The sequence below is a fragment of the Pseudomonas rustica genome, assembly GCF_049959085.1.
Taxonomy (GTDB): domain Bacteria; phylum Pseudomonadota; class Gammaproteobacteria; order Pseudomonadales; family Pseudomonadaceae; genus Aquipseudomonas; species Aquipseudomonas rustica.
Genome location: NZ_CP188200.1, coordinates 1,974,445 through 2,202,159 on the forward strand (window position 1 = coordinate 1,974,445; position 227,715 = coordinate 2,202,159).

At 59.2% G+C, this 227,715-nt stretch carries 209 protein-coding genes and 3 pseudogenes (2 of these 212 cut by a window edge); 116 read left to right on the plus strand and 96 right to left on the minus strand.

All coding sequences use genetic code 11. The annotated features are described in order from the left end of the window. On the minus strand, nt 1–72 hold the beginning of the coding sequence (gene acnB, locus ACP3TY_RS09235) for a bifunctional aconitate hydratase 2/2-methylisocitrate dehydratase (protein WP_426620446.1). Its footprint begins 2,538 nt before the window's first position; the window shows 72 of its 2,610 coding nt (coding positions 1–72); its start codon is at nt 70–72; its stop codon lies beyond the left edge, outside the window. Between the two features lie 410 nt (nt 73–482). On the opposite strand from acnB, the gene ACP3TY_RS09240 reads away from it, so the two are divergent. Next, the gene (locus ACP3TY_RS09240) at nt 483–953 is read left to right on the plus strand and encodes a DUF1289 domain-containing protein (RefSeq protein ID WP_159814138.1); all 471 of its coding nucleotides are present in this window, start codon (nt 483–485) and stop codon (nt 951–953) included. 86 nt (nt 954–1,039) lie between these two features. On the opposite strand, the gene ACP3TY_RS09245 is transcribed toward ACP3TY_RS09240, so the two are convergent. Beyond that, on the minus strand, nt 1,040–1,903 hold the full coding sequence (locus ACP3TY_RS09245) for a universal stress protein (RefSeq protein ID WP_053121342.1): 864 nt from the start codon (nt 1,901–1,903) through the stop codon (nt 1,040–1,042). 158 nt (nt 1,904–2,061) lie between these two features. Here ACP3TY_RS09245 and ACP3TY_RS09250 point away from each other — a divergent pair, with 158 nt between their 5' ends. The 17 genes from ACP3TY_RS09250 (at nt 2,062) to ACP3TY_RS09330 (ending at nt 16,526) form a co-directional block, all read left to right on the plus strand. Next, nucleotides 2,062–2,670, plus strand: a complete 609-nt coding sequence (locus tag ACP3TY_RS09250; protein WP_159814136.1) for a tRNA-(ms[2]io[6]A)-hydroxylase — start codon at nt 2,062–2,064, stop codon at nt 2,668–2,670. A 196-nt stretch (nt 2,671–2,866) separates the two neighbouring features. After that, a complete protein-coding gene (locus ACP3TY_RS09255; RefSeq protein WP_053121339.1) occupies nt 2,867–3,574 on the plus strand; it encodes a response regulator in 708 nt (235 codons plus the stop codon). Continuing rightward, the gene (locus ACP3TY_RS09260) at nt 3,575–4,861 is read left to right on the plus strand and encodes an ATP-binding protein (protein WP_212544607.1); all 1,287 of its coding nucleotides are present in this window, start codon (nt 3,575–3,577) and stop codon (nt 4,859–4,861) included. It abuts the gene before it with no gap. Between the two features lie 133 nt (nt 4,862–4,994). Beyond that, a complete protein-coding gene (locus ACP3TY_RS09265) occupies nt 4,995–5,342 on the plus strand; it encodes a metalloregulator ArsR/SmtB family transcription factor (protein ID WP_426619784.1) in 348 nt (115 codons plus the stop codon). Nucleotides 5,343–5,362: 20 nt separating this feature from the next. Then, nucleotides 5,363–5,833 (plus strand): arsenate reductase ArsC, encoded by a 471-nt coding sequence (locus tag ACP3TY_RS09270; protein ID WP_426619785.1) that lies wholly within the window; start codon nt 5,363–5,365, stop codon nt 5,831–5,833. A gap of 9 nt (nt 5,834–5,842) precedes the next feature. Further along, nucleotides 5,843–6,541 (plus strand): arsenical resistance protein ArsH, encoded by a 699-nt coding sequence (arsH, locus tag ACP3TY_RS09275; protein ID WP_401238930.1) that lies wholly within the window; start codon nt 5,843–5,845, stop codon nt 6,539–6,541. A 117-nt stretch (nt 6,542–6,658) separates the two neighbouring features. Beyond that, complete coding sequence (locus ACP3TY_RS09280; RefSeq protein WP_426619786.1) at nt 6,659–7,921, plus strand: MFS transporter; 1,263 nt, start codon at nt 6,659–6,661, stop codon at nt 7,919–7,921. Nucleotides 7,922–8,076: 155 nt separating this feature from the next. After that, complete coding sequence (locus ACP3TY_RS09285) at nt 8,077–8,292, plus strand: DUF4287 domain-containing protein (protein ID WP_212549220.1); 216 nt, start codon at nt 8,077–8,079, stop codon at nt 8,290–8,292. A gap of 42 nt (nt 8,293–8,334) precedes the next feature. Continuing rightward, on the plus strand, nt 8,335–9,165 hold the full coding sequence (dapF, locus tag ACP3TY_RS09290) for a diaminopimelate epimerase (protein WP_426619787.1): 831 nt from the start codon (nt 8,335–8,337) through the stop codon (nt 9,163–9,165). A 538-nt stretch (nt 9,166–9,703) separates the two neighbouring features. Next, nucleotides 9,704–10,063: a DUF6124 family protein gene (locus ACP3TY_RS09295; RefSeq protein ID WP_426619788.1), complete on the plus strand. Its 360-nt coding sequence runs from the start codon at nt 9,704–9,706 to the stop codon at nt 10,061–10,063. 139 nt (nt 10,064–10,202) lie between these two features. Next, the gene (locus ACP3TY_RS09300) at nt 10,203–11,744 is read left to right on the plus strand and encodes a DUF2235 domain-containing protein (RefSeq protein ID WP_426619789.1); all 1,542 of its coding nucleotides are present in this window, start codon (nt 10,203–10,205) and stop codon (nt 11,742–11,744) included. Then, on the plus strand, nt 11,745–12,401 hold the full coding sequence (locus ACP3TY_RS09305; RefSeq protein WP_053120992.1) for a DUF2931 family protein: 657 nt from the start codon (nt 11,745–11,747) through the stop codon (nt 12,399–12,401). Further along, nucleotides 12,388–13,071: a DUF2931 family protein gene (locus ACP3TY_RS09310; protein WP_426619790.1), complete on the plus strand. Its 684-nt coding sequence runs from the start codon at nt 12,388–12,390 to the stop codon at nt 13,069–13,071. Before ACP3TY_RS09305 ends, ACP3TY_RS09310 begins: the two co-directional genes overlap by 14 nt. Nucleotides 13,072–13,286: 215 nt before the next feature. Beyond that, nucleotides 13,287–13,688 (plus strand): hypothetical protein, encoded by a 402-nt coding sequence (locus tag ACP3TY_RS09315; protein WP_426619791.1) that lies wholly within the window; start codon nt 13,287–13,289, stop codon nt 13,686–13,688. A 261-nt stretch (nt 13,689–13,949) separates the two neighbouring features. After that, nucleotides 13,950–14,840, plus strand: a complete 891-nt coding sequence (locus ACP3TY_RS09320) for an AbiJ-NTD4 domain-containing protein (protein WP_426619792.1) — start codon at nt 13,950–13,952, stop codon at nt 14,838–14,840. Between the two features lie 255 nt (nt 14,841–15,095). Next, nucleotides 15,096–15,668: a hypothetical protein gene (locus ACP3TY_RS09325; RefSeq protein WP_426619793.1), complete on the plus strand. Its 573-nt coding sequence runs from the start codon at nt 15,096–15,098 to the stop codon at nt 15,666–15,668. Between the two features lie 57 nt (nt 15,669–15,725). After that, entirely contained in the window at nt 15,726–16,526 is an 801-nt protein-coding gene (locus ACP3TY_RS09330; protein WP_426619794.1) for a DUF5677 domain-containing protein, read from the plus strand. A gap of 224 nt (nt 16,527–16,750) precedes the next feature. Here ACP3TY_RS09330 and ACP3TY_RS09335 read toward each other — a convergent pair whose 3' ends face one another. From ACP3TY_RS09335 to ACP3TY_RS09350, 4 genes are all read right to left on the minus strand, one after another. Continuing rightward, on the minus strand, nt 16,751–17,371 hold the full coding sequence (locus ACP3TY_RS09335; RefSeq protein WP_426619795.1) for a tyrosine-type recombinase/integrase: 621 nt from the start codon (nt 17,369–17,371) through the stop codon (nt 16,751–16,753). A gap of 238 nt (nt 17,372–17,609) precedes the next feature. Beyond that, complete coding sequence (locus ACP3TY_RS09340; protein ID WP_426619796.1) at nt 17,610–19,010, minus strand: hypothetical protein; 1,401 nt, start codon at nt 19,008–19,010, stop codon at nt 17,610–17,612. 183 nt (nt 19,011–19,193) lie between these two features. Next, entirely contained in the window at nt 19,194–20,297 is a 1,104-nt protein-coding gene (locus tag ACP3TY_RS09345; protein WP_426619797.1) for a DNA alkylation repair protein, read from the minus strand. Between the two features lie 2 nt (nt 20,298–20,299). Beyond that, a complete protein-coding gene (locus ACP3TY_RS09350; protein ID WP_426619798.1) occupies nt 20,300–20,905 on the minus strand; it encodes a glutathione S-transferase in 606 nt (201 codons plus the stop codon). A 576-nt stretch (nt 20,906–21,481) separates the two neighbouring features. Between ACP3TY_RS09350 and ACP3TY_RS09355 the strand changes: the two genes are divergently transcribed. The 3 genes from ACP3TY_RS09355 (at nt 21,482) to ACP3TY_RS09365 (ending at nt 24,034) form a co-directional block, all read left to right on the plus strand. Next, nucleotides 21,482–21,886, plus strand: coding sequence for a TraR/DksA family transcriptional regulator (locus ACP3TY_RS09355; protein ID WP_007907888.1), 405 nt, complete (start codon nt 21,482–21,484; stop codon nt 21,884–21,886). Between the two features lie 607 nt (nt 21,887–22,493). Beyond that, entirely contained in the window at nt 22,494–23,717 is a 1,224-nt protein-coding gene (locus ACP3TY_RS09360; protein WP_426620447.1) for a methyl-accepting chemotaxis protein, read from the plus strand. A 113-nt stretch (nt 23,718–23,830) separates the two neighbouring features. Further along, a complete protein-coding gene (locus ACP3TY_RS09365; RefSeq protein WP_053120974.1) occupies nt 23,831–24,034 on the plus strand; it encodes a hypothetical protein in 204 nt (67 codons plus the stop codon). Between the two features lie 6 nt (nt 24,035–24,040). Here the strand turns inward: ACP3TY_RS09365 and ACP3TY_RS09370 are convergent, their stop codons facing one another. Both ACP3TY_RS09370 and ACP3TY_RS09375 read right to left on the minus strand, forming a co-directional pair. Beyond that, nucleotides 24,041–24,277 carry a DUF2789 family protein gene (locus ACP3TY_RS09370; protein ID WP_426619799.1) on the minus strand — a complete coding sequence of 79 codons (237 nt, stop codon included), beginning with the start codon at nt 24,275–24,277 and terminating at the stop codon, nt 24,041–24,043. 49 nt (nt 24,278–24,326) lie between these two features. Continuing rightward, nucleotides 24,327–24,578, minus strand: a complete 252-nt coding sequence (locus tag ACP3TY_RS09375; RefSeq protein WP_082341449.1) for a hypothetical protein — start codon at nt 24,576–24,578, stop codon at nt 24,327–24,329. A gap of 423 nt (nt 24,579–25,001) precedes the next feature. Here ACP3TY_RS09375 and ACP3TY_RS09380 point away from each other — a divergent pair, with 423 nt between their 5' ends. The 3 genes from ACP3TY_RS09380 to ACP3TY_RS09390 all read left to right on the plus strand — a co-directional run bounded on the left by ACP3TY_RS09380 (nt 25,002) and on the right by ACP3TY_RS09390 (nt 26,786). Then, complete coding sequence (locus ACP3TY_RS09380; RefSeq protein ID WP_053120970.1) at nt 25,002–25,451, plus strand: hypothetical protein; 450 nt, start codon at nt 25,002–25,004, stop codon at nt 25,449–25,451. Next, complete coding sequence (locus ACP3TY_RS09385; RefSeq protein ID WP_426619800.1) at nt 25,448–25,645, plus strand: hypothetical protein; 198 nt, start codon at nt 25,448–25,450, stop codon at nt 25,643–25,645. The genes ACP3TY_RS09380 and ACP3TY_RS09385 overlap by 4 nt, the downstream gene beginning before the upstream one ends. A gap of 127 nt (nt 25,646–25,772) precedes the next feature. Continuing rightward, nucleotides 25,773–26,786, plus strand: a complete 1,014-nt coding sequence (locus ACP3TY_RS09390; RefSeq protein ID WP_426619801.1) for an ABC transporter substrate-binding protein — start codon at nt 25,773–25,775, stop codon at nt 26,784–26,786. Between the two features lie 106 nt (nt 26,787–26,892). Here ACP3TY_RS09390 and ACP3TY_RS09395 read toward each other — a convergent pair whose 3' ends face one another. Further along, on the minus strand, nt 26,893–29,025 hold the full coding sequence (locus ACP3TY_RS09395; RefSeq protein WP_426619802.1) for a TonB-dependent receptor: 2,133 nt from the start codon (nt 29,023–29,025) through the stop codon (nt 26,893–26,895). Between the two features lie 93 nt (nt 29,026–29,118). Further along, a complete protein-coding gene (locus tag ACP3TY_RS09400; protein WP_426619803.1) occupies nt 29,119–29,508 on the minus strand; it encodes a DUF2946 domain-containing protein in 390 nt (129 codons plus the stop codon). Nucleotides 29,509–29,603: 95 nt separating this feature from the next. Here ACP3TY_RS09400 and ACP3TY_RS09405 point away from each other — a divergent pair, with 95 nt between their 5' ends. Further along, the gene (locus ACP3TY_RS09405) at nt 29,604–30,044 is read left to right on the plus strand and encodes a DUF3995 domain-containing protein (protein WP_053120960.1); all 441 of its coding nucleotides are present in this window, start codon (nt 29,604–29,606) and stop codon (nt 30,042–30,044) included. A 186-nt stretch (nt 30,045–30,230) separates the two neighbouring features. On the opposite strand, the gene ACP3TY_RS09410 is transcribed toward ACP3TY_RS09405, so the two are convergent. Beyond that, entirely contained in the window at nt 30,231–30,845 is a 615-nt protein-coding gene (locus tag ACP3TY_RS09410; RefSeq protein ID WP_426619804.1) for a DNA-3-methyladenine glycosylase family protein, read from the minus strand. A 38-nt stretch (nt 30,846–30,883) separates the two neighbouring features. Further along, complete coding sequence (locus ACP3TY_RS09415) at nt 30,884–31,966, minus strand: bifunctional transcriptional activator/DNA repair enzyme AdaA (protein ID WP_426619805.1); 1,083 nt, start codon at nt 31,964–31,966, stop codon at nt 30,884–30,886. A gap of 218 nt (nt 31,967–32,184) precedes the next feature. On the opposite strand from ACP3TY_RS09415, the gene ACP3TY_RS09420 reads away from it, so the two are divergent. Next, nucleotides 32,185–32,598 (plus strand): VOC family protein, encoded by a 414-nt coding sequence (locus tag ACP3TY_RS09420; protein WP_212549238.1) that lies wholly within the window; start codon nt 32,185–32,187, stop codon nt 32,596–32,598. A 3-nt stretch (nt 32,599–32,601) separates the two neighbouring features. On the opposite strand, the gene ACP3TY_RS09425 is transcribed toward ACP3TY_RS09420, so the two are convergent. Next, a complete protein-coding gene (locus ACP3TY_RS09425; protein ID WP_426619806.1) occupies nt 32,602–33,222 on the minus strand; it encodes a LysE family translocator in 621 nt (206 codons plus the stop codon). A gap of 275 nt (nt 33,223–33,497) precedes the next feature. Between ACP3TY_RS09425 and ACP3TY_RS09430 the strand changes: the two genes are divergently transcribed. From ACP3TY_RS09430 to ACP3TY_RS09440, 3 genes are all read left to right on the plus strand, one after another. Then, a complete protein-coding gene (locus ACP3TY_RS09430; RefSeq protein WP_426619807.1) occupies nt 33,498–34,112 on the plus strand; it encodes a biliverdin-producing heme oxygenase in 615 nt (204 codons plus the stop codon). Beyond that, nucleotides 34,109–36,346, plus strand: a complete 2,238-nt coding sequence (locus tag ACP3TY_RS09435; protein WP_426619808.1) for an ATP-binding protein — start codon at nt 34,109–34,111, stop codon at nt 36,344–36,346. The genes ACP3TY_RS09430 and ACP3TY_RS09435 overlap by 4 nt, the downstream gene beginning before the upstream one ends. Nucleotides 36,347–36,529: 183 nt before the next feature. Continuing rightward, the gene (locus tag ACP3TY_RS09440) at nt 36,530–37,117 is read left to right on the plus strand and encodes a LysE family translocator (protein ID WP_426619809.1); all 588 of its coding nucleotides are present in this window, start codon (nt 36,530–36,532) and stop codon (nt 37,115–37,117) included. A 104-nt stretch (nt 37,118–37,221) separates the two neighbouring features. Here ACP3TY_RS09440 and ACP3TY_RS09445 read toward each other — a convergent pair whose 3' ends face one another. After that, nucleotides 37,222–38,055, minus strand: a complete 834-nt coding sequence (locus ACP3TY_RS09445; protein WP_426619810.1) for an AraC family transcriptional regulator — start codon at nt 38,053–38,055, stop codon at nt 37,222–37,224. Nucleotides 38,056–38,090: 35 nt separating this feature from the next. Then, entirely contained in the window at nt 38,091–38,594 is a 504-nt protein-coding gene (locus ACP3TY_RS09450) for a VOC family protein (protein WP_426619811.1), read from the minus strand. A gap of 316 nt (nt 38,595–38,910) precedes the next feature. Between ACP3TY_RS09450 and ACP3TY_RS09455 the strand changes: the two genes are divergently transcribed. The 4 genes from ACP3TY_RS09455 to ACP3TY_RS09470 all read left to right on the plus strand — a co-directional run bounded on the left by ACP3TY_RS09455 (nt 38,911) and on the right by ACP3TY_RS09470 (nt 44,479). Beyond that, on the plus strand, nt 38,911–39,876 hold the full coding sequence (locus tag ACP3TY_RS09455; RefSeq protein WP_426619812.1) for a glycosyltransferase family 2 protein: 966 nt from the start codon (nt 38,911–38,913) through the stop codon (nt 39,874–39,876). A 69-nt stretch (nt 39,877–39,945) separates the two neighbouring features. Next, nucleotides 39,946–40,356, plus strand: coding sequence for a GtrA family protein (locus ACP3TY_RS09460; RefSeq protein WP_426619813.1), 411 nt, complete (start codon nt 39,946–39,948; stop codon nt 40,354–40,356). 65 nt (nt 40,357–40,421) lie between these two features. Then, on the plus strand, nt 40,422–42,998 hold the full coding sequence (locus ACP3TY_RS09465) for a hypothetical protein (RefSeq protein ID WP_426619814.1): 2,577 nt from the start codon (nt 40,422–40,424) through the stop codon (nt 42,996–42,998). A gap of 383 nt (nt 42,999–43,381) precedes the next feature. Next, on the plus strand, nt 43,382–44,479 hold the full coding sequence (locus tag ACP3TY_RS09470) for an acyltransferase family protein (protein WP_426619815.1): 1,098 nt from the start codon (nt 43,382–43,384) through the stop codon (nt 44,477–44,479). Between the two features lie 54 nt (nt 44,480–44,533). Here the strand turns inward: ACP3TY_RS09470 and ACP3TY_RS09475 are convergent, their stop codons facing one another. The 3 genes from ACP3TY_RS09475 to ACP3TY_RS09485 form a co-directional block, all read right to left on the minus strand. Next, nucleotides 44,534–46,891 (minus strand): TonB-dependent siderophore receptor, encoded by a 2,358-nt coding sequence (locus ACP3TY_RS09475; RefSeq protein ID WP_426620448.1) that lies wholly within the window; start codon nt 46,889–46,891, stop codon nt 44,534–44,536. A 141-nt stretch (nt 46,892–47,032) separates the two neighbouring features. Beyond that, nucleotides 47,033–48,010 carry a FecR domain-containing protein gene (locus ACP3TY_RS09480; RefSeq protein ID WP_426619816.1) on the minus strand — a complete coding sequence of 326 codons (978 nt, stop codon included), beginning with the start codon at nt 48,008–48,010 and terminating at the stop codon, nt 47,033–47,035. Next, nucleotides 48,003–48,527, minus strand: coding sequence for a sigma-70 family RNA polymerase sigma factor (locus ACP3TY_RS09485; RefSeq protein ID WP_159815664.1), 525 nt, complete (start codon nt 48,525–48,527; stop codon nt 48,003–48,005). The genes ACP3TY_RS09480 and ACP3TY_RS09485 overlap by 8 nt, the downstream gene beginning before the upstream one ends. Before the next feature lie 289 nt (nt 48,528–48,816). Between ACP3TY_RS09485 and ACP3TY_RS09490 the strand changes: the two genes are divergently transcribed. Further along, nucleotides 48,817–49,068: a transmembrane sensor/regulator PpyR gene (locus ACP3TY_RS09490; protein ID WP_212549246.1), complete on the plus strand. Its 252-nt coding sequence runs from the start codon at nt 48,817–48,819 to the stop codon at nt 49,066–49,068. Nucleotides 49,069–49,187: 119 nt separating this feature from the next. Here ACP3TY_RS09490 and ACP3TY_RS09495 read toward each other — a convergent pair whose 3' ends face one another. After that, the gene (locus tag ACP3TY_RS09495; RefSeq protein WP_426619817.1) at nt 49,188–49,856 is read right to left on the minus strand and encodes a class I SAM-dependent methyltransferase; all 669 of its coding nucleotides are present in this window, start codon (nt 49,854–49,856) and stop codon (nt 49,188–49,190) included. 178 nt (nt 49,857–50,034) lie between these two features. Between ACP3TY_RS09495 and ACP3TY_RS09500 the strand changes: the two genes are divergently transcribed. Continuing rightward, a complete protein-coding gene (locus tag ACP3TY_RS09500) occupies nt 50,035–51,189 on the plus strand; it encodes a sensor histidine kinase (RefSeq protein WP_426619818.1) in 1,155 nt (384 codons plus the stop codon). Between the two features lie 200 nt (nt 51,190–51,389). On the opposite strand, the gene ACP3TY_RS09505 is transcribed toward ACP3TY_RS09500, so the two are convergent. From ACP3TY_RS09505 to ACP3TY_RS09515, 3 genes are all read right to left on the minus strand, one after another. After that, nucleotides 51,390–52,163 carry a carboxymuconolactone decarboxylase family protein gene (locus ACP3TY_RS09505; RefSeq protein ID WP_426619819.1) on the minus strand — a complete coding sequence of 258 codons (774 nt, stop codon included), beginning with the start codon at nt 52,161–52,163 and terminating at the stop codon, nt 51,390–51,392. Nucleotides 52,164–52,256: 93 nt separating this feature from the next. After that, nucleotides 52,257–52,847 (minus strand): flavodoxin, encoded by a 591-nt coding sequence (locus tag ACP3TY_RS09510; RefSeq protein ID WP_426619820.1) that lies wholly within the window; start codon nt 52,845–52,847, stop codon nt 52,257–52,259. Beyond that, nucleotides 52,844–53,833: an aldo/keto reductase gene (locus ACP3TY_RS09515; protein ID WP_426619821.1), complete on the minus strand. Its 990-nt coding sequence runs from the start codon at nt 53,831–53,833 to the stop codon at nt 52,844–52,846. Before ACP3TY_RS09515 ends, ACP3TY_RS09510 begins: the two co-directional genes overlap by 4 nt. Nucleotides 53,834–54,030: 197 nt before the next feature. Between ACP3TY_RS09515 and ACP3TY_RS09520 the strand changes: the two genes are divergently transcribed. Beyond that, complete coding sequence (locus ACP3TY_RS09520; RefSeq protein ID WP_426619822.1) at nt 54,031–54,423, plus strand: GFA family protein; 393 nt, start codon at nt 54,031–54,033, stop codon at nt 54,421–54,423. Nucleotides 54,424–54,675: 252 nt separating this feature from the next. On the opposite strand, the gene ACP3TY_RS09525 is transcribed toward ACP3TY_RS09520, so the two are convergent. After that, nucleotides 54,676–55,506, minus strand: coding sequence for an alpha/beta fold hydrolase (locus ACP3TY_RS09525; protein ID WP_426619823.1), 831 nt, complete (start codon nt 55,504–55,506; stop codon nt 54,676–54,678). Between the two features lie 267 nt (nt 55,507–55,773). Between ACP3TY_RS09525 and ACP3TY_RS09530 the strand changes: the two genes are divergently transcribed. The 4 genes from ACP3TY_RS09530 to ACP3TY_RS09545 all read left to right on the plus strand — a co-directional run bounded on the left by ACP3TY_RS09530 (nt 55,774) and on the right by ACP3TY_RS09545 (nt 60,022). Beyond that, on the plus strand, nt 55,774–56,229 hold the full coding sequence (locus ACP3TY_RS09530) for a (2Fe-2S)-binding protein (RefSeq protein ID WP_003224136.1): 456 nt from the start codon (nt 55,774–55,776) through the stop codon (nt 56,227–56,229). A 22-nt stretch (nt 56,230–56,251) separates the two neighbouring features. Beyond that, nucleotides 56,252–58,414: a molybdopterin cofactor-binding domain-containing protein gene (locus tag ACP3TY_RS09535; RefSeq protein ID WP_426619824.1), complete on the plus strand. Its 2,163-nt coding sequence runs from the start codon at nt 56,252–56,254 to the stop codon at nt 58,412–58,414. A 1-nt stretch (nt 58,415) separates the two neighbouring features. Then, on the plus strand, nt 58,416–58,994 hold the full coding sequence (locus tag ACP3TY_RS09540; RefSeq protein ID WP_159815511.1) for a hypothetical protein: 579 nt from the start codon (nt 58,416–58,418) through the stop codon (nt 58,992–58,994). Between the two features lie 62 nt (nt 58,995–59,056). Further along, nucleotides 59,057–60,022, plus strand: coding sequence for a sensor domain-containing diguanylate cyclase (locus tag ACP3TY_RS09545; RefSeq protein ID WP_053119370.1), 966 nt, complete (start codon nt 59,057–59,059; stop codon nt 60,020–60,022). Nucleotides 60,023–61,194: 1,172 nt separating this feature from the next. On the opposite strand, the gene fabI is transcribed toward ACP3TY_RS09545, so the two are convergent. The 8 genes from fabI to gloB form a co-directional block, all read right to left on the minus strand. Beyond that, nucleotides 61,195–61,989, minus strand: coding sequence for an enoyl-ACP reductase FabI (gene fabI, locus ACP3TY_RS09550; RefSeq protein ID WP_007910591.1), 795 nt, complete (start codon nt 61,987–61,989; stop codon nt 61,195–61,197). Nucleotides 61,990–62,008: 19 nt separating this feature from the next. After that, on the minus strand, nt 62,009–63,619 hold the full coding sequence (locus ACP3TY_RS09555) for an ABC transporter ATP-binding protein (RefSeq protein WP_426619825.1): 1,611 nt from the start codon (nt 63,617–63,619) through the stop codon (nt 62,009–62,011). A gap of 1 nt (nt 63,620) precedes the next feature. Continuing rightward, entirely contained in the window at nt 63,621–64,640 is a 1,020-nt protein-coding gene (locus tag ACP3TY_RS09560) for an ABC transporter permease (RefSeq protein ID WP_053119376.1), read from the minus strand. Between the two features lies 1 nt (nt 64,641). Next, nucleotides 64,642–65,715 (minus strand): microcin C ABC transporter permease YejB, encoded by a 1,074-nt coding sequence (locus ACP3TY_RS09565; protein ID WP_201226938.1) that lies wholly within the window; start codon nt 65,713–65,715, stop codon nt 64,642–64,644. 4 nt (nt 65,716–65,719) lie between these two features. Beyond that, a complete protein-coding gene (locus ACP3TY_RS09570) occupies nt 65,720–67,561 on the minus strand; it encodes an extracellular solute-binding protein (RefSeq protein WP_426619826.1) in 1,842 nt (613 codons plus the stop codon). Further along, entirely contained in the window at nt 67,558–69,390 is a 1,833-nt protein-coding gene (locus tag ACP3TY_RS09575; RefSeq protein WP_053119383.1) for an extracellular solute-binding protein, read from the minus strand. Before ACP3TY_RS09575 ends, ACP3TY_RS09570 begins: the two co-directional genes overlap by 4 nt. A gap of 335 nt (nt 69,391–69,725) precedes the next feature. Next, nucleotides 69,726–71,186, minus strand: a complete 1,461-nt coding sequence (locus ACP3TY_RS09580) for a LysM peptidoglycan-binding domain-containing protein (protein ID WP_053119385.1) — start codon at nt 71,184–71,186, stop codon at nt 69,726–69,728. 99 nt (nt 71,187–71,285) lie between these two features. After that, on the minus strand, nt 71,286–72,053 hold the full coding sequence (gloB, locus tag ACP3TY_RS09585; protein WP_426620450.1) for a hydroxyacylglutathione hydrolase: 768 nt from the start codon (nt 72,051–72,053) through the stop codon (nt 71,286–71,288). Between the two features lie 66 nt (nt 72,054–72,119). Between gloB and ACP3TY_RS09590 the strand changes: the two genes are divergently transcribed. From ACP3TY_RS09590 to ACP3TY_RS09610, 5 genes are all read left to right on the plus strand, one after another. Beyond that, nucleotides 72,120–72,878, plus strand: a complete 759-nt coding sequence (locus ACP3TY_RS09590) for a class I SAM-dependent methyltransferase (protein ID WP_212545887.1) — start codon at nt 72,120–72,122, stop codon at nt 72,876–72,878. A 90-nt stretch (nt 72,879–72,968) separates the two neighbouring features. Beyond that, the gene (gene rnhA, locus ACP3TY_RS09595; protein ID WP_053119389.1) at nt 72,969–73,439 is read left to right on the plus strand and encodes a ribonuclease HI; all 471 of its coding nucleotides are present in this window, start codon (nt 72,969–72,971) and stop codon (nt 73,437–73,439) included. Between the two features lie 219 nt (nt 73,440–73,658). Further along, on the plus strand, nt 73,659–74,417 hold the full coding sequence (gene dnaQ, locus ACP3TY_RS09600) for a DNA polymerase III subunit epsilon (protein ID WP_212549259.1): 759 nt from the start codon (nt 73,659–73,661) through the stop codon (nt 74,415–74,417). A gap of 188 nt (nt 74,418–74,605) precedes the next feature. Next, nucleotides 74,606–76,861: an Orn/Lys/Arg decarboxylase N-terminal domain-containing protein gene (locus tag ACP3TY_RS09605; protein WP_426619827.1), complete on the plus strand. Its 2,256-nt coding sequence runs from the start codon at nt 74,606–74,608 to the stop codon at nt 76,859–76,861. 14 nt (nt 76,862–76,875) lie between these two features. Then, nucleotides 76,876–77,490 (plus strand): GNAT family N-acetyltransferase, encoded by a 615-nt coding sequence (locus tag ACP3TY_RS09610; RefSeq protein WP_053119395.1) that lies wholly within the window; start codon nt 76,876–76,878, stop codon nt 77,488–77,490. Here the strand turns inward: ACP3TY_RS09610 and ACP3TY_RS09615 are convergent. Together ACP3TY_RS09615 and ACP3TY_RS09620 are read right to left on the minus strand one after the other, a co-directional pair. Beyond that, the gene (locus tag ACP3TY_RS09615; RefSeq protein ID WP_426619828.1) at nt 77,456–78,349 is read right to left on the minus strand and encodes a LysR family transcriptional regulator; all 894 of its coding nucleotides are present in this window, start codon (nt 78,347–78,349) and stop codon (nt 77,456–77,458) included. The two genes, ACP3TY_RS09610 and ACP3TY_RS09615, sit on opposite strands and share 35 nt — an antisense overlap. Nucleotides 78,350–78,433: 84 nt before the next feature. Further along, nucleotides 78,434–78,664 (minus strand): hypothetical protein, encoded by a 231-nt coding sequence (locus ACP3TY_RS09620; protein WP_212549263.1) that lies wholly within the window; start codon nt 78,662–78,664, stop codon nt 78,434–78,436. A gap of 181 nt (nt 78,665–78,845) precedes the next feature. Between ACP3TY_RS09620 and ACP3TY_RS09625 the strand changes: the two genes are divergently transcribed. Together ACP3TY_RS09625 and ACP3TY_RS09630 are read left to right on the plus strand one after the other, a co-directional pair. Further along, complete coding sequence (locus tag ACP3TY_RS09625) at nt 78,846–79,403, plus strand: NADPH-dependent FMN reductase (RefSeq protein WP_159815522.1); 558 nt, start codon at nt 78,846–78,848, stop codon at nt 79,401–79,403. 191 nt (nt 79,404–79,594) lie between these two features. After that, the gene (locus ACP3TY_RS09630; RefSeq protein WP_282358151.1) at nt 79,595–80,878 is read left to right on the plus strand and encodes an arsenic transporter; all 1,284 of its coding nucleotides are present in this window, start codon (nt 79,595–79,597) and stop codon (nt 80,876–80,878) included. Between the two features lie 78 nt (nt 80,879–80,956). Here ACP3TY_RS09630 and ACP3TY_RS09635 read toward each other — a convergent pair whose 3' ends face one another. Continuing rightward, nucleotides 80,957–81,907: a DUF1853 family protein gene (locus ACP3TY_RS09635; protein ID WP_159815315.1), complete on the minus strand. Its 951-nt coding sequence runs from the start codon at nt 81,905–81,907 to the stop codon at nt 80,957–80,959. Nucleotides 81,908–82,022: 115 nt separating this feature from the next. Between ACP3TY_RS09635 and ACP3TY_RS09640 the strand changes: the two genes are divergently transcribed. The 6 genes from ACP3TY_RS09640 to pepN are packed head-to-tail and all read left to right on the plus strand — an operon-like array spanning nt 82,023 to nt 88,539. Beyond that, nucleotides 82,023–82,913 (plus strand): NAD(+) kinase, encoded by an 891-nt coding sequence (locus tag ACP3TY_RS09640; protein ID WP_003224174.1) that lies wholly within the window; start codon nt 82,023–82,025, stop codon nt 82,911–82,913. After that, nucleotides 82,913–83,884, plus strand: a complete 972-nt coding sequence (locus ACP3TY_RS09645; protein WP_426619829.1) for a metallophosphoesterase — start codon at nt 82,913–82,915, stop codon at nt 83,882–83,884. Before ACP3TY_RS09640 ends, ACP3TY_RS09645 begins: the two co-directional genes overlap by 1 nt. Further along, nucleotides 83,881–84,750 carry a rhomboid family intramembrane serine protease gene (locus tag ACP3TY_RS09650; protein ID WP_426619830.1) on the plus strand — a complete coding sequence of 290 codons (870 nt, stop codon included), beginning with the start codon at nt 83,881–83,883 and terminating at the stop codon, nt 84,748–84,750. The genes ACP3TY_RS09645 and ACP3TY_RS09650 overlap by 4 nt, the downstream gene beginning before the upstream one ends. Nucleotides 84,751–84,783: 33 nt before the next feature. Next, nucleotides 84,784–85,044: a YeaC family protein gene (locus ACP3TY_RS09655; protein ID WP_007919229.1), complete on the plus strand. Its 261-nt coding sequence runs from the start codon at nt 84,784–84,786 to the stop codon at nt 85,042–85,044. After that, complete coding sequence (locus ACP3TY_RS09660) at nt 85,041–85,871, plus strand: DUF2797 domain-containing protein (RefSeq protein ID WP_053119411.1); 831 nt, start codon at nt 85,041–85,043, stop codon at nt 85,869–85,871. Before ACP3TY_RS09655 ends, ACP3TY_RS09660 begins: the two co-directional genes overlap by 4 nt. A gap of 10 nt (nt 85,872–85,881) precedes the next feature. Further along, nucleotides 85,882–88,539, plus strand: coding sequence for an aminopeptidase N (gene pepN, locus ACP3TY_RS09665; protein ID WP_426619831.1), 2,658 nt, complete (start codon nt 85,882–85,884; stop codon nt 88,537–88,539). 251 nt (nt 88,540–88,790) lie between these two features. On the opposite strand, the gene katG is transcribed toward pepN, so the two are convergent. The 14 genes from katG to paaF form a co-directional block, all read right to left on the minus strand. Next, nucleotides 88,791–91,064 (minus strand): catalase/peroxidase HPI, encoded by a 2,274-nt coding sequence (katG, locus tag ACP3TY_RS09670; RefSeq protein ID WP_426619832.1) that lies wholly within the window; start codon nt 91,062–91,064, stop codon nt 88,791–88,793. Between the two features lie 243 nt (nt 91,065–91,307). Next, the gene (locus ACP3TY_RS09675) at nt 91,308–93,518 is read right to left on the minus strand and encodes an LTA synthase family protein (RefSeq protein WP_426619833.1); all 2,211 of its coding nucleotides are present in this window, start codon (nt 93,516–93,518) and stop codon (nt 91,308–91,310) included. Nucleotides 93,519–93,783: 265 nt separating this feature from the next. Further along, nucleotides 93,784–95,847, minus strand: coding sequence for a phenylacetic acid degradation bifunctional protein PaaZ (gene paaZ, locus ACP3TY_RS09680; protein WP_400645936.1), 2,064 nt, complete (start codon nt 95,845–95,847; stop codon nt 93,784–93,786). Between the two features lie 514 nt (nt 95,848–96,361). Beyond that, nucleotides 96,362–97,438 carry a 1,2-phenylacetyl-CoA epoxidase subunit PaaE gene (gene paaE / locus ACP3TY_RS09685; protein ID WP_159815309.1) on the minus strand — a complete coding sequence of 359 codons (1,077 nt, stop codon included), beginning with the start codon at nt 97,436–97,438 and terminating at the stop codon, nt 96,362–96,364. A gap of 30 nt (nt 97,439–97,468) precedes the next feature. Beyond that, nucleotides 97,469–98,002, minus strand: a complete 534-nt coding sequence (paaD, locus tag ACP3TY_RS09690; protein ID WP_159815308.1) for a 1,2-phenylacetyl-CoA epoxidase subunit PaaD — start codon at nt 98,000–98,002, stop codon at nt 97,469–97,471. Next, nucleotides 97,989–98,750, minus strand: coding sequence for a 1,2-phenylacetyl-CoA epoxidase subunit PaaC (gene paaC / locus ACP3TY_RS09695; RefSeq protein ID WP_401238794.1), 762 nt, complete (start codon nt 98,748–98,750; stop codon nt 97,989–97,991). Before paaC ends, paaD begins: the two co-directional genes overlap by 14 nt. A gap of 8 nt (nt 98,751–98,758) precedes the next feature. Continuing rightward, nucleotides 98,759–99,040: a 1,2-phenylacetyl-CoA epoxidase subunit PaaB gene (paaB, locus tag ACP3TY_RS09700; RefSeq protein WP_008079627.1), complete on the minus strand. Its 282-nt coding sequence runs from the start codon at nt 99,038–99,040 to the stop codon at nt 98,759–98,761. Nucleotides 99,041–99,202: 162 nt separating this feature from the next. Further along, a complete protein-coding gene (gene paaA, locus ACP3TY_RS09705) occupies nt 99,203–100,192 on the minus strand; it encodes a 1,2-phenylacetyl-CoA epoxidase subunit PaaA (RefSeq protein ID WP_282357861.1) in 990 nt (329 codons plus the stop codon). Between the two features lie 267 nt (nt 100,193–100,459). Beyond that, nucleotides 100,460–101,785: a phenylacetate--CoA ligase PaaK gene (paaK, locus tag ACP3TY_RS09710; RefSeq protein ID WP_426619834.1), complete on the minus strand. Its 1,326-nt coding sequence runs from the start codon at nt 101,783–101,785 to the stop codon at nt 100,460–100,462. A gap of 99 nt (nt 101,786–101,884) precedes the next feature. Beyond that, a complete protein-coding gene (gene pcaF / locus ACP3TY_RS09715; RefSeq protein WP_212545873.1) occupies nt 101,885–103,096 on the minus strand; it encodes a 3-oxoadipyl-CoA thiolase in 1,212 nt (403 codons plus the stop codon). Further along, nucleotides 103,089–103,538: a hydroxyphenylacetyl-CoA thioesterase PaaI gene (paaI, locus tag ACP3TY_RS09720; protein ID WP_053119433.1), complete on the minus strand. Its 450-nt coding sequence runs from the start codon at nt 103,536–103,538 to the stop codon at nt 103,089–103,091. The genes pcaF and paaI overlap by 8 nt, the downstream gene beginning before the upstream one ends. Next, nucleotides 103,525–105,039, minus strand: coding sequence for a 3-hydroxyacyl-CoA dehydrogenase PaaH (paaH, locus tag ACP3TY_RS09725; protein WP_426619835.1), 1,515 nt, complete (start codon nt 105,037–105,039; stop codon nt 103,525–103,527). Before paaH ends, paaI begins: the two co-directional genes overlap by 14 nt. Nucleotides 105,040–105,041: 2 nt before the next feature. Beyond that, nucleotides 105,042–105,833 (minus strand): 2-(1,2-epoxy-1,2-dihydrophenyl)acetyl-CoA isomerase PaaG, encoded by a 792-nt coding sequence (gene paaG / locus ACP3TY_RS09730; protein ID WP_008079634.1) that lies wholly within the window; start codon nt 105,831–105,833, stop codon nt 105,042–105,044. Nucleotides 105,834–105,866: 33 nt separating this feature from the next. Continuing rightward, nucleotides 105,867–106,637, minus strand: a complete 771-nt coding sequence (gene paaF / locus ACP3TY_RS09735) for a 2,3-dehydroadipyl-CoA hydratase PaaF (RefSeq protein WP_159815303.1) — start codon at nt 106,635–106,637, stop codon at nt 105,867–105,869. Nucleotides 106,638–107,007: 370 nt separating this feature from the next. On the opposite strand from paaF, the gene paaY reads away from it, so the two are divergent. From paaY to feaR, 3 genes are all read left to right on the plus strand, one after another. Further along, on the plus strand, nt 107,008–107,607 hold the full coding sequence (gene paaY / locus ACP3TY_RS09740) for a phenylacetic acid degradation protein PaaY (RefSeq protein ID WP_212545869.1): 600 nt from the start codon (nt 107,008–107,010) through the stop codon (nt 107,605–107,607). Between the two features lie 184 nt (nt 107,608–107,791). Continuing rightward, the gene (gene paaX, locus ACP3TY_RS09745) at nt 107,792–108,715 is read left to right on the plus strand and encodes a phenylacetic acid degradation operon negative regulatory protein PaaX (RefSeq protein ID WP_008079637.1); all 924 of its coding nucleotides are present in this window, start codon (nt 107,792–107,794) and stop codon (nt 108,713–108,715) included. A gap of 84 nt (nt 108,716–108,799) precedes the next feature. Beyond that, on the plus strand, nt 108,800–109,714 hold the full coding sequence (gene feaR / locus ACP3TY_RS09750) for a transcriptional regulator FeaR (RefSeq protein WP_053119446.1): 915 nt from the start codon (nt 108,800–108,802) through the stop codon (nt 109,712–109,714). 3 nt (nt 109,715–109,717) lie between these two features. Here the strand turns inward: feaR and ACP3TY_RS09755 are convergent, their stop codons facing one another. From ACP3TY_RS09755 to ACP3TY_RS09775, 5 genes are all read right to left on the minus strand, one after another. Next, nucleotides 109,718–110,239 carry a c-type cytochrome gene (locus ACP3TY_RS09755; RefSeq protein ID WP_008079639.1) on the minus strand — a complete coding sequence of 174 codons (522 nt, stop codon included), beginning with the start codon at nt 110,237–110,239 and terminating at the stop codon, nt 109,718–109,720. Between the two features lie 140 nt (nt 110,240–110,379). Beyond that, nucleotides 110,380–110,901, minus strand: coding sequence for a methylamine dehydrogenase light chain (locus ACP3TY_RS09760; protein ID WP_008079640.1), 522 nt, complete (start codon nt 110,899–110,901; stop codon nt 110,380–110,382). 13 nt (nt 110,902–110,914) lie between these two features. Continuing rightward, a complete protein-coding gene (gene mauD / locus ACP3TY_RS09765) occupies nt 110,915–111,541 on the minus strand; it encodes a methylamine dehydrogenase accessory protein MauD (protein WP_400749502.1) in 627 nt (208 codons plus the stop codon). 3 nt (nt 111,542–111,544) lie between these two features. Beyond that, nucleotides 111,545–112,084 carry a MauE/DoxX family redox-associated membrane protein gene (locus ACP3TY_RS09770; protein ID WP_426619836.1) on the minus strand — a complete coding sequence of 180 codons (540 nt, stop codon included), beginning with the start codon at nt 112,082–112,084 and terminating at the stop codon, nt 111,545–111,547. Nucleotides 112,085–112,096: 12 nt separating this feature from the next. After that, on the minus strand, nt 112,097–113,245 hold the full coding sequence (locus ACP3TY_RS09775) for an amine dehydrogenase large subunit (protein ID WP_053119457.1): 1,149 nt from the start codon (nt 113,243–113,245) through the stop codon (nt 112,097–112,099). A 345-nt stretch (nt 113,246–113,590) separates the two neighbouring features. Here ACP3TY_RS09775 and ACP3TY_RS09780 point away from each other — a divergent pair, with 345 nt between their 5' ends. Then, a complete protein-coding gene (locus ACP3TY_RS09780) occupies nt 113,591–113,983 on the plus strand; it encodes a c-type cytochrome (protein WP_053119459.1) in 393 nt (130 codons plus the stop codon). Further along, nucleotides 113,980–115,470, plus strand: a complete 1,491-nt coding sequence (locus ACP3TY_RS09785; protein ID WP_426619837.1) for an aldehyde dehydrogenase family protein — start codon at nt 113,980–113,982, stop codon at nt 115,468–115,470. The genes ACP3TY_RS09780 and ACP3TY_RS09785 overlap by 4 nt, the downstream gene beginning before the upstream one ends. 139 nt (nt 115,471–115,609) lie before the next feature. Here ACP3TY_RS09785 and ACP3TY_RS09790 read toward each other — a convergent pair whose 3' ends face one another. The 4 genes from ACP3TY_RS09790 to ACP3TY_RS09805 all read right to left on the minus strand — a co-directional run bounded on the left by ACP3TY_RS09790 (nt 115,610) and on the right by ACP3TY_RS09805 (nt 117,403). Next, nucleotides 115,610–115,807 (minus strand): helix-turn-helix transcriptional regulator, encoded by a 198-nt coding sequence (locus tag ACP3TY_RS09790; protein WP_212549283.1) that lies wholly within the window; start codon nt 115,805–115,807, stop codon nt 115,610–115,612. Beyond that, the gene (locus ACP3TY_RS09795) at nt 115,804–116,178 is read right to left on the minus strand and encodes a hypothetical protein (protein WP_426619838.1); all 375 of its coding nucleotides are present in this window, start codon (nt 116,176–116,178) and stop codon (nt 115,804–115,806) included. Before ACP3TY_RS09795 ends, ACP3TY_RS09790 begins: the two co-directional genes overlap by 4 nt. 140 nt (nt 116,179–116,318) lie before the next feature. Then, complete coding sequence (locus ACP3TY_RS09800) at nt 116,319–116,798, minus strand: copper chaperone PCu(A)C (RefSeq protein ID WP_159814508.1); 480 nt, start codon at nt 116,796–116,798, stop codon at nt 116,319–116,321. Further along, nucleotides 116,798–117,403, minus strand: a complete 606-nt coding sequence (locus tag ACP3TY_RS09805) for an SCO family protein (protein WP_053119469.1) — start codon at nt 117,401–117,403, stop codon at nt 116,798–116,800. Before ACP3TY_RS09805 ends, ACP3TY_RS09800 begins: the two co-directional genes overlap by 1 nt. Before the next feature lie 327 nt (nt 117,404–117,730). Here ACP3TY_RS09805 and ACP3TY_RS09810 point away from each other — a divergent pair, with 327 nt between their 5' ends. The 6 genes from ACP3TY_RS09810 to ACP3TY_RS09835 all read left to right on the plus strand — a co-directional run bounded on the left by ACP3TY_RS09810 (nt 117,731) and on the right by ACP3TY_RS09835 (nt 123,473). After that, on the plus strand, nt 117,731–118,711 hold the full coding sequence (locus ACP3TY_RS09810) for a quinone oxidoreductase family protein (RefSeq protein WP_053119471.1): 981 nt from the start codon (nt 117,731–117,733) through the stop codon (nt 118,709–118,711). Nucleotides 118,712–118,725: 14 nt separating this feature from the next. Continuing rightward, on the plus strand, nt 118,726–119,574 hold the full coding sequence (locus ACP3TY_RS09815) for a TauD/TfdA dioxygenase family protein (RefSeq protein ID WP_426619839.1): 849 nt from the start codon (nt 118,726–118,728) through the stop codon (nt 119,572–119,574). 83 nt (nt 119,575–119,657) lie between these two features. Beyond that, nucleotides 119,658–120,710: a 3-keto-5-aminohexanoate cleavage protein gene (locus tag ACP3TY_RS09820; RefSeq protein WP_053119475.1), complete on the plus strand. Its 1,053-nt coding sequence runs from the start codon at nt 119,658–119,660 to the stop codon at nt 120,708–120,710. A gap of 92 nt (nt 120,711–120,802) precedes the next feature. Then, nucleotides 120,803–122,131 (plus strand): MFS transporter, encoded by a 1,329-nt coding sequence (locus ACP3TY_RS09825; protein WP_212549287.1) that lies wholly within the window; start codon nt 120,803–120,805, stop codon nt 122,129–122,131. Next, nucleotides 122,128–122,466: a Rieske (2Fe-2S) protein gene (locus ACP3TY_RS09830; RefSeq protein WP_053119479.1), complete on the plus strand. Its 339-nt coding sequence runs from the start codon at nt 122,128–122,130 to the stop codon at nt 122,464–122,466. Before ACP3TY_RS09825 ends, ACP3TY_RS09830 begins: the two co-directional genes overlap by 4 nt. Beyond that, the gene (locus ACP3TY_RS09835) at nt 122,463–123,473 is read left to right on the plus strand and encodes a YeiH family protein (protein WP_426619840.1); all 1,011 of its coding nucleotides are present in this window, start codon (nt 122,463–122,465) and stop codon (nt 123,471–123,473) included. Before ACP3TY_RS09830 ends, ACP3TY_RS09835 begins: the two co-directional genes overlap by 4 nt. Before the next feature lie 61 nt (nt 123,474–123,534). Here the strand turns inward: ACP3TY_RS09835 and ACP3TY_RS09840 are convergent, their stop codons facing one another. Continuing rightward, nucleotides 123,535–124,569, minus strand: a complete 1,035-nt coding sequence (locus ACP3TY_RS09840; protein WP_053119483.1) for an AraC family transcriptional regulator — start codon at nt 124,567–124,569, stop codon at nt 123,535–123,537. A gap of 369 nt (nt 124,570–124,938) precedes the next feature. Here ACP3TY_RS09840 and ACP3TY_RS09845 point away from each other — a divergent pair, with 369 nt between their 5' ends. The 5 genes from ACP3TY_RS09845 (at nt 124,939) to ACP3TY_RS09865 (ending at nt 132,667) form a co-directional block, all read left to right on the plus strand. Next, nucleotides 124,939–125,505, plus strand: coding sequence for an RBBP9/YdeN family alpha/beta hydrolase (locus tag ACP3TY_RS09845; RefSeq protein ID WP_426619841.1), 567 nt, complete (start codon nt 124,939–124,941; stop codon nt 125,503–125,505). 127 nt (nt 125,506–125,632) lie between these two features. Next, entirely contained in the window at nt 125,633–127,645 is a 2,013-nt protein-coding gene (locus ACP3TY_RS09850) for a DUF1302 domain-containing protein (RefSeq protein WP_426619842.1), read from the plus strand. A 41-nt stretch (nt 127,646–127,686) separates the two neighbouring features. Next, complete coding sequence (locus tag ACP3TY_RS09855; RefSeq protein WP_053119489.1) at nt 127,687–129,045, plus strand: DUF1329 domain-containing protein; 1,359 nt, start codon at nt 127,687–127,689, stop codon at nt 129,043–129,045. A gap of 10 nt (nt 129,046–129,055) precedes the next feature. Further along, nucleotides 129,056–130,129 (plus strand): WD40/YVTN/BNR-like repeat-containing protein, encoded by a 1,074-nt coding sequence (locus ACP3TY_RS09860; RefSeq protein ID WP_053119491.1) that lies wholly within the window; start codon nt 129,056–129,058, stop codon nt 130,127–130,129. A 30-nt stretch (nt 130,130–130,159) separates the two neighbouring features. Further along, entirely contained in the window at nt 130,160–132,667 is a 2,508-nt protein-coding gene (locus tag ACP3TY_RS09865) for an efflux RND transporter permease subunit (protein WP_426619843.1), read from the plus strand. Here the strand turns inward: ACP3TY_RS09865 and ACP3TY_RS09870 are convergent. The 5 genes and pseudogenes from ACP3TY_RS09870 to ACP3TY_RS09890 form a co-directional block, all read right to left on the minus strand. Continuing rightward, nucleotides 132,639–135,077, minus strand: coding sequence for a TonB-dependent siderophore receptor (locus tag ACP3TY_RS09870; protein ID WP_426619844.1), 2,439 nt, complete (start codon nt 135,075–135,077; stop codon nt 132,639–132,641). The genes ACP3TY_RS09865 and ACP3TY_RS09870 overlap by 29 nt on opposite strands. Before the next feature lie 100 nt (nt 135,078–135,177). Next, a complete protein-coding gene (locus ACP3TY_RS09875) occupies nt 135,178–136,146 on the minus strand; it encodes a FecR domain-containing protein (protein WP_426619845.1) in 969 nt (322 codons plus the stop codon). Next, entirely contained in the window at nt 136,143–136,649 is a 507-nt protein-coding gene (locus ACP3TY_RS09880; RefSeq protein ID WP_053119498.1) for a sigma-70 family RNA polymerase sigma factor, read from the minus strand. Before ACP3TY_RS09880 ends, ACP3TY_RS09875 begins: the two co-directional genes overlap by 4 nt. Before the next feature lie 111 nt (nt 136,650–136,760). Beyond that, nucleotides 136,761–137,497, minus strand: a pseudogene (locus tag ACP3TY_RS09885) (Fic family protein). Then, nucleotides 137,494–137,745, minus strand: coding sequence for a hypothetical protein (locus tag ACP3TY_RS09890; RefSeq protein WP_212549296.1), 252 nt, complete (start codon nt 137,743–137,745; stop codon nt 137,494–137,496). Before ACP3TY_RS09890 ends, ACP3TY_RS09885 begins: the two are co-directional and overlap by 4 nt. A 239-nt stretch (nt 137,746–137,984) precedes the next feature. Here ACP3TY_RS09890 and ycaC point away from each other — a divergent pair, with 239 nt between their 5' ends. Continuing rightward, nucleotides 137,985–138,617 carry an isochorismate family cysteine hydrolase YcaC gene (ycaC, locus tag ACP3TY_RS09895; RefSeq protein WP_282357886.1) on the plus strand — a complete coding sequence of 211 codons (633 nt, stop codon included), beginning with the start codon at nt 137,985–137,987 and terminating at the stop codon, nt 138,615–138,617. A 185-nt stretch (nt 138,618–138,802) separates the two neighbouring features. Here ycaC and ACP3TY_RS09900 read toward each other — a convergent pair whose 3' ends face one another. The 3 genes from ACP3TY_RS09900 to ACP3TY_RS09910 form a co-directional block, all read right to left on the minus strand. Continuing rightward, entirely contained in the window at nt 138,803–141,313 is a 2,511-nt protein-coding gene (locus tag ACP3TY_RS09900) for a PAS domain-containing protein (RefSeq protein WP_426620451.1), read from the minus strand. 205 nt (nt 141,314–141,518) lie between these two features. Continuing rightward, nucleotides 141,519–142,640 carry an alkene reductase gene (locus ACP3TY_RS09905; protein WP_426619846.1) on the minus strand — a complete coding sequence of 374 codons (1,122 nt, stop codon included), beginning with the start codon at nt 142,638–142,640 and terminating at the stop codon, nt 141,519–141,521. Nucleotides 142,641–142,735: 95 nt separating this feature from the next. Then, a complete protein-coding gene (locus ACP3TY_RS09910) occupies nt 142,736–143,413 on the minus strand; it encodes a type 1 glutamine amidotransferase domain-containing protein (protein ID WP_426619847.1) in 678 nt (225 codons plus the stop codon). A 210-nt stretch (nt 143,414–143,623) separates the two neighbouring features. Here ACP3TY_RS09910 and ACP3TY_RS09915 point away from each other — a divergent pair, with 210 nt between their 5' ends. The 3 genes from ACP3TY_RS09915 to ACP3TY_RS09925 all read left to right on the plus strand — a co-directional run bounded on the left by ACP3TY_RS09915 (nt 143,624) and on the right by ACP3TY_RS09925 (nt 144,767). Further along, the gene (locus ACP3TY_RS09915; RefSeq protein WP_426619848.1) at nt 143,624–144,208 is read left to right on the plus strand and encodes a TetR/AcrR family transcriptional regulator; all 585 of its coding nucleotides are present in this window, start codon (nt 143,624–143,626) and stop codon (nt 144,206–144,208) included. A 114-nt stretch (nt 144,209–144,322) separates the two neighbouring features. Beyond that, a complete protein-coding gene (locus ACP3TY_RS09920; protein WP_053119506.1) occupies nt 144,323–144,523 on the plus strand; it encodes a hypothetical protein in 201 nt (66 codons plus the stop codon). Nucleotides 144,524–144,533: 10 nt separating this feature from the next. Continuing rightward, nucleotides 144,534–144,767, plus strand: a complete 234-nt coding sequence (locus tag ACP3TY_RS09925) for a DUF2945 domain-containing protein (RefSeq protein ID WP_426619849.1) — start codon at nt 144,534–144,536, stop codon at nt 144,765–144,767. A 40-nt stretch (nt 144,768–144,807) separates the two neighbouring features. On the opposite strand, the gene yddG is transcribed toward ACP3TY_RS09925, so the two are convergent. The 7 genes and pseudogenes from yddG to ACP3TY_RS09960 form a co-directional block, all read right to left on the minus strand. Next, a complete protein-coding gene (yddG, locus tag ACP3TY_RS09930) occupies nt 144,808–145,704 on the minus strand; it encodes an aromatic amino acid DMT transporter YddG (RefSeq protein ID WP_426619850.1) in 897 nt (298 codons plus the stop codon). Between the two features lie 43 nt (nt 145,705–145,747). Beyond that, a complete protein-coding gene (locus tag ACP3TY_RS09935) occupies nt 145,748–146,116 on the minus strand; it encodes an ethanolamine utilization protein EutQ (protein ID WP_426619851.1) in 369 nt (122 codons plus the stop codon). Then, nucleotides 146,113–147,444: an NAD(P)/FAD-dependent oxidoreductase gene (locus tag ACP3TY_RS09940; protein WP_426619852.1), complete on the minus strand. Its 1,332-nt coding sequence runs from the start codon at nt 147,442–147,444 to the stop codon at nt 146,113–146,115. The genes ACP3TY_RS09935 and ACP3TY_RS09940 overlap by 4 nt, the downstream gene beginning before the upstream one ends. Before the next feature lie 10 nt (nt 147,445–147,454). Continuing rightward, nucleotides 147,455–148,705 (minus strand): FAD-dependent oxidoreductase, encoded by a 1,251-nt coding sequence (locus ACP3TY_RS09945; protein WP_426620452.1) that lies wholly within the window; start codon nt 148,703–148,705, stop codon nt 147,455–147,457. Next, a pseudogene (locus tag ACP3TY_RS09950) lies at nt 148,694–148,855 on the minus strand (rubredoxin); the annotation flags it as partial. The gene ACP3TY_RS09945 and the pseudogene ACP3TY_RS09950, both read right to left, overlap by 12 nt. A gap of 10 nt (nt 148,856–148,865) precedes the next feature. Further along, nucleotides 148,866–150,305 carry an aldehyde dehydrogenase family protein gene (locus ACP3TY_RS09955; protein ID WP_426619853.1) on the minus strand — a complete coding sequence of 480 codons (1,440 nt, stop codon included), beginning with the start codon at nt 150,303–150,305 and terminating at the stop codon, nt 148,866–148,868. A gap of 2 nt (nt 150,306–150,307) precedes the next feature. Further along, a complete protein-coding gene (locus ACP3TY_RS09960) occupies nt 150,308–151,501 on the minus strand; it encodes an aromatic ring-hydroxylating oxygenase subunit alpha (RefSeq protein ID WP_212545847.1) in 1,194 nt (397 codons plus the stop codon). Between the two features lie 286 nt (nt 151,502–151,787). On the opposite strand from ACP3TY_RS09960, the gene ACP3TY_RS09965 reads away from it, so the two are divergent. Continuing rightward, nucleotides 151,788–153,458, plus strand: a complete 1,671-nt coding sequence (locus ACP3TY_RS09965) for a BCCT family transporter (RefSeq protein WP_426619854.1) — start codon at nt 151,788–151,790, stop codon at nt 153,456–153,458. 58 nt (nt 153,459–153,516) lie between these two features. On the opposite strand, the gene ACP3TY_RS09970 is transcribed toward ACP3TY_RS09965, so the two are convergent. Continuing rightward, nucleotides 153,517–154,431 carry a LysR substrate-binding domain-containing protein gene (locus ACP3TY_RS09970; protein ID WP_426619855.1) on the minus strand — a complete coding sequence of 305 codons (915 nt, stop codon included), beginning with the start codon at nt 154,429–154,431 and terminating at the stop codon, nt 153,517–153,519. 182 nt (nt 154,432–154,613) lie between these two features. Further along, nucleotides 154,614–155,662 (minus strand): annotated as a pseudogene (locus ACP3TY_RS09975) (NAD(P)-dependent alcohol dehydrogenase). A 191-nt stretch (nt 155,663–155,853) separates the two neighbouring features. Here ACP3TY_RS09975 and ACP3TY_RS09980 point away from each other — a divergent pair. After that, the gene (locus tag ACP3TY_RS09980; RefSeq protein ID WP_426619856.1) at nt 155,854–156,783 is read left to right on the plus strand and encodes a Gfo/Idh/MocA family protein; all 930 of its coding nucleotides are present in this window, start codon (nt 155,854–155,856) and stop codon (nt 156,781–156,783) included. Between the two features lie 99 nt (nt 156,784–156,882). Here the strand turns inward: ACP3TY_RS09980 and ACP3TY_RS09985 are convergent, their stop codons facing one another. The 5 genes from ACP3TY_RS09985 to ACP3TY_RS10005 all read right to left on the minus strand — a co-directional run bounded on the left by ACP3TY_RS09985 (nt 156,883) and on the right by ACP3TY_RS10005 (nt 163,349). Continuing rightward, complete coding sequence (locus ACP3TY_RS09985) at nt 156,883–158,127, minus strand: NAD(P)/FAD-dependent oxidoreductase (RefSeq protein WP_426619857.1); 1,245 nt, start codon at nt 158,125–158,127, stop codon at nt 156,883–156,885. Beyond that, on the minus strand, nt 158,117–159,703 hold the full coding sequence (locus ACP3TY_RS09990) for an aldehyde dehydrogenase (NADP(+)) (RefSeq protein WP_426619858.1): 1,587 nt from the start codon (nt 159,701–159,703) through the stop codon (nt 158,117–158,119). Before ACP3TY_RS09990 ends, ACP3TY_RS09985 begins: the two co-directional genes overlap by 11 nt. A 68-nt stretch (nt 159,704–159,771) precedes the next feature. Beyond that, nucleotides 159,772–160,719, minus strand: coding sequence for a dihydrodipicolinate synthase family protein (locus tag ACP3TY_RS09995; RefSeq protein WP_426619859.1), 948 nt, complete (start codon nt 160,717–160,719; stop codon nt 159,772–159,774). Between the two features lie 55 nt (nt 160,720–160,774). Further along, nucleotides 160,775–161,701, minus strand: a complete 927-nt coding sequence (locus ACP3TY_RS10000; RefSeq protein WP_426619860.1) for a 4-hydroxyproline epimerase — start codon at nt 161,699–161,701, stop codon at nt 160,775–160,777. 22 nt (nt 161,702–161,723) lie between these two features. After that, entirely contained in the window at nt 161,724–163,349 is a 1,626-nt protein-coding gene (locus ACP3TY_RS10005) for an APC family permease (RefSeq protein WP_426619861.1), read from the minus strand. 231 nt (nt 163,350–163,580) lie between these two features. Here ACP3TY_RS10005 and ACP3TY_RS10010 point away from each other — a divergent pair, with 231 nt between their 5' ends. Together ACP3TY_RS10010 and ACP3TY_RS10015 are read left to right on the plus strand one after the other, a co-directional pair. Then, nucleotides 163,581–164,351 carry an AraC family transcriptional regulator gene (locus ACP3TY_RS10010; protein WP_053119530.1) on the plus strand — a complete coding sequence of 257 codons (771 nt, stop codon included), beginning with the start codon at nt 163,581–163,583 and terminating at the stop codon, nt 164,349–164,351. Nucleotides 164,352–165,068: 717 nt separating this feature from the next. Then, complete coding sequence (locus tag ACP3TY_RS10015) at nt 165,069–165,356, plus strand: hypothetical protein (protein ID WP_426619862.1); 288 nt, start codon at nt 165,069–165,071, stop codon at nt 165,354–165,356. A 37-nt stretch (nt 165,357–165,393) separates the two neighbouring features. On the opposite strand, the gene ACP3TY_RS10020 is transcribed toward ACP3TY_RS10015, so the two are convergent. The 3 genes from ACP3TY_RS10020 to ACP3TY_RS10030 form a co-directional block, all read right to left on the minus strand. After that, on the minus strand, nt 165,394–165,744 hold the full coding sequence (locus ACP3TY_RS10020; RefSeq protein ID WP_400645834.1) for a hypothetical protein: 351 nt from the start codon (nt 165,742–165,744) through the stop codon (nt 165,394–165,396). Between the two features lie 97 nt (nt 165,745–165,841). Continuing rightward, nucleotides 165,842–167,422, minus strand: coding sequence for an arylsulfatase (locus tag ACP3TY_RS10025; RefSeq protein ID WP_053119536.1), 1,581 nt, complete (start codon nt 167,420–167,422; stop codon nt 165,842–165,844). A 251-nt stretch (nt 167,423–167,673) separates the two neighbouring features. Next, nucleotides 167,674–169,260: a GMC family oxidoreductase gene (locus ACP3TY_RS10030; protein WP_426619863.1), complete on the minus strand. Its 1,587-nt coding sequence runs from the start codon at nt 169,258–169,260 to the stop codon at nt 167,674–167,676. Between the two features lie 133 nt (nt 169,261–169,393). On the opposite strand from ACP3TY_RS10030, the gene ACP3TY_RS10035 reads away from it, so the two are divergent. Together ACP3TY_RS10035 and ACP3TY_RS10040 are read left to right on the plus strand one after the other, a co-directional pair. Then, on the plus strand, nt 169,394–170,395 hold the full coding sequence (locus ACP3TY_RS10035; protein ID WP_426619864.1) for an AraC family transcriptional regulator: 1,002 nt from the start codon (nt 169,394–169,396) through the stop codon (nt 170,393–170,395). A gap of 113 nt (nt 170,396–170,508) precedes the next feature. Then, nucleotides 170,509–170,766, plus strand: coding sequence for a hypothetical protein (locus ACP3TY_RS10040; RefSeq protein ID WP_159814823.1), 258 nt, complete (start codon nt 170,509–170,511; stop codon nt 170,764–170,766). Nucleotides 170,767–170,841: 75 nt separating this feature from the next. Here the strand turns inward: ACP3TY_RS10040 and ACP3TY_RS10045 are convergent, their stop codons facing one another. Continuing rightward, a complete protein-coding gene (locus ACP3TY_RS10045; protein WP_426619865.1) occupies nt 170,842–172,386 on the minus strand; it encodes a class I SAM-dependent methyltransferase in 1,545 nt (514 codons plus the stop codon). 201 nt (nt 172,387–172,587) lie between these two features. Between ACP3TY_RS10045 and ACP3TY_RS10050 the strand changes: the two genes are divergently transcribed. The 15 genes from ACP3TY_RS10050 (at nt 172,588) to ACP3TY_RS10120 (ending at nt 187,316) form a co-directional block, all read left to right on the plus strand. Then, nucleotides 172,588–173,544: an AraC family transcriptional regulator gene (locus tag ACP3TY_RS10050; protein ID WP_426619866.1), complete on the plus strand. Its 957-nt coding sequence runs from the start codon at nt 172,588–172,590 to the stop codon at nt 173,542–173,544. Nucleotides 173,545–173,683: 139 nt separating this feature from the next. Beyond that, on the plus strand, nt 173,684–175,039 hold the full coding sequence (gene benA, locus ACP3TY_RS10055; protein WP_053119546.1) for a benzoate 1,2-dioxygenase large subunit: 1,356 nt from the start codon (nt 173,684–173,686) through the stop codon (nt 175,037–175,039). Beyond that, on the plus strand, nt 175,039–175,527 hold the full coding sequence (gene benB, locus ACP3TY_RS10060) for a benzoate 1,2-dioxygenase small subunit (RefSeq protein WP_426619867.1): 489 nt from the start codon (nt 175,039–175,041) through the stop codon (nt 175,525–175,527). Before benA ends, benB begins: the two co-directional genes overlap by 1 nt. A 20-nt stretch (nt 175,528–175,547) precedes the next feature. Further along, nucleotides 175,548–176,555: a benzoate 1,2-dioxygenase electron transfer component BenC gene (gene benC, locus ACP3TY_RS10065; protein WP_426619868.1), complete on the plus strand. Its 1,008-nt coding sequence runs from the start codon at nt 175,548–175,550 to the stop codon at nt 176,553–176,555. A 177-nt stretch (nt 176,556–176,732) separates the two neighbouring features. After that, the gene (locus tag ACP3TY_RS10070) at nt 176,733–177,494 is read left to right on the plus strand and encodes a 1,6-dihydroxycyclohexa-2,4-diene-1-carboxylate dehydrogenase (protein WP_159814818.1); all 762 of its coding nucleotides are present in this window, start codon (nt 176,733–176,735) and stop codon (nt 177,492–177,494) included. A gap of 22 nt (nt 177,495–177,516) precedes the next feature. Beyond that, nucleotides 177,517–178,638 (plus strand): muconate cycloisomerase family protein, encoded by a 1,122-nt coding sequence (locus tag ACP3TY_RS10075; RefSeq protein WP_426619869.1) that lies wholly within the window; start codon nt 177,517–177,519, stop codon nt 178,636–178,638. Nucleotides 178,639–178,665: 27 nt separating this feature from the next. Next, nucleotides 178,666–178,956, plus strand: coding sequence for a muconolactone Delta-isomerase (gene catC, locus ACP3TY_RS10080; protein ID WP_159814816.1), 291 nt, complete (start codon nt 178,666–178,668; stop codon nt 178,954–178,956). Between the two features lie 175 nt (nt 178,957–179,131). Further along, entirely contained in the window at nt 179,132–180,037 is a 906-nt protein-coding gene (gene catA, locus ACP3TY_RS10085) for a catechol 1,2-dioxygenase (protein ID WP_426619870.1), read from the plus strand. A gap of 267 nt (nt 180,038–180,304) precedes the next feature. Next, nucleotides 180,305–181,351, plus strand: a complete 1,047-nt coding sequence (locus ACP3TY_RS10090; protein ID WP_426619871.1) for an isopenicillin N synthase family dioxygenase — start codon at nt 180,305–180,307, stop codon at nt 181,349–181,351. Between the two features lie 27 nt (nt 181,352–181,378). Beyond that, entirely contained in the window at nt 181,379–182,188 is an 810-nt protein-coding gene (locus tag ACP3TY_RS10095) for a MetQ/NlpA family ABC transporter substrate-binding protein (RefSeq protein ID WP_053119562.1), read from the plus strand. Continuing rightward, nucleotides 182,185–182,985, plus strand: coding sequence for a methionine ABC transporter ATP-binding protein (locus ACP3TY_RS10100; protein ID WP_212544552.1), 801 nt, complete (start codon nt 182,185–182,187; stop codon nt 182,983–182,985). Before ACP3TY_RS10095 ends, ACP3TY_RS10100 begins: the two co-directional genes overlap by 4 nt. After that, nucleotides 182,982–183,653 carry a methionine ABC transporter permease gene (locus ACP3TY_RS10105; protein ID WP_159814813.1) on the plus strand — a complete coding sequence of 224 codons (672 nt, stop codon included), beginning with the start codon at nt 182,982–182,984 and terminating at the stop codon, nt 183,651–183,653. The genes ACP3TY_RS10100 and ACP3TY_RS10105 overlap by 4 nt, the downstream gene beginning before the upstream one ends. A gap of 8 nt (nt 183,654–183,661) precedes the next feature. Then, a complete protein-coding gene (locus ACP3TY_RS10110; RefSeq protein ID WP_426619872.1) occupies nt 183,662–185,218 on the plus strand; it encodes a sugar ABC transporter ATP-binding protein in 1,557 nt (518 codons plus the stop codon). Then, complete coding sequence (locus tag ACP3TY_RS10115; RefSeq protein ID WP_053119568.1) at nt 185,211–186,236, plus strand: ABC transporter permease; 1,026 nt, start codon at nt 185,211–185,213, stop codon at nt 186,234–186,236. The genes ACP3TY_RS10110 and ACP3TY_RS10115 overlap by 8 nt, the downstream gene beginning before the upstream one ends. A gap of 24 nt (nt 186,237–186,260) precedes the next feature. Beyond that, the gene (locus ACP3TY_RS10120) at nt 186,261–187,316 is read left to right on the plus strand and encodes a substrate-binding domain-containing protein (protein ID WP_212544549.1); all 1,056 of its coding nucleotides are present in this window, start codon (nt 186,261–186,263) and stop codon (nt 187,314–187,316) included. Nucleotides 187,317–187,464: 148 nt separating this feature from the next. On the opposite strand, the gene ACP3TY_RS10125 is transcribed toward ACP3TY_RS10120, so the two are convergent. Next, nucleotides 187,465–188,412 (minus strand): SphA family protein, encoded by a 948-nt coding sequence (locus ACP3TY_RS10125; RefSeq protein ID WP_053119573.1) that lies wholly within the window; start codon nt 188,410–188,412, stop codon nt 187,465–187,467. A gap of 210 nt (nt 188,413–188,622) precedes the next feature. Between ACP3TY_RS10125 and ACP3TY_RS10130 the strand changes: the two genes are divergently transcribed. The 11 genes from ACP3TY_RS10130 (at nt 188,623) to ACP3TY_RS10180 (ending at nt 199,324) form a co-directional block, all read left to right on the plus strand. Then, nucleotides 188,623–189,663: an AraC family transcriptional regulator gene (locus ACP3TY_RS10130; protein ID WP_426619873.1), complete on the plus strand. Its 1,041-nt coding sequence runs from the start codon at nt 188,623–188,625 to the stop codon at nt 189,661–189,663. Nucleotides 189,664–189,805: 142 nt separating this feature from the next. Beyond that, the gene (locus tag ACP3TY_RS10135) at nt 189,806–190,693 is read left to right on the plus strand and encodes a Dyp-type peroxidase (RefSeq protein ID WP_426619874.1); all 888 of its coding nucleotides are present in this window, start codon (nt 189,806–189,808) and stop codon (nt 190,691–190,693) included. An 11-nt stretch (nt 190,694–190,704) separates the two neighbouring features. Beyond that, a complete protein-coding gene (locus tag ACP3TY_RS10140) occupies nt 190,705–191,670 on the plus strand; it encodes a Gfo/Idh/MocA family protein (protein ID WP_426619875.1) in 966 nt (321 codons plus the stop codon). A 183-nt stretch (nt 191,671–191,853) separates the two neighbouring features. Continuing rightward, complete coding sequence (locus ACP3TY_RS10145) at nt 191,854–192,606, plus strand: GntR family transcriptional regulator (RefSeq protein WP_426619876.1); 753 nt, start codon at nt 191,854–191,856, stop codon at nt 192,604–192,606. Next, a complete protein-coding gene (locus tag ACP3TY_RS10150; RefSeq protein WP_426619877.1) occupies nt 192,603–194,333 on the plus strand; it encodes a fumarate reductase/succinate dehydrogenase flavoprotein subunit in 1,731 nt (576 codons plus the stop codon). The genes ACP3TY_RS10145 and ACP3TY_RS10150 overlap by 4 nt, the downstream gene beginning before the upstream one ends. Nucleotides 194,334–194,359: 26 nt before the next feature. After that, nucleotides 194,360–194,605 carry a 4Fe-4S dicluster domain-containing protein gene (locus tag ACP3TY_RS10155; protein WP_003225615.1) on the plus strand — a complete coding sequence of 82 codons (246 nt, stop codon included), beginning with the start codon at nt 194,360–194,362 and terminating at the stop codon, nt 194,603–194,605. 231 nt (nt 194,606–194,836) lie between these two features. Next, nucleotides 194,837–196,240 carry an ABC transporter substrate-binding protein gene (locus tag ACP3TY_RS10160; RefSeq protein WP_426619878.1) on the plus strand — a complete coding sequence of 468 codons (1,404 nt, stop codon included), beginning with the start codon at nt 194,837–194,839 and terminating at the stop codon, nt 196,238–196,240. A 219-nt stretch (nt 196,241–196,459) separates the two neighbouring features. Further along, entirely contained in the window at nt 196,460–197,242 is a 783-nt protein-coding gene (locus tag ACP3TY_RS10165; RefSeq protein WP_282359134.1) for an ABC transporter permease, read from the plus strand. Then, nucleotides 197,242–198,090, plus strand: coding sequence for an ABC transporter ATP-binding protein (locus ACP3TY_RS10170; protein ID WP_159814803.1), 849 nt, complete (start codon nt 197,242–197,244; stop codon nt 198,088–198,090). Before ACP3TY_RS10165 ends, ACP3TY_RS10170 begins: the two co-directional genes overlap by 1 nt. Further along, complete coding sequence (locus ACP3TY_RS10175) at nt 198,087–199,049, plus strand: HEAT repeat domain-containing protein (protein WP_426619879.1); 963 nt, start codon at nt 198,087–198,089, stop codon at nt 199,047–199,049. Before ACP3TY_RS10170 ends, ACP3TY_RS10175 begins: the two co-directional genes overlap by 4 nt. Continuing rightward, nucleotides 199,046–199,324, plus strand: a complete 279-nt coding sequence (locus ACP3TY_RS10180) for a DUF971 domain-containing protein (protein WP_426619880.1) — start codon at nt 199,046–199,048, stop codon at nt 199,322–199,324. Before ACP3TY_RS10175 ends, ACP3TY_RS10180 begins: the two co-directional genes overlap by 4 nt. A gap of 126 nt (nt 199,325–199,450) precedes the next feature. Here ACP3TY_RS10180 and ACP3TY_RS10185 read toward each other — a convergent pair whose 3' ends face one another. From ACP3TY_RS10185 to ACP3TY_RS10195, 3 genes are all read right to left on the minus strand, one after another. Next, complete coding sequence (locus tag ACP3TY_RS10185) at nt 199,451–201,109, minus strand: phosphoethanolamine transferase (protein ID WP_426619881.1); 1,659 nt, start codon at nt 201,107–201,109, stop codon at nt 199,451–199,453. A 222-nt stretch (nt 201,110–201,331) separates the two neighbouring features. Further along, nucleotides 201,332–202,069: a TorF family putative porin gene (locus tag ACP3TY_RS10190; protein ID WP_401238648.1), complete on the minus strand. Its 738-nt coding sequence runs from the start codon at nt 202,067–202,069 to the stop codon at nt 201,332–201,334. Between the two features lie 145 nt (nt 202,070–202,214). Further along, entirely contained in the window at nt 202,215–203,957 is a 1,743-nt protein-coding gene (locus ACP3TY_RS10195; RefSeq protein ID WP_426619882.1) for an amidohydrolase, read from the minus strand. A gap of 103 nt (nt 203,958–204,060) precedes the next feature. On the opposite strand from ACP3TY_RS10195, the gene ACP3TY_RS10200 reads away from it, so the two are divergent. From ACP3TY_RS10200 to ACP3TY_RS10235, 8 genes are all read left to right on the plus strand, one after another. Then, nucleotides 204,061–204,978 carry a LysR family transcriptional regulator gene (locus ACP3TY_RS10200; protein ID WP_053120915.1) on the plus strand — a complete coding sequence of 306 codons (918 nt, stop codon included), beginning with the start codon at nt 204,061–204,063 and terminating at the stop codon, nt 204,976–204,978. A gap of 168 nt (nt 204,979–205,146) precedes the next feature. Then, nucleotides 205,147–205,764, plus strand: a complete 618-nt coding sequence (gene lexA, locus ACP3TY_RS10205; protein WP_426619883.1) for a transcriptional repressor LexA — start codon at nt 205,147–205,149, stop codon at nt 205,762–205,764. Then, nucleotides 205,764–206,381 carry a translesion DNA synthesis-associated protein ImuA gene (imuA, locus tag ACP3TY_RS10210; protein WP_400749627.1) on the plus strand — a complete coding sequence of 206 codons (618 nt, stop codon included), beginning with the start codon at nt 205,764–205,766 and terminating at the stop codon, nt 206,379–206,381. Before lexA ends, imuA begins: the two co-directional genes overlap by 1 nt. 7 nt (nt 206,382–206,388) lie before the next feature. Continuing rightward, entirely contained in the window at nt 206,389–207,804 is a 1,416-nt protein-coding gene (locus tag ACP3TY_RS10215) for a Y-family DNA polymerase (RefSeq protein WP_426619884.1), read from the plus strand. Then, nucleotides 207,780–210,878 (plus strand): error-prone DNA polymerase, encoded by a 3,099-nt coding sequence (locus ACP3TY_RS10220; RefSeq protein ID WP_426619885.1) that lies wholly within the window; start codon nt 207,780–207,782, stop codon nt 210,876–210,878. Before ACP3TY_RS10215 ends, ACP3TY_RS10220 begins: the two co-directional genes overlap by 25 nt. Before the next feature lie 265 nt (nt 210,879–211,143). After that, on the plus strand, nt 211,144–211,830 hold the full coding sequence (locus tag ACP3TY_RS10225) for a CsgG/HfaB family protein (protein ID WP_172680119.1): 687 nt from the start codon (nt 211,144–211,146) through the stop codon (nt 211,828–211,830). Nucleotides 211,831–211,862: 32 nt separating this feature from the next. Continuing rightward, complete coding sequence (locus ACP3TY_RS10230) at nt 211,863–212,231, plus strand: DUF4810 domain-containing protein (RefSeq protein ID WP_053120904.1); 369 nt, start codon at nt 211,863–211,865, stop codon at nt 212,229–212,231. After that, complete coding sequence (locus tag ACP3TY_RS10235) at nt 212,228–212,887, plus strand: DUF799 domain-containing protein (RefSeq protein WP_426619886.1); 660 nt, start codon at nt 212,228–212,230, stop codon at nt 212,885–212,887. Before ACP3TY_RS10230 ends, ACP3TY_RS10235 begins: the two co-directional genes overlap by 4 nt. 160 nt (nt 212,888–213,047) lie before the next feature. Here ACP3TY_RS10235 and ACP3TY_RS10240 read toward each other — a convergent pair whose 3' ends face one another. From ACP3TY_RS10240 to ACP3TY_RS10270, 7 genes are all read right to left on the minus strand, one after another. Further along, nucleotides 213,048–213,710, minus strand: coding sequence for a flavin reductase family protein (locus tag ACP3TY_RS10240; RefSeq protein ID WP_053120900.1), 663 nt, complete (start codon nt 213,708–213,710; stop codon nt 213,048–213,050). Nucleotides 213,711–213,721: 11 nt separating this feature from the next. Next, nucleotides 213,722–215,209 carry an amidohydrolase family protein gene (locus ACP3TY_RS10245; protein WP_426619887.1) on the minus strand — a complete coding sequence of 496 codons (1,488 nt, stop codon included), beginning with the start codon at nt 215,207–215,209 and terminating at the stop codon, nt 213,722–213,724. Then, entirely contained in the window at nt 215,206–216,402 is a 1,197-nt protein-coding gene (locus ACP3TY_RS10250) for an amidohydrolase family protein (protein ID WP_426619888.1), read from the minus strand. Before ACP3TY_RS10250 ends, ACP3TY_RS10245 begins: the two co-directional genes overlap by 4 nt. A 153-nt stretch (nt 216,403–216,555) precedes the next feature. Beyond that, on the minus strand, nt 216,556–217,608 hold the full coding sequence (locus ACP3TY_RS10255) for an extracellular solute-binding protein (protein WP_212544530.1): 1,053 nt from the start codon (nt 217,606–217,608) through the stop codon (nt 216,556–216,558). A gap of 18 nt (nt 217,609–217,626) precedes the next feature. Further along, the gene (locus tag ACP3TY_RS10260; RefSeq protein ID WP_038368894.1) at nt 217,627–218,415 is read right to left on the minus strand and encodes an ABC transporter permease; all 789 of its coding nucleotides are present in this window, start codon (nt 218,413–218,415) and stop codon (nt 217,627–217,629) included. Continuing rightward, on the minus strand, nt 218,412–219,329 hold the full coding sequence (locus ACP3TY_RS10265) for an ABC transporter permease (protein WP_008085893.1): 918 nt from the start codon (nt 219,327–219,329) through the stop codon (nt 218,412–218,414). Before ACP3TY_RS10265 ends, ACP3TY_RS10260 begins: the two co-directional genes overlap by 4 nt. Nucleotide 219,330: 1 nt before the next feature. After that, nucleotides 219,331–220,416, minus strand: coding sequence for an ABC transporter ATP-binding protein (locus ACP3TY_RS10270; RefSeq protein ID WP_282357894.1), 1,086 nt, complete (start codon nt 220,414–220,416; stop codon nt 219,331–219,333). A gap of 140 nt (nt 220,417–220,556) precedes the next feature. Between ACP3TY_RS10270 and ACP3TY_RS10275 the strand changes: the two genes are divergently transcribed. The 3 genes from ACP3TY_RS10275 to ACP3TY_RS10285 all read left to right on the plus strand — a co-directional run bounded on the left by ACP3TY_RS10275 (nt 220,557) and on the right by ACP3TY_RS10285 (nt 226,363). After that, nucleotides 220,557–221,246 carry a GntR family transcriptional regulator gene (locus tag ACP3TY_RS10275; protein ID WP_053120886.1) on the plus strand — a complete coding sequence of 230 codons (690 nt, stop codon included), beginning with the start codon at nt 220,557–220,559 and terminating at the stop codon, nt 221,244–221,246. A gap of 134 nt (nt 221,247–221,380) precedes the next feature. After that, the gene (locus ACP3TY_RS10280; RefSeq protein WP_426619889.1) at nt 221,381–223,492 is read left to right on the plus strand and encodes an ATP-binding protein; all 2,112 of its coding nucleotides are present in this window, start codon (nt 221,381–221,383) and stop codon (nt 223,490–223,492) included. Nucleotides 223,493–223,729: 237 nt separating this feature from the next. Beyond that, nucleotides 223,730–226,363 (plus strand): excinuclease ABC subunit A, encoded by a 2,634-nt coding sequence (locus ACP3TY_RS10285; protein WP_426619890.1) that lies wholly within the window; start codon nt 223,730–223,732, stop codon nt 226,361–226,363. Nucleotides 226,364–226,470: 107 nt separating this feature from the next. Here ACP3TY_RS10285 and ACP3TY_RS10290 read toward each other — a convergent pair whose 3' ends face one another. Next, nucleotides 226,471–227,715, minus strand: the 3' portion of a protein-coding gene (locus ACP3TY_RS10290; RefSeq protein ID WP_426619891.1) for a response regulator. It continues 699 nt past the right edge of the window; only the last 1,245 of its 1,944 coding nucleotides appear in the window; the start codon falls outside the window, past its right edge; the stop codon is at nt 226,471–226,473.

The window sequence follows — 227,715 nt, forward strand, 5'->3', positions numbered from 1 at the left end:
GGCGTTAAGCGGCTGGGGAACGATACCCAGGGCTGCACGCTCTTCGATATGTTTGCGGTAGGCTTCAAGCACAGTTATTACCCTCATCAGTGGTCCCAAATGGGTGTCCGGGACGCTCATCCCGAAATGGCCGTACTCATGCGCTGCGTGGCGTTGTGGGCCACTTAGCCAGAATTACCGACCATTCCTTACAGAAGCTGCTTTCAAAGTTTTACGCCTGCAGAACGGGGAGCTGATGAGGGTTGGCGTTGGGCTTTTCCCCGCTGGAAAAACCCTTCGCCAACACCGCTCTGAAGGAACGACTGTGCTCGTGACGCTTTGAAAACAGCTTCTAACGGACATTGGCGCCTTAAAAGGCTGGCTGATTCTACGGCAAAAAAAATTTAAAGGTAAGTTCACCCCTGAACTTTGAGGGGTGATGAATGTTAGACAAAGGGCTAACATGCCGACCTGTTCCGCGTTTCAGTGCCTTTGCCTATCTTATGCCCAATCAGACCATCAAGACCCCCTGCGTCGGCCTCTGCTCCACTGTTTACGGTGATCTGGTGTGCCGTGGCTGCAAGCGTTTCCACCACGAAGTGATCCATTGGAATGGTTACAACGAGGAGGAAAAACGTGCGGTGTGGTTGCGGCTGGAGCAATTGCTGTCACAAGTGATGGCGGGCAAGGTCGAGATTTTCGATTCGGCGCGCCTGCGCGAGCAGCTCGAACAGCGCAAGATCCGCTTCGTGCCGCATCAGTCGGAATATTGCTGGGCGTATCAGCTGATTGCCCGGGGGGCGCGGGTGATCATTAATCTCGACGCGTACGGGATGGTGCTACTGCCGGAGTTTCGCGAGTGGAACCTGCCGGAATTGCGCGATGCCATTGATCGGGAATTCTTCCTGCTGTCGGAAGCGCATTATCAGCGCTACATCGCCCCCGGATTCCTCAAAGACGCCTTTGGCGCCTGAAGATCAAAAGATCACAGCGTGCCGCAGCTCCTACATGGGAATGCGTCGTACCTGTAGGAGCTGCCGAAGGCTGCGATCTTTTGCACTTAATGTTTCACCGCCAATTCCACCAAATGATCCTCAACCTCCTGCGGTTTGAGCACCAGCACATCACTCTCCAGCTCATCCAGCACCACTTCCGCCGTATTGCCGATCAGCGCCCCCGACAACCCGGTGCGCGCCACCGTGCCAATCACGGTCACCGCTGCCTGCAGCTTGTGCGCCATAAACGGAATCAACACATCCGCCGGGCCTTCTTCGATGTGCAGATGCTCGTCATCGATATCAAATTCCGCCTGAAACGCCCGACATTGCTCGCGATAGCGCGCTTCGATGGTTTCGCTGAGCTGGAACGTCGGATCCGCCGCCGACAGCATCGGCGAGGGATGCGCCGCGATCACATGCAGATGCGCCTTGGCCAGGGCCGCGATGTCGTAGCCGTGATCAATGATCGTATTGTGCAAATGCCGGTGCTCGCCATCGGCATTGCCGACATCGACCGCCGCCAGAATCACTCGGTCTTTCCACGAGGTCGACGTTTTCACCAGCAGCACCGGGGTAGGGCAGTGGCGCAGCAGTTTCCAGTCCGCTGGGGTCAGCAGGGCTTTTTTCAGTGAGCTGTCCGGGAAATGCTGCTTGATCACCAGTCCGCAGCCCTCGGCCTGCTGCACATCGATGATGGTTTCGTGCAGGCTCTCGTTCCACGCCTGTTCGGTGGTGGCGCTGTAACCGTCCGCCAGCAGCGCGGCTTTGAGCACGCCGAGCATGCCGGCGTGGTCGTGCTTCTTGTCGCAGACCAGCAGGTGCAGATGGGCCTGGGTCACGCCCGCGATCAACTTGGCGCGCTTGAGTGCCAGGCTTTCCGAATGTTCGGGTTCGATGACCACCAGAATGCTGCGAATGGCTTGCATGAGCGGAGTCTCCAGCAAAGAAAAGGCACGGCGTTGCACAACTATAGTTGCTGCCAGAACGTGCGCGACTTGATGCATATCAACGCCAGCCGCTGGTGGTCTGCGGACAGGCCGGTATAATCGGCGCCCTTCGCTCGAACACCTTTACCGTGAGCCCCATGATCCTTCCCGAAATCCACGAATTCCTTGGCTGCCGCACTCCCGACGCCTGGGTTCAGGCCGCACTGGCCGATCAGGAAACCCTGCTGATCGACCACAAGAACTGCGAGTTCAAGGCCGCCAGCACCGCGCTGAGCCTGATAGCCAAGTACCATTCCCACGTCGACCTGATCAATATGATGTCGCGTCTGGCCCGGGAAGAACTGGTGCACCACGAACAGGTCATGCGCCTGATGAAACGTCGCAAGATCGAACTGCGCCAATTGCACGCTGGCCGATACGCGTCGAGCCTGCGCAAAGTGGTGCGCAGTCATGAGCCGGTGAAACTGGTGGACACGCTGGTGGTGGGCGCGTTTATCGAAGCGCGCAGTTGCGAGCGTTTTGAAGCGCTAGTGCCGCATCTTGATGAGGAACTCGGCAAGTTCTACTTTGGCCTGCTGAAAAGCGAGGCGCGGCATTTTCAAGGGTATCTGAAGCTGGCTTATCAGTACGGTGATGCCAAGGATGTTGAGCAGGTGATCGTGCGGGTTCGTGCGGCGGAGCAAGAGTTGATTGAATCGCCGGATGAAGAATTCCGCTTTCACAGTGGTGTGCCTGTAAACCGTTGAGATCAAAAGATCGCAGCCTTCGGCAGCTCCTACAGGGGAAACGCATTCCAAATGTAGGAGCTGCCGAAGGCTGCGATCTTTTGCGTGTGATTGTTAAAAACTCTTAAGAGTATGAAACATCACCGATAACCGGCTTCCGCCCGAGAATGCCCCCATAATGTCGACCACTTCACACATGGGTTGGCAGACGGTCGTTATGGATAACCTGGGTTTCGGCAAAGTCCTTCTGGTGGAAGACGACGAGCGTCTCGCGGCGCTGATCGCCCACTTCCTCGAACAACACGGCTACGAAGTGCGCACGGTGCACCGTGGCGATCTGGCCGTGGCCGCTTTTCTCGAATTCAAACCGAAAGTGGTGGTGCTCGACCTCATGCTGCCGGGGCAGAGCGGTCTGCACGTGTGCCGCGAAATTCGCAGCGTGTCGGACACTCCGATCGTCATTTTGACCGCCAAGGAAGACGACCTCGACCACATTCTCGGTCTGGAATCCGGTGCCGACGACTACGTAATCAAACCGATCAAACCGCCGGTGTTGCTCGCCCGTTTGCGCGCGTTGCAACGCCGTCAGGTGCCGGACAGCAGCGTGGTCAGTTCGCTGGAGTTTGGCCAGTTGAGCATCGACCGCAGTTGCCGCGAAGTGCGTCTGGCCGGTGAGATCATCGAAATGACCACCATGGAATTCGAACTGCTGTGGCTGCTCGCCAGCGCCGCCGGCAAGATTCTTTCCCGTGATGACATCCTCAACCGCATGCGCGGGATTGCCTTCGACGGGCTTAACCGCAGCGTCGACGTGTACATCAGCAAACTGCGCAACAAACTCAAAGACAATCCGCGTGAGCCGGTGTGCATCAAGACCGTGTGGGGCAAGGGTTATCTGTTCAATCCGTTTGCCTGGGAGCTGTAGATGCTGCGCTTATTTCTCGGGCTGTTTCTGGTGATGACGGTGGGGCTGGTGCTGGCCTTGCAAACGGTCGAGCACACCTTTAACGCCTTGCTCGACAATCAGATGCAGGCCTACAACCGCGAGGCGGTGCGCGGTCAAGCGTGGTCGCTGGTCGAACACATGCGTGATCAGCAAGGCGAAGCGCGCGAGCAGCAGCTTGAGGCGTTGCGCCCGCATTATGGTCTGTCGCTGGGGCTGGTCGAGGCCGATCAGCTGAAACTGAGCGACAAAGAGAAAGCCGAACTTGCGCAGAATCTGTTGGTGACCCGCGACAACTACACACAGTTCATCAGCAACATTGACGGCGGTTCGCAACTGCTCAGCATCAAGCTGCCGCCCGAGCCGAGCCTGATGCCGTTCTACATCACGGCGGCGTACATGATGCTGGCGGTGCTGATCGGCATCGTGTTGTTCTTCTGGGTGCGCCCGCACTGGCGCGATCTGGAGAAGCTGCGGCTGGCCGCTGAGCGTTTTGGCGATAACGATCTGTCGGCGCGCATTCAATTGTCGAAACGCTCGAACATTCGTGATCTGGCGGAACACTTCAACCTGATGGCCGCGCGCATCGAAGGCCTGATCGCCAATCAGCGCGAGCTGACCAACGCGGTGTCTCACGAACTGCGCACGCCGATTGCGCGGTTGTCGTTTGAGCTTGATCAACTGAAGCAGCAGCCGGACGCCAGCCAGAGCCGTGAGCTGATTGCCGACATGTACGCCGACCTTGGCGAGCTGGAGGAAATGGTCTCCGAGTTGCTGACTTACGCCAGCCTTGAACGCGGTGCGACGGTGATCAAACGCGAGAACATTCAGGCGACCAACTGGCTCGACAGCGTGGTCGGCAGCGTCGCGCTGGAGGCGGAAGCGGCGGGCGTGCAGTTGCTGATTGGCGAATGCCGGCTCGACACGGTGCGCATCGAACCACGGTTTATGGCGCGGGCGGTGATCAACCTGCTGCGCAACGCGATTCGTTATGCCGAGCAAAAAGTCGAAGTGACGCTGGTGCGCACCGGGGATTATTACGAGGTGCGGGTCAACGACGATGGGCCGGGGGTTCCGCTGGAAGGGCGGGAGAAGATTTTCGAACCGTTCTCGCGGCTGGATGCCAGTCGGGATCGGCGCACGGGTGGATTTGGTTTGGGCCTGGCGCTGGTGCGGCGCGTGTCGCAGTCTCATGGCGGACAGGTTGAGGTTGGGGAGTCGCCTTGGGGTGGGGCGTCGTTTCGGATGACTTGGGCGCATCTGGATTGATTCGCGGTGGTGGTCAAGGCCTCTTCGCGAGCAAGCCCGCTCCCACAGGGATTTTCGGCGCGCTTAATATTCTGAATTGATTAATATATGGAAATCCGTATATTTGGTTTTCCATATGTATCGAGCCCGCCCGATGATCAGCCCCACCGAAGTCTTCAAAAGCCTGGCCGATGAAACCCGTGCCCGCGCCATTCTGCTGATCGCCAGTCAAGGTGAGCTCTGCGTCTGCGAGCTGATGTGTGCGCTCGATGACAGCCAGCCCAAAATCAGCCGCCACCTCGCGCAACTGCGCAGCAACGGTCTGCTGCTCGATCGCCGGCAGGGCCAATGGGTCTATTACCGCCTCAATCCGGATCTGCCGGCGTGGATTGGCGACATCCTGCAAGTGACGGCCAAGGCCAACACCGAGTGGCTCAAGGATAACGCCGCACGCCTGCACAACATGGATGGCCGTCCCGTGCGCGACGCCGCGTGCTGCTGAATCTTCTACCGGAGCAACCCATGCGAATCCTGTTTATGTGCACGGCCAACAGCTGCCGCAGCATCCTCTCAGAAGCCCTGTTCAATCACCTGGCACCCGCCGGATTCGTAGCCGTCAGCGCTGGCAGTTTCCCGAAAGGGCAGGTGCTGCCGCGCAGTCTGACCACGCTGCAACAGGCCGGCATCGCCATCGACGGCCTGCACAGCAAAGGCAACGACGCCTTCCAAGATAACCCGCCCGACATCGTCATCACCGTCTGCGACAAAGCTGCCGGCGAGACCTGTCCGGTGTACTTCGGCCCGGCCCTCAAAGCCCATTGGGGACTGGAAGATCCGTCCGAAGTGAACGGCGACGAAGCCGCGATCAACGCCGCTTTCCACGCCACCCTCGCGCGCATCGAACTGCGCTGCCAAGCCTTCCTCGAATTGCCCTTCGCCCGACTCAGCCGCGAGCAACTGCAACGCGAGCTTGACCGCATCGGCGCGCTCTAAGGAGAACCCATGTCCGACCATTTGCCTAACCTCGACCCAAGCCTGTTCGACGACGTCAAACCCTCGACCCCAGGCGAACACAAACCGCGCATCCTGCTGCTCTACGGCTCGACCCGCGAGCGCTCCTTCAGCCGCTTGCTGGTCGAAGAGGCCGCACGCCTGCTCGAACACTTCGGCGCCGAAACACGCATCTTCAATCCCTCCGGATTGCCGTTGCCCGATGACGTCCCCGTCGATCATCCGAAAGTACAAGAACTGCGCGAGCTGGTGCTGTGGTCGGAAGGGCAGGTGTGGTGCTCGCCGGAACGTCACGGCGCCATGTCCGCCGTGTTCAAGGCACAAATCGACTGGATCCCGCTGGAACTCGGCGCCGTGCGCCCGACCCAAGGCAAAACCCTCGCGGTGATGCAAGTCTGCGGCGGTTCGCAGTCGTTCAACGTGGTTAACCAATTGCGCGTATTGGGCCGCTGGATGCGCATGTTCACCATCCCCAACCAATCCTCGGTGCCGAAGGCCTACATGGAATTCGACGACGCCGGGCGGATGAAACCTTCACCGTTCTACGACCGCGTCGTCGATGTGATGGAAGAACTGGTGAAATTCACGCTGTTGCTGCGTGGCCAGCAAACGCATCTGGTCGACCGCTACTCCGAACGCAAAGAAAGCGCCGAGCAACTGATGAATCGCGTGAATCAGCGTTCTATCTAAACTCGCCCGGCCAGCTGAACGTAGCCGGCCCATGCAACTAAGTTCTCGCGCCACAGGTCACTCACTCAGCGGAGGTTGATTCAATTCCCACGACCTCGAACATTGAAGACGCTGCCCGTGGCCACACACCTCGATCGTCGCAACAACCTGTCGCTCGACAGCCTCAACTTTTTCCTCGCGGACGTGCGCGACGGGCTCGGTCCTTATTTGGCGATTTACCTGCTGGCGGTGCATCACTGGGATCCGGCGAGCATCGGACTGGTCATGACCATCGCCGGCATCGCCGCGCTCGTCACGCAAACGCCGGCGGGTGCGCTGGTCGATAACACCCGGCGCAAACGGGCGATCATTGCGATTGCGGCGCTGCTGGTGACGGGCAGTTGTCTGTTGCTGCCGTTCGTGACGTCCTTCAGCCTGGTCGCGTTGACCCAAGCCCTCAGCGCCGTCGCCGCTTCGATTTTTGCCCCGGCCATTTCCGCGATCACCCTCGGCATTACCGGCCCGCGCGCCTTCACCCGCCGTACCGGGCGCAACGAAACCTTCAACCACGCCGGCAACGCCTGCGCGGCATTGTTGGCCGGGGTGTTCGCCTACCTGTTCGGCCCGGTCGCGGTGTTCTATCTGATGGCAGCGATGGCGATTGCCAGCGTCATCGCCGTCTCTTTCGTTTCGCCCAAAGCCATCGACCACGACGTCGCGCGGGGCCTCGATCCCGGCGGAGCAGGGCACGGCACGCAACCGTCGGGGCTGACAGTGTTGCTCAAAAACAGACCCCTGCTGTTGTTCGCCATTTGCTGTGCGTTGTTCCACTTGGCGAACGCGGCGATGTTGCCGCTGGTGAGCCAGAAACTCGCGCAGGCCAATCTGCAGATGGCCACACCGTTGACCTCCGCCTGCATCGTCGCGGCGCAACTGGTCATGGTGCCGGTCGCGTTGCTGGTCGGGGCCAAGGCCGATGTCTGGGGACGCAAACCGCTGCTGCTCGCTGGCTTCATGATTTTGCCGTTGCGCGGCGTGCTCTACATCTTGTCCGACGACCCTTATTGGCTGGTTGCGGTGCAACTGCTCGACGGAATCGGCGCGGGGATTTTCGGCGCGCTGTTTCCGGTGGTGGTGAAGGACCTGACGTTGGGTACCGGGCACTTCAATGTCAGTCTGGGCGCGCTGTCGACCGTGTTTGGATTGGGCGCGGCGTTGAGTAATAGCCTGGCGGGGTTTGTGGTTCAGGCGGCGGGGTACAGTGCGGCGTTTTTGACGTTGGCGGGGGTGGCGGCGGTGGCGTTGGTGTTGTTGTGGGTGGCGTTTCCGGAGACGTTGCAGCGTTCAACGGTTGAAACGAATGATCGGCAAAATGAGAGGCCTCCAGCTACTGTGCCTTGAAGATCAAAAGATCGCAGCCTTCGGCAGCTCCTACATTGATCGTGTGTAGGAGCTGCCGAAGGCTGCGATCTTTTGATTCTGGCGGCCTGAAAGCGCCAGAATCAGGTAGATTCTTCGGCAGCTTTATTGATGAATATTCACAGGGAGGCACCACCATGAGCGAAGACAACAAAGTAAAAGGCCCGGCGTCCTACTTCCCCTCCATCGAAAAGAACTACGGTCAGCCCATCGACCACTGGCTCAACCTGCTCGCCGGCCACACCGACAAAAAACACATGGAACTGGTCGCCTGGCTCAAGACCGAGCACGGCATGGGCCACGGCCACGCCAACGCACTGGTCGCGCATCATCTGGCCAACAGCAAAAAATGAGGGCAGTCCTCATTCACACGACACACAGCCAAGGCGCCACCGATGCCGCTCAGCTTCCATAAAATGCACGCCAACGGCGACGACTTCATCCTCGTCGACGCCCGTCACAGCGCCAACCCGATCACCAGCGCAATTGCCCAACGACTGGGCGACCGCCACCGAGGCATCGGCTTCAACCAACTCGCTGTGCTGCTCGACTGTGCGGACGCCGATGCACGGCTGGAATTCTGGAACGCCGATGGCTCGGCACTTGATGTCTGCGGCAGCGCAACCCGTGGCGCTGCCGACCGATTGATGCGCGAGGCCAGCCGAAAATCGATCACCCTGCGCACAACGCGCGGCCTGCTCAATTGCGAACGCACATCCAGCGGATTGATCTCGGTCGATATGGGTGAGCCGCTTTTTCACTGGATGGACATTCCGCTGGCCGAGGAACACGACACGCTTGCATTGCCACTGCCCGGCAATCCAGTCGCGTGCAGCATGGGCAATCCGCATTGCACGTATTTCATTGACGACCTCAGTAAGGTCGACATCGCCGCGCTTGGCCCGGCGATTGAAAGCAATCCGTTGTTTCCTCGCAAAACCAATGTGCACTTCGTGCAGGTTATTGATCGTCAGCACATTCGCTTACGGATCTGGGAGCGTAACGGGGGAGTTCCGCTGGGCTCCGGTTCATGCGCCTGCGGTGCCGCCGTCAATGGCATCCGCAAGGGGCTGCTCGATCACAACGTCGAAGTCGAATGCGACGGCGGCAGCGTTCACGTCCATTGGAACGGCAAAGGCAACGTCACCCTCAGCGGCCCGGTAGAACCGATCTACTCCGGCACAATTCCGGATAGCCAACTAAAACCCAACGCAACCCCACTGTAGGAGCTGCCGAAGGCTGCGATCTTTTGACCTTAACGCCGCCACATTCCCCCAATCCCAACACGTCACCAACCTTCAAACAAACACCCCGGTCAGTCCCTTCTCCCTCCGGGAGATGGCCAAGGTGAGGGCCATCCCAAACCATCCAAAATTCCCCAAAACACCGCGCACACCACCGTTCTAAACAACAAAAACCAAACCTGTTTAACCGAAGCCTCCAGTAACCACCCAAGCCCTACAACGCCTTGCGCCTTTGCCTACGACTAAGCCAGAATCGCCCGGCTTGTGCGTCTGGCGCTCACTCCGTACCTTGATTCCTGTCACTGCTCATCAGTGAACGGGTCTGCAAGCCCGCCGGAAAACCAGACGCATAGCCCTGCCAAAGGACGCGTGATCGTGTCCACTCAATGGCGGCTTTGTGCGGGAGACCTTAGGGTCTGCCGGGTTCCTGGTTTCCCGGTCTTGCAGACCCGCGCATAGCTGCCACCCATCATCTGCAAGTGATGCCGGTAGCTCCTAGTGAACAATCAGGAGTTTCACCATGTTCAAAGTAACCCCCAACCCTCCCGCAACCGACACCACATCCCCTTACGAATCCCTCGACTCGAAAAAACTCCACGAAGCCGCCGAGCGCGCCCTCGACCACTACCTCGGCCCCGCCGACATCATGGCCAGCACCAACGAACCCGAATCCATGTTCCTCGCCAACCCGGCGTACGACACCGAATCCCTGCTGGCCAACGCCAGCGAATCCCTCGGCAGCGCCACCACCATGCTCAGCGACTTCGCAGCCCTGCTGAACACCTCGCATCGCAAGACATTGCTCGGCATCGCCCAGGTCGTGATGCTCGGCGAACTGGCCGTCAACCAGGCACTGGACAACGTCGAAATCGCTAAATAGCCAGCCACCCGGTCGAGGAGGAAACCCTCCTCGACACACGGTGTCTCACGGTGGCTGGCACAGGGCCACGCCTTGCGCCCCCCGGCCTCGACTGTCACCCTTCGGGCCGTTCTTCAAGGATCAGAACAAGGAATCATGGATGAGTGGATACGTTCCCAACCCGCCTAAAAACTACCGCTACGAAGAAGCCAAACCCGTCGATATTCATGCCCAGCGTTGGGCTGAGTATGAGAAATATGGGAAAGCGCCTGCGCCCGAACCTGAGAAAATCGGGATCGCGTTGAGGATTGGGGTTTTCTTTGATGGGACGGGTAATAACGCGAATAACACAGCGGCTGGTTTGCTGTGTGGCGCGCAGCATCCGATTGCGCCGCAGGATATTCCTGCGAGTTGCAAACCGTATATGGGGGATCCGGATAGCAGCTATGGTGCTGGCGCGACCAATGTTAAAAAATTGGCTGACATGTATTACGAAGCCCCGATTGCAGAAGGCGACGGGTCATTAAAAACTGTTTCTCGCCCCATTTATATCGAGGGTATTGGTACCCGTGCCAATGAAGAGGACAGCATGGTCGGACAGGGTACCGGCCGTGGTGAAACAGGAGTAGCCGGGCGCGTGCAGACTTCTTTCACCTTCATCAAGCAGATTGTTATTGATGCTATCCAAGAAAATCCAGGTAGCGAGATAGCGTCCATTACTTTTGATACGTTCGGTTTCAGCCGTGGCGCTGCAGCGGCTCGTCACTTTTCGAATGAAGTAGTAAGGGGAAAACAAGGGCCGCTGGCGGAACTGCTCATCAGTCACGAGGCTGATTTTAGCCGTACGTTTGTCGCCCAGTACGGAAGCGGCATCACGATGGGCTTTATAGGGCTGTTCGACACTGTTCCATCCATCGCAGGCTTTACCAATTTTGGGAGAGTGAAAAGCCCAATCGCTCCAGGTGTAAAACTGTACCTGGATCGGCGGTTCTTCAAAGATGTCGTTCACTTGGTGGCCCGAGATGAATGCCGGGCAAACTTCGCTTTGAGCCGAGTCAAACCTGATCATCCGGAGTATTCATGCCCCGGTGTCCATTCGGACATCGGTGGCAGCTACTTGGATCAGGTCGAAGAGTGCGTTTTGATCAGTCCCATGCAAACACTCGAGGTGTCGTTCAATACAGACGTCACATCCACCTCAATCTATCGAGACGCGGCCAAAGTAAAGAATCAATGGATAGCCAACGGATGGCCTGCCCATTTATTGGAAATTGTGACGCCCGAAGCATTCGACATTCCAATGGATCACCAGGACAGACTGGGGCCGAAGCAAAAACGTGTATACGCGGGGCTTCAGCTCAAGAGGCCCGTCAGTGGCAAGCTTTCTACGGTGTATCTGAAGTTGATGCACCAGCTAGCGAGGGAAAAAGGTGTTCCCTTTACCGATATACCTGCTAGAGCTGAGTATGCCGTGCCCAGCGAGCTACAAGGTCTCTACGACAAATTTTTAGCGGGTAATTACTTCACTACTCCAGAAGAAGAGCAATTGCTTAGGCTGAAATACATCCATACCTCCGCTAATTGGAATCATCCTCTAGGTAGAAGAGATGGCAGCGGTCTTCGGGCCGTGTACATCAACGCCCCCACCGAAAATGGTGTCCGTGTACAACATCCTCACGTAGCTGATTGGAAACTCTGGTAAATGAGAATACTTGTAGCCCTGCTGGGCGCTTTACTTATCTCGGGATGTCAGGCCTCAAACTCACAATCGGGTGAAGATGACCCGAAATACGAGTGGTGGGAATTGGCATTCATCAAACCCAATTTTATGAATGTCTGGGTTGAAGACAGTGCCGTGGAAGACATCAACGGCAAAACTTATTTGCGGGCAGGGGGGGGGAACGCAAGTGGTGCCGAACCGAACGACGGCAAAGAGTCTGCGCGTGGATGGATCGGTGTGGGCGGCACTGGAAAACCGGTGATCGGCGCAGATCTTCCAAAACGTATTTTTGTGCGTTGGCAATCGATACCAGAGCGGAAGACCTATCGGGCATGGGTGGATATCCCTGAAGAGGCGAGGCAAGTGATGGTGACATCTACCCATCAACGTTGCCCGGAAACACCTGATAAAACTGCACGTTTCATGGCATCGGTCTATTTGGGATTGGCACCTGGTGGCGTTGTGCAGGTTTGGGTGAGGGATTTGTGTCGACGTCCGGTAAAAGTCGCTCGAGCACAAGCGGACTTAGAGCCGCTCGGGCCGGAGCAGGGTAAAAACGGGGGGCAGTATGCTTACCCTGTCAGCGAAAAGGCTCAGCTTTATATCGACAAGTACGGCATTCCATATGGGAGTTGGTAATCCGATTTCCTTTATCAGAAATGTCATCGTGGTGCTGTGCGTGTTGTTGACTAGTGGATGTCAGACTGCCGATCCACTTTCAGCGAAAAATGATCCTAAGTCCCCATGGTGGGAACTAGGCTTTACCGAGCCTTACTATATGAAGATATGGGTCGAAGACAGTGCCGTAGAGGACATCAACGGCAAGGTATTCAGACGCACGGGCGGAGGTACTGCCGCAGGTGGAGAACCGGAAAACGGTAAAGAATCCGCACGAGGCTGGCACGCCGTGGGTGCTGCCACAAAAGCTGTGACTGGAGCTGATTTGCCCAAACGCATTTACGTGCGTTGGCAGTCCATCGTTGAGCCGCGAACCTATCAGGTTTGGGTAGATGTACCCGAAGAGGCAAGACAATTGATGGTTGCGTCGGTAAATCAACGATGCCCAGAAACGCCAACGCAACAGGCTAGCTATAGCGCTTCTATTTACCTGGGACTGGCTCCTGGGGGAGTCGTGCAGGTGTTCGTTCGTGACTCATGTCACTGTCCCGCCAAGGTAGCTAAGGCACAAGCCGAGATAGAGCCTTTGGGGCCAAGTCTGGGGAAGAACCAAGGACGATACGCGTATCCGGTTAGTGAAAAGTCGAAGCGTTACATCGAGAAGTACGGCATCCCTTATGGGAGTTGGTAGCCGAAGGGCCCAAGTGTACGTTTCCCGGATATTGCCGTTAAGCAAAGGGTTTCGATTTCTTGCGATTGAACGTTTGCTTTGAACGTAAGAGACCGCTTTCGGCCGAAGCTGCTTTCGAACCAAATCGGACGTTCAGCAGTAACTCCGGCAATGTGTTTTCTGACATGCTTGCCTTGAATCCATCGCAAAACTGAATTCACGGGTACTTTGATCCCATGGCCACAGGTCTTCGTGATACCAACCTTGATTACGTACTGGGGATCATTCAAAAAAACCCAAATACCGAATTAAGTGTTATGTGTGAGCACCTGCAGATCGACAGTCGCGATCTTCTGAATCAATTGGCGATCTCAGTAGCAAGACTGTTTATTACGGGCGCCCGCGATTTTCATTACTGTGATGAGGTGATGAATATTGTCATCAGCGATATCGTCGATTTGTCCCTGCACGCGGATATGCCCCAGCCGGCATTCTCTATCTACCAGGCATTTGATGCAGGCGAGTATTGGCACAGCGGCGATGACCGCAACGTATTTCCTTGGGAGAAGTGGACAAGGCCTGAACGCGATAGAATTTTGTGTGAGGTCAATGGCGGCGCTATCGGGCTTTCGAAGTAGGGCCTACTGAACTCCCGAAGGATCACTTCTGACCGATAGCTGCCACTCACGCACGACTGCTTTCGGCCAAAAGCGGCCCTTCGCAACAGGCAGAAATCAGCCAGAAGCGGAAATCTTGGCCCAACCTATAGATCTGGTTGCTAATCTCAGCTTGCTTCACCGCCTATCATCTTCAGCATGCCGCATACGCCCATAATTTCAAATGTTAAGCTTCAAAGCAGGAACGGCCTGAGGCCTGCGTAGTCCACACGGAGCGAGCTTTTGAAATTTTCTCACCGAAACAATTTCGACCCAAATCGTCAACAAGGTCCTATTGTTGAAGACGCTCCCATGTGGTTGCGAGACGAGTTTTTCATCACTGTGCTTTCCAAACTCACCTACATCGATCTAGATAGCCGTGTAAAAAACAAAGAAAAACTGCCCTTGGGTATCAAGAAGCTCAACGAGCGTTTATGCATTGAAACCCAGCGTCAAATGGACGAGCAGGATTGGGATTCTTGGACATGCAACGACGGCCTCGCTTACACAATTAAGCATTGTGAGTGGTATCAGTTTTACGATTGTGTGGAGGCGGTTGGCGATGAACTGAAGTCGGTAGAGCCCTTCTATCTGGGCGCGCCCGGGTTTGTTGACTTTTCCACATTAACCTTCGACGCGTACCGCGCGAAGGTTAATGAGATCCTTGCAAAACACCAGGTCGGCTGGCGATTAAATAGCAGGAGCCAGCTCGAATCAGCCCTTCCCAAAGATCTGGCAGATCGCATTGATGGCATCGAAAAAAAACTCGATCAGTTTGACGCGGCACGAGAGCACTTTAGAAAAGCCAAGCGTTACGTGTTGGGAACACACAAGGATTACGAGAACTCGATCAAAGAATCGGTGAGCGCTTTCGAGAGCGTTGGAAAAGTTCTCTACAACAAAACTGCCACACTTGGTGACGTACTGAGCCGTATGAAGAAGGACGGATCAGTTCCGCCGATGCTCGTAAATGTCATGGAAAAATTTTACGCATATGCCAACGCTGAGCCTGGCGTTAGGCACGGCGGTACTCAAAAGCCAAAATCTGATGAAATGGATGCAGAGCTGGCCATGCATCTAAGTGCCGCTTTTATCCGTTATGCCATCGAGCTCCAGAGCCAAAAGCTGAGCTAATTTTATGGCCTTTCAGGCAAACAGCTCTATTGACCCTCCAATTCGCCAGGCAGGAATGACATGGTGTTCCTGCCGGCGAACGTCATCTTTGTGTCGATTTCTACCTGCCGTGGAGGGCCAAAAGCGGTCAATAGCAGACGACCAGCCCCAGTTTGCTAGCGGACGAAATCTGACGTTTAGATTGGCCTAAAAAATTTGATGATATTCAATTTGAACTTCCCGTCGCTGTAGTGCGCAATCTTGTAAGGAGCTACTTTGAGAACAAAGCCATTTTCGGTGCTGCATTCTGTCGCCGAGTACTATCATCACGACGCTGCTGATTTTGCAGAACGATTCGACATACTTTGGGAAAACCAGACTCACAAAACAGGACGCATAAAGACCTTCGTGGATTTGCTAATGGGATGTGAATGCGAGCTAAAGACCCACGTCACATTGAGTCACCTTAAGGATGATGCCGTCGAAACCTACAGGCGGGTGAAGAAGGCAGGTCATAGCATCGATAGACTCGCCGAAATGGCGCATTTTATGGAGGATCGTTCACACTACGACTTCCTCAAAGACAATCTCCATGGACTGTCAGTTTTTATCCGCTATTCCCTTGACGCTTATGGGACATTTTTTCCTTTTTTTGACTACGATGAAGCTGAAGTTAATTACTCAAGAACGATAGGAAATAACCTGTGGGTGCTTAAGATACGGAATCACCTCGCATCGATGATCAGCGCCTCAAATGACGAGTTTACTGGGATGGTTTCGTGTGACTTAGAGGCGATCTTTGACAACGAAAGTCAGATTGAGTCTTTCATGAAAAAAATACGAAATTGAATCGCCATAAATTATAGTACTATTTTCACCATCTGAACCCGATCCTTACGGAAATCTATGCCAAATCAAACAAGCTATATAGAGCAGCTAAAAATATTGGAAAAACTTGTTCTGATGGCCATTGCTGTTTCTGATAAATCCGGAGGAAATAAAACAACTACCCTCGGAATAGAGTCGACAAAAATCTATACACGCTTAACCCTAAGCGCAATAACTATAAATGCAATTTTACCCAACAATTCCATCAATAACAGCAAATTATGGGATTTCCCGTCTGCAGCCGTGCTGGCCAGAACCTTCATGGAAACAACGCATCGTTACCTATATCTTTGCATACCCGGCGAGTCAAAAGAGGAGCAACAGTTTCGCCAAAAGCTTCATTACTTCCATATGAATTTCGAAAAATATCGTCTTTATAGTGACTCCGGCACACATCTAGATTGGCTCCCTGAATTTGAAGAAAAGCTCCCCTTAGAAAAAGCTGCTTTAATGGAGTCCTCGACATACAAAGAGCTAGACAAACACATGCAAAACAGAGTGCGTTCTGGCAACACGGAAATGCATTTCACTGATGAGCAAATTGCTGACAAACATCGGCTAGCATTCGGTCGCTTCAAACCAATCTATCGAATACTTTCAAATCACTCTCACGGCTCTCCATTTGCCACAACGTCTCAATCAAATGAGCGAGGGAGAGGGTTAGAAAACAAGGTAGAGAACGATTACCTCGAGTTGATTCTGTTGTTAGTAAATCGCTACTTAAGCAAGATAATCATTGCTCAGGCGAAACTTCTAAAACTGCAAAAAAAATGTCATCGAGCAGTATCATATGCGACAGAGATTTTCAGTACAGAATAGCTTTGATAGTTATTCATTGGGTACGCCCCCCCCTACCTTCTCTTTTAAACGGATCAACATCGAGTGGCTGCTTTGGGTCGACCTCTACCGGTCATAAACTAGGGGCGATTCACAGTGAGGTCCAGGACTGCCCTCTGATTTGAATGGCTCCCCGACTTTTTAGACACAATTGACTGGTAAAGGGACGGATAGCGACGGTCTGGCACGACCGTCGCAGTGAATGGTCACACCTCCGTCTGCTCCGCCATTTCCAAGGCATCATCGACTTCGATTCCCAAGTACCTGACAGTGCTTTCAAGCTTCGTATGACCAAGCAGGAGTTGGACCGCTCTAAGGTTCTTCGTCCTGCGATAAATCAACGAAGCCTGGGTTCTCCGTAGCGTGTGAGTACCATACATGGTTGGGTCAAGGCCAATGGTTGTCACCCACGCTTTGACTATTCGAGCGTATTGCCTGGTGGATAAATGCTCTGAAGCGTGCAACCGGCTCGGGAACAAGAAATCCTCACTGCGGAGACGCGCCTGGCGCATCCACGCTTCCACAACCGTTCGGGTCTGTTCAGTGATTTCAAATTGCACTGGGTGTTGAGTTTTCTGCTGCATCACGATGGCCCGTGACGACACATGCTCCCCATGAGCAATGTCTCGGACCCGCAGTTTGGTTAAGTCACAGGCACGCAGCTTGCTATCGATGGCCAAGTTGAAGAGCGCCAAATCACGCGTCTTCTCAGCAAGCTGAAGTCTTACTCGGATAGCCCAGATATCTCTGACTCGGAGCGGGGCTTTCTGACCGACAAGCTTTCCCTTGTTCCAAGGCTGATGGCGGTATCTAGCAACAGTGTTCATGGCTCGTCCTCCACGTTGAGGGAAGGCAAGGGTGGATCAGTCACAATGGCTGGTGGTGGCTATCAGACCCATAGCTGCCTGTCGGCAAAGGCATAAATCGACCTAAAGCTGCCGGTCGACTTTAGAATTTAAAGCCCTTCGGGCAATCCGCTTCGACCATTGAGCTAGCAGGATAAGCCTCAGTAATCACATATAAATTAGATTTACTCAAACTTTATCTGGGGTGACGTGGAAATCGTTATACGCAAACCCACGTCTCTTTCCAAATTCCCAGTGAACGCAAAAGAGCAAGCTCCTTATCCTTTTCCTCCTGGGAAAATTCTTTCCCAAACTCCATATACAGAAAATCCTGTGTTGATATTGGGGAACTCTTCTGGTCTGATGCAACTCCAACTATCTCTTCAATTCCAGCTATCCTCAGCCGGATCGCTCGGCAATAGGCAGTAAGCGACTCTATTCTCGCCTCTCGGTATTCATCATATTCCTGATCAGGCATACGAATCAGAACCAAAAGGACATAAGCCCTCTTGCTTCTTGACGGAACAACAAGCACCCGAAAAAACCTATTTTCTCCGTTGTTGACAAATTCCTTTAAGAGTAAAACCTCATAACTTTCAGCAATAGACTGTCTCGCTAGACGTCCCTCTTCAGCCATCTTTCTCAGGACTACTTCATGCACATGCATGTCCTTAAAATCCGCATCGTGCTTATGAAGAATTCCTGCTGTACCCCTTTGAATATGAGACGTCTGATGTTCGATCAAGCGATCCCACTCATAACTTAATGCTATTTTTTCCTTCCATAAAAGATATGCACGACTACGATGTAGTCGGTTCCACCCCCCTTCATTAATAAATGGTAAATCCTTAGAGCGTGGCAACTGCGGGAAAGAAAATCCGGCGTATTCTGGAATAGGGTTAGAAAGGTAGGCCGCAAGCAATTCCTCCTCACCAGCAACCATCAAATCAGTATTAGATAAATATTCTTCTTTTTTTGTTAGATAATTTACAAAGTCCGAAACCGTATCCAGCTCCGCGAGCAAAACATCAAGCGTCAACTCATCGAGAATGTGAACAAAGCGTTTTTTATACAATGGCCCTCCGATCATAAAAGGATGATCTTTATTGCCCAATTCTTTTATCGTAGTATTAATAAAAAGACTACTAGAACTGCCATTTCCCCAAAATTTTTTCGCTGCCTTTGCCGATCCACGAGTAACTGCAATTAAATGAACTCTTCTGGCGCTAGGAGGGGGCAACGGAACCGGAAGTGGAATTTTGCAGTTTGAATCAATATAAATTCGTGTCGAAAATCTTTCAAGAAATGAAGCTGCACCTATCAGCTGATCTGCTGATTTTTTAATAGCACTTCTGTACCACCTGTGCCATGAAACTTTAATATCCTTATGCTTAGGGAATTCGCAATGCTTGTCAGAAAATATAAGAACATCATTTCCAAAAACCACCATAAAATCGCATAATTCCTTACCCTTACCTTCGTCAGTGTACGGATTCGAGTAACTCCAAAAATTAAGAAAGGCTCTCTTGGCCAACTTGGCCAAGTACCGCTCGGAATCCGTCGCTATTGCGGCAGTTGAGGATATTTCCTCCCAAATTGAAGGTTCTTGGTTCTCTTTCATTTAAATCAAGCCGGTAATTTTATAGATGGCTATAAGATTAAACGAACTTAAGTTTAAGGTACACCAATCTCAACACGCCGCTTCCTGTCATAATGACTGGCAGCTTCTGGCCGAAAGCAGCCCTACCAACACATTCATCTTCACGAGCTGTTTCCGGGCAATCACTGGCTCGCTTGGTATTCCTCAACCAACGATCGTGAACTCAGCCCCATCCAAAACCTCCCCATTAACCATCACCCAAATCCCATGCACCCCACCAAAATGCTTCCGCGTCGTAAAATCCTTTATCACCTGCCTTCTACCCACAACCACCTCCCCAAACCCCACCAAATCCACCACCTTCAACTTAAAAACCTTCCGCGAAACCCCGCCATTCGCCTTCACATAGTCAATCGCATAATCAATCACCAACCGCTGTTCATGTGCCACCGTCGACTTCACCGAAAACGACAAACCAATCACATCCCCCAACCGCACCACCCTCGGCTCAACCCGCACATCGATCAACTCAACCTCAGCCTTCTTCCCCGCACCAATTACCGCCAACGCGCGCATATCCCCCTGCTTAATCAAACTCCTCAGCGCATGCTTGGCAATCCAGGCTGTATGCTTTTCCTCCAGCGACCACCCCTCAATCACATCCAGCACCCAACCCGGATGTTCCTTCGTTACATCATTCAAATGATTCGCCACGGACTTGCGCACGTACAAACTCTCGTCCGCCTTCAACCGATCCAATATCCCCGCCGCTAAATTCGGATTCGCCTGCACCGCTTCCAGTCGAAACGACCAGGGCAGACGAGGGCGGCTGCCTTCGCTGGCCAGGCGGCGTACATGGTGATTCTCATCCAGCGCCCAGTCATGCATCAGTTCCAGCGAGCGTTCCAGGTCACTGCGCAGAAAGTGGCGGATGGCGAATTCAGAAGAGCCAAACGTGGTGAAGTACTTCAGCGCCTCCATCGAGGTATCGAACGCATGTCCGCCATAGCTGGCGACGTAATGCGGCAGGCACATGCTGACGAATCCGCTATTCAGCCTCGAAGCAAGTTCAAACAGCACTTCGAGGGAATCTTCATACCCGAGCGGCAAAACAGCGTGCAGGCTTTCGCTGACGCGGGCCATGCGTTGCATCACCGATAACTCGGCGAGACCTTCGTTGGCATGTTTGAGAAACGCTTTGGCTTTGAACGCGGGGTACACCGCGCTCATTTCGTCGGCGATGTGTTGCAGGCGTTCGGCGTTGAAGATTTCTTTGAGCGCGGGTGCGGCGGTGTCGGTTGTGCTCATGGTCAGGTCATCGGGGTGTTGATGAAGGCTTCGAGGCTTTCCGCGTAGGCGGTGTATTGGGCGATGCGCGGGTAGCGGTGGTCGTCGATCTGGTCGGGTACGACGAGGCCGGTGAAGCTCCACGCGACCGCGAGGCTGATGCCGTCCTGGGCGAGCGTGCCGTCGGTGGGCAGGTGGTAGGTTTCAAGTTGTTTTTCGAGGGCGGTGAAGGCGGCGGCGAGTTGGCTTTCGACGCGTTCGACCCACGGTTGGTATTGGATGTCGGCCGGGCGCAGGTTGCGTTCGTAGTAGAGCTGCACGGCTTTTTCGCAAGCGGCGAGGCTGAGGCCGATCAGGCGCAGGGCTTGGGCGCGTTGGCTCAGGCCTTTCGGCAGCAGGGTTTTGCCGGTGGCGGCTTCGAGGTAGTCGAGGATGAGCGTGGAGTCCATCAGTACGACGCCGTCGTCGAGGATCAGTGTCGGCGCTTTGACCACCGGGTTGATCCGCTGGAATTGTTCGAAGTGGCGGAACACCGAGACCGACTCGTGTTCGAGGGCTATGCCCAGGTGCTTGGCGGAGATCGCCACGCGCCGCACGTAAGGGGAGTCGAGCATGCCGATCAGTTTCATGACGCGTTCCTTCAAGTCGAACCGGTGGGAAGGCATAACCTAGCCGAGCTTGAAGCAATTGTCAGTCGTCGAAGCCGACCTGGTGCTGATTTCGTCGACCCTGATCCGCTCGCTTTGCGGGCGCATGTCGCTGGCGATGCGTTTGGTGCAGATCTGTACTGGATATGGGCAATCCTTCAGATCTGTTCTTTTATATGGACGGCAGCGCCCCTGAATCCGGGGGGATGCGAAGGCTACAGGGCATTTCTGAATGAAAACTCTGGCGGTCGAGAGTCATCGGTCGCAGGTCTTCGTTAGCCGTTTGTCTTCTATATACAGCCGCTCGATTGAATTTCTTGCTATAAACGCACTCCGAGTACCGCCATGAAGCCTGTGTCAGAGCAGTTTCCGGGCTTTGTCGGACGAATTCGCTGGATTTTCTGTTGCTGAGGTCGCAAGTCGGCCTTAGACTGCCGCCCCTCGTAAATTGAGTGCCGGGTGGCATTTGCAATAAACGATGCCTTTTCGACGGCCGCACGCGGTTTGCCGAAACGCTCCCTAATTCGCCTTAATGCACGTTTTTTTATAGAGATATCAATGACAAAGGACAAGTTGCTGGCCATGCCGGCAGATGACTACATGAATGCCGAGCAGCACGCTTTTTTCTCCGAGCTGTTGCAGAACATGAAAGTCGAAACCCACGAGCGCATTGAGCAAAATCGCATCGCCATCGAAAGCCTGGACACTCCGGCTGATCCGGCGGACGCGGCTTCGGTTGAAGAAGAGCGCACTTGGCTGGTGAACGCGATCGATCGCGACCAGCGCATGCTGCCGCAACTGGAACAAGCCCTTGAGCGCATCAAGGAAGACAGTTTTGGCTGGTGCGACGACAGCGGCGAGGCCATTGGCCTGAAGCGTCTGCTGATCAGCCCGACCACCAAGTACTGCATCGAAGCTCAAGAGCGTCACGAGCAGATCGACAAGCACCAGCGTCAGGCTTGATGCTGTGCGGTGACCCATGAATGTGGGTCGCCAGCAAAAGATCGCAGCCTTCGGCAGCTCCTACACGGAGATGTCGGGGCTGCGATCTTTGCTTTTGCTCGTCCGCAACATTTCCCGCCGATTCATTGACCTGCTGCAAGACCCCACGACTAACGGACCATAGATAATGGCGTTGTAGTGGCGTTTAATGCAGTCACAACAATGAAAACAAGCGTGGGGTGATGATATGACGAGAGATGGATCTCTGGTTGGGGCTCTGCCTGCACCAGTGCTGTTGCCGAAAAACCGCTGGCTCGCACCGACCCTGCAAAGCATCGCCCTGATGCTGTTGTTGGCCGGCATGACCCTGGGTGAGTGGTCGCTGTACCTCGCAATGCCATTGGCGGTGTTGATTGTCTGGCTGCCGCGCCTGCGTTCCCGAGCCGTCCCCGCTGTACAGCTTGCCGATTCCGGTAGCGCTATTTCTGAACTGACCCGCGACCTTTCCTACACGACCAGCCATAACGCCTTGTCGGCGGCCGGCGTAGCCTTTTCGGTGAAAGAGCTGGCGAGCAAACTCGAATCGCAACTGAATGCCGCCGCGCAAATCGTCAGCAACGCCGAAGTGATGATCGCCACTGAACACGCGACCTCGCAACTCAGCCGCGAAGCGCTCAGCGCTGCCAGCGAAGCCCATCACAGCAGTGCGGCGGGGCGTACGCAATTGCTCGATTCGATCTCGCGCATGCACCAACTCAGTCAACGCGCCAACGCCAGCCGTGAGTTGATCGAAGCCTTGAGCGTGCGCAGCGATGACATCCAGCGGGTGACGCTGGTGATTCAATCCATCGCCAGCCAGACCAATCTGTTGGCACTCAACGCTGCCATCGAAGCAGCCCGTGCTGGCGAACACGGGCGCGGTTTTGCCGTGGTCGCCGATGAGGTGCGTGGTTTGGCCGCGCGAACCGCGTCGGCAACCGGCGAAGTCGGCGAGATGGTTGCCGACATTCAGCAACGCACCGCGCAAGTGGTCGAGCAGATTCGCGAGCTGTCCAGCGACCTGCGCACCGGCGTCGAGCAGGTCGAGCACACCGGTCAGCACCTGGAAAACATCGCGCGACTGGCCGCTGGCGTGGAAACCCAGGTCGGCGAAATCGCCCGAGGCGCGGAAACCAACCGCGAGCAACTCGACAGTCTGTTCAAAGCCATCGAGCAGATGCGCAGCGATCTGGCGATCAGCGATCAACAAACCCGCCGCCTCGCCGACGCCGCCGTGCAGATGGAAGGGCAGGCGGAAACCATCAGCGAACGGCTCGCCGAAGTCGGCCTCGATGACTATCACCAGCGTATCTACGACCTGGCGCGTGAAGGTGCCAATCGGATTGCTGCGCAGTTTGAAGCCGATATAGATCAGGGGCGGGTCAGTCTGGAGGATCTGTTTGATCGCCAGTACCAACCGATCCCGAATACTCAGCCAGCGAAATTTCAGACCCGTTTCGATCGCTACACCGATCAGGTGCTGCCCGCGATTCAGGAGCCGTTGCTGCCGCGTCACGAAGGGCTGGTCTTCGCCATTGCCTGCACGCAACAGGGCTATGTGCCGACGCACAATCACGCATTCAGCAAGCCGTTGACTGGCGATGCGCAGGTCGATGCGCTGAACAATCGCACCAAACGCAAGTTTGCCGATCGCACCGGGATTCGCTGCGGTAGCCATCAGCAACCGGTGTTATTGCAGACCTATACCCGCGACACCGGTGAGTTGATGCATGACCTGTCGGTGCCGATCATGATCAAGGGCCGGCATTGGGGCGGTTTGCGTCTGGGCTATAAACCCGAAGGTGCGCGCTGAGCGATTGTTACCTTTGCTGCAATGAATCTGTGCACGGCCGTTGCTGTTTCCTCCCGTAGAAAACCATTAATCTAACTACGTAGTTAGCTAGCTAATGATTTTGGGAGGTCAGCATGCAGTGCAGAGTTGATGTCGCCGTGATGATCGGCAGCGGTGTGCCCGAGGGTTTGCGCGCGATGGGGCAAAGCGTCTGCTGGGTGGTGTTATTGAATGGGGAGCGGCGCGGCACCGCGTTCGCCAGTCGCGATGAAGCGGAAGAGTGCAAGGCCGCATGGCTTGCAGAATTACAAGCCAAGGCGGGTGACAGCCTGCACTGATCGGTTTTACTTGCCGCGGTGTAGGCGTACGTTCAACTCATCGACCATGACCGCTTCATCGCCGTCGGCACGTAACCATTCCTTGAGCAATTGCGCTTGTTGCGGCTTCCAGAAATCGGCGTCGATCAATTTGACGTCCGCAGGCAGTGGGTGGGCCTCGATGAAATCGTCGATAGCGGAGCCTTCTGAAGGCAATCCCAGTTGGTCGAACAGGGTCGTCAGATTGTTTGCTGTCAGTTCCATCGTATGCTCCTTGGTGTGGGCGCCGGGGTGACGCGATCGAACACTCTCTTTATCTGAGGCAGCCGTTCGCCAGGAGTTCGATTTTCGATTCAAGTGAACGGGCGAGCGCACAGGCTTCGTTATGGTCTTCGCGGAAACCTCTTACACGACCCGTCGATTTTTCCTTGATGTGAAAAAACGAGTTGCCGGCCGGTACCACTTGAAAACGAGGTGTCTGATCATCTGGTGTGGCGATACGCAGGATCAGCGGCGATGTGGTGCGTGCATCAGAGGGCAGGGCAAAGTGAGTTAGAGTGCACATATGAAGTCCTTTTCATCGTTCGACCCCTATTTACAGGTCGTTTCGGGTAGTCGTAATGAGCATTGCTGCTCTAGAATCGCCAATACCTGTTGACGACGGGGCTTATCTAAAGCAATTTTTCAGTTGCGATATGTCGGAAAAGTGCTTTTTTTCGTGAGAATTTTCCCTAAAGTTCGTAGTCAGTTTTATCTGTCGGCCACTGAGGATTTTTCCTTCAAGCTCTGGCGACAGTTGAGGCAAGTTTCGCGAGTGACATTCCAGTAGTCTAAGAACCTCGCGAACGATGAGCTGTCTGCTCGCTTCGGACTTTTATTTGAGTTATTTGGCAACACTGTCGGCCTGGCCGTTTTTTTGCCGTGCGCGTTTTCCGTGTGCGGCTTTTTCAGATGTGGGGATGTTTCTTTGGCAGTCAGTAACCTCGATATGCATGCTTTGTTCGTGCTGGGTGATTTGCGCGCGAAGCTGGTCAAGCTGTTTCAATCGCGTTTTGTTTACATCACCGAGCAGAGCGCCGAAGGCATTTACGTCGCCGAAATCGACACCGAAAGTGCCTTGGTGGTCGATGACAAACCCGGGCTCAAGCTCAAGGTTGGCGATCATTTCAGTGCGTCGGTCTTGCCCAGCCGTGAAGGCGGCAAGATGGACATCCGTTTTCGCGAAATCAAACTGACGGTCTATGGCTTGGGCGACTACGCCTTTGTCACGACGGCCGATGGCCAGGCGATTCTGTTCAAGGAAGGCCACAGCGTAGTCACGGTGTTCGCCGCCAATGAGCAACTGCAGGAAGGCCTGACCAAAACGCTGAAAGCCGTCACCGCCAAAGCCGCCAAATGGCGCAAAGGCGAACTGGTGACCTTCAAGGCCAGCGAGTGAGCCGGGCGGACTTCCACTCGCAGAACCTCGACACGGCGCGCGAGGAGGCCCGGCGTTTGTACGCGGCGAAGGCGCCAATGCAGGGCGCCTGGCTGGGCTGGGTGGCGTCGCAGATCTACACCTTGCGGCCTGCGGAATACGCCGCCATGGTCAGACGCGAGCTACAAAGCTTGCAGGAAAAATCTGAAACATAACCTCGACTGAATCATCTACCCGAAAACACTGGAACCTCGGCTACAGTCAGTTGACTGAGTATTCAGAGGCTTGCGGTCTTCTGTCAGGCCATCCTGCCAATGCTGTGAACAGCACGAGGGGTAATAGATGAACGGATTTCGACGGTTATTGGCCGCCAGCGTGGCGACATTCGGGATGCTGACGTCGGCGCAAGCGGTGATGGCGGCCGAGACGCCGATCCATTTCGCTGACCTGAACTGGGAAAGCGGCAGCCTGATCACTGATGTGTTGCGCATTATCGTCGAGAAGGGCTACGGGCTGCCGACCGACACGCTGCCCGGCACCACCATCACGCTGGAAACCGCGCTGGCCAACAATGACATTCAGGTCATTGGTGAAGAGTGGGCCGGGCGCAGTCCGGTGTGGGTCAAGGCTGAGGCTGAGGGCAAAGTGGTCAGCGTCGGCGATACCGTCAAAGGCGCCACCGAAGGCTGGTGGGTGCCGGAATACGTGATCAAGGGTGATGCGGCCAAAGGCATCAAGCCGCTGGCGCCGGACTTGCGCAGTGTCAGTGACCTTAAAAAATACAAGGACGTGTTCAAGGATCCGGAAAACCCGAGCAAGGGCCGGTTCCTCAACAGCCCGATCGGCTGGACCTCGGAAGTGGTCAACAAGCAGAAGCTGACGGCGTACGGGTTGCAGGACGACTACACCAATTTCCGCAGTGGTTCGGGCGCGGCGCTGGATGCGGAAATCAGTTCGTCGATTCGTCGCGGCAAACCGGTGTTGTTCTACTACTGGTCGCCGACGCCGCTGCTGGGCAAATTCAAACTGGTGCAACTGGAAGAGCCGGCGTTTGATGCTGCAGCGTGGAAGACGCTGACGGATGCCGATAATCCCAATCCAAAACCAACGCGGTCACTGGCTTCGAAGCTGTCGATTGGCGTGTCGACGCCGTTTCAGAAGCAGTATCCGCAGATTACCGAGTTCTTCAGCAAGGTCGATTTTCCGATTGAGCCGTTGAACAAGGCGTTGGCCGAGATGAGCGAGAAGCACACGGCGCCACGGGAGGCGGCGGTGGCGTTTATGAAGGCGCATCCGGATGTGTGGCAGGCCTGGTTGCCGAAGGATGTGGCGGACAAAGTATCCGCAGGTCTATAGCCGACCCGATCCTGTAGGAGCTGCCGAAGGCTGCGATCTTTTGATTTTGATTGTTTTAAAAGCAAGATCAAAAGATCGCAGCCTTCGGCAGCTCCTACAGGTTTTTTTAGAATTTCGTTGCCACCGCCAATTCAAAAGTACGCGGCGTCCCGAGGTAATAAGCCGGCGACACATGCGCAAATTCGGCATACACCTCATTGGTCAAATTGCGCACCCGCCCGGTCACAGTCGTGTGCGAATCGACCTTGTAGCTGAGGGAGCTGCCGAACAACGTGTACGACGGCACCGTCATCGTATTGGCCGTATCGGCAAACACCGACGCCACATACCGCGCATCAACCCCACCTTGCCATTGCGGCGAAAAATCATAAGTCAGCCACAGATTGCCGACCCGATCCGGCACGTTGGTCGGCGTGTTGCCCTTGCGCGACACCACCACGCCGGCAGCGTTTTTCTCGGTGAAATCGTCGTACTGTGCATCGACCCAGGCGAAGTTGCCTTCGGCCAACAGCTTGTCGGTGATCCGCAGCGAACTGGCGATCTCAATGCCTTTCGACGTTTGCTGGCCCACCGGAATGCTGCTAGTCGGATCCAGTGGATCGGTCACGGCGAAGTCTTTGCGCTCGATCGTATACGCCGCCAACGTCGCCGAGCCGCGCCCGTTCAGATATTCGAACTTGCTACCGATTTCCCATTGCTTGCCCGTCGAGACGTCGAAGTCCTGGGTGCCGTTCGGCTGCTCGGCGGCGGTGCTGTATTGCACGTAAACGTTGGCCGACGGGATGAACTGGTACGTCAGGCCGGCGCGTCCGGTGAGCGGTTCCCAGCTGCGTTTAAGGTGCTTGGGATTAGCGGCGGTCACCACTCGGTGGTTGGTCACGTCGAGGTCGATATCGTCATAACGCAGACCGGTGAGCAGCGACAGTTTGTCGGTGAGCGCCAAGCGGTTTTCCATGAACAGCGCTTTGGTGGTGACCTCGTTGGTCTTGTCGCTGATCAACGCCGGGTTGGTGCCGGGTATGTCGTAGAAATGCCCCGGCCGGTAGTTGTTCGGATCAACCGTGCTGGCGCCTTTGACGTTCAGCGGATAGTTGGTGGTCTGGTTGACCTTGTATTCGAAACCGCCCGACCACGTCGTCTCAAGTCCCAACAGCGTGTTGTCGTGACGCAGTTCGAACTGGTTGCCGTTCTGCTCGCCCTGATGGCGCACTTGATACGCGGTTGAGCGGTTCACCGCCGTGTTGTCGGCGTTGTACTGGTAGGTTTCGAGGTTGCGGTAATCGCGCTGGCTGTCGAGGTGATACAGCGTGTTGCGCAGGGTGGTGCTGTCGTTGATGCGGTAGTCGATGATCGAGCGCACCCAGATGGTGCGCTGCTCGTAGCGGCCGTCCTCGACGTTGTAGTTGTTGAAGCGGTTGTGTTTGTCGATCTTCAGCTCGCCGGCCTTGGGATTGAGCACTGGGGTTCCCCAATACGGACTGTCCTCGTGCTCGTCCTGGTATTCCAGCGCCAACGTATGTGACAGATCCGGCGTCAGGTCGCTGAGCAACGAGAACGCCACGCTCCAGGCATCGCGTTCCTGGCGGTCGATGTAGCCGTTGCTGGTGTTGTGGCTGACGTCGAGTCGGGCGTAGTGCTGGATGTCGGCGCTCGGGGCGGTCAGCGCATGGTTGAGGCCGAACGCGGTTTCGGTGGTGTCGTAAGTGCCGTAGCTGACCCGGCCTTCGATGGCTTGTTCATCGCGCGTGGCGAGTTTGGTCACGTAGTTCAGCGAACCGCCGACCGAGCCTGCGCCGTTGATCAGCGACGACGGGCCGCCGACCAGTTCCACCCGGTCGTAGATCCACGCGTCCACCGGTCGGGCGAGACCGCCGGAGACGTTGATGCCGTTGAACATCTGGGTAATCTGGCTGCTGGTGAAGCCGCGATAAGAGACGAATCCGCCGAAACCCGGCGGCGCGCTGGCATTGACGCCGGGCAGGGTGTTGGCGGCGTCCTGGAAGTTCTGCGCGCCGTGGCGCTCGATGTCGTTGCGGTTGGCGATGACCACCGAGGCCGGGGTGTCGCGCACGCTGAGGCCGAGGCGCGAGGCCATGCCGCTGGACTGGTCGAGGCTCAGGCCCGGTTCGGCGCCGGATTCGCCATCGATGGTGATGGGCGCCAGATCCACGGTGGATTGCGCCCAGACGTTGACGGACAGGCAGCCGCACAGGCTCGCCAGCAAAGTGAGTTGTTTCATCATTGAATCCTGAATGCTTGTCTAGGCGTCAGCGCACAGGCACACGCCGCGCGTTGGTGCAGTGGGCTGACGGATCAAAAAAGGCAGAAACACTCAGGCGAGCGGTGGGGCGCGAGGGTTGGCCGAGGGCCAGGTGAAGCGGGCAGGGAGGTCGGCACTAACGATCGGTGCCAGCGGTGGGCTGTGTTGCTCCGGCAGAACGGCGAGGGTCAGGCTGGAGTTGAACGCCGGGCCCATGCCGCCGCCGACCGAGCACAGCGGACAGCCGAACGCCTTGGACAGGGTCGGCAGTTTTTCTTCGGTGGGGTTGTTGGCGATCGGCGCTTGCGTGGCCGGGTCGACCTTACAGAACTGGCCGCCGATACCGTTCAGCTGCATGCCGACCATTTGTCCGTGACCGATGCTGCAGGCGAACACGTTGAACAGGACGCAGCAATAGAGCATCCAGGCCAGCAGTGAGCGATCGGTACGGGAGAATTTCATGGGGCGGCACTTTACCGTACCGCCGATCGGTCGTGCACTTCAAAAAATGCCAACTAGGATGATTTGTTCAAATCCCTTTCCAAGGATTCTCGACCATGACCTTTGTGTTGGCTCAATGGCTGGTGACGGTTTTTGCGGTGATCGCCCTGGTGCATGTGTACTGGGCGCTGGGCGGGCAATGGGCGGCGGTGGCGGCCGTGCCGCAAGTGCCGGTGCAAGGTTTGGTGGCGACGGTGCGCCCGGCGTTCAAACCTTCCGGCTGGATCACGTTGCTGGTCGCGGCGGCGCTGTTGGTGATTGCGGCGCTGGTGTGTATGCGCGTGGGTTGGGGCTTCGCGCCGGTGCATCACTGGTCGCTGCAATGGGGGATCAGCGCGATTGCGCTGCTGCTGTTCGCCCGGGCGATTGGTGATTCGAACCTGGTGGGGTTTTTCAAAGAGGTCAAAGGCTCACGGTTTTCACGGCTTGATACGTGGGTGTATTCGCCGTTGTGCGTGGTGCTTGGCGCGGGATTGCTGGCTGTTGCGTGGGTGTGAGCAGACGCCCACCCAGAGGCCGAACTCTCATTTCCACTGTAGGAGCTGTCGAGTGCAACGAGGCTGCGATCTTTGGCTTTTAAAAGATCAGGATCAAAAGATCGCAGCCTCGTTGCACTCGACAGCTCCTACAGACCCACAATCACACAGTCCCATGATTCCGCAGCACCTATAAGCGTTGGGGTTTCAGGGTTTGCCCACGCGCCATAGGTACCATGCGGCGACTGTGCGGTGTGGGCTCCAGGCCTGGCCGATGTCGATCATCTGTTTGCGTGTCGGTTGTACGTCGAGGCTTTTCAAGCGCCGATAACCTTCACGCACGCCGAAGTCGTCCGCCGGCAGAATGTCCATGCGTTCAAGGCTGTAGATCAGCAGCATTTCCACCGTCCAGCGACCGACCCCGCGCAGGCTGATCAAGCGTTCGATCAGCGCCTCATCGTCCATCGCCAGGGCCGTCGCGTAATCCGGCACCACGCCGTCCAGCGTGGCTTGGGCGATCCCTTGTATGGTCGCGATCTTGCCGCCCGAAAAGCCGCAACTGCGCATTCGATCAAAGTCAGTCGCGAGGATCTGCTCGGGACGCGGAAAGGACTCTCCGCCAAACAACCCCACCAGCCGCCCGACAATTGCATCCCCAGCCCTAGCGTGCAGTTGCTGATAAGCAATCGCCCGCACCAGCGACTCGTACGGATCACGCGCCGGATGCGGTTGATGCAGGCAAGGGCCGACAACGGCGATGTGCCGCTGCCAGTCTTCGTCGAGCGCGGCCAGAAACTCGCTGGCCGCTTGATAGGGGAGCATGCTTTTCAAAAATTCCCTTTTCTTGATCGATCAATTGGTCAGAAGGCCAAGGGTTGCGTGAGCTGTACCGCGGCGTTTTCCAGCCTCAGCAGAAATGCCTTGCGCGGCTGTCCTCCACCATAGCCGGTGAGCGAGCCATCCGCGCCAATCACCCGATGACACGGCACCACAATCGATAAACGATTGTGTCCGTTGGCCAGGCCCACCGCGCGACTCGCGCCGGGTTTGCCCAGCGCGGCGGCGATGGTGCCGTAGGTGCTGGTCTGCCCGTAGGGAATTTGCCGCAGCGCCGCCCAGACCTGCCGCGCAAACTCGCTGCCGGGCAAATGCAGCGCCACGGTAAATTCGCTGAGTGTGCCGGCAAAGTACGCCGCCAGTTGCTGTTCGATCTGCTGCAGATGTCCGTTGTGTCCCGGCACGACCGCATAGCCGTAGCGGTTCTGCAATTCCTCGACTTCGCGGGTCAACGCCGGGCGATCAAGAAACTCCAGCAACACCAGCCCACGACGTTCGGCCATGGCGATCATCGGCCCCAGCGGCGTGGTCAGGCGGGTGAACAGCAACGGTTCACTCTGCGCCGCGCGCCCCGGCGTGATGTGGAATGACTTCTGAAACGCATCACGAAAACCGCTGAGCGATTCATAGCCCGAGTCGAACGCGGCGTGATCAATTGACGTGCCTTGCTTGATCCCGCCCAACGCCATGCCCAATCGACGCGTGCGCAGCCAGGCATGGAAGGTCATGCCGAAATGCTGTTTGAACCAGCGCCGCAACTTCAGCGGCTCGATGCCTGCAGCGAGAAGTTGTGCATCGCTCCAGCGCACCTCGGGATCAGCTTCGACTGCTTTGAGCAGCGTCTGCACCCAGTCCGGCGCAATGGCGGCGGCGTCCAGCGGTTTGCAGCGCAGGCAGGCGCGATAACCGGCTGACAGGCAATCGTCGGCATGGGCGAAGAACTCGACGTTCTCCGGTTTCGGCTTGCGCGCCGTGCAGCTCGGGCGGCAGAAAATCCCCGTGGTTTTCACGGCGGTGAAGAACACGCCTTCATAGGCAGTGTCGCGTTCAAGCATGGCGCGAACCATTTCGGCGTGGGGCGGCAGGACAGCGGTTTGTATGTTCATGGCTTGAGAGTAAAACCAGATTGTCGATGGCTCCACCGAAAAATCGACAGTGAATTCCCACATCACCTGAACTACCGTGTAGGAGCTGCCGAAGGCTGCGATCTTTTGATCTTTGGACGCGGAGCGTCCGCGGCTGCATTCCCACGCAGAGCGTGGGAACGATCAGATCAAAAGATCGCAGCCTGCGGCAGCTCCTACACTGTGTGAGGCGTTCAGGTATGCATCCGTTTTCCATTCATCACATCGATCACATCGTTCTGCGCGTCGAGGATCTGCAACGCAGCATCGATTTCTACGGCCAGGTTTTCGGAGCCGAGGTGGTCAAGCGCAACGAGCCGCTGGGCCTGATCCATCTGCGCGCCGGCACCTCAATGATCGACCTCGTCGACCTGCAAGGCGAACTCGGCCGCAAGGGCGGCGGGGCGGCCGGGGTCGAGCGGCGTAACGTCGATCACTTCTGCCTGCGCATCGAACCGTTCGATGAAGTGGCGCTGACCGAACATCTGCAATCCTTCGGCCTGACCGTGGCCAAAGCCGAATCGCGTTTCGGCGCTGAAGGCAAAGGCCTCTCACTGTACTGCTTCGACCCGGATGGCAATCAGGTCGAACTCAAAGGCCCGTCCGAGGCGTAAACCTCACGCCCGTTTCGCCAGCAGCAGCACCGAAGCCGCCGCCGACAACAGTCCCGCGCAGCACCGATTGAAAATGCGCTTGCCGCGCGGTTCGGCGAACCAGCGGCGCATGTGCAGGCCCATGTAGGCGTAGGCGCTGATGGCGATCCACTCCAGCGACAGAAACAGCACGCCCAACACGGCGAACTGTGCTGGCACCGGGCGGCCAGGGTCGACGAACTGCGGCAAAAACGCGGTGAACAACAGGATCGCTTTCGGATTGCCGGCGGCCACCAGAAACTCCTGTCGCGCCAACGCCCAGAATCCCACCGAAGCTCCGGCAATTTCCTCCTCGGTTTCGGTATTGGCGCGCCACAGTTGCCAGGCCATGTACAACAAATACGCCGCGCCGACGATCTTGATCGCCTGAAACAGCCATTCCGACGTCTGCAACACCACCGATAGACCGGCGCCCGCCAGCGCAATCATCCCGGCAAACGCCAGAATCCGCCCGATGCCCGCCAAGCAGGCACGCTGAAAGCCGTAACGCGTGGCGTTACTCACCGACAGCAAATTGTTCGGGCCGGGGGCCATGTTCAGGGCGAAGCAGGCGGGGAGAAACAGCGACAGCGTGGCGAGATCCATGACAGCACTCCAGAAACCAGAAGCGCACTTTTATCACAGCCCCCGTGCGGCCCGACCCGTACAGTCAGGCAGTGCTGTCGCGGTACAGCGCCCGGCGGAACAGGCGAAACCGTTCGAACTTTTTGCGAAATCTGAAACTCTGAAAGGTCAGAGGGCGGTGGTTTCGTCTGAAAAAACTAGTCGTCGGGTCAGAAAAATGACCTGTGCCGTGTAAAATCCCTCGATGCGATGCCAACCCCGAATGGCCCCAGGCGGCCTCACCAAGAGCGATCTACATGCAAGCAAAGGCCCGTGAAGTTTATGTGCCACCGGTGCTGCAAGATCTGCGAGCCGGCACTGCCGACCTGCACATCGCACTGGAAAAACGCCTTCCTTTTTTCTCCGACGCCCTCGATATTCAGGCTTTTCAACGGCTGATGCAGGCTTACTACGGCTTCTACCTGCCGCTGGAAAGCGCATTGCTGGACAGCCACTGCATCCCCGCCGATTTTGATCTGACGCCACGTCTCAAAACCGCCACGTTGCGCGGCGACCTGCAAGCGTTGGACGTCGCGGATGAAGCGATCAGCCGCCTGCCGATCTGTAGCCAATTGCCGCAGATCAATTCCGGCGCTAGCTGCCTCGGCATACTGTACGTGCTCGAAGGCGCAACGCTCGGCGGGCAAATCCTGCGCCGGGAAATTTCTGCGCGGTTAGGCCTGGAAGCCGATAACGGCGCGGCTTTTCTCGATGTCTACGGCGCCGCCACCGGCCGTCGCTGGCGCGATTTCATGGAATACCTGGGCAGTCGACCGATGGATGCGGACGAGCGCAAGGCCGTGGTCGCGGCCGCACACACCACATTCAGTTGTTTCGAGCGCTGGCTCGAAAGCCGAGAGGTACTGGCATGACTCCGCAAGACAAACAAGCCTTTGAAGAACTGCTGGCCAACTGTGCCGACGAACCGATTCGGTTCCCCGGCGCGATCCAGCCGCACGGGTTGCTACTGACCTTGAGCGAGCCCGCGCTGGAGATCATTCAGGTCAGCGCCAACGTCGAGAGCCTGCTCGGCCGTCCTGCGCCGGAGTTGATCGGACAACCGCTGCAAAGCCTGATTGGCGATGAACACGCCGCGCAAGTACGCCAGACGTTGCAACAGCCAACTTTGTCCGACTCGGCGCCATTGCTGTTTCGACTCAACGACATGGCGTTCGAAGGCTTGCTGCACCGTCATCAAGGCGTGTTGATTCTCGAACTGGAAATCCACGTCGAGAACTTCCAGCCGCGTAACGTCGCCGGCAGCGAAACCCATTTGGGCCGCATGCTCCAGCGCCTGCAAGGCGCGACGACGTTGCAGGCGCTGTACGACATCAGCGTCAAAGAAATTCAGGCGATGACCGGTTACGACCGGGTGCTGATCTATCGTTTCGAAGAAGAGGGCCACGGCCAAGTCATTGCCGAAGCCTCCGATCCGTCGATGGAAGTGTTCAACGGTCTGTTCTTCCCTGCGTCCGACATTCCCGAGCAGGCCCGCGAGCTGTATCGCACCAACTGGCTGCGGATCATCCCGGATGCCGCGTACGAGCCGGTGCCGCTGGTGCCGAAGCTGCGTCCGGACACGCAAACGCCGCTGGACTTGAGTTTCGCCACGCTGCGCAGCGTGTCGCCGATTCACTGCCAATACATGAAGAACATGGGCGTGCTGTCGTCGATGAGTATTTCCCTGCTCAAGGGCGACAAACTCTGGGGCCTGATCAGCTGCGGCAACCGCGAACCGCTGCATGTGCCGCACGAATTGCGTGCCGCGTGCCAGACCATCGGCCAGGTGCTGTCGCTGCAAATCAGTGCGATGGAGGCGCTGGAAGTCAGCCGTCAGCGCGAAGCAAAAGTCGACGCGCTGGCGATGCTCAATCAAGCGATGATCGACTCGCCGCAGAATGTCTTCGACGGTCTGGCTAACCAGCCTGAAGTGCTGATGGCGCTGACCGGCGCCGGCGGCATTGCGATCATCGAAGACAAGCAATTGCACCGTTACGGCAACTGCCCGGCGCCGGACGAAATCCGCGCCCTGCACAAGTGGTTGCAGGACAGCGGCGAGGCGGTGTTCTCCAGTCATCATCTGGCCAGCGTTTACCCGCCGGCCGCGCACTATCAGCAAGTCGCCAGCGGTGTGCTCGCCATGAGCTTGCCGAAACCGGTCGACAACGGCGTGCTGTGGTTCCGCCCCGAGGTGAAGGAAAACATCAATTGGAGTGGCGATCCGCGCAAACCGCTGGATCTGGAAAACTCCGACGCCGGCCTGCGATTGCGCCCGCGTACGTCGTTTGAAATCTGGAAAGTCGAGATGGCCGGGATCTCCACCAAATGGAGCCACGGCGATCTGTTTGCGGCCAACGATCTGCGGCGTTCGGCGCTGGAAAATGATCTGGCGCGGCAAGTGCGCCGCGAGCAGGAAGCGGTGCGTGCCCGTGATGAGTTGGTGGCGGTGGTTTCCCACGATCTGCGCAACCCGATGACGGTGATCTCGATGCTCTGCGGCATGATGCAGAAGGCTTTCAGCTCTGACGGCCCGCATACGTCGCGACGGATCTCCACGGCCATCGACACCATGCAACAAGCGGCCGGGCGCATGAACACGCTGCTGGAAGACTTGCTCGACACCTCGAAAATCGACGCCGGACGCTACACCATCACCCCGCAGAAACTCGACGTCGGGCAGATGTTCGAAGAAGCACAATCGCTGCTTGCGCCGCTGGCAATCGACAAGGACATCAGCATTTCCTTTGAAGCCGACGCGGATCTGAGCATTCATGGCGATCCTGAGCGGCTGTTTCAGGTGCTGTCGAATCTGATCGGTAACGCGATCAAATTCACTCCGCGTCTGGGCACGGTCGGCGTGCGTGCGAAGTCGGTGGGCGATGAAATTGTCTTCACCGTGCGCGACAGCGGCGAGGGTATTCCCAAGGAAAACCTGCCGCACGTGTTCGATCGTTACTGGACGGTGAAGGACGGTAACCCGACTGGCACCGGCCTGGGTTTGTACATCACCCAAGGCATCGTCGAGGCCCATGGCGGGCGGATCGTCGCTGAGAGCGAACCGGGGCAGGGCAGCGAATTCCGCTTCACCGTGCCACGCCTGGACTAACCCACAAAATCCCCTGTAGGAGCTGCCGAAGGCTGCGATCTTTTGATCCTGTTTTCAAAAGACAAGATCAAAAGATCGCAGCCTTCGGCAGCTCCTACAGGGGCAGGGTGATTTTCTTCAATACCGGGAACCGGGCGCTGGTTAGGGTGGGCGCCTTGTTCCTTGTTTTGAAGCAGGTGTGCGATGAGTCTGATTGTTTCGATGGCAGCGTTTGCGCTGGCGGCGTCCATCACGCCGGGGCCGGTGAATATTGTGGCATTGAGTTCGGGGGCGCAGTTCGGCTTTCGCGCCAGTCAACGGCACGTCGCCGGAGCCACGCTAGGATTTGTGTTGCTGCTGGTGCTGATGGGGTTGGGGCTGCATGAAGTCCTGCAGCTCTGGCCATTCATGACCCGCGTGGTGCAACTGGCTGGGGTGGCGTTTTTGCTGTTCATGGCGTGGAAACTGGCCACCGATGACGGGCAACTGAACGCCAAGGATTCAGCGCGGGCGCCGTCGATGCTGTACGGCGCGGTGATGCAATGGCTCAACCCCAAGGCGTGGCTGGCCTGTGTTGCGGGGATGGGCGCGTTTGTCGCCGATGGTGAGGCGCAGTTGGTCTGGCAGTTTGCGGCGGTGTATCTGGTGATCTGCTATGTGTCGGTGGGTTGCTGGGTGTATGCCGGGACGTTCTTGCGCGGGTATCTGAGCAATGCGGCGGGGATGCGTTGGTTTAACCGGGTAATGGCTGGGCTGTTGGCGATCAGTGCGGGGTATTTGTTGTTGCCATAAACCTTGAAAGGCAAAAGATCGCAGCCTGCGGCAGCTCCTACAAGGGAATGAGTACACCCTGTAGGAGCTGCCGAAGGCTGCGATCTTTTGATCTTGCCCCAACGTTAGCCACGATACTGGCCGGGGGTTGCGGCCAGGTGTTGTTTGAACGCGCGCTGAAAATGCGCCTGATCAGCAAACCCAGCCTCCAGCGCCACATCGGCAATCAACTGCCCGCCACGTAACCGCTCGCGGGCAAACTGGATGCGCTGATTGACCAAAAACGCATGCGGTGTCATGCCGTAATGCTGCTTGAACGCGCGGATCAAATACGACGGTGAAAGCTGCGCCGCCGCGCAAATATCCTCAAGGCTGAGCAGTTCCGTGCAGTGCTCACGAATAAAATCCGCCGCCCGTTCCAGTTTGAAATTCGGCTCGCGCAACGCTTGCCCGGCCGGGTTCAGGCGCAATTGCAGATCGCTGAAAAACTCCACCGCCGTGCTCTGTTTACGCAGCACATCCTGCTGATCGTCGACCAACACTTCGTACAGCGCCATCAAGCCGCGAAACAGCGCCGCATCCTGCAAGTGCGTGGCGGAAAACCGGCGAAATTCCAGATCCTCACCAAACCCCAGTTGATGCTGCAAATCCGTCAGCCACGGCGTCTCGACGTATAGCATCACGTACGACCACGGCTGATCATCAATTGGATTGCAGGCATGCACGTCGCCCGGGTTCATCAACACCACCGTGCCCGCCGCCACTTCGAATTGCGCCTGTTCATGCACATAAGTACTGCGCCCGGCAGTGATCGCGCCGATGGAAAAGTGTGCATGGGAATGCCGGGCGTAACAGACTTCGCGACCATCGGCGATGGCCCGTGCTTCGAGAAAGGGCAGGGCGTCGTCGCGCCAGAAGCGCGGGGCTTTTTCAGGGTTTTTGGCGGCAGCGTGTTTCATTGTGGTTATTCCCGGCAGGCCAATGCCCGAGTGTATTAGCTCTGGCCGGCAAAGGCGCGTTCCAGTTCGGCAATGTCGAGTTTTTTCATTTTGAACATCGCCTGCATGGCCCGCTGCGACTTGCTGGAGTCGGCGTCCAGCATCATTTGCATGAACGCCACCGGGACGATTTGCCACGACACGCCGAACTTGTCCTTGAGCCAGCCACATTGCTGCGCTTCGACCGGGCCGCCCGCAGACAGTTGGCCCCAGAAATGGTCGACTTCTTCCTGATTCTGACAATTGACCTGAAACGAAATCGCTTCAGTGAACTTGAACATCGGCCCGCCATTCAGCCCGGTAAACGTATGGCCATCGAGCTCAAAACTGACGGTCATCACCGCGCCTTCCGGCTTGCCGTGAAATTCCTGACCGACCTTGCTGTAGTGGGTCAGGCCGGTGATTTTCGCGTGATCGAAGATCGAGCAATAGAACTTCGCCGCCGCTTCGGCCTGATCATCGAACCACAGGCACGGCGTGATTTTTTGAAAGCGTTGCATGGCAGTCATCCTCGGCAGGTTAGACACGCTGGACTTTCAGCGTAGACAGTCCTTGGTCGAATGGCCGTGCCGTAGATCGACATTGTCGTTCACCGTCTTCCGCGCGTCTCTCGGTCAGGGATCAGCATCCTTCCTGTGGCGGGTGTTTTCTGGGTAGAATGCCGGCGAAATTCTACCTTGCGAAATCTTCCGGGCTTTTGGATGTTCCGGGTAGAGCGCAAGGGTGTTTAAGTTTTTCTATGTATTGGCGGGCGTAAAGCAAAACACGCTAAGAGCAGATTATAGAATGAGCAGTGAAGGCGGAGTGTTGTAGATTATGGATGCAAATAACAGGTCTCTGGAGCTTTCTATAGTTGTTCCGGTATATGGCAGTGCAACTATTCTACCGGTGTTGATTCAGCAAGTTTACGAGGCCATGACCCAGGAGGGTCTTGCAGACGATTTTGAACTGATTCTGGTGAATGATGCCGGCCCTGATAACAGCTGGAGTGTCATACAGACATTGGCTTCGAATAACGCCTTCGTCCGTGGAATCAACCTGCGAAAGAACGCGGGACAACACAACGCAATCATGGCGGGGCTCAATAACGTCCGCGGTCGTATGGTTGTGATCATGGACGATGATTTGCAACATCCTCCCAGTGCTCTCGGCGATTTGATGCGTGCCTTGAAGGACGGTCACGACGTTTGCTACACAAAGTATCTGAACCGTCAGCATGCCTGGTGGAAGCAGGCCGGCAGCCGCTTTAATGACTATGTTGCGACACTGTTGCTAGGTAAGCCCAAGGGCTTGTACCTGTCGTCATTCAAGGCTTTGAAACGTGAAGTGGTTGAAGAAATTATCAAGTACGACGGTCCTTATACCTATATTGATGGTTTGATTCTGGACGTTACTCAGTCCATTACTTCCGTTGACATCGTGCACCAAGCGCGGCACGAAGGTGAAAGCAATTATAACTTCCGTCGCTTATTGTCATTGTGGATGAAAATGGCGACGAGTTTTTCCATTTTGCCACTCAGGTTCGCAACCTATATGGGCTTTGGCCTGGCGGCGCTGAGTCTGGTCATGGTGGTGTTTGTCGTGGTGGCCAAGTTGCTGCATCCTGAGTTTCCTCCAGGCTGGGCATCTTTGATTGCAGTGGTTCTCTTTATTGGCGGAATTCAAACATTGTGCATCGGCATGGTCGGAGAATATCTGGGCAGAACTTATTTGAAACTGAATCGCAGACAGCAGTTCATTATCGGCGGCACAACGTGGAAAAAAGCAGATGCCGATGAGTAGTTGCTGGTTGATCGCATCGCGAATAAACGCATCCGTGCGTGTGAGTGTTGTAGCTGAGGAGGCGACGTGATGTCCAAGTGGTATGCAGAATCGGTTTATATTCGTCGGTACATGGGCAGTGGTCTGTTTAATACCCTTGTCGGCTTCTCAGTAATGTTTACATTGATGTGGTTTGGCGTCTCGCCATTCACTTCAAATATCGCAGGATATGCAGTCGGTTTTGTTTGCGGTTTTATCTTGTCGAAAAAAATAGTGTTTCGCAGTAACGGTAGCTTTGTAGCCGAAAGCATTCGCTATTTGATTGCTTTTTTGATCGCCTTTGCCTTGAATTTCATGGCTTTGCATGTATTGCTAGGGCCGCTGCAATTTCCGCCAGTGTTGGCGCAAATAGGGGCTGCAGTTTGTTACACAGGTTCAATGTATATTTTGACGCGCTTTTTTGTTTTTTCCTCTGGCCTGGGTTCGGTTAAGCCAGATTGATAGGGTGGTTTTATAAAAGCACCGGGCAAGAAGATGGTCTCAGGACAGAGAAATGGAGTGGCGTGGTGTTAGGTATTAAAAGAATTGTAAGTTGTGTCTTCGCTATTTTAATTTTGGGGTTGATCTCTTCCGTTTTTTTTCAAGCGTTAGAGAGTTTTCATTCTAGCGTTCGTTGGATTGCCGTTGTTCTGGTTTTTGTTGTTTGTGGTTCGGCGGGTTGGTTTTTCCGAGCGGCACTTAAAGAAACGGGTGCTATCAAATATTGGCTTCTGGGTCTTGTCGCTTTGTTTGGAGTGGCGCTGTACACCTCGTCATCACCTGAATTCCAGTCTGCAGATTTCGCTCAAATAAACTATTCGAACGGCACGCATTCAGGCGAGATAAAACCTGTCCAGAAGCGGGTGTGGAATCGAGCAGTGGCCGGCTACGATATGCATCCTGCTTTTGAGTCAATTGTGGTACCTAATGCGCTGGTTGCTACATTTGCCTCCTCTCCCAAGCAAGTGCAAGTCATGATCGCCAAGCCTCCTGCTGCTTTGCTTCAGCCAGACGGCAAGCTTATCGAAAGCAACGGTCTTTCCATCGAGGTCAATGCCTTTGATTCGCAAGGCAAGCTGGGCTATTCGAAAACGTTGAGTATTACCCAGGCAGATTTCCTCAAGGATAAATGGATCAAGAAGAAGATCCGCATGGATGCAGGTGTGTCATCCATAGAGGTCAAGCTGGGTTGGGGAACGCCGGGTAGCATTTCCGGTTACGGCTCAACGATTGTCGGTTTCCAGATTCCCAGTGGCCATGCATACGTCGATTATCTCGGTAAGATAATGCTTCTGTGTGCAGGGTTTCTCGTAGTTCTGTTTGGGTTGTATTTTAATCTTGATTTTTTCAGGTCTGGTTCAGCGGCGCCTCGGAAAGCTTCGTCGCTGCTCACCGTTGGTAGTTGTTTTCTTGTTCTTTTAGGTCTTTGTTTGCTGGGGTACTACATACACAGTAAAACGTCATTTGTGTTTTTTTGGGATCTCAGAAATTATTGGTCGAAAACCGAGTTGTTGTATGAGCTAATCAATGCAGGAGCCTGGAAGCAGGCGGTTGGCGTTTTCTCTTCTACTTACACGTTGGATTATTCAATGTTTCCGGCCGTGCTGCCGGCGCTGTTGAGTTCAGTGACAGGGTACCCAACCCGCGTGAATTACTCACTGTCCATTATCGCAATCTATGCGGTTCCCGCTTATATAATGGTTGCCTATCTTGGCAAGCGTCTTGTGGACGGTTCCGCGAGCGGCGGCGGTGTTGTAAATGACGGCCGATGGGTTTTCGCAAGTTTTGCAGTTTTTCTAGCGCTCCCTCTTTATTTTGCAACAACCCTAAACCTCATGCCGGATATCGGAGGGGTAGTATTGTTCGTTGCTGCATTGTTGAGTGCTTCATCGATTGTCGAGGCGCTCAGGGCAAAGGATGGTCACTCCCAGCCTTGGCAGGTGTCAAATTCACTGATTCGGTCAAGTGTCAATCTGGGTGTTTTGTTCAGTTTAATGTTTGTGTTTCGTCGGTGGTATGTATTTGCTGCGGCGGGTATTGCGTTCGCGCTGTCGGTCCTCATCGTGATTGAAGTGTTGACGTCACGTGGTCTTCGCGCCGTGGTGATATCGCGTGTGCTTGTCGCCGCGATTGTTGCGATCTTCTCGGCGCTGCCGTTTATGTGCTGGGTGTTGTTCGATTGGTCGCGAGATTTTGGTCAGCATGATTACGCGAACTTATATTCCTCCTATAAGTTTTCGCTGGAGCGTGATGGACAGGTCGCCTTGCTGTTTTTGGGGGCGGCTGCTCCGTTGCTCAGTATTTTAGGTGCAGTGCTGCTGTATCGCTTTGGCAAGGCCCGGCATCTTTGGTTTCTTTTGCTGACCTCGACAATTGTTGCCTGTACTTTGTTTCTACACATTCAAAGTCCGGCGCCGCATCATTATTTTCTGCTGATGCCCATGCTGGGGGCGTTAATCGCAGGCCTTGGCTTACTGCTTCTGCGTCGTTTTGGCTTTAAAGCGCTGTTGGGTTATATCTTGGTATTTGCTGTTGGCGGGGGATTGGCAACGTACCCCATGAGTGCAAAATATGGCGTTACTTACTTTGCCGGCTTCGATACTTGGTATCCCAAGCAGCAAAAGTATGTTCAAGGCTATACCGAGATGTATCGATGGCTGACAGCTTCAGAAAATCAACAGAAAACAATTTGCCTGATCGCCTCCAGTGAAGCTATCAATCAAGGCGTTTTAGGGGAGCTCTGGCAAGTGGTGCCTGGGGCCACGAAAAATGCTTACGATCAGCGTTTGATTCAATTGGGCCAAGTCGACAGTGTTAATGGCCCGCCTCAACCGATCATCAAGCAGTGTCAGATATTTTTGGTGGGTGTTCCATTCCAGGCGCATCTTCAACCCAGTGAGCAGTTGACACTGGGGATTGTTCAGAAAGACATGGTGGAGGGGCAGGGCGTTGGTGTAACTGTTGACCGAAACCCAACGGTTTTCGCCATGGGTGACAATATTCAGGTACTGGGTTACACGGCGGTAAGAAGTATCACGGAAGAGGAGTATCAAGATCTGGTTAAACGGTTCCTTGAAATAAAGGCTGCCGCAGTGCCCAAGTAGTTACCTTCGAGATTGCCTGGGAAGGTTCGACTTCTCAGGCGATCCAGTCTCTCTCGATGATTTTCCGTATTCGTCATTTTTCGTGCGCTGCCTTCTCCCTCATCTCAAAAGCTTTTCTCGCTGGTTTTTTGTTAACCGTTCAGATCAAGCCTTTGAAATTACACGGCATTGATCTTGTGCCCTGGTCTGTCCATTGTGGGCAAAAGCGCTTCGGGCGTTGGTTTACAGCAATACTGCGGTGTAAAGGTTTCATTTATCAGAAAATGTATCCTGTACGGTAGTATTTTCTTGAGTGAGCAACCGAAACCCAATAACATCCCGGGCTCATTGCGGCTGTGCTTTCTTGAAATCGTTTAGTTATAAAAAAATAGGGGTTGATTCTTATGCGTGGTCACTGGCTTGGAATCCAGTTTCTTGGTCGGTATGAAAAGAGCAGGGATAACAATTTCACAATCCTGAGACTGGCTCTTGCCTGGATGGTGCTGTTCGGACATTCGTTTCCCTTGACGGGAACCGGGTTTGACCCAATTTCAACCTTTATCATGCCTTATACTTGGATTGGTGGGATCGCTGTCGGTGGTTTCTTTGCCGTCAGTGGATATCTTGTATCCGCATCCATTACTCAAAGAAGCATCCCGGACTTCATCGCCTCACGTGCGCTTCGGCTCTATCCGGCCGTGATCGTATACTCGCTTGTTGCGATTCTGGTCATCGGCCCATTGTCTATTAATGTGCCGCTTTCGCAGTATTTCGCTGCCGATCCATGGGTCAACATGAAGAACGCAATGTTGTGGGAGTGGCTCTACAACCTTCCGTATGCATTTGCAAATAACCCGATTCCTGGTTCCACTAATGGCGCTAGCTGGACCCTCCCGGTCGAGCTGAGATGCTATTTGCTGGTGCTGTTCTTCGGTTTCTTTGGTGTGTTTGATCGAAAGCTTCGGGCGAACCTTGCGTTGATCGGGCTCTTGGTCCTGATGCGCACAAGCTTCGTGGATGTGCCTGTGTTCGGCAGCAATGATCGCTTTGAGCATCCGCTCAGTTTCTTTGTTGTGGGCTGCCTGTTCTGGGTCAATCGGTCCATTATCCCACTTAACTGGGTATTGGCACTGGCGTCTGTCGTGGTGGCGGTATTGGCGACTAAAACAAACTACTATCTATATGGTTATGTCTTCTCCGTTACCTATGTCATTTTTATGATTGTCTATCGGTTGCCGCATTTCGACATGGATAAGTACGGCGACTTCTCTTACGGTATGTACATCTATGCGTGGCCAATACAGCAAATGGTTTGGTTTCAGGGGCAAAACGCATATATGAATACCTTGCTGGCAACCTTGGTTATATTGCCAGTATCGTATCTGTCCTGGAAGTTCGTGGAGAAACCTGCGCTTAACTTGAGGAAATATCTCTCTCGCGGCGCAAACAGAGGCGGCAGCTTGCCAAAAACTGTCGAGGCTAGCGCTGCTAAGCCAACTTAATCAGTGAGCAAAACAAAAAACCTGGCTATGGCCAGGTTTTTTTATGCGTCACTTTTAGAAATCCCAGCGCGCCGCCAGTTGCAGGCTGCGCGGTTCGCCGTAGAAGCCGGTGCCGAAGTTGCCGAGGCCGGTGTAGTAGGTTTTGTCGAAGAGGTTTTTCACATTGAGCGTGGTGCTCAAATGTTCGTTGAAGCGGTAGCGCGCCATCGCGTCGACCAGGTAATAACTGTCCTGAGTAATGCGCACGTTCTGATCGGCACCGGGCTGGAACACGTTGCCGAAGAATTCGCTCTGCCAACTGACGCCGCCGCCCAGGGTCAGGTTTTCCCAGACACCGGGCAGGCGATAGCTGCTGAACAGGCGGACTAACTGCTCTGGCGCGGTGGTTTGCAGGATCGAGGCATAGACCGGATCGCCTTTGGCATCGCGGGTGTGGTTGTAGGCGTAACCGGCGGAGAGGTTCCAGCCGTCGGCGACTTCGCCAGCCAGTTCGAACTCGAAACCTTTGGTGGTCGCGCCTTGCACCGCGCGATAAACAGCCTGCGTGTCGAAGCCGCTGACCTGCTCGGCGACGTTGTCCTGCTCGATGCGAAACACGGCAAAACTGGCGTTGACCCGACCGTCGAAATATTCGGCTTTTATCCCCGCTTCATAGCTGTCGCCTTGCACCGGGGCGAGCACTTGGCGCGCGGCGTCCTTGCTCAGTTGCGGCTGATAAATCCGCGTGTAACTGGTGTACAGCGAGTAGGTAGCGTTGAGATCGTAGACCGCGCCGGCGTAAGGCGTGACCACCCCGGTCTGGCGGTAGCCATCGCGCACATCGACCGTGGCCGGGTCGCTGTAGTCGAGGTGGTCGCTGGCGGTGAAATCACTGACGCGTCCGCCGAGGATCAGCGCCAGGTCGTCGCTGGCCTTGAAGCGGGTCGAGACGTACGCGCCGGTCTGGCGCTGGCTGATGTCGTCCGTGCCGATCTGCGGGATATCGGGTTTGGCGAACTCGCCGTGCCAGTCGAAGATACTGCCGTCCAGCGGCGGATAAACCGAGCCGTACACCGGGTTGTTCTGGCGCGTGTTCATCGACATGAAACCGACGATCATCTGATGCTCGCGACCGAACAACGAGAACGGCCCGCCGAGGTTGAGATCGACGTTGTCCTGCACCTCGTCGCCCTTGAATTTGCCCATGTAGAGGAACATGCCATCGCCGGTCACCGGATCTGGATTACCGCCGCTGGCCGAGCCGAGCAGGGTGTCGTGCTCGCGGTGTTTGCGGTCGTAGCTGAGTTTCAGTGTCCAGTCGTTTTGCAGTTGTCGGGCGACGGAAGCGAACAAGGTTTGGTTACTGAAATCGCGACGGCTCCAGTCAGTGGCCGGGTTGAACGAGCGAGAGAAATTCGTCCGCGAACCATCGCTGTAGAACATCGGAAAACCCGTCCAGCTCGCGCCGCGTGAGCGAGTGTTTTGCTGGTCGAAACCGAAGGTCAGCAGAGTGTCCGGACTGAGATCGGCTTCGACGATGGCGTAGGCGATGTCCTTGGTGTTCTGGTAGTGATCGGCGTGGGCGCTGCGTTCCTGATGGACGCCGACAAAGCGTGCACGCAGGTTGCTGTTCAGAGCGCCGGAGATATCGGCTTCGCTGCGGTAGTTGTCCCACGACCCGACGCTGCCGCTGAGCGAGGCTTTGAACACCGGAGTAGGGCGTTTGCGGATCAGGTTCACCGTGGCCGAAGGGTCGCCCGAACCGGTCATCAAACCCGTCGCGCCCTTGATGATTTCAACGCGGTCGAAGGTTGCCATGTCGGTGCTGGTGGTGCCGTAATCGTAGACGCCGTCGTAGTCGGTATTGACGCCGTCGTACTGGAAATTGGTGATCGGCGCGCCACGGCTGGAAAACTCCCAGCGCTCGCTGTCGTAGTTCTGCACGCTGATTCCCGGTGCACGGCGCAGCACATCGGCGATGCCGTTGGCGCCTTGGTCATCGATTTGCTGGCGGGTGATCACGGTCAGCGATTGCGGGGTTTCGCGCAGCGACAGCGCCAGGCCGGTGACGGATGCGCTGACGCCGGTGGTGTAGGCGTGGGTGTCCTCGGTGATCGCGCCGTGGGTTTTTCCATTAATGTTGGTGGCGTCCAGTTGCAACGGATCTGCAATGGCTGCACTGCGCAAAACATAACCGCCGTCCGTTTGCGGCTGGGCTTGCAGGCCGCTGTCCTTGAGCAGGATTTGCAGCGCCTGTTGTGGCGTGTAGTCACCGCTGAGGCCGGGGCTGCGCTTGTCTGCTGCAAGGTCATTGTGCCCGGCGATAAACACGCCGCTTTGTTCGGCGAAGCGGTTGAGCACTGTGACCAACGAACCGGGCGCAACCGAATAATGCTGAATCTGCCCCTCCGCTAACGCACACATCGCCGGCATGGCAGACGCCAGGGCCAAGGCAAAACGAGTGCGGGCGAGGGTAGAGCGCAACATGGAGTTCCCGGGGCAATCAACGAAATGAGGGGGCTAGTGGTTAACCGAATGAACCCACCAAAAGGGAACCGCGATATGAAAAAAACCTCAGGCTTTCGGCCCGACGCTGACCCACCAATCGAAGGTTTTGTTGATGCGTATCGGCAGCGCCGCTTCCAGCAGGCGAAAGGCTTGATCGGTGTCCTTGAGCGGGAATGAACCCATCACCGGCAGCGCGGCCACGACCGGATCGCAATGCAGATGCCCCGCTCGATAGCGGCTGAGCTCCTCGATCAACTTGCCCAGCGGCAGGTTATCGGCCAGCAACACACCCCGGCGCCAGGCCTCGCGGGAGGGATCGGCAGCGCTGGTGATGTTCATGCGGCCAGTGCTGAAGTTGATTTGCTGGCCGGCCTGAATCACGGCGGTTTCGCCCTGACGGTTAGTGGCTTCGACCGCGCCTTCGTAGACATTCAATACGGTGTTGTGCTCGTTCTGCCGCACGCTGAAACGCGTGCCCAGCGCACGCATGCGGCCATGTTCAGTCTCGACCCAAAAGGCTCGGCCGAGGTCTTTGGCGGTGTCGATCAGCACTTCGCCGGCGCGCAGTTGCAGCAGGCGCTGGTGCGTATCGAAACGCACGTTCAAGGCACTCAAGGCGTTGAGCCAGATGCGGCTGCCGTCGCTTAACGTCGCTTCGCGGGTTTCGCCGGTGCCAGTGGAGAGGTCGGCGGTCAATCGCTCGACTGAATCCGTCAGCGGCGTGTTGCGCTCGATCGCCCATCCGGCCATGCCGGTCGCGGCCAAAATCAGCAAACCTTTGAGCGACTGACGACGGCTGATCGACGTGCGCGCGCTGCTGCGCAAGGTGTGGCTGACGGCTTCGGTCTCTTGCTGCAACGGCGCAAAACGCTGGCCAACCCGTTCGATATAACGCCAGGCCGCCTGATGCTCAGGGCTTTGTGCCAGCCAGGCCTGCCAGCGCAGATGTTCCTGTTCGGCGACCGGCTCGTCATGCAATTGCACGTACCAGTGCGCCGCTTGTTCGAGGCTGGCGTGGCTGAGTGTTTGCGTGGCGTTATTCAATCAGCAGACCATCGAGTTCGGCTTCAAGAATGGCGCAATGCATCATTGCCTGCGCCAGATATTTCTTGATCATCCGCTCGCTGACGCCGATCTGTTCGGCGATCAGTTTGTAGGGCATGCCGTGCAATTGCGCGAGGATGAACGCGTCGCTGACCCGCTGCGGCAGGCGCTGCAGCATGGCGTCCACTTCCAGCAGCGTCTCGACGATGATCGCCTGTTGCTCGGGCGAGGGCTGCAGGGCCGGTGGGCGATTGGCGAGGGTTTCCAGCCAGGTCTGTTCCAGTTGCCGACGGCGCCAGTGATCGACGCACAAGCCGCGGGCAATGGTCGCCAGATAAGAGCGTTCGTGGACTTCGCCGTTGAAGGTTTGCGGACGCTTGAGCACGCGGATGAAAGTGTCATGCGCAAGGTCGGCGGCATCCATTGCGTTGCTCAGGCGCCGACGCAATAGCTCGTGCAGCCAGCGGTGATGGCTGAGGTAGAGATTCTGCACGAGTGAGGTATCGGCGACCGTCATCAGAGCAAGCGTCCAGAGTGACCGTTGCGGGTCTAAATAGGAATGGGTCGCGATTAAAGCAAAAGGACGCAGGTCGCGCAAATGATATTGGTTTGCTTTTAGGCGACGGCGTTGATGGCTTGATTTGAATGTAGTCTTAATGACAAGCGTTCGAGTCAAAAAGACTTTTATTGATCTGTGTCAATTTGACTCTTGTTTTTGCAGGTGGCTGATTTTGTTGAATTATAAAACTGGCACGAGACTTGAAGTGGTTAAGGTACAAAACTGAACAGCCCAGGAGTCCGTCACCATGCTCACTTTCTTCGAAAGCCCGCTGAACGTTCTGCACCTGTCGAGCAAAGTCCTTGTTGCCGGTCTGGTCATGTTGTTGGCTGGCATCTACGGCGCGTACTTATATGACGGCCACATGCCGATTGCGCTGCTGGTGGCGATGCACGCGCTGACTATCCTCGGCCCGACCCTGATTAAAATCGGCTACGTCATGCGTTTGTTGGCGCAGTATCGTCTGCGCGGCCCGCGATTGATCCTGCAAACCGCGTAACCCTTGTAGGAGCCGAGCTTGCTCGCGAAGGCGGCGTATCAAGCAACACAGGCTCAAGCTGTGCCGACGCCTTCGCGAGCAAGCTCGGCTCCTACAGGGTTAGCGGTGTTTTTGGGATATCAGCTGCGCTCAGCCACCATCAGTAGTGACTGCGGCACCGGGCTTTGCGGGTGTTGCGGCTCTTGTAGGCTGACCAGCCGCAACCCGGCCATGTCGAGCGCATTGAACCAGCTCGACAACGTGCGGAAATACCACGGCATCGGCTGCCACTGGCCCTTGAACCCGGCGAACGATTCTTCGCGCCAGCCATCCTGATAATCGCCTGCCGCAACGGCCCATGGATGCAGGGTCTGGATGATCAGGGCGCCGCCAGGAATCAACAGCGCATTCATCGCGGCCAGCAGTGGAATGATGTCCTGATGCAGCAGCGAAAAATTCGCGCAGATCAAATCGTAATCGCGGCCGACATCAACCTTCGCCTCGACCAACGCGTCGTAGTCAGCGACATGCACGGTGCAAGTGCCGGCCAGACGTGCCGCGTCCACCAGCGTCGCATCGCCATCGACGCCTACCGCCTCAATCCCCCGATCCGCCAACGCCCGCAGCAACCAGCCTTCGCCGCAACCCAGATCAAGCACACGCGCCGGCTGACGCCCGATGATCGCCAGTAGAACGGCTTGATCAGTCACCTGCTGGCGGCTCTCAATGGCACCGCTGCGGATGACGTCGATCCAGGCGTCGGCGTTGGCGTGCCAGCTCTGCAGCAGGGCGGATTCGGGGGAGGGCATGTCGGTCTCCGAAAGGGTTGATAGAAAGCAGTGCGGGACAACCACAGTATGGACGCCGCGTCGCATTCAGCGAGCTTACCAACGGGCATCAGTCTGCACGGCGGGCAGGTACCGATTGCGTGTATGCTCTGCTCCTTTCCTGTCTCACTCCGCACGCCTGCATTCGATTCCTTGCGTTTTGAACCCATGGCGCGTGCCTCCCTATGCTGGAGCCCTAATGATTTCGCAGAGCTTCATCGACCCGTGCGACTCGCCCGAACGTCTTGCCGTGCTGCACGGCTATGAAATCCTCGATACCCCACGCGAAGCGGCTTTTGACGAGCTCGTGAGCCTGGCCGCCGCCATCTGCGACGCGCCAATTTCGGTGATGAACCTGATAGACCGCCACCGCCAGTGGTTCAAGGCGGAAACAGGCTTGGGAATCCGCGAAACACCCTTGGACGTTTCCATCTGCCGTCACGTCCTTCTGCAGCCCGGCATCACCGTCATACCCGATCTGCGCGCTGACCCGAGGATGAGCTCCAACCCGCTGGTGACGGCCGATGAAGGTTTGCGCTTCTACGCCGGCTGCTTGCTGGAGACGGCGGAAGGCTACGGCCTCGGGACGCTGTGCATTCTCGACCGACACCCGCGACAGCTGAGCCCGCAACAGAAAATCGCCCTGGTGACGTTGGCCAAACAGGTCATGGCGCAAATGGAGCTGAGGCGCTCGCTGCGGCAGAAAAATCAGCTGCTTGAGCAAAAGGACATGCTCCTCAAGGAAATCAACCATCGGACGAAGAATCACCTGCAACTGATCATCGGGTTGATCCAACTGCAAATACGCCAATTGGCAGATCCCGTCGCCCGCGCGGCACTCGTCGATACCAGCCGGCGGATCATGAGCATCGCCGCCGTCCACGAAAAGCTGTATCAGGCCGATCAAGTGGAAACGGTCAACGCAGGTATTTATCTGGCCGAGTTGATCGATGGGCTGCGCGGTTCAGCCTCGGCGCAAACACGCTTCGTGATCGACCTGGACGACGTCATCCTGCCGCTGGACAAGGCGATCCCGTTGGCGCTGGTGCTCAACGAACTGGTCACCAATGCCCTTAAATACGCCTACGCCGACAAGTCGGCGGGGGACGTGTTTATCGAGCTGAAGGCGGCTGCTGGTCAGGTGCTGTTGAACGTGACGGATAAGGGCGCGGGGCTGCCTGCGGGGTTTGATCTGAAACAGCATTCGTCCGTGGGAATGAAGATCATCAAATCCCTGACCCGCCAACTGCGGGGCGAGATGTCGATGCTCAATATGAGCCCGGGTTTGCAGTGTTCGCTGAGATTTCCGTTTTAAGGCCATAAGTATCGCCTTGCAGGTCGTTGAGATTGGCGCGGGACATTGATGAGAGTCTCTCATGAGGGGCGCGGGATTAATCCATGAAAGCAGGTTGCGCACGGATCCGCGACCCCCGAGAGTTGCTTGCAGTGCGAAAGTGTTTGGCTGAGTCCGGCTATGTTTCTTTGAGAAATTGCTGCGTCAGGTCAAACGGGCGATCACTTGTTTGAAGCCGCGAGTGCCTCTTTCAGCGCCCCATCTGCACGTTCAGCCGTCTGCGCGTCGCCGTGTTTTTTCAGCAGTTCACTGACCTCGTGCAACTGTGCTGCGCTGAGTCCCACGCGCAGGCTCGCCGCCATGTGCGAGCGCAATTGCGATTCCACCCCCGGCGTTGCCGCCAGCGCCCCGACGGTCGCCAGTTCGCGGCTTTGCCAGTCGAGGTTGTCGCGCTCGAAGATGTCGCCGAACAGGTGGGTTTGCAGGAACTGGTTGGCTACCGGGGCGAACTCGAACACCGGGCCTTTGACCGGAGCGCCGGAGATCTTCGTTTGATTGGCGGTGCCGGCGGCCAGCAGTTCATCACCGGTCGGAATCGCCCGGCTCGGTTCACGCCCCGGCGCATCGTTAATGCCGCGCTGCTTGCGCGCTTGCACCACAGTCATCAATTCGTTCAAGGCGTTCAGGCTGCGCGGGAAGCCGACATAGGCGTAGAGCTGCACGAGAATTTCCCGGGTTTCGCTGATGGTCAGGCCGGCATCGAGTCCCTGGTTGAGCGCCGTGTTGAGGTTGGGCATGTCGCTGGTCGCCATGAACGCGGCGATCAGTGGAATCGATTGTTGTTGGCTGGACAAAGTTGCTGCGCTTGCTGGCGTGCTGGTCATGGGTTGCGATGCCTCGGCTGCGTGAGTGGTAACGCTGAACATTGCCCCGACACTCAGACAGAGCGCCATGAGTGCGGGGCGGGCGGTGTGGTTGCGGACGTCGATGTTCATCAGATCAACTCCGTTCAGGTCGTGAAGCGGTGCCGCGCGGGGGCCGTGGCCAGCGTGCGGATTTTCAAGATGTCACTCGGTACAAAAATTCAATTAACGCGTGACAGGGTGATCGCTCAGCCAGCCGTTCACGCGTTCCATGGTCTTGCGCTCCTGCTCACCCTCCATCACAAAACCTTCCAGCACCTTGGCTTTCGGCGCGTGCTGGACGAGGATGCTGCGGCTATTGCCCAAGCCATAGCCGCCGTGGGTGTTGAAGGGGATGAGCGTTTTGCCGGTCCAGTCGTGAGCGCTCAGAAACGCGCGGATGATCGGCGGGGCGGTTTCCCCCCAGATCGGAAAGCCGAGATAAATCGTGTCGTAGTCGCTGAGGGCATGAACCTTGTTTTGCAGCTCGGGTTCGAAGCCGCTGTCGCGCTCCTGACGCGCCTGTTCCACGGTTTGCAGATAGTCCTCGGGGTAGGAGCGGGCCGGGCGAATCTCGAAGAGATCGGCACCAAGGCCACGTTGAATCAGCCCGGCGACCACGCGGGTATTGCCGGAGCGTGAGAAGTACGCGACCAGAATCCGCGAGCCTGAGCGCGGTGTTTCACTGGCGCTTTGCGTGTCGGCGAGCGACAGCAGCGGGGCGCTGGCCAGTGCGGCGATCACCGTGCGCCGCAGCGGATCGTGATCGTGGCTCATCGGCCGACACGCGCCTTGAGGGCCTCGGGATAACGTTCGCCTTCGATGCTTATTTGCGCCAGCGCTGAGTCAATTGCCTTGAGTTCGGCCGCGTCGAGGGCGATATCTGCGCCGCCGAGGTTTTCTTCCAGGCGATGCAGTTTGGTCGTGCCCGGAATCGGCACAATCCACGGTGCCTGAGCGAGCAGCCAGGCCAGCGCGATCTGCGCCGGTGTGGCTTGTTTCTGCGCGGCGATCTGGCGGATCAACACCACCAGGCCCTGATTGGCTTGCAGCGCCGACTGGCTGAAGCGCGGGACGATGCTGCGGAAGTCATCGCTGCCGTAAGTGGCCTCGGCCGACACCGTGCCGGTGAGAAAACCTTTGCCCAGCGGGCTGAACGGCACGAAGCCGATGCCCAATTCCCAAAGCGTCGGCAGGATTTCCTGCTCGGGCTCGCGCCACCACAGCGAGTATTCGCTTTGCAGCGCGGTGACCGGTTGCACCGCATGGGCGCGGCGAATGGTTTGCGCGCCGGCCTCCGACAGGCCGAAATGCTTGACCTTGCCTTCGCTGATCAAATCTTTCACCGCGCCGGCGACGTCCTCGATTGGCACGTCCGGGTCGACGCGGTGCTGGTAGAGCAAATCGATGTAATCAGTCTTCAACCGCTTCAACGAACCCTCGATAGCCTCCCGAATGTGCTCGGGGCGGCTGTTGAGAATCTGCTGCTTATTGTCGTCACCGAAGGTGAAGCCGAACTTGGTGGCGATGACCACCTTATCGCGAACCGGCGCCAGTGCTTCACCGACCACTTGCTCGTTCAGGTAAGGGCCGTAGACCTCGGCGGTGTCGAAGAACGTCACGCCTCGGTCAACGGCTGAGCGGATCAGTGCGATGGCTTGTTGGGTATCCGTGGCCGGGCCGTAGCCATGGCTCAGGCCCATGCAGCCAAAGCCGAGGGCGGATACTTCGAGTGAGCTGTTGCCGAGTGTGCGCTTGTGCATGTCGATCTCCCGTTGGGCGTGGGGAGAACAGTAAGCGAGCTGACTGGTGAGGACTAGACGGGTAAAACAGGATGGCTTGATGAGTTCTGCTCATTAATAGACTGGGAGACGCACGGCGAAGACCGTTCGTGGCAACCGAGCAAACCTTTTCCAGACTGAATGATCTCTAACTTGAAGTTGAATAGCTGAGGTGCACCATGAATAAATTAACCGGCGGCTGCCTGTGCGGCGATGTCCGTTTCGAAGTGTCTGGCCAGCCTTACCGCGTCGGCATCTGCCATTGCCTCGACTGCCGCAAACGCCACGGCGCGCTGTTCCACACCTCGGCCATATTCCCCGAAGACGCGCTCAAGGTCAGCGGCGAAACCCGTGACTACAACGGACGATTCTTCTGCCCGCGCTGCGGTTCTCCAGTGTTTACGCGTTCGGAAGATGAAGTCGAGGTTAACGTCGGATCGCTCGATGAGCCGGATCAGTTCAAACCCACTTACGAACTCTGGACGATACGCCGGGAGGCGTGGTTGCCGGCGTTGCCGCTGGCCCACCACTACCAACGTGACCGCGAAAGCACGGGCCGCACAGAGGAATAGGGAGCCCTTGTGGGAGCGAGCTTGCTCGCGAAGGCAGTGGGTCAGTCACCCCAACATTGACTGACAGACCGCATTCGCGAGCCCGCTCCCACATGGGATGGGTTTGGATCTCAGAAATGAGGATTGGCACACATCATTGTGAGAGCAAGCCTGCTCGCGAAAGCAGTGGGTCAGTCAGCACAGCAATGTCTGATTGAATGCTTTCGCGAGCAGGCTCGCTCCCACAGGGGAGAGTGTGTATGACCAGCAATTTTAGCCGCGAATAAAGGCCAGCAGATCCGCGTTAATGGTATCCGCCTCCGTCGTCGGCATCCCGTGCGGGAACCCCGGGTACGACTTCAGTGTGCCGTTGGGCAGCAACTTCGCTGACAACGGTGCCGAGTTTGCGTACGGCACAATCTGGTCATCCTCACCGTGCATCACCAACACCGGCACGGTGACTTTCTTCAGGTCTTCGGTGAAGTCCGTCTGCGAAAACGCCACGATCCCGTCGTAATGCGCCTTCGCCCCGCCAATCATGCCCTGGCGCCACCAATTGGCGATCACCCCTTCGGACGCCTTCGCCCCCGGCCGGTTGTAGCCATAAAACGGCCCGGTCGGAATATCCCGGTAAAACTGCGCGCGATTTGCCGCCAAATTCGCCTGAAACTCATCGAACACTGATTTCGGTAACCCACCCGGATTACTCTCGGTCTGCACCATCAACGGCGGCACCGCGCTGATCAACACGCCTTTGGCGACGTTGTCCTGGCCATGCCGGGCGATGTAATGAATGACCTCACCGCCCCCGGTCGAGTGGCCGACATGCACAACATTCTTCACACCGAGGTGATTAACCACCGCCAGCGCATCATCCGCGTAGTGATCCATATCGTGGCCATCCCAGACCTGGCTCGAACGTCCGTGCCCACGGCGATCATGGGCAACCACCCGGAAGCCTTTGCCGAGGAAGAACAGCATCTGCGCATCCCAATCGTCCGAGCTCAGCGGCCAGCCGTGGTGGAAGTGGATCACCGGCGCATCTTTCGGGCCCCAGTCTTTGTAGAAGATTTCGACGCCGTCTTTGGTGGTGACAAATCCCATGTTCGCTACTCCAGACCAATGTGATGGATAACCCGCGCGGTGGGCGCGGACCGGTTTCGCTCGTGACGCGTTTTTTAAGGTGATGGCTCGGGTGCGAGCCGTTATCAACTGTAGGATTAAAGTCGACATCTGCATGACCGGTGGTCGCAACGTCTGGCTTCATGCGCAATTTAGGCTTTGCTGAAAGGGATAAGCCGAGGCGCGCGTAGGCATGTTTGGCCACAGCGGCGCCCCTTCAGAACACCGTGAGTCTGAGGAAATTCCCCAATGCTGACCTTGAATATCAATGGCAAGGATCAGGAGCTCGATGTCCCCGCGGACATGCCGTTGCTCTGGGTCCTGCGCGATGTCGCGCACCTGACCGGTACCAAATTCGGCTGCGGCATGGCCCAGTGCGGGGCCTGCACCGTGCACGTCGACGGGGCGCCGTTGCGCGCCTGCATTACGCCGGCGACCGCCGTGGCCCATGGGCAGAAAATTCTCACCATCGAAGGCCTGTCCACCGACGGTTCGCACCCGGTGCAGCAAGCTTGGGCCGAACTCGACGTGGTGCAGTGCGGTTACTGCCAGTCGGGGCAGATCATGTCTGCCGCCGCATTGCTGGCGAAAATCCCCAAACCCACCGACAGCGATATCGACCAGGCGCTCTCCGGCAATATCTGCCGCTGCGGCACCTATCCGCGAATCCGCGCAGCGGTGAAGCGTGCGTCGGAAATCGGCTGATTGATTACGTGGGAGTCGGGTGATGAACAGTCCTGTATCGCGTCGGGGTTTTCTCAAGGGCAGCGCCGTATTGGGCGGCGGCTTGGTGGTGGCGTTCGTCGTCCCCGGCGGACATAAGTTTGCCTATGCGGCCGAGAACGAAGGCAAGGTCTTTGCGCCGAATGCGTTTTTGCGCATCGCGGCGGACAACAGCGTCACCGTGTTGCTCGGGCATTCGGAGATGGGCCAGGGCATCTGGACCGGCCTGACCATGTTGATTGCCGAAGAGCTGGATGCCGATTGGTCGAAGATCCGCGTCGAACATTCGCCCGCATCAGCAGCGGACTACGGCATGCCGGGGTTTGGCGGCATGCAGATTACCGGCGGTTCAACGTCGACATGGATGGAGTTTGATCGCTATCGGCTGGCAGGCGCGACCGCTCGGAAAATGTTGGTTGAAGCAGCGGCGAAGCGTTTTGAAGTGGCGGCCTCGGCGATTCGCACCGAGTCAGGCGTGGTGATTGCCGGCGATAAACGTGCGACGTACGGCGAGCTGGCGGACGCCGCCGGGCAACTCCCCGTGCCGGATCCGAAATCGATCACCTTCAAGGAAGCCAAGGACTGGAAAGTCATCGGCAAACCGACCAAGCGCCTCGACACCCCGGAGAAAATCACCGGCCGCGCCAAGTTCGGCATGGACGTGCAGTTCGAAGGCTTGATGACGGCGATGGTCGCGCGCGCGCCGGTGTTTGGTGCCAGCGTCAAATCCTTCGAAGGCGCCGAAGCGTTGGCGGTGCCGGGCGTGCACAAAGTGCTGCAAGTACCGACCGGCATCGCGGTGATTGCCGAGCATTATTGGGCGGCGAAGCTCGGGCGGGATGCGCTGAAGATTGACTGGGATCTAGGCCCGCATGCGGATCTGAGCAGTGAAAAATTGCTGGAGAGTTTCCGCAAACTGGCCACGACGCAAGGCACGTCAGCCAGTCAGGCCGGGGATGCCAAGGGCACTTTTGGCAAAGCCACGAAGAAAATCGATGTCGAATACAGCGTGCCGTATCTGGCCCATGCGCCGATGGAACCGCTCAATTGCACGGTGAAGATCAGTGCCGAGAAATGCGAGATCTGGACGGGGACGCAGTTTCAGACGCTGGATCAAATGGTCGCCGGCAAGATCACCGGGCTGAAGCCTGAACAAGTGGAAATCCACACCGAGTTTCTTGGCGGCGGTTTTGGGCGTCGAGCCAATCCAACGTCGGACTTCGTTGCCGAAGCCGTGCAAGTGGCGAAAGCCGCGGCTATGCCGGTGAAAACCGTATGGTCGCGGGAAGATGACATTCGTGGCGGTTACTACCGGTCGATGTTCCTGCATCAGGCGAAGATCGGTTTGGGTGCTGATGGTTTGCCGTCGAGTTGGCAGCATGTGTTGGTCGGGCAGTCGATCATGGCGGGCACCATGCTGGAGCAAACCATGGTTAAGAACGGCATCGATTCGACGTCGGTCGAGGGCGTGGCCGACAGTCCTTACGTCAAAGGTCTGGCCAATCATCAGGTCGATCTGCATTCGCCGCAGACTGGCATCAATGTGTTGTGGCTGCGCTCGGTGGGCCATAGCCACACCGGTTTTGTCATGGAATCGTTGATCGATGAAATGGCCACGGCGGCGGGCAAGGATCCGGTCGAGTACCGACGAACCTTGCTCAAGGACCATCCTCGGCATCTAGGTGTTTTGAATCTGGCGGTGGAGAAGGCCAATTGGAAGGCTCCGTTGCCGGATGGTCATGCACTCGGCGTGGCGGTGCACGAATCGTTCGGCAGCTACGTGGCGCAGGTCGCCGAGGTGTCGCAGGACAATCTGGCGATTCGCGTGCACCGCGTGGTTTGCGCGGTGGACTGCGGGATCGCGGTGAATCCGCAGAGCATCGCCGCGCAGATGGAATCGTGCATCACCTTCGGCCTGGGCATGGCGCTGCACAGCAAACTGACGCTCAAGGACGGCGCGGTGATGCAGTCCAACTACCACGATTATCAGGTGCTGCGGCTCAACGAGATGCCGGTCGTGGAAGTGCACATCGTGCCCAGCAGCGACAAACCCGGCGGCATCGGCGAGGCCGGTGTGCCGCCGACTGCGCCGGCGGTGGCCAACGCGGTGTTCGCCCTGACCGGGCAGCGTCTGCGCGAGTTGCCGCTGCAACTGTCGGGGGTGTGAGATGAAACGACATCTAGTGTTGGGCACCGTGGTTTTGCTGGGGCTCGGCGGTTATGCCTCGGACTTGTTTGCCGATGATCAGGAAGCATTGAAGGCGTTCGGCACGGTGCAGAAAGTCTTCCAGAGTCCGCGCTGCCAGAACTGCCATATCCCCGGCGATTCGCCGCTGCAGTTCGACGCGGGCGTTCCGCATGCGATGAACGTGGTGCGCGGCATGGACGGCAAGGGCGCGGCCGGTTTGCCCTGCGCCACCTGTCACGCGGAAAACAATCCGCCGGCCAGTTACGGCCCGCATGCACCGCCGGGTGCGCCGCATTGGAGCCTGCCACCCGCGGCGCACAAAATGGCCTGGATCGGCCTGCCGCCGGACAAACTTTGCGCGATGATCAAGGATCGCTCCAGCAACGGCGATCGCGATTTCGCGGCGCTGATCAAACACGTCAGCGAAGACAAACTGGTGTTGTGGGGCTGGAATCCCGGGGCAGGGCGCGCGCCGGTGCCGGTGCCGCATGACATTTTTGTCGAGCAATTCAAGCTCTGGGCCGACGCGGGCGGGCCATGTCCGGTGGCGGGCATCTGATGGGGGGAGTTAGCGCTGATTTGCGCTACGCTGAAAGTCATTGATGCCAACGGAGTGTGCGAATGCTGGTTCCAGGAAAACCTGCCAATGAAGCGGCGCGAATTCAGGTGCTGCACGGCCTCGACCTTCTCGATTCGGCGCCGGAGGAGCGTTTCGATCGGCTGACGCGGCTGGCCAAACGACTGTTCAATGTGCCGATTGCGTTGGTGACGCTGGTCGACAAGGATCGTCAGTGGTTCAAGTCCTGCGTGGGCCTGGCGGCTACGGAGACACCACGGGATATCTCGTTCTGCGGGCATGCGATTCTCAATGATGGTCTGCTGCTGGTGCCCGATGCGCGGGAGGACGTGCGTTTCCACGATAATCCGCTGGTGATCGGCGAGCCAAATATTCGCTTTTATGCCGGTTACCCGCTGACCGTGCCCAACGGCAATAAAATGGGCACGTTGTGCCTGCTCGACACCAAGCCTCGCGAACTTGATGACGAAGAACGCGCGCTCTTGCGTGATCTGGCGGAAATGGCCGAGCAAGAACTGACGGCCGTGCAGATGGCGAGCATGGACGAGCTGACGTTGCTGTCCAATCGTCGCGGGTTCAAGCAACTGGCGCAGCATGCGCTGGACGCCTGCGCACGACTGGAGCGGCCGGCGACGTTGCTGTTTTTTGATCTGAATGATTTCAAACAGATCAACGATCTATACGGGCATGCCGAGGGCGACAGCGCGCTGAAGACCTTTGCCGATGTGCTGCGAATTGCCTTTCGCGAGAGCGATGTGGTCGGGCGCTTGGGTGGTGATGAGTTTGTCGCGCTGCTGACGGGGTCGAGTCATATCGAAACCACGGCGATCATGGCGCGGCTCAAGGAGATCCTTGAAGAGCGTAATGCCACGCTGCATCGGGGTTATGCGATTCGCTTCAGCGTCGGGCAGATCGAGTACGACGCCAAACGCCATGAAACCGTGGATCGCTTGCTGGCCGACGCGGATGGCGCGATGTATGCGCACAAGCAGGCCCTGAAGCGCTGTTGATTCGGGCCCCATCGCTGGCAAGTCAGCTCCCATAGGTTTCTCGGGTACTCTCGTTATCCCGTCTCTCCACAAATCCCCTGTAGGAGTGAGCCTGCTCGCGAAGGCGTTCATCCATTCAACATCTCCACGCCTGACCCACCGCCATCGCGAGCAGGCTCACTCCTACAGGTTTCTCGGGTGTTCCCAAAACCCCGTTCCACCACAAACTCCTTGTAAGAGTGAGCCTGCTCGCGAAGGCGTCTATCCATTCAACATCTCCACGCCTGACCCACCGCCATCGCGAGCAGGCTCACTCCCACAGGTTTCTCGGGTGTTCCCAAAACCCCGTTCCACCACAAACTCCTTGTAAGAGTGAGCCTGCTCGCGAAGGCGTCTATCCATTCAACATCTCCACGCCTGACCCACCGCCATCGCGAGCAGGCTCACTCCCACAGGTTTCTCGGGTGTTCCCAAAACCCCGTTCCACCACAAATTCCTTGTAGGAGTGAGCCTGCTCGCGATAGCGCCCGGCCATTCAACATCATCATCGCCTGACCCACTGCCATCGCGAGCAGGCTCACTCCCACAGGTTTCTCGGGTGTTCACATAATCTTGTTTCACCACAAATCCCCTGTAGGAGTGAGCCTGCTCGCGATAGCGCCCGGCCATTCATCATCATCATCGCCTGACTCACCGCTTTCGCGAGCGAGCTCACTCCCACAGGTTTCTCGGGTGTTCACAAAACCCCGTCACACCACAAATCCCCTGTGGGAGCGAGCCTGCTCGCGAAGGCGTCCATCCCTTCAACATCATCATCGCCTGACCCACCGCCATCGCGAGCAGGCTCACTCCTACAGGTTTCTCGGATGTTCACAAAATCCCGTTTCACCACAACCCCCCTGTAGGAGTGAGCCAGCTCGCGAAGGCGTCCATCCATTCAACATCATCATTACCTGACCCACTGCCATCGCGAGCAGGCTCACTCCCACAGGTTTCTCGGGTGTTCACAAAACCCCGTTTCACCACACCCCCCCCCTGTAGGAGTGAGCTTGCTCGCGAAGGCGTCCGTCCATTCAACATCATCATTACCTGACCCACTGCCATCGCGAGCAGGCTCACTCCCACAGGAGGCGGGGTTGCGGGCATAAAAAAACCCGCCAGATTGGCGGGTTTTTTTATCGGCTAAGCGAAGATCACTCTTCGATGTTGCCCATGGCGGTGGTGTTGAAGCCGCCGTCGACGTACATGATTTCGCCGCTGATGCCCGACGCCAGGTCGGAGCACAGGAAGGCGCCGGCGTTGCCGACTTCGTCGATGGTGACGTTGCGACGCAGCGGGGTTTGCGCTTCGTTGGCGGCCAGCATTTTACGGAAGTTCTTGATGCCCGACGCTGCCAAGGTACGGATCGGGCCAGCCGATACGCAGTTGACGCGGGTGCCGTCCGGGCCGAGGGAGCCGGCCAGGTAACGGACGCCAGCTTCCAGCGAAGCCTTGGCCATGCCCATCACGTTGTAGTTCGGCATGGTGCGCTCGGCGCCCAGGTACGACAGGGTCAGCAGGCTGCCGTTGCGGCCTTTCATCATTTCGCGGCCGGCTTTGGCCAGGGCCACGAAGCTGTAGGCGCTGATGTCGTGGGCGATGCGGAAACCGTCACGGGTGGTGGCTTCGGTGAAGTCGCCGTCCAGTTGGTCGCCCGGGGCGAAACCAACGGAGTGGACGATGCAGTCCAGGCCATCCCACTTCTTGCTCAGTGCTTCGAAGACCTTGGCGATTTCTTCATCGCTGGCCACGTCGCACGGGAAGCACAGCTCAGGGCTCGAACCCCAGCCTTGGGCGAATTCTTCAACACGACCTTTCAGTTTGTCGTTCTGATAAGTGAAGGCAAGCTCAGCGCCCTCGCGATGCATGGCGGCAGCGATGCCGGATGCGATGGACAGCTTGCTGGCGACACCGACGATCAGTACGCGCTTACCGGCGAGAAAACCCATGTGTTGCTCCTCTTTCAGGTTATTGCGCAGTGGCTGGTGCCAAAAAAGCGGCTTCCAGCAACTGCTGTGTATACGGATGTTGGGGGGCGGCAAAAATACTTTGCGCGTCTCCCTGTTCGACCACTTGGCCATGCTTGACCACCATCAACTGGTGGCTCAGCGCTTTGACGACAGCCAGGTCATGGCTGATAAACAAATACGTCAGGTTGTACTTGGCTTGCAGTGAACGCAACAGCTCCACCACTTGCCGCTGCACCGTCCGGTCGAGCGCCGAAGTCGGCTCGTCCAGCAGGATCAGCGCCGGTTTCAGCACCAAGGCCCGGGCAATGGCAATTCGTTGCCGTTGCCCACCGGAAAATTCGTGGGGGTAGCGGTGCCGGGTTTCCGGATCCAGACCTACCTCCTTCAATGCCGCAATAATCGCCGCCTGTTGCTCCTCGGCGGTGCCCATCTTGTGAATCCGCAGACCTTCGCCAACGATATCGCTGACGCACATGCGCGGGCTCAGGCTGCCAAACGGATCCTGAAACACCACCTGCATCTCCCGCCGCAACGGGCGAACCTCGTTCTGCGTCAGGCAGTCTAGCTGCTTGCCCTCAAAGCGGATCGCGCCTTTGCTGCCGATCAAACGCAAAATTGCCAGACCCAGCGTGGATTTGCCGGAACCGCTTTCCCCCACAATCCCCAGAGTCTGACCCTGAGGCAGGCTGAAATTGATGCCGTCCACCGCTTTGACGTGATCCACCGTGCGTTTGAGCAGGCCTTTCTTGATCGGGAACCAGACTTTCAAGTCCTCGACCTCAAGCAACGGCGCGCCGATTTTATTGGTCGCCGGGCCTCCGCTGGGCTCCGCGCCGAGCAATTCCCGAGTGTACGGATGCTGCGGCGAACGGAACAGCTCTTCGCACGATGCCTGTTCGACGATGCAACCGCGCTGCATGACACATACACGATGCGCAATTCTTCGCACGAGGTTCAAATCGTGACTGATCAGTAACAGCGACATGCCCAATCTGGCCTGCAATTCCTTGAGCAAATCGAGGATTTTCAGCTGAACGGTCACGTCCAGCGCCGTGGTCGGCTCGTCGGCAATCAGCAGTTCCGGCTCGTTGGCCAGCGCCATGGCGATCATCACCCGTTGGCGTTGGCCACCGGACAATTCGTGGGGCAGGGCCTTGAGACGCTTGTGCGGCTCGGGGATACCGACCATCTCCAGCAGTTCCAGCGTGCGCTTGGTCGCGACTTTGCCGGTCAGGCCTTTATGGATGCCGAGGACTTCGTTGATCTGCTTCTCGATCGAGTGCAACGGGTTCAGCGAGGTCATCGGCTCCTGAAAAATCATCGCGATGCGATTTCCGCGAATATGGCGGATGGTTTTTTCGCTCAGGCCCAGCAGGTTTTGCCCGGCGTAATTGATGCTGCCGGCTGGATGGCGGGCCATCGGATAAGGCAGTAAACGCAGGATCGAGTGCGCGGTCACCGATTTGCCCGAGCCGGATTCGCCGACCAACGCCAGGGTTTCGCCACGCTTGATGTCAAAACTCACGCCCTCGACGACGCGGTGCACGCGCTCGCCGAAACCGAATTCGGCGGCGAGGTCACGCACTTCGATCAGATTGTCCTGATTCATTTCACTTCCTCGGGTCGAAGGCATCGCGAGCAGACTCGCCGATAAACACCAGCAAACTCAACATCAACGCCAGCACGGCAAAGGCGCTGATGCCCAGCCACGGCGCTTGCAGGTTGGATTTGCCCTGCGCGACCAGTTCACCCAGCGACGGACTGCCGGCCGGCAAACCGAAACCGAGAAAGTCCAGCGCGGTGAGGGTGCCGATGGCGCCAGTGAGGATGAACGGCATAAACGTCATGGTCGAGACCATGGCGTTAGGCAGGATGTGGCGGAACATGATCGCGCCGTTCTGCATGCCCAGCGCCCGCGCCGCACGCACGTATTCGAGGTTGCGACCTCGGAGGAACTCGGCGCGCACCACGTCGACCAGGCTCATCCACGAGAACAACAGCATGATCCCCAGCAGCCACCAGAAATTCGGCTGCACAAAACTGGCAAGAATGATCAGCAGATACAGTACCGGCAGCCCCGACCAGATCTCCAGAAAACGCTGCCCGGCCAGATCGACCCAGCCGCCATAAAAACCCTGCAGTGCGCCGGCAATCACGCCGATGATCGAACTCAACACGGTCAACGTCAGCGCGAACAGCACGGAAATACGGAAGCCGTAAATCACCCGCGCCAGCACGTCGCGACCCTGATCGTCGGTACCGAGCAGGTTGTCCGCCGACGGTGGCGCCGGCGCCGGGACTTTCAGGTCGTAATTGATGCTCTGGTAGTTGTACGGAATCGGCGCCCACAACACCCACGCATCCTTGGCCTTGAGCAGTTCGCGGATGTACGGGCTCTTGTAGTTGGCTTCCAGCGGGAATTCGCCGCCAAACGTCGTTTCCGGGTAGCGCTTGATCGCCGGGAAGTACCAATTGTTGTCGTAATGCACCACCAGCGGCTTGTCGTTGGCGATCAGCTCGGCGCCGAGGCTCAGCCCGAACAGAATCAGAAACAGCCACAGCGACCACCAGCCACGCTTGTTGGCCTTGAACAGTTCGAAGCGGCGGCGGTTGAGAGGGGACAGGTTCATCTCAATGCTCCCGGCTTTCGAAGTCGATGCGCGGATCGACCAGGGTGTAGGTGAGGTCGCCGATCAGTTTCACCACCAGCCCGAGCAGGGTGAAGATGAACAGGGTGCCGAACACCACCGGGTAATCGCGGTTGATCGCCGCTTCGAAACTCATCAGGCCGAGACCGTCGAGGGAGAAAATCACTTCCACCAGCAGCGAACCGGTGAAGAAGATGCCGATGAACGCCGACGGAAAACCGGCAATCACCAACAGCATGGCGTTGCGAAACACGTGGCCGTAGAGCACGCGATGGCGGGTCAGACCTTTGGCCTTGGCGGTGACCACGTATTGTTTGTTGATTTCGTCGAGGAAGCTGTTTTTGGTCAGCAGGGTCATGGTCGCGAAGTTGCCGATCACCAGTGCTGTAACTGGCAGCGCGAGGTGCCAGAAGTAATCGAGGATCTTGCCGCCGAAACTCAGCTCATCGAAGTTGTTCGAGGTCAGCCCGCGTAACGGAAACCAGTCGAGATAACTGCCGCCGGCAAACACCACGATCAGCAGGATCGCAAAAAGGAACGCCGGGATCGCGTAGCCGACGATGATCGCCGAACTGGTCCACACATCGAAGTGGCTGCCGTGCCGCGTGGCCTTGGCGATCCCCAGCGGGATCGAGACGAGGTACATGATCAGCGTGCTCCACAGTCCCAGCGAGATCGACACCGGCATCTTTTCCTTGATCAGGTCGATGACCTTGGCGTCGCGGAAAAAGCTGTCGCCGAAATCCAGCGAGGCGTAGTTCTTGACCATGATCCACAGGCGTTCCGGGGCCGACTTGTCGAACCCGTACATGTGCTCGATTTCCTTGATCAGCGCCGGGTCCAGCCCTTGCGCGCCGCGATAGGACGAGCCAGCCACCGAGACCTCGGCACCGCCGCCAGCGATGCGACTGGTGGCGCCTTCGAAGCCTTCAAGCTTGGCGATCATCTGTTCCACCGGGCCACCGGGCGCGGCCTGAATGATCACGAAGTTGATCAGCAGAATGCCGAACAGGGTCGGGATGATCAGCAGCAGTCGCCGAAAAATATACGCCAGCATCTGATTACTCCGTGCCCGCAGGGTCGGCTTGCAGTTTGGTTTCGACTTCTACCGCCGGTTTAGCGTCAGGCTTGACCCACCAGGTGTTGATGCCGATGTCGTACTTGGGTGAGACCTTCGGATGGCCGATGTGATTCCAGTACGCCACGCGCCAGGTCTTGATGTGCCAGTTGGGAACTACGTAATAGCCCCATTGCAGCACACGATCCAGCGCACGGGCGTGGGCCACCAGGCTTTTGCGCGAGTCGGCATTGATCAGGTTCTCGACCAGTTGATCGACGATCGGATCCTTCAGGCCCATGGTGTTGCGGCTGCTGGCCTTGTCGGCAGCGGCGCTCATCCAGAATTCGCGCTGCTCGTTACCCGGCGAATTGGATTGCGGGAAGCTGCCGACGATCATGTCGAAGTCCCGCGAGCGCACGCGGTTGATGTACTGCGAAACGTCGACGCGGCGGATCACCAGTTCGATGCCAAGGTCGCTGAGGTTGCGCTTGAACGGCAGCAACACGCGTTCGAATTCGGTCTGGGCGAGGAGGAATTCGATCACCACCGGTTTGCCGGTGGCGTCGACCATTTTGTCGTCGACGATCTTCCAGCCAGCCTCTTGCAGCAGTTGATAGGCCTCGCGCTGGTGATTGCGGATCATGCCGCTGGCGTCGGTCTTCGGGTTGTCGAAGGCTTCGCTGAACACCTGCGCCGGGAGCTTGTTGCGGAACGGGTCGAGGATCGCCAGTTGATCGGCGTCGGGCAGGCCGGTGGCGGCCATTTCCGAGTTTTCGAAATAGCTGCGGGTGCGGAAGTAGGCACCGTTGAACAGTTGTTTATTGGTCCATTCGAAGTCAAACAGCAGACCGAGCGCCTGACGCACCCGTATGTCCTGGAACACCGGACGGCGCAGGTTGTAGACGAAACCCTGCATGCCGGTCGGGTTGCTGTTGGGGATCAATTCCTTGATCAAACGGCCCTCGGTGACCGCCGGGATGTTGTAAGCGTTGGCCCAGTTTTTCGCGGTCATCTCCAGCCAGAAATCGAACTGCCCGGCCTTCAGCGCTTCGACGGCGACGGTGTTGTCGCGGTAGTAATCGCTGGTCATCGTGTCGAAATTGTAGAAGCCACGGTTGACCGGCAGATCCTTGCCCCAGTAATCCTTGACCCGCTCGTACCGTATCGAACGGCCGGCCTTCACTTCGGCAACTTTGTACGGGCCGCTGCCGAGCGGAATTTCCAGATTGCCCTTGCTGAAATCGCGGTCGGCCCACCAGTGTTTTGGCAACACCGGCAACTGGCCGAGAATCAGCGGCAACTCGCGATTATTGTTGTGCTTGAACTTGAACAGCACTTTCACCGGGTCTTCGGCGATGACTTCGGACACGTCGCTGTAGTAGCCGCGATACATCGGCGAGCCTTCCTTGGTCAGCGTGTTGAAGCTGAACACCACGTCGTCGGCGCGCACTGGATGACCGTCGTGGAAGCGTGCTTCGGGGCGCAGGTAGAACCGCACCCAGCTGTTGTCCGGGGCCTTTTCGATCTTGCCGGCGATCAGGCCATATTCGGTGAACGGCTCGTCGAGGCTGTGCTTGGTCAGGGTGTCGTAGATCTGCCCGATGTCATCGGCCGGCACGCCTTTGCTGATAAACGGGTTGAGGCTGTCGAAGCCACCAAAACCGGCCTGACGGAATACGCCGCCCTTGGGCGCGTCGGGATTCACGTAATCGAAATGCTTGAAATCGGCCGGGTATTTCGGCGGCTCGTTGTACAGGGTCACGGCGTGTTGCGGGGCGGCCAAGGCCAGCCCGGCGAACAGCAAGCCGCTGGCCTGGACGAGCAGGGCGCGGATGGGTTTCATCGATCTTTCTCCGAAGACTTCAGCCACCACGCGCTCAGGCCCAGGGTGTAGGGCGGCGTGGTGACGAAGGCCAACCGGTTGCGGTAGGCCAGGCGGTGATAATTCAGGTACCAGTTGGGAATGCTGTAGTGCTGCCAAAGCAGCACGCGGTCGAGCGCCTTGCCGGCGGCGACCTGTTCATCGCGGGTGCGCGCGGCGAGCAATTGTTCGAGCAGGTGATCGACCACCGGGTTGGCGATGCCCGCGTAATTTTTGCTGCCCTTGACCCCGACCTGACTGGAATGGAAGTACTGCCACTGCTCAAGGCCCGGGCTGAGGGTCTGGTTGAGCGTCATCAGGATCATGTCGAAATCGAACTGATCGAGGCGCTGTTTGTACTGCGCGCGATCGACCGTGCGCAGGCGCGCGTCGATGCCGATGCTGTTGAGGTTCTCAATGTACGGCTGGAGGATGCGTTCCAGATTCGGGTTGACCAGCAGCAGTTCGAAACGCAGCGGCTGGCCGTCGGCGTTTTGCAGGCGCTGGCCGTTGAGCTTCCAGCCGGCCTCGGCGAGCAGGGCCAAGGCTTTACGCATGGTTTCGCGAGGAATGCCGCGACCGTCGGTTTGCGGCAACGTGAACGGCTCGGTGAACAGCTTGGCCGGCAGTTGCTCCTTGTACGGCTTGAGCATCAGCCATTCGTGCCCGACCGGCAGGCCGCTGGCGCTGAATTCGCTGTTCGGGTAGTAACTGGTGGTGCGCTTGTAGGCATCGCTGAACAGCGCGCGGTTGGTCCACTCGAAGTCGAACATCAGCCCCAGCGCTTCGCGGGTTTTGACGTCGGCGAACGTGGCGCGGCGGGTGTTCATGAACAGGCCCTGACTCTGGGTCGGGATCTGGTGCGGGATCTGCGCCTTGATCACGTCGCCACGGCGGATGGCCGGGAAGTTGTAGCCGTTGGCCCAGTTCTTCGCCTGATGCTCGATGTAGATGTCGAACTCGCCGGCCTTGAACGCTTCGAAGGCGACATCGCTGTCGCGGTAGAACTCGACTTCCATGCGATCGAAGTTGTACTTGCCGCGATTGACCGCCAAGTCCTTGCCCCAGTAATCCTTGACCCGCTCGAAGATCAACTGCCGCCCCGGCGTCACCGAAGTGATGCGATACGGGCCGCTGCCCAGCGGCGGTTCGAAAGTGGTGGCTTTGAAGTCGCGGTCTTTCCAGTAGTGCTGCGGCAGCACCGGCAATTCACCGAGGCGCAGGATCAACAGCGGATTGCCCGAGCGCTTGAGCACGAAACGAATGCGCTGCGGATTGAGGATATCGACGCGCAGCACTTCCTGAAGGGCGGTGCGGTACAGCGGATGACCTTCCTTGAGCAGCAAGCGGTAGGAGAACGCGACGTCATAAGCGGTGATCGGCGTGCCGTCGTGGAAACGTGCTTCGGGGCGCAGATTGAACACCACCCAGCTGCGATCTTCGCTGTATTCCACCGATTGCGCGATCAAGCCATAGCTGGACGCCGGCTCGTCGCCGGACGGCGAATACTGGCCAGTGCCGACCATCAGCGGCTCGTTCAGCTCGTTGATGCCGTACTGGAGGAAATTCGGCGTGGTGACCGGGCTGGTGCCCTTGAAGGTGTATGGGTTGACCGTATCGAAGGTGCCGAACGCCATCACCCGCAACGTACCGCCCTTGGGCGCTTGCGGGTTGACCCAGTCGAAGTGGGTAAATCTGGCCGGGTACTTGAGCGTGCCGAACTGCGCATAACCGTGACTTTCGGTAATCGTCGCGCTTGCGGTTGAGCTCAAGGCCAGGCTGATCAGGAGCAGGAGGAGGGGACGCTTCAAGTCAGATCTGATCCAGGCGGCTTGGGCTTTGTGGGCCGTACAGTAACAGCTTGTCTGGACAGGAAAAAGATCGCGGGTTAATGGGGGGTTAATCCGCTTGCCTGACAGCCCCTCACCCTAGCCCTCTCCCGGAGGGAGAGGGGACTGACCGAGGTGTTTGCGGGAGGTACGCCGACTTGCGATACCGAGCCGAACTCAAATTCTGAATAGCCCCCAATCGGCTCCCTTTCCCCTCTACCCTTTGGGGGAGAGGGCTGGGGTGAGGGGGATAGATCTCAAGAACACCAAAAAAACCGAACCAAAAAAAAGCCCCCGAAATCTCAGGGGCTCTTCTGTCAGTGCGGCTGATAAACCGTAAGCATCTGCCCCGGCTTCAAAGCCTTGCTCGCACCCGGATTCCAGCGCTTGAGATGCTGCATCTCAACATTGAAACGCTTGGCCACCACGTACAGCGTGTCGCCGCGCTTAACCTTGTACTGGGTCTGCTGCTTGCTATCGCCTTTTTTGCTCTTGCTGTTGGCCGCAATCACCGTGTTGACCCGGCCAGAGCTGCGGCTCTTGCTTGGTTTGCTCGTATCGCGCATCACCAGGGTCTGACCAACCTTGAGGTTTTTGCCGGTCAGCTTGTTCCAGCGTTGCAGATCCTTCACTTCAACCTTGTTGGCCTTGGCGATGGAGCCGAGGTTGTCGCCACGCTTGACGCGGTAGGCGCGTTTCAGCTTCGCCACTTCCGTTGGGTCAGCGCCTTCAAACACCGGTTTCAAGGAGCGTTTGCTGATCAACTCGTCCGGCGACATGGTCTGCAGGCTGGTGGTCAGCAATTGCGCCTTGGACGTTGGCACCAGCAAATGCTGAGGGCCGTCGACGGTAATGCGCTGTTTGTAAGCAGGGTTGAGCTGGAACAGTTCGTCTTCGTCGATGTTGGCCACTTCAGCGACTTTGGACAAATCCATGCGCTGATTGATTTCGACGACCTGGAAGTACGGTTCGTTGGCGATCGGGTTGAGGTTTACCCCGTACGCTTCCGGCGACTGCACCACTTGCGACAGCGCCAGCAACTTCGGCACGTAGGCCTGGGTTTCCGACGGCAGCGGCAGGTTCCAGTAGTCGGTTGGCAAACCGAGTTTCTCGTTACGTTCGATGGCGCGGCTGACCGTGCCTTCGCCGGCGTTATACGCGGCGAGCGCCAGCAACCAGTCACCGTTGAACATGTCGTGCAGACGGGTCAGGTAATCGAGTGCGGCGGTGGTTGACGCGGTGATGTCGCGACGACCATCGTAGAAACGGGTCTGACGCAGGTTGAAGTAACGCCCGGTGGAAGGAATGAATTGCCACAGGCCAACCGCATCGGCACGGGAATAGGCCATCGGGTTGTAGGCGCTTTCAATCACTGGCAGCAGCGCCAGTTCCAGCGGCATGTTGCGTTCTTCGAGGCGTTCGACAATGTAATGAATGTAGAGACTGCCGCGATCGCCGGCGTTCTCAAGGAATGAAGGATTGCTGGCGAACCACAGGCGCTGTTGCTCGATGCGCGGGTTCACGCCCAGGCCTTCCTGCAACTGGAAGCCCTCGCGCATGCGCTCCCAGACGTCCTGAGGAATCTGTGGAGTGGGCTTTTCGCTGAGCCAGATCGGCTTCTGCTTGGCTCGCGCAGCAATGTTCGGCGTATGGGTCGCTTCAGTCTGCGGAGCATGGCTGGAACAGCCCGCCAGCGTGGCGGACACAGCCACCGCGATGGCTTGCGCCAAGCGGGTCAATGCGTCTGAATTGACGGACTTACGTATGGATGACGACATTGGCTGGAAGTAAGTTCCGGGCAAAAATGTCGGGCGATTCTAGAAAGCGCACCCCCTGCGGTCAACCATTGAGAATTTTTGTACCAAGCAGACCAGTGCTTAGAACTTATCTTTCCAAGCCCGCAGAGCCGCAAAAACCTCACTCGGCTCCCGGTTTTTAGCGCCTGCCCGTTCGTCCACTTTTTGTTTAACTAATGTTTCACCGGTGCGTAAAAACGGATTTGTGAGCTTTTCCAGTGCCAAAGTTGACGGCAGGGTCATCACGCCGTTTTGCCGTTGTTGGGTAACTTTTTCCAGACGGGCGGCAATATCGGCATTGGTCGGTTCGACCGCTGCGGCGAATTTGAGATTGCTCAGGGTGTATTCGTGGGTGCAATAGACGAGGGTGTCTTCGGGCAGTGCGGCGAGACGGCTGAGCGAGTGGTGCATCTGATCGGGCGTACCCTCGAACAGGCGACCGCAACCCGCGGCAAACAGAGTGTCGCCGCAGAACAGCAGACCGTGGTGATAATAAGCAATGTGTCCCAAGGTGTGACCGGGCACCGCATAGACATCAAAGTCCCAGCCGAGCACGCTGGCGGTGTCGTTGTCCTTCAGCGCCACGTCGCGCGCCGGGATATTTTCGCTGGCCGGGCCATAAACAGTGGCGCCGCTGATGTGTTTCAGGCGTTCGACGCCGCCAACATGGTCATGGTGATGGTGAGTGATCAAAATATCGCTCAAGACCCAGTCCGGATGTGCATCAAGCCACGCCTCGACGGGCGCGGCATCACCCGGGTCGACCACGGCGCAACGTTGGCTGCGGTGATCTTGTAACAACCAGATGTAGTTATCGGTGAACGCGGGCAGGGCACTGATCTGTATCATCGTCGGAATTCGCCAAGCGGGAAACATTGGCGCATCTTAGTAGTTCCTGGCGCTTTGGAGAATGCGATGAGTGATAAAGCGTTCGCACAGGCTGATCCTGACTGGCTGGCACTGATCGGTGCCGCCCGTGAATGGCTGTCCGGCCCGCTCGGGCAATTTCTGCTCGACGAGGAGCGGCGCATGCTCGAAGACGAGCTCGGCCGGTTCTTTGGCGGTTATCTGGTGCATTACGGCCCGTCCGCTGAAACGCCACCGTCGGCGCCGCAAGTGCAGCGCAACGTGCGCCTTGGCGCGCCGCTGCCGGGTGTCGAGATTGTCTGCGAGGAACAAGCCTGGCCATTGAGCGAGCATGCCGCCGATGTGGTGGTGATGCAGCACGGTCTGGATTTCTGCCTGTCGCCCCATGGTTTGCTGCGTGAAGCGGCGAGCAGTGTGCGCCCCGGTGGCCATTTGCTGATCATCGGCATCAACCCGTGGAGCACGTGGGGGCTGCGTCATGTGTTCGCCCACGACGCCTTGCGTCAGGCGCGCTGCATCTCGCCATCGCGGGTCGCCGACTGGCTCAACCTGCTGGGCTTTGCGCTGGAGAAACGCCGCTTCGGGTGCTATCGTCCGCCGCTCGCGTCAGCCAAGTGGCAGGGCCGTCTGGCCGGCTGGGAACGCAAGGCCGGTGACTGGCAATTGTCGGGCGGCGGCTTCTATTTATTGGTCGCGCGCAAGATCGTGGTGGGCCTGCGGCCGTTGCGGCAGGAGCGTCGCGAACCGATGGGCAAGCTGATTCCGCTGCCGATGGCCAAGGTCAATCGCCGCCGCGTCGAACCGTAAACCTTCTTTTAATTGTGGCCGGGTTTGTCCCGGCCTTGGTCATTGTCGATCCGTGAACGGCAAGGCACGTATTTTTCTGGATAGAGTGGCATGAGCGAAAGCGTTGAAAGCGTCGACACCGTAGAACTGTTCACTGACGGCGCCTGCAAAGGCAATCCCGGCCCGGGCGGCTGGGGCGCATTGCTGGTGTGCAAGGGCGTTGAAAAGGAACTGTGGGGCGGCGAAGCCAACACCACCAACAACCGCATGGAATTGCTCGGTGCCATTCGTGGCCTCGAAGCGTTGAAGCGTCCGTGCGAAGTGCTGCTGGTGACCGACTCGCAATATGTGATGAAGGGCATCAACGAGTGGATGGCCAACTGGAAGAAACGCGGCTGGAAAACGGCGGCGAAAGAACCGGTGAAAAACGCTGATTTGTGGAAAGAGCTCGACGAGCAGGTCAACCGCCACACCGTCAAATGGAAGTGGGTGCGTGGGCACATCGGCCATCATGGTAACGAGCGGGCGGATCAGTTGGCGAACCGTGGTGTGGACGAGGTTCGCGGGTACAAGCAGAGCTGATTTCTTCCGTTGTACCGTGGTGTGGCCATTCGCGAGCAGGCTCGCTCCCACAGGAAAATGCATTCCAGATCTGATCTGTACCTTCCTTGAATTGGAATGCATTCCAATGTGGGAGCGAGCCTGCTCGCGAAGGGCACGCCACGGTCTGCCTGAAACCCCCCGCCGAGCGTGTTAACATCCGCGTTTTTGCACGATTGACCCGTTGAGAGCTGAGCACTGATGGCCACCAGATCCGTTGTACTCGATACCGAAACCACCGGCATGCCGGTGACCGATGGTCACCGGATTATCGAAATCGGTTGTGTCGAACTGATCGGTCGGCGCCTGACGGGCCGGCATTTCCACGTCTATCTGCAACCGGATCGCGAGAGTGACGAAGGCGCGATTGGCGTTCACGGCATCACCAACGAATTCCTCGTCGGCAAGCCGCGTTTCAATGAAGTCGCCGACGAGTTCTTCGAGTTCATCAAAGGCGCGCAACTGATCATTCATAACGCGGCGTTCGACGTTGGCTTCATCAACAACGAATTCGCCTTGATGGGCGCGAAGGATCGCGCTGACATCACGCAGCACTGCTCGATCCTCGACACCTTGATGATGGCCCGGGAACGTCACCCGGGGCAGCGCAACAGCCTCGACGCCTTGTGCAAACGTTACGGCGTCGACAACTCCGGTCGTGAACTGCACGGCGCGTTGCTCGACTCGGAGATTCTTGCCGACGTCTACCTGACCATGACCGGCGGCCAGACCAGCCTGTCGTTGGCTGGTAATGCCTCTGACGGTAACGGATCGGGCGAGGGCGCGGACAACTCGGCGACCGAGATTCGTCGGTTGCCGGTAGATCGCCAGCCTGCGCGGATTATTCGCGCGACTGAGGATGAATTGGCGGCGCATCTGGTGCGGTTGGAGATTATCGCCAAGTCGGCGGGTGGGCCGGCGATGTGGACACAGATTGCTGAGGCTGACGCTCAGGCCTGAAGATCAAAAGATCGCAGCCTTCGGCAGCTCCTACATGAGAATGCATTCCCTGTAGGAGCTGCCGAAGGCTGCGATCTTTTGCTTTTACAGACATGAAGCCAACTGGCCACCCTCGCCACATTCGCTGCAACCCTCTACCCTGAGTGCATTGGCAGATTCATTTCTGCCGCCTCAGGACACTGAGCCCCATGTACAAAGATTTGAAGTTTCCGGTGTTGATCGTCCATCGCGACATCAAGGCCGACACGGTCGCCGGTGACCGCATCCGTGGCATCGCCCGGGAACTGGAGCAGGAAGGTTTCAGCATCGTCTCTGCCACCGACTACACGGAAGGGCGTCTGGTCGCGTCGACCCATCATGGCCTCGCGTGCATGCTGATTGCCGCCGAGGATGCCTCAACCAACTCGCATCTGTTGCAGAACATGGCTGAACTCATTGGCCTCGCGCGGGTGCGCGCCCCGGATCTGCCGATCTTTGCCCTGGGCGAACAGGTCACCCTGGAGAACGCCCCGGCCGATGCCATGGCCGAGCTCAATCAACTGCGCGGCATTCTCTATCTGTTCGAAGACACCGTGCCGTTTCTCGCCCGGCAAGTGGCGCGGGCGGCGCGCAAGTATCTGGATGGTTTGCTGCCGCCGTTTTTCAAAGCGCTGGTGCAGCACACCGCCGACTCCAATTATTCGTGGCATACCCCCGGGCATGGCGGGGGCGTGGCCTATCACAAGAGTCCGGTAGGGCAGGCGTTCCACCAGTTTTTCGGGGAAAACACCCTGCGTTCAGACTTATCGGTATCGGTGCCGGAACTCGGCTCGCTGCTCGATCACACCGGCCCGCTCGCTGAAGCCGAGGCGCGTGCGGCGCGCAATTTCGGCGCCGATCACACGTTTTTCGTGATCAATGGCACCTCGACCGCCAACAAGATTGTCTGGCACTCGATGGTCGCTCGCGATGATCTGGTGCTGGTCGACCGCAACTGCCACAAGTCGGTGCTGCACGCGATCATCATGACTGGCGCGATCCCGTTGTACCTGTGCCCGGAACGCAATGAATTGGGGATCATCGGCCCGATCCCGTTGAGCGAATTCAGTCGCGAATCGATTCAAGCCAAGATCGATGCAAGCCCGCTGACCAAGGGTCGCGCGCCAAAAGTCAAACTGGCAGTGGTGACCAACTCGACCTACGACGGCCTCTGCTACAACGCCGAACTGATCAAGCAAAAACTCGGTAACAGCGTTGAAGTCCTGCATTTCGATGAGGCCTGGTACGCCTACGCGGCGTTCCACGAATTCTTTGCCGGACGTTACGGTATGGCCACCTCACGCAGCGACGACAGTCCGCTGGTGTTCACCACCCATTCCACGCACAAACTGCTCGCGGCATTCAGTCAGGCCTCGATGATTCATGTGCAGGACGGCGGTGCGCGGCAGCTGGATCGTGACCGTTTCAACGAAGCGTTCATGATGCACATCTCGACCTCGCCGCAGTACAGCATCATCGCTTCGCTGGACGTGGCGTCGGCGATGATGGAGGGCCCGGCCGGACGTTCGTTGTTGCAGGAAACTTTTGATGAAGCGCTGAGCTTCCGTCGTGCGCTGGCGAATCTGCGTCAGCACATTGCTGCGGATGACTGGTGGTTTTCGATCTGGCAGCCGCCCGGCGTCGAAGGCATTGATCGTGTGCGGACCGAAGACTGGTTGCTGAAACCCGATGCCGACTGGCACGGTTTCGGCGATGTCAGTGACGATTACGTGCTGCTCGACCCGATCAAAGTGACCCTGGTGATGCCGGGCCTCAATGCCGGCGGCGCGTTAAGCGAGAAGGGCATTCCGGCCGCGGTGGTCAGCAAATTCCTCTGGGAACGCGGCTTGGTCGTCGAGAAAACCGGCCTGTATTCGTTTCTGGTGTTGTTCTCCATGGGCATCACCAAAGGTAAATGGAGCACGCTGCTCACCGAACTGCTGGAGTTCAAGCGCAGTTACGACGCCAACGTGCGCCTCGATACTTGCCTGCCTTGCGTAGCGTTGGAAGACACCGCGCGTTATCGCGGCATGGGCCTGCGCGACCTCTGTGATCAACTGCACGCCTGTTATCGCAGCAACGCCACGGCCAAACACCTGAAACGCATGTACACCGTGCTCCCCGAAATCGCCATGAAACCGGCTCACGCCTACGATCATCTGGTGCGCGGCGAAGTCGAGGCGGTGCCGATCGATGAATTGGAAGGAAGGATTGCCGCCGTGATGCTGGTGCCGTATCCCCCGGGAATTCCGCTTATCATGCCCGGCGAACGCTTTACCGAATCGACGCGTTCGATCATCGATTACCTGAAATTTGCTCGCACGTTCGATAGCAGCTTCCCCGGTTTTGTCGCGGATGTGCATGGATTGCAGCACGAAGACGAGGGCAATGGGCGGCAATACACCGTCGATTGTGTGAAGGAATGAGGACTTTTCCCAGTATGCAACCGGCCGTGAATCCAAAATACCCAGGCCTGTCGGTGCGTGTCGCCGACGAAGGTTTTGCGCCCTATATCTGGGGCAGCGACTTCAGTTTTGAGGTGGCCGCTTACGGCGCGGCGGTGATTGGTCAGCCTGTCGAGCAGTGGCGGGTGACACCCATCGTGCCGTACCGCAAGTGCTACGGCATCGACCCCGAAGAATTCAGCAGTTTCCGCGATGCGCCGGACAGTGCGATCTTCATGGCGTATCTGGATGACGAGGCGGTGGGCCATTTGGTGATCAGCACCAACTGGAACGGTTTCGCCCACATTGACGAATTGGCGGTGCACGCGCCGGCCCGGCGGCATGGCGTGGCCAAAGCGTTGCTGGATGTCGCGCAATTCTGGAGCCGAAAGAAGAAGCTGCCGGGGATCATGCTCGAAACCCAGAACAACAACCTCGGTGCTTGCCGGTTGTATGAGCGTTGCGGCTATGTGATTGGCGGTGTCGACGAGTTGCGCTATCGAGGTATTGATCCGAACACTGCCGAAGTGGCGCTGTTCTGGTATCGACTGTTTGATAATCCGCTGGAAAACCCGCTCAGCTCGACAGCATCGCCTCGGCTTGTTCCGTGACAATCGCCAGTAAGGTCTGAATTGCCGCTGAGGGCGCGGTGTGTTTGAAGGTCAGCGCGTAGAGGCTGATCGGCACCGCTGGCGACAGTGGGCAGACATCGAGCCCGCCGGCGCGCGCACCGAGGGCGGTGAACGGGTCGACGATGGCCAGGCCTTCGCCTGCCTCAACCATGCTGCGCATCATCTGATGGGTTTGCACGCGAGTCTGGATGCTCGGCGCCGGGCGCAAGGCCTGGAGTTTGTTTTCCAGTGCCGGGCTTAGCGGATCCTGACCGTCGAGGCCGACCATCGCCTGACCGGCCAAATCCTGTAGAGAAATGTATTTCTGCTTCGGCTGCAGCCAACCGTGGGGCGCGAGCAGTTGCAGTTTGCCCTGGGCCAGTGGCTGGCAATCGATGTCGGGATGTTCGGGATCGTGCAGGCTCAGGCCCAGATCACTTTCGCGCAGCAACAGGCTGCGGACGATGTCGCGGGTCGGCGCACTGAGCAGGCTGCACGGTGCATCGGGCAGGCGTCGGCGCAGGGCGGCAAGACTTTGCGGTAATAGATGTTGGGAGAGCGGCGGGGTGCCGATGATGCGCAAGGGAGGGGCGAGGTACTGTTTGAGGCTACTGGCCAGACGCTGAACCGGCTCGAGCGCTGCATAGACGTGGGCGATTTCGACTTGCAGCGCCCGCGCTTCCGGCGTTGATTGCAAGCGCCCGCGAACGCTGGCGAACAGCATGAACCCCAACTGACTCTCGGCTTCGCGCAAACGCTCTTCGACCTCGGTCACTGGCAACTGCAGCCATTCGGCGGCGGTGCCCAGGTGACCGGTCTGCAAGAGCGCCTGAATCACTTCGATATGGCGTAAACGCATGCGTGAAGTCCATGTTCAGCAGGTGGGGTCAGTGACTGATCCTAACCCAACTCTGCGCATATGACTTCTGCTCATAACGACGAGTTATGAAGCGACGGTTGGCTCAGGTTCGCGGGTCAGGGTGACACCCGACTGAACCAGTTCGAACGTCTGGTCGTCGATCTTCTTGATGCGATCGCCGATGGCCAGTTTGTAAATCGGCTCCGAGCCAGTGAGACCGTCTGCCGACGGGTTGGATTCCTGGAATTCATGCACGGAATAAACGCGGCCTTCCGCATCTCTTGCATGGAACTGACCGACGAGTACTGCTGCCATCTGTTTAGAACCTCTGGAGATAAAACGCTTGATTTGCGGTTTTAAGACCGCCATCCAGCGCTGTAAGTTTTCCTGCACGAAAAAAATATTCAGCAGCCGGGATTTTTCCCTCGTCTGCTGGTGGAATCGTCACGGGATCATCTATAACTACAGGCTCCCCCACGGACATCGAGAGTCTTCCATGAGCAATGTCTATAACGTCGCCGTCATAGTCGGTAGCCTGCGCAAAGCATCGATCAACCGCAAAGTCGCCCTGGCGCTGGCGGAACTGGCACCGGCGAACCTGAAACTGAGCATTGTCGAGATTGGCGATCTGCCACTGTATAACGAAGACATTGATGGCGATTCACCGCCGGCAGCCTACAGTACTTTCCGGCAAAAAGTCGGTTCTTCCGACGCGGTGCTGTTTGTTACGCCGGAGTACAACCGCTCGGTGCCGGCGCCACTGAAAAATGCCATCGACGTCGGCTCGCGGCCGTATGGCAAGAGCGCCTGGAGCGGCAAGCCGGGCGCGGTGATCAGTGTATCGCCGGGGGCCATTGGCGGTTTCGGCGCGAACCAGCACCTGCGCCAGTCGTTTGTGTTTCTCAATGTGCCCTGCATGCAGCAACCAGAGGCTTATCTGGGCGGTGCGGGGACAGCGTTTGATGAAGCGGGGAAGTTGAGTGAATCGGTGAAACCTTTTCTGCAAAGCTTTATCAATGCTTACGGACAGTTCGTCGAGCAACACAAAAAATAATCCAGCACCTTGGTGAACTCTTTGTGGTGAGGGGATTTATCCCCGATGGGTTGCGAAGCGGCCCCCTGCGTTTCTCAGTCAAACCGAGTTCGCAGGTTTTGCGGCTGCTGCGCAGCCGGTCGGGGATAAATCCCCTCACCACAGGTATCCTGTCGTCTTCCAAAATCCTCTATCGAACAAGGCTGTTGCGGATGCTTGCTGCGTCACTGATTTTCCTGCTGACCATTACCCTTGTCATCTGGCAACCCAAAGGCCTCGGCGTCGGCTGGAGTGCGACGCTCGGCGCTGTGCTGGCGTTGATCTTTGGCGTTGTGCATCTGAGCGATATCCCGCTGGTCTGGCAGATCATCTGGAACGCCACCGGCACCTTTGTTGCGCTGATCATCATCAGTCTGCTGCTCGACGAGGCCGGTTTCTTCAATTGGGCTGCGTTGCACGTGGCGCGCTGGGGGCGGGGCAGTGGGCGCAAGCTGTTTGCCTTTATGGTGCTGCTCGGCGCGCTGGTGTCGGCGTTGTTCGCCAATGACGGCGCGGCGCTGATCCTCACGCCAATCGTGATTTCCATGCTGCTGGCGCTGCGCTTTTCCCCGGCAGCGACTCTGGCCTTCGTCATGGGCGCAGGCTTTATCGCTGACACCGCAAGCCTGCCGCTGGTGGTGTCGAACCTGGTCAACATCGTCTCGGCAGACTTCTTCCACATCGGCTTCAACCGCTACGCGGCGGTGATGGTGCCGGTCAACTTCGTCAGCGTCGCGGCGACGTTGGGCATGTTGTTGTGGTTCTTCCGCCGTGACATTCCCAAGGCCTACGACCCCGATCAACTTGAACGTCCCGAAACCGCGATCCACGACAAAGCCACGTTCTATGCGGGTTGGGCGGTGTTGGCAATTCTGTTGATCGGCTGTTTCGCCCTTGAGCCGTTGGGCATTCCGATCAGCGCGATTTCCGCTGTCTGCGCCGCACTGCTGCTGGGCATCGCCGCTCGCGGTCACAAAATCTCTACGCGCAAGGTGATGAAAGAAGCGCCGTGGCAGATCGTGATTTTCTCGCTGGGCATGTACCTGGTGGTCTACGGCTTGCGCAATGCCGGGCTGACAAGCTATCTGGCCGGTTGGCTGGATGTTTTCGCAGGTCACGGTGTGTGGGGCGCGGCGCTGGGCACCGGTGTGCTGACGGCGCTGTTGTCGTCGATCATGAATAATTTGCCGACGGTGCTGATTGGTTTGCTGTCGATCGATGCGAGTCAGGCGAGTGGGGTGATCAAGGAAGCGATGATTTACGCCAACGTGATCGGCAGCGACTTGGGGCCGAAGATCACGCCGATTGGCAGTCTGGCCACGTTGCTGTGGCTGCATGTGCTGGAGCGCAAGGGGATTCACATTGGTTGGGGGTATTACTTCAAGGTCGGGATTGTGTTGACGGTGCCGGTGTTGTTGGTGACGTTGGCGGCTTTGGCTGTGCGGCTGTCCATTTGAAATCAAAAGATCGCAGCCTTCGGCAGCTCCTACATGGGTATGCGTACATCTGTAGGAGCTGCCGAAAGCTGCGATCTTTTAGGCCTGCCCCGGCACATTCGGCCAAAGATCCGACACCAGAAACAACCGCTCCGCCTCTTCCCAATCGCCCCGCGCATTCTCGGTCAGGCGCACCAGCAATTGCGCCGGCGCCATCGGTTCCAGCTCCTCCAGCCACGCCTGCAAATGCACTTCGCTCCAGGTCTGATCCGCCGGGTAATGCGCCGGCGCCAGCCACGCGTGACGGGGCAGGGGCTGCCAGCGACCGGCCGGGCGTTGCGCGACGAACGCTGGCCAATCCTTTTGATGCAACCAACTGCCGCGCAGATGCTGCGGGTGCGCGCCGCTTGGCGACTCAGCCTGACCGGGCCACGGATACAGCAGATAACCGCCCAGCCACAATTGCGCGCTGAAAGACTCGATATCCAGCGCCGCCAAGGCTTCACGGCTTTCCGGTCGTGCCGAGATCGGCAGTTGATGACCGGCCAGATGCGCCAGTTTGCGATCCAGCCGATCATGACAACCCGGCCCTAGCCATTGCGCCGAATCACGCCCATCGCCCTGTTGCGGGCCGAGGTAAAGCTTGATCGCCAGCTCCAAGTGATGCACGCCATCACGGTCACGCAGCAGCATGTCCAGTTCGCCGAGCGTATGGCCTTCGCGGCGGATCGGCAGGTTGGCGGCAATCAACTCGATCCCCGGCGCCTGCGCCACGGCAAATTGCCACAGCCGCTCGTAATACAGGCCCAGACGCCGCGTGCGCGCCTGCGATAACCAATGCAGCAAACCGTAGCTGTCGCGGTCGAGCTGGCGCAGCCAATGTTCGAGTCGATGCGGGTCATTCACCCAGTCGCTGCCGGCCAGCGGATGACGTTGCGGCCACGGCGTGGTGGCGAGCATCGGCGGGGCGAGGATCACCCACGCCAGATCCCGCACTTCCGGATGGCGCAATTGGTGAGGCAACTGGAGCAGGTCGGGAAATAGGATCATCTTGCGAGCATAGCCGTAAACACGAGCGCGCCCTTGAGGCTGAAAGGATTTTGTCTATCTGGCGCTTTCGCCCATAATCCTGTTTTTCGCGTTTTCGATTGTCCGCAGAGGTCCCATGGAGCAATTTCGTAATATCGGCATCATCGGTCGCCTGGGCAGTTCCCAGGTGCTGGATACCGTCCGCCGACTGAAACGGTTTCTGCTCGATCGTCACCTGCATGTGATCCTCGAAGACACCATCGCTGAAGTGCTGCCGGGCCACGGCCTGCAAACCTCGTCGCGCAAGATGCTCGGCGAAGTCTGCGACATGGTCATCGTCGTCGGCGGTGACGGCAGCCTGCTCGGCGCCGCGCGTGCGCTGGCCAAACACAATATTCCGGTGCTCGGCATCAACCGTGGCAGCCTCGGCTTCCTTACCGATATTCGCCCGGATGAACTGGAAGTCGAAGTCGCCAAGGTGCTCGACGGCCACTATCTGGTGGAAAACCGCTTCCTGCTGCAAGCCGAAGTGCGCCGTCACGCCGAGGCCATTGGCCAGGGCGACGCGCTCAACGACGTGGTGCTGCACCCCGGCAAATCGACGCGGATGATCGAGTTCGAGTTGTACATCGACGGCCAGTTCGTTTGCAGCCAGAAGGCCGACGGCCTGATCGTCGCGACGCCGACCGGTTCCACGGCTTACGCGCTGTCCGCCGGTGGCCCGATCATGCATCCCAAGCTCGATGCCATTGTGATCGTGCCGATGTACCCCCATATGTTGTCGAGCCGGCCAATTGTGGTCGATGGCAACAGTGAGCTGAAAATCGTCGTGTCGAAAAACATGCAGATTTACCCGCAAGTCTCCTGCGACGGGCAGAACCACTTCACCTGCGCGCCGGGCGACACCATCACCGTCAGCAAGAAAGCACAGAAGCTGCGGCTGATTCATCCGCTCGACCACAACTACTATGAAGTCTGCCGCACCAAGCTCGGCTGGGGCAGCAAGTTGGGTGGTGGAGGCGACTGATGCTCGATCCCGCGCGCAGTTATGACCTGATTGGTGACGTGCACGGATGCGCCCTGACCCTCGAACACTTGCTTGACCGACTCGGTTATCACAAGCAAGGCGGGGTCTGGCGGCATCCATCGCGCATGGCCGTGTTCGTCGGCGACATCATCGACCGCGGCCCGCGCATTCGCGAGGCGCTGCACATCGTCCATGACATGGTCGAGGCCGGGCAGGCCTTGTGCATCATGGGCAACCACGAATTCAACGCACTCGGCTGGAGCACCCCGGCGCCACCGGGCAGCGGCAAGCAGTTCGTCCGTGAGCACACCAAGCGCCATGCGCGGTTGCTCCACGAAACACTGACCCAGTTCGAAGGCCATCCCGGCGACTGGCACGATTTCCAGCGCTGGTTCTATGAGCTGCCGCTGTTTGTCGACGCCGGACGTTTCCGCGTGGTTCACGCCTGCTGGGATGCCGGCCTGATCGAACCGCTGCGCGCGCTGTTTCCCAATGGCTGCATCGACGAGCATTTCCTCCAGGCCTCGGCGGTACCGGATAGCTTCGCCTGCACCGTGTTCGACCGATTGCTGCGTGGCACCGACATGCGCCTGCCCGATGGTTTGACCATGACCAGCGGCGACGGTCTGGTGCGTTCGTTCTTCCGCACCAAGTTCTGGGAAGACGACCCGAAAACCTATGGCGACATCGTCTTCCAGCCCGATGCCTTGCCGGAACCGGTGGCGCAAACGCCGCTGACCTCCACTGAAAAGAATTCCCTGCTGCGCTACGGCGTCGACGAGCCATTGCTGTTCGTCGGTCACTACTGGCGCAGCGGCAAACCGGCGCCGATCCGGCCGAACCTCGCGTGTCTGGATTACAGCGCCGTGCTCTACGGCAAACTCGTTGCTTATCGCCTGGATCAGGAAAACTTCCTCGATCCAAATAAATTTGTCTGGGTCGATGTTGAGCGGCCGGAGGTGCTGCAATGAGTTCGGTAGCGGTATTACGTCTGCCTTTAGGCGTGGATCTGAGCGGTTTCGTCAAACTGCTGCAACGCATGCAAGTACCGCATCGCGTCAGTGAAGAGGCGGGCGAGCAAGTGTTGTGGGCGCCGTCGGAAATCAGCGAAGACGTGCGCTCGCTTTACGAACGCTTCCCGGCCGGTGATCCCGATCAGCAACTGGACATTCCCGTCGCGCCGACCGTCAAACGCCCAAGCTTCGCCGAACAACTGAAATACGCCAAGGCCACCGGCTTCATTCTGCTGCTGTGCCTGATCGTCGGCGGCCTGACTTACCTCGGTGAAAACCTGCAAACCCTGCGCTGGCTGACCTTCCTCGATTTCCAGGTGGTCGGCGAGTACATCCATTTCACGCCGTTGACCGACAGTCTAGCGGCGGGGCAGTGGTGGCGTCTGGTCACGCCGATGCTCATCCACTTCGGCATCCTGCACCTGGCCATGAACGGCATGTGGTATTGGGAACTGGGGCGGCGCATCGAGTCGCGGCAGGGCAGCATCAACCTGATCGGCCTGACGCTGTTGTTCAGCCTGGTCTCAAACTATGCGCAATACATCTGGAGCGGCCCGACGCTGTTCGGCGGCCTCTCTGGCGTGCTGTACGGTTTGCTCGGGCATTGCTGGATCTTCCAGCTGCTGGCGCCGAACCCGGCTTATCGCCTGCCGCGCGGCGTGTTGGTGATGATGCTGGTGTGGTTGCTGGTGTGCATGTCCGGGGTGATCTCGGTCATCGGTTTCGGCGAAATCGCCAACGCCGCCCACGTCGGCGGGTTACTCATCGGATGCTTCACCGGTTTGTTGGGTGGTTTGTATAACCGCCGTAAACTGGCCGCCTGAATTTTTTTGTAGATAAAGAGCACGGAGACCCTGATGTCCTCTTTTAACGACATGATCAACAACATCACCCCGGACATCTACGAGAGCCTGAAACTGGCCGTGGAAATCGGCAAATGGTCGGACGGTGGCAAGCTCACCGCCGAGCAGCGCGAGCTGTCGTTGCAGGCGATGATTGCCTGGGAAATCCAGAACCTGCCTGAAGATCAGCGCACCGGTTACATGGGCCCGCAAGAATGTGCATCGAAGTCGATCGAAGTGCCGAACATCCTGTTCAAGTCGGATGCTATCCATTGATCGAGATTGGCCGCGGTGCAATCAGCAAAATGTCGGCGCGCCTCGACGGGCCGAACGTGCAATACGCGTTTCGTCTGGATGACGTCGAGGTGCCGGTTAATCCCATGATCGGCACCACGGTGCGTCTGGAGTACCTGGGGGCGATCCACTGCACCCATTGCGGGCGCAAGACCAAAACCAGTTTTAGTCAGGGCTATTGCTACCCGTGCATGACCAAACTGGCGCAATGCGACCTGTGCATCATGAGCCCGGAGCGTTGCCACTATGACGCCGGCACCTGCCGCGATCCAGCGTGGGGCGAGCAGTTCTGCATGACCGATCACGTTGTGTATTTGTCCAATTCGTCGGGCATCAAGGTGGGCATCACCCGTGCAACGCAACTGCCAACGCGCTGGATCGATCAGGGCGCGTGTCAGGCGTTGCCGATCATGCGCGTGTCGACGCGGCAGCAGTCGGGCTTCGTGGAAGACCTGTTCCGCAGCCAGGTCGCAGACAAAACCAACTGGCGCGCGTTGCTCAAGGGCGATGCGGCAACGGTGGATCTGGCGCAGGTGCGCGATCAGCTGTTTGAAAGCTGCGCCGAAGGCCTGCAAGGTTTGCAGGAGCGATTCGGCCTACAGGCAATTCAGACGATTGCCGATGTAGAACCTCTCGAAATCCGCTATCCGGTCGAGCAATACCCGGCCAAAATCGTCAGCTTCAACCTGGACAAGAACCCGATTGCCGAAGGCACGTTGTTGGGCATCAAAGGCCAGTACCTGATCTTCGATACCGGCGTGATCAATATTCGCAAGTACACGGCTTATCAGCTCGCCGTGCATCAATAAGGACTCCAGCATGCGCACCGAACAACCGAAGATGATTTACCTCAAGGACTATCAGGCGCCCGAGTACCTGATCGACGAAACACACCTGACCTTCGAGTTGTTCGAGGATCACAGCCTGGTGCACGCGCAGTTGGTCATGCGCCGCAACCCGGCGCGTGGCCCGGGCCTGCCGCCGCTGGTGCTCGACGGCCAGCAGCTGGAATTGCTCTCAGTGACCCTGGCCGATAAAGAGCTGGGCGCTGCTGACTATCAAGTGTCCGAGAACCACCTGACCCTGCAGCCGACCGCCGAAACCTTCACGGTCGACACCAGCGTCAAGATCCACCCGGAAACCAACACCGCACTGGAAGGCTTGTACAAGTCCGGCACGATGTTCTGCACCCAGTGCGAGGCCGAGGGTTTCCGCAAAATCACTTATTACCTCGACCGCCCGGACGTGATGAGCAAGTTCACCACCACCGTGGTCGCTGAACAGCACAGCTATCCGGTGCTGCTCTCCAACGGCAACCCGATTGCCTCGGGCCCGGGTGAAGACGGCCGGCACTGGGCGACTTGGGAAGACCCGTTCATGAAACCGGCGTACCTGTTCGCGCTGGTGGCCGGTGATTTGTGGTGCGTTGAAGACACCTTCACCACCATGACTGATCGCACCGTCGCGCTGCGCATTTACGTCGAGCCGGAAAATATCGACAAGTGCCAGCACGCGATGAACAGCTTGAAGAAGTCGATGCGCTGGGACGAAGAGGTTTACGGTCGCGAGTACGATCTCGACATCTTCATGATCGTCGCCGTCAACGACTTCAACATGGGCGCGATGGAGAACAAGGGCCTCAACATCTTCAACTCCAGCGCCGTGCTCGCTCGCGCCGAAACTGCGACCGATGCTGCGCATCAGCGCGTTGAAGCGATCGTCGCTCACGAATACTTCCACAACTGGTCGGGCAACCGCGTGACCTGCCGCGACTGGTTCCAGTTGTCGCTGAAAGAAGGCTTCACCGTATTCCGTGATTCCGGTTTCTCCGCCGACATGAACTCGGCCACGGTCAAGCGCATTCAGGACGTCGCGTATCTGCGAACCCACCAGTTCGCCGAAGATGCCGGCCCGATGGCTCACGCCGTGCGCCCGGACAGCTTCATCGAGATATCCAACTTCTACACCCTGACCGTGTACGAAAAGGGCTCGGAAGTGGTCGGCATGATCCACACCCTGCTCGGCGCCGAAGGCTTCCGTAAGGGCAGTGATCTGTACTTCGATCGCCATGACGGCCAAGCCGTGACCTGCGACGACTTCATCAAAGCGATGGAAGATGCCAACGGCGTCGACCTGACTCAGTTCAAGCGCTGGTACAGCCAGGCCGGCACGCCGCGTCTGGCGGTGAGCGAGTCTTACGACGCCGCCGCGAAAACCTACAGCCTGACCTTCCGCCAGAGCTGCCCGGAAACCCCGGACAAGGTCGAAAAACTGCCGTTCGTGATTCCGGTCGAACTCGGCCTGCTCGACAGCAAAGGCAACGAAATTGCCCTGCGTCTGAGCGGCGAAGCGGCGGCGCAAGGCACCACTCGCGTGATCTCGGTGACCGAAGCTGAACAGACTTTCACCTTCGTCGACATCACTGAACAGCCGCTGCCATCGTTGCTGCGCGGTTTCTCGGCGCCGGTGAAACTGAGTTTCCCGTACAACCGCGATCAACTGATGTTCCTGATGCAGCACGACAGCGATGGCTTCAACCGTTGGGATGCCGGTCAGCAACTGTCGGTGCAAGTGCTGCAAGAACTGATTGGCCAGCAGCAGAAGGGCGAAAGCCTCAAGCTCGACCCGCGTCTGGTGTCGGCGCTGCGTACCGTGCTGTCGGACGAATCACTGGATCAGGCAATGGTCGCCGAAATGCTTTCGCTGCCGGGTGAGGCTTACCTCACTGAAATCAGCGAAGTGGCCGACGTCGATGCGATCCATATCGCCCGTGAGTTCGCGCGCAAGCAATTGGCCGAAGGCTTGTTCGAGGCGCTGTGGCTGCGTTATCAGGCCAACCGCGACCTGTCGAAGAAAACCCCGTACGTCGCCGAAGCCGAGCATTTTGCCCGTCGCGCGCTGCAGAACATTGCCCTGTCTTATCTGATGCTCAGCGGCAAGCCAGAAGTGTTGGCGGCGGCGCTGGAGCAGTTTGAAAACGCCGACAACATGACCGAGCGCCTGACTGCGCTGGCGGTGTTGGTCAACTCGCCGTTCGAAGAGCAGAAAGCGCTGGCGCTGGCGAGTTTTGCCGAGCACTTCAAGGAAAACCCGCTGGTCATGGATCAGTGGTTCAGCGTGCAGGCGGGCAGTACCTTGCCGGGCGGTCTGGAGCGCGTGAAGGCGCTGATGCAGCATCCGGCGTTCAACATCAAAAACCCGAACAAAGTGCGTGCGCTGGTCGGCGCGTTCGCCGGGCAGAACCTGATCAACTTCCATGCGGCCGATGGTTCCGGTTATCGCTTCCTCGCGGATCTGGTGATTGAGCTGAACGGCTTCAACCCACAGATCGCTTCTCGCCAATTGGCACCGCTGACGCGCTGGCGCAAATATGACGATGCGCGCCAGGCGCTGATGAAGGGCGAGCTGGAGCGGATTCGGGCGTCGGGGCAGTTGTCGAGTGATGTGTTTGAGGTGGTGAGCAAAAGCCTGGCGTAACGCCGATCCCTGTAGGAGCTGCCGAAGGCTGCGATCTTTTGATCTTTAACATCAAGGTCAAAAGATCGCAGCCTTCGGCAGCTCCTACAGGGTTTAGATGGCCTGCGCGATAAAATGTGGGAACGGGCTTGCTCCCACATTTTTTTGCGTTCTGTAGGAGCTGACGAGTGAAACGAGGCTGCGATCTTTTGATCTTAATGTTTAAGATCAAAAGATCGCAGCGTGCCGCAGCTCCTACATATTTCAGTTTTTCAGTTTTTCAGGTCGAAACGGTCGAGGTTGGTGACTTTCGTCCAGGCTGCGACGAAGTCTTTGACGAACTGCTCCTTGGCATCCGAACTGGCATACACCTCAGCCAATGCCCGCAACTGCGCATTGGAACCAAACACCAAATCAACCCGCGTCGCCGTCCACTTCACATTGCCGGTCTTGCGATCGCGTCCTTCAAACTCATCCGCATCCCGCGATGTCGGCTTCCACTCCACGCCCATGTCCAGCAGGTTGGTGAAGAAGTCATTGGTCAGCGCTTCAGTCTGCGACGTAAACACGCCATGACGGGTTTGCCCGACATTGGTGTTGAGCACCCGCAAACCACCCAGCAACACGGTCATTTCCGGCGCGGTCAACGTCAGCAGTTGCGCCTTGTCGATCAACAGCGCCTCCGCCGATACCGTGTATTTGCCCTTGCTGTAGTTGCGGAAACCATCGGCAATCGGCTCAAGGAAACCAAACGACTCGACGTCGGTTTGCTCCTGCGTGGCATCGGTACGCCCTGGATGGAACGGCACGCTGACCGAATGACCAGCGTTTTTCGCCGCTTGTTCGATGCCCGCGTTGCCTGCCAGCACGATCAAATCCGCCAGCGAGACTTGCTTGCCGGCTGCGCCGCCATTGAACTGGTTTTGAATCCCTTCAAGGGTACTCAGCACTTTATCCAGTTGCTCAGGCTGGTTGGCCTGCCAGAACTTTTGCGGTGCCAGACGCAGACGACCACCGTTGGCGCCACCGCGTTTGTCCGAACCACGGAACGTCGACAGTGCCGCCCAAGCCGTCGAGACCAGTTGCGAAACCGATAGGCCCGACTCCAGGATTTTGCTTTTCAGTGCTGCGGCGTCGCCATCGTCGATCAGCGGGTGCGTCACGTCCGGAATCGGATCCTGCCAAAGCAGTTCTTCGCTCGGCAGTTCCGGGCCGAGGTAGCGCGACAGCGGGCCCATGTCGCGGTGGATCAGTTTGTACCAGGCGCGGGCGAAGGCGTCGGCCAGTTGCTCAGGATTAGCGAGAAAGCGCCGGGAGATCTGCTCGTAGGCCGGATCGAAACGCAGCGCCAGGTCAGACGTCAGCATGGTCGGCGAAAGTTTTTTGCTCGGGTCATGGGCGTGTGGAACCGTGCCGGCGCCGGCGCCATTTTTCGGGATCCACTGGTGCGCACCGGCGGGGCTTTTACTCAGCTCCCACTCGAAGCCGAACAGGTTTTCCAGATAGTTGTTGCTCCACTTTGTCGGCGTGGTCGTCCAGGTCACTTCGAGGCCGCTGGTGATGGTGTCGGCACCTTTGCCGGTGCCGAAAGCGTTGCGCCAACCGAGGCCTTGTTCTTCCAATCCAGCCGCTTCCGGTTCCGGCCCGACATTGTCGGCAGGCCCGGCGCCGTGGGTTTTACCGAAGGCGTGACCGCCGGCGATCAGCGCCACGGTTTCTTCGTCGTTCATGGCCATGCGGCCGAAGGTTTCGCGGATATCGTGGGCGGACGCGACGGGATCAGGATTGCCTTCCGGGCCTTCCGGGTTCACGTAGATCAAACCCATCTGCACGGCGGCGAGGGGATTTTCCAGATTGCGTTCGCCCTGATCGGTACGGCTTTCCTCTTTACCGTGCAAATCCGGCTCCGCCACCAGCGTGCCGTCACCGGGCTCCTGCATCGGTGCGTTGTCTTTGCCATAGCGACTGTCGCCGCCGAGCCATTCGTGTTCCGAACCCCAGTAAACGTCCTCGTCCGGTTCCCAGACATCGGCGCGGCCACCGGAATAGCCGAAAGTTTTGAAGCCCATCGATTCCAGCGCGACATTTCCGGTGAGGACAATCAGATCCGCCCAGGAAATGTTGCGCCCGTATTTTTGCTTGATCGGCCATAGCAAGCGGCGGGCCTTGTCGAGGCTGACGTTGTCCGGCCAACTGTTGAGCGGCGCGAATCGTTGCTGACCCGAGCCAGCGCCACCACGGCCATCCGCGGTTCGATAGGTGCCGGCGCTGTGCCAGGCCATGCGCACAAAGAGCGGGCCGTAATGGCCGAAGTCTGCCGGCCACCAGTCCTGGGAGTCGGTCATCAGCGCGGTGAGGTCTTGTTTCAGGGCTTGAAAATCGAGGCTTTTGAAGGCGCTGGCGTAGTCGAAGTCCTTGCCCAACGGATCGGACTTGGGCGAGTGCTGACTCAGAATTTTCAGGTTGAGTTGATTCGGCCACCAGTCACGGTTCGTCGTACCACCACCGGCGGCGTGGTTGAACGGGCATTTCGATTCGTTTGCCATGTTCGAGTCCTTATCAGGTCTGCTACGGCCGGCTCGTGCCGACTTCGGACTAGTAAGGCTAGACCCGACTGGGCAAGTCAGCTAATAGGCCGACTGATGGACACTGATAGGCAAAGTCTTTTATTGCCCTGCACATGTAGGAGCTGCCGAAGGCTGCGATCTTTTGATCTTTCCTCTAAAAGATCAGGATCAAAAGATCGCAGCCTTCGGCAGCTCCTGCATTGGCATTGAGACGAAAAATATTCAGGTGGATTGGGCGGTGTCGTCCTCTGGCACTTCGTCCAAGAGGTCTTCCTGGCCCGGCAGTTCAGTAATCACGCTGAAATCCGTGACCTCAACCGCGCCTTCCCCATATCCCAGCAGATGAAAAGAAAACGCCTTTCGCTGCTGCGGGTTATCAAAGCTGAAATCCATCTCCAGCGGTTGATCCGCCGTGGCGACCATTTCCGACGGCAGACCCAACTGCACGTCTTTCTCGAATTCCTTGGCCTTGAGCTGAATAAAAGCCGTTTGCTGCGGATCAACCGCACGCACGGTCAGGCGCACGCGGGTGTAAGAACCTTTGGGCATTTCCAGGTATTGCGCGCCGATCAGGTTGTCAGCCCAGTCGTCCTTGATCTGCGCTTGCAGCGGGATGACGTTGGTGCTGCCGAACTGATAGCGCTGATTGAGTGGGGTGCGCAGCAGTGACAGGTCGAGTGCGTTGGCACGCGCAGCGATTTGCCGGGCAGGGTGGCCGCTGTATTTACCTTTGTACGTGGCGCTTTCGGCAATGAACCCGGCGCTTTCGTAGTAGCGGCAGCGGCGCGGCATATCGCATTCGGAGAAGATGCCTTGGCCATTGTGGTAACGCAGTTTGCCGTTGGTGAAGGACATGATTTCGCGACCGGAATCGTAGTCGCGGAACAGCGAACGACCGCTGAGTGCCGTGGGTACCGGCAGGTCGAAATAGTCGAGGATCGACGTGCTCAGATCAACGTGGCCATAAACCCCTTTGTTCAGCCTTGGCAGTTGCGATTGCTCGGGCGCGAGGGTGAGATTGAATCCCCAAGAGGAGGCCAGGCGTACACCGTCGATGCCATGGGATTCATCCGAAGTAATCACTACCAGCGTGTCTTTCAACACGCCTTGGCGTTCGAGACCGCTGAGGAACTGCTCCAGCGCGTCATCGAGATAACCAACGGCGGCTTGTTTGGGCGTTTCATAACGCTCCAGATATTCCTCCGGGGCGGAGTAGGGCTGATGCGTGCCAACGGTCAGTAGCGTGAGCATCCACGGCTGTTTCTGCTTCTTCAATTCGCCGACGTAATCCAGCGCGCCCTCGAAGAAGGCCTTGTCGTCCTTGCCCCAGGGGAATTCCAGGTAGTTGCTGTTGGTGAACCATTCCAGACCATGGGTCGCGTCGAAACCGATGTGCGGCATGATCTTGTCTTTGGCCATGAAGCGCAGCCCGGCGCCTTGCAGGTAATGCGTGCTGAAACCGTGCTGGCGCAGTTGCGCCGGCAGACAGGCTTGATTGCGTTCGTTAAGGGTGAGCATTTCCACGCCTTTGGGCGTGCCGTTGTTGAGCTTGTCGTAATCGCCGCAGAGCATCGCGTACAGGCCGCGAATGGTCTGGTGCGTGTGCAGCACGTAATCCGGAGTGTTCATGCCGCGCTCGGCCCAGCGGCTGAGGTTGGGCATCAGGTCTTCCTGATAATGGCTGCCAATGGCTTCGCGGTTAGCGCGGAGGTAGGCGCCGGGAATGCCTTCCAGCGCGATGATCAGCACGTTGCGCGCCTGGCCCGGCGCGGCCAGCAGTTTGTGGCCATTGAGGTCGACGTCGGTGAGCCCGGCCATCGCCGGCGCGGGTTCTTCAATATCGCCGTCGAGCCATTCTTCGCCCTGAATCTGCAGATCGGCGACTTCGCTGGCGAGCAGTTGGTGTGGCAGGTTGTACAGCCGCCACGGATCAGCTTCGTTCGGCCACAGGTTCTGCGCGCCCCAATGCGCGGCGAACAACACCAGTGGCACGCTCCACACCGCGCGGGGCAGGGCTGGGCGAGTGACGCCGCGCCCGAGATACCGGGTCAGCAGCCAGACCATCAGCGCCAACAGCAAAACAATGCCCACCGCCGGATGCGCCAAACCGCCGCCGGTGGAGTTTTCGACAAATTGCGGATCGATCAGGTAATGAATGTCGGAAGGTGTCGGCAAGCGGCCGACTGCGCTCACCAGTTCAGCAGTCGCCACCGCCAGCAGGCCCCAGAGCAACAGCACCGGCAGCGCCAGCCACCACGCGCGGCGATGCAGCAAAACCACCAGCGAACTGCCAATGGCCAGATCCGACAAATACCCCAGCGGTGACGACCAGCCCAATACCGCGCGCAGGCACACCGGCACGATCAGCACCAAAACAATCAACGAGACGAGGCGGGCATGCGGATGCCGCAAACGGTGAAAAAGAGCGCTCACAAAAAAAAGACCTTACCGTCATTAAAACGTCAAAAAAGTGTGGGCGATGATACCAAGGGTGGGCGGACTGATCGCCCTTTTAAACGCTTGGGTGATCTGGTTTGGGCAGGTGCTGAATGGCTTGAAGCCCAGAGCGGCTCTACAGTTGCCCAACAATCGTCGATATTTCTATCGGCGTGTTTATTGTTTCAGCCTGTTTAATAACTCCAGAACCCAATCAATTCCCCTGTGGGAAAGGGGCAACCTTGCGGTGCCCCTTTTTTCGTTACGCTGCGTCTTCTTCGCGCTTCACCACCAAGGTCAAAATGTCATAGCTGGCCACCAGCTCACCGAGCTGGTTGGTGACTTCCACATCCCACGCCACAACGCCTTGCGGAATGCCTTGCGGGCTCTTCTTGCCTTGGTCGATCTTGCGTTTGCAGGTCAGGCGCGCCTGAATGGTGTCGCCGATACCGACCGGGTTGATGAAACGCAAAGTGTCGAGGCCGTAGTTGGCCAGCACCGGGCCGGGCGCAGCGGAGACGAACAGGCCAGCGGCCGCCGACAGCACGAAATAGCCGTGGGCGATGCGTTTGCCGAACTGCGATTCCTTGGCGGCGATGTCGTCGAAGTGCATGTAGAAGTGGTCACCGGACAGACAGCCGAAGTTGACCAGATCCGCTTCGGTGACAGTGCGGCGGTGAGTCAGCAGCGACTCGCCGATCTGCAGATCCTGGAAGTGTCGACGGAATGGATGCACTTCGGTCTCGATGACTTTTGCGCCGCGCACGTGTTCACCGGTGACGGCAGCGAGCATGGTCGGCGAGCCCTGCACGGCGGCGCGTTGCAGGTAATGTTTTACTGCACGCAAGCCACCCAACTCTTCACCACCACCAGCGCGACCCGGGCCGCCGTGTTTCAGTTGTGGCAGTGGCGAACCATGGCCGGTGGATTCGGCCGCGGATTCGCGATCCAGTACCAACAAACGGCCGTGCCAGGCCGCGGCAACCGGAATGGCTTTGGCGGCGATTTTCGGATCTTTGGTGACGAGGCTGGCAACCAGACTGCCCTTGCCGCGCGCGGCCAGCACCAGCGCTTCATCGAGATCGTCGTAGGCCATCAGTGTGCTGACCGGGCCGAAGGCTTCGATGTCATGCGCGCCACCTTCGGCGTGCGGATCACGGGCCAGCAACAGCGTTGGAGCGAAGAATGCGCCTTGGCTGACGTTTGCGCCGCGCGGTTCGAAACCGTCCTCAGCGCCGAACAGTTGATCGCAGCTTTGCAGCAAGCTTTGCAAGCGTTCGCCGACGTCCTTCTGCTGATCATGGGAAGCCAATGCGCCCATGCGCACGCCTTCCACGGATGGATCGCCGACGACGACTTTCGCCAAACGATCGCGCAGACGTGTGGCGACGGCGTCGATGTGTTGTTTGGGCACGATGGCGCGGCGAATCGCGGTGCATTTCTGCCCGGCCTTGGTGGTCATCTCGCGGGCGACTTCTTTGATGAACAGTTCGAACTCTTCGTCGTCCGGGGTTACGTCAGGGGCGAGGATCGCGCAGTTCAGTGAGTCGGCCTCGGCGTTGAACGGCACCGAGTTGCGGATCAGGTTCGGGTTGACGCGCAGCTTGGCGGCGGTGTCGGCGGAACCGGTGAACGTCACCACGTCCTGGCCTTGCATGCGGTCGAGCAGGTCGCCGGTGCTGCCGATTACCAATTGCAGGCTGCCGGTCGGCAACAGGCCCGAGGCATCCATCATGCGTACCACGGCTTCGGTCAGATAACTGGTGGCGCTGGCCGGTTTGACGATGCACGGCATGCCCGCGAGGAAGCACGGCGCGAATTTTTCCAGCATGCCCCAGATCGGAAAGTTGAACGCGTTGATGTGCACCGCGACGCCGCCGCGCGGCACCAGAATGTGCGTGCCGGCAAAGGTGCCGAGTTTGCCCAAGGGCAGCGCCGGGCCTTCGTGGACGATGTTGCCCGACGGCAACTCACGCGCGCCGAGGCCGGCGTAGGTGAACAGCGTGCCGTTGCCGCCCTCGATGTCGATCCAGCTGTCGGCGCGGGTGGCGCCGCTGTGGTGCGAGAGCGCGTAAAGCTCTTCCTTGCGTTCGCTGAGGTACAGCGCCAAGGCTTTGAGGCGTTGCGCGCGTTGCTGGAAGTCGAGCTTCATCAGTTCGGTAACGCCTTGGCGGCGACCGAAGTCGATAGCTTCGGCGAAGTCCGGGCGTTCTTCATGCGTGCGCGCCAGCTCGTGGCCGTCGATGGCGCTGCGCAGGATTTGCGCGCCGTGTTGGCCGATCCAGCGGCCGGCGAGGAAGCTTTGCAGGGTAGGGGCGTGGGACATGAAATAAGCTCCTGTGCTTGAAATTAGTGTTGGTTGGCGCCGGACGCGCCGATGCCGGTCATCGAACGGATGAACTGAGCAAGCCCGCTCCCACATCGGTTCGTGTTGAGGCCTGGCTCATTGAGCACCACCATTCCCCTGTAGGAGTGAGCCTGCTCGCGAAAGCGGTGTGTCAGGCAACTTCAGTGTTGAATCTGATGACGCCTTCGCGAGCAGGCTCACTCCCACATGGTTTTGTGTTGATGCCTGGCTCATCGAGCACCACCATTCCCCTGTGGGAGCGAGCCTGCTCGCGAAAGCGGTGTGTCAGGCGACATCAATGTTGAATCTGATGACGCCTTCGCGAGCAGGCTCGCTCCCACATGGTTTTGTGTTGATGCCTGGCGCTGTGAGCACCGCCATCCTCTGTGGGAGCGAGCCTGCTCGCGAAAGCGGTGTGTCAGGCGACTTCATGTTGAATTTGATGACGCCTTCGCGAGCAGGCTCACTCCTACAGGGGATGGGTTTGAATCCTTTAGAACTGGTCGAAATCGAGGACGACTTTGTCGCTCACCGGGTATGCCTGGCACGACAGCACATAGCCCGCCGCGACTTCGTAATCTTCCAGCGCATGGTTGCTGTCCATGTCGACTTCGCCTTCGATGACTTTGCACTTGCAGGTCGAGCACACGCCGGCCTTGCACGAGTACGGCAGCTCCAGGCCTTGCGCATTGCCGGCATCGAGCAGGCTCTGGCTGTTGCGCGGCAGTTCGAACGCCACAGCGCGGCCGTCGCTGATCACGGTGATCTGGCTGACCCCGGCGTCGAGCATTTGCGCGGCTTCGCGGGCTTCGCGTTTGTGCTGGCTGCCGGCCGCGGCGAACAGTTCGAAGTGGATGCGCTCGGCGCCCATGCCTTTGGCCTTGAGGCTGTCGCGCACGGTTTCGGTCATCTCTTGCGGGCCGCAAATGAACGCTGCGTCGAGGGCTTTGACGTCGAGCCAGCGGCTGAACAGTTGCTCGCATTTCTGTGCATCGATGCGACCGTTATAAAGGTCAACATCCTGCTGCTCGCGGCTGAACACGAAGATCAGATTCAGACGTTGCAGGTAACGGTTTTTCAGATCCTCCAGCTGTTCACGGAACAATGCACCGGAGCTGGAACGGTTGCCGTACAGCAACGTGACGCGGCTGTGCGGTTCGTTCTCCAGCGTGGTTTTGATGATCGACAGAATCGGCGTGATGCCCGAACCCGCTGCCACGGCGAGGTAATTGCCATGCCGCGCCGGATCCAGATCAACATGGAAATGCCCGGCCGGTGGCATCACTTCCAGCGTGTGTCCGGGCTGCAATTGCTCATTGGCAAACGCCGAAAACCGCCCGCCGGCCACGCGTTTGATCGCAATGCGCAGTTCGCCGTCATTCACCCCGGTGCAGATCGAGTACGAGCGGCGCACTTCTTCACCGTCCATCTGCGTGCGCATCACCAGGTGCTGGCCTTGGGTGAACTGAAAACTGTCCTGCAGGTGCTGCGGAATGTCGAAGGCGATGGACACGGCGTCACGGGTTTCGCTGCGCACGTCCTTGATGGTCAGGCTGTGAAATTTGCTCATTATTGTTCTCCCGACACGGCGCTGTGCCGTTCAGATGCACTTGAAATAGTCGAAGGGCTCGCGGCAATCGCAGCAGCGGTACAAGGCTTTACATGCGGTCGAACCGAACTCGCTGAGCACTTCGGTGTGGGCGCTGCCGCACTGCGGGCAGAGCACCGTCGGACTCTCGCCGAGCAGCGTGCGTTTGCTTGCGCTGCCATCGGGCGGGGCGATGCCGTAAGCGCGCAGGCGTTCGCGGCCATCGGCGGTGATCCAGTCGGTCGACCACGCCGGGGTCAATTTGCGCTCCAGTTTCGGCGCATTGAATCCGGCCTGTTCCAGCGCGGTGCGGATGTCATCCTCGATCACTTCGGTGGCCGGGCAACCGGAGTAGGTCGGCGTGACCACCACGTGCAGATGCCCGGCCTGCCAGTCGAGATCGCGGACGATGCCCAGATCGACCACGCTGACCACCGGCACCTCCGGATCCATGACTTCGGCGAGGGTCGCCCAGGCCTTGTCCAGATCACCGAGCAGCGCCGGCCGGGCGCCGCGATCGCTGGTGATCAACTCACCAGGTTGCATCGGGATACGCTCGGGGCAGGAACTGCATTTCTGCGAGCAAAATGCCCAGGTGTTCGCTGTGCAGACCGCGACGGGCATTCAGATAGAAGTAGCTCGGCGCTGCCGGGACGGGCAGGGTGGCGCGAGTGAACACGTCGTTGACCGTGGTTTGCCATTGCGCAGCGACGCTGGCGATGTCCGGCGAAATACCGGCCGCGCACAGACGTTGTTCGCTGTCGTCAGCGGCGATCAGTTCGACGGTAAAACGCCAGACTTCCGGAATCGCCGCGAGCATGCGCCGATGGCTTTCTTCGGTGCCGTCGCCCAGGCGTTCGATCCACTCGCCGGAGCGGCGCAGGTGATAGGTGACTTCCTTGACCGCTTTGGCGGCGATCCCGGCAATGCGTTCGTCGCTCGACTGGCTCAGGCCCTGCAACACCGGCAGGTGCCAGGCGTCGTAGAGGAATTGCTTGAGCATGGTCACGGCGTAGTCGCCATTCGGTTGCTCGACCAGCAGCAGATTGCGGTAGGCACGCTCGTCGCGGCGGAAGGCCAGATCATCGGCATCGCGGCCGTCATCCAGCAACTCGGCAGCGTATTCCAGCCAGTGCCGCGCCTGGCCAACGAGGTCGAGGCCGACGTTCATCAGCGCCAGTTCTTCTTCCAGCGCTGGCGCCTTGCCGCACCATTGGCACAGACGCTGGCCCTGAATCAGGGCGCTGTCACCGAGGCGCAGCAGGTATTCGATCAGATCGGTTTTATCGTTCATGGTCGACCTCACATGTGCCCGACTTCGGCCGGCAGTTCGTAGAAACTGGCGTGGCGATAAACTTTGTCGTCAGCCGGATCGAACAGCGGATCCTTTTCATCCGGCGACGAGGCGGTGATCAGCGCCGAAGGCACCACCCACAGGCTCACACCCTCGCTGCGACGGGTGTAGAGCTCGCGGGCGTTTTCGATGGCCATGGTGGTGTCGGCGGCATGCACGCTGCCGACGTGTTTGTGATTGAGGCCGTGCTTGCTGCGCACGAAAACTTCGAAAAGGGTCCATTGGGACATGTCATTCACTCCACATCAGTTCGGTTAGTGCGGCTGACAATCGATCGTTCCCACGCTCCTGCGTGGGAATGCAGCCCGTGACGCTCCGCGTCACTGGACGCAGAGCGTCCCTTGAGGCGTTCCCACGCAGAGCGTGGGAACGATCAGCAGTCGTGCCTTGGGTCAGGCGGCGTTTTTGTTGTTTTTTTTACGGGCATGAGCGACGGCGGCTTCGCGTACCCAGGCGCCGTCTTCAATGGCTTTGCGGCGGGTGGCGACGCGTTCCTGATTGCACGGGCCGTTGCCCTTGAGCACTTCGTAGAACTCGTTCCACTGGATTTCGCCAAAGTCGTAGTGGCCGCGCTCGGCGTTCCACTTCAAGTCAGGATCGGGGCAGGTGCAGCCGAGCAGTTCGAGCTGCGGGATGGTCTGGTCGATAAAGCGCTGGCGCAGTTCGTCATTGCTCTGGCGTTTGATCTTCCAGGCCATCGATTGCGCACTGTTCGGCGAGTGCTCATCGCTCGGGCCGAACATCATCAGCGACGGCCACCACAGGCGATTGATCGCGTCCTGCACCATGTCTTTTTGCGCCTGAGTGCCGTGACGCATCATGGTCAGGAGAATTTCGTAGCCCTGGCGCTGATGGAAACTCTCTTCCTTGCAGATGCGCACCATGGCCCGCGAGTAAGGGCCGTACGAAGTGCGCTGTAGCACCACCTGATTGACGATCGCGGCGCCGTCGACCAGCCAGCCCACCGCGCCCATGTCGGCCCAGTTCAGCGTCGGGTAATTGAAGATGCTCGAATACTTGGCTTTGCCGCTGTGCAGTTTGGCGATCTCTTCATCGCGGTCGGCGCCGAGGGTTTCCATCGCGCTGTAGAGGTACAGCCCGTGACCGGCCTCGTCCTGAATCTTCGCCATCAATTGCAATTTGCGTTTGAGTGACGGTGCGCGAGTCACCCAGTTGCCTTCCGGAAGCATGCCGACGATTTCGGAGTGGGCGTGCTGGGAGATCTGCCGGATCAGCGTCTGGCGATACGCATCGGGCATCCAGTTCTTCGCTTCGATCTTGATTTCTGAATCGATTTTTTCCTGGAAGGCGCGTTCCTCTTCGGACATCTCCGAAAGGTCTTTGATGCGCTTGACGCCGGTTTCTACAAGCTGTGCGTACATTATTGTTCTCCTGCCTCAGGTTTATCGAAGGCATGTTCGAGGGCATGGATAACTTTATAAGTGATACGGAAATTAATATCAAACAAAAAATAACGTGTCGTATGATTTTCTGTATCGCTTCAGATGAATGGTGAGCGTTGCCGCGCATTTGCAAAGCGGAAAAACGCGCACGGCGATGCTCGGCAGAGCATCGCCGTGGTTTTGCAGGGGGAGGGAGGGATTGCAGCGAGCAGCGAAGGCCTTGCACCTTCGCCGCTGTTATTGCTTTTAAGCTTTCACGCGTTTGTCGATCACATGACAGGCCTTGCCTTCCGAGCGTTTGATCGAGAATGGCGGCTGCAGCAGCACCCGTGAACTGATACCGATGTAGGTCTTGATGTGCTTGCTCAGCTCGCCGCACAGGGCTTTCTGCTGTTCATCACTCAAGCCTTGATGCTCGGCCTTGAGCTCGACGTGGACATCGACGCTGTCGAGATTGCCGTTGCGATACAGGTGAATCTCGTATGACTCCGACAGCTGTTTGACTTTCAGTACCTGCTCTTCGACCTGGGTCGGGAACACGTTGACGCCGCGGATGATCAGCATGTCGTCGCTGCGGCCGGTGATCTTGTCGATACGGCGCATCGGGCGTGCGGTGCCCGGCAGCAGGCGAGTGAGGTCGCGGGTGCGGTAGCGGATCATCGGCAGGGCTTCTTTGCTCAGCGAAGTGAACACCAGTTCGCCCATCTGCCCGTCCGGCAGCACTTCGCCGGTGATCGGGTCGATGATTTCCGGGTAGAAATGGTCTTCCCAGATCGTTGGGCCGTCGCGGCTTTCCGCGCATTCCATGGCTACACCCGGGCCCATGATTTCCGACAAGCCATAGATGTCGAGCGCAGTGATGCCCAAGCGTACCTCGATGGCGCTGCGCAGTTCGGCAGTCCACGGCTCGGCGCCGAAGATGCCCAGGCGCAGGGCCAGTTTGTGCGGGTCGATGCCCTGACGTTCGATCTCGTCAGCGATGTTGAGCATGTACGACGGCGTGACCATGATGATGTCGGGCTGGAAATCTTTGATCAATTGCACTTGTTTTTCGGTCTGGCCGCCGGACATCGGAATCACCGTGCAACCCAAGCGTTCAGCACCGTAATGCGCGCCGAGGCCGCCGGTGAACAGGCCGTAACCGTAAGAGATGTGCACCTTGTCACCGCGGCGGCCGCCGCCGGCACGAATCGAACGGGCAACGATGTTGGCCCAGGTGTCGATGTCGTTCTGCGTGTAACCGACCACGGTCGGTTTGCCGGTGGTGCCGCTGGACGCGTGCAGGCGCACGACGTCATGCATCGGTACGGCAAACATGCCGTAGGGGTAGTTGTCGCGCAGGTCGGATTTGGTGGTGAACGGAAACTTCGCCAGATCGTCCAGCGAGCGAATGTCGTCCGGGTGCACGCCCAGCGCATCGAAGCGTTGGCGGTACAGCGGCACATTGTTGTAGGCGTGGTTGAGGCTCCAGCGCAGGCGCTCGAGTTGATGCTGACGCAACTGGTCGACGCTGGCGGTTTCCAGCGGATCCAGTTCAGGGTTGAGCACGGCTTGGGCAATTGGCATGTTCATGACTTCACTCGAATTATTTTTGTGTTTCCGCCCCGGTGGCGCGGGGCTCAGAGTGCATGCCCCAAGGATACCTGTCGGCACCTCGGGAATCGCGGTTCTTTAGTCGGATAAACGCTCGATCACCAGCGCGATGCCTTGACCGACACCGATGCACATGGTGCACAGCGCATAGCGGCCCTGACGCTCTTCCAATTCCTGCAGGGCGGTGGTGACCAGTCGCGCGCCGCTCATCCCCAGCGGATGGCCGAGGGCGATGGCGCCGCCGTTCGGGTTGACGCGTGGGTCGTCATCGCCCAGACCGAGTTCACGCAGCACCGCCAGGCCTTGCGCGGCGAACGCTTCGTTGAGTTCGATGACGTCCATGTCGGCGAGGCTGAGGTTGGACAGTTCCAGCACCTTGCGCGTCGCCGGCACCGGGCCGATGCCCATGATCCGTGGCTCGACGCCGGCAGTGGCCATCGCCACGACCCGGCCGCGAGCCTTCAAACCGTAACGCTGTGCGGTTTGCGCATTGGCCAGCAGCAAGGCGCAGGCGCCGTCATTCACGCCCGAAGCATTGCCGGCGGTGATGCTGCCGCCCTCGCGGAAGGGTGTGCCGAGTTTCTGCAGTTGCTCCAGCGTGGTGTCGGCGCGCGGGTGTTCGTCGTGCTCGACGACTTTGGCCGGGCCTTTGCGCTGGGGGATTTCCACGGCAACGATTTCTTTCGCCAAGCGTCCGCTGGCCTGCGCGGCCGAGGCGCGTTGCTGGCTGCGCAGGGCGAAGGCGTCCTGGTCGGCGCGGGAAATGTTGAACTGTGCGGCGACGTTTTCTGCGGTCTCCGGCATCGAATCAATGCCGAAGATTTTCTTCATCAGCGGATTGACGAAACGCCAGCCGATGGTGGTGTCGTACATCTCCGCCGAACGGGAAAACGCGGTTTCAGCCTTGCCCATCACCAGCGGTGCCCGCGACATCGATTCGACGCCGCCGACCAGCATCAGCCCGGCCTCACCGCTGCGAATCGCCCGAGCGGCAGTGCCGATCGCATCCAGCCCTGAACCGCACAAACGGTTGAGCGTAGTGCCTGGCACGCTGACCGGCAGCCCGGCCAACAGCGCCGACATGCGCGCAACGTTGCGGTTGTCTTCACCGGCCTGATTGGCGCAGCCGTAGATCACGTCGTCGACCTGGCTCCAGTCGACTTGCGGGTGGCGACGCAACAGTTCACGCAGCGGCACGGCGCCGAGGTCGTCGGCGCGCACGCTGCTCAAGCTGCCGGCGTAGCGACCGATCGGGGTGCGCACGGCGTCGATGATCAGAGCGTCATTCATGGGGAGTCTCCGGCGTCAGCACGGTGCCGCGCACTTTGTAGGATTTGCCGTGGAACAGGGCGATCAATTGGCCCTGCTGGTTTTCAATGCGCACGTCGTAGTTGCCAGTGCGGCCCGAGCGCGATTGCTCGGTGCAGCGTGCGGTGAGCGTGTCGCCCAACTGCGCGGGCGCGATGTAATCGATGCTGCAACCGATCGCCACGGTGGCGTCGTTGTAACTGTTGCAGGCAAAGGCAAACGCCGAGTCGGCGAGGGCGAATAGGAAACCGCCGTGGCAGGTGCCGTGGCCTTGAATCATGTCGGCGCGCACGCCCATGCCCAAGGTGCAACTGCCGGGCGCGGCGCTGATCAGGCGGATGCCCAAACCTTGGGTGGCGGCATCGCGGTCGAACATGGTTTGCGCGCAACGGCTGGCGAGGCTCATGGCTTCAAGGCTGGTCATGGAATGTGCTCCCTTCGGCGACTTTGCGGCGTAACAGCAGCGATGGCCGGTAGCGCTCTTCGCCGTAACTGGTTTGCAGGTGGTCGAGGACTTGGGTGATCTGCGCCAGGCCGATGCGCTCGGCCCAGGCTAATGGGCCTTGCGGATAATTGACCCCGGCGCGCATGGCCAGATCGATGTCCGCCGCCGAGGCAACGTCGTGCAGCACGGTGTCGGCGGCTTCGTTGGCGAGCATGGCAACGGTGCGCAGCACGGCCAGGCCCGGTGTGTCGCTGAGCAGGCTGACCTGCAGTCCGGCGCTTTGCAGCAGGGCGATGCCTTGTTCGCGGGCGTTAGTGCTGATGTCCGCCGAGCAACTGATGGCGATGCGTTTGGCGCTGGCGTAATCGAAAGCCAGGTCGATCAGGATCAGATTGCGTAGGCCATCTTCTTTGGCGCGTTGGCTGGCCATGCGCCCGTCGCTCAGGGCCAATACCGCGTCGCCGACCCTTAACAGGCCTTTGCCATCGCGCGTGATCACGCTGGTTTTCAGGCGTGGCAGCAAATCGTTAAGGACGCCGAGATCGCCTTCGACCACGCAGCTATCGACGCTCGCATCGCTGCTGATTTGTTGCGGCTGCGGACGTTGCGCGCCTTCGCTGTAATCGTAAAAACCACGACCGCTTTTGCGGCCGAAGCGTCCGGCGTCGACCAGTTCTTTCTGGATCAGCGACGGCTGAAAACGAGTGTCGCCGTAATAGGCGTCGAACACCGAACAGGTCACCGCGTAATTCACATCGTGGCCGATCAGATCAGTGAGTTCGAAGGCGCCCATAGCGAAGCCGCCAGCCTCACGCATCAGCGCGTCGAGCGTCGCGCAATCGGCTGCGCCTTCTTGTAGCAGGCGCAGGCTTTCGGCGTAGAACGGCCGGGCCACGCGATTGACGATGAAACCCGGCGTCGAACGGGTGTGAACCGGTTGCTTGCCCCAGGCTTTGGCGGTGTCGAACAGAGTGCGGGCGAGGGCGGGATCGCTGGCCAGGCCGGAAACGATTTCCACCAGTGGCATCAACGGCGCCGGGTTGAAGAAGTGCAGTCCGAGCAGACGTCCCGGGCGTTGCAGCCCTGCAGCAATGCTGGTGATCGACAGTGAAGAAGTGTTGCTGGCGAGAATGCAGTCGTCGCCGCAAAGACCTTCCAACTGTTTGAACAACCCGCGTTTGACTTCAAGGTTTTCGACAATCGCTTCGATGATCAACGTGCAGTCGGCCAGCGTTTCGATGGCTTCTACCGCGTGCAAGCGAGCGACGATGGCGCCGCGCTCATCCGCCGCGAGTTTGCCTTTCTCCACGCGTTTACCGAGCTGGCGGTCGATACCGTCGATGGCTTGCGCGGCGGCGCCCGGACGATTGTCCAGCAGCAACACCGAATGCCCGGCTTGCGCCGCGACTTGCGCAATGCCGGCGCCCATGGCGCCGGCACCGATCACGGCGATTTTTGCGTTGCGGTCGAGTGCGCTCATGTTCAGCGACCCTTGAACGCTGGGGTGCGTTTGTCCATGAAGGCGCTGACGCCTTCGCGGTAATCCTCGCTGCGCCCGGCCAGCCGTTGCAGGTCGCGCTCCAGCTCAAGCTGTTCATCGAAGGTGTTGCTGAGGCTGGCGTTGAGGCTGCGTTTGATCAGCGCCAGACCGTAAGTCGGTTGTGTGGCCAAGTGGCGGGCGAGGGTCAGCGCTTCGTCGCGCAATTGCGCATCGTCAACGCAGCGATAGATCAGCCCCCATTGCTCAGCCTGTTCGGCGCTCAAACGGTTGCCGAGCAAGGCCAAGGCTTTGGCGCGGGCCATGCCAACCAGTCGCGGCAACGTCCAAGTGCCGCCGGAATCCGGGATCAGGCCGATTTTGCAGAACGCTTGAATGAAGCTCGCCGAACGCGCCGCCAGCACCAGATCGCAGGCCAGCGGAATGTTCGCGCCGGCCCCGGCTGCAACGCCGTTGACCGCGCAAATCACCGGCATTGGCAGATCGCGTAACTGGCGGATCAACGGGTTGTAGAAGGTTTCGATCGACACGCCGAGATCCGGCGCTTCAGTGCCTGGCGCGACATTGCGGTCGCTGAGATCTTGACCGGCGCAGAAGCCGCGACCTTCACCGGTCAGCAGCAGCACGCGCACTTCCGGGTTCTGCCGCACCTGCTTCAGCGCTTCCTTGACCTCCAGGTGCATGGCGGTGTTGAAGCTGTTCAGTTGCTCGGGCCGGTTGAGGCTGAGCAGGGCGACGCCGGCCTCGATGGAAAACAGGATGTGTTCGAAGTTCATGGGCAAGGCTCTCCGGGAGATCGTTCGATTCGATTACTGGCCGCGAAACTGCGGCGCACGCTTGTCTTGAAAGGCGCGGATGCCTTCATCGCGGTCGGCGGTGCCGGCCAGCAAGGTGAAGGCGTGGCGCTCGAAACGCAGGCCGCTGGCCAAATCGGTGTCCATCGCCTTGAGCAGCGCTTCCTTGGCCAGACGCACGGCCAATGGCGCTTTCGCGGCGATGGCGTGGGCGATCTGCAGGGCGCGTTCGACGGTGAATTCCGGCTGGGTGATTTCGCTGACCAGGCCGGCGCGCAGGGCATGGCGGGCGTCGATGGCTTCGCCGGTGAGCACCATTTGCATCGCCAGGGATTTACCCACGGCACGCAGCAATCGCTGGGTGCCACCGGCGCCGGGCATGATCCCGAGGTTGATTTCCGGCTGACCGAAACGCGCGTCTTCACCGGCAATCAGGATGTCGGCGTGCATCGCCAATTCGCAGCCGCCGCCGAGGGCGAAGCCGTTGACGGCGGCGATCAGCGGCTTGCTGAAGCGGGTGATGGTTTGCCACGAGGCTTGGCGCGGGTCATTGAGGATGCCGACCAGATCGCGCTCGGCCATTTCCTTGATGTCGGCGCCGGCAGCGAAGGCTTTGCGGCTGCCGGTCAGCACCACGGCGCGGGTCTCGGGGTCGGCTTCGGCGGCGCTCAGTGCAGCGGCGAGTTCGCCGAGCAGTTCGGTGTTGAGGGCATTCAAGGCCTGCGGACGTTGCAGGGTGATCAGGCGCACAGCTTGCAGCTGTTCAACGGCCAGGGTTTGAGGCATGGCAAAGGCCCTCACGGAGCACGCTCGGCTAATGCCGGCTTGTTGTTGGTTCGACGTCAGGCGTCGGTTTTGCCGGAGTATAGGCTTAACGTGATACGTAAATGCAAGATTGAAATGTGATTAATGTGTCTCAAATGTAAGGTTGTGGAATTTGCTACAGCTCGTTGGTTCTTGGTTGGAGTTGAATAACTGATTGAAATAACGCGAATGTTTGTGGGTATTGTGGGATCGAGATTGCCGATGAACGGTGTTCGACAAAAGCGATACGCTTTTCTCTCTTCACTGCATCGAAATGATGTGATACAAATCAAGCCTGTTTACGCATCGCTTTGCGTATCTCACCGCACAACGTCCACCAAAGGAGCCTGCGATGACCTGTTACAGCCTTGATGGACTGACCCCGGTGGTTGACCCTTCGGCCTATGTGCATCCGTCAGCGGTGTTGATCGGCGACGTGATCATTGGCCCGCATTGTTATGTCGGGCCGCTGGCCAGTTTGCGCGGCGACTTCGGCCGCATCGTGCTGGAAGAGGGCGCTAACTTGCAGGACACCTGCGTGATGCACGGCTTTCCCGACAGCGACACGGTGGTCGAGCGCAATGGCCATATCGGCCACGGCGCGGTGTTGCACGGTTGCCGGATCGGCGCTGACGCGCTGGTCGGGATGAATGCGGTGGTGATGGATAACGCACGAATTGGCGCACGCTCGTTTGTCTCGGCGGCGGCGTTCGTCAAAGCAGGATTTGAATGCCCGGAGCAGTCATTGGTGATGGGCGCGCCGGCGAGTATCAAGCGCGTATTGAGTGATCAGGAAGTGGCGTGGAAACAGGCCGGTACTCGCGAGTACCAGGCGCTGGCCCAGCGCTGCCTTACGCAGATGCAGGTGTGCGAACCGCTGAGCGAACCTGAAGCGGATCGGCCGCGGATAAGCGACAGCGGCTTGCGCCCAAAAGCATCTCAATCCCAGTGAGATCAGGTCTTTGTGTGGTTGCAGGACTTTGTGGTGAGGGGATTTATCCCCGACGGGCTGCGAAGCGGCCCCAAAAGCCGGGACTGCTGCGCAGTCCATCGGGGATAAATCCCCTCGCCACAGGGTTCACTCATAAAGGTTTTGATTCGGTATATTCCTTCCTTTTTCATTGTCCGGTACGCCCATGTCATCGCTGACACCTTTGAACCACCTCATCACCCGTTTCCAGGAGCAGACGCCGATTCGCGCCAGTTCCTTGATCATCACGCTGTACGGGGATGCCATCGAACCCCACGGCGGCACGGTGTGGCTGGGCAGTCTGATCCAGTTGCTCGAACCGATCGGCATCAACGAACGGCTGATCCGTACTTCGATTTTTCGCCTGACCAAAGAAGGCTGGCTGACCGCCGAAAAAGTCGGCCGCCGCAGCTACTACAGCCTCACCGGCACCGGGCGCCGGCGCTTCGATAAGGCCTTCAAGCGCGTGTACAGCTCAACCGTGCCGGCGTGGGATGGTTCGTGGTGCCTGGCGATGCTCACGCAATTGAGCCAGGACAAGCGCAAGCAAGTGCGCGAAGAACTCGAGTGGCAAGGTTTTGGTGCGATTTCTCCAGCCGTGCTGGCGTGCCCGCGCAGTGATCGCGCCGACGTCAACGCGACCCTGCAAGACCTCGGCGCGCTCGAAGACACCATCGTTTTCGAAACCACCGCGCAAGACGTATTGGCCTCCAAAGCCCTGCGTGCACAGGTGCGCGAGAGCTGGAACATCGAGGAACTGGCGGCGCATTACAGCGAGTTCATCCAATTGTTCCGACCGCTCTGGCAAGCACTGCGCGAGCAGGAAAACCTGCTGCCTGCCGACTGCTTCATGGCACGTCTTCTGCTTATTCATGAATACCGCAAATTGCTGCTGCGCGACCCACAACTGCCTGACGAATTGCTCCCCGGCGATTGGGAAGGCCGCGCCGCCCGCCAGCTGTGCCGCAACATTTACCGATTGATCTACGCCAAGGCCGAAGAGTGGCTGAACACTGCGCTGGAAACCGCGGACGGGCCGTTGCCGGATGTCGGCGAGAGTTTCTATCGACGTTTTGGCGGCTTGAAATAAGCGCCACAACGAGGGAGCCGCACTGTTCAGGAAGAACGCTTGGATTGACGTAGATAATAAAAACAAGCCTGCGTGAGGCCAGACATGATTTCTTCAACTGCACAACGCCGTGACGGCTTCGATCAATGGATCCATCAGATCAATCAGATCTGTGGCGCCTTCAACGCGCAAACCCTCGGCGCCGATTTCTCCGGGCGCATTCGCGAGTACCAAAGCGGTGCGCTCAAGCTGAGTTTTGTCGACGCCTGCCAGGCGCGGCTGTATCGCACGCCGACGGAAATCGCTGCCGGCGAGGGCGGTAAATATTTTGCCGTGTTCCAGCTCGAAGGCTCGGCGGGCATGGCTCAGGGCGACAATAAAGCGCTGCTCTCGGCGGGCGACATCACCCTGATCGACGCCTCGCGCCCGAGCGATTTCACCTACCACGAGAACTCGCGGCAACTGTCGCTGATCCTGCCGACGCATCTGGTCGAGAAGACCCTGCGCTTCAATCAGGTCAAGTGCGGCCACCGCATCCCGGCGAGTTCGCCGATGGCCATGCTCTCGCACCATTTGATTCTCGACGCGACGCGGCAGAAGAACCTCAGCCTGAGCGAAAGCGAAGCGACGCTGGAGGCGATTGTCAGCCTGCTGCGCCCGGCGATCAGCCACAGCGAAGATTGCAGCGATCTGCATGAACGGATCTTTCAGAAGACCTTGGCGTGCATCGACGAGCACATTCGCTGTGAAGAACTCTGTCCGGAATGGCTTGCGCGGGAAGTCGGCATGTCGGTGCGCGGGCTGTACCGGATCTTTGCAAAAAAGGGTTTAGTGGTGGCGCGCTACATCAAGAATCGGCGACTGGATTTGTGTGCCGAATCGCTGCGCCAAGCCGGGGCTGAGCAGAAGCTCTCGGTGTTCGGTTATTCCTGGGGCTTTTCCGATTCGAGCCATTTTTCCACGGCATTCAAATCACGTTTCGGCATTGCGCCGGGGGAGTACCGCAGGCAGCACGCCTGAGGCTCAGTAGTGCATGCCGTCGTCGATGGCGATGCCTTGCGCGCGCATGGCCTTGATCAGCTCCGCGCGGGTGCCCGGCAGGTTGAGCATGGTTTCGTGGCGCAACTGCGCAATCTCGTCAGCGCTGTACGGCTGATAGTGAGCGGGTGTGCTTTTACCGGCCATGCCGTCCTCGCGAATCAGCCAGTTGAGCAGGTCGGCCAGTTGCGCGTTGTTCAGCGCTGATTGCGACATGCCCGGCACGCGCACCAGAAACTCCCGGCCACCGGGCACCTTCAGAAAGTTGCCGACGAAACCGGTCAGGCGCGGCGTGTCGTTGGCGGCTGAACCGGTGCCGTCGGGCAAGTGGCAGCCGGCGCATTGCAGCTGATAGTTCACGCCGACGCTGTAACCCGCCTGGGCGATGGGCGTTTGCGGCGATTCGTTGCCCGGCGCATGACGTTGATTGGGGTTGGGAATGGCCCGGGCGTAAACCGCTGGCGCGGCCAACACCAAAGCCAGACCCATCACGAACAAATGACGCATAACAACATCCTCAAAATTTACACAAACCCTGTAGGAGCTGCCGAAGGCTGCGATCTTTTGATCTTGATCTTGATCTTGAAAAGAAAAGTCAAAAGATCGCAGCCTGCGGCAGCTCCTACAGGGGGTTTTTGCTGATCAGGTCAGACGGCGACGCCGCGAATAATCGAAACCGTGCAGTGGTAGATGTGCGATTTCGCCGCCAGGCACCAGTTCACGTCGTTGTTGTTGAACGGTCGATACGCCGGTTCTTCGCTGTCGTTGCGCGTACAGGCGCACTGCGCGCAGCTCTGTTTTCCGCAGCAATCGTTGTACGAAATGATGTAATCCTTGCCGTCCGCCGGGTTGCGGCAGGTGCCGATCCACGTCACTTGCGAGGCTTCGGTGCCGGGTGGGCACGAGGTCACCGAGCCGCCGCAGCAACTGCACAGAAAGCCGTCGATCGAGCAGTAGCGCCAGTAGTCGCAGCTGTTCGGATCACCCGGATCGCCCGCTTTGGGATTGTCCGCCGCCAGCGCCTTGCTGGTGCGATCCAGTGGCAACAACAGCGGCAGTGCGGCGCCGGCGACCATCAGCGAGCCCATGCGCGCCAGCAATTTGCGTCGCGATGTGGTGTCGGCCACGCGGCGGGTCGAGCGCTCAAAGAGCAGATCCAGCAGTTTCATAAATGTCTCCTGCTCAGTGGCTGTGGCTATGGCCGTGACTGTGGTCATGCGGTTGCGGCTGGTTGTTGAGGTATTCCTGCAGCGTGGCGCTGTGCAGGTGTTCGACCTCGAACAGGCTGTCCAGATGCTCGCGGGAATTGACCAGACCTTTGGCGCGCAAGGTGCCGGATTTGTCGATCAGCGCGGCGTACGGCAGCTTGCCGATCTGGTAGGTCATGCCGACTTCCGGGCCGACCACGTAGGTCATGTCATCGAGTTTGTGTTCGCGGATCAGCGCTTGTTGGGCATCCATGTCGCCGTCGCTGATAAACACCACGTCGAGGCGATCGGCTTGTTGTTTGGCGATGGATTTGATCGCCGGCAGCAGCGATTTGCAGATCGGGCAGGTCGGCGAGAGGAAGAACAGCAACTGGTTCTTTTCCCCGGCATAACCAAAATTGACCGGACGACCATGACGATCAGCAGCGGTCACTTGCGGCGCCGCTTCGTTGACCGCCACACCCTTATCGACCATCAGCGCACCGGCCGGAGCAATGCGCCCGTGCAGCACGCCGATCTGCCGCACCAGGCCCATCACCGCGAACGCCAGCGCAATCAGCAGCACCCACAACAGCACGTTGGAAATCATCAGACCTTGCATAAATCACCTACCAATCAATTTGAGCAGAAGAGGGGAGTTGGCCAGCAAGCCGTCGGCGGCCGCGTAGATCAGCAGCGCAACAGCACTGGCGGCGACGGTGACAAAACCGTCGAACAAACCAAGGTCGCGAACGATCGGTGTGGTGCTCGCCAGTAACGCCAAAGCCACTAACACCGCGTTGCGCGTCAGCAGAATCGGGCGCAGTGGCTGTGCTTGATCCGGCCCGGCACAGCCACAGTCGATGTCGCGGCGACCGCGCCACAGGTTGATGCCGATGGCGGAGGCGTACAGCGCGATCAACGCAGCTGCGCAGACCGCTGCAATGGCGCGGCTGAACGGCACCAGCAGGGCAAAAGCGATGAGCAACTCCAGCAGCGGAATCACTCGGCCCACGGGCCGTACCAGCGTTTCGGGCAGCAGTTGATAGTCCGCCAGTTGCTTGGCAAACCGCCCCGGTGCGCGCAGCTTGTGCGTCGCCGCGCTGGCCAGCAGCACGGCGACGGCCAGCGCACTGGCGATGATGAAAATCGGGTCAAGGGTCATGACTGAACCTCCTCAGTAGCTCATGACTTGCGTCGCGGTTTTCGCGACTTTCGGCATGCTCGATTGAAGCTTGTTGGTGCTCAGATCGAAGACCTGCAAACCGCCCTCGACGTCAGCGCCGAGCAGCAACGGTTTGTCGTCGCCGGTGGCTTGCAGGCTCCAGACCGGTGTTGGTGCTTCGAGGGTCGCAACCTTCTTGCCGGTCTTGATATCGAAGGCCCAGATCAGCGTGCTCGGGTCTTCCCACTTCATCGCTTCGTGGGCGTCGTGCATCAACACGTACAGGCGATCGAGCTTCGGTGCGACCGCCATCAACTGCCAGCCGCCGGGAGCCCAACCGGTTTTCTTTTCGGCGTCGTTGACCAGCGACCACGCCGGCAGAATCTTCGGCGCGTCGCCGGCGAAATCGACCGGGCGCACAGTGCCGGTGGTGGTGACGAAGTAGTAGGTGTCGCCGACGTTGACCGCGCGCTCGTTGAGCTTCTCGGCGTTCGGGTCGAAGAACGGCGTGCGGCTGCGCGCGGTTTCCTGGCCCTGATCATTGAGGGTGACCACTTGCAGGCTGCCGTCGCCGCACAACGAGGCGAAGCGGCGGTTGCCGACCGGGTAATTGAGCACGCAACCGGGGATGGCGATTTCACTGCTGACCGCATGGGACTGGGTGTCGACCACGGTCACCGAGGTCGATGGGGTGAAGTTGTAGACGTAGACGAAGCGGTCATCGCCGCTCGGTTTCAGGCCGTAGCGCTGGGTCAGGGATTCGGCGCGTTTGCTTGGAATCACCACTTCCCACGAGGGCGACAGCGTCGAGGTGTCCCACGCGGTGAGCACGTCGGTGCGCGTGCCGCGAGTGCCGCGTGAATAGAACAGGTCGGCGCTGTACAGGGTTTTGCGGTCGTGGCTCAGGGCCGACGGCGCGGCAAAACCGGTCGGCACCATGCCGAGGATTTTCTTCTTGTCGGGATCGACCACGGTGACGCGGCCCATCACGAAACTTTCGAATTCGACGTCGACCACATAAGCGCGGTGCGCTTCGGGCGGGAACGCCAGCGTGGTCTGGCCGATGGTGTCGGGCGGCAGATCGGCATGGGCGCTGTTCAAGCCGAGCATCAGCAGGCTCAAGCCCAGCGCTGACGGTACGGTGATCCGGTTGGTTCGCATTGAAGGGGGACTCCCTGACTGGTGCCCTGAAAAGTGGGTGCCAGTGGATTCTGCCTCTGCGGCGAAACCGGGGAATTGCTGTGTCTGCCAAGTGCTTGTGTGTCTGTGCCAGTCGCAATTGGCAGCCTTGCCAACACGACTGGCAGGCAGGGCAAAACCTGCTTTGGCGGCAGGCCAGACAATCTCCATCAGCTCCCGTCGCCACCAATCCCTGTAGGAGCTGAGCTTGCTCGCGAAAGCGGTGTAGCAGGCAACCCCTGTTCTGAATGTGCTGACGTCTTCGCGAGCAAGCTCGGCTCCTACAGGGATTGGTGTGTATTCACTGTTTTTTTGGATGTGTCTTCTATGTCCCTGCTCAAATTCGCCTGTGCTTCGTTGTTTTCTCTGACACTCGCCCAAGCCGCTGTCGCCGCCGATTGCGCGGCGGATTCATCCCACGGCGCACAAATTTTCAACACCGAATGCGGCGTCTGCCACGCGGTTAAAAAAGACGTCACCGGCATGATGGGCCCCAACCTTAACGGCGTGATTGGGCGCAAATCCGGCTCACTGGCAGGCTTCAGCTATTCCCAGGCGATGCGCAGCAAAGACGTCACCTGGCAGGCCGAGACCATCGCCGAACTGATCACCCAACCCCAGGCCTACGTGCCCGGCACCTACATGCCCTACATGGGCCTGGCCTCGAAAGATGATCGTGAGGCCGTGGTGTGTTTCCTCAAATCCAAGGAGGCTTTATGAGCAACGTTGCAATGCTGCCGCAAGTCGCGGCGTTCATTGATCGTCGACATGGCTGCTTTATCGATGGCCAGTGGCAATTCGCTGAAGGGCCGACGATTGCCGTGGTCGATCCGGCCACCGGCCAGACCTTGTGCGAAACCCTCGATGCGCCGGCCGAATTGGTCGAGCGCGCGGTGCAGTCTTCGCATGCCGCGTTCAAGTCTGGCGTGTGGTCGGGCCTGCGCCCGGCCGATCGCGAGCGCATCCTGCTGAATTTCACCCGCCTGGTCGAGGAACACGGCGAAGAGCTGGCGCAACTGGAAACCCTCAGCCAGGGCAAGTCGATCAACATGGCCCGCGCGCTGGATGTCAACGCCACGGTGGAATTCATGCGCTACATGTCGGGCTGGGCGACCAAGATCGAAGGGCAGACCTTCGACGTGTCGATTCCGCTGCCACCGGGGACAAAATTCACCACGTTCACCCAGCGCGAACCGGTGGGTGTGGTGGTCGGCATCGTGCCGTGGAATTTTCCATTGATGATTGCCGCGTGGAAGTTGATGCCGGCGCTGGCCACCGGTTGCACGGTGGTGATCAAACCGGCGATGGAAACTCCGCTGACGGCCATGCGTCTGGCTGAACTGGCGTTAGAGGCGGGCATTCCGGCAGGCGTGTTCAACGTGGTCACGGGCGGCGGGGCTTCGGTCGGCGGCGCGCTGACGACGCATCCACTGGTGAGCAAGGTGTCGTTCACCGGTTCGACGGCGGTGGGCAAAACCGTTGGTGTCGCGTGCATGGCCAACATGACCCGTTTTGCGCTGGAACTGGGCGGCAAGAACCCGATGATTCTGCTGGCTGATGCCGATGTTGAAAAAGCCATTCAAGGCGCGATTCTCGGTGGCTTGCTGAACAACGGTCAGGTGTGCGCGGCGGCGTCGCGCTTCTATGTGCATCGTTCGATTCACGACCAGTTTGTCGAAGGTCTCGCGGCAGTGGTTTCGGCCATGCCGATTGGCGCAGGGATGAACTGCGAGGCAGCGATTAATCCGCTGGTGTCACGCAAGCAGCAACAGAGCGTGCTCAAGCACATCGAACTGGCCAAGCGTGAAGGCGCGCGGGTGGTGTGTGGCGGTGAGCTGCTGGAAGGCGAGGGTTTCTACGTGCAGCCGACGGTGTTGGCGGATGTCGATCACAGCATGGCCGTGGCCCGTGAAGAAGTGTTCGGCCCGGTGTTGGCGGTGATTGCGTTTGATGATGAAGACGCGATGATCGAGTTGGCCAATGACAATCCGTATGGGTTGGCCGCGAGTTTGTGGACGAACGATTTGAGCAAGGCAATGAACCTGGTGCCGCGTATTGAAGCGGGCACGGTGTGGGTGAATGCGCATGTGCTGCTGGATCCGGCGATGCCGTTTGGCGGGGTCAAGCAATCGGGGATGGGGCGAGAGTTTGGTCGAACCGTGATCGAGGCTTACACCGAACTAAAATCCGTGTGCATCGCCCATTGATCCCCCGTCGCACCTTTTACATTTGAAATGCATCCCCCCTGTGGGAGCGGGCTTGCTCGCGAAGGCGGTGTATCAGTTAAACAAATGTCGACTGACACGCCGCTTTCGCGAGCAAGCCCGCTCCCACAGGGGGCCGGTGTTAACTTTCGCGGTCGTCGAAGATGTCTTCAATGGGCATTTCGAATGCGCGGGCAATCTGGAATGCCAGCGGCAAGCTCGGATCGTAGCGTTCGTTTTCGATCGCATTGATGGTCTGCCGCGACACGTTCAAGCGTTCTGCCAGATCAACCTGCGACCACTTGCGCTCGGCGCGCAGTGCCTTCAGACGGTTTTTCATTGGTAGCGGCGTCGCGCAATCTGCAGCCCAACAATCCACATCAGACCCATCACCGGCCACACGCATGTCCACGGAATGTGCGGCGCGCCGACGTTTTCCAAAAACCCGTAACTGAAGGTCAGCAGTGCCGAGGCGGCGAAGGCAAAACCCAGGGCTTCAAACTGGATGCGCAGATGCATTTCATCCATGCGCCGCATGTTGCGCACGATCGCCCAGCACATTAGACCTGCCGGAATAATCGGGGTCAGGGCCACCACGGATCGCAGAAAAATGTTGGCGTCCAGCAGGGATTGGCTGGCGATCAGGGAAAGGCTCAACACCAGCACGTAGAGAACCAATGCGGCGCCCATTTCGAGGTAGTAGCGGTTCATTCTTCACTTCCTATGTAAAAGACCCTTTACATCCTCATCGAAGAATTTGCCGATGTAAAGCACGCTTTCCATCAGCTCAAATAAAACGGGGCGGCATGATCATTAATCAGGCCGCCCCGCAGGTGTTTCAGTCAGTCAGATCAGTGCATTTTGCTGTGATCGTGACCTTCCATGTTGGTCAGCGAGCGAACCGGTGCTTTGACCTCGAGGGTTTCTTTCTCGCCCTTGGCGTTCTCGACGGTCAGGGTCAGCGGCACGGTTTCGCCTTCTTTCAACTGCGCGCTCAGGCCCATCAGCATCACGTGGTAGCCGTTTGGATCAAGCTTCACCGCTTTGCCAGCCGGCAGTTCGACGAACTTCACCGGGCCCATGCTCATGACGTCATTCTTCATGGTCATTTCGTGGATCTGCACGTCTTTGGCGATCGGTGTGGCGACGCTGAGCAACTTGCTGTCGCTGTCGGCGGTAACGGTCATGAACGCGCCGCTGGCGGTCTGGGTCGGCACGGTGGCGCGAACCCACGCGTCGTCGACTTTGGTCTGCGCGGAGGCTTGAAACGCCAGGCCCATCAGCGACAGGGCAATCGCAGCACGTTTGATGTTGTTCAGAACAGGGTGCATCAGCAAACCTCCATAACGGTAAGCAAGTCTTCCGTGCATTCTTCTGCCGAAAGCGAGGTGGACAGGCCCAGGCGCAGGCCGCCACGGGAGTCGTAGACGTAACTGGTCGATGTGTGCGAGATGGTGTAGGTGTCGCCGGCCGGGACTTTCTCGTAGAACACGTCGAATTCCTTGGCGGTGGCCTTGGTTTCTTCAACGGTGCCGTACAGCGCGACGAAGCTCGGGTCGAAGGCTTTCATGTAGGCGTCGAGGATTTCCGGGGTGTCGCGTTCGGGGTCGAGGGTGATGAAGATCACCTGCAAACGATCGCCGTCCTTGCCCATCAGTTTCTTGATTTTTGCCGCGCGGGCGAGGGTGGTGGGGCAGACCGCCGGGCATTGAGTGAAGCCGAAGAAGATCATCGGCATCATGCCGCGAAAGCTCGACAGCGACATGGTTTCGCCGTCAGTGTTCTTCAGCTTGAAAGTGCGTCCCAGGATCTTGTCGCTCAGATCTTTGCCGTACTTGTACGACAGTTCGCCGCGGGTGTCGCAGCCAGCGAGCAGGCCGAGCCCGAGTACGCCCATTCCCGCAAGCACCTTGCGGCGAGTCAACAAAGCCGTCATCTAATACCGCCTTTTGCAGCCCGCCCGTCGACAGGACGGGCGGTGGTTAACCGTAAAAGCGGCGCATGATACCAAACTGACGGCAACGACCGGCTCCGGATCGCCGTACGGCGTAGGATCTGGCGACAAAAGGTGTAAGAAAAAGTGACCGGTAGCGCGTGAGCGTCAGAGAGGGCGGCCCGTCGGACGCCTGTTTGTCTTGCCACCCGTTGTCATCAAATGAAAAGCCATTGTCGCCTGATGCGAAGCGATTGCCTGGCGCGCGACCTAGAGTCAGGTCAACGCCAATCGAGCGATACGCCCAACCTTGCAGGGAGAATAAGAAAAATGGCCAAAGCAGTGCGCTTCTACGAATCCGGTGATCCCGACGTGCTTCGCTATGAAGATGTCGACGTTGGCGATCCCGGCCCAGGCCAGGTGCGTCTTCGTCATGTGGCGGTGGGCCTCAACTACGCCGACACCTACTTTCGCAACGGCACTTACCCGATCCCGCTGCCTAACGGCATGGGCGTTGAAGCCTCCGGTGTGGTGCAGGCCATCGGCGAGGGCGTGAGCAATGTGCGGGTGGGCGATCGTGTCACTTACACCGGGTTTCTCAACACCCTCGGCGCCTACAGCACTGAGCGTCTGATATCCGCCGCACCGCTGATCAAACTGCCGGAAACCATCAGTTTCGAAACGGCTGCCGCGATGACCATGCGCGGGCTGACCTCGGCTTACTTGATGCGGCGCATCCACGACTTCAAAGCGGGCGACAGTATCTTGCTGCACGCTGCTGCCGGTGGCGTCGGTCTGATCGTTTCGCAGTGGGCGAAGTTGCTCGGGCTGACGGTCATCGGCACCGTCTCCACCGAGGCCAAAGGCGAAATCGCCCGTGCCCATGGCTGCGACCATGTGATCAATTACAGCCACCAGGACGTCGCGCAACAGGTGCGCGAATTGACCGACGGCGTTGGCGTCAACGTGGTGTTCGACAGTGTTGGCAAGAACACCTTCATGGGCTCGCTGGACTCGCTCAAACGTCGCGGTCTGATGGTGTGCGTCGGTACGGCTTCCGGGCCGATCCCGCCGGTCGATCCGATGTTGCTGGCAATGAAGGGCTCGCTGTTCATGACCCGCCCGGCATTGGCTGACTACATCGCCGATCCCGAGGAAAAAGCCGCGCTCGCTGGCGAGTTATTCGACCTGGTCGGCAGTGGCCGGATCAAGATCGAAATCAACCAGCACTACGCGTTGCAGGACGCCGTTCAGGCCCACCGTGACCTGGAATCGCGCAAGACCACCGGCTCATCGATTTTCGTCATCTGAAGGAGTCGTCAGCCATGAGAGTCGAACAACTGACGTGCAGCATTGGCGCCGAGCTTGAGGGCGTCAGCCTTGCCGACGCGGTACATGACGACGGTCTTTTTGCCGAAATTCGCGCGCAATTGCTCAAGCACCGCGTGTTGTTCCTGCGTAATCAGGACATCAGCCGTGCCGATCACGTGGCCTTTGCCCGGCGCTTCGGTGAGCTTGAACATCACCCGATGGTTGGCAGCGATCCGGATCATCCCGGGCTGGTGCGGATCTACAAGAGCCCGGAGCATCCGCCGGAACGCTACGAAAACTCGTGGCACACCGACGCCACCTGGCGTGAGGCGCCGCCGATGGGTTGTGTCTTGCGCTGTGTCGAATGTCCCCCGGTGGGCGGCGACACCATGTGGGCCAATATGGTCGAGGCGTATGCGCGCTTGCCGGAAGACGTGAAGATCAAGATTGCCGATCTGCGTGCCCGGCACAGCATCGAAGCCAGCTTCGGTGCCGCGCTGCCGATCGAAAGACGCCTGGCGCTTAGGGCGACGTACCCCGATGCCGAGCATCCGGTGGTGCGCACGCATCCGGACACGCTGGAAAAAGTGCTGTTCGTCAACGCCTTCACCACACACTTCAGCAATTACCACACCCCCGCTCGGGTGCGCTTCGGCCAGGACGCCAACCCCGGCGCAAGTGAGTTGCTGCGCTACCTGATCAGCCAGGCGTACATCCCGGAATACCAAGTGCGCTGGCGCTGGAAACCCAACAGCATTGCGATCTGGGACAACCGCAGCACCCAGCATTACGCCGTGATGGATTACCCGTTGTGTCATCGCAAGATGGAGCGTGCCGGGATCGTCGGCGACAAGACTTACTGATCGACCCTTACTGCATTCGCACTCGAAAACGCCAGCCCGGTGCGAACCCGGCTGCGCGGACAATCATAAAAAAGGAGTACCCCATGCAATTTCTCGACGATTCCCTGCACCCGGAAAACATGGAAAAAGTGGTGATCACCGTGGCCCCGTATGGCCCCGAGTGGATGCCGGAAGATTTCCCCGAAGACATCCCGCTGACCATGGATGAACAGGTGCAGAAAGCGGTCGATTGCTACGAGGCGGGCGCCACTGTCTTGCACCTGCATGTGCGTGAGCTCGACGGCAAGGGTTCCAAGCGTCTGTCGAAATTCAATGAGCTGATTGCCGGTGTGCGTGAAGCGGTGCCGGACATGATTATCCAGGTCGGCGGTTCGATTTCCTTCGCCCCGGAAAGCGATGGTGAAGCCGCCAAGTGGCTGTCCGATGACACCCGGCACATGCTCGCGGAGCTGACACCGAAACCGGATCAGGTCACGGTGGCGATCAACACCACCCAGATGAACATCATGGAGTTGCTGTACCCGGAATACCTTGCAGGCACCTCGCTGGACAACCCGGCCATTCATGCCGCATACAGCGAAATGACCGTGCCGGCCGGCCCGGCCTGGGTCGCCGAACATTTGCGCCGGTTGATGGCCGCAGGCGTCCAGCCACACTTTCAACTGACCGGCATGCATGCCCTGGAAACCCTGATGCGTCTGGTGCGCAGCGGTGTGTACATGGGCCCGCTGAACCTCACCTGGATCGGCATCGGCGGTGGTTTCGACGGGCCGAACCCGTTCAACTTCTTCAACTTTATCCATCGCGTGCCGGACGCTTGCACCCTGACGTCCGAGTCGTTACTCAAGAACGTGCTGCCGTTCAACACCATGGCGTTGGCGATGGGCTTGCATCCGCGAGTCGGCAATGAAGACACGATCATTGATCACAAGGGCGATCGCTTCGGGTCGGTGCAACAGATTCAGCAGACCGTGCGCATTGCCCATGAACTGGGGCGCGAGATTGCTACCGGCAAGGAAGCCCGCGAGATTTATCGCATTGGCGTGGCGTATCAGAGCATCGAAGAAACCTTGTTGGCCAACGGCATGGCGCCCAACCGCAAGGCCGGGCAAAAAGGTCTGCCGCAACGCGGCTGACTGAACCGGGCGAGGGGCCGCTGGCCTCTCGTCCGTTGCGTTACCCCAAAAGCTCGATAACAACAAATACAACAAAGTTTCGAGGAGGCTGCATGGCCTATCACCCCAGCGCCAGCGATGACGACGATAACGACGTCGGTGTTGCGCGCACATATGCCTGGATCGTTTTTGCCCTGACGTTCGGCTTGTTGATTTCCGATTACATGTCGCGTCAGGTACTCAACGCGGTGTTTCCGATGCTCAAGGTCGAGTGGGCCTTGAGCGACAGTCAACTGGGCTTGCTCAGTGGCATCGTCGCGTTGATGGTCGGGCTGCTGACCTTTCCGCTGTCGCTGCTGGCCGACCGTTTTGGTCGGGTGAGAAGTTTGGCCTTTATGGCTTTTCTCTGGAGCGTGGCCACATTGGGTTGTGCGGTGGCGCAGGACTATCCGCAGATGTTCATTGCGCGGTTTATGGTCGGTGTCGGCGAGGCGGCTTACGGCAGCGTCGGCATCGCGGTGGTGATTTCGGTGTTTCCCAAACACATGCGCGCCACCCTCGCCAGCGCGTTTATGGCCGGTGGTATGTTCGGCTCGGTGCTGGGCATGGCGTTGGGTGGGGTGATCGCTGCGAAGATGGGTTGGCGCTGGTCGTTCGCTGGCATGGCGCTGTTCGGTCTGGTGCTGGCGCTGCTGTATCCGCTGATCGTCAAGCAAGCGCGGATTGCGCCGCAGTGCGCAACCCGTGCGGCGAGTAAAGCCGCGGCGGCGATCAAGCGTCCGCTGAGCACCTTGTATTCCAGTCGCTCGGTGGTGGCGACGTACATCGGCAGCGGTTTGCAGTTGTTCGTCTGCGGCACGGTGATCGTCTGGATGCCCAGTTACCTCAATCGTTATTACGCCATGGGCACCGACAAGGCCGGTGCTGTGGCGGCAGTCATTGTGTTGTGCAGCGGCGCGGGAATGATTGTCTGCGGGATGATCAGTGATCGGCTGTGCCGTCATGCGCCTGAGCGCAAAGTCGCATTGGCCATCGCTTATTGCCTGGGCAGTTGCTTGCTGCTTTCGGCGGCCTTCGCCTTGCCGGCCGGGCCCGCGCAATTACTGCTGATCGGCCTGGGCATGTTGATCGCCACGGGCACCACCGGACCTGCCGGGGCGATGGTTGCCAACCTGACGCATTACTCGGTGCATGGCACAGCATTCGCCACACTGACCCTGGCCAATAACCTGCTGGGGCTGGCGCCCGGGCCCTTCATCACCGGCAAATTGTCCGATCTGATCGGCCTGCACGCGGCCTTCCAATTCGTACCGCTGGTGAGTATCGCGGCCGCCGCAGTGTTCTTCTACGCGCGCAGTCATTACCTCAAAGACATTGCCCGGCTGGCGGGCGAACGCGTCAGCGACCCGGTCAATGAAGTCGCCTGCGAGGTGAAAGTATGAGTCGTCTTCCTGCGTTGCGCGTTGCTGTACCAGACAACAAATGCCCGCCGAGAGGAGGGCGGTCACTGTTTGAGTTCGCCGATAAAAGCCTGGCGCTGTTCAACGTCGACGGTGAGTTGCTGGCCATCGACGACAGCTGTCCCCATCAGGGTGCATCGCTGTGTGGCGGTCGGCTGGAGGGCCAGGTCATTCAGTGTTGCGCGCATGGTTTGCGCTTCGATCTGCGCAGCGGCTATTTGCTCAATTCGAAGCAGGTCAAAGTCACACGCTACCCGGTTGAAGTCATTGATGGTCAGGCGTTTATCGTCCTCGCTTGCGAGGAGTCTGTGGCATGAGCACCGTTGCGCTTACCCGTATTCATAGCCAGACACGCGAGTTGGCACCGGGGTTTATCGTCAGCCTGATCGTCGCCGCGGCTGCTTCGTTTTTGTCCGAGCATTACGGTGCACCGGTGATGCTGTTCGCGTTGCTGCTGGGCATGGCGCTGAATTTTCTGGCCGGTGATGGCGTGTGCAAGGCCGGCATCGAATTTACTGCGCGCACGGTGTTGCGCATTGGCGTGGCGTTGCTGGGTATGCGCATCACCCTTGAGCAAATTGCCGCGCTGGGCTGGAAGCCTGTGGCACTGGTGGTGTTTTTGGTGGTGGTGACCATTGGCGTGTCAGTGGTGGCCGCGAAGGCGTTGGGCTTTCAGCGCTTGTTCGGCATGCTCACCGGCGGCGCCACGGCAATTTGTGGCGCTTCGGCGGCGTTGGCGCTGGCGGCGGCGCTGCCCCATCACCCGCAGAAAGAGCGGGCCACGCTGTTCACGGTCATCGGCGTTTCGGCGTTGTCGACCACGGCGATGATTGTCTACCCGATGATTGCCAAGTGGCTGGAACTCTCGCCGCAAGTGGCGGGCGTGTTTTTGGGCGCGACCATTCATGACGTCGCCCAGGTGGTGGGTGCCGGTTACAGCTTGTCGACGGAAACCGGGGATACCGCCACGGTGGTGAAATTGATGCGCGTGGCCATGCTGTTGCCGGTGATCGTCTGCGCGGCGATGGTCACGCGTTTGCAGGGTGCTGATACGTCAGGGAAACGCCCGCCATTGCTGCCTTGGTTTGCCGTCGGTTTTCTGCTGCTGGCCTGTATCAACAGCACCGGTTGGGTAGCGCCGGCAGTGCAAGGCGCGGTCAATGAGCTGTCGCGCTGGAGCCTGGTGATTTCCATCAGCGCACTGGGCATGAAGACACAGCTCAAGGAGCTGGCCGCCGTTGGCATCAAACCGATTTTGCTGATGATCGGCGAGACCGTGTTTCTCGCGGTGCTGGTGCTTCTGGTGTTGCACTGGGGTTTCTAAGGTAAGGCAGGCCGCACCGTGCTGACTCGTCGGCCCGGTGCGGTAGTTAAACCGGTGCCAATCACACCGGTTTTTTCGCGGCGACTGTACCAGCAGTCGCCGTTTTTTTTGCCCGCCAGGTGGCGGGCGGCATGTCGAACTGGGTAATGAACCAGCGGGTGAAGGAGCTGGCCATCGAGTAGCCGAGCAAGTCGGCGATGCGGCTCAGCGAGTAGTTGGGATTTTCCAGGTAGCGCAACACCAGATCACGTCGCACTTCATTGATCACATCGTTGAAAGCACAGCCGTCGTCCTTGAGGCGACGTTGCAGCGTGCGCACGTTCATGCCTTGGGTCTGAGCAATTTGCTCGATGGTGGCGCGGCCCATCGGCAACAGCAGATAGATAGCCTTGCGCACTTCAAGCAGCAGCGAATGGCTTTCATGGCCTTGCAGAGAATCCAGATAACTCTGCGCATAGCGCGCCATGGCCGGGTCGGCGTTAGGGTTGGTGACGTCGAGGCTGGCATCGGAACAGACGATGCCGTTGAACTCGCTGCCGAACTCCAGCGTGCAGCCGAACAGGCGTCGATGCAGTTGCAGATTGTCGGGCGCCTGATGCGTGAAGTTGACGCTGTAGGGATGCCAGTGCGTACCGAGCAGCGCCGAGCACAGACGGAACATCACGCCAATGGCCAACTCGGTGGCCTGTCGGCTGGGCATCGGCGTTTGCGTGACCACTTCTTCGCGAATGATCACCATCTTGCCGGCCTCTTCAACAAAGATCGCCAGCGAGTCATTCATCAAATGCCGGTATTGCACAACCACCTGCAGGGCGTCACGCAGCGTGCGCTGATGGCTGAGCAGCAAACTGACCACGCCGAAATCTGAAAGCTGACGGGATTCGGCCATGCTCAGGCCGAACGTCTGGCAGCCACTGGCGGCGGCCGAGTCTTCCAGTAGCCGCACCGCCGAATCAATCGGAATGCGCTGCTCGGGCGCCAGCAGCTGTGCTTTGCTCAGGCCGACCGCCGCCAGTACATCACGCGGATTGAAGCCAAGGTATTGCGTGACCTCCAGGTAGTTGGTCAGGACAGCGGCGCGAACAAGCGTGGGCATGCTGGGTTCTTTCCTGGTTCGATAACGATAAGGAAGTACTGGGTGACTATATCCAGAGCATCTGCAATTGAACAGTTGCGACAGCGGCTGTGTTAACGCTGTCGCAAAGTCGTGAACAGCGATCTGTGTAGGAGCTGCCGAAGGCTGCGATCTTTTGATGTTGTCTTTCAAAAACAAGATCAAAAGATCGCAGCCTTCGGCAGCTCCTACGGGGGCGGCATCCGTCCGGCGGAGGAAATTCTGTCATCAAAAGAAAAGTGCCTGACGTCCAATGAAAAGCACCCCGGCCGAGCGCTCTTTAATGTCGACACAACAAAAAGATTCTGGCGATACAGCCAGTCGAGTCATCGAGACAGCGAAGGTGTTGACGTGGACAAATTGCAGACTGCCGCAACCGTTCTGATCGTACCCGGCCTGCGCGAGCATGTGGCCGAACATTGGCAGACGCTGCTTGAGGCGCGCCTGGAAAAAGTCCGCAGTGTGCCGCCGCTGACCACCGACAAACTCGACCTCGCTGCGCGCATTCGAGCGATTCAACAGACACTGGAGCAGATCGACGGCCCGGTGATTCTGGTCGCCCACAGCGCCGGCGTGTTGATGGTGGCGCACTGGGCGGCGCAGCACTCGCGTGCAATCAAAGGTGCATTGCTGGCGACGCCACCGGATCTCGATGCTCACTGGCCGGCGGGCTATCCGTCAGCGCAGACCCTGCAAGCGCAGGGCTGGAACCCTCTACCCCGTGGCCCATTACCGTTTCGCAGTGTGGTCGCCGCCAGCACTAACGATCCCCTCGCCAGCCTCGAAGCCGTCACCCACCTCGCCGAAGGCTGGGGCGCTGAGCTGCGCTCGCTGGGAGCTGTGGGTCATCTCAACCCGGCCGCCGGTTTTGGCGCGTGGCCGGACGCCGAACTGTTGATCCAGGAACTGGATCGTTGATTCAGACGCCGGCTGGCTGAACGCCTGCCGGCACGTGCCCTCATTTCTGAAAACGTCTTCCCGCACACCGGGAAAGCGCGAGGGCGGCTGCGCTTAAAAACAACTACAAAAAAGCGGAGAAGACACGATGCACATCACCAAGCGCCATGGGCTTGCGCCTTCGCGTTACACCTTGCTGGCCTCGGCCATGCTGGCCGCAGCGCTACCGAGCGCCCATGCGGTCGAGATCGATACGGGCAACCCGGACTGGACGGCGCGGCTGGATAACACCGTCAAATACAACTACGGCGTACGCACGGAAAGTGCCGACAAACGGATGTTGGCCACGCCAAACAACAACGACGGCGATTACAACTTCCGCAAGGCCGGCACCAACATCAGCAACCGCATCGACCTGCTGACCGAGATGGACGTGGTCTACAAAAACTCGATGGGCTTTCGCGTCAGTGCGGCCAGTTGGTACGACCAGGCCTATGAAAATACCGGCTCCAATTCCAATCCTTTCGTCAATGGCAACGACGCACGATCGGGTCTCGTCGCCAATGACCCGCGCCTGGCCGGCGTCAGCCAAGACAACGTCGGCAACGGCAGCCCGCACCTGAGTCGCTACGCCCAGCGTTATTACACCGGGCCTTCCGGGGAAATTCTCGATGCTTTTGTGTTTTACAACACGGAAATCGGCGAGCAATCGCTGCTGAGCCTCAAGGCCGGTCAACACAACGTGTTCTGGGGCGAAACGCTGCTCAACCCGGTGCATTCGGTCAGCTACGGCCAGTCCGGCCTGGATCTGGCGAAACTGTCGGCGTCACCCGGCACTGAAGCCAAGGAGCTGTTCGTCCCGCGCAAGCAATTATCGACGTCGTTCACCGTCAACCCTGAACTGACGCTGGGCGCTCAGTATTTTCTTGATTGGGACGCTGCCCGTTTGCCGGAGGCTGGCACTTACTACGGCGGCTCCGATCTGGTTGGATTCGGTGCGCAGTCTTTTCTGCTCGGCAACACCAATGGCGTGGTGCCCGGTAGCCCGCTGGGCTGCGGCGTCGCTCCGTGCAACGGCCTGACCAATGTGCGTCGCGGGCATGACCTGACGCCGGGCAGCAGTGGTGACTGGGGCGTCATGGCCAAGTGGTCGCCTGCGTGGCTCGACGGCACGCTCGGTTTTTACTACCGCAAAACCTCCGACATTCTCCCTCAAGCCTGGTTGAACGCCACCGGCCTGACATCGCTGAATGCCAACGGCAGCCGCCCGGCGGGGCAGGTGCCCGGTGTCGTCAACATCCTAAACTCATTGAGCACCAGCAGTTACCAACTGGCGTACGCAGACAACATTCAGATTTTCGGCCTGAGTTTGTCCAAAGACGTGGGCGGAGTGAGCGTCGGCTCGGATCTCAATATCCGGCACAACATGCCACTGGCGAGTATTCCGGCGATTGTCAGCTCGACCAGTCCTGCAGGGTTGGGCGCAGGTTTAGGGCTGTTGCCGGCACGCACCGCCGAGACGGGCGTGATCTACGACACGCCAAGCCGTGGCGACAGCATGAGCGCCACCGGTGACACGCTGCACTGGACGCTCAATGGTTTGATGTCACTGCCGAAGACGCCGCTGTTCGATTCGGCAACCCTGCTCTCCGAGCTGTACTACAGCAATCTACTCAAGCTCGATGACAAGAACAAAGCGCTCTACAAAGGCGAGGACAGTTATCGCGGCATCGACGCGCCCACCCGGGATAACTGGGGCATCGCGATCAACTTTACGCCGACCTGGTACCAGGTGCTGCCGGGTGTTGATTTGAATATGCCGCTGTCGATCAACGCCGGTCTGGCCGGGGTGTCGCCGGTGTCCGGTGGCGGTGCGAAAAACACCGGCAACTATGCGGTCGGCCTCGGTGCCGTGGCGTACAACAAATACTTTATCGACCTCAAATACGTCGACGCTTTCGGCAAGACCGACAAGTGCGACAACAGCGGCCTGAGCACCGGCGCCGACCAGGCCGGCAAAGGCGATGGTTCGACCCCCAACGCGTTCAGTGGCAACCAGAACTACGCCTGTTACGGCGGCGGCTACTCGGCGTTTTCCGGTGGCGGCGCGACCACGGCTGACCGTGGCGCCGTGTACCTGACGATGAAAACCACCTTCTGATTCAACCTTGGCTCAAGTCTCACAGACAGGAGAACCACACGATGAAATTCGTCCATACAATGCTCGCCGTTTCACTGACCATGGCGATCGCCGCGCAAGCGCAGGCCGCCGTTTCGGCGCAGGATGCGGCCAAACTGGGCAATAACCTCACCCTGGTCGGCGCGGAAAAAGCCGCCAATGCCGACGGTTCGATACCCGCTTATACGGGCGGGCTGACCACACCGCCGGCCACCTACAAAACCGGCGACAGCATGCGCCCGGATCCTTTCGCTGACGAGAAACCGCTGCTGGTGATCGATGGCAAGAACGTGGATCAGTACAAGGGCGAGCTCTCGGCGACGGCGGTCGAACTGGCCAAGCGTTTTGCCACGTTTCACATCAATGTCTACCCGACGCACCGCACCGTCTCGCTGCCTAAAGCGGTGCTGGACAACGGTGTGAAAAATGCCACGGGCGCCAAGTCGCTCGAAGGTGGTCTGGCCGTCGACAATGTTCTGCCGGGGGTGCCGTTTCCGATTCCGCAGTCGGGCAATGAAGCAATGTGGAATTTCCTGCTGCGCTATCAGGGCGTCAACATCAGCTCAAAATACGACTCATGGAATGTCGACGCTGCCGGGGTTGCCAGTCTGGCTATCACCGGGCAGGCGTTCATCTCCTACCCGATCTATGAAAACCTCGCGCAACCGATCAGCAGCGCTGACGTGTATTACCAGATGAAGCTGACGTACACCGGCCCGGCACGCCGTGCGGGTGAAGCGATGATGCTCAAGGACGCCGCCAACCCGTTGCAACAACCGCGTCGCGCCTGGCAATACCTGCCGGGGCAGCGCAGGGTCAAACTGGCGCCGAACCTGGCGTACGACACGCCGAACCCGGGCACTGCCGGTGCGGGTACTTATGACGATGTGTTCGTGTTCAACGGCGCACTGGATCGCTACGACTGGAAGCTGGTCGGCAAGCAGGAAATGATCGTGCCGTACAACACCTACAAACTGACCTATGCCCAGGATCCCAAGGCGTTGACCACCGCCAATCATGTAGCGCCTGACTACGTGCGTTGGGAGAAACACCGGGTCTGGGTGGTGGAAGGCAATCTCAAACCCGGCGCCCGGCACATCTATCAGAAACGCCGCTTCTATCTCGATGAGGACAGCTGGACCGCACTGGCCTCCGACCAATATGACGCCCGTGGACAGCTTTATCGCGGCTCGTTTGCCTTTCTCAGCCAGAGCTACGACAAACAGGTGCCGGACTCGACCCCTTTCATGATCTACGACCTGGTCGGCGGCACCTACAACATCAACGGCGTCGTCGGGCCTTACGGCGGCATCAAGTACATCGATCCGCTTTCGAAGGCGCAATGGTCGTCGGAGTCGTTGGCCGGCAGCGGTATTCGCTAGAGGGCGCGGTATGCATTGGCAGAAAAAATACGGCGGTGTGACGCTCGGCATGTGCCTGCTGCTGTTGCAGGGCGTCGCCCGCGCGGACGGCTATTTCGATGTGCTGGATCAGCCTGCCAGGGTCAGTGCCCTGGCAGCCAACAGTGCGCTGTCCGGCGTGGCCCGGGCAGGGGCACGACTGGTTGCTGTCGGCCAGCGCGGGCACATCGTTTACTCCGATGACGGCGGCCAGCATTGGCAACAGGCCGCCGTGCCGGTGAGCTGCGACCTCACGGCGGTGAATTTTTCTTCGCCGTCACAAGGCTGGGCGGTCGGTAACGACGGGGTGATTTTGCACAGCAGCGACGGCGGGGTGACGTGGCGCAAGCAGCTCGACGGGCGCCAGATCGGCCCTTTGCTTATCGAGCATTATCAGGCACTGGCCCGCGCCGAACCGGCTAACGAGCAATGGCCGTTGCTGGTTGCTGAAGGCCGGCGGCAGGTGGAGCAGGGCGCGGATAAACCGTTGCTCGACGTCTGGTTTGCCAATGATCAACTCGGCTATGCGGTCGGTGTCTTCAACCTGATCCTGCGCACCACGGACGGTGGCAAACACTGGATGCCGTTTCAGGATCGCACCGACAACCCGCAGGGTTTTCACCTCAATGCGATTGCCGCCACGGGTGATGCTTTGTACATCGCCGGCGAGCAGGGGCTGTTGCGTAAATGGGACGCAGCGCAACAGCGCTTCGTCGCCGTGCCCACACCCTATCAGGGCAGTTTTTTCGGCGTGCTTGGCAAACCGGGTGAAGTGATTGCTTACGGACTGCGCGGCAACCTTCTGCGCAGCACCGATGGCGGACGCAACTGGATCGCGCAGGACAGTGGCTTGCACACGAGCATTACCGCCGGGCTTGTCGACACTGACGGGCATTACCGATTGTTCACGCAGGGCGGGCAGATGCTGGTCAGCCAGGGCAATGGTGCGCAGTTGCAATGGCGGCATGAGCCCGAACCGTTACCGGTGACCGGCGCAGCACAGACGGCCGATGGCGCGATGCTGGTCGTTGGTACCCGTGGTGTTTCGACACTGCGCAAAGAATAAGAAAACAACCCTAAAGGCGAGAACCCGGATATGGGCAATATCGAACAAGACAGCATGCCGGTGATCCGTGATGTACGTGATTTCGAGTGCAACTCCGGCAGTCGGCTGGAGCGCATGGTGTTCAATTTTCGCCCGCTGTTCATGTTGCTGATGGCCATGATCACCGTGGTGCTCGGTTACATGGCCGTCACCCGTCTGGAGCTGAAACCGAGCTTCGAAAAAATGATCCCGCAGAGTCAGCCGTACATTCAGAACTACCTGGAAAACCGCCAGGCGCTGCGTGGTCTTGGCAACTCGGTGCGGGTAGTGGTCGAGAACACCCGGGGCGATATTTTCGATCCTGCCTATCTGGACGTGCTCAAACAGGTCAACGATCAATTGTTCCTCACGGCAGGCGTCGACCGCGCCTGGATGAAGTCGTTGTGGAGTCCGGCGGTACGCTGGACGGAGGTCACCGAAGAAGGCTTTCAGGGCGGCCCGGTGATGCCCGACGCCTATCAGGGCACCCCCGAGCAAATCGAGCAGTTGCGCCAGAACATCTCCCGCGCCGGCATCATCGGCAGTCTGGTGGCGAGTGATTTGAAGTCGAGCATGCTCGTGGTGCCGTTGCTGGACAAGGCTGGCGCCGGCGCTCAGCCGATCAACTACCGCGACTTCTCGCAGATGCTGGAAGAGCAATTGCGCGACAAGATCGAGTTCGCCGGTGACAGCGCTGCACGCAAGGCTGGCAAAGAAGGCGATGGCCCTTACAAAGTGCGCGTAATCGGCTTTGCCAAGCTGATGGGCGACCTGATCGATGGCCTGATTCAGGTGATGATGTTCTTCGCTCTGGCGGTGATCACATCGCTGCTCATCATTTATCTCTACACCCGGTGTGTGCGCAGTACTTTGCTGGTGGTGGGTTGCTCGTTGGTCGCAGTGGTCTGGCAACTGGGCCTTGTCGCGTGGCTGGGTTATGCCATCGATCCATACTCGGTGCTGGTGCCTTTTCTGATCTTTGCCATCGGCGTATCCCACGCCGCGCAAAAAATGAACGGCATCATGCAGGACATCGCCCGGGGCACGCACAAACTGGTCGCCGCGCGCTATACCTTTCGCCGCTTGTTCATCGCCGGTGTCACTGCGTTGTTGGCGGATGCTGTCGGGTTTGCCGTGCTGATGCTGATCGACATCCCTGTGATCAAGGATCTGGCGATCACCGCCAGTATCGGTGTCGCGGTGCTGATCTTTACCTCGTTGCTACTGATGCCGGTGGCGCTGTCCTATGTCGGCGTGGGCGCGAAGGCTGCCGAGCGTGCGCTGAAAATCGATACCCGCGCTGACCGCCACAAAGGTTTCGGCAGGTTATGGGACTGTCTCGACCGCTTCACCAGCGCCAAGTGGGCGACGGGCGCGGTGCTGGTGGCGGTGTTGATGGGGATCGGCGGATTCGCGATCAGCCTGCATCTGAAAGTCGGTGACCTGGAAAGCGGTGCGCCTGAACTGCGCGCCGACTCCCGCTACAACCGCGATAACGCCTGGATCACTGCGCATTACGCACTGTCCAGCGACCTGTTCGCGGTGATGATCAAGACCCCGCCCGAGGGCTGCCTGAGTTACAAAACACTGATCCTCGCCGATCGGCTGGCGTGGGAACTGCAACAGTCATCAGGGGTACAGGCCACCGTTTCGCTGGTCAACGCGGTTCGGCAGATCACCGCTGGTACCTATGAGGGCAACCCGAAACTGAGCAGCATCCAGCGCAATCAAGATGTCCTCAACTATGCCGCGCAGCAGGCTTCGGTCAACTCGCCAGAACTGTTCAACACCGATTGCTCGGTGATGCCGGTGATTGCTTTTCTCAAGGATCACAAGGCCGAGACCCTCGACGAGGTGGTCGCGATTGCCGACCGCTTTGCCCGTGAAAACAGCAGCGACGAGCGCCAGTTTTTGCTAGCGGCGGGCAGTGCCGGCATCGAGGCGGCAACCAATATCGTCGTGCGCGAGGCCAATCGCACCATGCTGCTGTACGTGTACGCCGCCGTCACATTGTTCTGTCTGGTGACCTTCCGCAGTTGGCGCGCGACCCTGGTGGCGTTGTTGCCGCTGGTGCTGACGTCGATTTTGTGTGAAGCGTTGATGGTGGTCATGGGCATCGGCGTGAAAGTCGCGACGTTGCCAGTGATCGCTTTGGGCGTGGGCATTGGCGTCGATTACGCGCTGTACCTGCTCAGCGTGCAGTTGCACTATCAGCGTCAAGGTCTTCCGTTATCCGCAGCGTATCGCAACGCCGTGGCGTTCACCGGGCGCGTGGTTGGGCTGGTCGGGATCACCTTGGCGGCGGGCGTGGTGTGCTGGGTCTGGTCGCCGATCAAGTTTCAGGCGGACATGGGGATTTTGCTGACGTTCATGTTTCTGTGGAACATGCTCGGAGCACTGGTGTTGATTCCAGCGTTGTCGCATTTTCTGCTGCGCGGGGTGACGGTCAAGCAATGGGTTCAGCCGCCAACCGCTGAACCCATTGAGTGCCTTAAAACTCAGGCGTGTACTTCACGCTGAACATCACATTGCGCGGGTCGCCGAAGTTGTTGTTGCCGTTGAGCTGGTTATACGCGGAGGTGTAGTAGCGTTTGTCGAAGAGGTTGTTGGCGTTCACTGCCAAGCCGATTTCCTTGCTCAACTGGTAGCCAAGGCGTGCGCTCCACACGGTGTAACCCGCCACGTCGTAGGTGTGTTCGTAACCCAGCGTATGGCTTTGCGTGGTGAAACCGAGGCCGGTGCTGACGCGTTCCCAGTCGCCGCTGAACTGGTAATCGCCCCACACGCGCAGCATGTGTTTCGGTGTCCAGGTGCTGAAGACTTTGCCTTCGTTGTCCGGGTCATCGAGGTACTTGGTGGTGTTGTAGGTGTAGCCGGCGAACAGTTGCAGATTGGTCAGCACTTCGCCGCTGATCTCGGCTTCGATGCCCTGACTGCGGACTTTGCCGGCGGCGTTGGAGCAATACCAACCGTCGCAGATCATGCCTGACGCGAGGTCGTTGACGGCGCGGTTTTCCTGGTCGTAGCGGAATACCGCCAGCGAGGTATTGACCCGGCCGTCCATCAATTCGCCCTTGAGGCCGACTTCGTAGTTACTGCCGACCACTGGTTTCAGCGTTGAACCGCTGGCGTCGCGGTTGGTTTGCGGCTCGAATACGTCGGTATAGCTGGCGTAGACCGCCCATTCGCGGCTCAGGTCATAGACGATGCCGGCGTACGGCGTGACTTCGCCGGTTTCGTTCGCGGTGCTTTCCGGCTGCTCGATCGCCGCACTGAAGGCTCTCTGTGTCGCGTACTTGTAGCTGTAGTCGTACCAACTGACGCGCGAGCCGAGCACCAGCGTCAGCGAGTCGATCGGTTTGACCCGCCAGCTGCCATACAAACCCTTCTGACGAACGTCGTACTTGCTCGGTGTGGCTTGGCCGCCCGGCGTATTGAGGATGCCTTCGTAGCTGATGTCCGGGCGATCGTGATCGATGTCGAAGATCGTGTCGGTGGTGTTGTTGTTAAAGGTTCGGGCGTATTTATCGTCGGAGGTGTATTTGGAATAGTTGCCGCCGAGCATCACTTCGTGGGCCATGGACAAGGCGTCGAAGTGGCCGGTGACGTTCATGTCGAGACCGAGTTTGGTCGCGTCGAAATCGGTGGCGAAATCGGCGTACTGAATGCCGCTGCCATCGGGATTGATCCCGTCGCCGCTGGTTTGCAGACGTTGACTTTTGCCCTTGTTGGTTTCGTCCATGCGCACCGCGCCGACCTTGAACGCCCAATCGTCGTTGAAGCTGTGCTGGAGGTCGGCGTACAGCGTGGTGACGTCGATGTCCAGATGGTTCCAGCGCGCGCCGCCGTAGGTCGAGCGCGGCACATTCAGCGGCTTGCCGTCGGAGTAGCGGGGCAGGCCACGGATCATCGGGCGCGACTCGCCATCGGAGTTGCTGATCGCCAGACCGAGTGTGGTGTCGTCACGCAGGTCGAAGTCCAGTGCGCCGTACAGCGAGTGGGTTTTGCTCCATTCGTAATCGACGAACGATTGGCTCTGGTCTTCGTCGGCAACGAAGCGACCGCGCACGCTGCCCGTCGAATTCAACGGGCCACCGGCGTCCAGTTGCAGGCCGTAGTGATCCCACGAACCGGCCTTGCCGGTGATGGTCACGGTGGGCGCGGTTTGCCCGCGCTTGCGCACCAGATTGATCGCGCCGCCGGGGCTGCCGGTGCCTTGCAGCAGGCCGGAAGCACCACGGAGGATTTCCACGCGGTCGAAGAAAATCAGATCCTGCGTCGCCCAGTTGCCCAAAGCGTAAGTGTTACGCGGGATGGGCACGCCGTCGTACTGCCAGTCATCTATCTGAAAACCGCGCGAGGTAATGATCATGCCTTTACCCACGCCCTGAAGGCCGACCAGACCGGTGGTTTTGTTGACCGCATCTTTCAGATCAACCAGATCCTGATCATCCAGCTGCTTGCGCGTCATCACGGTGATCGACTGCGGAATTTCCTTGAGCGTGTGCGTGCCTTTGCCGATGGTTACGGCGCGTGCAGCGTAAGAACCGGAGCCTTCAGTCGTGGTGCTGTCGAGGCTGCGTTCAACGATGTTGGTGGCGTCCAGTTGCAGCGAAGCGCTGTTGTCGCTGGCCGGCTCGACACTGAAGTTGCCTTGCCCCGTGACGCGCACCTGCAAACCGCTGCCCGCGAGTGCCTTTTGCAGCGCTTGCTCGGCTGGCATCTGCCCGATCACCGCCGGCGCGCGCTTGCCCTGCACCAGCGCGGGTTCCAGCGAAATGATCTGCCCGCTCTGGCCGGCAATCGCGTTTAGCGTACTGGCGAGCGGGCCGGCCGGCAGGTTGAACGATAAGTCTTGCGCCAGCGCTGAGGTGCTCAGTGTCACCAAGGCAACGGCTGCAGAAAGGTTACGGGGCCATGTGTTGAACACAACAATCTCCTGTTTTTGTTAAAGCGTCAGGAGATAGGTCGGATGAGAAATGAAAACCGGACACAAACAAGAATGATTTCCATAAAATATTTTTTCGCATTCATCGTTTGCTGATCATGGTCAGCCACGGGCTGTAGCGATCAATGCGAATCGGCAGGGTTTCGGCCAAGGCGTCCAGGGTTCGATCGGGGGCGTCGAGCGGGAACACGCCTTGCACCCGTAAGCCGCGCACTTCGGGGGCGACGCGCAGGAATCCGCGATGATAAGGGCGCAGTGCGTCGATCACTTGTTCGAGGGATTCATCGAGCACGTTCAAGCGGCCGTTCAACCATTCGGCGCGACCGCGTTCATCGTCGCTGGCCAAGGTGATGTTGCGCGTGGAGAGCAGCGCTGCCTGACCTTCCTTGACCACTCGCGTGGTGCCATCGAACAACCGCGCTTCGACCGAATGCTGCAACACCACCAGGCGGCTGGCGTCCGCTTCCTGAGCGACGAGGAAGCGAGTGCCCAACGCGCGCATTTCGCCCTCGGCGGTGCGCACGATCAGTGGGCGATTCGCATCCGGCGCGACATCGATCACCAGCTCGCCCCGGCGCAGGATGACCAGGCGCTGGCGGTCATTGAAACGCAGATCCACCGCGCTCTCGGCGTTCAGGCTCAAGCGGCTGCCATCGGCCAGATTGAAGTTCTGCCGCTGACCGCGAGCGGTGTGCAAATCGGCCAGCAGCGATTCGCCGAGCTGAGTTTTGCTGCCCAGCAACAGACCGCCGCCGAGCAGGCCGAGACCGGCGATTACGCGCAAGGCGTCGCGCCGCGAAGCCTGTGGCTTCAACAAGACCTGACGAGCTTCGCCGGCCTGACCGGGTAACCGTTGATCCAGCGTGCGAAACGGTTTGAACGTATCACCGAGGCGTTCCTGCAATGTGTCCCAAGCCTGACGGTGCGCGCGATCCATCAACAACCAGGCGTTGAAACGCTCCTGCAGTCTGGCGTCGGGCGTGCCGGCGCGCAGCTTGACCATCCAGTCGATGGCCTGCTCGGTGACCGGGTCGATGCGCCGTTTGCTCATGGCGCCACCTCGCACAGATAGCACTGCAGCAACGCCTGTTTCATGTAGCGACTGACCGTGCGCTCCGACAACCCGAGTTTCTGCGCAATCGCCACATAGCTGAGGCCATCGAGTTGGCTATAGAGGAACGTGGTTTTGACGATCAGCGGCAAGCCATCAATGGCGCGGTCAATCGCGACCAGCGCTTCGATCAGTTGCAATTGTTCTTCAGGGGAGGGCGCCAGTGCTTCGGGCAGCGTCGACAAACGCTCAAGGTAGGCCAACTCCAGCTTGCGCCGACGATGACGATCAAACACCAGACGACGGGCAATGGTCGACAGGTAAGCGCGCGGCTGTTCGATGCTGTCCGGATCAACGCGCGCCACCAGCAATTGGCAAAACGTATCGGCAACGGTGTCCTCGGCGTCCGCGTGGTTGCGCACCTGGCGATTAATATGTTGCAGCAGCCAACGGTGATGATCGCTGAAGAAAAATCCCAGCTTGCTGGACGGAGGAGAGTGCACTGGTGGGCTTTTCCAGATGTTAGTGAGAATCTCTCTCAATATTACCTGTGCCGTCAGATGCAGCGCAATGTTCCTGAAGGGCCACAAATGGGCTCTCGCACACTTCACGCGTCATTCAAGAGATTTTGCTCTGTAAGTCTTGTAGAGTTTCTGGACTTCGGGATTATCCAGTTTTTCATAGGTAATGCCTTCCTTGTCCAAACCATCCAGTCCCTTTATCCCACCAATCATTTCCGGCCATTCGTCTCGGCTGGTGATATCCATTACGAATGGTCGAAGGTATTCATCGAGATGACCTTCGCAAGGGGCGCCAATTTCGTCACTGAGCGCGCGCAGGTAAACGTCTTTATTTGTTTTTGACCAGTCGATTGCGAATCTGGCGCGGTAGCTCAACTCCATGTAGATGAGCAAAATCGTGCGGCCATTGCCATCGAGGAACGGGTGGGCGGACGCAAGCTGTCCCATCACCTCGCCTGGACGATCCCGGAAGCGTTTTTTGTTTGCGGCGAGCTCCAATGCGTATTCGACTGACCTTTTGATCAGCTCGGGGCGTTCGAATACGGTATGGCGAGGATCGTCCGGTGATCCCTTGAAAACAGCCAGGTGGGGCACGAGTTCGTTCCTGTCTTTACCTGCCCAAGGGTAAAAACCGGAGAAAAGGGTTTCGTGTGTTTTAAGTACGGCTTTGTAGTCGATGGGCTTTTTCTTGGCCAGATAGGCTAGTGGTCATCGATGCTTGTTTCAAAGGCGAGATGTTCAGATTCTTTAACTTCGAGAGGGTCTTTCAACTTAAGCGAGTTTTGCAGATAGCCTTCAGTGTCGAAATCGCCGAAGGGATCGAAAGTCATGCGCTGAGCTGCTTATTGCTGCGCCTTTTTTCCTGAAGGTACCGGCCCTGAAGGGCCATGATTTCAGACTTGCTCAGCACGCCTTTCCTTTTCAGATTGACGAGCAATTGTTCAACGCCATCGAGTTCGACGGCATCACCTGCCAGACGCGTAATCGTCACTGCCATGCGGCTCAGGCTATCGCGATCGCCGGTAACCTTATGCGCTTTGGCGAGCTTACGAACTTCAGTGGCGACACTGTCGGTCATTTTCAACGTCCTCAATTTTTCTCCCTCAAATCATAGCATGGCGTCTGATCTGTAAATTTGCCAGACAGCGCCTGACCCGTCAGCAAGCAGATTGATACGGCGAATGTACAAATGCTTATTGTCCGGTTTGGATTGACGGTGAAACGCTTTTCAGCCGATTTATCCTTTTTCAATGCGTCAGTAATCTGTACCCAACTTGAACGCAACAACAAATCCAACATTGAAAAAGGACGCACACCATGACCACTCCAACCTACAACCGCTTGAACAAAGACGACGCTATCGTGCTGCTGGTTGATCACCAGACCGGTTTGATTTCGCTGGTGCAGGACTTCTCGCCGAACGAGTTCAAAAACAACGTGCTGGCACTCGCTGACCTGGCGAAGTTCTTCAACCTGCCGACCATCCTCACCACCAGTTTCGAACAAGGCCCGAACGGCCCGCTGGTACCGGAGCTGAAAGAGATGTTCCCGGATGCGCCGTACATTGCTCGCCCAGGTCAGATCAACGCATGGGATAACGAAGACTTTGTTAAGGCGATCAAGGCGACGGGTCGCAAGCAGATCATCATTGCCGGTGTAGTGACGGATGTGTGTGTGGCGTTCCCGACGCTGTCGGCGCTGGCGGAAGGGTTTGAGGTGTTTGTGGTGACGGATGCTTCCGGTACTTTCAATACCACCGTGCAACAGGCCGCGTGGAGCCGCATGACGCAGGCCGGTGCGCAGTTAATGAACTGGTTCTCGGTGGCGTGTGAGCTGCACCGCGACTGGCGCAACGATATCGAAGGGTTGGGTAACTTGCTGTCGCAGCGGATTCCTAACTATCGCAATCTGATGAATGGCTACTCGGCGCTGACGGCTCAGCAGAAATAAACCGAAGTAGCAAAACCAAAAGCCTGCCCTGAAAAGCAGGCTTTGTCGCACCGACGCTTCACTTGTGGCGAGGGGATTTATCCCCGTTGGACTGCGCAGCAGGCCCCTGCTTTTTCAGTTAAGAAGCGGGGGCCGCTGCGCAGCCCAACGGGGATAAATCCCCTCGCCACAGTTACGGCATCATCCTATTCACCGGTGGTCGCCATCAGGCCACTGACCCGCGATACCAGTGTTTCAATAGCAAACGGCTTGGTCAGCACCTGCATCCCCGGGCCGAGCTGGCCGTTGCCGATCACCGAATGTTCCGCATAACCGGTAATGAACAACGTCTTCAACTGCGGGCGGATCTCCCGGCCGGCATCGGCCATTTGCCGGCCGTTCATGCCGCCCGGCAAACCGACGTCGGTAACCAGCAAATCGATGCGCGCATTGGAGCGCAGTGCCGCGAGCCCTTCAACGCTGTCGGCGGCGACGAGCACGTCATAACCGAGGTCGCACAGCACATCCGCCAGCAGCAGGCGCACCGTGGGTTCGTCGTCGACAATCAAAATCGTCTCGCCCACAGCGGTCACCGCAATCGATGTGCTTTGCGTGTCGTCGTGATTTTGCGGCGCCTGCCCGTGATAGCGGGGCAGGTAGATCGACATCGTGGTGCCTTGGCCCACTTGCGAATGGGCGCGTACCTGGCCACCCGATTGCTTGGTGAAACCGTAAATCATCGACAACCCCAGGCCCGTGCCCTGACCCAAAGGCTTGGTGGTGAAAAACGGGTCAAAGGCTTTGGCGATGATTTCGGCGGACATCCCGGTGCCGGTGTCGGCCACACTCAGGCAAAGGTACTGCCCGGCGGGCATCTCCAACGCCTGAGCAGATTCGTCATCCAATGTTCGATTGGCTGTTTGCACGGTGATGCGTCCGCCATCGGGCATCGCATCACGGGCGTTAATGCATAAATTCAACAGTGCGTTTTCCAACTGACTCCCATCGACCAACGCTGGCCAGAGGTCGCTTGCGCCTTCGGTTTTCAGCAGGATGCTCGGGCCGACGGTGCGCTGGATCAATTCAGTCATGCCGACAATCAAGGTATTAACGTCGGTTGGCCGTGGATCGAGTGTTTGCCTTCTGGAGAACGCCAGCAAGCGATGGGTCAGAGCAGCCGCACGTTTGGTGGCGCCCTGCGCCGTGACCATGTACTTGCCGACGTCCTCAAGACGACCTTGGGCGATGCGCCTTTCCATCAGTTCAAGCGCTGCCGAAATGCCGGCCAGCAGGTTATTGAAATCATGCGCCAGCCCACCAGTAAGTTGCCCGACGGCTTCCATTTTTTGCGATTGGCGCAGCTTCTCTTCGGCCTGCATGAGGTCAGCCGTGCGCGCCGTCACCCGTTGCTCCAAAGTGTCATTCAGCGCACGCAATGCCGAGGTTGCGCGGTCTCGTTCCGCCTCGACATTGCGCCGGGCTTCGACATCGATCAGCACACCGGGAAAGCGCAGCGGAGTGCCGTCATCGGCACATTCGACCTGCCCGTTCGCTTCAATCCAGGTGTATTTGCCATCCGCACCGCACACGCGATATTGGTGGGAATAGGGGCCGCCACGGGCGATGACTTCGTTAATCGCGCGGGTGAGTCCGCCCCTGTCATCGGGGTGCACGGTTTGCACCACTTGCTCCAGGCTCAGGCCGTCGCGACCCAGCGCCGGATCAAGGTTGAACACCCGGGCAAAGGCTTCGTCGACGGTGAAGCGATCAGTCGGTAGATGCCAGTGCCAAGTGCCGATAATTGCACCGGCGGCGAGGGCGAGTTGCACACGCTCGACGTTCTCGCGGGCAACGGCCTCGCTGACCCGCAGACGCTCTTCGGCGTCGCGACGCGCGGTCACGTCGCTGAAAAAAATCGCAATCTGTCGATCGGCAGGATCGCCAACGCGCACGGCGCGCACATCAAACCAGCGCTCAAACGTATTCGCGTAATTCTCGAAATTCGCCGGCTCGCCGGTTTTGGCTACGTGCCCGTAAGTCTCGAACCAGAAACTCTCCAGATTGGGCGCAAACTCGGTGACCCATTTACCCCGCAAGTTGACCCCGGCCTGCCGTTCGAACGCCGGGTTGGCCTCAACAAAGCAGTAATCCACCGGGCGGTCGTCAGCGTCGAATTTGACTTTGACGATGGCGAACGCCGCTTCGATGGTTTCCAGAATCGTGCGGAAGCGCTCTTCGCTGAGGCGCAAGGCATTTTCGGCATGGCGTGAGCGCGTCAGGTCGAGCATGGCGCCGATCATGCGTACGGCGCGACCGTCGGCATCGCGCATTAGATACCCGCGATCGACGACCTCTGCGTAGGAGCCGTCATCGCAGCGAAACCGGTATTCGGCGCTCCAGTCGGTCGCCGTGCCATCAATGACGGTGCGGATCGACGCCTCAACGCGCGGCCGATCCTGCGGATGAATCCGCGCAAAACACCAGTCACTGTTGGTCTCGGAGGCGGTTGCCGTGTAGCCGTAAGCCTGTTGCAGGGCTTCGTTCCAGGTGATCCGGTCAGCGGTCAGATCCCAATCCCATACCGCATCGCTGGTCGCCTTGACGGCCAACCGATAGCGCTCCCGGGTTTCGGCAACCGCACGGCTCGCCAAATGCAATTGATCAGCCAGATCCTGCGCGGTGTCCTGCTTGGTGGCTCCGGCGTTGCCCAACGCCAGACGCAGCCGCGTGACCTCGGCCTCAAGCTCCTCGCGAGTAAGATGTTCCAGGATGTCACCCTTCGTGCGTTATTGGTTTTGGGGTCTGACTGCCATTGCTCACGCAGGCGCATCACTCATTGACACGATTGACCTGCCGCACAGAGGTTAAGTTGCACCGGGAAAGAAGGGCAATCCCCTGTGCGTTGTTTGATGCTGGCCGCCGTCAGCCGTGCACGGGGTAATCGGTATACCCTTCGTCGTTGCCGCCATACACGGTGGCCGGGTTCAGCGCATTGAGGGGCCAGTCATTGGCGATACGCGCGGGCAGATCCGGGTTGGCCATAAACGGGCGTCCGAAGGCGACAAAATCAGCCAGTCCGGATTCGAGCAAGCGGGCACCGGATTCAGCGTTATAGCGTCCGGCATAAATGATTGCGCCGCTGAAGGTCTCGCGCACGGCCTGACGAAATGACAACGGCATTGCCGGGGCATCGTCCCAATCGGCTTCGGCGATGGACAGGTAGGCGATGCCGACGTCTTGCAAAACTTTGATCGCTTCGATGTAAGTGGTGTGTGGATCTTCCTCGACCATGCCCAGGTAAGTCCGCGCTTCATCGGTGGTGGTGAACAACGGCGCGAAACGCACACCGACTTTTTCCTTGCCGATGCACTCGGCGACACCCGCCACCACTTCACGCAAAAAACGCAGGCGATTGTGCAGCGAACCGCCGTACTGATCGTCGCGAAGATTGCTGTGCGCGGAGATGAACTGGTTGACCAGATAACCGTTGGCGCAATGCAGTTCGATGCCGTCAAAACCGGCGTCCATCGCATTGCGCGCGGCTTGAATGTACAGCTGAATCAGTTCCTGAACTTCATCGGTGCTCAATGCACGCGGGGCCGACGGGGCGACCAGTTCACCCACGCCCGGTGCGGTTTCGATGAACACGCTGACTCGCTCGGTGGCGACTGCCGAGGCCGATACCGGCGCTGCGCCATTCGGTTGCAGTGCAGTGTGGGAGACGCGGCCGACATGCCACAGTTGCGCGAAAATCACACCGTCAACGGCGTGCACCGCTTCCGTGACTTTGCGCCATCCAGCGATTTGCTCCGGGGTATGAATGCCGGGTGTCCAGGCGTAACCCTGACCGCGTGGTTCGATCTGCGTGCCTTCGGTCACCAGCAGACCGGCGCCGGCCCGTTGCTGGTAATACTCGGCCATCAACTCATTGGCAATATTGCCCGGTTGCGTGCTGCGCTGGCGGGTGAGGGGCGGCAGGACGATACGGTTTTTCAGGGTGTGCAGGCCGAGCGTCGCGGGTTGGAAATAAGGGCTGTTGTGCATGGAGGTACCTTGTTCGACTGGCCTTATTAGACCAGTCGACTATTTCGAGGATAAAAATAAAACCGCGTAGCACGGTGATGAGGTTGAGCGTTGAATCAGCGGAGCATTTTCAACAGTTTCTCGGCGACAGCGGCAGAGCTGGCAGGATTCTGGCCGGTGACCAATTGGCCATCCGCGACCACATGCACCTGCCAGTCAGCGACTTTGGAGTAACGCCCGCCGAGACGCTGAAACTCGTCTTCGATCAGGAACGGCACCACGTCGGTCAGGCCGACGGCGGCTTCTTCCGAATTGGTGAAACCGGTCACCTGGCGATCCTGAATCAGCGGTTTGCCTGCCGCATCGACGACGTGACGCAACACGCCCGGCGCATGGCAGACAAAGCCGTGGGGCTTGTTGCTGCGGGCAAAGGCTTCGATCAACGCGATCGAGTGCGAGTTTTCGGCCAGATCCCACAGCGGGCCATGGCCGCCGGGATAAAACACAGCATCGAAATCCTCTGCGCTGCCCTCGGCCAGACGCCCGGTGCTGGCCAGTGCCTGCTGCGCTGCCGGGTCGTTGCGAAAGCGATCGGTCTCGGCAGTCTGCGCGCCGGGCTCATCGCTTTTCGGATCGAGCGGCGGCTGGCCACCGGCCGGCGACACCAAAGTGATCTGCGCGCCGGCATCCTTGAAGGCGTAGTAGGGCGCGGCAAATTCTTCGAGCCAGAAGCCGGTTTTACGGCCGGTGTTGCCGAGCTGATCGTGGGAAGTCAAAACCATCAGAATTTTCATAGAGCACCCTGGTTTGATCGGTGACGTCGTGGCGCAAAGGATTCGCGTCACGCTGATACCCGCAAATGCGGTTGACGGGGCGCAGCATAGTTTCCAATTAGACCGGTCGTCTAGTAATTTTTTTCTCAGCAGGTTTTTACTCGACAGGTATGGCAAACTCGCCATCCTCTGAAATAAACGACTGGTCTATTGCCTGGTAATTTGCGCCCCATGAAACCGACCTACGACGACACCCGCCAGCACTTGCTCGACACCGGCCACCGGATGATGGCCGAGAAGGGCTTCACCAGTGTCGGCCTCAACGAAATCCTGCAAACCGCTGGCGTGCCCAAGGGCTCGTTCTATCACTACTTCAAATCCAAAGAGCTTTACGGCCAGGCCTTGCTCGAGGATTACTTCGTCGGTTATCTGGCCGACATGGAGCGGCGCCTGACCCTGCCGGGGCTGACCGCCTATGAACGGCTGATGGATTACTGGCAAGGCTGGCAAGACCGCTGCACCCTCGAAGGCCATGGCGATGAGTGCCTGGTGGTAAAACTCAGCGCCGAAGTTGCCGACCTGTCCGAATCGATGCGCCTGACCCTGCGCGACGGCGCCGAGCAAGTGGTCTCGCGCATCACGGTGTGCATCGAGCAAGGCCAGGCCGAAAAGACCCTGCCGACCGGTGATGCCCGGCATCTGGCGGAAACCCTTTATCAGCTGTGGCTGGGCGCCAGTTTGCTGAACAAACTGCAGCGTACGGGGCAGTCGCTGAACACCTCGATGGCAATGACCAAAGCACTGTTGGCCAGCTAATTTGGCTTGATGGTGAGCACGTGCACCGTTCGTCCAGTACCCGGCACTTGCGCGGTGCCGTTGTCTCTCACCTTTAAGCGCGGATTTTCCGTGCGGCCGAGCGGAGAGCCAGTCATGGACATCGATGAAAATGCACCGGGCAACAAGTCGCAGCAAGACGTGACGCGCACAACGGACAATGAAACGGGACACGACCCGAAACGCGATCAACCGGAGGTTCCGTTGCCTGCCGATGACGAGTCACCGCTCGACGAGGACATGACGGATGTGGACGCCGCCAACTCGGTATCGAGTGAGCATCCGCCAGCGCAGTGAGGGAAATGCCATGAGCACGTCATTCAAGGTCGGCGACGCGGTGCGCTGGAACAGCGAGGCCGGCGAGATTCGCGGCACGGTGGTCAAAGTGCATACGCGGGATATCGAGTTCATGGGACGGCATCGACCGGCATCAAAGGACGAGCCGCAATACGAAGTGAAAAGTGCCAAGACCGGGCATCTGGCGATGCATCATGCGGCGGCATTGCAGGTGAATCACAGCGTGAGCCACCCAATAAAATAAACAGTGGGGAGAAGGTTTAACCCAATGCTCTGTGCTCCTGTCAGGCATTCACCTGCTGACGGGTAGCCCACCAGCACAGCAATGACCCCACCGTCACCAGCACCGCACCCTGCCAAAACTGCACATTCAGCGCCGCACCTAACCACACCGCGCCAAACGCAGATGACAACACCGGCGCACAATATGAGGCGGTGGCGAGCAAGGTGAGGTTGCCGCGCAAAATACCCATGTTCCACAACGCATAGCCACCGGCCATGGCCGTGCTGGCGGCGATCAGCTCCAGACTGTTGCGAAGGGAGAAGGCCGGCATTATCTCGCCGCTCACTGCGTATTTGCCCCACAGGACAATGGCCGTCAGCACGAAAAACAGCACCACAAGATTCTGTCCTCCGGCATAACGCCGGGTGATGTTGCAGTACAACGCGAACGTGATCGCACAGGCCAGTGCCAGACTGTAACTGAGCGGATTGGACTGAACGTTGGCGACAATGGAGTCCACCGACAAGCCATCGCCGCTGACCACCCAGACTATGCCGAACAATGCCAGCGCCGTGCCTGGGACAATCATCCAGCGCGCCTTTTGCCCGTTCATGACAATCGCCAGCAACACGGTCAGGCACGGCCACAAGTAATTGACCACTCCCAGCTCAATCGCTTGATAACGACTGTTGGCGAACCCCAGCGCCAGCGACAGGCACACTTCGTACGCCACAAACAACGCGCTGCCGCCGATCAGATAACGCCACGATGTAGCCCGCAAACGCGGTCGCCCCAACAGGGCCATGAGCATGGCGGCCCCTAGCGAGTAGATCAGTGCCGAACCCGCCAAGGGGCCGAACATCTCACTAACGCTGCGGATCAATGCGGCGGCGGTGCTCCACAAGATAATCGCCAACAAGCCACAGGCTGTGGCGCCACGTTCACTTCTGACTGACATCAACGCTCTCTGAGTTAGCGGTTCGAAGAAGGGCGCTACACCTTCAGTTCAAACCGTGTCGTTGCTTCCAGTCACCCGGATAGACCACGTAGCCAAACAAGGCATGACCGCCGTAAATGAGCTCAGTGCCTTCAGGAATCCACAGCATCTGCCCGGGTTCGACCCGGTGATGCTCGCCGTTGGCCGTGAGCTCAAAGCAGCCTTCGATGACGAAGATGACTTCGTCATACAGCAAAGTCCAGCTGACTTCGGCGCCTTCCCAACGAGCGAAGCCGACGCCCAGGTTCGGCGAGACCTCGTTGCTCAGCGCCCGCGCAACCATCGCTGCGCCGAGCGGGCCGCCGCGATGGACAAAGTCGAGATCGCGATGGTCGATGCGGCGTACCGGGCCTTTGCCAGTCAAGGTTTTCACAGTTCGCTCCGGCTGTTCCATGCGGCCAGGCGGATGCGGGTACGCACGCCCAGACCGAGCAACGGTTCGGGTGGATTGCGTGACGGCATGCCGGTGACGTTGCGAATATCGCTCAGCGATTGTGAGTCGGCACCCACGGCCAGATCCGCCAGCAACGTGCCGGAAATCGTGCCCCATGCTGCACCGACACCATTGTCGCAAGCGGTCGCGTAGACACCGTCTTCCAGCTCACCGAAGAAGTTGGTGAAGTTGCGCGAAATGGCGTAGACGCCACCCCAAGTGTGCGTGAATTCAACGTTAGCCAATTGCGGATATCGCGAGATCAACGCCTTGCGATGGCCAGCACGAATTTCCTGCCGAGTGCTGTCGCTGACGCTTTTGCCGTAACGCGGCACATGCTTGTACGTGTTGCGGATCATCAGGCGTCGATCCTGGGTCATGCGCACGGTGGTGCCGGCATGGTCGGCCGGAGTCAGCCCCCAATCAGCCTGCATGCCGATGGCGTCCATTTCTGCCTGAGTCAGCGGGCGCGTCCAACTGGCAAAAGTCATCACTGGCAGCAGACGACTGCGCAGGTAGCCGAACTCCTGGGTGAAAATACTCGTTCCCAGCAACAGGCGCGGCGTGCGGATTTGCCCGTCGCGACCTTGCAGCAGCCATTGTCCCTGAGCATCACGTTGCAAACCCTGAATCGGCGACTCTTCGAGCAACTCGACGTTGCCCGGCAGCGAGTCGGCCAACCCCCTCACCAACGCGGCCGGCTGCATCAGATAGCTGCCCGGTGTGTACACCGCGCGACGGTAGTGGCGGGTGCCGAGAACGTTGGCCAGTTCATCGCCCTCGACGCTGTGAAACGGCTCACCGAGTTCACGCATCAAGTGTTCGAAGTGCTCCAGATACGCCAAACCCCGTGCACCGACTGCGCCCTGATATTTACCGGCGTGTGACCATTGGCAATCGATCCGGTGTTCGCCGATCAAGCGTTGCAACTGCGCGATGGCGCTGCGGTTCAACCCGAGCAGGCGCTGTTTGTGGGCCGGATCCGGATGTTCCAGGGCCATCTTGTGCGGCAAGTCGATGACGAAACCGGAGTTGCGTCCCGACGCGCCGTAACCGACACGCTGGGCATCGACCAGCACGATTCGTGCGTCTGGGGCATGTTCGGCCAGCTGGCGGGCGGCGGCCAGCCCGGCAAAACCGGCGCCGATCACGGCGTAGTCAACCTGTTGCCGACCTGTCAGCCGACGCGGTGCAACTGGCGCGGGCAGGGCGGCGTACCAGCCGCAGTCCTGGTCATCGTGTGGCAAGTGAATTGCGCGGTTGTTCATAGTGTTGTTCTCAGGCCACGTTGGATTGGGCGAGTTGGCAGGTTTGCAGCCAGGCGCTGCGCTGTTGTTGTGCCTGACGACCGAGCAAGGCGAAGGCGCGCAAGGCACCGCTGTCATCGTGGAACGCCGCACTCAAACCGTCGGCGGTCGGTTCGATTCGCCATTGCCCCGCGCAGTCGGGCGGTGCCGGCAGCAGGCAGAGTGGCGCGGCGGGGGTTTTCACCGTCACCGGCATCAGCGGGTAACGCACGGCGGTTGGCTGCCCGAGCAGTGTGCGGGCCAAGGCATCAATGCCCTGATTGATCGGCGCCAGATACGGCATCAGTTGTCCGTTGATTTCGATGCAGTCGCCCAAGGCATAAATGCCCGGCGTCGATGTCTGCAAACAGTCGTCGACCTTGATCCCGCGTCCGCACGCGATGCCGCTGGCGGTGGCCAGATCATGGTTGGGTCGCAGCCCGATCGCCGATAGAACCAGATCAGCCTGATGCGTTTCGCCGTTGGCCAGGGTCAAGTCGAAGCCGTGTTCGCCGCGTTCGATGCGCTGCAGGGTGGTCTGCAGGTTCCATTGCACACCCAGGTCGCCAAGGGCGTTTTGCAGATGCTGACCCGCCGCTTGCGGCAATAGACGTTCCATCGGCCACGCGCCGAGGCCAATCACGCGAACCTCGTAGCCGCTGCTGGCCAGGTCATTGGCGAACTCACAGCCAATCAGCCCGTCGCCAAGGATCGCGATGCGCCGCACGCCCTCGAGGTGAGAGCGGAAGGCCTGATAGTCGGCGAGATTATTGACGCTGACCATGGCCTCCGAGCACCCTTCGACCGGCACGCGGATCGGCGCCGCGCCGCTGGCCAGTACCAGTTGCCCGTAACTCATTTCCCCCAGATTGGTGTGCAAACGCCCGGACGCCGCGTCAATTCGCTCGACATGGCAGTGCGGGTAAACGCGAATGCCCAAACGCTGCTCGATCGCCAACGGACTTTCACTGGCCAGCGCGGTCGCACTGCGTCCCTGAGCCAAGGCAATCGACAGGGCAGGTTTGGAATACACGTGCCCGCATTCACGCGTCAGCACGCGAATCTCTATATTCGGATCTTGCTTGCGCAGCGCCGCTGCCAGGCCGTAGCCGGCATGACCGCTACCGATGATGACCACCGTCCCGGCCACCACGGCCATAGGTTTCGCGGCGGTAACGGGTGCGATAACAGCCTTGACGCCGATGACGGCGATCGGCGCGGGGGCTTCGCTGATTTCGATCATCTCGAAATCGCTTTTGCCAACCTTGCATTCCGGGCACAACCAGTCATCGGGAATGTCCTCCCAACGGGTTCCGGCGACAATGCCGTCCTCGGGCCAGCCGAGGGCTTCGTCGTAGATCCAGCCACAAATAATGCACAACCACTTTTTCATGGTTCAGTCCTCACTCGCCCTGGATACGCAAGGCCAGGTTCTTGGTACGCACATAGCTGTAGAGCGCTTCCTGACCTTTCTCGCGACCGTAGCCGGACAGACCGACGCCCCCAAACGGTGTCTCGATGCCGCCGGCATACCACTCGTTGATGAACACTTGGCCTGCGCGCAAACGCCGCCCGCAGCGCAAGGCGCGGTTCAGATCTTGGGTGAAGACACCGGCCACCAGACCGAAATCGGTACCGTTGGCCAAGGCAATCGCTTGTGCTTCAGTGTCGAACGGCATGATTGCCAGCACCGGGCCGAACACTTCGCTTGAGGCAATTTCCATGTCGGGAGTGACGTCGCAGAACACCGTCGGCTGCATGTAGTTGCCGGTGGTTCCGCTAAGCGCTTCGCCACCGGCGACCACTCGCGCGCCTTGCGCTTGCGCCCGTTGGCACATCGCTTCGATGCCGCGTAACTGGCCCGAGGAAATCACTGGCGTCAGCTCGGCGTTTTCCGCGCCGGGGCCAACGCGCAAGTTGCGCGCCATTTGGGCAACCTGTTCGACCACTTCAGCGTAAATCGAGCGCTCTACCAGCAACCGCGACATGGCCGAGCAGACCTGCCCGGCATTAAAGAAAATGCCGTTGCGCACACTGCTCAGCAGTTGCTCACGATCAACATCGGCGAACACCAGTGCCGCGGATTTACCGCCCAACTCCATCACGCTCGGCACCGCGTTTTCAGCGGCGGCGCGCAGGATGCTCTGGCCGGTCGGCACCGAACCGGTGAAGACGATCTGGTCAACCTGTTTGTGCCCGGCCAGATAAGCGCCGACTTCGCGGCCACGCCCGCAGATCAGATTGACCGCGCCCTGCGGCAGGCCCGCGCGCTCGATGGCCTGCATCAACACACACAGACCCAACGGCGAAAGCTCCGGCGACTTCACCACCACGGCATTGCCTGCGGCGAGTGCCGGTGCCAGGGAGCGGGCACAGATGGATACCGGGAAATTCCACGGCACAATCTGCAGGGACACGCCCATGGGTTCGTAAACGGTGAAATCCATATAGCCGTTGCCCAGCGGCACGGAAATACCTTCGATTTTGTCGGCCATCCCGGCGTAGTACTCGAAGTACCGCGCTGCTTCGGTGAACTCGTCGCGGGCGTCGTTCAGGGTTTTGCCGTTTTCGGCACAGAGAATCTGCGCGCCTTCTTCGGCGACCAGACGAATCTGTCGGGCAATCTCCAACAACCAGGTGACCCGCTGCGCCGGACGCACGCGCATCAGGTCTCCGCCGTCAGCGCAACGGCGCGCGGCCTGCAAGGCGCGCTCGGCATCGTCGACACTGGCTTGGGCCATGGTCGCGACCGGCTGATTGTCTGCCGGGTTGAGAATGGTCAAGTGTTGGTCGCTGTCGACCCACTGCCCGTCGATGAAGTTGAGCCAATGTGTGGTGGTCATGTTCATTCTCCCGCAGAGGCTGGCTTGACGCTGTCGAGCAGCGAACGCGCGGCCCACTTGTGGAAGTAATGGGTTGGCAAATCCATTTCCGGAGAGAACGCACCGCCGTTGTAACCCGGCGAGCTGCGACCTTTTTGCATGCCTTCAACTGAAGCGATGTCCTCGGCGAACACCACACGCCACGACGCCATGACTGCATTGCGAGCGGCTTCGTAATGCGGGTCGAGCGCCTCGTCACCGACATAGAACAAGCGCAGATGCTCAACGGTTTTACCCGGAGCGATCGGCTCCAGCATCATCGCAAACGCGTGGTCGGCCTGGATGCCGAGCAGCACGTTAGGGAAGAACGCCACGTATTCGGCGTTGCGCAGGCGATCCGCTGGCCACGACGGGAAGGTCGGCAGGTGCGTACCGGCGACGTCCGACAGGTTGTAGGCGTAGCTGCCCTGACCGGCGAATTGATCAAAGAGAATGTTGTAGTGGTCTTCCAGCCGTGAGTAGGTGTTCAGGCTCGGGTGCACCCACGGCAAGTGATAGGCCTCGCAATAGTTCTCGACCGCCAGTTTCCAGTTGCAGTTGACTTCGATCGCCATGGCACCGCTGTTGCCTTCGCGACGCATCAGGCTCATGCCGTCGTCGCCAAGGAACTGCTTCCAGCGTTCGGTCAACGGGGCGAGGGCGTCTTCCAGTGCAGGGGCATCGCCAGACAGATTGATGAAGACCATGTCCATCCAGATCGCGCTGCGCAGCGCTTTCAAACCATGTTTTTCACAGGCGAAACGTTCGTCTTTGTGCTGGTTGATACCACCCACGTGCGGGGTGCCGCGCAAGGCACCATTGAGGTCATAAGTCCAGGAGTGGTAAGGGCAGCGGATCATGCCCTGGACGGTGCCGGCTTCCTGCACCAGCTTCACGCCCCGGTGGCTGCACACGTTGTGGAAGACCTGCACCTGACCTTCACGGTTGCGCATCATCAACAGCGGCAGTCCCATAAAGTCCACGGGTTTGACGTAGGCATTGGTTGGCAAGTCGGTGGCGAAACCGATGCACGCCCAGTTCTTGCCCATCACCTGATCACGGTCGAGTTCGAAGTAGTGTTGCTCGGTATAAAAATCGTTGGTCAGGCCGTGAGCGTGCTCGATAGGGGCGAGGACGTTTTCCAGGCTGTGTACGGGAATGAGGTTGGCGATGCCCATTATTGTTTTCTCCAGATCGCACGGTAGGTCGGCCTGTTCGGCCTGTGGCTGGAGTGATTCTTGAGGTCGGGGCAGGGCGCGAACAAACCATTTTTCAACGCGGATTGATGAGAAAAAGTCATTTATGAGCGGCGCGATGATTCATGCCGAAATCTCATCAATCGATGAGATTAAATGGTTTGTTGCGTGCCGATGGGTCGCTCATTGTTGGTCGCGCAATGGGTGACAGACGTTGCCTACAAAAAATCCCGTACAGCGCCTACTACAAAAACAAGGGAGATAGCTGATGCGTGCCAAAAGTGGCCTCTTCAAAGGGCTCAATCCAACCGTGACTGTCGTGTCGGTTGCCATGGTCGTTGCCTTCGTTCTGCTCTGCGCGTTGAAAGGCGATCAGGCAACGGCGGTGTTCAAGACCGCGTCCGATGCCATCCTCCACAACTTCAAATGGTTTTATCTGGCCCTGGTCAGCGGCCTGCTTGGCGTGTTGCTGATGATTGCGTGCAGCCGTTACGGCGCACTCAAACTGGGTCGAGAGCATGACGTTCCGGAGTTCAGTTTCAGCGCATGGATTGCGATGCTCTTCAGTGCCGGCATGGGCATTGGCTTGATCTTCTGGTCGGTTGCCGAACCCGTTCTGCATTACGCCAATAACCCTTTCGCGCCGGGTCTGAGTGATGAAGCGGCAACGGTTGCGATGCGCCTGACGCTGTTTCACTGGGGCCTGCACCCGTGGGCGATCTTCACCATGATTGGCGTCAGCCTGGCTTATTTTGCTTATTGCAAAGGCTTGCCACTGGCGCTGCGCTCGATCCTCTATCCGCTGATTGGCAAACGTATCTATGGGCCGATCGGTCACGTGGTGGATATCCTCGGCGTGGCAATCACCGCGTTTGGTGTCTCTCAATCCCTGGGCCTTGGCGTGGTGCAAATCAATACCGGTCTGCATCAGGTATTTCAGATACCGGTGAGCATCGGTTTTCAACTGTCGATCATTGCATTTGTCAGCTTCATCGCAGCGGTGTCGCTGGTGGCGGGTTTGTCCAAAGGCATGAAACGCCTGTCGACCTTGAACATGTGGCTGTCATTCGGGCTGATGTTGGTGGTGCTGTGCCTGGGCCCGACGCGCTATATCCTCAATTTTTTCTTTGAATCGATGGGCGATTACGTCCAGCACATTGTCGGTCTGAGTTTCTGGACCGACACCCAGGCCGACACGCCGTGGCAGAACAGTTGGACAGCCTTTTACTGGCCCTGGTGGATGACGTGGGGGCCGTTCGTAGGCTTGTTCATCGCGCGGATTTCCAAGGGACGAACCATTCGCGAACTTATTCTCGGGGCGTTAGTGGTGCCGACGCTGGTGACCATTTTGTGGATGTCGGTATTCGGCGGGGCGGCATTAAAAGACGAGCAGCAGGCCCGTCATGCCCATGCACAATTGCCGGTGGCCGAGCAGGTTGAAGCGCAGCCATTTACCGGCGGCCCGGTACTGCAAGCTACCCAAAAAGAAACCACCGCCGCGATGTTCACGTTGCTGGAGCGGCTGGACGGCCCGGTCACTGGCGCTATCCTTTGTGTGATCGTTTGTTTGTTGCTGGCCGTGCATTTCGTCACGGCGGCCGATGCCGGAACGCAAGTGCTGTGCATGCTCAACTCGGTCGGCAGTATCAACCCGCCCAACTGGATTCGGGTGTTGTGGTGTGTGCTGGAGGGGGCGATTGCCGGCGGGTTATTGCTCGCTGGAGGGCTGGTGGCAATTCAGATGGCAAGCATCATTATCGGCCTGCCCATCGCCGTGTTTCTCTTGGTCACTGTCTACAGTCTGATCCGCAGCCTGCGGGCCGATACCATGAGTTCGGTCGAGGGTCTGATGGTGATGCGCGCCACCGCCAACGATTCGACAACGCAAGCGGAGAACGGCGCTTTCGCAGCGGTAATGGCGCCCCGCGAACTGGCGTGAATTGACAGTTTTTCAGAAGTAAAAAGGCACCGGCGTTTATATCGCCGGTGCCTTTTTTTCAAGCTGCGATCGTTTGCCCAAGATGGCTCATCAACCACTGCCGGAAGCGATTGACGCTTTGTCTGTTCGCTGCTCGGCCCATGGGCTCGAGCATGCAGAACTGCGCATCGGTGCGAAGATACACATCAATCGGTTTAACCAGATTGCCGTTGTGCAGATGGTCTCCCATCAGGTTCGACCAAGCCAACGCAATGCCTTGTCCGGCGAGCGCCGATTGAATCAGCATTGAATAGCTATTGATGTTGATCCGCCGTCGCGGTGTCGGCACCGGGTAGCCCAAATGATCAAACCAGTCCTTCCAGCCGATCCAGTCACTTTGCGGATCCTCCAGCCACAGCCAGGTGCATTCACCCAAGTGCTGTGGATCACTGATTTCTGGGTGCTGAGCGAGATATGCAGGGCTGCACACCGGGAAAATTTCCTCACTGAACAGCGGCGTAAGCAGCATATTCTTCGGTGGTGTGCTGCAGTAATACAGCGCCAGATCACAATCAAGGCGCGAGAAATCGCTGATCTGATCCGTAGCGATAATGCGCAGGTCAATTTCTTCGTTCTGTCGCTGAAATTCCGAGACCAGCGGCAATAGCCATAGCGACGCCATCGCGGTGCTGGTCACCACCGTCACCTGCTGCGCGCCACGCCAATGGCGGACACCGGCCGTCGCGTGGGCGAGCTGTTGCAGATTCTCGCGCACGCTTTCACAGTATTTTTTGCCAGTGACGGTCAGGTTGATTTCACGCGTGGTACGCGCGAACAGCGGTGTGCCCAGATAATCCTCGAGCACACGAATCTGTCGGCTGATTGCGCCTTGCGTGACGTTGAGTTCACGGGCGGCCAAGGTAAAGCTCAAATGCCGGGCGGCGGCCTCGAATGCCACCAGACTGTTGAGCGGTGGCAGCGGTTGCAGTTTCATCAGGCGATCACTTTTTTATAGGTTTTGTGCAGCGTTCGCGGATTGTGCAGAAGGCGCCAAACCGCCGCTACTTTTTTGTGACCGATCAGTGCTGATGACGACAGAAGGCAATGCGGGAATGGCAGATTCGATGAGATTACGATGGCAGCGCCGCTACGACAGCGCTGCCACCGATTTGATGTTTAGCCGGCCAACGTCGCGTTATCGATCACAAACCGATACTTCACATCACCCTTGAGCATCCGCTCATACGAGGCATTGATCTGATCCGCGTGAATCAATTCGATATCCGAAACGATGCCGTGCTCGGCACAGAAATCCAGCATCTCCTGAGTTTCAGCAATACCGCCAATCATCGAACCCGCAATCGTGCGGCGTTTCATGATCAGATTGAACACGTTCGGCGCTGGGTGCGACGTGGCCGGCGCGCCGACGAGGGTCAAGGCAGCGTCACGTTTGAGCAGCACCAGAAACGCATCGAGATCATGCGGCGCCGCGACAGTGTTGAGGATCAAATCGAAACTCTTCGCGTGCGCAGCCATTTCCTCAGGATTGCGAGAAACCACCACTTCATCGGCACCCAGCGCCAACGCCGCTTCGCGCTTGGATTCCGAAGTGGTGAACGCCACAACGTGCGCGCCCAAGGCATGCGCCAGTTTGATGCCCATGTGGCCCAAACCACCGATGCCAACCACGCCGACCTTCTTGCCCGGCCCGGCGTTCCAGTGGCGCAGCGGTGAATAAGTGGTGATGCCCGCACACAGCAGCGGCGCGACGGCGGCCAATTGCGCTTCGGGATGGCGGATGCGCAACACGTAGCGTTCATGCACGACGATGTTTTGCGCGTAACCGCCCATCGTCCAGCCCGGTGCGTCCGGGGTCGGGAAGTTGTAGGTGCCGATCATGCCGTCGCAGTAGTTTTCCAGCCCGGACTCACAGTCGTCGCAGTGTTTGCAGCTGTCGACGATGCAACCGACGCCGACCAGATCGCCCACCTTGTAATCGCTGACATGCGCGCCCACCGCCGACACCCGACCGACAATTTCATGCCCCGGCACACAAGGGAATTGCGTGCCGGCCCATTCCGCACGCACCTGGTGCAGGTCTGAATGGCAGATGCCGCAGAAGGCGATATCGATCTGCACGTCATGGGCCGCCGGGCGCGGCGGTTGATCTGCATTGGCTCAAGGGGTTTGTCGCCAGCGTGGGCGCCGTAGGCTTGTACAAGCATGGGAACATCCTCAATCGGTTTGTCGTGGTGACATTCTTCGCTTTTCGCTGGGCCGGGAAGTAGTGCATTCCTGTGCGATCCTTGCCTGATCCTGTGCGCCGTTGTGACTTTGCGGTGACAGACGCTCGCGGCGTTTGCGGGTAATCTGCCGGTTCGCTGCATAAAACAAAAAACTCAAGCAGGAGTCATTGATGCAACCAATCCGTCTCGGTCTGGTGGGCTACGGCAAGATTGCTCAGGATCAACACGTCCCGGCGATCAACGCCAACCGCGCATTCCAGTTGGTGTCCGTCGCCACCCAAGGCAAACCTTGCGCCGGCGTAGAGAATTTTCAGTCGCTGAGCGAGTTGCTCGAAAACGGCCCGCCGGTCGATGCAATTGCCTTCTGCACACCGCCGCAAGGTCGCTTCGCCCTGGTGCAGCAAGCGCTGGCGGCGGGCAAACATGTGCTGGTGGAAAAGCCGCCGTGCGCAACGTTGGGCGAGGCCATGGCCTTGGTCGATCAGGCAAAAGAGCAGGGCGTCAGTGCCTTGTTTGCCTGGCATTCACGCTATGCGCCGGGCATCGAAATCGCCCGTGACTGGCTTGCCACCTGCACTTTGCAAGGCGTGCAGATCGACTGGAAAGAAGACGTGCGCAAGTGGCACCCCGGCCAGACGTGGATCTGGCAACCCGGCGGCCTCGGCGTATTCGACCCGGGCATCAATGCCTTGTCGATTGTCACTCACCTTTTGGCGCTGCCGCTGTTTGTCGAATCCGCAGAACTGCGCGTGCCGGAAAACTGCCAATCGCCGATTGCCGCTTCGATCAAAATGTCGAATGCGCAGCAGCTCGATGTGCGAGCGGAGTTTGATTTTGATCATGGGCACGATGAGTTGTGGAGTATTGAGGTTCGTTGCAAGGAAGGCGTGCTACGACTGGATAACGGTGGGGCGCTGTTGAGTATTGATGGCGTGCGTCAGGCCGTATCGGAAGAGGGCGAGTACGCGGCGGTGTATCGGCATTTTCAGCAGTTGATTGCCGAGAAGGGCAGTGATCTGGATTTGCAGCCGTTGCGGTTGGTGGCGGACAGTTTCTTTGTCGGAAGCCGGGTATCGGTCGCCCCTTTCTACGACGCCTAAATACAAAGCCCTGTAGGAGCTGCGGCACGCTGCGATCTTTTGATCTTAAAAAATCAAGATCAAAGGATCGCAGCGTGCCGCAGCTCCTACAGGGCGTTTTTAGAAACGGTCAAGCCTGTATGGCTCGTTTCTCGGCATCTTACTCAACGCCATCCCGACAACCATCTCCGCCGTCACCGCCGCCTGCGTCAGCCCCAAATGCTGATGACCAAACGCAAGCAACACCTTGCCCCCGCAAACCTGATCAATCACCGGCAGCGAATCCGGCAATGACGGCCGAAAGCCCATCCACGGTGTCGCCGCTTCAGCACTCAGATCCGTGCGAAACAAGCCCTGACTCAACCGATGCAACTGCCACGCGCGCGCCATGCTCGGTGGTTTCTCCAGTCCCGCAAATTCAACCGTACCCGCCAGCCGCAACCCTTCGGTCATCGGCGTCATGATGAACTTGCGTTCCAGCGAGGTGACCGGGAAGGGCAGTCGCCCCTGTTCGTGCGGCAGCATCAAGTGATAACCGCGCTCGGTGTCCAGCGGTACTTTTTTGCCGGTCAGCGCAGCGGTCAGTTTCGCCGAGTGCGCGCCGCAGGCGATCAGCACGCGGCTTGCGGTCAAGCCACCATTACCGGTAATCAGCGAAACGCCGTTTTCCTGAACATGGCCGCCCTGCACCTGCTGTTGCAAAAAACTCACGCCGCAGGCTTTTGCCGCTTCAACCAATTCGCACACCACCCGGTACGGGTCAATGAAATGCCCGGTGCGCGGAAAGAACAAACCGCCCTGAATCTGCTCGCTGAGTTGCGGCGCCGTGTCCTGAATTGCCTTGGCCTGCCAATAATCGACAGGCACTTCCTGCTGTCGCAATCGAGCTTGCAACGCGCCGATGGCCTGACGTGATTCCGGGCGTTCGAACACCAGCAACGAGCCGTCGACTTTCAGCAAGTCCGGCCGCTGGATATCGGCGAGCAAGCGCTGCCAGGCATCCAGACTGCTTTCATTCAGCGCGCGTAATCCGGCCACGGTTTTCTGAAACGGTTCCGCCCGCAGGTTCAAGAGCAGCCGCGTGAACCACGGCAAGGCGCGGGGCAGGTATTTCCAGTCCAGCCGCAACGGCCCCATCGGGTCGAGCAGCATGGCCGGCAGGCGTTTGAGGATCGACGCATCGGCAATCGGGAACACCTGTTCGGTCGCCAGATGCCCGGCGTTGCCGAAAGAAGCGCCGTGACCCGGTAGCTGTTGATCGATGACGACCACGCGCAAACCCTGGCGCGCAAAGCGCAAGGCGCAGGCGACGCCGATGATGCCGGCGCCGACTACGGCGATGTCGTGGGAGACATTATTGACCATAAGTTTCCCTGTGCCCGTCGAGCAGGCGACGCAAGTGCAGCGGATTGGCCTGTTTCAGTGCTGTCGGCAACAAGCTGTCGGGGAAATCCTGATAACAGACCGGGCGCAGAAAACGCAGGATCGCCGCCGTGCCCACCGACGTTGTGCGCGAGTCCGACGTCGCCGGGAACGGCCCGCCATGCACCATCGCATCGCAGACTTCGACGCCGGTCGGCCAGCCATTCACCAGCAAGCGTCCGGCCTTGCGCTCCAGTGTCGGCAGCAGCGCGCGGGCGTGATCAAGGTCTTCATCATCCAGGTGCAGCGTCGCGGTCAACTGACCTTCCAGACGCTCGGTGACTTCCCGCATTTCATCCACACTCGCGCATTGCACGATCAACGATGCGGCGCCAAAGGCTTCTCCCTGCAGATTGTGATCAGCGAGGAAATCGGCGGCGTCGCTGACAAACACCTGCGCCTGACCCTGATTCGGGCCGCTGCCGATCTGGCCGATGCCAGCCACACTCGCCCGAGTGTTATCCGCCAGTGCATTCACCGCCGATTCATAGGCGTTGAAGATCCCCGGGGTGAGCATTGTCTGCGCCGGACTGCTTTTAATCCGTTCGGCCGTAGCGGCGATAAAACTTTCCAGCGCTGCACTTTTCAGCGCAATCACCAATCCCGGGTTGGTACAAAACTGCCCGGCGCCCAATGTCAGCGAAGCCACAAACCCATCGGCCAATGCCTGAGTGCGCGTCTGTAATGCCGCCGGAAACAGCAGCACCGGGTTGATCGAACTCATTTCCGCATACACCGGAATCGGCTCGGGCCGCGCCTGTGCCGCTTGAATCAACGCCAGTCCACCGCTGCGCGAACCGGTAAAACCCACAGCTTTGATGCGTGGATCGCTGACCAGCGCAATGCCCACTTCGCGCCCAGAACCGTACAACAGCGAAAACACACCGTCCGGCAAACCACAGGTCTTCACCGCCCGCGCCACCGCGCGGCCAACCAGTTCGCTGGTGCCGGGATGCGCACTGTGCGCCTTGACGATCACCGGGCAGCCGGCCGCCAGCGCCGATGCCGTATCGCCGCCCGCCACCGAAAACGCCAAGGGAAAATTACTCGCGCCGAAAACCGCCACCGGCCCCAGCGCAATCTGCCGTTGACGCAGATCCGAACGCGGCATCGGTTGACGATCCGGCTGCGCGTTATCGACGCGCACATCCAGCCATTCGCCCGCGCGCACGGTGCGCGCGAACATTCGCAATTGTTGGCAAGTGCGCCCGCGTTCACCCAGCAGGCGAGGGCGCGGCAGGCCTGTTTCAGCCATGGCGCGCTCGATCAATTCATCGCCGAGGGCTTCGATTTCTTCGGCGATGCTTTCCAGAAATTCAGCGCGGACATTCAGGGTTGTCTCGCGATAAGCGTCGAACGCCGCCCAGGCCAGCGCGCAAGCCTGCTCGACATGTTCCGCTGAACCGCCGGCATACGCCGGTTCCAGCGCGGTATCCGTGGCCGGGTTGATGCCCCGAATGGCTTCGCGATTACCCGCGACAATGTGCTGCCCGATCAGCATGTGGCCCGTCAGCGTCATGGTAGTTTCCCGATAAAAAAGTGATGCCCGCCGTGAGCTAAAAACTTCACGGCAGGCGAAAGCAAGGATCAGGCGAAGTTCTGTTCCGCCGACCAGTTCTCGTACCAGTGACGGAACAGCGTGTACTGCTTCTCGGCATAACACCGCTGCGAGTCGCTCAACGCATCGGTTTCGTTGAAGTGCAGGGTGTATTCCTTGTCGCCGTTGAGCACCATCAGATGCTTGTAATACAGCACCAGGTCGCAGCCTTCATCGAACGACGACAGCACCGCCAATGCCGATTCGAGCTCCCGCGCCTGACGCCGCGCCTTCGCATCACCCTGGGCCGCCTTCTTGCTCAGCGCGACCAATTGCAGCACTTCGCGGGGCAGGGCGTTGCCGATCCCGGTGATCGCGCCGGTGGCGTTGCAGTTGACGAAACCGTGCACCACTTGCGTGTCGACGCCGACCATCAGCGTCACGTTTTCATCTTTGGAGGTGATGTTTTCAGCGGCGTAGCGCAGGTCGGCGCCGCCGCCAAATTCCTTGAAGCCGATCAGGTTCGGGTACTCGCGGCGCAGTTCGAAGAACAGATCGGCGCGGGTGGCAAAGCCGTAGTAAGGGCTGTTGTAGATCACCGCCGGCAGGTTCGGTGCCGCTTGCAAAATGGCCGCGAAGTGCGCTTTTTGCGCAGTCACCGAAGCACCCCGGGACAGCACGCGCGGAATCACCATCAATCCTTGCGCGCCGACTTTTGCCGCATGCGCCGCATGGGCGACTGCTTCACGGGAATTCACCGCGCCAGTGCCGACAATCGTTGGAATGCCCGCTGCCACCAGACGCGCCACGCCTTCCTGACGTTCAGCCTCGGTGAGCAGCGGCCAGTCACCCATCGAACCGCAATACACCACCGCGCTCATGCCGATGTCGATCAGCTCGCGACCCTTGGCCACCAGCGCGTCGAAGTCCGGTTTGCGCTGGGCGGTGCACGGGGTCATCAGGGCCGGCATGCAACCGGTGAAGATGTTGTCGCTCATTGTTTTAACTCCTTGGCACATCATTCAAATTGAGGTGAAAAGTCAGCGCGGCGGCTTAAATGCCCCACGCGAACGGGTCGGTTTCGTCGATCAGCAAGGTGCTGTCGGCGGTCATGTAGGCGCGGCCGGTAATGAACGGGCGAATGCGCTCGCCCTCCCATTCGAAGCGGCCTTCGAACTGGCTGCCGGTGATGCTCGCCTGCACCCAGATCGCGCCGGGTTGCAGCTTGTCGTCGGCGGCGAGGCAGGCGAGTTTGGCGCTGGTGCCGGTGCCGCACGGGGAGCGGTCGTAGGCTTTGCCGGGGCACATGACGAAGTTGCGGCTGTCGGCGTTGGCGTCATCGGCGAACAGTTCGATGTGGTCGATCACCGCACCGTCTTCGCCGTAAATACCTTGGTCTTCGAGGGCCTTGAGCATCGCCCAGGTGTAGGCGGTGAGGTGTTCGACGTTGTCCATCGTCAGCGTCTGGCCGTGTTCGGAAACGAGAAAGAACCAGTTGCCGCCATAGGCGATGTCGCCGAAGACGCGGCCGAACCCCGGCACGTCCACCGGCACTTGTTTGCGATGACGGTAAGCGGGGACGTTGCCCAGCGTGACCGAGCCGTCGTCATGCAACGTGGCGCTGACCGGGCCGACCGGCGTGTCGATCTTGTGCATGCCGGGCTGGATTTTTCCCAGGTACTGCAACGAGTTGATCAGGCCGATGGTGCCGTGGCCGCACATGCCGAGGTAGCCGGCGTTGTTGAAGAAAATCACCCCGCACGTGGCGTCCGGCGACACCGGTTGGCAATACAACGCGCCGACCAGCACATCGTTGCCGCGCGGTTCCAGCAGGCAGGCGCGGCGCCAGACGTCATGCTGATTGCGCAGGGCATCGCGCTTTTCCACCATGCTGTTGCCGGGCAGATCGGGGAAACCGCTCATCACCAGACGCGTGGGTTCACCGCCGGTGTGGGAATCAATGACGTGTACTTCTTTCATGAATAGATCCCGTTGGATGATTTCAGTAGGCGCCGGCAGGACGCGCGGTCACGGTCGAGGCAGGGGCGGCGACTTCGCTTTCTTCATCGTCTTCTTCCAGACGCAGCAGATGCGCCGGTACGCCCGTTGCGGCACCCCAGTAATAAATGCCGGTGGCGCAAACGGCGACGACAATGGTGTCGAACGGATGAGCGAGGATGCCGAGGCCACCAAATGTGCCGAGTTTCGACAGCACAATCGTTACCGCGTAGAAGGCGATCAACCACGCCGAGGAGCGCACCTGGCTGGCCAGATTGAGGTGCGCGGTCGGCACGAAACGGCCGCACAGCAGATACACAACGAACATCAGAATTTGCAGGCCAAGCAGCCACGACACAGTGTTCCAGCCCGACCAGTAGACGATCAGCGCGGCGATGATGAACGACACTGGCCCGAGCACGCCCATGCACTTGACCCGGAACGGACGCGGCATGTTTGGCGCATTGCGGCGCAGTGCAGCCACCGAAACCGGTGCCACGGCGTAGCTCAGCACCAGCGCGGCGGAGACCACGTTGATCAGCGCTTCCCACGATGGAAATGGCAGCGTCCAGAACACCGACAGGGCAAAGGTCAGCCACAGCGCCGGGCGCGGAATGCCGGACTTCTCGTCGATGTGGGTGAAGACTTTGAAGAAGGTGCCGGTCTGCGCCCAACCGTAGATCACGCGCGGCGTGGCGTTCATGTAGATGTTGCCGCAACCGCTCGGTGAGATCACCGCATCGGCGACCACCAGATACGCCAGCCAACCCACGCCAAGCGCCAGGGCGATGTCGCGGTACGGCAGGGAAAATTCCTTGCTGATCCCGGCCCAGCCATTGGCGAGCATTTCGGTCGGGATGCTGCCGAGAAAGGCCATTTGCAGCAGCACATAAATCAGCGTCGACAGCAGCACCGAGAGGATCAGTGCGATAGGAATGGTGCGCTGCGGATTCTTCACTTCACTGGCCACCGAGATGATCGGTGTCAGCCCCAGATAGGCGAAAATCACGCCGCCCGCCGACACTGCCATTTCGATACCGGACAAGCCGAACGGCGCAAAACCTTGCACGTGGAAGTTGGCCGGTTTGAAGAAGGTGAACAGCACGCCGATCACCAGCAGCGGCACGATGAACTTGAACACGCTGACCAGATTGTTGGCCTTGGCGAAGGTCTTCACGCTGCGGTAGTTGAGCAGGAAAAACACGCAGAGCAGGCCGAACTGCACCATCCAGCCGAGGATCGTCGGGTTGCCGCTGCCCGCTTGGGTCAACTCGGGAAACCACGCCGCCGCGTATTGGCGCGAGGCAACCACTTCGATCGCCACCAGACTGGAAAACGCGATCAGGGTGATGAAGCCCATCAGGTAGCCGAGCAGCGGCCCGTGGGAGTAAACCGGGTAACGCACGACGCCGCCGGCACGCGGTAAGGCCGCGCCCAGTTCGCAGTAAACGATGCCCAGCAACAACACGGCAAAACCGCCCAGCAACCAGGAGAAAATCCCCGCCGGCCCGGCAATCGCCGACACGTGACTGGCCGCGAACAACCAGCCGGAACCGAAGATCGCTCCGAGCCCGATAAATGTGAGGTCGATCAGTGAAAGCTGTTTTTTGAACTTGCCTTGGCCTGACATGGCATCGCCTTCTTGTGAGTTATTGGATAGGCAGTTGTGTCACTGGGACGGCCAGACTTTGAACTCATCGACGGCATGGCGATTGATGTTTTGCGGCGGGTTGGATGACGAAATCAGCACAATGGCGCAGTTTAATCGCGGCCCTCGACAGGCCTGCATTGATCCTGCAATCTGCACGCGAACGCCGCAGGGCGGGCACCTGGCCGATCCGCGTTTGAAGAGGAATCCGTAATGCAGCAAGCGTTTTCGATCCTGTCCCAAGGCATCGGCGGCCATCGTCCGCAGACCCTGGAGGAGTTACTGGCCGGTGCGGCGCTGCTGTTGCCGATGCTCGACGTGATCCCCAATGCGGCGATTTTCATCAAGGACACGCAGGCGCGTTACGTGCTCGCCAACCGCACGTTGGTGCAGCGTTGTGGCTTGAAGGATTTGCGTCCGTTGCTCGGTAAGACCAGCGCGCAGGTGTTCCCGGCGCAACTTGGCCCGGGCTATACCGAGCAGGATCGCAAAGTGCTGGAGGAGGGCTTTGTGCTGGAGGATCAGCTTGAGCTACACCTGTACGGCAGTCGCGAACCGGGCTGGTGCCTGACGCACAAGCAGCCGCTGTACAACCGTGACGGGGTGATTATTGGGCTGGCGGGGATTTCGGTGGATCTGCAATCGGCCAGTGAAACGCATCCGGCGTTTGAGCGATTGGCGGCTGTCGATGAGCACATTCGGGCGAATTTCAATCGTCGGGTGACCTTGGTGGAATTGACCCGGATTGCCGGTATTTCCGTTGCGCAACTGGAGCGTTACTGTAAGCGCGTGTTCCATTTGACGCCTCGGCAGATGATCCAGAAAGTGCGGCTGGAGCATGCGCATCGCCTGCTGCATAGCGATTTGCCGATCACTGACGTTGCGCTGCAATGCGGTTATACCGATCACAGTGCGTTCACTCGCCAATTCAAGGCATCTACCGGTTTCACCCCTCGCCAGTATCGACAGGCCACTTCTCAGTGAATGACTGAAATTCCCTGTGGGAGCGGGCTTGCTCGCGAAGGCGTCGAGTTGGGCGGCTGGGTTTTTGTTGACTGAGTACATATCCATTGCTGTGGTAACGGCGGCTTAGGGTTCCGCCCTTACGGCGGGTCACCTTTTCCAGACGCCGAAAAGGTAACCCAAAAGGCTTTGCCCCAGCGTTCGGCCCGCTCGCTCGGGCTCGGGGTTCCTTCGTTACGGAATTCATCCGGGCGCATCGCCTCCGGTTTGCTGCGCTGCACCTCCTCTCGATGTGTTTGGCTGCGCCAAACGGTCGCTGCGCTCCCACCCCCGGATAAATCCCTCCACTCAGCCTTCCGACGGGGCGGGTAGCGCAAGATCAAAAGCTGCAGCCGAGCTTGCGCTCATCCTGTGTAGGAGCTGCCGAAGGCTGCGATCTTTTGATGTTGCTTGTGCTTTTGTAGGAGCAGAGCTTGCTCGCGAAAGCGGTCGTTCGTTTAACAATTCGGTACCTGACACACCGCTTTCGCGAGCAAGCCGGCTCCCACAGTTTGACTGCGTTGGCCAGAGGTAACGGGCTAATCGGATTATTGTAGGAGCTGCCGAAGGCTGCGATCTTTTCATCTTGATCTTAAAAACAGATCAAAAGATCGCAGCCTTCGGCAGCTCCTACATGACCCTGTGGCATACCGGCTAGACTCATGCCATTCGCGGCTCTCTCGCAGCAGGTGAAACGGGATGATCGGATTACAGAGGTGCCGGAGTCCGTTATGGGCCTGGCTCACGTTGGTAGCGATCAGCCTGACGTTGATGTCAGGCTGCTCGAGCCGAAAGCACTATCCGCCATCAGGCGTCGGCGACAGTTGTTACGCCAAGGCATTACCAACGGTCGGCGAGGGCGGTCTCGCATGGGGCTCCAGCCTGAACATGGCTCGCCAAAAATCCTTGAACAACTGCATCCGCTATGCCGGTCGTTCCGGTGGCACGCCGAACACCTGTCAGGTGGTGTTGGCCAAGTGCAAGTAATCCCGGCCCACCTCTGCGCAGTGGGCCAGGCGGCAAATTACAGGCAGCTTTCCACAGTGTCCAAGTGCTTCCTGGATATCCAGCGATAGGTCGATGCGTAATATTTCGCCACCGAACCGGACGCATCAGGCTGAATATCAACGAAGTATGCCGAGCCCGTTGTGGCCACCGTAATCGCGCCTTTCTTGCCCGGTTCCTGAGTGGCCCCGGATCGGCCCTCGAACACCGAAAGGTTCTCCCAGCCATGCTGTACGCAGTCGGCAATCACCTTGACGGCTTTTTTCGAATGCAGCACTTGGCGCGGTTCCTCCTGGCGCAGTTCATTCATCGAGGGTGCCGCACAGCCTGCCAGTGACGCCAGCGTCAACACCCATAGGGCTGCCTTCATATGTTCTTCTCCCTGAATAATGGGGCTTTCTCCAGGCGCGACATACGGGATGCCGCGCCTGGAGAAAGCTTTGCGATGCCGCTCTCAGGCGCTCGTCTTACTGTTTTGCTTCGGCCTTCATTTTTTCAGCGATTTTTGCATCGACCGCCGCGCGGATCTGGTCAACGCTGAAGCTCGCCGGTTTCTGGCTAGGCGGGTAATCGACGAAGGTCTGCAGGAACGCTGCGGACTTGCCGACGGCCATTTCGGTCAGATAAACGTTTTTGGTCGTCCAGTCGTAGTACTGGTCGGAAACGATATCGGCACGTTCATACGGGTCCATGCGCAGGTTGAAGATTTTCGGTACGCGCAGGCACACGAACGGTTCGCTCCAGACCTTGAAGCCGCCCGGTGCGCGTTGTTCGCAGAACACGGCTTTCCAGTTGCCGAAACGCATCGACACCAGCACGCCATCGTCGTTGAAGTAGTAGAACTCCTTGCGCTCACCTTTAGGGCTCTGGCCGGTCAGGTACGGTAGTTGGTTGTAGCCATCCAGATGCACTTTGAAACTGGTGCCACCGGAAGTCGGCGCCCAGCCTTTGAGTAGCTTGTTGGTGACATCGGTGTCACCCGCAGCGGCGAGCAGTGTCGGGAACCAGTCCAGACCCGAGAACAGCTCGTTGGACACTTCACCCGGTTTGATCTTGCCTGGCCAGCGAACCATTGCTGGCACACGGTAAGCACCTTCCCAGTTGGAGTTCTTTTCGTTGCGGAACGGTGTGGTTGCCGCATCGGGCCACGACCACTGGTTCGGGCCATTGTCGGTGGTGTAAACCACGATGGTGTTGTCGGTGATTTTCAGGTCATCGAGGGTTTTCAGCAGTTTACCGACGTCACCGTCGTGCTCGATCATGCCGTCGGCGTAATCGTTGCCCGGCATGCCGCTTTGGCCCTGCATTGAGTCACGAATGTGCGTAAACGCGTGCATGCGGGTGGTGTTCATCCAGACAAAAAACGGTTTGTCCGCTTTCGCCTGTTTCTCGATGAAAGCCTGTGCGGCGGCGGTGGTTTCGTCGTCGATGGTTTCCATGCGTTTTTTAGTCAACGCACCGGTGTCTTCGATTTTGCCATCGGCAAAGCTGTGAATGACGCCGCGAGGGGAGGTGGCTTTGACGAATTCCGGGTCATCCTTCGGCCAGTACGGACGCTCAGGTTCTTCTTCGGCATTGAGGTGATACAGGTTGCCAAAGAACTCGTCGAAACCGTGGTTGGTCGGCAGGTATTCATCCTTGTCGCCCAAGTGGTTCTTGCCGAACTGACCGGTCGCATAACCCTGGGATTTGAGCGCCTGAGCGATGGTGATATCGCGTTTTTGCAGGCCGACCGGTGCGCCGGGGATGCCGACTTTCGACAGGCCGGTACGCAGTGGCGTCTGGCCAGTGATGAAAGAAGATCGACCTGCCGTGCAGCTGTTCTCCGCGTAGTAGTCGGTGAACATCATGCCTTCTTTGGCAATCCGGTCGATGTTTGGCGTTTTGTAACCCACCACGCCCATTGAATAGGCGCTGATATTGGTCTGGCCGATGTCGTCACCAAAAATCACCAATATGTTGGGTTTCTCCGCAGCCATGGCCGAGGCTGAGATGACCGACGCTGCAACTAACGCAAACGTAGGTAACCACTTACTTAAATCAGTCATACCTACAACTCCTTTAGACAGGTAGTCCTTACGGACTTATGACGTGCTATCACTTTGCCCTCGTGCAAACTTTACGGAATGCCCGTTTCACCTTAGATGGCGTGGGTGTTTTCGCCTCCAGTGCGCGTGTCTAAATATGACATTTGACCTCTGACGAACCTCTGAAATCAAACCAAGTACTTGATGTCACGACAATTAATGCAGCCAATTAAGTTGCGACTTTTCTGACAGATAAAACTTCTCATCGACGCTTAACGTGCATTGATAATCCAGTCAGCGGCACGTTCGGCAATCATGATCGAGGCTGCATTGGTGTTACCGCCCACCAGGGTCGGCATGATCGATGCGTCAACGACGCGGAGCCCTTCGATCCCGTGCACGCGTAACTGACTGTCGACCACGGCGAGTTCATCGTTGCCCATCTTGCAGGTGCCGACCGGGTGGTAGATGGAGTCTGCACGCTGGCGCAGTAACTGGATCAGTTGCTCGTCCCCGTACAATCCTTCGCTGAGCACATCTTTCAGACCGAAACGTGCCATGGGCGCTTGCTGGATGATCTCGCGGGCCATGCGGTATCCCGTCAGCAATGTCTCGACGTCATCGTCATGGCCTAGAAGATTTGGGTCGATGCGAGGCGGGGCGGTAGGGTCAATCGACTGCAAACCGACGCTGCCTCTGCTTTTTGGGCGCAGCACGCAGACGTGACAACTGAAACCGTGCCCCCAGTGCAATTTGCGGTTGTGGTCGTCGATCATCGCGATCACTGAATGCAACTGGATGTCCGGACGCGTCAGGCTGCTGTCGGTTTTCAGAAAAGCACCGCCTTCAGCGAAGTTGCTGATGAACGGCCCCCGACGATGCCTGACGTAATCAAGCCAGGCCTTGCCCATGTTGATGCCGCCGCTTACAGAGATGCCCATCAATGACGTATCGGGGCTTTTGTACTGGAGCACGACATCCGGATGATCCTGCAGATTCTGGCCGACGCCCGTAAGTTCGTGCAGAACCGCGATGCCTTGAGGTTTGAGCTCCTCTTGCGGGCCAATCCCCGACAGCATCAGCAACTGCGGGCTGCCAAAGGCGCCGGCACTGAGCAGAACCTCGCGCCGGGCCTTGATGGTTTGCCGGTCACCGTTGCGGCAAAGCGTGACACCGACGGCTTTTTTGTCCTCTAGCACAATGCGCTCGGCGACCGCCGACGTCAGCACGGTGAGGTTTTTGCGCGTGTGTCGAATCGGTTTGAGAAACGCGGTGGCCGTGCTCCAGCGTCGACCCTCGCGGATCGTCACGTCGTACTGGCCGATGCCTTCCTGATCGACACCGTTGAAATCCGCGTTGTAGCGGTGCCCGGCCATCTGACCCGCGTCGATAAAGGCCTGAGTCGCTGGATGTATCGGGTTTTTGCCGACGTACAGTTCACCGAGCGCGCCGTGCAGATCGCAGGCACCGCGGTAGTTCATCTCGCTCTTGCGAAAGTACGGCAGCACCTCAGCAAACGACCAGCCCGGATTGCCCAGCGCCTGCCAATCGTCAAAGTCCGTGTGATGGCCACGAATATAAATCATGCCGTTGATCGAACTGCTACCGCCCAGCGTCTTGCCCCGTGGTTGATAGCCGTAACGCCCGTTCAAGCCTGGCTGCGCAGCGGTCTTGAACGCCCAGTTGACATGCCGCGTCGGCACTATCGCTGCGACGCCCACCGGTGCGTGGATCAGTGGTGAGCGGTCTTCAGGGCCTGACTCCAGCAAACACACCGTGACGTGCGGGTCTGCACTCAGGCGATTGGCCAGAACGCAACCGGCTGAGCCGGCACCGATGATTACGTAATCGAATTCCATTACAGAGCAATCCCGAGCGAGTGAGCAGTGGCAGCGTCGCGATGACGCAGCGGTAAGTACCCCGGGTTGATTGTTGGCTTGTAGGACAAGAAAATTATTGATCTCTCATGACATTTATTTGATATTTGGTGACATGACTTCATTAATAAGAACAACCTCGTTCACCGGTTTTCGGCAAGTCACCAGCCAGCTCGGCGGCGATGCAGACCGCATGCTCGAACGCTTTCGGATCAATCCGCAGTTGCTGGAGGACGAAGAGGCGCGCGTGCCTTTACGCTCTTTGGTGGGCCTGCTGGAGTTTGCCGCGCGCGAGCTGGACTGCGCCGATTTCGGCCTGCGCATGGCCGAATATCAGGATTTGCACGTACTCGGGCCGATAGCAGTGATCGCCCGAACCTGCGCCACGGCGGGGGAGGCGCTGGCGCAAATCATCCGCTTCATCGGTTACCACAGCCCGGGCATTCAGCTCGATCTGGATCACAGCGAGGCCGGCTCTCCACGACTGGTCATCGACATCCGGCTCTCGGGCCCGGCTCCCCGCCGGCAAATGATCGAACTGGCGATGGGCGTGGCGCATAACGGTATGAAGCTGCTGTATGGCGACCATTTCGTCGCGCAGTCGGTACTTTTTTCCAGCACACATTTGACTGGCAAAACCTACCGGCGCTATTTCAAAACGACGGTGCAAGCCGGCCAGTCCTGCAATGCGTTGGTGTTAAGCAATGAGCAACTGAATCAGCCGATCGAACAGCAGGCGCCTTATCTGCATCAGGCGCTTGAGCAATATTTCGATCAGTTCGATTTGCAGGCCACCTCGGATGTGGTCAAGCAGGTGGAACGTCTGGTGCTGCGCATGATGCCGATCCAGCGTTGCCGCTTGCCTTTGATCGCAGAGCAACTCGGGATGCACGTGCGTATGTTGCAGCGAAGGTTGGCCGAGCAGGGTCGCAGTTTCGATGACGTTGTCGAGACACTCCGTAAAGAGCGCAGCGAACACTATCTGGGGCAGAGGCACATGCCGATGTCGCAGGTCGCCGGGCTTCTCGGCTACAGCGAGCAAAGCGTGTTCAATCGCGCGTGTCAGCGTTGGTTTGCGATGTCGCCGGGGGCGATGCGGCGCCAGTTGCTGGAGTGAGACACAATCATTGATGCTATCAATAACAACCATTAACCCAATGAAGTTCTCATATTGATCGCGCGGCGTAAGATCGGCTCCATACCCAACCACTGCACCACGGAGCTCACACCATGAAACGCCAAACCCTGCTCGGCATTGCTTTCTCGATCTTCGCCCTGAACGCCTTTGCTGCGACTGAAACCGATCCGCTGTTCAGTGACGCGGTCGCCGCAACGGAAACCGACCGGTTGTTCAGCGACTCGGTTGCCGCGAACGAAACCGATCCTCTGTTCAGTGACGCCGTTGCCGCCGACGGTTCGGATCGACTGAAGGGCAATCTGGTTGCCGAGGGTGGTGCCGACCGTCTGCTCGAACGCCGTAACGCCTGAATGCGTAGTTTTACCGCAGGCCTTAATGAAAAAACCCGGCTTGATCAGCCGGGTTTTTTTTCATCTGCCGTTTGGTCAGGCGATATTCAATGCCCTGAGCGTCACCAGTGAACCGGCGGCGAATGCGTGTGCCTGCTCCGTCAATTCGGCAATGTTTTCTTCGGCCGTGTTCAGTGGCTGGTTGTTTTTAACCAGGACAACATCTTGCTCGGCCAGCACCGCCCACGCCAGTTGTGCCCAATCCGCCGGGTGTTTTTTGCCCTGCTTGAGCGAGATCAGGAATAACTGATGAAAGCGACTGACCACGATGCCACCGCCCGTCACCGGGCTGGCCAGTACCTGGATTTTGTCGCTCAGCAACGAACGTTTGCACAATTGCAGATTGAGCGTGCTGCAACGCGCTTGCACCAGTCGCTCGGCGGCTTCGCTTTGGCACGGTGCGGCAGCGCTCATCCCGATCAGTACGCTGAGGGCCTGCAGCAGATCGTCAAAAGGTATTTCGGGCAACGCGCTTGAGAGCTGGCGCAGAGTCTTCGCGACATACGCATCGGCCGCCAGTGCTTCAAGCACCGGGCCGTACACTTCGGCTTGCAACGACGCTTCGCCGGCCGGGCCCTTGACGCTGGCGGCGACGCTTTCTGCCGGCTGCAACAGAATAAAGCGCGTATTCAGCAGCCCCTGGCGTTGTTCTGCCGCAGACAATCGGTTGGCGCCGCGCACGTACAGGTCTCGGCGGAAATTCTGATTGACGAAATAGTCCCGCGCTTGCTCGCGCATGATCGGGTGATCGATGCCTTCGAGGAAATCCATCCCTTCGGCGCTCAGGTTGAGCGGATCGACCGTGTCCAGTGGTACAGCGGTCGCGGCGTAGTCGAGTTTGGCCGGAGCGAAGGCGTCGACCACGTCGGTGAAGTACATACAGTTCCACTCACGATTGAAGTATTCGTGGGCGACGTATTGGCGATTCTGACCTTTGATGCTCTGCAGTTGGGCATTGAGGCCAGGGGCTGTGCCGGCGTAGTTCGGGTTGGCTGCCAGCAACGCTTCGGAGAATTGCAGCGCGGCGTCTATGCGCTGATCAGGGCGAGCGGAGCTGCTCGTGGCAAAGCGGTCGTGCAGGCGGAACAGATTGCGCAGTGGCGCCGAAGGCGACCAGCCGGGAAGACAGTTGTAGCTGACGTACAACAGGCCACCGGGCTTGAGGTGACGACGGGCAAATTCGACGATCAGTTGCTGATTGTCACGGCTGACCCACGTCCAGATGCCATGCAGGCTGATGCTGTCGAATTGCGGCAGATCATTACGCGCGAGCAGCTGTTCGAAACTGTCGTCATACAGCCGCGCATCGCTGTTCCAGCTGTTCGCCAGAGCTATGGCGTGGCCAGCCTGACCCGGATGGAAATCGGTGCCCACATAGGAACCGGGGTTGGCCGCCGCATGGATATTGATCGACACGCCTTGACCAAAACCGAGTTCACAGTGATAGCCGTCGGTGGTCTCCAGGCCGGCAAAACCGCGCAGCAGCAAACAGTAACGCTGGAAGACCGGATTGATTTCGCGGCTATAGCTGTAGGTGTAGCCTTCGTCGGTGAAATATCCTTCGTTCCAGGCGTCGCTCATGCGGGTGTCCTTTAATTTCGACAGGGAAAGTTGCTTTTGCTTATTCGCGTTATCGGCACGCCGTTCAAAAACTGAACACAATGTGTTCGATTAACGGATACCCGACCTTTTGTCCAATTGCCGGCTTTTGCACGCAAGCGTACTGTGACCGGTGAGCCTGAAAACCGTGCACCCTATAACGACAAGATCGAGCACCGCCTAATGGACAGTCATCTGCTGAGTGATCGCAGCAGCGTGTTTCGTCACGCTGATCCCTATGCCGTCTCCGACTACGTCAATCAGCACGTTGGCCAGCACTTCATTGGCCTGTCCAAAACCGCCCATCCGCGAGCCAGCCTCAACCATCGCAAACTCGCCGATCTCGATCTGTGCCGCATCAGTTATGGCGGCAGCGTCCGGGTGACGTCGCTGGCGCTGGAAACCGTGTATCACCTGCAAGTCCTGCTGCAAGGCAATTGCCTGTGGCGCGGGCATAGACGTGAACAACATTTGGTGCCGGGCGAGTTGTTGTTGATCAATCCGGATGATCCGGTTGATCTGACTTACTCCGACGACTGCGAAAAATTCATCCTCAAAGTGCCGGTCAGCGTGCTCGAGTCGGTGTGCGACGAGCAGCGCTGGTTGCGACCTTCGAGCGGTATCCGCTTCCTGCGCAATCACTATCAGTTGAGCGAACTGGAGGGCTTCACCAATCTGCTCGCGATGATTTGCCAGGAAGCCGAGGCCAGCGATCCGTTGCTGCGGGTGCAAGAGCACTACGCACAGATCATCGGCAGCAAACTGATCTCGCTGATGAACACCAATGTCAGTCGTGAGAATCTCAGTGCTCCGAGCGTCAGTTTCGAGCGCATCCTCGATTACATCGAGCGCAACCTGAAACTCGATCTGCCCGCCGAACATCTGGCCGCGCAGGCGAGCATGAGCCCGCGTTCGCTGTACAGTCTGTTCGAACGCCAACTCGGCGTTACTCCGATGCAATACATCCGTCAGCGCAAACTTGCACGCATTCACGCCTGCCTCAACGACCCGAGCTGCCCGGTGCGCAACCTCACTGAGCTGGCGCTGGATTACGGCTTCCTGCACTTGGGCCGTTTCGCCGAAAGCTATCGCCAACAGTTCGGCGAACTGCCGTCGCACACCCTCAAACGCCGCCACTGATCACCCTTCGAAACAGTCCGAATCATCTGCCGCGCCGTCCTGCACAAAACGGATAGCGATCTGCAGGATTCGGCTATTGCCCCGCGTTGCGCCTCCCTAATCTGACCTGGCCTGAACAATAACAATGGAGGCCCTGGCCATGTCCCTGGGAATCGACTACCTCAATGCCATGCTTGAAGAAGACCAAGAGAAGGGCGCCTACCGCTGCAAGCGGGAGATGTTCACCGATCCGCGTCTGTTCGAACTGGAGATGGCGCACATCTTCGAAGGCAACTGGATTTACCTTGCCCACGAAAGCCAACTGCCCAACAACAACGATTTTCTGACCACCACGATGGGGCGCCAGCCGATCTTCATCGCGCGCAACAAGGACGGCGTGCTCAACGCTTTTCTCAACGCCTGCAGCCATCGCGGCGCCATGCTGTGCCGGCACAAATCCGGCAACCGTTCCAGCTATACCTGCCCGTTCCACGGCTGGACGTTCAACAACAGCGGCAAACTGCTCAAGGTCAAAGATCCGAGTGAGGCCGGTTACCCGCAAAGCTTTAACTGCGAAGGCTCCCACGACCTGACCAAAGTCGCGCGTTTCGAGTCCTACCGCGGCTTTCTGTTTGGCAGCCTGAATGCCGATGTGAAATCCCTCACCGAGCACTTGGGCGAGTCAGCGAAGATCATCGACATGATCGTCGACCAGTCGCCGGAAGGTCTCGAAGTACTGCGTGGTTCCAGTTCCTATATCTACGAAGGCAACTGGAAACTCACCGCCGAAAACGGTGCCGACGGCTATCACGTCAGCTCCGTGCACTGGAATTACGCCGCCACCCAGAACCAGCGCCAGCAACGCGAAGCGGGCGAGGCGATCAAGACCATGAGCGCCGGCAGTTGGGCGAAGAAGGGCGGCGGTTTCTACTCTTTCGATCACGGCCATCTGCTGCTCTGGACGCGTTGGGCCAACCCTGAAGACCGCCCGGCCTACGAGCGCCGTGATGAACTGGCACGTGATTTCGGTCAGGCTCGCGCCGACTGGATGATCGAAAACTCGCGCAACCTGTGCCTGTACCCGAACGTGTATCTGATGGATCAGTTCAGTTCGCAGATCCGCATTGCCCGGCCAATCTCGGTCGACAAGACTGAAATCACCATCTACTGCATCGCCCCCAAAGGCGAGAGCGCCGAAGCGCGCGCGAAACGCATTCGTCAGTACGAAGACTTTTTCAACGTCAGCGGCATGGCCACGCCGGATGATCTGGAAGAATTCCGTTCGTGCCAGACCGGTTACGGCGCCGGACGCGGCTGGAATGATATGTCCCGAGGCGCGACCCATTGGGTTGAAGGCGCCGACGCTGCCGCCGAGGAAATCGACCTGAAACCGCTGCTCTCCGGTATGCGCACCGAGGACGAAGGCCTGTTCGTGCTGCAACACAAGTACTGGCAGGAAACCATGCTCAAAGCCGCTGCCGCCGAACCACAACTGATCCCCGTGGAGGCTGTGTGATGAGCAACCTCTACGACAATGTGCGCGACTTTCTCTACCGCGAAGCGCGTTATCTCGATGACGGCGAGTGGGATCAATGGCTGGAGCTGTACGCCGCCGACGCGACTTTCTGGATGCCGGCCTGGGACGATAACGACACGCTCACCGAAGACCCGCAAAGCGAAATCTCGCTGATCTGGTACGGCAACCGTGGCGGCCTCGAAGACCGCATCTTCCGGATCAAGACCGAGCGCTCCAGCGCGACGATTCCCGACACCCGCACCTCGCACAACCTGAGCAACATCGAGATCGTCGAGCACAGCGCCGACCAGTGCCAGGTGCGCTTTAACTGGCACACCCTGAGCTTTCGTTATCAGGTCACCGACAGCTACTTCGGCAGCAGTTTCTACACCCTCGATCTGCGTGGCGAGCAGCCGCTGATCAAGGCCAAGAAAGTCGTGCTGAAAAACGATTACGTCCGTCAGGTCATCGACATCTACCACATCTAGTCGACACGACGAGGTGCACCATGAATTTCCAGATCGCACTTAATTTTGAAGACGGCGTCACTCGTTTTATCGAGGCCGGCAGCCATGAAACAGTCGCCGACGCGGCGTATCGCCAAGGCATCAACATCCCGCTGGACTGCCGCGACGGCGCCTGCGGCACGTGCAAGTGTTTCGCCGAAGCCGGGCGTTACGAGATGGGCGACAACTTTATCGAAGACGCCTTGAGCGCCGATGAACTTGCACAAGGTTATGTGCTGACCTGCCAGATGCGCGCCGCAAGCGATTGCGTGGTGCGCGTGCCGGTTGGCTCGCAGGTGTGCAAAACCGAACAGGCCAATTTTCAGGCGGCGATCAGCGCTGTCCGGCAGTTGTCCGAGAGCACCATCGCGCTGTCGATCAAGGGCGAAGCGCTGAGCAAACTGGCATTCCTGCCGGGGCAATACGTCAACCTGCAAGTGCCGGGCAGTGAACACAGTCGTGCGTATTCCTTCAGCTCGTTGCAGAGGAATGGCGAGGTCAGTTTTCTGATTCGCAACGTGCCCGGCGGTTTGATGAGCAGCTTTCTCACCGGTCTGGCCAAGGCCGGCGACAGCATCAATCTGGCCGGGCCGCTGGGCAGTTTTTACCTGCGCGAAATCAAACGGCCGCTGTTGTTGCTCGCCGGTGGTACCGGTCTGGCGCCGTTCACCGCGATGCTGGAAAAGATCGCCGAGCAGGGCAGCGCGCACCCGGTGCATTTGATCTATGGCGTGACCAATGACTTTGATCTGGTTGAACTCGATCGCCTTGAAGCCTTCGCCGCACGCATCGCCAATTTCAGCTTCGGCGCTTGCGTCGCCAATCCGCAAAGTGCACACCCGCTCAAGGGCTACGTCACCCAGCACATCGAACCGCGCCACCTCAATGACGGCGATGTCGACGTCTACCTATGCGGGCCGCCGCCGATGGTGGAAGCGGTCAGCCAATACATCCGCGAGCAGGGCATCACTCCGGCGAATTTCTACTACGAAAAATTCGCCGCTGCCTGACCCTATTAACCGAGCCCGCAGTCACCTGTGGCGAGGGAGCTTGCTCCCGCTGGGGCGCGCAGCGGCCCTCGCTTTTGCCTCATGAAAAGATGGGCCTGCTGCGCAGTCCAGCGGGAGCAAGCTCCCTCGCCACAAAGGGCTGTGTGTGCTTAAGCAACTGTTTCAGTCGAGGTTGTCATGAACAACAGATTCTCCAACAAAGTCGCGCTGGTCACCGGCGCGGCGCAAGGCATCGGCCGCCGCGTCTGCGAGCGCCTGCTCAGCGAAGGCGCGCAAGTGGTCGCCGTCGACCGCTCCGAACTGGTTCACGAACTGCAAGGCGAGGGCGTTCTGGCACTGACTGCCGATCTGGAACAGTACGCCGATTGCGCCCGGGTCATGGCCGAAGCCATCAACACTTTCGGTCGACTCGACATCCTGATCAACAACGTCGGCGGCACCATCTGGGCCAAGCCGTTCGAGCACTACCAGGTCGAACAAATCGAGGCGGAAGTGCGCCGCTCGCTGTTCCCGACCTTATGGTGCTGCCACGCCGCGCTGCCGTACATGCTCAAACAAGGCAGCGGCGCCATCGTCAACGTTTCCTCAATCGCCACCCGCAGCGTCAATCGCGTGCCGTATGGCGCGGCCAAGGGCGGCATCAACGCACTCACCGCGTGCCTGGCCTTCGAAAACGCCGAGCGTGGCATTCGCGTCAACGCTACTGCACCCGGCGGTACCGAAGCGCCACCTCGGCGCATCCCGCGCAACGACGCCGAACAGTCGGCGCAAGAACAAACCTGGTACCAGCAAATCGTCACGCAAACCCTCGACAGTAGCCTGATGAAACGCTACGGCAGCCTCGATGAACAGGTCGGCGCGATCCTCTTTCTCGCCTCCGACGACGCTTCGTACATCACCGGCGTGACCTTGCCGGTCGGTGGCGGCGATCTCGGCTGAGCACTTCTCAAGGAGCATTGATATGCCGCGAATCCTGATTGAAACCCTGACGACGATCATCGTCGACCTGCCGACCATTCGACCGCACAAACTGGCGATGCACACCATGCAGAAGCAGACCCTGGTGATCTTGCGTTTGCGCTGCAGCGATGGCGTTGAAGGCATCGGCGAAGCCACCACCATCGGCGGCCTTGCGTACGGCTATGAAAGCCCGGAAAGCATCAAGGCCAACATCGACGCGCATCTCGCGCCAGCGTTGATTGGCATGGACGCCAACAACATCAACGCGGCGATGCAGCGGCTCGACAAAATCGCCAAGGGCAACACCTTCGCCAAATCCGGCATCGAAAGCGCGCTGCTCGACGCGCAGGGCAAACGCCTCGGCCTGCCCGTCAGCGAACTGCTCGGCGGCCGTGTGCGCGACAGCCTCGAAGTCGCGTGGACGCTGGCCAGCGGCGACACCACGCGCGACATTGCCGAAGCGGAGCAGATGCTTGAAGTACGGCGTCATCGCATCTTCAAATTGAAGATCGGCGCCAATCCGTTGGAGCAGGATCTCAAGCACGTCGTGGCGATCAAAAAAGCTTTGGGCGATCGCGCCAGTGTGCGGGTCGACGTCAACCAGTATTGGGATGAGTCCCAGGCGATTCGTGGCTGCCAGGTGCTCGGAGACAACGGCATCGACCTGATCGAGCAGCCGATTTCTCGAGTCAACCGCTCAGGGCAGGTTCGCCTCAACCAGCGCAGCCCGGCACCGATCATGGCCGATGAATCGATCGAGAGTGTCGAAGACGCGTTCAGCCTCGCCGCTGACGGCGCCGCCAGCGTGTTCGCCCTGAAAATCGCCAAGAACGGTGGCCCCCGCGCCGTGCTCAGAACCGCGCAAATCGCCGAGGCCGCCGGCATCGCGCTCTACGGCGGCACCATGCTCGAAGGCTCGATTGGCACGCTGGCCTCGGCCCACGCCTTTCTCACGCTCAAGCAACTGACCTGGGACACCGAGCTGTTCGGGCCGTTGCTGCTGACCGAAGACATCGTCACCGAACGGCCCGAGTACCGCGATTTTCACCTGCACATCCCGCGCACCCCGGGCCTTGGCCTGACGCTGGACGAAGAGCGGCTGGCGCGTTTTCGCCGTTCCTGAACCCATCACAACCAGAGGAAAGCCACCATGCTGTTCCACGTAAAAATGACCGTGAAATTGCCTGTCGACATGGATCCGGCCATCGCCACCCGGCTCAAGGCTGACGAAAAAGAACTGGCGCAACGGCTGCAACGCGAAGGCCAGTGGCGTCACCTGTGGCGCATCGCCGGGCATTACGCCAATTACAGCGTGTTTGATCTGCCAAGCGTCGAAGCGCTGCACGACACGCTGATGCAATTGCCGTTGTTCCCCTACATGGACATCGAGATCGACGGGCTCTGCCGACATCCGTCGTCGATCCACGCCGACGACCGCTGAAACCTGAATGCCACCCACCTTTGTGGGAGCGAGCCTGCTCGCGAAGACGGTGGATCAGCCACCACAGATGTTGAATGACATAGCGCCTTCGCGAGCAGGCTCGCTCCCACAGGTGCTGCGCGGCTGGACACAACTGCTGCATGAACCACACAACAACAAGATGAGGTAACCCACCATGTCCGTGAAAATCGCCCACACGCCTGAGCTGCAAACCTTCTTCAAAGAAGCCGCCGGCTTCACCAACGACGACGGCAGCTCGCGCTTGAAAACCATCGTTCTGCGCGTACTGCAGGACACCGCGAAAATCATCGAAGACCTCGAAATCAGCGAAGACGAATTCTGGAAAGCCGTCGACTATCTCAATCGTTTGGGCGGTCGTTCGGAAGCGGGGTTGCTGGTCGCCGGTCTTGGTATCGAACACTTCCTTGACCTGCTCCAGGACGCCAAAGACGCACAAATCGGCTTGACCGGCGGCACGCCGCGCACCATCGAAGGGCCGCTCTACGTCGCGGGTGCGCCGCTGTGTGAAGGCGAGTGCCGCATGGACGATGGCAGCGAGGACGGCGTTGCCACGGTGATGTTTCTCCAAGGCCAGGTGCTTGACCTCGACGGCCAGCCGCTGGCCGGCGCCACAGTCGACGTGTGGCACGCCAATACCAAAGGCACCTACTCGTTTTTTGATCCGAGCCAGTCCGAATACAACCTGCGCCGCCGGATCATCACCGACGCCGAAGGCCGTTACCGCGCACGCAGTATCGTTCCCTCTGGATATGGCTGCGACCCGCAGGGGCCGACGCAGGAATGTCTGAACTTGCTCGGTCGTCACGGTCAGCGTCCGGCGCATGTGCACTTTTTTATCAGCGCACCGGGATATCGGCACCTGACCACGCAGATCAATCTGTCGGGCGATCAATATTTGTGGGATGACTTTGCTTACGCGACCCGCGAAGGGTTGGTCGGCGAGGTGGTGTTCCATGAGCACGAAACGTTGGGACGCCACGCCAAACTCAAGTTCGACTTCCAGCTGCAACCCGCGCCAGATGCCAGCGCCGAACAGCGCAGCCAACGCCCGCGTGCCTGACCCCCTCTTTGTAGGAGCTGCCGCAGGCTGCGATCTTTTGATCTTGTTTCTAAAAAATCAACATCAAAAGATCGCAGCCTGCGGCAGCTCCTACAGTGATCGGCCTAAGGTAATGCAAAAAAGATATTGGCCCGCTGTTTTTAAGATCGTTTAGTTTTGTCCTCAACGACGAATAAACGCATCAAACCGATAGACCCCCGATTGCCATGACGGCACACGCTGAATCGATCAAAGGTTCTTCAGGTTTGGTTCACCCAGGAGTGAATCATGCCGCATACCTTGGATATCACCACACTGCCAACCCTCGACCTGTCCCTGTTCGAGGGCACCGCGCAACAGCGTTACCAATTTCTGGAAAGCCTGCGCCACGCCGCCCGTGACGTCGGTTTCTTCTACCTCACCGGCCACGGCATCGACAGCTCGCTGCTCGAGCAAGTGCAGGCCCACGCCCGACAATTCTTCGCCTTGCCCGACAGCGAAAAAACCGCCGTCGGCATGATCAATTCGCCGCATTTTCGCGGCTACAACCGTGCCGCTTCCGAGATCACTCGCGGGCAGCCCGATCAGCGCGAACAGTTTGATCTCGGCGCCGAGCGTGAAGCCCTGCCGTTAAACGAAGACAGTCCATTGTGGGCGCGGCTGCAAGGCCCCAACCAATGGCCAGCGGCACTCCCCGAACTGAAACCGTTGCTGCTCGAATGGCAACAGGCGATGACGCGCATGTCGTTGCGCTTGCTGCGGGCCTTCGCTCAGGCGCTGTCACTGCGCGCCGATGCCTTCGATCAGCTCTACGGTGATAAACCCAACGAACACATCAAGTTGATGCGCTACCCCGGCCAGTTGAGCGAGGCGAGCCATCAAGGCGTCGGCGCGCACAAGGATTCCGGGTTCTTGAGTTTTCTGTTGCAAGACCAACAGGCCGGGCTGCAAGTCGAGGTCGAAGAGGGCCGCTGGATCGACGCATTACCCCGCGAAAACACTTTGGTGGTGAACATCGGCGAGCTGCTCGAACTGGCCACCAACGGTTATCTGCGTGCCACCGTGCACCGCGTGGTTTCGCCACCGGCTGGCAGCGAACGCCTGTCGATCGCGTTCTTCCTCGGCGCGCAACTCGATGCGGTGGTGCCGCTGTACCCGTTGCCCACCGTGCTGTTGCGCGAGGCGCGCGGGCCGGCGAGTGATCCGCTCAATCCGCTGTTTCGTGATGTCGGCTGGAACTACCTCAAGGGTCGTTTGCGCTCACATCCGGACGTTGCGCAGCGCTTCTACGGCGACGCGTTGCTGCCGCCAGTACCTGTTCGTAAAACCGCCTGATTCATCATTCGCTCAAGGACTCCGCACATGATTAAAAAAGCAGGTTTGACCCTGGCCGTCCTCGGCGCACTGGTGAGCTCTTTCGGCGCGCAGGCCCTGGAACCGTTACGCGTTGCCGCCGACCCGGTGCCCCACGCGCAGATCCTCGCGTACATCCAGAAAATCGATCCGCAACTCAACCTCAAAGTCATCGAAATTCCCAACGGCGTGAACTCCAATGAGCTGCTGGTACACGGTGATGTCGACGCCAATTACTTCCAGCACCTGCCGTATCTGAAATCTCAGGAGCAGGCGCTCGGCGAGAAACTCGCGGTGGCCGCCACCGTGCATATCGAACCGTTGGGGATTTATTCGCGTCGGCACAAAAGCTTCGCCGACGTGCCGGAAAAAGGCACCGTCGCCGTACCCAACAACGTCACCAATCTGAGCCGCGCGCTGTACCTGTTGCAGGACAACGGCCTGATCAAGCTCAAGCCCGGTTTCAACGATCCGGCCGCCGATCAGGCAACGCCCAAGGACATCGCCGAAAACCCGAAACAGCTGAAGATCCTCGAAATCGAATCACCGCAGATTCCACGTTCGCTCGACGACGTCGATCTGGCAGTGATCAACGGCAACTATGCGCTCGACGCAGGCTTGGTGCCGGCCAAAGACGCCTTGGGCCTCGAGAAGGCCGAGCACAATCCCTATGCCAACATCCTGGTGACCACACCGAAGCTGGAGCACGATCCGCGCATCGCGCAACTGGCCAAGGATCTGACCTCGCCGGAAGTCGCCAAATACATCACCGATAACTTTGCCGGCTCGGTGATTCCGGTGGCGGGCGGCAAGCCATGATCGCCGTCGAGCAGTTGAGCAAAACCTACGCGTCGGCCACGCAACCGGCGCTGGATCAGGTCTCGCTGAGCATTCCTGACGGCGCGGTCTACGGGATTCTCGGGCGGAGCGGGGCGGGCAAGTCGACGCTGCTGCGTTGCCTCAACCTGCTTGAACGACCGGACAGCGGCAAGATTCTGATTGATGGTGTGGATCTGCTGGCGCTGTCCGACAGTGAACTGCGCAAGCAACGTCAGCGCATCGGCATGATCTTTCAGGGCTTCAACCTGCTGCACTCGCGCAATGTTTTCGACAACATCGCCGTGCCGCTGGAAATCGCCAATGTCGGCAAACCGTGGCGCCATGTGCGGGTTCGCGAGCTGCTGGAACTGGTCGGTTTGAGCGACAAGGCGCAAGCCTTTCCTTCGCAACTGTCCGGCGGGCAAAAGCAGCGAGTAGGGATTGCCCGCGCCTTGGCTGCGGAGCCGGCGTATCTGTTGTCGGACGAAGCCACCAGCGCCCTCGACCCGGAAACCACCGCTTCAATTCTTGATCTGCTGCGCGACATCAATCGGCAATTGGGCCTGACCATCGTGCTGATCACCCACGAACTCGACGTGGTCAAGTCGATCTGCGATCACGCCGCATTTATGGCCAACGGACGGCTGGTCGAGGCCGGGCCGGTGCCACGTCTGCTCGCTGATCCACAGTCGGCGCTCGGCAGTTCACTGCGTCCGACTTGCGGATTACCGCTGGGCCATGATGCCCCGGGCCTGACCTTCCTCAAGCAATACGGCGTAAGGGCGGCGCAGTCATGAACCGTTCGATCAATTGGGATGAAATCCTGCAACTGGTGTTCAACGCCACTGGCGAAACCCTGTACATGGTGTTGCTCGCGGGGCTGTTCACGCTGCTGATCGGCTTGCCGCTGGGTGTGCTGCTGTTTATCAGTCGCCGCGACGGATTGCGGCCGATGCCGCGTTTCAATGCGGCCCTCAGCAGTCTGGTCAATCTCGGCCGTTCGCTGCCGTTCGTGGTGATGCTGATTGCCTTGATTCCGCTGACCCGTCTGGTCGTCGGCACCACGCTGGGCAGCACCGCTGCGGTGGTGCCGATCACCATTGGCGCGTTTCCGTTCTTCGCGCGCATCGTCGAAAACGCGCTGGACGAAGTCGACAAGGGCCGCATCGAAGCGATCCTCGCCATGGGTGGCGACATCGGCCATGTGATTTTCAAAGTGCTGCTGCCCGAAGCCCTGCCAGCGTTGCTCGCGGGCATCACCCTGACGCTGGTGATGTTGATCGGTTTTTCCTCGATGGCCGGGGTCATCGGTGGCGGCGGGCTCGGCGATCTGGCGATCCGTTATGGCTATCAGCGTTTCAACAATGAAGTGATGGTCGCCACCGTGGTGGTGTTGGTCATCCTCGTTCAGGGCGTGCAAAGCCTGGGCGATCGGCTCGTGCGTTCGCTGGCTCATCGCCGCTAAGGAAATTTATGAGTGCGCCTGTCGCCGTGGCACCTGAGCCACTGATTCGGGTACGTGAACTGAGCAAAACGTTTGGCTCGAACCGGGCACTGGATCGGGTCAGCCTTGAGATTTATCCCGCCGAAGTGGTCGCTTTACTGGGTGCTAATGGCGCGGGCAAGTCGACGCTGGTGAAGATTTTGGCAGGCAGTCAAAACGCGGATGCTGGCGAGATTCTCGTCGAGGGCCAGCCGCGCCATTTCAGCTCGCCACTGTCGGCGCGCAGGGTCGGGATTGTCGCCGTGCATCAGCAGATCAACGAGGGCATCGCGCCGGGTTTGAGCGTGGCCGAAAACCTTTTGCTCGATGAGCTGTGCAAGCCCGATGCGAATTTCTGGCTCAACCGTAAGCGCCTGCTGGAGCGTGCCGCGAGTATCGCCGCTGGTCTCGGCCTGAGCTTGCCGCTGGAGCAACCCATCGAACATCTTGGCCAGGCCGAACGGCAATTGGTCGTGCTCGCTCGCGCCTTTGCCTTGCAGCCGCGTTTGCTGATTCTCGACGAGCCGACGGCGGCATTATCCGATGCCGAAGCGCAGCGCCTGTTTGGTTTGATCGACACGTTGCGCAGCCGTGGCGTGGCGATTTTGTATATCTCGCATCGCTTGTCCGATCTGCAACGGGTGGCTGATCGCGCGATCGTTTTGCGTGACGGGCGGTTGGCCGGCGAATTCAGCGCTCGGCAGTTGCCCGAGGCGGTTCACGCAATGCTTGGGCAATCACTGGCCGCGCATGTTTACACGCCGCAAGTGGCAGGGCGGGAAGTGCTGAAGCTCAGCGCGATAAAAGTGCTGCCGCGTTCGAAGGCTTTCGATCTGACCTTGCACGAAAACGAAGTGGTGGTGCTGACCGGGTTGCTCGGCGCCGGCAAAACGGAGATCGCCGAAGTGCTGTTCGGTTTACGCTCATTGGCGGAGGGCAGCGTGCAATTGGCTGGCGTTGACTGGCAGCCAGGTTCGCCACGGGAGGCGATTCGCAGCGGGGTTTTCTACGCCGCCGAAGATCGCGCCAGTCATTCACTGGTGCCGGATTTCTCTCTGCGTCGCACGCTGACCTTGCCGTTTCTGGAACGCTTCACCCGTGGCGGTTTTATTCGCAATCGCGCCGAAGCGGCGGCGGTCGAAGCGCAGGTCGCCGCGCTGGGCATCAAGACTGCCGGCATCGATGTGCCGATGACTGCGCTGTCCGGCGGCAATCAGCAAAAGGTTGTGCTCGGCCGCTGGCTGCTCGGGGAAGGTCGGGTGTTGATCCTCGATGAACCGTTCCAGGGTGTCGACGTCCGCGCCCGCCGCGAAATCGGCCAATTGCTGCGTGACAGTGCCCAAGGCCGGGCGACGCTGGTGATTTGCGCCGATGTCGATGAAGCACTGGAAATTGCCGATCGAATTCTCCTGGTGCGCGATCACGCGGTCGTCGCCGAATACCCGCGCGCCGGTCTGAACCGTGCCGAACTGGTCGCGGCATTGGCCGGCAGCGACGTTACCGAACATTCCCCTCACGCCACGCCAAGGAGCAGAGCGAGTGCCTGATTCGAGTTCCCTGTTATCGAGCGCACCGGCACCTGCCGAGCGTCTGCTGCAAGCGTTGATCCGTTATGGCCTGTTGTGGCTGCTGGCGGCCATCGTGGTGTTTTTCAGCTTCGCAGAGCCGGCATTTTTGCGCGTCGGCAATCTGTTCAGCATTCTGCAATCGGTGTCGATTGTCGCGCTGCTGGCCTTGGGCGTGACCTTGACCATGGCCGTCGGTGGCCTCGATTTGTCGATTGGCGCGGTCGCGGCGATGAGCCTGATGATCGCCAGTTACGTCATGGTCGTGCTCGGTTGGGGCGCGGTGCCGGCGGTGTTGATCAGCCTGGCGGGCGGCGCGCTGGTCGGCCTGCTCAATGGCTGGCTGATCGTCAAACTGCGGGTGCCGGACATCCTTGCCACGTTGGGCAGCATGTTTCTGGTGATCGGCGTGCAGTTGATTCCTACCGGTGGCCGCTCGATTGCGGTGGGCATGACGCTGCCCAACGGTGAGGAAACCGAGGGCGCATTCAGTGCCGCGTTTCTTGCGTTGGGCCGTGGGCGGCTGTGGGAAGTCGTACCAATTCCGGTGTTGATCACTGCGGTGGTTGCGGTGGCGGTGTGGCTGTTTCTTGAACGTACGCGCATCGGTCGGCTGTTCTATGCCATCGGCGGCAACGAGCAGGCTGCGCGACTGGCCGGGGCGCCGGTGCAGCGCTTCAAACTGTTGGCTTACGTGCTGTCGTCGTTACTGGCGTCGCTCGGCGGATTGTTGCTCGCGGCGCGGTTGGGCCGTGGCGATGTCAGCTCCGGCAACGGTCTGGTGCTCGACGCGCTTGGCGCCGCGCTGATCGGTTTTGCCGTGCTCGGCGCGAAGAAACCCAACGCCTTTGGCACGCTGATCGGCGCACTGTTGGTCGCCTCGCTGCTCAATGGTCTGACCATGCTCAATGCGCCGTATTACGCGCAGGATTTCGTCAAGGGACTGGTGTTGGTGCTGGCCCTGATGTTCACCTTCGGCCTCGCGCATCGGGCGCGCTGAGCTGCTTTTATTCAAGGATGTTGTATGCACGGTTCAATCAAACAGTTCGCGCGCCATTGCCTCACCGGCGCGGTGCTTTCGGTATTGGCGCTTAACGCGCAGGCCAAGGCATTGCCCGGCGCTCCGGCGCCGTTCGATAAGGGCCAGGTGCAGATTGCGCTGGTGGGTTATCTGTTTTCCGGGGATTTTCCCGAAGCGTATTTGCGTGGCGTAGAGAAACAGACCGAAGCGCTCGGCGCCAATCTGCGGGTGTTTGATGCGCGGCAGCAGGCGGCGAGTCAGGGCGAGATGATCGATCAGGCGGCTGACCTCGGTGTCGACGGCATCATCGTGCAACTCGGTCTGGCCGAAACTCTCAAAGGCCCGATCGACCGGGCGCTCGCCAAAGGCATCAAAGTCGTTGCCTTCGATGTTGATCTGAACACGCCGCAAGTCACCCAAGTTGAACAGGATCACCACGCACTGGCGCGTCTGGCACTCGATCAAGCGGTGAAGGACAACGGCACGCGCTTCGACGCTGGCTACGTGTACATCAGCGGTTTTACCCCGATGGAGCGACGTGACGAGATCTGGAGTCAGGTGAAAAAGGCCAATCCGGGGATCATCGAGAAAGCGCGTTTCGGCACGCTCAACCCGCCAATCGCCAACTCCGTCGCCGATCAGGCCAGCGCCGTGCTGCGCGCCAATCCCGACATCAGCGTGATCTTCGCGCCGTTCGACGAATTCGCCAAAGGCGCGAAAATCGCCGTCGACGAAGCCGGACTGGCGAGCAAAGTGAAAATCTACAGCGCCGACATCTCCACCGCCGATATCCAGATCATGAAAGAACCCAACAGCGCCTGGGCCGCGACGGCAGCGGTCAATCCACAAGTCGCCGGTGCGATCAGCGTGCGCAGTCTGGCGATGCTGATTGCCGGGGAAAACCCGGGGCAGCAAGTGCTGGTGCCACCGACCTTGATCACCCGTCAGCAGTTGCTGGATCTGGACGTGAAGAACGTGCGCGATCTGGCGCAGAAGCTGCCGGCGTTTGGCGATACGGCAGATGTGGCGCGGGCGGCTTGGATTCCGGTGGTGAATTAAGCCGCTTGTTTACGCAGTAGAAATGCTCGCATGAACACCGCAAGCCCGTAGGAGCCGAGCTTGCTCGCGAAGGCGTAGTGTCAGGCGACACCTCTAATACCTGACATGCCGCCTTCGCGAGCAAGCTCTGCTCCTACAGGTTTACGCGTCAGAAGGCGTAGGGGATGCTGACCTTGGCCCAGAGCATTTCGCCTTCCGGGCGATTTTCCACGTCGAATTCCTTGGCCCAGCGGATCTCCGCGCTGGCGTATTTGAGGAACGTCCAGTGCAGCGCCGGGCCGATGGCGAACACTTTGCCGCGCACGCCGTCGTCGACATCCTGCCCGGCGAATTGCACGGTGTGGCCGAACTGTTTGTCGTCGGTGGTTTGCTGGAGGAAGTAGCCGTTGATGCCGAGCATCAGGTCGTCGGTGAGCTTGTAGCTGGCCGAATAATCGAAGTGGAAGATCTGCCCGGACTTGTAGTCGGTGTCTTTGTTCTTCTCGTTGAAGCTGTAAGTGGTCTTCATCGACACCTCGGTTTTATCCGTCGGCAACCAGGTGAAGGAGAACAGCGGCTTGTAGGTGTAGAAATTGTTGCTGGTGTTGGCCAGCCGATCGACGCTGTATTCGCCGGTCGGCACGGTGATTTCCAGGGCCGCGCCGAGGGTCAGGTTTTTGCCCATATCCCACAAAATGATCGGCGCAACGGTGGTGTCGCCCATGCCTTCGCGCGTGTCGCTGAGGCCGAACACCGAGACTTCCTGTTTCAACCACGGCTGTGCGATGTAGCCGGCCAGACGCCCGCCGAACACGCGCACCGGGCTCAGGTAGTCGAGGCGCGGTATCACTGCCGTGGATTCAATTTCGACATTCGGCACTTTGCCGCCCAGCGAACTGATGTTGAGTTTGGTCGACTTGTAATGGTTGTAGTAGACGTTGAACGCGACCATGTTCTCCGGAAGGCTGTCGACGTCCAGCGGCAGCATGAAGAAACCGTCGGTGCCGGGGCCGATGTTGTCGACGCCGGCTTCGGTGGCCAGCGCCGGTACAGTCGCGGCGCAGCCCAGCAAGGAAAGGGCCAGGCGCAAGGGGAATGTCGCGCGGTTCGGGTGCATATCCGTCCTCATTATTATTGTGTTGTGACGCAACGCCGGTGCGCAGCACGCCCGGCACTATAGAAATAAGCCGTTGGCGCCTGTCAGGGCAGGGTATTGGCGGACACTGAGGGGGACTTCTGCGGACAGTCCGTCAAGCCTGTGCTAACTTCCTTCGACATAACCGGTTACAAAAATAACAATCAAGCGTGATCCGGAAAGTCAGCCCCCATGAATGTAAAAGTCCAAGACCCCACTTTCGAACTGGCGCTGGTGTCGCCGTTCCTCCTGCAAACCCTCGCCGAAGTCGCGCAGAACAAGGGCGTCGAGCCCGAGAGCCTGTGCCGTGGCCTGGGTTTTACCCTTGAAGACCTGCAGGATCCGGCGCAGCGGATTTCCTATCGCCAGGCCGTGGCGATGATTCAGCGCGCGCTCAAAGTGCTGCCCAATCAGGGCCTCGGCTTATGGGTGGGGGCACAGAATGTGCTGGGCACGTTGGGCTTGCTCGGGCATGTGTTGTCGCTGTGCAAGACGTTGCGCGATGCGTTTGCCTTGGGCATTCGTCATCAGCACACGTCGGGCGGGATTGTGGTGTCGAGTGTCGATGTGGTTGGCGATCAGGTGCACCTTGATGCTGATTGTCGGTTGCCGTTCGCCGAAGTGCAGGTGTTCGCGGTCGAGGAGTTTTTCGCCAGTTTGCTGGTGTACGGCCGGGCGCTAGCCGGGGCTGAGTTTGCGCCGATTGCGGTGGAGTTTGTGCATGCCGCGCCGGATTACCTCAGCGAATATCACCGACTGCTCGGGCCGAATGTGCGCTTCGGTTGCCTGCACAATCGCATGTTGATCGATGTACGCTGGCTCGATGTGAACCTGCCCAATCACCATTCATTGGCGCTGCGTCAGGCAGTGAAACTGCTGGAGCTGGAAGCGGCGCAGGTGCATCAGAAGCTTGATCTGATTCAGGCGGTGGAGCGGGCGATTGCGCGGGATTTGAGCAGCGGCAGTCATATCGAAAAGATTGCCGGTGATTTGAACATGAGCAGCCGCACATTGCGCCGACGGTTGACCGAGCATGCGCTGACATTTGAGGCGCTGCTGGAGCAAGTCCGGCAGGCGCGGACGATGAGTCTGCTGGCGAACCCGGACATGCCGATAGAGCGGATTACCGAAGAGGTCGGATACAGCGATGTGCGCAGTTTTCGCCGGGCGTTCAAGCGCTGGACGGGGATGAGCCCGAGTGCGTGGCGCCAGGAAAGCGTTACAGCTGTTTAAAAGATCAAAAGATCGCAGCCTTCGGCAGCTCCTACCCTGATCCCTGTAGGAGCTGCCGAAGGCTGCGATCTTTTGATCTTGCTTCAACCCCACAAACTGTCTGGCTACAGGTAAACTCCGCGCACTTTTTCGAGGAGTTCACATGAGTTACTACCAGCCGGGCATTCTCGCCACCCCCGTTCCTGCGCAAGCACGTCACCTGTTTTTCGCGCTTCAGTCAGTTGAAGCGCTGCCACAGGCGATCGACAACCTGATGAATCTGGTGGACGGCAAGTCGGCGGTGGTCGGTTTCGGTGAATCCCTGGTCAAGGCCCTCAACGTCCAGATTGACGGCCTGCGCAGCTTCCCGGCGATGTCCGGCGTCGGCGTGGAAAACCCGTCGACCCAACACGCGCTGTGGGTCTGGCTGCACGGCGTCGACCGTGGTGAATTGCTCAACCGCTGCAACGCCGTCGAAGCCGCGCTGGCCCCGGCCCTGCGCCTGGTTGAGATGCAGGAAGCCTTCCGCCACAAGGACGGCCACGACCTCACCGGCTACGAAGACGGCACTGAAAACCCGCACGACGAAGCCGCTATCGCCGCTGCCCTGCAAAGCGCCGGCACTGACGGCATGGTCGGTGGCAGCTTCGCCGCAATCCAGCAGTGGCAGCACGATCTCAAGGGTTTCCACAAACTCTCGGCCGATGACAAAGACAACATCATGGGCCGTCGTCTCAGCGACAACGAAGAGATCGACGACGCGCCAGTCTCCGCCCACGTCAAACGCACCGCGCAGGAAAGCTTCGCGCCGGAAGCGTTCGTCGTGCGGCGTTCGATGCCGTGGATTGAAGGCGATCGTGCGGGCCTGATGTTCCTCGCGTTCGGCTTCTCGCTGGATGCCTTCGAAGCACAACTGCGACGCATGAGCGGTCTGGAAGATGGCATCACCGATGGTCTGTATCGCATTAGCCGGCCGATCACTGGCGGCTACTACTGGTGCCCGCCGTTGAAGGATGGTCACCTCGATCTGCGCGCCTTGCGCATCGGCTAAAGGAGTAAAAAATGAACGTGGTGCGTTGGGGCATGATCGGGTGCGGCAGCGTCGCTGAACGCAAGAGCGGGCCGGCCTTCTACAAGGCGCCCGGTTCTGCGCTGGTGGCGGTGATGGGCCGACGCCTTGAAGCGGTGACTGACTACGCTGCGCGCCACGGCATCGCGCGGGTCTACACCGACGTCGATGCGCTGATCAACGATCCCGAGGTCGACGCGGTGTACATCGCCACGCCACCCGACAGCCACCATGCCTACAGCCTGAAAGTCGCTGCCGCCGGCAAACATTGCTGCGTGGAAAAACCCATGGCGCTGAACGCCGGGCAAAGCCGCGAGATGCAGCAGGCGTTTGCCGACGCTGGTTTGCACCTGTTCGTTTCCTACTACCGTCGTTCATTGCCGCGCTTTGCGCAGGTGCGGCAGTGGCTGGAGGAGGGGCGCATCGGTGAGGTTCGGCATCTGAGCTGGACGCTGACCAAAGCGCCGTCGCCGGTTGATCTCGATGGCCGCGACAACTGGCGCACCGATCCTGCGGTGGCCGGTGGCGGTTATTTTGCCGATCTGGCCAGCCACGGTTTTGACCTGTTCCAGTATCTGCTCGGCGATATCGTTGAAGTGGCCGGATTCACGGCGCGGCAGGCGGGTTTTTATGCGGCGGAAGATGCCGTCAGCGCCAGTTGGCGATTCGCCTCCGGGGCGTTGGGCATGGGCTGCTGGAGCTTTGTCGCGGATCGGCGCGAGGACCGCGTCGAGATCATCGGCAGCCTGGGGCGGATCAGTTTTTCGGTGTTTGATGAACATCCCGTGCAGTTGCATGCGGATGAAGTCGTCAGCCTGGAAATCCCGCATCACGAACACATCCAGTGGCATCACGTGCTGGGTATGAATGCGCATATTCGGGGTGATTCACAACACCCTGCAGTCGCCGAGCAAGCGCTCAAGACTGACTGGGTCATGGATCAGATCCTCAAACGTTAAGATCAAAAGATCGCAGCCTTCGGCAGCTCCTACAGGGGATCGCGGTCTCATGTAGGAGCTGCCGAAGGCTGCGATCTTTTGATTTCCAACACCGAATCTAAGGTTATGCCCAAACAATATTTCTAACCTTGTCATAACAACTCTAAGATCACGTCATAACTCGTTATAACAAGTGATCCCGTGATGACCGATAACGTTCTCTCCCTCAGTAGCGTTCCTCTGCACACCCAATTACGCGACGTCCTCCGTGCGCGCATTCTCGACGGCGAATACCTGCAAGACAGCCAGATGCCCTCCGAAAGCGAACTCGGCGCGCTGTTCAAAGTCAGCCGCATCACCGTGCGCCAGGCCTTGGGCGATCTGCAAAAAGAAGGGCTGATCTTCAAGATCCACGGCAAAGGCACCTTCGTCGCCAAGCCGAAAACCTTTCAAAACGTCAGCAGCCTGCAAGGCCTCGCCGAGTCCATGACCGGGCGTGGTTACGAGGTGATCAACCGCCTGCGCAGCTTCAAATTCATCCCGGCCGACAAGCGCGTGGCCGAGCGTTTGCAGGTCGCCGAAGGCGAGATCGTCGCGCAGATCAAACGTGTGCGCCTGATCAACCGTGAGCCGATCTCGCTGGAAATCACCTACTTGCCCAAAGCCATCGGCGAGCGGTTGGAGAAGGCCGATCTGGTCACCCGCGACATCTTCCTGATCCTCGAAAACGACTGCGGCATCGCCCTCGGCCACGCCGATCTGGCCATCGACGCGGTGCTGGCTGACAGCGACCTGACCCAGGCGCTGAACGTCGAAGCCGGTTCGCCAATCATGCGCATCGAACGTCTGACCCATGACGCACAAGGCCAGCCGCTGGACTTCGAAGACCTTTACTACCGTGGCGATGCATTCCAGTACCGCCTGCGGATCGACCGGCAAAAAGGGGAGCAGGCATGACCCGCAACGTTCTCGAGCAGGAATACGACATCGTCGTCATCGGCGGTGGCACAGCCGGCCCGATGGCCGCGATCAAAGCCAAGGAAAAGAACCGCGACTTGCGCGTGTTGCTGGTCGACAAGGCCAACGTCAAACGCAGCGGCGCGATCAGCATGGGCATGGACGGCCTGAACAACGCGATCATCCCCGGCCACTCGACGCCGGAGCAGTACACCAAGGAAATCACCATCGCCAACGACGGCATCGTCAACCAGGCCGCCGTTTACGCCTATGCGACGCACAGCTTCGAAACCATCGAACAGTTGGATCGCTGGGGTGTGAAGTTCGAGAAGGACGAAACCGGCGATTACGCAGTGAAGAAAGTCCACCACATGGGCGCCTACGTGCTGCCGATGCCGGAAGGGCACGACATCAAAAAAGTCCTCTATCGCCAGTTGAAACGTGCACGAGTGAGCATCACCAATCGCCTCGTCTGCACGCGGTTGCTGACCGACGACGAGGGCACCGTCAACGGGGTGATGGGCTTCGACTGCCGCACCGCCGATTTCCATGTGATCAAAGCCAAAGCGGTAATCCTCGCCTGCGGCGCCGCCGGACGACTCGGCCTGCCATCGTCGGGCTACCTGATGGGCACCTACGAAAACCCGACCAATGCCGGCGACGGCTACGCGATGGCCTATCACGCCGGCGCCGAACTGGCCAACCTCGAGTGCTTTCAGATCAACCCGCTGATCAAAGATTACAACGGCCCGGCCTGCGCTTACGTCACCGGCCCGCTGGGCGGCTACACCGCGAACAACAAGGGCGAACGCTTCATCGAGTGCGACTACTGGAGCGGGCAGATGATGTGGGAATTCCACCAGGAACTGGAGAGCGGCAACGGCCCGGTGTTCCTCAAACTCGATCACCTGGCCGAAGAAACCATCCAGAACATCGAGGAAATTCTGCACAGCAACGAGCGCCCGAGTCGCGGCCAGTTCCACGCCAATCGCGGCACCGACTACCGCACGCAAATGGTTGAAATGCACATCTCCGAAATCGGTTTTTGCAGCGGCCACTCGGCGTCCGGTGTATGGGTCAACGAGCGTGCCGAGACCTCGGTGAAAGGTTTGTATTCGGCGGGTGACATGGCTGCCGTGCCGCATAACTACATGCTTGGCGCCTTCACCTACGGCTGGTTTGCCGGGCACAACGCCGCCGATTTTGTCGCCGGTCGCGAGTTTTCTGCGCTGGATGCCGAGCAGATTGAAAAGGAAAAAGCCCGGGTCTACGCACCGCTGGATCGCGAACACGGTCTGCCGCCGGCGCAGGTCGAGTACAAGCTGCGGCGCTTCGTCAACGATTACCTGCAACCGCCGAAAGTGACCAAGAAAATGCAGATCGGCCTGCAACGCTTCAGCGACATCGAACGCGATCTTGAGCAGATGAAAGCCAACAACGCCCACGAACTGATGCGCGCCATGGAAACCAGCGTGATTCGCGACTGCGCCGAAATGGCTGCGCGCGCCTCGTTGTTCCGTGCGGAAAGTCGTTGGGGTCTTTATCACTATCGTGTCGATCACCCGCAGCGCAACGACAGCGAGTGGTTCTGCCATTGCCACTTGAAGAAGGGCGATGACGGTCAGATGACCAGTTTCAAGAAAGCCGTCGAGCCTTACATCATCCCGCTCGATGCCGAGGAAATGCAGGCCTACGACCGTTTGCGGGTCGGCGCCTTTGCCGCTTGATGCACACCTGAAAGAGAGTCCGAACCATGGCCTATCAAGCTCAAGAAATCTTCTTCCGCTCCAACGCCCCCGTCACCGTCGATGAGGACAAATGCATCGCCGAAAAGGGCTGCACCGTGTGTGTCGATGTCTGCCCGATGGACTTGCTGGCGATTAATCCGGCGACGCAGAAGGCCTACATGGCGTTCGATGAATGCTGGTACTGCATGCCGTGCGAGAAGGATTGCCCGACAGGTGCCGTCAAAGTCGACATCCCCTATCTCCTGCGTTGAACAACAATCCACTGTGGGAGCGAGCCTGCTCGCGAAGGCGGCGTGCCAGTCACCATCATTTTTGAATGAAAAATCGCATTCGCGAGCAGGCTCGCTCCCACAGTGGAATCGAGACAACCCAAAGCCATCCGGCAAACCCCGGACGCTGAATTGAAAAACACCCCTCGTTTCCCACCGCGCCCTGATCGCGGCGGAGACGAACTCAAATAAATGATTCGAGGGGAAACAACCATGTTGCGTGCAGCAATCGCCGGTCTGGTACTGGCTTCGTTCACCGTGTCGGCCTCGGCTGAAACCATCCGCATCGCCATCGGCACCCAGGACACCACCATCAACTGCGCCGCCGGCGGGTTGTTGATTCGTGAACTCGGGTTGCTCGACAAATACCTGCCCCACGACGGCGCCTACAAAGACGCCAAGTACGATGTGCAGTGGAAAAACTTCACCAGCGGCGCACCGCTGACCAATGAGATGGTCGCCGGCAAGCTCGACTTCGGCGCCATGGCCGATTTCCCTGGTGCGTTCAACGGCGTGGCGTTTGAAACCGCCGGCAAGCACAGCCTGTTTATCAGCGTGTTGTCGGGCAGCATCAAGGGCAGCGGCAACGGCATTGTCGTGCCGAGCGCATCGGGTGTGCAGTCGCTGAGCGAACTCAAAGGCAAGACCATTTCCGTGCCGTTCGCTTCCACTGCGCACGGCATGTTGCTGCGTGCCGTGGCGGCGCAGGGCTGGGATCCACTGAAAGATGTAAACATCATCGCCCAGCCGCCAGAAGTCGCCGGCTCCGCGTTGCAGGCCGGCAAGATCGACGCTCACGCCGATTTTGTGCCGTTCGCCGAACTGTTCCCGAGCCGTGGTTTCGCGCGCAAGATTTACGACGGCGCCCAGGCCAATGCGCCGACGTTCCATGGTGCGCTGGTGGATCAGGCGTATGCGAAGAAGTACCCGGAAGTCGTCGTCGCTTACCTGCGGGCGAGCATCGAGGCCAATCAGTTGCTCGCCGCTGAGCCTGAGAAGTACAGCGAGCTGATCGCCAAAGTCACCGGTGTCGATGCTGAGGTGAATTATCTGTTCCACGGCCCGCTCGGTGTACAGACCCGCGACCTGAGCTGGAAGCCGGAATATCGTCAGGCGGTGGGTACTGCGATCGACACGTTGAAGCTGCTGAAGAAAGCTGATCGCGGGCTCGATCTGAACAACTTCATTGACGATCAATACATTCGTGCGGCGTTCAAGGCGTCGGGTCTGGATTACACGGCGCAGTTGGCGGATTACGCGCAGACGCCGTTGAAGAGCACGGATGCGGTAACGGGAAAAGCAATCACTGACGTTAGCCATGTCGCAGAAATCTGGGTGCGCGGTGAGGGCAAGGTGCGCCAATACGCCTCGGCGGAAGAGGCGTTTACTGCGCTGGCGGCGTTGAAGCAAGAAGGTAAAAACGTTCGGGCGGTGTATGCGCAGGCCAGTGATAGCGGGATCAAGTTGTTGGCTGAGCAGGCGTGGTTTGCCAGTGATGCCAAGGGGCGGTTGAGTGCGTTTTTGCTTAAGGGCCAGGCTCAGCAATATGCCTCGGCGCAGGGCGGCAAGGTCTTCGATTTCACCGATGCCACCACCCAAGCCGTTGCCTCGCGTTGATGAAGATCAAGAGCCCCTCACCCTAGCCCTCTCCCGGAGGGAGAGGGGACTGATCGAGGTGTTTGGGCGAAGTACGCCGACTTGAAATACCGAGCCGGGCTCGGGTTTTGAACAGCTTGAAGATCGGCTCCCTTTCCCCCTCGCCCCCCTGGGGGAGAGGGCTGGGGTGAGGGGGTAAATATCAGCCACACCACAGCTCCACAACCGGAAACCCGATCCATGAAATCACCCACCCTACGCTGGACATCCAGAGCCGCATCACTGCTGCTCTGCCTGCTGTTCTGGCAACTCGCCGCCAGCCACCACTGGAACCTCGGCCTCGTCACCTTCGCCAACGTGCCGACACCCATCGCGGTGATCGAAGCCGCGCTGGGCCTCGGCGACTCCGGCAAGCTCCTGCAACACCTGACCGCCAGCCTCAGCCGCGTCTTCGCCGGCTACCTCGCGGCACTGGTGATCGGCATCGCCCTGGGCCTCGCCATCGGCCGTTCAAAATGGGCCGAAGACCTGCTGCTGCCACCGCTGGAAGTCCTGCGCCCAATCCCCGCCGTCGCGTGGATTCCGCTGGCGATTCTGATGTTCCCGTCCTCCGAATTGTCGATGGTCTTCATCACCTTCACCGGCGCGTTGTTCCCGATCCTGCTCAACACCGTGCACGGCGTCGAAGGCGTCGACCCACGCCTGATCGCCTCAGCGAAAAGCCTCGGGGCAGGGCGCCGCGCGATCCTGCTGGAAGTGATCCTGCCCGGCGCTGCGCCAAGCATCATCACCGGTTTGGCGATCGGCATGGGCACTTCATGGTTCTGCCTCGTCACGGCGGAAATGATCTCCGGCCAGTTCGGCATCGGCTATTACACCTGGGAGTCCTACACCATTCAGAACTACGCCGACATCGTCGTCGGCATGCTCTTGATCGGGGTGTTGGGCATGGGCAGCAGTCTGCTGATCAAACGTCTGGGCGGGTTGTTCACGCCTTGGCATCGACCGCGAGGAAAAGCCTGATGAGCGTCATGCAAACCCCAGAAGGGCGGATCGACATTCGCCAATTGTCCATCGTCCTCGGCGAAGGTCGCGAAGCCTTTGAAGCGGTGCAAGGCCTCGATTGCCAGATCGAGCCCGGCCAGTTCGTGTGCATTCTCGGCCCGTCCGGTTGCGGCAAATCGACGTTGCTTGGCGCTTTGGCCGGGCATTTGAGCGCTCACGCCGGCAGCCTGAAAGTTGATGGCGGCGAAGTGTCTGGCCCATCACCGCAGCGCGGCATGGTGTTCCAGCATCACACGCTGTTCCCGTGGCGCACGGTGCGCGACAACGTCGCTTTCGGCCTGAAGATGCGCGGCATCGGCAAAGCTGAACGGCATCGCGCCGCCGACGACATTCTCAAACTGGTCGGCCTCGAAGGCTTCGCCGAACGCTGGCCCGACCAGCTCTCTGGCGGCATGCAGCAACGCGTGGAAATCGCCCGGGTGCTGGTCAATCGCCCGCGCCTGTTGCTGATGGACGAGCCGTTCGGCGCGCTGGATGCGCTGACCCGGTTGAACATGCAAGAGCTGCTGCTGGACATCTGGACACGCATCCGCACCACCGTGGTGTTCGTCACCCACGACATCGACGAGGCGCTATTTCTTGCCGACCGCTTGCTGGTGATGAGCGCGCGGCCGGGGCGCATCATCGAAGATCTGCGCCTCGACTTCGCCCGACCACGCACCAGCGAGCTGGTCACCAGCCCTGAATTCTCGCGCCTCAAACGCCACTGCCTCGACCTGCTGCGCCACGACGACGACCGACCGCTGCCGCGCCTCAACCCGCTCGGTCTGCCTCCCGAAAACCCTTTGCCGCGATTTGCCCTATGACCTCTATTTTTGCTGTGACCGATAACGATGACATCCTCGCCCTGCAACCGCGTCTGACCGCTGAAGACGCTGGCGTGCGGCGCATTGCCCTGATTGATCTGGCCGATCTTGAAGAGCCGGATGGCCTGCTCTGGCTGGTGGATCGCTTGGGCCAGGACCCCGCCGAAGAAGTCCGCGCTGAAGCCGCGCGATTGCTGGAGGCCTGGGAAGATGAAGACGTCGTGCAAGCCTTGTGCGAGGCGTTGACTGATCCCGCGCCCTCGGTGCAATCCGCTGCCGCGCAGAGTTTGAGCCTGCTCAAAACCGAAGCGGCGGGACGGGTGATTCTGCCGTGGACTGATCACGCTGATGTCAGCGTTCGTATTGCGGCGTTCCGTGCATTGCGTGAACTGCGATTCGCCGATGCCGCACCCGCTGCGCTCTCGGCGCTGAACGATGCTGATGCCAGCGTTCGCCGTGAAGCGGTGGGCGTACTCGGCTGGCTCAAGCAACTCGACGCGTTACCGGCATTAGCAAGACTGGCCAGTGACGATCCCGACACCGAAGTTCGCCGCGCCGCCACGGGTGCATTGGGCCTCGCCTCCAGCGCTGAAGTCCTGCCAGCCCTGCGCCAGGCCTTGCAAGACAACGCCTGGCAAGTGCGCGAAGAAGCCGCGACCACGTTGGGCAAAGTCGGCCACATTGACGCGGGCTCAGCACTGGTTGACGCCTTGAGCGATGACTATTGGCAGGTACGTTTGCGTGCCACGCGCAGCCTCGGTCGCCTGCGTTTCGCTCCGGCGCTGGACGCATTGATCGAAACCCTCGGCCATCGCATCAGCAACCTGCGCAAAGAAGCCGCACTGGCCTTGGGTGAACTGAATGATCGCGGCGCCGTCGCCGCGTTGCAGGCCGCGCAGGATGACGGCGACCCGGAAGTGCGCAAAGCCGTGCGCATTGCCCTGAGTCAGCTGCAATGAACCCGGTGTCCGTCGGTAATTCACAAAGTGAACGAACGCTGCGCCTGAACTGGCCGGACGGCCGCGAACAGCAACTCAACCACGCCGAACTGCGCCGCCAGTGCCCCTGCTCGCAATGCCGCGCGTTTCGCCTGAAAGGCATGGTGCCGCTGGTCGATGAGCGCATTCGCCTGATCGAACTCAACCCCCAAGGCTACGGCGTGCAACTGATCTTCAGCGATGGCCACCAACGCGGCATCTACCCGTGGGCCTATCTGGCAAACCTCATCCCTTAGGCTCACCACATCCCCCTTGTAGGAGCAGAGCTTGCTCGCGAAGGCGCCAGTTCAGCCACCACAGATATTGGCAAATACACCGCCTTCGCGAGCAAGCTCTGCTCCTACAAGAGATCGTGCTCAGGGTTATTGCGCGGCTGTCATTGAGGGCCGGCAGCCGTGGAAAATATCCAGCCCCGGTTGATACAGCGACGTCTTCACTTCAAACAACCCGAGCACCGAATGAAACAGGTTGTCGTGGCTCAAACCGGCTTCCCCGGTCTTGCCCTGCAGGCAACCGCGATCAATCCCTTCATTGGCCAGTGTGTGATCACCAAACCACATCACCATCGGCACATGCGTCTGCGCTTCCGGCGCCAATGCATACGGCGCCGCATGCAAATACAGCCCGTTCTCACCCAGTGATTCGCCATGATCGGACACATAAATCATCGACGTATCCAGCGTCGCTTGATTGCGTTTGAGCAAATCGATCACCTTGGCGAGGAAATGGTCGGTGTACAGAATCGTGTTGTCGTAGACATTCACCAGTTCATCGCGACTGCAACTGCCCAACTGATTGGTGTGGCAGATCGGTTTAAAGCGCTCCAGCGCTTGCGGATAGCGCTCGTAGTACTCCGGGCCGTGGCTGCCGTCGGCGTGCAGGACGATGATCGCGTGACCCTTGAGGCTGTCGATGTAGCTTTGCAGATCCTGCAGCAATGCTTCGTCGAGGCAGTTATTGCCGTCGCAGAACGGCCCCGGTTGATTCTTCGCGATGTCACGGTGCGGCACGCGCAGGCAGGTGCCTTTGCAGTCGCTGTTGTTGTCCAGCCACAACACCTGCACGCCAACCCGTTGAAGAATGTCGAGCAGGCCTTCGTAGGTTTTGCCTTTCTTGTCGCTGTAATCCTCACGCGGAAACATCGAAAACATGCATGGCACCGACACCGCCGTCGACGTGCCGCAGGAATGCACTTGAGTGAAGTTGAGGATGTCGAGTTTGCTCAGCTCGGGATTGGTCTCGCGTTCATAACCGTTCAACGAGAAATGATCGGCCCGGGCGGTTTCGCCGACCACAAACACCATCAGCGATTTTTTCTCGCGGCTGGCCGCTTTGGTGTTCATCACCGCGTCCTCACCGATGGCTTGCACCACGAAGTGCTTTTTGATGCCCAAGCGTTGCTTGGTGTATTTGCTGATCGCGTAGATGTAGTTGGTCGGGTTGATGAAGTGTGTGAGCTTGTCTTCTTCGCGAAAAATCGGCGCGTAAGTCGAATAGAACGTGCCCACCGATGCGGCGATTACCAGCACGCAACCGACGATCACCAGAACCTTGTTGAGCAACCCGCGAAAGAACGGTCGATAACTCACCGGCCAACGCCAGATCAATACCGCCGGCACAACGCCGAGCAGCAGCACATAGGTCAGCAATTTGCCGTTGAACAGCGCGGTGGCTTCGGCAGGGTTGGTTTCGAAGACGTTCTGGATCATCACCGTGTCGATGGTGATCCCGTATTCATTCATGAAATACGCGGCGCAGGCCGAGAGCAGGGCGACCACGGTGAGCGCCGGTTTCAGCGTCCAGCGGAACGACACCAACGTCAGCAGCAGGGTAATGGCGGCCCACAAAAACAGCCCGAAGGAGGCGAGAAACGCCAGTTTGTGCGCGCCTTGCAGGGTGATCAGCGTGCCCAGCGCCTTCCACGTCGCCAGGTTGTACAGCGCGACCAGTGCCAAGGAAAACAACAGCACCAGCCGGGTCGGAGTGATGGACGGTAAACGCAGTCCGTTGCCCAAAGCCATTCGTATTTTTCCTCTACTCAAATAGAAAACACACACGGTTGCGCGTGTAACTGTAGAAGAACAATAGTAAAAATTCCGTAAACATCCTGTAACAAGTCCCCAATACATCACCGCCCTTGTAGGAGCAGAGCTTGCTCGCGAAGGCGTCGTATCAGTCAGCAAAAATGTCGGCTGACATGACGCCTTCGCGAGCAAGCTTTGCTCCTACAGCGGATCGATTTGTCAGAAGGATTTACTGACGCTGGCGACGACGGTCGCGGTGCAGACGTCCTTGAAGCCCCAGTTACTCAGGCATTGGCTCTGTGAGAGGTCCGTGTCGATGTAACTCAGGCCCAACACCACGCCGGCGAGGTTGTGGGTGAGTTTCACCTCCCATTCGCGGTACGAGTCTTCAGCGCTGCCGGACGCCGAATACAAATGCGGATCCTTGAAATCCATATTGCCGTAGCGCAGCTTCAATCCCGAGTCGTACGGCAACTCAGTTTCATAACCGATGTAGGTGTACAGCGAGTTCTGCTTGCTATCGATCCCGGGCGCATCGTTGGAGTAATACGCCGCCAGTTTCACTCCGTACACGCCGAGAATCCCGTAGACCTCACCTTGGTTGAACTGGCTTTCCTTGGGGTAGGCGTACTTGATGTATCCGAGATCAAGGCTGACATCCTCGGTCGCCTGCCACAGCCAACCGGCGTAGTAATCGACTTCCTGACGGGTTTTCAGACCGCCGCCGAAATCGACGTTCGAACTCCACGCGCCGAGGTACAGACCGCTACTGTGGGCAAGGGTCAGACCGGCCTGCACGGCAGGGTCATTCTGGGTTTGCGAGATGCCACGGGTGCGGTAGTCGCTGGCTAAAGTGAGATCCACCAACACAGCAAAGTCATCGTTCAAAGGGATCGCTTGGCTGCTCAAGGGCAGCGCACTCAAGAAACTCAGGGCGAACAGGGGCAAGGCTTTCATGTGAAGTCCCGATGTTGTGATTATTGTTGGGCAGAAAGAGAAACCTGTAGGAGCTGCCGAAGGCTGCGATCTTTTGATCTTGATCCTTAAAAACAAGATCAAAAGATCGCAGCCTTCGGCAGCTCCTACAGGGGGATCGATGTTGTTATTGGGTGGCGGTGTAGACCTGACGGCCGCCGAACCAGGTCTGCAATACCTGGGTGTCATGCAGGGCTTTGTTGTCGACGCTGAACACGTCGCGATCGAGGACGATAAAGTCCGCTTGCTTGCCCGGCGTCAGCGAGCCGATCTGTTTCTCCAGGCCAATCGTGCGCGCCGCATTGACGGTGTAGGCGTAGAACATGGTGTCTCGATCCAGACGCTCATCAGCATTGAGCACGCCCAACGGGCCGACGCGGGTGATCGCCTGCGCCATGGCGTTGAACGGGTTCGGCGTCGACACCGGCCAGTCGCTCGCGCCGGCAATCGTCGCGCCCTGTTTCAGCAGCGAATGCGCCGGGTACTGATAGCGGAAGGCGAGGGCGCTGACGTAGGGCTTGATCATGTCGGTGGTGTAGTCGTCGGCGCTGGCCCACAGCAACTGCATCGAAGCGATGACGTTGAGCGGTTTGAAACGGGCGAACTCTTTCGGGTTGACCATTTGCAGGTGAGTGATCGAGTGAGTTACGCCGCTCTGGCGATCCTTGCGTGCCTGGGCGATGCCGTTCAGCGATTCACGCACCGCGCGGTCGCCAATCGCGTGGATGTGCACCAGCCAGCCACGTTGGTCGATGGCGCTGACCAGTTCGCCGAAGTGCTGCGGATCGATCAGCAGTTCGCCCTGTTTGTGCGAGTTGCTGTACGGGTCGATCATCGCCGCGCTTTGCGCCGGGAATTCGATCACGCCATCGGCGAAGATCTTGATGCCGGGCAGGGTCAGGTTAGGAATGCCCTGAAATTGCTGGCGCACCTTGTCCAGCGTATCGAGATCGGCGGGCACGCTTTTCGGATTGGCCACCAGCAGCGCCGCGACGTGCACGCTCATGTCGCCGCTTTCCGACAACGCTTTATAAGCCGGCAGCACGCCGACGGTTTTTTCGGTGGGTTTGAGCGCGAACACCGCTTCGCCCGGTGCGGCGTTGGCGGCCGGATCCATCCACGCGGTGATGCCGAGGCTGTTGTTGTAGCGCACCGCTGATTTCGCGGCCTTCAACATGTCGGCGGGGCTTGGCACCGGCATTTTCGAGGCGACCCGATCCCAACCGGCATCGACCACAAAACCGTTCGGCTCGCCGCTGGCCAATTTGCCGATGGTGTCTTTTTCCGCGTCGGGCAGGGTTTTCAGCAGGGCCGCGTCAATCCCGGCACGCTTGAGCATCACATTGTTGGCCCACGCCGTGTGGTGGTCGCTGCCGATAAACACCACCGGCACATCGGCCCATTCGCCGCTGTTGAAGGTTTTGCCCAAGGCCTCTGCCTGCGCCCAATACACCGAACTCATGCCGGCAATGCTCAGCACGTCGCCGTGTTTCGCCTTGCCGTCTGCACGCCAGTCGCGCAGACGCTTTTGCAGTTCGTCGAGCTCAACGACTTCGTCTTCCATGTTCGCCGAAGTCATTTCCAATCCACCGAAAATTGCGTGGGAATGGCTGTCGATCAGCCCGGGCATCAACGCTTTGCCCTTGAGGTCGATGACTTGAGTGCCGGGTTCGATCAGGGCTTTGATCTGCGCGTCGGTGCCGACTTTCAACACTTTGCCGTTTTCCACGGCGAGGGCCTGAACCTTGGGTTGCGCACGGTCGGCGGTGAAAATCTTGCCATTGAGCAGGATCAGATCAGGGGCGGCCATGGCTTCCATCGAGGCAAAACTTACAGCGGCTACCAACAGACTCGGGATGAATCTTTTCATTGAAGATTTCCTTGTTATTGCGTCTGATGGCGAGATTAGTGGCTGTTAGGGGCTGACAGAACGCCTCCCTCACGAAAAACGTTTTTGCCTGAATGGAAAAAGCATGGACAAGTTGGGCGCATTAAAGATGTTCGTGGTCACCGCGCAGCTCGGCAGTTTCAGCCGCGCCGCCGAGCAGTTGGGCAAGACCCCGTCGGCGCTGACCAAAGCGGTCAATCATCTGGAGTCGGAGCTGGGCGCGAGGCTGTTCGAGCGCAGCACGCGGCGGATTCTGCTCACCGAAATCGGCCGCGTGTACCTGGAAACAGCGCGGCTGGTGTTGCAGCGCCTCGACGAGGCCAGCGAGGAGATCGAGCAATTGCAGCACGGTTTGCGCGGCAGCCTGAAAATCACTGCGCCGCTAGCCTATGGGCGGGCGTTTCTCGATCAGGTGTGTGACGGCTTTTTGCAGCAATACCCGCAAATCAGCCTGCAAGTGGATCTGTGCGATGCGTTCGTCAATCTGCTGGAAAGTGGTTATGACCTGGCGTTGCGCGAGGGGCACGATGATTTGCCGGGGCTGATTGCACGGGTGGTGGGCAGCAATCGTCTGGCGCTGTGCGGCAGCCCGGAATACTTGGCGCGCAAGGGTTTGCCGGTGAATCCACAGACCCTTGAACAACATGAATGGCTGCTTTATCAGCATCCGTTGCTGAGTCGCGAATTCTGGTGGGCCGAGCGCGATGGCCAGCGTTTGAGTCTGGCGCAACCCACGGCGCCGTTGTTGCGCAGTGACAATTACGATTTGTTGCTGGCCAGTGCGTTGGCCGGACGAGGATTGCTGCACACGCCGCTGTGGAGCGCTGCGCCGTACATTGCCGACGGACGACTGGTGCGGGTAATGGCTGATTACGAAATCGATCCCGACACCTTTGGCCCGCACATTCTGGCGGTGTACCCGAGCCATCGGCGGGCCACGGCCAAGGTCGTTGCTTTCATTGATTACATCGCCGAATTCCTAGCCGAACGCGGCTTAAGCTGACTCACTGCACTGATCGTTCCCACGCTCTGCGTGGGAATGCCTCTGGGGACGCTCTGCGTCCAGTGACGCGGAGCGTCACGGGCTGCATTCCCACGCGGAGCGTGGGAACGATCAACGTGGGGTGGGCCGACCTGCGGCGCTTGTCAGGAAAAAGCCAAAAGAGTACAAATGTACTCCATGACGAACCTCACTCCCCGCCGTACCGCCATCCTGACCTTTATCCGCGATCGAATCGCCGAACACGGTCAGCCCCCAAGCCTCGCTGAAATCAGCGAGGCTTTTGGTTTTGCCTCGCGCAGCGTGGCGCGTAAGCATGTGCTTGCGCTCACTGAAGCCGGTTTTATCGAGGTCAATCCCAATCAGGCCCGGGGCATTCGTTTGCTCGGTCAGCCGCCGCGCGCCGAACTGCTCGACATTCCTGTGCTCGGCCGCGTCGCTGCCGGTGCGCCAATCGGCGCCGATGCCGAGATCCATAGCCGTTTGATGCTCGACCCGGCGCTGTTCTCGCGCACACCCGATTACATGCTGCGGGTGCAGGGCGATTCGATGATCGAGGATGGCATTCTCGACGGTGATCTGGTTGGCGTGCGGCGTAATTCCGAAGCGCTCAACGGCCAGATCGTCGTGGCGCGGCTCGACGGTGAAGTCACCATCAAACGCTTCGAACGGGTTGGCGATGAAGTGCGCTTGTTGCCGCGCAACCCGGCCTATCGGCCGATTGTCGTGCGCGACGATCAGGATCTGGCCATCGAAGGGGTGTTCTGCGGTCTGGTGAGGCAAGGCTGATGGGTGCCGTCGTTGCGTTGGATACGCTGTTCAATGGCGGCCAGGTCTGGAAGGGCCGGCCTGCGCCACCGGCGGCCAGCCCGCAACCGACCGGACACGCCGCGCTGGACGCGGCACTGCCCAGCGGTGGCTGGCCGGAAGCGGCGCTGAGCGAAATCCTCCTGGCCGGCCCCGGTGTCGGCGAACTGCAACTGGTCTGGCCGACGCTGGCGCGATTGTCGGCGGCGGGTGAGCGCATCGTGCTGGTGGCGCCGCCGTTCGTGCCGTACCCGCAGGCGTGGGAAAGCGCCGGGGTTGATCTGCGCCAGTTGTCAGTGATTCAGGCCAGTGAGCGCGATGCCTTGTGGGCAGCCGAACAGTGTTTGCGTTCGGGCAGTTGTGGCGCGGTGCTGTGTTGGCCGCACAAGGCCGATGATCGTGCGTTGCGGCGTTTGCAGGTGGCGGCGGAAACCGGTCAGACCCTCGCATTCGCTTGGCGTCCATTGAGCGAAGCGGTCAACCCGTCACCGGCGGCGTTGCGCATCGCCATCGACGCGAAACCCGCACAATTGCGCGTGCTCAAGTGCCGTGGCGGCTTGGCGCGTACGACGCCGATTGCCTTTGCTGTGGGTCATTGAGGTCAGCATGCGCTGGGTCTGTATTCTTTTTCCGCAATTGGCCTTGGACGCGGTGCTGCGTCAGCGCGCTGATCCGGATGAACCGTTAGTGCTGCTCAGCGGCCCGGCTCAGCGGCGGGTGCTGCAAGCAGTCAACCCGGCCGCGCGCAAACTTGGCTTGCGTGCCGGACAGTCGATGACCGCCGCTCAGGCGATGAGCAAAGGTTTTGCCACCGCTGATTACGAGGCCGCCGAAGTCGAACACTGGCAGCAGTTTCTCGCGGCTTGGGCTTACGGTTTCAGCGCGCAAGTCAGCGTGCATTACCCGCGCACCGTGGTATTCGAGATCGAGTCCAGCCTTGGTCTGTTTGGTTCCTGGGCGCAGTTCGAAGCGCGTTTGCGCAAGGAGCTGACCGAGTTGGGTTTCCGCCATCGCATCGTTGCCGCCCCCAATCCAGTGGCGGCGCGGGTGCTGGCCAATGCTTACGACGGTTTAGTGGTGCCCGACGGCGAAGCTTTGCAGCATCACCTCGGCCAGTTGCCGGTTGACCGCGTCGGCCTCGAACCGGGCGTGGCCACGGCGTTGTCGCGCATGGGCCTGCGCAACCTCAGTCAGGTGCAGAGCCTGCCGCGTCAGGCGCTGGCCCGGCGTTTCGAAGCGCAGATGCTTAAACACCTCGACACCTTGTTCGGTGCACGACCACTGGCGCTGGAGTTTTACCTGCCGCCGGATCGTTTTGATGTACGCATCGAACTCAACTTCGACGTGCAATCGCATCAGGCCTTATTGTTCCCGTTACGGCGTTTGACCGGTGATCTGTCGGCGTTCCTTTGTGGTCGCGACAGCGGCGTGCAGCGTTTTGATCTGCATCTGGAACATGCCGGGCTGCCGGACACCGTGATCAAAGTCGGCCTGCTCAGCGCCGAACGTGATCCGGCGATGCTTTTCGAACTGGCCCGTGGGCGGCTGGAACAAGTGCAGGTTGAGGCCCCGGTGCGCGGCTTTCGTCTGCGCGCCGAGGATCTGCCGAGTTTCGTCCCGCAGTTTCAGGAGCTGTTCGATGACCGCCCGCAGCAGACGCTGCCGTGGGAGCAGTTGCGCGAACGCCTGCGCGCGCGTCTGGGTGATGACGCGGTGCAGGGTTTGCGCTTTCAGGCTGATCATCGACCGGAGTGCGCTTGGCAGCACGGCGTCGATAAACAGCGCTGCGCCGTGTTGCCCGGCGTGCACCGTCCGGGCTGGTTGCTCGGTGAGCCGCAGAGTGTGCCGCAAGGTTCGGCGCGGATTCTCATGGGCCCGGAACGCATCGAATCGGGCTGGTGGGACGGTGACGATGTACGCCGCGATTATTACCTGATCCAGAACCGCGCCGGTCAGCAAGGCTGGGCGTATCGCGCGGTGGGTGAGGGCGGGCCGTTGTGGCTGCAAGGCTGGTTCGCATGAATGACGGCTATGCCGAATTGCACTGCCTGTCGAACTTCAGTTTCCAGCGCGGTGCCTCCAGTGCCCTTGAGCTGTTTCAACGGGCAAAAAAACACGGCTATCAGGCGCTGGCGATCACCGATGAATGCACGCTGGCCGGGATTGTCCGGGCCTGGCAAGCGGCGAAATCGGTTGAGCTGCCGCTGATTATCGGCAGTGAAGTGCGCATCGAAAACGGCCCGAAACTGGTGTTGCTGGTGGAGAGTCTCGCCGGTTATCAGGCGCTGTGCGGCTTGATCACTCGCGCCCGGCGGCGCACGCAAAAAGGTCAGTATCAGGTACTGCGCGAAGATTTCAGCGAGCCGCTGCCGGGGTTGCTGGTGTTGTGGGTGCCGGACTCGCTGGATGACGTGGAAGAGGGCCGCTGGCTGAAGCAGACGTTCGGCGAGCGCCTGTGGCTGGCGGTGCAATTGCATCGTGGCCAGGACGATCAACAGCGTTTGGCGAGGTTGTTGAGTCTGGCCGGTGAACTGCAGATTCCCGCCGTGGCCAGCGGTGATGTGCACATGCACGCCCGTGGTCGGCGCGCCTTGCAGGACACCATGACCGCGATCCGTCATCACGTGCCGGTGGCCGAGGCCGGGTTGCGCCTACATACCAATGGCGAGCGGCATTTGCGCAGTGTCGAGGTGGTGCGCGAACTGTATCCGCCAGCACTGCTGGAAGCGTCGGTGACTCTGGCCCGGCGCTGTACTTTCGATCTCGGCGAGTTGCGTTATCAGTACCCGAAAGAGTTGGTGCCGGAGGGGCACAGCGCCAGTTCCTGGTTGCGACAACTGACGAAACAGGGCATCGCCTGGCGTTGGGAGAAGGGCGCGCCCTTCAAGGTGTTGCGGCAGATCAACAAGGAATTGCAGCTGATCGCCGAGCTCGGCTACGAAAGTTACTTCCTCACTGTGCATGACGTGGTGCGCTTTGCCCGCGAGCAAAAAATCCTCTGTCAGGGCCGTGGCTCGGCGGCCAACTCGGCGGTGTGTTTTGCCTTGGGCATCACCGAGATTAATCCGGATCACACCACGCTGCTGTTCGAGCGATTCATGTCAAAAGAGCGCAACGAGCCGCCGGACATCGACGTCGACTTCGAGCACGAACGCCGCGAAGAAGTCCTGCAATACGTGTTTCGCCGTTATGGCCGTCATCGTGCGGCGCTGACGGCGGTGGTCAGCACCTATCACGCGGCCGGTGCCGTACGCGACGTGGCCAAGGCCTTGGGCCTGCCACCGGATCAGATCAACGCGCTGGCCGATTGTTGCGGCCACTGGAGCGACGAAACGCCACCGCTGGAGCGTTTGCTTGAGGGCGGCTTCGACCCTGACAGCCCGGTACTGCGGCGAGTGTTGAGCCTGACCGGCCAATTGATCGGTTTCCCCCGGCACCTTTCACAACACCCCGGCGGGTTCGTGATTTCCGAGCAACCGCTGAGCATGCTGGTGCCGGTCGAAAATTCGGCGATGGCCGACCGCACTATCATTCAGTGGGACAAGGACGACCTCGACGCGGTCGGCCTGCTCAAAGTGGATATTCTTGCCCTCGGCATGCTCAGTGCGATTCGTCGCTGCTTCGACCTGCTGCGCAGGCATCGTAATCAGGATTTGAGCCTGGCGACGATTCCTTCCGAAGACAAACCGACTTACGAGATGATCAGCCGCGCCGACACCATCGGCGTGTTCCAGATCGAATCGCGGGCGCAGATGTCGATGCTGCCGCGCCTGAAACCGGCGACGTTCTACGATCTGGTGATCGAGGTCGCCATCGTCCGACCGGGGCCGATTCAGGGTGGCATGGTGCACCCGTACCTGCGCCGCCGGAACAAGGAAGAAGAGGAAACCTACCCGTCGCCGGAGCTCAAGGTCGTTCTGGAAAGAACCCTGGGCGTGCCGCTGTTTCAGGAACAGGTGATGCAGATCGCCATCGTCGCCGCCGATTACAGCCCCGGTGAGGCGGATCAGTTGCGCCGTTCGATGGCCGCGTGGAAACGTCACGGTGGACTTGAGCCGCACAAGGAACGACTGGCCGCCGGCATGAAGAAAAACGGCTACACGCCGGAGTTCGCCGCGCAGATTTTCGAGCAGATCAAAGGCTTCGGCAGCTACGGTTTCCCTGAGTCCCACGCCGCCAGTTTTGCCTTGCTGACCTACGCCAGTTGCTGGCTCAAGTGCCACGAACCGGCGGCGTTCGCTTGTGCGCTGATCAACAGTTGGCCGATGGGTTTTTACAGCCCCGATCAAATCCTGCAAGACGCACGCCGACATCATTTGCAGATTCGCCCGGTCGATGTGCGCGCCAGCGATTGGGATTGCAGCCTGGAACCGATTGCCGGGGCACAACCGGCGATCCGCATGGGTCTGCGCATGATCAAGGGCTTTCGCGAAGACGATGCCCGGCGCATTGAATCTGCACGCTCGCGCGGAGTATTTGCCGACATCGCCGACCTCGGCGAACGGGCCGCGCTCGACAGTCGGGCGCAGGCGTTGTTGGCGGATTCCGGCGCGTTGCGCGGCCTGGCTGGGCACCGGCATCGGGCGCGCTGGGAAGTCGCCGGGGTGCAGAAACAACTGGGATTATTTGCCGGCTTGCCGAACCAGGAAGAGCCTGATGTAGTGCTGCCCAAGCCGAGTGTCGGTGAGGATTTGCACGCGGATTACACAACGATTGGCACCACGCTGGGCCCGCATCCACTGGCGCTGTTGCGCAGTGAATTGAAGGCATTGCGCTGCCGCAGTTCGCAGGAGTTGCTCGATGTCGAGCATGGCCGGCCAGTGAGCGTTGCCGGACTGGTCACCGGGCGGCAGCGACCGGGTACCGCCAGTGGCGTGACCTTCGTGACCCTCGAAGATGAGTTCGGCAACGTCAACGTGGTGGTCTGGCGCGACTTGGCTGAGCGTCAGCGGCAGGTGCTGGTCGGTTCGCAACTGCTCAAGGTGGATGGCCGCTGGGAACGCCAAGGCGAAGTCCGTCATTTGATTGCTGGACGCTTGAGCGACCTCAGCCCACTGCTCAACGGCATCCGCGTGCAAAGCCGCGATTTCCACTGATAAAACTCCGACCTGATCGTTCCCACGCTCTGCGTGGTAACGCCTCCCGTGACGCTCCGCGTCACAGCGGACGCGGAGCGTCCGTAGCGGCATTCCCACGCAGAGCGTGGGAACGATCGACAGGGGGTAAACAGGCCAATTCGTTGGCGTCAAAAATATCTGTTCGCAATGATGGCACTTTGTCATAATGCCGCCCCTTTTCAGCTCCCACCCCACGTCGCCGTGCCGGGACACACCGTTTTTCAAGAAGGAATACTCAGTGAGAATGATCTCCCGGATGTTGGTCTCAGGCGTTGCCATTGCCGTGCTCGGCACGTTGGCCGGTACCCTTGCCGGTTGCGCCACCGAAAGCTCGCGCGCGTTGCCAGTGGCCAAGGTTGAAAGCGCCTCTCAAGTCTGGACTGGCGTACGTGTGCCGATGGCCGTGGGCAAGTTCGACAACCGCTCCAGCTACATGCGCGGGATCTTCTCCGATGGCGTCGACCGTCTCGGCGGCCAGGCCAAGACCATTCTGATCACCCACTTGCAGCAGACCAACCGCTTCAGCGTGCTGGATCGCGACAACATGGGCGAGATCCAGCAGGAAGCGGCGATCAAGGGCCAGGCCCAGCGCTTGAAGGGTGCTGATTACGTGGTCACCGGTGACGTTACCGAGTTCGGCCGCAAAGAGATCGGCGATCACCAGTTGTTCGGCATTCTTGGCCGTGGCAAAACCCAGATCGCGTACGCCAAGGTCAACCTGAACATCGTCAACATCAGCACTTCCGAAGTGGTGTATTCCACGCAAGGCGCTGGCGAATACGCCTTGTCCAACCGCGAAATCGTTGGCTTCGGCGGCACCGCAGCTTACGACTCCACCCTCAACGGCAAAGTACTGGATCTGGCCATGCGCGAGGCGATCAATCGTCTGGTCGATGGCATGAACGCTGGTGCCTGGAAGCCGGGCAACTGATCGACGCCCATTCATTGCAAGGAGCAACACCCATGAATTCGACGTTGTCGCGCTCGCTGATGGCGCTGACGCTGGCCGCCAGTGCCTTGCTGGCCGGTTGTGCCGGCCCGAAAACCCTGTACCAGTGGGAAGACTATCAACCGCAGGTCTACGAATACTTCAAAGGCGAAGAGCCGAAAGAAGCGCAGGCCGAAGTGCTCGAACGTGACCTGCAAAAGATCCGCTCTACCGGCAAAGCCGTGCCGCCGGGTTACCACGCCCACCTTGGCTTGCTCTATTTGAGCATGGGCAAGGACGATCAGATGGTGCAGCAGTTCAACACCGAGAAAGCGCTGTTCCCCGAGTCCGGCCCGTACATGGATTTTCTGCTTAAAAACGCCAAGACCGGAGACGCCAAATGATCTCGCGTACCCTGAAGTTACTCGCCGCTGGTTTGGCCCTGACCGTACTCGGTGGCTGTGTTGCGCCGAAAACCGTCGACTATTCGGCGTACAAACAGGCTCGCCCGAAGACCATTCTGGTGCTGCCGCCGCTGAACACTTCGCCGAATGTGAAGGCCTCTTACAGCCTGCTGTCGCAAGTGACGTTCCCGCTGGCCGAGGCCGGTTACTACGTGTTGCCGATTGCGCTGGTGGATGAAACTTTCCGCCAGAACGGCCTGACCACCCCGGACGATATCCATCAGGCACCGCCGAACAAACTGAAGGAAATCTTCGGTGCGGACGCGGCCCTGTATATCACCGTGACCGAGTACGGCACGCGTTATCTGGTGATCAGCAGTGAAACCGCCGTGACCGCGACGGCGAAACTGGTGGATCTGAAAAGCGGCACCACGCTGTGGACAGGTTCGGCGCGGGCGTCGAGCGAAGAGGGTGGCAACAACGGTGGCGGCGGTTTGATCGGCATGCTGATCACCGCAGCGGTGAAGCAGATCATCAACAGTTCGACCGATGCCGGTTACCCGATTGCCGGTGTGGCGAGCAATCGTCTGCTCTCGGCCGGTCAGCACGCAGGCCTGCTGTACGGCCCGCGTTCGCCGAAGTACGGCACTGACTGAAAGATCAAAAGATCGCAGCCTGCGGCAGCTCCTACAGGGGGAACGCATCCCGTGACGCTCCGCGTCACAGTGGACGCAGAGCGTCCATGGCGGCATTCCCACGCGGAGCGTAGGAACGATCAGTAGGAGCTGCCGAAGGCTGCGATCTTTTGCTGTTGGTTTATTTGGCGGCTGGCCAGAACCGTTCGCCACCGCCCGGTGCTTCCGTCCACGCTTGCAACGAGCGAGTCGGCAGGTCGAAATAATCACGGGTGCGCGCATAACCATGGCCGCCCATACGCCCAATCGCATCCAGCCCCAATTGATCGATGTACAAGGTTTTCGGATCGATCAGCTCATCGCGCACATGCGCCATCAACACTTCACCGAAAATGATCTCCCGCGACTGACCGATGTTCAGCGCCATCATCCGTCGGCACTCCAGCGCCACCGGCGCCTCACCAATGCGTGGGCATTTTACCGTGGTGCCAGGAATCGCCGTCAGACCCGCCGCCGTCAACTCATCGAAACCCGGAGCAAACGGCACGGCACACACGTTCATGGCCTCCACCAACGCGTCGCTGACGATGTTCACGGTGAATTCCTGATTCAGCTGAATATTGCGCGTGGTGTCTTTCGGGCTCTGATCGCCATAGTTCTCCACGCCCAGCGCCAGAATCGGCGGATCCGCCGACAGTGCATTGAAGAAGCTGAACGGCGCGGCATTGATCCGGCCCTCGCCATCGATGGTGGTCACCAGCGCAATCGGCCGAGGCACGACGCTGCCAATGAGAATCTTGTATTTTTCCCGTGGGCTGAGCTGGCTGAAATCGAAACTGTGCATGGCAAAAACCTCTAGGAAAGTGGATCGATGGCGCTCAATGGCGCGTCGGCGCTGTAGTCATCGGCGAATGGAATGGACGGCTGGAACAGGGTTTTCCAGTCCGGCCGGGCAAACGCGCGGTCGCTGTGGCTGCGCATGAGTTTTTCGTATTGAAGTTGGGCCTGACGTTGCAGGGCGGGGTAGTCGACGCCGGTGACCTGACCGTCGTGCATCACACAACGACCGTCGATGTAACTGGCGATGCAATCGTCGCCGCGCCCCGCCAGCAGCAAGTTTTTCAAAGGGTCGAACAATGGCCCCAGATGAAGGCCGCGCAAGCTGAATACGGTGATGTCGGCTTTGGCGCCGGGGGCCAGTCGACCGAGGTCGTCGCGGCCCAGCGCCCGTGCGCCACCGAGGGTCGCGGCGTTATACAGATCGAGGCTGCTGGTCAACGCCGAGCCGCCCTCCATCAGCCGCGCGATATTCAAGCCGTGGCGCATGTTTTCCAGCAGATCCGCCGGCCAGGTGTCGGTGCCGAGGGCGAAGTTGATGCCCTTGGCGCGGTAGCGACCGAATGAATTCAACGCCTCGCCATCGCGGGCAAACACCAACGGGCAATGCACCAGACTCGCGCCGCCATCGATCAGCCTTTGCAAATCATCGTCGCCAGCGGTGTAGATGCCGTGCGGCAGCAGACTGCGTGGCGTGAGCAAGTCCAGTTGCTGCAACCACTCTAGCGGTGACGCGCCGCGCAATTGCTCAACCATCGCCACTTCGCTGAGCGCCTGGCAGCAATGCAGACGCATCGGCGCATTCAGTTCGCGGCTCAGCGCGGCGGTGCGTTGCAGCAATGCCGGTGTGCAGGTCTGGATGCGATCCGGCAGCAGCGCGCCACGAATCAAACCGTCATGGGCGCCGTCGAAATCCTTGAAAAAGCGTTCGGCCGCATCCAGTCCGGCCAGCCCGCGAGCTTCATCCCAGTGATGGGCGAGGGTACCGTCGGCCTCCCAATAACTCATGCCACTCATGTAGCAGGGGCCGAGGTAAGTGCGTAAACCGAGTTCACCGGCAACATCGGCGACGGCGGCAAATTCGTCGTAGGTTTCCGCCCACTCGCGGTAGTACATCGAGGTGATCGGCATCGCCGTGGTGATGCCGTTGCGGATCAACTGGGTGAAGGCGTAGCGGTATTTGAAGACTTCTTCGTCGGCGCTGTATGTCTCACGCGGGCCGGCGGCCAGAAACTCGGATGACCACATGCGGCCCATGGCGCGTTCGTCGCCGTTGTCCAGCGTCAACACCGTGGAGTCGAGATCGCCCAGCGCATCCAGGTCGATGAAGCCGGGACCGATCAACGCGTTGCCGTAGTCGATCCACTGATCCACCGCCCCGGCATAACCGCGCCCGACGAATTCGATACGGGAACCCGAAAACACCACTTCACCGTCGCGCCACAGCACATGCTGCGCGCCGTCGAAACCGACCACGCAACTGGCCTTGAGACCGATGCGTTTCACAGACGGCTGCTCAGCAAGCGGCCACCTTCGGCGATCAACACGCCACCGCGATAGACCTGACGCAACGGCCGCGCCACGACCGCCTCGCCCAGCGTCTCAACCGGCATCAGCAAGAAGTCCGCACGCTGACCAATTGCAAAACCGTAATCCTCGATACCCAGCGCCCGCGCACCATTTACCGTGGCCGCCTCGAACGCCGCCGCCAGCTCATCGTCCTTGCCCAAATCGAAGCGAAACGCTAACAACATCGCCCGTTCGAGCATGTCGCCATTGCCCATCGGCGACCACGCATCGCGAATGCCGTCGGAACCCAGGCAGACATTGACGCCGACCTCACGCAACGCAAGAAACGGCGGCACAGCGGTGTCGGCCGGCGCCGAACTCATCAGTGAAATCCCCAGCGCCGCCAAGCGCTCGGCAACTGGTTTCACCTGGCTCCACGGCAGCATGCCGAGGCAGTAGGCGTGGCTGATCATCACCCGGTTTTGCAGGTTGAAACGCTCGGTGTAATCAGCGATCAGCGCGATTTGCCACAGGCCCAGTTCACCTTTGTCGTGCAGGTGAATATCGACGCCACGGCCGAATTCAGCCGCGAGTTTGAAAACGAAATCGAGCTGCGCGATCGGATCGTTGTCGATGCCGCACGGGTCGAGCCCACCGACGTTTTTCACGCCCAGCGCCATTGCTTCACGCATCAATTCGGCGGTACCGGGGCGGCTGATCAAACCGGTTTGCGGGAACACCACCAGTTGCAGGTCGATCAGGTCTTTGTAGCGTTCGCGCAATTGCTGCATGGCTTCGACGTGACGCAGACCGAATTCCGGGTCGATGTCGACGTGGCAGCGCATGGTCAGCGAACCACGGGCGATGCAGTTTTCCAGCAGGGCACCGGCGCGTTCGGCGATGGGCGCGGTGACTTCGCGGAGGATGCGGCGCTCGTTGCTGATGTAGTCCTTGAGCGTCGGCCCCGCACTGTTCGGGTGCCAGGGTTGGCCGTAGAGGGTTTTGTCGAGGTGGACGTGGCTTTCGACCAATGCGCTGGTGAGCAGTTGATTGTGGCCGTCGATGTCGGTGGCGGACAGCGGCGAATTGCTGGCCGGACGGCGTTGGCTGAAACGGCCGTTTTCGATGAGCAGGTCTTCGGCGGCGGCGCCGTAGGGGCGCACGTTGCGTAGCCAGTGTGGCTGGGTCATACAAACCTCGTTCAGGTCTTCAAATGATGTGTTGGTCAGGCGGGCCTCTTCGCGAGCAAGCTCGGCTCCTACAAGGAATGGTTTGATCACACATAACCTTTGTAGGAGCAAAGCTTGCTCGCGAAGGCCGCGCCTCGGTTTCAGATCGAGCAATCAGCCTTTGAGCTTCGACCAAATCCGATCCTGCAGCTCCCGCGCCTTGTTGCTGCATTCCTTCTCCGGCCGCAGACGCGAGGCGTATTCCTCCGGCATGTTGATCGCGTCCATCACCTTCCACTTCGGATCAAGCAACGAATCGCTCTGTATTCCGTTGGCGTAAGCAATGGCGTTCGACACGGCAGCGGCGTTCTCCGGCTTCATCATCCAGTCGATAAAGATCTTCGCGTTGCCCGGATGCGGTGCGCTTTTCGGTACGGCGAAGTTGTCCTGGAACATCGCCACGCCTTCACGCGGATAGACGTACTTGATCGTGCTCTTCTGCAAGGTCGCCCGGGCGGTCGAGCCGTTCCAGTTCTGCATCATGATCACCTCGCCCGAGGCCATGCGGTCGACGGTGTTGTCGGAGCTGTACATCTTCAAAAACGGCTTCTGCTTTTGCAGCAATTCCAGAATGCGTTTGGCGTCCTGCGGGTTTTCGCTGCATTCGTCGACGTTCAGGTAATGGCTGGCGGCGTTGATCACGCTGCTCGATGTGTCCAGCGCGGCGAGTTGGCCTTGCAGCTCTTTGCGCGGTTCGAAGAACTCTTTCCACGAGTCATCCAGTTTGCCGCCCGGCACCCGCGCGCTGTCGTAGGAGAAGCCGGTGGTGCCCCACAAATACGGCGCCGAGAACTTGCGCCCCGGATCGAAACTCGGATCGCGGAACGGTCCTTTGACGTACTGAAAATTGCTCAGGGTAGGCGTGTCGATTTCCATCAACAGATCCTGCTTGATCAACGTCTGCATGATCGACTGCGACGGCACGATCACGTCATACGCAGCGCCACCGGCCTGCAATTTCGCGAGCAAAGTTTCGTTGCTGTCGTAACCGTCCATGGTCACCTTGATCCCGGTTTCCTTCTCGAACTTGGCCAACAATTCGACCGGGTAGTAATCGGTCCAGTTGTAGAAAAACAGCTCTTTCGGTTCGGCGGCGTGGGCGCTGAACGCGGTGAAACAACTCAGGGCAAGACCGGACATTGCCAACCGCATGCTTTTGATTTTCATGAACAGAGCGCTCCAGATTTATTGTTGTTTACCGCGTTGGCCCAGCCAGAAGGCCAGCACCACCAGGACGATGGAAATCAGCAGCATCAGTGTCGAGATCGCATTGATCTCCGGCGTCACGCCAGCCTTGATTGCCGAGAAGATGTACACCGGCAACGTTGTCGAACCGGGCCCGGCGACGAAGAAGGTCATGATGAAATCGTCGAGGCTGACCACGAACGCCAGCACCGCACCGGACAACACCGCCGGCCACAGCAACGGCAAGGTCACGCGGCGAAACACCTGCCACGGATTGGCATAAAGATCGTTCGCCGCTTCCAGCAGGCTCTTGTCCAGATCGTTGAGCCGCGCACGGATCGGCAGATAAGCGAAGGGAATGCAGAAGCCGATGTGCGCGACGATCACCGTGAGCAAACCGAGCTTGATGCCGAGTGCCATAAACAGCAGCAACGTCGCCACCGCCGTGACGATTTCCGGCAGGATCAGCGGCAGGTTGATGCCGCCCTCGACCATTTTCTGCCCGTAGAACGGTCGGTACGTGGCCAGTGCCGCGAGCAGCGCAATCGCCGTGGCGCAGACCGTGGCAATGGTTGCGACGATGATCGAATTCAGCGCCGCCGTCTGAATCGACGGATTGGCCAGAATTCGCCCGTACCAGGCAAAGGAAAACTCGGTCCACACCGTCGCCGAACGGTTGGCGTTGAAGCTGTAAGCGATCAACACGAAGATCGGCAGGTACAGATAGGCGAGGATCAGCAGGCTGATTTCGCGGGTTGCCGGGAGTTTTTTCAGGTGCAGGGAAATCATGCTTTCGCCCCCCGATTAATAGTCTTCGCCGTGCGACGGCTGTACAGCGCGTAAAGCACCAGCGACACCAGCAGAATCGCCAGCAACAGGAACGACAGCGAACTGCCCAGCGGCCAGTTGCGCGCCGTGCCGAACTGTTGCTGGATCAGGTTGCCGATCATCAGCGTCTTGCCGCCGCCGAGAATCGCCGGAGTGATGAACGCGCCGAGGCTCGGCACAAACACCAGCAACGCGCCGGCGATCACACCGGGCATCGACAGCGGCAGAATGATGCGGCGCAACGCGTGCCAACGATTGGCCCCGAGGTCGTAAGCGGCTTCGACCAGACGCCAGTCGAGTTTTTCCAGCGTCGAATAGATCGGCAGAATCATGAACGGCAGGAAGCTGTAGACCAGACCGACACTCACCGCGAAATCGTTGTAGAGCAGGGTGATGCCGCCGGCGCTGGGGAACAGGGCATTAAGGCTTTGCGCGACCCAGCCGTGTTCGCGCAGGATGATCAGCCACGCGTAGTTGCGGATCAGCAGGTTGGTCCAGAACGGAATGGTGATGAGCAACACCATCAAATTGCGCCGGCGCGGGGTCAGGCTCGACATCCACAACGCCACCGGAAACCCGAACAGGAAACACAGCACGGTGGTGCCACCGGCCTGCAGCACCGAGCGCAGCAACGCTTGGGCATAGACCCAGTTCAGTTCCAGTTCACCGTCAAAACCTTCCTGAAAAAACAGCTGCACGTAGCTTTGCAGTTGCCATGGCGCTTGCCAGTCGACGCCGCCGTAAGTATTGCGCGGTAGCAGGCTGATGTAGCCCATGATCCCCAGCGGAATGGCGATCAGGGCGAGCAGGGTCAACACCACCGGGCTGAGCAACAGCGCGCGGTTGAGGGCAGGGGAAGTGCTGCTGACACTCATCTCAGGCCTCCATCAACAGGCAGGCGTGCGGCGGCAGGTGCACGGCAACGCGTTCGCCAACTGCGCGGCCAGGATTCAAGCCCTCGTTGTTTTCGCGCAGCATGACTTTGATGTCGTTGTTCAGCCGGCACTGGTACAGCGTCGCCGTGCCGACATACAGCACAGCTTCAATGACCCCGCGCAGGTGATGCGGCTGGCTGGCGTCGACCAGTTGCGAGCGCTCCGGGCGAAACGCCAGTTGCACGCTGCTGCCGGCGAAGCTCTGCTGCTGACAAGGGATTTCGATTGGCAAGCCGTTGGGCACGAAGAGTTTTTCGTTGTGTTCGCCGTGCTTGAGCTGGCCGGGCAAGAAGTTGATATCGCCGATAAACTGCGCGACGAAACGGTGTTTGGGGTGCTCGTAGATATCGGTCGGAGTGCCGATCTGCAGGATCTTGCCGGCCGACATCACCGCAATGCGATCGGACAAGGTCAGCGCTTCTTCCTGATCGTGGGTGACGAAAATGAAGGTGATCCCGGCTTCTTTCTGTACGCGCTTGAGTTCGACCTGCATTTCTTTACGCAGCTTGAGGTCGAGCGCTGACAACGGCTCGTCGAGCAGCAGCACTTTCGGTTTCGGCGCCAAGGCCCGGGCCAGAGCCACGCGCTGCTGTTGGCCACCGGACAATTCAGCGGGTTTGCGCCCGGCCAGATGCTCCATTTGCACCAGCGCGAGCATTTCGTTGACGCGATCCGGAATCAACTTGCGATCAAGACCCTGCATCTCGAGGCCGAAGGCGATATTCTGCGCCACACTCATGTGCGGAAACAGCGCGTAACTCTGGAACACCGTGTTGACCCGCCGCTTGAATGGCGGCAGATCGTTGACCGGTTCACCGGCCAAACGAATCTCGCCTTCACTGACGTGCTCGAAGCCGGCGATGGTGCGCAGCAGGGTGGTTTTGCCGCAGCCCGAAGGGCCGAGCAGGGTAAAGAATTCGTTGTCGGCGATGTTCACCGAAACATTGTCGAGGGCCGGCGCGAGGCCTGGATCATCGGAATACCGTTTTGAGACGTTGCGCACTTCAATTGCTATTGGTTGACCCATATTGGTGCAATCCTCTATTTATTGTATGCAATATCTGAATGCAATTTAGAAATACCCGGATTAATCTGCGTGTGCAACCCCCTTTTTCTTTGGCCAGCGATCGCCAGGGGTTGGTTGCCCGACGCTAAAGGAGTGTTTGAATGACCGAGAAGAAACTGGAAACCACGGTCGACCGCGTCTACCAAGGGGTTTACGAGGCGATCAGCAAGCGCTCGTTGCGCCCGGGGATGAAGCTGGGCGAGGCCTCATTGGCCGATTTATTCAATGTCAGCCGCACGTCGGTTCGCGCCGCGTTGAAGCAATTGGAGGCCGACGGCCTGGTTACCACCGAGCCCAACAAAGGTGCGTCGGTGTCATTGCCGAGCAATGAAGAGATCCGTTCGCTGTTCGAAACCCGCCGGCTGATCGAGATCGGCATCGTCACTGAACTGTGCCGACGCAAGGACAGCGCGGCGATGCAGGACTTGCGTGAACATTTATTGCTGGAAGACGAAGCGCACGCTGCCGGTGACCACGAACGGTTGATTCATCTGCTCGGCGAGTTCCACATCAAACTGGCGCGCAGCCTCAATAACCCGGTGTTGCTCGACTGGTTCCAGAAGCTGATCTCGCGCGCCTCGCTGTATGCCGCCGCACTGGACGACGACAGCCATGAAGTGTGCCGCGATGACGAACACCTGCGCCTGATCGAATACATCGAGGCTGGCAATCAGAGCGCTGCCATCGAGCTGACCTGCATGCATTTGAACGGCATCGAAAAAGCCATTCTCGACGTCGCCGCGAAGATGAAAACTGGCTACCATCCGCTCAAGCACCTGATCGGAGTCTAGTCTCCGAGCGGGGACGAAATCGGCTATACCTCTTATGAAACCAATACGACTGAAGACGCTCGAAACAGACGGGCGTCGCGTCGTTCTGGCGTCGCGATTTATCGGGCAACCACCACAGGACACCGAGTCAGTCGATGCAGTTTTTATCCGATAGCCACGGCTGTGATGGCTGGCAAGGCGAAATGGCCGAACGTATCCGCGCGTTCGACTGGAGCCACACTGAACTGGGCCCACTGAATACCTGGCCGGCGAGCCTGTGCAGCGCGGTGCAATTGATGCTGGCCTCGCCGCTGCCGATGGTCATGCTCTGGGGCCATGCCGGCTACATGATCTACAACGACGCCTATTCGGAATTTGCCGGTGGTCGCCATCCGTATCTGCTCGGCTCCCCCGTGGAGTTGGGCTGGCCGGAAGTTGCCGATTTCAACCGCCATGTAGTCGACACGTGCCTGGCCGGCGGTACCTTGTCGTTTCGCAACAAGGCGCTGGTACTGCTGCGCGATGGGGTCCCCGAGGAGGTTTGGCTCGATCTCTATTACAGTCCCGTTTCCAATGATGCCGGAGCGCCTGCCGGGGTGATGGCAATGGTGGTGGAAACCACCGAGTTCGTGATTTCCGAAAGACTGCGCCAAGAGGCCGAAAACGCCTATCGCGCCGATAACGAACGCGTGCGTCTGGCATTGAATGCGGGGGCGTTGGTCGGTTCATTCGTGTGGGACGTGAAAAACAACCGACTGTCCGCGGATGAGCGTTTCGCCCGCACGTTCTCCTACCCGCCGGATCAGGATCTGAGCAATTTGTCTCAGGACGTTGCCGAGTCGCGCATCCACCCGGATGACTTCGACTGGGTGCAGGAACGAGTCACCCGGTGCGTGCAGACCGGCGAGCCGTACAACGCCGAATATCGGGTTCGTCGCGGCGACGGTAGCTATTTCTGGGTGCTGGCCAGCGGCGCTTGCCAGTTCAACGAGCACGGCGAACCGCTGCGCTTCCCCGGCGTACTGATCGACATTCATGAGCGCAAGATAGCCGAAGAGTCTCTGCTCAAATTTACCCGCAATCTTGAACAGCGCGTCGCCAATGAAGTCGAGGCACGCCTGGCGGCTGAGGAACAATTGCGCCAGTCGCAGAAGCTTGAATCGATTGGCGGCCTCACTGGCGGCGTGGCTCACGACTTCAATAACCTGCTGCAGGTGATCGCCGGCAATCTGCATTTACTCGCTCGGCATGAACCGGATAACGCCAACGTGCAGCGCCGCGTCAGTGCTTCGCTGGCGGCGGTCGAGCGTGGCGCCAAACTGTCTTCGCAACTGCTCGCGTTCGCCCGCCGGCAACCGTTGTCGCCGGCGGTGTGCAATCCGCAGCAGATTTTCGATGGCGTCGGCGAATTGCTCCAGCGCGCACTGGGCGAAACCATTCAGATCGATGTGCAATTACCGGCAGAGCCGTGGCACATCAACGTCGACCGCAATCAACTGGAAAACGCCATTCTCAATCTGGCGATCAATGCCCGCGATGCGATGAAGGGCGAGGGCACGATTGGTTTGAGTGCCGCCAACGTTCGGCTCGACAGCGAGTTTTGCGCGGGTAAAGGCATCGTCCCCGGCGAGTTTGTGCGCGTGGCGGTGAGCGATACCGGCGCCGGTATTCCTGCGCAGATACTTGAGCAAGTGTTTGAACCGTTCTTCACCACCAAGGCCGATGGCCAAGGCACGGGGCTGGGTTTGAGCATGGTCTTTGGTTTCGTCAAACAGAGTGGCGGGCATGTCGAGATTGCCAGCCAGGTCGGCGAGGGCACGCGGGTGCAGTTGTACTTCCCGCGCAGCTTGCGCCCGGTTCGCGATGAGGCTCCGAGTGTGGAGAATCTGCAGGGCGGCGGGCATGAGACGATTCTGGTGGTCGAGGACAACGACGCCGTGCGTGCCTCGGCGGTCGAGTTGCTGCGCGAGGAAGGCTATCACGTGTTGACGGCCGGTAACGGCGATGTAGCGATGCAGATGTTGCTGGAAGGGATCGAGGTGGATCTGATCTTTACCGACGTGGTCATGCCGGGGTTGATCAAGAGTTCGGATCTGGCGGCGTGGGCCAAAGTGCAGATACCGGCGGTGGCGGTGCTGTTCACCTCGGGGCACACCCGCGACATCATCTCGCGCAATCACCAGTTGAGCCCGGACACGCATTTGCTGAGCAAACCGTACAGCCCGGAAGCGATGTTGCAGATGATTCGTGCGGTGCTTAATGCCTGACTGGGACAGAACCTTGAGCCTACTCGAGCTCTGTAGGGAGTTACCTGTGGCGAGGGGATTTATCCCCGTTCGGCTGCGCAGCAGTCGTAAATCCTGAGAATGCGGTTCAACTGGAAAAATGCAGGGGAGCGCTTCGCACTCCAACGGGGATAAATCCCCTCACCACAATGAACTCCGCAATCAATGAGGCCTCATTAGTCATAGACTTTTTTTCTGTTCTTCGATCAAGGCCCGCCAATGACTTCCAAGCGTAATTCGAAAGCACCCGCCGGCATGGTTCGTGTGCGGGGCGCGCGTGAACACAACCTGAAGAACGTCGACATCGACATCCCCCGCGATGCGCTGGTGGTGTTCACCGGCGTGTCCGGCTCGGGCAAATCCTCGCTGGCATTCTCGACCTTGTATGCCGAAGCCCAGCGCCGCTACTTCGAATCCGTCGCACCCTACGCGAGAAGGCTGATCGATCAGGTCGGCGTGCCCGATGTCGATTCCATCGAGGGCCTGCCGCCCGCCGTGGCCCTGCAACAACAGCGCGGCACGCCAAGCACGCGGTCTTCAGTGGGCAGCGTGACCACGTTGTCGAGCCTGATCCGCATGCTCTATTCGCGCGCCGGCAGTTACCCGCCGGGGCAGGCGATGCTGTACGCCGAAGACTTTTCGCCGAACACCCCGCAGGGCGCGTGCCCGGACTGCCATGGCCTCGGCCGGGTCTATGAAGTCACCGAAGCGCTGATGGTGCCCGATCCGAATCTGACCATCCGCCAGCGCGCCGTGGCGTCCTGGCCGCTGGCGTGGCAAGGGCAGAACCTGCGCGACATCCTCGTGACCATGGGCATCGACGTCGACATTCCGTGGAAGAAACTGCCGAAAAAGCAGCGCGACTGGATTCTCTTCACCGAAGAAACCCCGACCGTGCCGGTGTACGCCGGGCTGACCCCGGAAGAAACCCGCGTCGCCCTCAAGCGCAAAATGGAGCCGAGCTACCAGGGCACCTTCACCGGCGCGCGTCGCTACATCTTGCACACGTTTACCCATTCGCAAAGTGCGCTGATGAAGAAGCGCGTTTCGCAATTCATGCTCGGCAGCCCTTGCCCGTTATGTGACGGCAAACGCCTTAAGCGTGAGGCGTTGTCGGTGACCTTTGCCGGGTACGACATTGGTGAGTTGTCGCAGATGCCGTTGTTGCAAGTGGCCGAGGTGCTGCGACCGGTAGCTGCGGCGAGCTATCTGCAGCACGCCGAGGAAACCGGCGAAACCCTGAGCCATGCGCAAACCCGCGAGGCTCGTCAGCAAAGGGTGGCCCACGGCGGCAGTGGTCACGCCAGCGCGCCGGATGTGCGGCACACGCCGAACCTGTCGCTGGAGAAGCGTCTGGCGGCGCAGCGCATTGCCGAAGATCTGCTGGAGCGCGTCAGCACCTTAACCGATCTGGGACTCGGCTATCTGGCGCTGGAGCGCAGCACGCCGACGTTGTCGTCCGGTGAGTTGCAACGCTTGCGCCTGGCGACGCAACTGGGCTCGCAGTTGTTCGGCGTGATCTATGTGCTGGATGAACCTTCTGCCGGTTTGCATCCAGCGGATGGCGAGGCGTTGTTCGAGGCTTTGCAGCGGCTGAAGGCGGACGGCAACACGCTGTTCGTGGTCGAGCATGATCTGGAAACCATGCGCCGCGCTGACTGGTTGATCGACGTAGGCCCGGCGGCGGGCGAGAAGGGCGGACAGGTGTTGTACAGCGGCCCTCCGGCGGGATTGGCCGATATTAAAGAGTCGCAAACCCGCGCTTATCTGTTCGCTGAAACCCAGCGACAAACCCGCGCCGCGCGCAAGCCGACGGCGTGGCTGAAACTTGATGGCATCACCCGCAATAACCTCAACAACCTCAGTGCTGAATTTCCCTTGGGCTGTTTTACCTCGGTCACCGGTGTCTCCGGCTCGGGCAAGTCGAGTCTGGTCAGTCAGGCATTGCTCGAACTGGTCGGCGCGCAACTGGGGCGGCCGACGGTTGAAAGCGAAGCGGAAGAAATTAGCCTCGAAGACGATGCACCGCAGGTCAGCAGCGGCCAGGTCACGGCTGGACTGGAGTCGATCAAACGGCTGGTACAAGTTGATCAGAAACCCATCGGCCGCACACCGCGCTCCAATCTGGCGACCTACACCGGCCTGTTCGACAACGTGCGCAAGCTGTTCGCCGCCACCCCCGAGGCGCGCGCGGCGGGATACGACGCCGGGCAGTTCTCCTTCAACGTCGCCAAGGGCCGTTGCGCCACGTGCGAGGGTGAAGGCTTTGTCAGTGTGGAATTGTTGTTTATGCCGAGCGTGTATGCGCCGTGCCCGACCTGTCATGGCGCGCGGTATAACCCGCAGACGCTGGCGATTCTTTGGGAGGGCTTGAGCATCGCGCAGGTGCTGCAATTGACGGTCGATGAAGCGGTGACGGTGTTCACCGGGCAGCCAGGGATTCGTCGTTCTTTGGAGGTGCTGCGCGATATCGGCCTCGGATATTTGCGCCTTGGGCAACCGGCGACGGAGTTGTCCGGCGGTGAAGCGCAGCGGATCAAACTGGCCACCGAGTTGCAACGCAATCAACGCGGCGCGACGTTGTATGTGCTGGATGAACCGACCACAGGATTGCATCCGCGCGATGTTGACCGGTTGCTGGAGCAGCTCGATACGCTGGTGACGGCGGGTCATACGGTGATTGTGGTCGAGCACGAAATGCGCGTGGTCGCGCAGAGTGACTGGGTGATCGACATCGGCCCGGGTGCGGGCGATCAGGGCGGCAGGATTGTGGTGGCGGGCACGCCGCAGAAGGTTGCGGCAAGCAAGAAGAGCAAGACTGCGCCGTTTCTGGCCCGTGCGTTGAGCCGGTAGGTGTACTAGCCGGGCTGGCCTCTTCGCGAGCAAGCTCAGCTCCTACGATGGTTCCGAGTACACCGCAGAACACTGTAGGAGCCGAGCTTGCTCGCGAAAGCGGTCTGTCAGGCACCGTCGAGGGTGCGGCGGACTTTGTCGAGCAGTTCGCTGATCTGGAATGGTTTGACCAGCATGTCCATGCCTGTCCCGAGAAACACCTGCCGATTGATCGCCGTTTCCGCATACCCGGTCATGAACAGAATCGGCAAACCCTCACGCCAGCCCCGCGCCACGTCCGCCAGTTCCCGCCCGCTCATGCGCGGTAAACCGACATCCGTCAGCAGCAGATTGATCGACGCATCGTTCTGCAATCGCTCCAGCGCCGTTTCGATATCCGCCGCTTGGGTGCAGCGATAACCGGCATCCTCCAGCACTTCAGTGACAAACATCCGCACCGACGGCATGTCCTCGACGATCAGCACATGCTCACCGGTGCCCTGCGGATCGACCACCGGCGCCGGAATGTCAGCACCGGTCGGGTCGCTGGTCGCCGGCAACATGATTGTCACTTCGGTACCACGTCGCGCCACGCTGCGAATGTGCGCATCGCCGCCGGACTGGCGGGCGAAACCGTAAATCGTCGACAACCCCAACCCCGTGCCCTGGCCCAGCGGTTTGGTGGTGAAGAACGGATCGAAGACCTTGTCGATCACGTTGTGCTCAATGCCCGTGCCGTCATCGCGCACCGACAGGGCGACGTAAGCGCCATCGGCCAGATTCGGATCGCCATGGGAATAAGCCGCGTAGGTGTTGACCCAGACATTACCGCCCGACGGCAGCGCATCGCGGGCGTTGATCACCAGATTGAGCACCGCACTTTCCAGCTGCACCGGGTCGACCAGCGCAATCGCCGGTTTGCTGGTCAGCTCAAGCTTGAGGTTGATGCGTTCGCCGATGGTGCGGGTCAGCAGTTCTTCCAGCGAACGCACATGCTCGTTGATGTCTACCGGGCGTGTGTCCAGCGGTTGCTGACGGGCGAAGGCCAGCAAGCGATGGGTGAGGGCGGCGGCGCTCATTGCCGAGTTCAGTGCCGCTTTGGCGTAGAACTGCACCTTTTCCGGTCGATCGTCAGCCACGCGTTTCTGAATCAATTCCAGGCTGGTGATGATGCCGGTCAGCAGGTTGTTGAAGTCGTGGGCGATGCCGCCGGTGAGTTTGCCCAGCGCATCCATTTTCTGCACTTGCAGCAATTGCGATTCGGCGCGCGCGCGTTCGGCAACTTCCTTGGCCAGTTGCGTGGTGGTGTCATCCAGTCGCGCCAGGTGCGAGCGTTCGCGATGACGGTGCTCGGTGACGTCTTCGACGAACAC

Coding starts and splice junctions, on each gene's coding strand:
- paaZ (WP_400645936.1), bottom strand. CDS start 95,847: ATGTCCCACGCCCCTACCCTGCAAAGCTTCCTCGCCGGCCGCTGGATC.
- ACP3TY_RS09920 (WP_053119506.1), top strand. CDS start 144,323: ATGGACATCGATGAAAATGCACCGGGCAACAAGTCGCAGCAAGACGTG.
- ACP3TY_RS10105 (WP_159814813.1), top strand. CDS start 182,982: ATGAACCGTTCGATCAATTGGGATGAAATCCTGCAACTGGTGTTCAAC.
- ACP3TY_RS09335 (WP_426619795.1), bottom strand. CDS start 17,371: ATGAACACTGTTGCTAGATACCGCCATCAGCCTTGGAACAAGGGAAAG.
- ACP3TY_RS09505 (WP_426619819.1), bottom strand. CDS start 52,163: ATGAACATCGACGTCCGCAACCACACCGCCCGCCCCGCACTCATGGCG.
- ACP3TY_RS09250 (WP_159814136.1), top strand. CDS start 2,062: ATGATCCTTCCCGAAATCCACGAATTCCTTGGCTGCCGCACTCCCGAC.
- ACP3TY_RS10005 (WP_426619861.1), bottom strand. CDS start 163,349: ATGTCAGGCCAAGGCAAGTTCAAAAAACAGCTTTCACTGATCGACCTC.
- ACP3TY_RS09270 (WP_426619785.1), top strand. CDS start 5,363: ATGCGAATCCTGTTTATGTGCACGGCCAACAGCTGCCGCAGCATCCTC.
- ACP3TY_RS09980 (WP_426619856.1), top strand. CDS start 155,854: ATGCAACCAATCCGTCTCGGTCTGGTGGGCTACGGCAAGATTGCTCAG.
- ACP3TY_RS09635 (WP_159815315.1), bottom strand. CDS start 81,907: ATGATCCTATTTCCCGACCTGCTCCAGTTGCCTCACCAATTGCGCCAT.
- ACP3TY_RS09545 (WP_053119370.1), top strand. CDS start 59,057: ATGCTGGTTCCAGGAAAACCTGCCAATGAAGCGGCGCGAATTCAGGTG.
- lexA (WP_426619883.1), top strand. CDS start 205,147: ATGTACTCCATGACGAACCTCACTCCCCGCCGTACCGCCATCCTGACC.
- ACP3TY_RS09940 (WP_426619852.1), bottom strand. CDS start 147,444: ATGAACAACCGCGCAATTCACTTGCCACACGATGACCAGGACTGCGGC.
- ACP3TY_RS09780 (WP_053119459.1), top strand. CDS start 113,591: ATGTCCCTGCTCAAATTCGCCTGTGCTTCGTTGTTTTCTCTGACACTC.
- ACP3TY_RS09395 (WP_426619802.1), bottom strand. CDS start 29,025: ATGAAACAACTCACTTTGCTGGCGAGCCTGTGCGGCTGCCTGTCCGTC.
- ACP3TY_RS09785 (WP_426619837.1), top strand. CDS start 113,980: ATGAGCAACGTTGCAATGCTGCCGCAAGTCGCGGCGTTCATTGATCGT.
- catC (WP_159814816.1), top strand. CDS start 178,666: ATGCTGTTCCACGTAAAAATGACCGTGAAATTGCCTGTCGACATGGAT.
- ACP3TY_RS09240 (WP_159814138.1), top strand. CDS start 483: ATGCCCAATCAGACCATCAAGACCCCCTGCGTCGGCCTCTGCTCCACT.
- ACP3TY_RS09245 (WP_053121342.1), bottom strand. CDS start 1,903: ATGCAAGCCATTCGCAGCATTCTGGTGGTCATCGAACCCGAACATTCG.
- ACP3TY_RS09310 (WP_426619790.1), top strand. CDS start 12,388: ATGGGAGTTGGTAATCCGATTTCCTTTATCAGAAATGTCATCGTGGTG.
- ACP3TY_RS10275 (WP_053120886.1), top strand. CDS start 220,557: ATGACCGAGAAGAAACTGGAAACCACGGTCGACCGCGTCTACCAAGGG.
- ACP3TY_RS09655 (WP_007919229.1), top strand. CDS start 84,784: ATGTCCTCTTTTAACGACATGATCAACAACATCACCCCGGACATCTAC.
- ACP3TY_RS09960 (WP_212545847.1), bottom strand. CDS start 151,501: ATGGGCATCGCCAACCTCATTCCCGTACACAGCCTGGAAAACGTCCTC.
- ACP3TY_RS09305 (WP_053120992.1), top strand. CDS start 11,745: ATGAGAATACTTGTAGCCCTGCTGGGCGCTTTACTTATCTCGGGATGT.
- paaC (WP_401238794.1), bottom strand. CDS start 98,750: ATGAACGATAAAACCGATCTGATCGAATACCTGCTGCGCCTCGGTGAC.
- ACP3TY_RS09515 (WP_426619821.1), bottom strand. CDS start 53,833: ATGCACAAGCGCACACTCGGCAACAGCTCACTCGAAGTATCCGCCCTC.
- ACP3TY_RS09650 (WP_426619830.1), top strand. CDS start 83,881: ATGAGTTCGGTAGCGGTATTACGTCTGCCTTTAGGCGTGGATCTGAGC.
- ACP3TY_RS10120 (WP_212544549.1), top strand. CDS start 186,261: ATGCACGGTTCAATCAAACAGTTCGCGCGCCATTGCCTCACCGGCGCG.
- ACP3TY_RS09285 (WP_212549220.1), top strand. CDS start 8,077: ATGAGCGAAGACAACAAAGTAAAAGGCCCGGCGTCCTACTTCCCCTCC.
- ACP3TY_RS09355 (WP_007907888.1), top strand. CDS start 21,482: ATGACAAAGGACAAGTTGCTGGCCATGCCGGCAGATGACTACATGAAT.
- ACP3TY_RS10230 (WP_053120904.1), top strand. CDS start 211,863: ATGAATTCGACGTTGTCGCGCTCGCTGATGGCGCTGACGCTGGCCGCC.
- ACP3TY_RS10140 (WP_426619875.1), top strand. CDS start 190,705: ATGAACGTGGTGCGTTGGGGCATGATCGGGTGCGGCAGCGTCGCTGAA.
- ACP3TY_RS09430 (WP_426619807.1), top strand. CDS start 33,498: ATGCAAGCAAAGGCCCGTGAAGTTTATGTGCCACCGGTGCTGCAAGAT.
- catA (WP_426619870.1), top strand. CDS start 179,132: ATGTCCGTGAAAATCGCCCACACGCCTGAGCTGCAAACCTTCTTCAAA.
- ACP3TY_RS10190 (WP_401238648.1), bottom strand. CDS start 202,069: ATGAAAGCCTTGCCCCTGTTCGCCCTGAGTTTCTTGAGTGCGCTGCCC.
- ACP3TY_RS09445 (WP_426619810.1), bottom strand. CDS start 38,055: ATGAAACACGCTGCCGCCAAAAACCCTGAAAAAGCCCCGCGCTTCTGG.
- ACP3TY_RS09955 (WP_426619853.1), bottom strand. CDS start 150,305: ATGACCACCACACATTGGCTCAACTTCATCGACGGGCAGTGGGTCGAC.
- ACP3TY_RS09380 (WP_053120970.1), top strand. CDS start 25,002: ATGCATGCTTTGTTCGTGCTGGGTGATTTGCGCGCGAAGCTGGTCAAG.
- ACP3TY_RS09300 (WP_426619789.1), top strand. CDS start 10,203: ATGAGTGGATACGTTCCCAACCCGCCTAAAAACTACCGCTACGAAGAA.
- ACP3TY_RS10235 (WP_426619886.1), top strand. CDS start 212,228: ATGATCTCGCGTACCCTGAAGTTACTCGCCGCTGGTTTGGCCCTGACC.
- ACP3TY_RS10250 (WP_426619888.1), bottom strand. CDS start 216,402: ATGACCCAGCCACACTGGCTACGCAACGTGCGCCCCTACGGCGCCGCC.
- pcaF (WP_212545873.1), bottom strand. CDS start 103,096: ATGAATGACGCTCTGATCATCGACGCCGTGCGCACCCCGATCGGTCGC.
- ACP3TY_RS10015 (WP_426619862.1), top strand. CDS start 165,069: ATGATCGGATTACAGAGGTGCCGGAGTCCGTTATGGGCCTGGCTCACG.
- ACP3TY_RS09540 (WP_159815511.1), top strand. CDS start 58,416: ATGAAACGACATCTAGTGTTGGGCACCGTGGTTTTGCTGGGGCTCGGC.
- paaK (WP_426619834.1), bottom strand. CDS start 101,785: ATGAACATGCCAATTGCCCAAGCCGTGCTCAACCCTGAACTGGATCCG.
- ACP3TY_RS09855 (WP_053119489.1), top strand. CDS start 127,687: ATGAAATTCGTCCATACAATGCTCGCCGTTTCACTGACCATGGCGATC.
- ACP3TY_RS09995 (WP_426619859.1), bottom strand. CDS start 160,719: ATGAGCGACAACATCTTCACCGGTTGCATGCCGGCCCTGATGACCCCG.
- ACP3TY_RS09555 (WP_426619825.1), bottom strand. CDS start 63,619: ATGAATCAGGACAATCTGATCGAAGTGCGTGACCTCGCCGCCGAATTC.
- ACP3TY_RS09315 (WP_426619791.1), top strand. CDS start 13,287: ATGGCCACAGGTCTTCGTGATACCAACCTTGATTACGTACTGGGGATC.
- ACP3TY_RS09580 (WP_053119385.1), bottom strand. CDS start 71,186: ATGTCGTCATCCATACGTAAGTCCGTCAATTCAGACGCATTGACCCGC.
- paaA (WP_282357861.1), bottom strand. CDS start 100,192: ATGTACGCACAGCTTGTAGAAACCGGCGTCAAGCGCATCAAAGACCTT.
- yddG (WP_426619850.1), bottom strand. CDS start 145,704: ATGTCAGTCAGAAGTGAACGTGGCGCCACAGCCTGTGGCTTGTTGGCG.
- ACP3TY_RS09915 (WP_426619848.1), top strand. CDS start 143,624: ATGAAACCGACCTACGACGACACCCGCCAGCACTTGCTCGACACCGGC.
- ACP3TY_RS09910 (WP_426619847.1), bottom strand. CDS start 143,413: ATGAAAATTCTGATGGTTTTGACTTCCCACGATCAGCTCGGCAACACC.
- ACP3TY_RS10175 (WP_426619879.1), top strand. CDS start 198,087: ATGACCTCTATTTTTGCTGTGACCGATAACGATGACATCCTCGCCCTG.
- ACP3TY_RS10075 (WP_426619869.1), top strand. CDS start 177,517: ATGCCGCGAATCCTGATTGAAACCCTGACGACGATCATCGTCGACCTG.
- ACP3TY_RS09420 (WP_212549238.1), top strand. CDS start 32,185: ATGCATCCGTTTTCCATTCATCACATCGATCACATCGTTCTGCGCGTC.
- ACP3TY_RS10100 (WP_212544552.1), top strand. CDS start 182,185: ATGATCGCCGTCGAGCAGTTGAGCAAAACCTACGCGTCGGCCACGCAA.
- rnhA (WP_053119389.1), top strand. CDS start 72,969: ATGAGCGAAAGCGTTGAAAGCGTCGACACCGTAGAACTGTTCACTGAC.
- ACP3TY_RS10240 (WP_053120900.1), bottom strand. CDS start 213,710: ATGCACAGTTTCGATTTCAGCCAGCTCAGCCCACGGGAAAAATACAAG.
- ACP3TY_RS09460 (WP_426619813.1), top strand. CDS start 39,946: ATGTCCAAGTGGTATGCAGAATCGGTTTATATTCGTCGGTACATGGGC.
- ACP3TY_RS09925 (WP_426619849.1), top strand. CDS start 144,534: ATGAGCACGTCATTCAAGGTCGGCGACGCGGTGCGCTGGAACAGCGAG.
- ACP3TY_RS09775 (WP_053119457.1), bottom strand. CDS start 113,245: ATGCGAACCAACCGGATCACCGTACCGTCAGCGCTGGGCTTGAGCCTG.
- paaD (WP_159815308.1), bottom strand. CDS start 98,002: ATGCAACCTGGTGAGTTGATCACCAGCGATCGCGGCGCCCGGCCGGCG.
- ACP3TY_RS09530 (WP_003224136.1), top strand. CDS start 55,774: ATGCTGACCTTGAATATCAATGGCAAGGATCAGGAGCTCGATGTCCCC.
- arsH (WP_401238930.1), top strand. CDS start 5,843: ATGTCCGACCATTTGCCTAACCTCGACCCAAGCCTGTTCGACGACGTC.
- ACP3TY_RS09645 (WP_426619829.1), top strand. CDS start 82,913: ATGCTCGATCCCGCGCGCAGTTATGACCTGATTGGTGACGTGCACGGA.
- ACP3TY_RS09435 (WP_426619808.1), top strand. CDS start 34,109: ATGACTCCGCAAGACAAACAAGCCTTTGAAGAACTGCTGGCCAACTGT.
- benC (WP_426619868.1), top strand. CDS start 175,548: ATGAATTTCCAGATCGCACTTAATTTTGAAGACGGCGTCACTCGTTTT.
- ACP3TY_RS09620 (WP_212549263.1), bottom strand. CDS start 78,664: ATGGCAGCAGTACTCGTCGGTCAGTTCCATGCAAGAGATGCGGAAGGC.
- paaI (WP_053119433.1), bottom strand. CDS start 103,538: ATGACCAGCCTTGAAGCCATGAGCCTCGCCAGCCGTTGCGCGCAAACC.
- ACP3TY_RS10150 (WP_426619877.1), top strand. CDS start 192,603: ATGACCCGCAACGTTCTCGAGCAGGAATACGACATCGTCGTCATCGGC.
- ACP3TY_RS09570 (WP_426619826.1), bottom strand. CDS start 67,561: ATGAAACCCATCCGCGCCCTGCTCGTCCAGGCCAGCGGCTTGCTGTTC.
- imuA (WP_400749627.1), top strand. CDS start 205,764: ATGGGTGCCGTCGTTGCGTTGGATACGCTGTTCAATGGCGGCCAGGTC.
- ACP3TY_RS10180 (WP_426619880.1), top strand. CDS start 199,046: ATGAACCCGGTGTCCGTCGGTAATTCACAAAGTGAACGAACGCTGCGC.
- mauD (WP_400749502.1), bottom strand. CDS start 111,541: ATGCAAGGTCTGATGATTTCCAACGTGCTGTTGTGGGTGCTGCTGATT.
- ACP3TY_RS10215 (WP_426619884.1), top strand. CDS start 206,389: ATGCGCTGGGTCTGTATTCTTTTTCCGCAATTGGCCTTGGACGCGGTG.
- ACP3TY_RS09350 (WP_426619798.1), bottom strand. CDS start 20,905: ATGAAACTGATCGGCATGCTCGACTCCCCTTACGTGCGGCGCGTGGCG.
- ACP3TY_RS09965 (WP_426619854.1), top strand. CDS start 151,788: ATGCGTGCCAAAAGTGGCCTCTTCAAAGGGCTCAATCCAACCGTGACT.
- fabI (WP_007910591.1), bottom strand. CDS start 61,989: ATGGGTTTTCTCGCCGGTAAGCGCGTACTGATCGTCGGTGTCGCCAGC.
- ACP3TY_RS10035 (WP_426619864.1), top strand. CDS start 169,394: ATGACTTCATTAATAAGAACAACCTCGTTCACCGGTTTTCGGCAAGTC.
- ACP3TY_RS09475 (WP_426620448.1), bottom strand. CDS start 46,891: ATGCCGGCGATGTGTGCGTTAGCGGAGGGGCAGATTCAGCATTATTCG.
- paaE (WP_159815309.1), bottom strand. CDS start 97,438: ATGAGCAAATTTCACAGCCTGACCATCAAGGACGTGCGCAGCGAAACC.
- paaF (WP_159815303.1), bottom strand. CDS start 106,637: ATGCCTCAAACCCTGGCCGTTGAACAGCTGCAAGCTGTGCGCCTGATC.
- paaB (WP_008079627.1), bottom strand. CDS start 99,040: ATGTCCCAATGGACCCTTTTCGAAGTTTTCGTGCGCAGCAAGCACGGC.
- ACP3TY_RS10185 (WP_426619881.1), bottom strand. CDS start 201,109: ATGGCTTTGGGCAACGGACTGCGTTTACCGTCCATCACTCCGACCCGG.
- ACP3TY_RS10165 (WP_282359134.1), top strand. CDS start 196,460: ATGAAATCACCCACCCTACGCTGGACATCCAGAGCCGCATCACTGCTG.
- ACP3TY_RS09470 (WP_426619815.1), top strand. CDS start 43,382: ATGCGTGGTCACTGGCTTGGAATCCAGTTTCTTGGTCGGTATGAAAAG.
- benB (WP_426619867.1), top strand. CDS start 175,039: ATGAGCAACCTCTACGACAATGTGCGCGACTTTCTCTACCGCGAAGCG.
- ACP3TY_RS09405 (WP_053120960.1), top strand. CDS start 29,604: ATGACCTTTGTGTTGGCTCAATGGCTGGTGACGGTTTTTGCGGTGATC.
- ACP3TY_RS09990 (WP_426619858.1), bottom strand. CDS start 159,703: ATGACGCTGACGGGCCACATGCTGATCGGGCAGCACATTGTCGCGGGT.
- ACP3TY_RS09760 (WP_008079640.1), bottom strand. CDS start 110,901: ATGAAACTGCTGGATCTGCTCTTTGAGCGCTCGACCCGCCGCGTGGCC.
- ACP3TY_RS09510 (WP_426619820.1), bottom strand. CDS start 52,847: ATGAGCCACGATCACGATCCGCTGCGGCGCACGGTGATCGCCGCACTG.
- ACP3TY_RS09295 (WP_426619788.1), top strand. CDS start 9,704: ATGTTCAAAGTAACCCCCAACCCTCCCGCAACCGACACCACATCCCCT.
- ACP3TY_RS09330 (WP_426619794.1), top strand. CDS start 15,726: ATGCCAAATCAAACAAGCTATATAGAGCAGCTAAAAATATTGGAAAAA.
- ACP3TY_RS09400 (WP_426619803.1), bottom strand. CDS start 29,508: ATGAAATTCTCCCGTACCGATCGCTCACTGCTGGCCTGGATGCTCTAT.
- ACP3TY_RS09440 (WP_426619809.1), top strand. CDS start 36,530: ATGAGTCTGATTGTTTCGATGGCAGCGTTTGCGCTGGCGGCGTCCATC.
- ACP3TY_RS09255 (WP_053121339.1), top strand. CDS start 2,867: ATGGATAACCTGGGTTTCGGCAAAGTCCTTCTGGTGGAAGACGACGAG.
- ACP3TY_RS10050 (WP_426619866.1), top strand. CDS start 172,588: ATGGACAGTCATCTGCTGAGTGATCGCAGCAGCGTGTTTCGTCACGCT.
- ACP3TY_RS09265 (WP_426619784.1), top strand. CDS start 4,995: ATGATCAGCCCCACCGAAGTCTTCAAAAGCCTGGCCGATGAAACCCGT.
- ACP3TY_RS10000 (WP_426619860.1), bottom strand. CDS start 161,701: ATGAAAGAAGTACACGTCATTGATTCCCACACCGGCGGTGAACCCACG.
- ACP3TY_RS10110 (WP_426619872.1), top strand. CDS start 183,662: ATGAGTGCGCCTGTCGCCGTGGCACCTGAGCCACTGATTCGGGTACGT.
- ACP3TY_RS09825 (WP_212549287.1), top strand. CDS start 120,803: ATGGCCTATCACCCCAGCGCCAGCGATGACGACGATAACGACGTCGGT.
- ACP3TY_RS09865 (WP_426619843.1), top strand. CDS start 130,160: ATGGGCAATATCGAACAAGACAGCATGCCGGTGATCCGTGATGTACGT.
- ACP3TY_RS09415 (WP_426619805.1), bottom strand. CDS start 31,966: ATGAACATACAAACCGCTGTCCTGCCGCCCCACGCCGAAATGGTTCGC.
- ACP3TY_RS10200 (WP_053120915.1), top strand. CDS start 204,061: ATGGACAAGTTGGGCGCATTAAAGATGTTCGTGGTCACCGCGCAGCTC.
- paaX (WP_008079637.1), top strand. CDS start 107,792: ATGTCATCGCTGACACCTTTGAACCACCTCATCACCCGTTTCCAGGAG.
- ACP3TY_RS09905 (WP_426619846.1), bottom strand. CDS start 142,640: ATGCACAACAGCCCTTATTTCCAACCCGCGACGCTCGGCCTGCACACC.
- ACP3TY_RS09820 (WP_053119475.1), top strand. CDS start 119,658: ATGCAATTTCTCGACGATTCCCTGCACCCGGAAAACATGGAAAAAGTG.
- ACP3TY_RS09535 (WP_426619824.1), top strand. CDS start 56,252: ATGAACAGTCCTGTATCGCGTCGGGGTTTTCTCAAGGGCAGCGCCGTA.
- ACP3TY_RS09605 (WP_426619827.1), top strand. CDS start 74,606: ATGTACAAAGATTTGAAGTTTCCGGTGTTGATCGTCCATCGCGACATC.
- ACP3TY_RS09795 (WP_426619838.1), bottom strand. CDS start 116,178: ATGAACCGCTACTACCTCGAAATGGGCGCCGCATTGGTTCTCTACGTG.
- ACP3TY_RS10170 (WP_159814803.1), top strand. CDS start 197,242: ATGAGCGTCATGCAAACCCCAGAAGGGCGGATCGACATTCGCCAATTG.
- ACP3TY_RS09590 (WP_212545887.1), top strand. CDS start 72,120: ATGAGTGATAAAGCGTTCGCACAGGCTGATCCTGACTGGCTGGCACTG.
- ACP3TY_RS09360 (WP_426620447.1), top strand. CDS start 22,494: ATGATCGCCACTGAACACGCGACCTCGCAACTCAGCCGCGAAGCGCTC.
- ACP3TY_RS09375 (WP_082341449.1), bottom strand. CDS start 24,578: ATGTGCACTCTAACTCACTTTGCCCTGCCCTCTGATGCACGCACCACA.
- ACP3TY_RS10025 (WP_053119536.1), bottom strand. CDS start 167,422: ATGACTGATTTAAGTAAGTGGTTACCTACGTTTGCGTTAGTTGCAGCG.
- ACP3TY_RS09340 (WP_426619796.1), bottom strand. CDS start 19,010: ATGAAAGAGAACCAAGAACCTTCAATTTGGGAGGAAATATCCTCAACT.
- ACP3TY_RS09985 (WP_426619857.1), bottom strand. CDS start 158,127: ATGGTCAATAATGTCTCCCACGACATCGCCGTAGTCGGCGCCGGCATC.
- ACP3TY_RS10225 (WP_172680119.1), top strand. CDS start 211,144: ATGATCTCCCGGATGTTGGTCTCAGGCGTTGCCATTGCCGTGCTCGGC.
- ACP3TY_RS10155 (WP_003225615.1), top strand. CDS start 194,360: ATGGCCTATCAAGCTCAAGAAATCTTCTTCCGCTCCAACGCCCCCGTC.
- ACP3TY_RS09850 (WP_426619842.1), top strand. CDS start 125,633: ATGCACATCACCAAGCGCCATGGGCTTGCGCCTTCGCGTTACACCTTG.
- ACP3TY_RS09425 (WP_426619806.1), bottom strand. CDS start 33,222: ATGGATCTCGCCACGCTGTCGCTGTTTCTCCCCGCCTGCTTCGCCCTG.
- ACP3TY_RS09490 (WP_212549246.1), top strand. CDS start 48,817: ATGCTCACTTTCTTCGAAAGCCCGCTGAACGTTCTGCACCTGTCGAGC.
- ACP3TY_RS09520 (WP_426619822.1), top strand. CDS start 54,031: ATGAATAAATTAACCGGCGGCTGCCTGTGCGGCGATGTCCGTTTCGAA.
- ACP3TY_RS09945 (WP_426620452.1), bottom strand. CDS start 148,705: ATGATCGAAATCAGCGAAGCCCCCGCGCCGATCGCCGTCATCGGCGTC.
- ACP3TY_RS09770 (WP_426619836.1), bottom strand. CDS start 112,084: ATGACCCTTGACCCGATTTTCATCATCGCCAGTGCGCTGGCCGTCGCC.
- ACP3TY_RS09560 (WP_053119376.1), bottom strand. CDS start 64,640: ATGAACCTGTCCCCTCTCAACCGCCGCCGCTTCGAACTGTTCAAGGCC.
- ACP3TY_RS10135 (WP_426619874.1), top strand. CDS start 189,806: ATGAGTTACTACCAGCCGGGCATTCTCGCCACCCCCGTTCCTGCGCAA.
- ACP3TY_RS09755 (WP_008079639.1), bottom strand. CDS start 110,239: ATGCGTCATTTGTTCGTGATGGGTCTGGCTTTGGTGTTGGCCGCGCCA.
- ACP3TY_RS09625 (WP_159815522.1), top strand. CDS start 78,846: ATGAGCAATGTCTATAACGTCGCCGTCATAGTCGGTAGCCTGCGCAAA.
- ACP3TY_RS09495 (WP_426619817.1), bottom strand. CDS start 49,856: ATGCCCTCCCCCGAATCCGCCCTGCTGCAGAGCTGGCACGCCAACGCC.
- ACP3TY_RS10255 (WP_212544530.1), bottom strand. CDS start 217,608: ATGAAAATCAAAAGCATGCGGTTGGCAATGTCCGGTCTTGCCCTGAGT.
- dapF (WP_426619787.1), top strand. CDS start 8,335: ATGCCGCTCAGCTTCCATAAAATGCACGCCAACGGCGACGACTTCATC.
- ACP3TY_RS10280 (WP_426619889.1), top strand. CDS start 221,381: ATGCAGTTTTTATCCGATAGCCACGGCTGTGATGGCTGGCAAGGCGAA.
- ACP3TY_RS09815 (WP_426619839.1), top strand. CDS start 118,726: ATGAGAGTCGAACAACTGACGTGCAGCATTGGCGCCGAGCTTGAGGGC.
- ACP3TY_RS09835 (WP_426619840.1), top strand. CDS start 122,463: ATGAGCACCGTTGCGCTTACCCGTATTCATAGCCAGACACGCGAGTTG.
- ACP3TY_RS09345 (WP_426619797.1), bottom strand. CDS start 20,297: ATGAGCACAACCGACACCGCCGCACCCGCGCTCAAAGAAATCTTCAAC.
- ACP3TY_RS09790 (WP_212549283.1), bottom strand. CDS start 115,807: ATGAAAAACCGTCTGAAGGCACTGCGCGCCGAGCGCAAGTGGTCGCAG.
- pepN (WP_426619831.1), top strand. CDS start 85,882: ATGCGCACCGAACAACCGAAGATGATTTACCTCAAGGACTATCAGGCG.
- ACP3TY_RS09370 (WP_426619799.1), bottom strand. CDS start 24,277: ATGGAACTGACAGCAAACAATCTGACGACCCTGTTCGACCAACTGGGA.
- ACP3TY_RS09810 (WP_053119471.1), top strand. CDS start 117,731: ATGGCCAAAGCAGTGCGCTTCTACGAATCCGGTGATCCCGACGTGCTT.
- ACP3TY_RS09640 (WP_003224174.1), top strand. CDS start 82,023: ATGGAGCAATTTCGTAATATCGGCATCATCGGTCGCCTGGGCAGTTCC.
- ACP3TY_RS09800 (WP_159814508.1), bottom strand. CDS start 116,798: ATGCACCCTGTTCTGAACAACATCAAACGTGCTGCGATTGCCCTGTCG.
- ACP3TY_RS10260 (WP_038368894.1), bottom strand. CDS start 218,415: ATGATTTCCCTGCACCTGAAAAAACTCCCGGCAACCCGCGAAATCAGC.
- ACP3TY_RS10090 (WP_426619871.1), top strand. CDS start 180,305: ATGCCGCATACCTTGGATATCACCACACTGCCAACCCTCGACCTGTCC.
- ACP3TY_RS09485 (WP_159815664.1), bottom strand. CDS start 48,527: ATGACGGTCGCCGATACCTCACTCGTGCAGAATCTCTACCTCAGCCAT.
- paaH (WP_426619835.1), bottom strand. CDS start 105,039: ATGAGCGCACTCGACCGCAACGCAAAAATCGCCGTGATCGGTGCCGGC.
- ACP3TY_RS10045 (WP_426619865.1), bottom strand. CDS start 172,386: ATGAGCGACGCCTGGAACGAAGGATATTTCACCGACGAAGGCTACACC.
- ACP3TY_RS09840 (WP_053119483.1), bottom strand. CDS start 124,569: ATGCCCACGCTTGTTCGCGCCGCTGTCCTGACCAACTACCTGGAGGTC.
- ACP3TY_RS10125 (WP_053119573.1), bottom strand. CDS start 188,412: ATGCACCCGAACCGCGCGACATTCCCCTTGCGCCTGGCCCTTTCCTTG.
- katG (WP_426619832.1), bottom strand. CDS start 91,064: ATGGCAAACGAATCGAAATGCCCGTTCAACCACGCCGCCGGTGGTGGT.
- ACP3TY_RS10145 (WP_426619876.1), top strand. CDS start 191,854: ATGACCGATAACGTTCTCTCCCTCAGTAGCGTTCCTCTGCACACCCAA.
- ACP3TY_RS09630 (WP_282358151.1), top strand. CDS start 79,595: ATGCTTGCTGCGTCACTGATTTTCCTGCTGACCATTACCCTTGTCATC.
- ACP3TY_RS10285 (WP_426619890.1), top strand. CDS start 223,730: ATGACTTCCAAGCGTAATTCGAAAGCACCCGCCGGCATGGTTCGTGTG.
- ACP3TY_RS10095 (WP_053119562.1), top strand. CDS start 181,379: ATGATTAAAAAAGCAGGTTTGACCCTGGCCGTCCTCGGCGCACTGGTG.
- ACP3TY_RS09365 (WP_053120974.1), top strand. CDS start 23,831: ATGCAGTGCAGAGTTGATGTCGCCGTGATGATCGGCAGCGGTGTGCCC.
- ACP3TY_RS10030 (WP_426619863.1), bottom strand. CDS start 169,260: ATGGAATTCGATTACGTAATCATCGGTGCCGGCTCAGCCGGTTGCGTT.
- dnaQ (WP_212549259.1), top strand. CDS start 73,659: ATGGCCACCAGATCCGTTGTACTCGATACCGAAACCACCGGCATGCCG.
- ycaC (WP_282357886.1), top strand. CDS start 137,985: ATGACCACTCCAACCTACAACCGCTTGAACAAAGACGACGCTATCGTG.
- ACP3TY_RS09455 (WP_426619812.1), top strand. CDS start 38,911: ATGGATGCAAATAACAGGTCTCTGGAGCTTTCTATAGTTGTTCCGGTA.
- ACP3TY_RS09830 (WP_053119479.1), top strand. CDS start 122,128: ATGAGTCGTCTTCCTGCGTTGCGCGTTGCTGTACCAGACAACAAATGC.
- ACP3TY_RS09615 (WP_426619828.1), bottom strand. CDS start 78,349: ATGCGTTTACGCCATATCGAAGTGATTCAGGCGCTCTTGCAGACCGGT.
- ACP3TY_RS10020 (WP_400645834.1), bottom strand. CDS start 165,744: ATGAAGGCAGCCCTATGGGTGTTGACGCTGGCGTCACTGGCAGGCTGT.
- ACP3TY_RS09875 (WP_426619845.1), bottom strand. CDS start 136,146: ATGAGCAAACGGCGCATCGACCCGGTCACCGAGCAGGCCATCGACTGG.
- feaR (WP_053119446.1), top strand. CDS start 108,800: ATGATTTCTTCAACTGCACAACGCCGTGACGGCTTCGATCAATGGATC.
- benA (WP_053119546.1), top strand. CDS start 173,684: ATGTCCCTGGGAATCGACTACCTCAATGCCATGCTTGAAGAAGACCAA.
- ACP3TY_RS10195 (WP_426619882.1), bottom strand. CDS start 203,957: ATGAAAAGATTCATCCCGAGTCTGTTGGTAGCCGCTGTAAGTTTTGCC.
- ACP3TY_RS09450 (WP_426619811.1), bottom strand. CDS start 38,594: ATGCAACGCTTTCAAAAAATCACGCCGTGCCTGTGGTTCGATGATCAG.
- ACP3TY_RS10160 (WP_426619878.1), top strand. CDS start 194,837: ATGTTGCGTGCAGCAATCGCCGGTCTGGTACTGGCTTCGTTCACCGTG.
- ACP3TY_RS10130 (WP_426619873.1), top strand. CDS start 188,623: ATGAATGTAAAAGTCCAAGACCCCACTTTCGAACTGGCGCTGGTGTCG.
- ACP3TY_RS09890 (WP_212549296.1), bottom strand. CDS start 137,745: ATGACCGACAGTGTCGCCACTGAAGTTCGTAAGCTCGCCAAAGCGCAT.
- ACP3TY_RS09565 (WP_201226938.1), bottom strand. CDS start 65,715: ATGCTGGCGTATATTTTTCGGCGACTGCTGCTGATCATCCCGACCCTG.
- ACP3TY_RS09410 (WP_426619804.1), bottom strand. CDS start 30,845: ATGCTCCCCTATCAAGCGGCCAGCGAGTTTCTGGCCGCGCTCGACGAA.
- ACP3TY_RS09805 (WP_053119469.1), bottom strand. CDS start 117,403: ATGACGGCTTTGTTGACTCGCCGCAAGGTGCTTGCGGGAATGGGCGTA.
- paaY (WP_212545869.1), top strand. CDS start 107,008: ATGACCTGTTACAGCCTTGATGGACTGACCCCGGTGGTTGACCCTTCG.
- ACP3TY_RS09860 (WP_053119491.1), top strand. CDS start 129,056: ATGCATTGGCAGAAAAAATACGGCGGTGTGACGCTCGGCATGTGCCTG.
- ACP3TY_RS10040 (WP_159814823.1), top strand. CDS start 170,509: ATGAAACGCCAAACCCTGCTCGGCATTGCTTTCTCGATCTTCGCCCTG.
- ACP3TY_RS09970 (WP_426619855.1), bottom strand. CDS start 154,431: ATGAAACTGCAACCGCTGCCACCGCTCAACAGTCTGGTGGCATTCGAG.
- ACP3TY_RS09260 (WP_212544607.1), top strand. CDS start 3,575: ATGCTGCGCTTATTTCTCGGGCTGTTTCTGGTGATGACGGTGGGGCTG.
- ACP3TY_RS10010 (WP_053119530.1), top strand. CDS start 163,581: ATGCAGCAAGCGTTTTCGATCCTGTCCCAAGGCATCGGCGGCCATCGT.
- ACP3TY_RS10265 (WP_008085893.1), bottom strand. CDS start 219,329: ATGAGTGTCAGCAGCACTTCCCCTGCCCTCAACCGCGCGCTGTTGCTC.
- ACP3TY_RS09390 (WP_426619801.1), top strand. CDS start 25,773: ATGAACGGATTTCGACGGTTATTGGCCGCCAGCGTGGCGACATTCGGG.
- ACP3TY_RS09610 (WP_053119395.1), top strand. CDS start 76,876: ATGCAACCGGCCGTGAATCCAAAATACCCAGGCCTGTCGGTGCGTGTC.
- gloB (WP_426620450.1), bottom strand. CDS start 72,053: ATGATACAGATCAGTGCCCTGCCCGCGTTCACCGATAACTACATCTGG.
- ACP3TY_RS10270 (WP_282357894.1), bottom strand. CDS start 220,416: ATGGGTCAACCAATAGCAATTGAAGTGCGCAACGTCTCAAAACGGTAT.
- ACP3TY_RS09525 (WP_426619823.1), bottom strand. CDS start 55,506: ATGGGATTTGTCACCACCAAAGACGGCGTCGAAATCTTCTACAAAGAC.
- paaG (WP_008079634.1), bottom strand. CDS start 105,833: ATGAACTTCGAACACATCCTGTTTTCCATCGAGGCCGGCGTCGCCCTG.
- ACP3TY_RS10070 (WP_159814818.1), top strand. CDS start 176,733: ATGAACAACAGATTCTCCAACAAAGTCGCGCTGGTCACCGGCGCGGCG.